Genomic DNA, 226913 nt, shown 5'->3' on the forward strand with positions numbered 1-226913 from the left:
GACCACGGTGCTCCCGACCGTCATCAGCAACAGCCCCGGAACGATGTAGGCCACGTACGCGGAGCGGCCGCCCCCGCCGAGGCCGGCGCTCATCGTGTCACCGAAGACGTAGACGAAGAGCAGCAGCAGCATGACCGGGGTGAGCAGCAGGTTGAGCGTCAGGGACGGGTAGCGGCGCACGTGCAGGAGGTTGCGCCGCAGCATGGTGGCGGAGTCGCGGGCGGCCAGGGCGAAGGTGCTCATCGGGCGTTCTCCGTGCTCGGGTGTGTGGGGTGGCCGGGGCGGGGTTCAGAGGCTGCGGGCGGTGATGTCGCCGTGGGCGGTGGTGGCGTGGATGGTGAGGGTGGTGGTGCCGTGGTTGGTGAGGGCGTTGTCGATGCGGCCGTGGGTGGTGCCGGCGTCGAGGGAGGCGGAGACGCCGCGGGCGGCGCCGATGGTGACGTCGCCGGATTCGGTGTGCAGGGTGACGGTGCCGTGGGTGGCCTCGGTGATGTGCAGGTCGCCCTTCAGGGTGCTGATCTCGGCGGGGCCGCCGAGGCGGCCGACGGTGATGTCGCCGGCCTGGAGGGTGAGGCGGGCGGCGGCGGTCTCGTCGAGCTTCACCGTGCCGTGGGCGCCTTCGTAGCCGACGTCGCCGAGGCGGCCGACGCCGCGCAGTTCGGCGCTGGCGGTCTTCGCCTCGACGCGGGAGCCGGCGGGCAGCCGGACGGTGACCTCGACGGCTCCGGAGGGCCCGAAGAGCTGGTTCTTCGCGGGTGCGGTCTCGATCCGCAGGACGCCGTCGCGGTAGTCGACGGTGGTCTGCTCGGCGGCCTTGAGGTCACGGCTCTTCGAGGCGTCCGCGGGCAGGACCTCGACGGTGGTGTCGGTGCGGTCGGCGGCGATGAGGCGGATCCGGCCGGCGGGGATGTCCAGGACGGTGGCGATCGGGGCGGTGGTGGCGAAGTTCCGCATGTGGTGTGTGCTCCTGCGAGTCGTTGCCGTCGGCGTTTCCGACAACGGAAAAGCTACGTTGCTTTCCGACTCACAGCAACACTCTCATTGCGTCAAAACCACATAACTGCAGCTCAAGGCAGCAATATCGTTGCGGAGGACTGAAATCAAATGCAACGACCGACCCCCGAATCGTTGCAATGAAATGACAGTGAACGCTATGCCCGCCGCCCGCCGACCGACGCCCGCACATGCGTCGGCGGGGTCGGCACGCCCTCGCCGACCCCGCCGCTCACGCTCGCCCCCGAGGGGCCGGGGTCAGGAGCCGTCGAGCTGCCCGATGGTGGCGAGGGACGGCGTCCGCCCCGCGGCGCGCAGCCGGGCCCCGGCCGCCTCGGCGTCGCGCAGGACGCGGACCGCGTTGTGCCAGGTCAGCTTCCCGAGGTCGGTCGCCGACCAGCCGCGGCGCAGGAGTTCGCCGATCAGGTTGGGGTAGCCGGCGACGTCGTCGAGGCCGGCCGGGAGGAACGCGGTGCCGTCGAAGTCGCCGCCGATGCCGATGTGGTCGATGCCCGCGACCTCGCGCATGTGGTCGAGGTGGTCGGCGACGGTGGACGCGGTGGCCGCCGGGCGCGGGTTGGCCTCCTCGAAGGCGCGCTGGCAAGCCATCCCGTCGGGCGTGATGTCGAGCGCGTCGAAGCCGTGCGCGGCCATGTTGTCGTCGGCGGAGCGGGTCCACTCGATGGCGGCGGGCAGGATGAACTTGGGGACGAAGGTGGCCATCGCCACGCCGCCGTTGGCGGGCAGCGCCGCGAGCACGTCGTCGGGGACGTTGCGCGGGTGGGGGCAGACGGCGCGCGCGGAGGAGTGCGAGAAGATCACCGGCGCCTCGGTGACCCGCAGCGCGTCGCGCATGGTGTCGGCGGAGACGTGCGAGAGGTCGACCAGCATGCCGAGCCGGTTCATCTCCCGGACGACCTCCTCGCCGAAGGCCGTGAGGCCGCCGGCGGCGGGCTCGTCGGTGGCGGAGTCGGCCCACGGGGTGTTGTCGTTGTGGGTGAGCGTCAGGTACCGGACGCCGAGGGCGTACAGGGCGCGCAGGGTGGCGAGCGAGCAGTCGATGGAGTGGCCGCCCTCGGCACCCATCAGGGAGGCGATCCGGCCCTCGGCGCGGGCGGCTTCGAGGTCGTCGGCGGTGAGCGCGAGCCGCAGCCGGTCGGGGAAGCGGTCGACCAGGGCGTGGACGAAGTCGATCTGCTCCAGGGTGGCGCTGACGGCGTGGTCCCCGGCGAGCCGGGAGGGGACGTAGACGGACCAGAACTGCGCGCCGACCCCGCCCGCGTCGAGGCGGGCGAGGTCGGTGTGCAGGCGGGCGCTCTGGTCGGCGGCCAGGTCGAGCGCGTCGAGGTCGTAGCCGGCCAGTTCGCGCATCGCCCACGGGAGGTCGTTGTGGCCGTCCACCACGGGGGTCTCGCGGAGGACCGCCCCGGCGCGCTCCAGCAGGGCCGGAGTGACGCCGGGGGCGGCGGAGGCAGAAGGATCCAGCAGCTCAGAGGTCATACGAGCTGTTGTATCCGATATGCCTACTTTCCAAAGCCGAACGAGGGGGAACCCGCCACCTTGGCCCGAAGCTTCCGGCCCTTCTCGGTGGCCTGGTTGTTCAGCTCGGCCTGGAAGTCCGCCATCTTCTCGGTCAGCTCCGGGTCGAACGCGGCCAGGATCCGCACCGCCAGCAGGCCCGCGTTGCGCGCGCCCCCCACCGAGACGGTCGCCACCGGCACGCCGGCCGGCATCTGCACGATCGACAGCAGGCTGTCCATGCCGTCCAGGTAGCGCAGCGGCACCGGCACGCCGATCACCGGCAGCGGAGTGACGGAGGCCAGCATGCCCGGCAGGTGGGCGGCGCCGCCGGCACCGGCGATGATCGCCTTCAGGCCGCGCCCGTGGGCCTTCTCGCCGTACGCCACCATCTCGCGGGGCATCCGGTGCGCCGAGACGACGTCGACCTCGTAGGGGATCTCGAACTCGTCGAGGGCCTGGGCGGCGGCCTCCATCACGGGCCAGTCGGAGTCGGAGCCCATGACGATGCCGACCAGGGGCGCGGTGGGGGAGGTCATTCGGTGATCGTTCCTCGCAGGTAGGCGGCCGCGTGACGGGCGCGCTCACGGACGTCGTCGAGGTCGTCCCCGAAGACGTTGACGTGGCCGACCTTGCGGCCGGGCTTCACGTCCTTGCCGTACATGTGGATCCGCAGACCGGGGTCGCGGGCCATGCAGTGCAGGAAGGCGTGGTACATGTCCGGGTAGTCGCCGCCGAGGACGTTGACCATGACCGTCCACCTGGCGCGCGGCCGGGGGTCGCCGAGCGGCAGGTCGAGGACGGCCCGCAGGTGGTTCTCGAACTGCGAGGTGACCGCGCCGTCCTGGCTCCAGTGCCCGGAGTTGTGCGGGCGCATGGCCAGCTCGTTGACCAGGATCCGGCCGTCCCGGGTCTGGAACAGCTCGACCGCCAGGTGGCCGGTGATCTCCAGCTCGCCGGCGATCCGCAGGGCCAGCTGCTGGGCCTCGTCGGACAGGGCCGGGTCGAGGTCGGGCGCGGGGGCGGTGACCTCGGCGCAGACGCCGTTCTCCTGGACGCTCTCCACCACCGGGTAGGCGACCGCCTGCCCACTGGGCGAGCGGACCACGTTGGCGGCCAGCTCGCGGACGAAGTCGACCTTCTCCTCCGCCAGCACCGGGACGCCGGCCCGGAACGGGGCCTCGGCCTCCGCCTCGTCGCCGACGACCCACACGCCCTTGCCGTCGTAGCCGCCGCGCACCGTCTTCAGGACCACCGGGTAGCCGGCGCCCTCCGCCGCGAACGCGGTCACGTCGGCCGGGTCGGCGACGAGCCGGTGCCGGGGGCAGGGCACGCCGATGGAGTCGAGCCTGGCCCGCATCACGCCCTTGTCCTGGGCGTTGACCAACGCCTCCGGGCCGGGGCGGACGGCGATGCCGTCGGCCTGGAGGGCCCGCAGGTGCTCGGTCGGCACGTGCTCGTGGTCGAAGGTGATCACGTCGCAGCCGGCCGCGAAGCGGCGCAGGGTGTCGAGGTCGCGGTAGTCGCCGAGGACCACGTCGGAGACGACCTGTGCGGCCGAGTCCTGGGGGGTGTCGGCGAGGAGCTTGAACCGGATCCCGAGCGGGATGCCCGCTTGGTGCGCCATGCGGGCGAGCTGCCCGCCTCCGATCATGCCCACCACTGGAAAATTCGCATTGCCCGGGGAAGTCACCCCGCCAGGATATCCGGGCCGGTGGGAGGGCGTGGAACCGCTCCGGCAGTCGGGGCGTCTACGGCCAGGGGCCTGTTCGGTGCCGTACGGAGGGGCTGAGCCGATCGGCGGAACCGGGTAGCCTGGACGGCCAGGTCCTGGTACGCGTGATCCGATCATGTACGTGCACGCAGGGCTCAAGGGGCCGTCGGCGTTCGCGCACCGGGCCCCTTTCGTCCGCAGGCACATGGAGGCAGCCCGGTATGGCGACGACTACGGCGTCGAACCCCTCGCTGGCGCAGAGGCTGCGCGACGTGCCGGGCAAGCTGCGCGGCATGTCGGGCGAGATGGTGAAGTTCGGCATCGTCGGCCTCAGCGGCGTGGTGGTCAACTTCGCCGTCTTCTGGGTCTGCCTCAACGGCCTGCACCTGGCCTCGCTGCGCTCCAACATCGCCGCCACGCTGGTCGCGATCGCCACCAACTACCTGGGCTACCGCTACTGGCTGTACCGGGACCGGGACGCCGCCTCGCGCAAGCGCGAGATCACCCTCTTCCTGGTGTTCAGCGGCGCCGGCATGCTGATCGAAACCGGCCTGCTGGGCTTCACGGTCTACGTGCTCGGCCTCTCCTCGCACTTCGAGCAGCTGGCCGCCAAGGTGGCCGGCCTCGGGCTCGGCACGGTGTTCCGCTTCATCTCGTACCGGACCTGGGTGTTCAAGGCCGTCCCGGAGGCCGCGGAGGCCGCCGCCACCACGCCCGCCGCCGCCACCGGCGCCGCTCCGGGAACCGCCACCGCTCCGGGGACCGCCCCGGCGGCCGCGGTGGTCGCCCAGGCCGAGCTGGTGCTCGCCGCCGAGCAGATCCGGTACGCCAAGGCCGAGTAGCGGCCCCTGGCCCCCGCCTGCCCGCCGTCCTCCACCCGCCCCGCCCCCGCCGGGCCGTGCCCGGACGCCCCCCGCCCCGCTTGCCCCGCCCGCTCCGGCAGGAGGACAGTGGTGACCGGGGGTCGTGGACCCGGCCTGCGAACGATCATGGCCGAGGGGGGACGAGGAGGAGCGTCATGGCGTTCGTCCAGATCATCGACTGCAGGACCGACAGGGTGGACGAGCTCAACGGTCTGCTGGACCGCTGGGCCGAGCAGACCGAAGGCCGTCGGACGGTCGACCACGCGATGCTGGCCACCGACCGGTCGGACCCCCGGCACGTGGTGGAGATCGTCGAGTTCGCGTCCTACGAGGACGCGATGCGCAACTCCCGCCTGCCGGAGACCGACCGGATCTTCCGCGAGATGGTGGCGCTCTGCGACGGACCGCCCGCGTTCACCGACCTCGACGTGGTCCGGGACGCCCGGTTCTGACCCCGCCGTCCCGCGTACCCCCCGGTCGGCCCCGCGGACCCGCGTACCGGCGGGCCGCCCGCCGGCGGGCCCCCCGGGCGCCGTGCCCGGCGCGACCGGCTACACGTCGCGCCGGCTGCGTCCGAGGAAGAGCGCGAACACCGCCGGCCGCAGCGAGAGCAGTTCCAGCCGGCCGCCGTCCGCCTCCGCGAGGTCACGGGCGACGGCCAGCCCGATCCCGGTCGAGTTCCGGCCGCTGACCGCGCGTTCGAAGACCCGGTTGCCCAGCTCCGCCGGCACCCCGGGGCCCTCGTCCTGCACCTCGACCACCACCGAGGTCCCGGAGGGCCGGACCCGCAGGGTGATCGTCCCGGCGCCGTGCATCAGCGAGTTCTCGATCAGGGTGGCCAGCACCTGGGCCACCGTGCCGGGGGTGCCGACGGCGGTGACCCCGCGCAGGCCCTCGACCTGGAGCACCCGGCCGGTGCCGCGCAGCGACGCCCCCCACTCCTCCACCTGCTGCTTGACGACGTCGTCGAGGTCGAAGGCGACGGCGGTGGGGCTGCGCGGGTCGCGCTGGGTGGTGAGCAGCCGCTGGACGACGTCGGTGAGCCGCTCGACCTGCTGGAGGGCGATGGTGGCCTCCTCCTTGACGGTCTCCGGGTCCTCGGCGAGCGCGGTGATCTCCTCCAGCCGCATGGAGAGCGCGGTGAGCGGGGTGCGCAGCTGGTGCGAGGCGTCGGCGGCGAGCCGGCGTTCGGCGGTGAGCATCCGGGCGATCCGCTCGGCGCTGACGTCGAGCACCTCCGCGACCCGGTCGAGCTCGGGCACGCCGTAGCGGCGGTCGCGCGGTCGCGGGTCGCCGGAGCCGAGCCGCTCGGCGGTCTCGGCGAGGTCGGTGAGCGGGCGGGCGAGCCGCTTGGCCTGCCAGACCGCGAGGGCGACGGCGGCCTGCACGGCGAGCAGGGCGACCACGCCGAGCAGCAGCAGCATGTTGGCGATCTCGTGGTCGACGGCGGCCCGGGACTGCTCGACGGTGACGGTCTCGCCGCTGACGCCCCGCTCCACCGCCTTCAGCGGGTGCTCGCCCTCGGGCCGGCGTCCGCTGGAGACGATCGCCTGGCCGGGGATGGCCACCTCGACGTACTGGCCCTCGGAGACCTGGTTGGCGAACTTGTCGCCGGTGACCGGCTCGTTGGCCGCCAGCCGGTTCTCGACCAGGGAGAGCACCCGGACGGCGGCGGCGTCCACCCGGTCCTGGGCGGAGCTGACGATGGTGCGCTTCTCCACCAGGGCGAGCGGGACACAGAACACGACGACGACCACGAGGACGACGCCGAGCAGCGAGTTGATCATCCGGCGCTTCACGCTGCCGCTCCCCGTGGTGGTGCGAAGTGGTGGTGCCCGACCCGGTGTGCCAGACCCGGTGTGCCCGACCCGGTGTGCCCGACCCGGTGTGCCCGCCGCGGCGGCGCCCGACGCGGTCGGACCGGGTCCGCCCGGGCGGGTGCTGCCCGGGCTAGTTCTTCTCGAAGCGGAAGCCGACCCCGCGCACGGTGGCGATGTAGCGGGGGTTGGCGGCGTCGTCGCCGAGCTTCTTGCGCAGCCAGGAGATGTGCATGTCGAGGGTCTTGGTGGAGGTCCACCAGGTGGTGTCCCAGACCTGCCGCATGATCTCCTCGCGGGTGACCACCCGGCCGGCGTCCCGGACCAGGACGCGCAGCAGCTCGAACTCCTTGGCGGAGAGGGTGAGCTCCTCCTCGCCGAGCCAGGCGCGGTGCGACTCGATGTCGATCTTGACGCCGTGCGCGCCGGTGGTCAGCTGGTCGACGTTGCCGCGCCGGAGCAGGGCGCGGACCCGGGCGAGCAGTTCGGCGAGGCGGAAGGGCTTGGTGACGTAGTCGTCGGCGCCGGCGTCCAGGCCGACCACCGTGTCGACCTCGTCGGCGCGGGCGGTGAGCACCAGGACGGGGCAGCTGCGACCGTCGGCGCGCAGCCGGCGGCAGACCTCCAGTCCGTCCATCTCGGGCAGGCCGAGGTCGAGGACGACGAGGTCGACCTCCTCCCCGAGGCCGGCGGCCAGCGCGGACGGGCCGTCCTCCCGGACGAGCACCTCGTAGCCCTCGCGACGCAGGGCCCGGGCGAGCGGTTCGGAGATCGCCGGATCGTCCTCGGCAAGCAGCACACAGGTCATGGGGTGATGGTAGTCCGCCGGGCTACAGCCGTTGCGGCCGTGAGGTAGTTCACAGTGCGTGATCGTTATACGGAGGGCGATCGGCGCTCAACGGACACGCCCGGGCCGCCCGTTCGGCGAAGATTCTGCTTTTGGATCTTGCAACCGAAGGAATTCAGGCGGGCTTACCATGGATCGATCAAGCGAATCTGTCGGCAGCTTTACCATCGGCATACCTAATTGCCGTGTTTTGTCAGCTGATGACGCCAAATATCGCCACGTAGAGTGGTTCCGTCCACGTCCGCCGCCACCCCCCTTGGCGGACGCTGTCAGGCAAGGAACCACTACACATGGCGTCTACGACCCTGGAGTCCGGCGTTCAGTCGGCCTCTCCCAGCGGCAAGACCTTCCTCGGGCACCCCCGGGGCCTCGCCACGCTCTTCATGAGCGAGATGTGGGAGCGCTTCAGCTACTACGGCATGCGTGCCCTGCTGGTGCTCTACATGACCGCCTCCGTCACCGACGGCGGCCTCGGCATGAAGCTCGCCGTCGCGAGCGCCGTCTACAGCGTGTACACGGCCATGGTCTACCTGCTGGCTCTCCCGGGCGGCTGGATCGCCGACCGCTTCCTCGGCGCCCGGAAGACCGTCGCCCTCGGCGGCTCGATCATCATGATCGGCCACTTCCTGCTGGCCGTCCCGGCCGGCGTGTCGTTCTTCGCCGGCCTCGGCTTCATCGCGATCGGCTCGGGCCTGCTCAAGGCCAACATCTCGACGATGGTCGGCCACCTCTACGACGGTCCCAACGACCCGCGTCGTGACGGCGGCTTCACCATCTTCTACATGGGCATCAACCTCGGTGCCTTCGCCGCCCCGCTGGTCATCGGCACCATCGGCCAGAAGGTCGACTGGCACCTCGGCTTCGCCCTCGCCGGCGTCGGCATGGCCCTGGGCCTGGTCCAGTTCCTGCTCGGCACCCGCCACCTGAGCGCCAAGAGCGACGTCGTGACCTCGCCGATCCCGGCCGCCGAGAAGAGCGCCATCCTCAAGAAGGCCGGCCTCTGGCTGGCGGTGGCCGTCGCCTTCTACGCGGTCGTCGGCCTGACCGGCCACTTCACCATCAACTGGGCGATCTGGCCGCTGTCGATCGCGGGCATCGCGCTGCCGGTCTTCGTCTTCGCCAAGGTGAAGCGGGACAAGGACCTCGACGAGGCCGAGCAGTCCCGGATGAGCGGCTACATCTGGTTCTTCGTCGCCGCCGCCGTCTTCTGGATGATCTACGACCAGTCCGGCTCGACGCTGAACATCTTCGCCCAGGACAGCACGGCGTCGACCCTGTTCGGCTTCGACTTCCCGTCCAGCTGGTTCCAGTCGCTCAACCCGCTCTACATCATGGCGCTGGCCCCGGTCTTCGCCTGGCTCTGGGTCCTGCTCTCCCGCAAGGCCAAGAACCCCAGCACCACCATGAAGTTCGCCTTCGGCCTCGTGATGGTCGGCGCCTCGTTCATGGTCATGATGCTGGCGATGGCCGCCGCCTCGGGCGGCGCCAAGGTCACCCCGCTCTGGCTGGCCATGGTCTACCTGATCCAGACCGTCGGCGAGCTCACCCTCTCCCCGGTGGGCCTGTCCGTCACCACCAAGCTGGCGCCGGCCAAGTACGCCAGCCAGATGATGGGCGTCTGGTTCCTCGCCGTCACCGCGGGCGACTGCGTCGCGGCCGTCTTCCAGCTCGTCCTCGGCGACGGGGTGGTCGGATCCACCGGGTACTTCGCCTTCCAGGGCGCCATGGCGATCGTCGCCGGCGTGGCCCTCGCGATGTACCGCAGGAAGGTCGTCCGGCTGATGGGCGACGTCCACTGACGACGCCCGGCCGCACCGCCTGAACGCCTGCCCCGGGGCCGGCGCGGAGTCCTGAGCTCCGCGCCGGCCCCGGTCGCCTTTCCCGGCCCGGCCGCCCGTCCCGGCCCCGGGCACACGCACCTGCCCGTTCGGCTGACCGGACCCGGCCCGGCATGCCAGTGTGCCAACCATGGCCAACGACTCCGCGCACGAACAGCCGCCCGCACCACTCACCCCTCCGCCCTCCCTCCCCCGCCAGCTCGCCCGCACCCGGCGCTTCTCGCTCGGCACCCCCGGCCCGTCGACCGTCTCCGCCGACGGCCGCACCGTCCTCTTCCTGCGCACCCGCTCCGGCGACGACCCGGCCTCCTGCCTCTGGACCCTCGACACCGCGACCGGTGCCGAACACCTGCTCGCCGACCCGGCCGCGCTCACCGCCGACGGCGGCGGCCCCGCTGGCGACGACGACCTGCCCGAAGCCGAACGGACCCGCCGCGAACGCGCCCGCGTCCTGACCACCGGCATCACCGCCTACGCCACCGACGCCACCGGCCTGCTCGCCGCCTTCGCCCTCCACGGCACCCTCTGGCTCGCCGACGCCACGACCCGCGAGGTCCGGCCCGTCCCCGCCGCCGCCGGGGCCTACGACCCGCGCCCCGACCCCACCGGCCGCCGGATCGCCTACGTCTGCGCCGGCGCCCTGCGCGTCACCGGGACCGACGGCGGCGACGACCGCGCGCTCGCCGAACCCGAGCACCCCGAGACCGCGTACGGCGTCACCGAACACGTCGCCGCCGAGTCCATGCACCGCACCCGCGCCCACTGGTGGTCCCCCGACGGCACCCGGCTGCTGGTCGCCCGGGTCGACGAACGGGCGCTGCGCCGCCTCCACCTCGCCGACCCGTCCGACCCCGCCCGGCCGCCGCGCACGATCCGCTACCCGCTCGCGGGCACCGACAACGCGGACGTCTCGCTCCGGCTGCTCGGCCTCGACGGCTCCCGCACCGAGGTCCGCTGGGACCGCACCGCGTTCGAGTACCTCACCGCCGCCGGCTGGGACGGCCACGGCCCGTACGCCGCCGTGCAGAGCCGCGACCAGCGGACCGTCCGCACCCTCGCGATCGACCCCTCGGACGGCGCCACCCGCGTCCTCGCCGAACGCCACGACGACCACTGGGTCGAACTCGTCCCCGGCCTGCCGGTCCGGACCGCCGACGGCGCCCTCGTCGACTCCGCCGACCTCGGCGACACCCGGCACCTCACCGTCGACGGCGAACCCGTCACCCCGCCCGGCCTCCAGCTGCACGCCGTCCTCGCCGCCGAGGGCGGAGAGGTGCTCTTCACCGCCTCCGAGGAACCGACGGAGAGCCACCTCTGGAGGTGGGCACCCGGCCAGGGCGCCGTCCGGCTGAGCCGCCCGCCCGGCACGCACACCGGTGTGCAGCGGGCCGGCACGCTGGTCCACACCGCCCGCACGCCCGGCACCACCGGCCCGCTCACCACCGTCCACCGCGCCGGGCACCCCGCACTCCCGATCGCCTCCCACGCACAGACCCCGGTCCTCACCGCCCGGCCCGAACCGCTCCGGCTCGGCCCGCGCGAACTGCGCGCCGCGCTCTTCCTGCCCACCGGCCACCGCCCCGCCGACGGCCCGCTGCCCGTCCTGCTCGACCCCTACGGCGGACCGGCCGCCACCAAGGTCTCGGCCGGCGGCGGCTGGCCCGACCTGGTCTCGCAGTGGTTCGCCGACCAGGGCTTCGCCGTGCTGGTCGCCGACGGCCGCGGCACCCCCCGGCGCGGCCCGCACTGGGAGAAGAGCGTCTTCGCGGACGTCGCCACCCCCGTCCTCGACGACCAGGTCGAGGCGCTGCACGAGGCCGCCCGCACCCGGCCCGGCCTGCTCGACCTGGACCGGGTCGGCATCCGCGGCTGGTCCTTCGGCGGCTTCCTGGCCGCACTCGCCGTACTGCGCCGCCCCGACGTCTTCCACGCCGCCGTCGCCGGAGCCGCCCCGACCGACCACCGGCTCTACGACACCCACTGGAAGGAACGATTCCTCGGCCACCCGGACCGACACCCCGAGCGGTACGACGCCTGCTCCCTGATCCCCGACGCCGCCGGGCTGCGCCGGCCCCTGCTGCTGATCCACGGACTCGTCGACGACAACGTGCTCCCCGCCCACACCCTGCGCCTGTCCGCCGCGCTGCTGGCCGCCGGACGCCCGCACGAGGTCCTCCCGCTGGGCGGCACCGCGCACTCGCCGAGCGACGAGACGGTGTTCGAGAACCTGCTCCACCACCAGCTCGACTTCCTGCGGAGGTCGCTGGGGCCGGCCTGAGCACGACGGCGGGGCCGGTGCTCCCCGCACCGGCCCCGCCGCCCAGCCGCCCGACTGCTCCGGCCCGAGCGGGCCCGGAACCGGGAAGCGGGCCCGTCAGACCTCGCGGACGCCCGCCCGCCAGACCGCCGCCGTCAGCGGCACCCCCGGCCGGTACGCCAGGTGCACGTGCGAGGGCGCCTCCAGCAGCTGCAGGTCGGCCCGGGAGCCCACCGTCACCGCGCCCACGTCCGAGCGCCGCAGCGCGTGCGCGCCGCCCGCCGTCGCCGCCCAGACCGCCTCGTCCGGCGTCATGCCCATCTCCCGCACCGCCACCGCGATGCAGAACGCCATCGAACTGGTGAAGCTGGAACCGGGGTTGCAGTCGGTGGAGAGCGCCACCACCGCCCCCGCGTCCAGCAGCCGGCGCGCGTCCGGGTAGACCGCCCGGGTGGAGAACTCGGCGCCCGGCAGCAGCGTGGCGACCGTCGCCGAACCGGCCAGGGCGGCCACGTCCTCGTCCGTCAGGTGGGTGCAGTGGTCGGCCGAGGCCGCCCCCAGCTCGACGGCCAGCTGGACGCCCGGGCCGTGGGTCAGCTGGTTGGCGTGCACCCGCGGGGTGAGCCCCCGCTCGATGCCGGCGGTCAGGATCGCCCGCGCCTGGTCGCCGTCGAAGGCGCCCTTCTCGCAGAACACGTCCACCCAGCGGGCGTACGGCACGCACGCGTCCAGCATCGGACCGGTGACCAGGTCGACGTACCCGGCCGGGTCGTCCGCGTACTCGGGGGCGACCACGTGCGCCCCCAGGTAGGTGGTCTCCGGCGTGTACGAGGAGGCGATCCGCAGCGCCCGCGCCTCGTCGGCGACGGTCAGCCCGTACCCGGACTTGCACTCGATCGTCGTGGTGCCCTGGCGGAGGGACTCCCGCACCAGCCGGGCCAGGTTGGCGTCGAGCTCGGCGTCGGCGGCGGCCCGGGTGGCGGCGACCGTGGTGCGGATCCCCCCGGCGCTGTAGGACTGGCCGGACATCCGCGCGTTGAACTCGGCGGTGCGGTCGCCGGCGAAGACCAGGTGGGCGTGCGAGTCGACGTAGCCGGGCAGCAGGGCGCGCCCCGCCGCGTCGAACCGCTCGTCGGCGGCGGGTGCCTCGGCGGCCGGGCCGACCCAGGCGACGGCGGAGCCGTCGATCACCACGGCCGCGTCGGTGAGCAGGCCGAGCGGCCCGGTCCCGTGCGCGGGGTCGTTGGTGACCAGGCTTCCGATGCCGGTGATCAGCGTGCTCGGGATGCTCGGGGTGCTCACGTCATGCCTTTCGGGAACGGGCCCGGGGGCGGACGGGACGGGCCCGCCCGCCCCCGGGTTCGACGGGGAGGGGACGGCCGGCGGGAACCGGCGGCTCGGTGCGGCTCGGCACCTCAGCGACTCAGTGGCTCAGCCGCTCAGTGGCTCAGCAACTCAGTGGCTCAGCGCGGTGATCGAGGCCTGCAGCGCGGCCGGCACGTCCGCCACCAGCTGGTGGACGCCGTCCCTGACCACGTGCCGCCCGCCGACCACCACGTGCCGCACGTCGGCCGCCGAGGCGGCGAAGACGGCGGTCTCGGCGCCGAGCCGGAACGCCGGCCCGGCCGTCCGCACCGAGTCCAGCGCGACCACGGTGAAGTCCGCCAGCGCACCCGCCTCGATCCGGCCGGCCTCCGGCCAGCCCAGCGAGGCGTGCCCGTCCTCCGTCCCCGCCCGGAGCAGCGAGTTCGCCGTCCAGTGGCCCCGGGTGCGGGTCCGCAGCCGCTCGTTCAGCTCCAGCGCGCGGGCCTCCTCGAACGGGTCGATGACGGCGTGGCTGTCGCTGCCGAGGGTGACCGGGCAGCCGCCGGAGGCGAGCTGCCGGGCCGGGCCGATGCCGTCCGCGAGGTCCCGCTCGGTGGTGGGGCACATGCAGATCGTGGTGGAGGAGCCGGTGAGCAGCTCGACGTCCTCCTCGGTGAGGTGCGTGGCGTGCACGGCCGAGGTGCGCGGGCCGAGCACGCCGTGGTCGGCGAGCAGCCTGGTCGGGGTGACGCCGTGCGCGGCCAGGCAGGCGTCGTTCTCGGCGGTCTGCTCGGAGAGGTGGACGTGCAGCGGGGCCTCCCGCGTCGACGCCCAGTGGGCGACGGTGCCGAGCTGCTCCGCGGGGACGGCCCGCACCGAGTGGATCGCGGCGCCGATCCGGGCGTGGTCGCGGGCCTTCAGCCGGTCGGCCCGCTCGGCCCAGGCGTCGGCGTCGCCGTCGCCGAACCGGAGCTGGGGCTTGGTCGGCTCGGCGCCGAACCCGGACGACAGGTAGCAGGTGTCGAGCAGGGTGATCCGGATGCCGGCCCGGGCGGCGGCCTCGATCAGCGCCTCGCCCATCGCGTTGGGGTCGTCGTAGCGGGCGCCGCCGGGCGCGTGGTGCAGGTAGTGGAACTCGCCGACGGCGGTGATCCCGGCGAGCGCCATCTCCGCGTAGACGGCGGTGGCGAGCTCCAGGTAGCTGTCCGGGTCGAGCGCGCCGGCGAACCGGTACATGGTGTCGCGCCAGGTCCAGAAGGTGCCCGAGCCGACCTGGACGTGGCCGCGCAGCGCCCGGTGGAAGGCGTGCGAGTGGGCGTTGGCCTGGCCGGGGAGGAGCAGCCCGTCGAGCCGGACGGCGCCGGGCGGGCAGGGCCCGCTGTCCGGCTGGACCCTGGCGATCTTGCCGCCGGCGCCGGTGGCGATCAGCACGTCCTGCTCGACCACCGGCCCGTTGGCGTGCGGCAGCCAGGCGTACCGCGCCCAGAAAGTCGTCGTTTGCGCGCCTCCGGCACGTCCTACTGACACGCCAGGTCCTCCAGTACGTCGGCGAGGGCGGACACGCCGGCCAGGCAGTCGGCCGTCTCGGCGTGTTCGGCCGGGGAGTGGGAGACCCCGCTCGGGTTCCGCACGAACAGCATGGCGGTCGGGATCGCCGATGCCAGGATCCCGGCGTCGTGTCCCGCCCCGGTGGGCAGCACGGGGACGCCGCCCGGGCCGCGCTTGCCGAGGACCTGCGCCAGGCGGTCGCGCAGCGGGCCGTCGAAGTCCACCACCGGGGTGTAGGACTCGCGGGTCAGCTCGACCCGGACGCCGTCGCGCCCGCCGCGTTCGGTAGCGGCCTGCCCGATCTCCTCGACCAGCGCGGTCAGCGTGGCCTCGTCGGCGGCCCGGGAGTCCAGCCAGCCGCGGACCAGGGAGGCGATCGCGTTGGTGCCGTTGGGCTCGACGGCGACCTTGCCGAAGGTGGCCAGCGCGCCCGCGAGCTTCGCCTTCTTCCGTGCCGCGAGCACGGTGTTGGCGTAGGTGAGCATCGGGTCGCGGCGGTCCTCGATCCGGGTGGTCCCGGCGTGGTTGGCCTCGCCGTGGAAGTCGAACCGCCAGCGGCCGTGCGGCCAGATCGCCGAGGCCACGCCGACCGGCCGGTCCTCGGCGAGGTAGCGGCCCTGCTCGACGTGGAGTTCGACGAAGGCGCCGATCCGGGCCAGCCGGTCGGAGTCCGCGCCGATCGCGGTCGGGTCGTAGCCGGCCCGTTCCATCGCGTCGGGCAGCCGGACGCCGTCGGCGTCGCGCAGCTCGTACGCGGCGTCCCGGCCCAGCACGCCGGCGGTGAGCCGGGAGCCGATGCAGGCCACGCCGAACCGGGCGCCCTCCTCGTCGCCGAAGTTGACGATCGCCAGCGGGCGGGTGAACCCGGCGCCGCGCGAGCGCAGCTCGTCGAGCGCGGCGAAGGAGGAGACCACGCCGAGCGGGCCGTCGAAGGCGCCGCCGTCGGGGACGGAGTCCAGGTGCGAGCCGGTGACGACCGCGCCCTCGCCGGACGGGTCGCCGAGCCAGGCCCACTGGTTGCCGTTGCGGTCCAGTTCGTAGGTCAGGCCGCGGTCGCGGGCCTGCTGCTCGAACCAGGCGCGGCACTCGGCGTCGGCGGAGTTCCAGGCGAACCGGCGGTAGCCGCCGGAGGAGGCGGAGCGGCCCACGGGGAGCAGCTCCGCCCACATCCGTTCGAAGCTGTCGGAGCCCTGGTCGGTCACAGCTCGCCCATCGGGATGCGGACCCCGCGCTCGGCGGCGACCTCGTCGGCCCGGTCGTAGCCGGCGTCCACGTGCCGGATGACGCCCATGCCCGGGTCGTTGGTGAGCACCCGGCGGATCTTCTCCCCGGCGAGCGGGGTGCCGTCGGCGACGGTGACCTGGCCGGCGTGGATCGAGCGGCCGATGCCGACGCCGCCGCCGTGGTGGATGGAGACCCAGGAGGCGCCGGAGGCGACGTTGACCATGGCGTTGAGCAGCGGCCAGTCGGCGATCGCGTCGGAGCCGTCCAGCATCGCCTCGGTCTCCCGGTACGGGGAGGCGACCGAGCCGCAGTCCAGGTGGTCGCGGCCGATCACGATCGGGGCGGACAGCTCGCCGGAGGCGACCATGTCGTTGAACCGCTCGCCGGCCTTGTCGCGCTCGCCGTAGCCGAGCCAGCAGATCCGCGCGGGCAGGCCCTGGAAGTGCACCTTCTCCTGGGCCATCTTGATCCAGCGGTGCAGCGACTCGTTCTCCGGGAAGAGGTCGAGCACGGCCTTGTCGGTCTTGGCGATGTCCTGCGGGTCGCCGGACAGGGCGGCCCAGCGGAACGGGCCCTTGCCCTCGCAGAACAGCGGCCGGATGTACGCGGGGACGAAGCCGGGGAAGGCGAAGGCGCGGTCGTAGCCGGCCAGCTGGGCCTCGCCGCGGATCGAGTTGCCGTAGTCGAACACCTCGGCGCCGCGGTCCTGGAAGCCGACCATCGCCTCGACGTGGCGGGCCATCGACTCGCGGGAGCGCTGGGTGAACTCGGCGGGCTTCTCGGCGGCGTAGGTCGCCATGTCGTCGAAGGAGACCCCGACGGGCAGGTAGCTCAGCGGGTCGTGGGCGCTGGTCTGGTCGGTGACGATGTCGATCGGCGCGTCCATCGCGAGCAGCTGCGGGAACAGCTCGGCGGCGTTGCCCAGCAGGCCGATGGAGAGCGGCTGCCTCTTGTCGCGGGCGGCGGTGGCCAGCTCCAGCGCGTGCGAGAGGTTCTTGGCCTCGACGTCGAGGTAGCGGTGCTCGATCCGGCGGGAGATCCGGGACGGGTCGCAGTCGATACAGATCGCCACGCCGCCGTTCATGGTGACGGCCAGCGGCTGGGCGCCGCCCATGCCGCCGAGGCCGGCGGTGAGGGTGATCGTCCCCGCCAGGGTGCCCTCGAAGCGCTTGTTGGCGACGGCGGCGAAGGTCTCGTAGGTGCCCTGGAGGATGCCCTGGGTGCCGATGTAGATCCACGAGCCGGCGGTCATCTGCCCGTACATGGTGAGCCCGAGGGACTCCAGCCGGCGGAACTCCTCCCAGTTGGCCCAGTCGCCGACCAGGTTGGAGTTGGCGATCAGCACGCGCGGCGCCCACTCGTGGGTCTGCATGACGCCGACCGGGCGGCCGGACTGGACCAGCATGGTCTCGTCCTGCTTCAGCCCCTCCAGCGTCCGCACCATGGCGTCGAAGGAGCGCCAGTCGCGCGCGGCCTTGCCGGTGCCGCCGTAGACGACCAGCTTCGAGGGGTGCTCGGCCACCTCGGGGTCGAGGTTGTTCATGAGCATCCGCAGGGCCGCCTCCTGCTGCCACCCCTGCGTCGTCAGCTTGGTCCCCCGCGCCGCCCGAACCTCACGGGGCCCGCTCGCCTGCTGCACCATGTCCCAGCCTCCCTACGGATGAATTCATTCAGTCTCGACTCAACTGAATATATCCAAACATTCAGTCGCCGACCAGACCTGCGCACATCCGATCAGCGCCCGCGCGGTCGACCGCCGAGCGCTACCCTGAACCCGGCGAGCACCAGCCACTCGGCCCAGCGCCAGGGAGCGGAGGACACGATGACGGCCATCACCGTGCGGCCCGGCAGACTCCGGGATGCGGCGGAGGAGATCGAGCGGAGCACCGGCCTCCGCGTCCAGATCATCGGAGGAACCCTGGTGATGTCCCCCACCCCCCGCGGCAAGCACGCGGGGACCGTACGCCTACTCCGTGACCAGCTCATTCCGCAGTTGCCCAGGAGCCTCGGGGCGTACGAGGTCTCGTCCATCTCTATGCCGGACAACGACGAGGACTACGTGACCCCGGACCTGGTGGTCCTCCCCGTCGACTGGGATCGCGACGACGACTGGCTGGCAGACCCGCGCGACGTCGCGTTCGCCATGGAGGTCATCTCCAATTCCGAAGGCGCCGGCTCCGTCGCCACCAAGACCGACTGGTACGCCAGTGCCGGCGTTGCCGTCCTGCTCGCGGTCGATCCGCGCAAGGGCGTCTGGACTCTCTACACGCACCCACGCGACGGCGCCTACCAAGGCATCCTGAACGGCGAGTTCGGCGAGCCCGTACCGCTCGCCGCACCGCTCCCGGGCGAGCTGAGCACCGCCGAACTCCCGGTCTACGCGCCCCGGCGCTGAGCGGCCGTCAGGCCGCCGCGTCGCCGTCCCAGTCGATGCCGATCTCGGCCAGCCAGCGGCGGTCGGCGGCGTCCGGGGTGGCCGGTCGGGGCGGGCGGGGGATCTCCTGGACGGGGCCGAGGCCGTAGCGTTCGGCCGCGGCGGCGGCACGGGCGTCGGGCTCGATGACGCCGACGTGCACCGCGGTGTCGTCGCCGGGATCGAGGACGGTCAGTTCGGGTTCGGGCAGACGGCGCAGGGTGACACGGCGTCCGCAGGTCGGGCAGGACCACTCGTCGGCGCCCGAGGCGAGCCGGGCGACGAACTTCATCTCGTGGATCACGCGCATGGCGGCACCCCCTGTACAGAGGGATGCCCCGGTTTGTGGCGACTACTCCAGCCGCGGCTACTCCAGGAAGAGCCCGCGCGCCGCCGCCGACTGCTCGATGGCCTCCAAACGGGCCTCCGCACCCGGGAGTTCGTCGCACATCGTCTGCAGCAGCACCCGGCCGAGCATCATCGGCGCGCAGGCGGTGTCGAAGACCAGGCCGGTGCCGACGGCGGCGGGGAGCATCAGGTCGGAGAGCTTGGCGACGGGGGCGAAGACGCTGTCGGCCACGGTGAGGACGGTCAGCCCGCAGTCCCGGGCGACCGTCAGGGCCTCCATCAGCTCGCGCGGGTAGCGCGGCAGGGCGAAGCAGAGCAGCGCGGTGGCGCCGGCCGCGGCGGCCTGTTCGAGGCGGTCGGCGAGCATGCTGCCGCCCTCGTCGAGGAGCCGGATGTCGGGGTGCACCTTGGCCGCGAAGTACGCGAAGCCGCGCGCCTGCGCGGAGGCGGCGCGCAGGCCGAGGACGGGCAGCGGGCGGGAGGCGGCGAGCAGCCGGGCGGCGCGGGTGATGGGTTCGGGGTCGGCGAGCAGGTCGGCGAGGAGGCGCAGGTGCTCGATCTCGGCGAGGACGGCCTGCTGGTGCTCGTTGCGGACGGCGTCGGCGGGGGTCTCGGGTGCGGCGGGTTCGCCGGCGCCGAGTTCGCGCAGCTGCTTGCGGAGCGCCGGGTAGCCGTCGTAGCCGAGGGCGACCGCGAAGCGGGTGACGGAGGGCTGGCTGACGCCGGCGAGTTCGGCGACCTCGACGCTGGAGAGGAACGGGGCCTCGTTGGCGTGCCGGACGAGGGAGTGCGCGATCCGGCGCTGGGTGGGGGTGAGCCGGTGGCCCTCGAAGAGCTGGAGCAGCCGGGCGGAGGGGCCGACCGTGCCGGTGTCGTCGGTGGCGGTCATTGCGGTACCTCCGGATGCGAGCTGTTCGGATGACTGTGCAGCAGCGGGCTGCCGCTGGCAAAGACGTCTCGTACGCCGGGACACCGGGCGAGACCTCCCGGGAGCGGCCCGGCGGCCGGCCGGACCGGCGGTCGGGTGCCCGGTCGGGCGCCCGTCCGGCCGGGTGACGGGCCTCCCGCCGGGCCTCCCACCGGGTGTCCGTCCAGGTGTCCTGCCAGGCGCCCCGCCGGGTGTCCGGCCGGGCCCGGTGACCGGGCCGGTCGCCCGGGTGACCCTGATTTCCCCCCTAGTCCTCCCGGATTACCGTGCGAACCGATGGACCGGCACGCCCTCGCGGGCGCAGTCTGGTTGCCATGGACACTCGCCAGGACGACATGCGGCGCGATCTCGATGCCTCGCTGCAGGCCCGCAAGGAGCTCGGCAAGGAGTACGAGTCGGAACTCGTCGACTCCTTCCTCTCCCGCATCGACGCCCGGCTCGACGCCAGGGTGGAGCGCCGGGTCGCGGAGCGCCTCGGCCCAGCCGGCGGGTACGACCCGGCGGAGGGGCCCCGGCCGCACGGGCCCGGACGCCGGCCGCCCCACTCGCGCGGTTCGGGCGCCCGGGTGGTGCCGATCGTCTCGATGGCGCTCGGCATCCCGCTGTCCGGCATCGCGGGCGGCACCAGCGGGGTGTGGGGGCTGGTGGTCTGCTGGGCCGGAATCGTCGGTGTCAACGTCTCCGCCGCGCTGTCCGAGCGGCGGCTGGACCGGGCGGAGCAGCGGCGTGCGGGGACCGCGCGGAGCGAGTGGGACTGATCCCGCCGCGGGGCGGGCCCGCCGGGGGTCCGGCCGCACGCGGCGGCCGGACCGGTCCGGGGCGGGCCCCGGTGCGCTCCGCGCGGCCGGGCATCAGGCCAGCGGCCCGGTGACCCGCTCGACCGCCTGCACGAGCTCGCCGGAGGCGACCAGCGCGGCGGCGGCCTCCAGGTCCGGCGAGAGGAAGCGGTCGCGGCCGGCGCCGCCGACCCCGGCCTCGCGGGCGGCGGCCATCGCCGCGGCGGTGGCGGGGGCCACCGTGCCGCCGGCGCCGTCCTGCTGCCTGATCTCCAGGGCGCGGGCGGAGGCGGTGAGTTCGACGGCGAGGATCCGGCCGAGGTTGTCGACGGCCTGGCGCAGCTTGCGCGCGGCGGACCAGCCCATCGAGACGTGGTCCTCCTGCATCGCCGAGGAGGGGATCGAGTCGACCGAGGCGGGCACGGCGAGCCGCTTGTTCTCGCTGACCAGTGCCGCCTGGGTGTACTGGGCGATCATCAGGCCGGAGTCCACGCCCGGGTCGTCGGCGAGGAAGGCCGGCAGGCCGTGCGAGCGGGCCTTGTCGAGCAGCCGGTCGGTGCGGCGCTCCGAGATCGAGCCGAGGTCGGCGGCCGCGATGGCGAGGAAGTCCAGCACGTACGCGACCGGGGCGCCGTGGAAGTTGCCGTTGGACTCCACCCGGCCGTCGGGCAGCACCACCGGGTTGTCGACCGAGGCGGCCAGCTCCCGGGAGGCGACCAGCGCGGCGTGGGCGAGGGTGTCGCGGCCGGCGCCGGCGACCTGCGGGGCGCAGCGGATCGAGTAGGCGTCCTGGACGCGCGGGGCGTCGTCCTGGTGGTGGCCGGTGAGACCGGAGCCCTTGAGCACGGCCAGCATGTTGGCGGCGGAGAGCGCCTGGCCGGGGTGCGGGCGGATCGGGGCGTGCAGCTCGGGGGCGAGCACCTTGTCGGTGCCGAGCAGCGCCTCCAGGGTCATCGCGGCGGTGATGTCGGCGGTGGTGAACAGCCGCTGGAGGTCGGCGATGGCCATGACCAGCATGCCGAGCATGCCGTCGGTGCCGTTGATGAGGGCGAGGCCCTCCTTCTCCAGCAGCTCGACCGGCTCGATGCCGGCGGCGGCGAGGAGTTCGGCGGAGGGCTTCTCGACGCCGTCGGGACCGGTCGCCACTCCTTCGCCCATCAGGACGAGCGCACAGTGCGAGAGCGGCGCGAGGTCACCGGAACAGCCGAGCGAGCCGAACTCGCGGACCACGGGGGTGATACCGGCGTTGAGGATCGCGGCCATGGTCTGGGCGACCAGCGGGCGGACCCCGGTGCGGCCGCTGGCGAGCGTCTTCATCCGCAGGAACACCAGCGCGCGAACGACCTCGCGCTCGACCGCCGGGCCCATGCCGGCGGCGTGCGAGCGCACCAGCGAGCGCTGCAGCTGGGCGCGGAGTTCGGGGCTGATGTGCCGGACGGCGAGGGCGCCGAAGCCGGTCGAGACGCCGTAGACGGGGCGGGGTTCGGCCGCCAGGGCGTCGATCCGGGCGCGCGCGGCCGCCATCTCGGCGAGCGCGTCGGGGCCGATCTCGACCCGGGCGTTCCCCCGGGCGACTGCCAGCACGTCCTCGGCGCTGACGTCGGCCTTGCCGACCTGGACGAGCGGGGCGTGGGGGGCCGCAGCACTGTGCATATCCATATACACCATCTCATCAGGTGAATGAAGATATGACAACCACCCGGGCCCTCCTGAAACTCCGGCACCGGATCGGTCGGTCACCTGGATTTTCGGATACCCCGCCCGGTGCCGCACGCTGTGGGGGTGGCGGACGCCCGTACGGCGTACGGCACCGCGGCGCGGGGCACCGCGGCGGACACCGACGGAGAGACCGGCGGGCACGGGGAAGGCGGCGGCACGATGACACGGGCGACGACGCGGCGGCGGGTGGTCCGGCTGCGGGGGGACGGGCGGACCACCCGGCCGGACGCGCTGGCGGCCGAGGAGCCGCTGGAGATCCGGCTCGGCGGCGAACCCCTCACCGTCACCATGCGCACCCCGGGGCAGGACTTCGACCTGGTGGCCGGATTCCTGGTCGGCGAGGGGCTGGTGCACGCCTCCGAGGACCTCGCGGCGCTGCGCTACTGCGCCGGCACCGACGAGGCGGGCGCCAACACCTACAACGTGGTGGACGCGACGCTGCGCGGCACCGGGGCCCTGCCGCTCTCCGCCCACCGCAACCTGCTCACCACCAGCGCGTGCGGCCTCTGCGGCCGGGACACCGTGGACGCCGTCCGCACCCATGTCCGCCACCCCGTCGCCGACGACCCGCTGACCGTCCCGCCCGCGTTCCTGTACGGGCTGCCGGACCGGCTGCGGGCCGCCCAGCGGACCTTCGAGTCCACCGGCGGCCTGCACGCGGCGGGCCTGTTCGACGGTGCGACCGGCGAGCTGCTCTGCGCCCGCGAGGACGTCGGCCGGCACAACGCGGTGGACAAGGTGGTCGGCTGGGCGCTGCGCGCGGGGCTGCTGCCGCTGACCGGGCACGTGCTGCTGGTCAGCGGCCGGGCCTCGTTCGAGCTGACCCAGAAGGCGGCGCTGGCCGGCGCCCCGCTGCTGGCCGCCGTGTCGGCGCCGTCCTCGCTGGCGGTGGACCTGGCGGAGGAGCTGGGCCTGACCCTGGTCGGCTTCCTGCGCGGCGAGGGCGCCAACGTGTACACCCGCCCGGACCGGATCGCCTGAGCGCGCCGGGCGGGCCGGCGCCCTCCGCCCCGGCCCGCCCGACCCCCGCCCGGGTGTCACCGCAGCTCGGCCTCGATCAGGTCCGCCGCGCGGGCGGTGCCGCCCTCGGCCCGGGCCTCGGCGCGCAGCACGTCGAGGCGGGCGGCGACCCCGGGGTCGCCGGTCAGCTCCAGCAGGGCGGCGCGCAGCGCCTCCGCGGTGGCCTGCTCGGTGTCGAGCCGACGGGCGACGCCCAGCTCCACCAGCTTGTCCGCGTTGCCGAACTGGTCGACGGCCTGCGGCACCGCGATCATCGGCACCCCGTGGTAGAGGCCCTCACTGCTGCCGCCCATCCCGGCGTGCGTGACGAAGGCGTCGGCCTTCGAGAGCACGTCGAACTGCGGCACCCACCGGTGCACCTCGACGTTGGCCGGCACCTCGCCCAGCTCGGCCAGGTCGGTGTGCCTGCCGACCTGGAGCACGACGTGCCAGCCGGGCAGGCCGCCGAAGGCCTCGACGCACGCCCGGTAGAAGGCTGGCTGGTGGGTGAAGGCGGAGCCGAGCGAGACCAGCAGCACCTTCCCGGCACCGGCCGGCCGCGGCCAGCTGCCCTGGTCCGAGCGGTCGCCGAAGCACTGGCCGACGAAGGTGTACCGGGCGGGGTCGACCCGGTCGGCGTTGGGCTGCAGGGCCCGCGGGATCAGGGCGAGGGCGCGCGCCGGGACGGCCTTGAACTCCTCCGGGTCCCGGACGAGGGTGTCGTTCTCGGCCAGCCAGTCGGCGAACCGCCGCAGGTACTCGGGCCCGCCGGGGCCGGTGCGGATCGCCTCGAACACGTCGGCCATGTCCTCCTCGAAGCCCTGCCAGGCGACGTAGGTCGGCGAGAGCTGGAGGGCGGGGACGCCGTGGCCCTCGGCCACCGCCCGCCCGGTGAACCCGGCGATGTCGTACAGCACGAGGTCGGGCCGGTCCTCCTCGAAGAGCCTGCGGACCACCGGGGTCATCGCGACGGCGTCGTCGAGGAAGAGGTTCTGGATCCCCACCGGGTCCTGCAGCCACACCTGGGAGTCGTCGGTGAGCGGCAGCGCCGTCGGGTAGGGCACGAGCGTCGCGCCGGTCGCCTCGACGGCGGCGGCGAAGGAGGCGTCGTTGACGTAGCTGACCCGGTGGCCCCGGGCGACGAGCTCGGCGACGACGGCGAGGTTCGGGTTGACGTGGCCGTGGGCCGGGATCGAGACCATGGCGATGTGCGCGGAGCGGGTCATGTCGGTCGTCCTTCGTCGAGATGATGAGACGAGACGGTTCGTCTCGCTGAACACCCCCACAGCATGACCTGACGACCCGCCATTCGTCAAGACGAGACGGTTCGTCTCGTTGAGGCGCTAGGATGACCCCATGTCCAGACAGACCGCACCCGACCCCAGCCGCCGCAGCCAGCAGAGCCGCGCGGCGATCCTCACCGCCGCCGCCGAACTGGTCTCCGAGCTGGGCTTCGCCGGACTCACCATCGAGAAGATCGCCGCCCGCGCCGGAGTCGGCAAGCAGACCATCTACCGCTGGTGGCCGTCGAAGGGCGCGGTCGTCTTCGACGCCTTCCTCGCCGCCAGCGAGGACGCCTCCGGCAGCCTGGCCCTCCCCGACACCGGCGACCTCGCCGCCGACCTGCGGGCCGTCCTGCGCCCCACCGCCGACGAGCTCACCGACCCCGCCTTCGAGACCACCGGCCGGGGCCTGATCTCCGAGTACCTGGTCGACCCGGCCCTGCTCCGCGAGTACCGCGAACGCCTGCTGGACCCGCTCCTGGAGGTCACCCGCGAGCGCCTGCGCAGCGCACGCACCGCCGGACAGCTCCCGGCCGACACCGACCTCGACCTCGCCGTCGAACTGCTCTACGGGCCGATGTACTACCGCTGGCTGCACGGCCTCGGCCCGGTCGACCACGCGTACGCGGACCGCCTGGTGACGGCGGTCCTGCGCGCGCTCGGGGCGACCGGCGGCGGCTGACCTCAGCCGCGGCCGCGGCGGCGGAGCACCAGCACGACCACGACGATCACCGCCAGCACCAGCACCACGCCGATCAGCAGGCCCATCATCTTGCCCAGGCCCTTCTTCTTCTTTTTCTTGGCCTTGTCCTTCGACGCCGCCAGCCGGGCCGCGTCGTGCCGGTCCGCCGCCGCCGAGACCTGGCCGGCGGCCGCCGGGGCCGCGGGAACCGCCTGCACCGCCCCGGCCCCCGGCGCCGCGAGGACGGCGGCGGAGGCGACCGCGGCCGGGGCCGCCGAAGCCGCGGGCGCCGCGGCGAGCACCCCACCGCCGAAGGCCAGCACCACGGAGAGGACGAAGCCGGTCAACCGAGCGCGCATAGGAGTCAACCCCCGAGAATCCGTCCGGCGCGACCCCGACGGCCCGCCGACCGCCGACACCATCCCACGCCCGCGACGCCCCGCCCAGACCCGCGACGCCCCCGCCACCGGACCGCGACCGGCTCGGAACAGACCGGTCACCGAACCACCACACCACGACGGCACGACTCCGATCCGCGGCACCGATTCGCGGCACCGATCCACGGCGCTCCTCCCCCGGCGCCCCTCCCCCGCGCGCTCAGCCCACCGGTGGGGAGGCCGGACCGGCGAGGGCCACCGCCACCAGGGCCCGCAGCGCCGCCGCGACCTGGCCCAGCGGCAGCGTCGCGTCGTCCGCGAACAGCTCCAGCAGCCACCCGCCCGCCGCGTTCTGCCCTCCCGCCGCGACCATGCCGCGGTAACCGGAGACCACCAGCATGGCCTCCTCCGCCGGATCGTTGCCCGCCGCACCCGCCCGCAGCGCGAACGCCCAGCCCCGCACGGCCCGCCGCGTCAACGGGTAGTGGCGCAGGTCGAAGACGGCGTCCGGTGCCTCGATCTGCGCCCGCTGGGTCTCCGCCCGGGTACTGCTCGGCCCACTGGTCATCCGGTACACGGCGTGCTGCGCGGTGCGCATCAGCTGCGAACCGGGCGGCACGTACGAGATCCACCAGCCCACCGCGTCCAGCAGCCGCGCCGAGGTCTCGGCGACGACGGCCAGCTTGCCGATCGTGTCGGCGGGGTGCACCGAGCGGGCACCGCCCTGCTGGTCCAGCGCGGTGAGCACCGCGGTGAGCAGCTGCCCCGGATCCGCGCTGTGCGCGGCCCCGCGGAACCGCCGCCGGTCGCCGGAACCGGCCCGGCCGCCCGGCCGGGTCCTCCCGTCGGCCCGGTGGTGCGGGTCGGCGGCATCGGCCAGCAGCACCGTCGGATCGGGCGCGAAGCCCGGGCCGTGGCTGCGCCCGGCGACCACCGGGTGCGCGGCACGGGCCGCCTTGGCCCGGTACTGGGCGGCGTCGGCGAGCCGGAACAGCCGGTCCGGCGTGGTGACCGGGCCGATCGAGTCGCCGGTGGAGGCGACCCCGCAGGCGACGCCCTCCCCTTCGGCCAGGGCCAGCGCCCGCGCGCACAGCTCCTCGGCGACGGCGACCACCTCGTCCGCCTTCTGGCCCTCCGCGAGCAGACAGAACTCGTCGCCGCCGAGCCGGGCCGCGAGGCTGCCGGGGAGCTTGGCGGCGGCCAGCGACAGCTGGTGGGCGAACCGCTCCAGCAGCCGGTCGCCCACCTCGTGGCCGAGCTGGTCGTTGACCCGCTTCAGACCGTTGACGTCGCAGACCACCAGCGAGACCACGGTGTTGTCCCGGTTGTGGGCCTCCAGCGCGCTCTCCAGCCGGGCGTCCACCGCGCGCCGGTTGGCCAGGCCGGTGAGCGGATCGGAGAACGCGAGCTTGCGCAGGTCGGCGAGGCGCTCGGTCTGGGCCAGGCCCGCCGAGATCTGGGCGGCGAGCAGCGTGGCGTAGTCGGCGTCCGCCTCGGTGAACTCGGCCATCCCGGTGGTCCGCGCCAGGTAGAGCTCGCCCCAGGCCTGCCCGTGCAGGACGATCGGCGCGACCACGCAGCAGGCCCGCCCGCGACGGCGCAGCGCCGCGGCGCGCTCCTGGCAGTACGCGCCGGCGGTCGGGTGCGCGTGCCCGGCGTGCGGCTGGCTGTTGTCCGCCGTCTGGACCCAGGCGCGCGGCAGCCGCCCGGTGGTCCAGCGCTCCTCCAGGTACGTGACGATCTCCGGGAAGTCCGCCACCGGGTAGGACTCGTCCTCGGGCAGCTCCTCCTCACCCGGCGAGAGCTCCCCGTGGTTGACCAGGACCCGCAGCCGGCCGGACTCGCGGTCCCAGACCGAGACGGCCGCCATGGTGGCGCCGAGCGCCCCGGTGGCGCGCGCGGCGGCGGCCCGGACGGCCTCCAGCGGGGTGAGCGCCCCCGCCATGTCCTGGGCGAGTTCGACCACCGAGGTCAGCCGCGTGTCGGGGGCCGCGGGCGGCGACTGCCGCGTCCGGTCGCAGTCGCTGCCGCGGTCCGTCATGGTCGCCTCACTGCTCACCGGCTCGCCTCGCTCCCTGTGCTCGGTCCTGCTCGGTCCCCCTCGGCGGGCCGCCGGAAACCGCGCCCCGGGAACCCCGCCCGGGAACCGCACCCATTCGGCCGCTTGCACCAAGACTATGGCGGTTTCGTTCGGTTATGCCCCGTTTGCCGAAGAGGATCCGCGGGGCAGTACGACGTTCAACCGTTCGGCTTGCGGCAGGACCGTGCCCGGCCTGGAGCGGTTCCACTCCGCCCGGCCCGCGCACGCCCGCCGCGCGCGCCCGGTCCCTACCCCCGCTCCGCGCGGCCACTCCCCGTGTCCGCGCCGCGCGCCCGCCGCGCCTACTGCGCGCGCAGCCGCCGGGAGAGCAGCCACGGCTCGACCAGCCCGAGCCCGCGCACCGGACGGCGCCACATCGGCTGCAGGTTGAACCGGAACCCGGCGTGCGGCCCGTACACCGGCAGGCCGCCGGCGGGCGGGAGCCCCGCGGCCGCCGAGAGCGCCTCGGCCAGGCCCGGCCCGTCCGCGTCGGCCGGTGCCACACTGCCGTGCTGCTCCAGCGCGGCGGCGAACTCGCCGTCGATCAGCACCGCGTCCTTGGGCGCGATCGAGGTGAGCCGGCTGGCCAGGTTCACCGTGGTGCCGAAGACGTCGCCCATCCGGGAGGTCACCGTGCCGAAGGCCATGCCGACCCGCAGCGCGGGGATGCTGTCGTCCTCGGCCAGCGCCTCGATCAGGCTGAGCGCGATCTCGGCGGCCGTCACCGGGTCCTCGGAGACGTAGAGGATCTCGTCGCCCAGCGTCTTGATCACCCGGCCGCCCTGGCCGGCGATCAGGTCGGAACAGGTGTTCTCGAAGGTCTCGACCAGCTCGCCGAGCTCCTCCTCCTCCAGCCGCCGGGAGAGCCGGGTGAAGCCGACCAGGTCGGCGAACCCCACCGCGAGCCGGCCGCTGGTGATCTCGTTGTCCTCGGCGGCCTGCACCACCCGGCCGGTGACGGCCGCGAGCTGGCGGCGCCAGACGTACACCAGGAACTGCTCCAGCTCCGGCAGCAGCAGCTCGACCAGCGGGTACGCGACGTCGGCGCGGGTCAGACCGGGCTCGACGGACTGGGTGAGGTTCTCCAGGAAGGTGTCCATCTGCCAGCCGGCCAGCCGGGCCGTGGTCTGGCCGGTGGACCGCGCCACCTGGATCGCCATCGACTCGCTCAGCAGGCCCGACTCGACCAGCCCGGCCAGCCGGCGCAGGGCGATCACGTCACCGTCGGTCAGCGCCCGGGACTGCCCGATGTCCGGGAAGCCCATCGCCCGCCAGAACCGGGTGGCCAGCTCCATCGGGACGTCGGCCGCCCGCGCGGCCTGGTACGGGGTGTAGCGGCGCGGCGCGTCCAGGATCAGGCGTTCCAGGTCGAGGGCGACCGTCTGGTCGTGGGAGCCCGCCGTGCCGCCGTTGCTGCCGTCGTCTGCCACCGGTCCGTCCCCGTGCGGTCGCCGCACTCGCCTCGTGTCCTGCCAGTCCGGGCGCGCCCGCCACCCCGGCGGGCAGTGGCGCGCCTCACACTGCTGCCAGGTGGAATATTCGCACGGAATCCCGCGATCCGGGGCATCCGCCCGGGTCAAGGGGAAGTGAAGACTCCCTTCGGCCCGGGCGGTTCCGCGCCCCGGCGCCGCTCCCCGCCGCCGACGGCCGCAGCCGCGGACGACCGGACCCGCCGACGGCCGGGACCGCGCCGACGCCACGGCCGGAGGCCGAAGGGGCGAGAGGACCGGCGGGGCGAGAGGACCGGCGGGGCGAGAGGACCGGCGGGGCGAGAGGACCGGCGGGGCACCGCAAGGGCCGACGGGTCACGGGAGGACCGTCGGGTCACCGCAGGGTCCGTCAGCGCGGCTCTGGCCGGACGTGGACCACGTCGCCCGCACCGACCGGCTGCCGGGAGCCGTCCGCCGTCCGCACCACCAGCCGGCCGTCCCCGTCGATCGCCACCGCCTCGCCGAGCAGCTCCCGGTCACCGGGCAGCAGCACCCTGACCTGCCGGCCCAGCGTCGTGCACCGGTCCGCGTACGCCCGCAGCAGCCCGCTCGCGTGCGGATCGCCCGCGGCCGCCGTCCACTCCCCGTACAGGTCCGCGAAGTCGCGCAGCAGCGCCCGCAGCAGGGTGGCCCGGTCGGTGACCTCCGCGCCGGCCAGGGCCAGCGAGGCGGCGGCCGGCACCGGCAGCTCGGACCCGCGCAGCGAGACGTTGAGACCCAGCCCCGCGACCACCGCGCCACCGCTCAGCTCGGTGAGGATGCCGCCCAGCTTGCGCTCCGCACCGTCGATCACGACCTGGAGGTCGTTGGGCCACTTCAGCCCGACCTCGACCTCGGCGACCCGGCTCAGCGTGCCGGCCGCCGAGACGCCGACCAGGATCGGCAGCCAGCCGTAGCGTTCGACGGGTACCCCGTCCGGGCGAAGCAGGACGGAGAGGAAGAGGCCCGAGCGGGCGGGCGCCGTCCACTGCCGCTCCAGCCGCCCGCGCCCGGTCCGCTGCGCCTCGGCGACCAGCACCGCGCCCTGCGGGGCGCCGTCCCGGGCCCGGGCTGCGAGGTCGGTGTTGGTGGAGCCGGTCTCGTCGACGACGTCCAGCGAGGTCCACAGCCCGCCCGGCGTGAGCAGGTCCCGGCGGAGCGCGGCGGCGCTCAGCGGCGGGCGGTCCAGGTCGGTCCACGGCGACGGCCCGGCGTGGCCGAAGCCGCGCAGTCCACTGCGGCGGGGGGTGTCGGAGGTCATGGCCCAAGAGCCTAGAGGCCGTAGGCCGCACCATCGTCCCCCAGAACGACCGCCGACCACACTGTGTCGCTGGCCATAACGGGAAACCCTCCGCGATGGCTACGCTACCCAACGGTAGTTCGTAGCGCCGCCCTGCCCTCATCCGCGCGGGTCCCCACCCGGCCCGCGCGCCCCCGAAACAGGTCGCGGCCATGGATCAGGGAGAGCCACCGGATGACCGAGGCGCCGCACGACCCGCACACCACCGCCGGCAAGCTCGCCGACCTCCGGCGCAGGCTCGACGAGGCGGTGCACTCCGGTTCCGCCAAGGCGGTCGAGAAGCAGCACGCCAAGGGCAAGCTGACGGCCCGGGAGCGGGTCGCCGAGCTGCTGGACGAGGACTCGTTCGTCGAGTTCGACGAGTTCGCCCGGCACCGCTCGACCAACTTCGGCCAGGAGAGGACCCGCCCGTACGGCGACGGCGTGGTCACCGGCTACGGCACCGTCGACGGCCGCCAGGTCGCCGTCTTCGCGCAGGACTTCACCGTCTTCGGCGGCTCGCTGGGCGAGGTCTTCGGCGAGAAGATCGTCAAGGTCATGGACTTCGCGCTGAAGACCGGCTGCCCGGTGATCGGCATCAACGACTCCGGCGGCGCCCGGATCCAGGAGGGCGTGGTCTCGCTCGGCCTGTACGGCGAGATCTTCCGCCGCAACGTGCACGCCTCCGGCGTGATCCCGCAGATCTCGCTGATCATGGGCCCCTGCGCGGGCGGCGCGGTGTACTCCCCCGCGATCACCGACTTCGTGGTGATGGCCGACCAGACCTCGCACATGTTCATCACCGGCCCCGACGTGATCAAGACCGTCACCGGCGAGGACGTCGGCATGGAGGAGCTGGGCGGCGCGCGCACCCACAACTCCAAGTCCGGCAACGCCCACTACCTGGCGTCGGACGAGAAGGAGGCGATCGAGTACGTCAAGAGCCTGCTCTCGTACCTGCCCTCCAACAACCTCTCCGACCCGCCGTCCTTCCCCGAGGAGGCGGACCTAGCGGTCACCGACGAGGACCTCGAACTCGACACCCTGGTGCCGGACTCGGCGAACCAGCCGTACGACATGCACAAGGTGATCGAGCACGTCCTCGACGACGGCGAGTTCCTGGAGACCCAGCCGCTGTACGCGCGCAACATCATCACCGGCTTCGGCCGGGTCGAGGGCCACCCGGTCGGCATCGTCGGCAGCCAGCCGATGGACCTCGCCGGCTGCCTGGACATCGCCGCCAGCGAGAAGGCCGCCCGGTTCATCCGCACCTGCGACTCGTTCAACGTCCCGGTGCTGACCTTCGTCGACGTGCCCGGCTTCCTGCCCGGCACCGAGCAGGAGTGGGACGGCATCATCCGGCGCGGCGCCAAGCTGATCTACGCCTACGCCGAGGCCACCGTCCCGCTGATCACCGTGATCACCCGCAAGGCCTTCGGCGGCGCGTACGACGTCATGGGCTCCAAGCACCTGGGCGCCGACCTCAACCTGGCCTGGCCGACCGCGCAGATCGCGGTGATGGGCGCCCAGGGCGCGGTCAACATCCTGCACCGGCGCGAGCTCGCCGAGGCGGACGACGTCGAGGCGCGGCGGGCCGAGCTGATCGCCTCCTACGAGGACACCCTGCTCAACCCGTACCTGGCCGCCGAGCGCGGCTACGTCGACGCCGTCATCGCGCCGAGCGAGACCCGTCGGCACATCGTCCGCGGTCTGCGCGCGCTGCGCGGCAAGCGCGAGACGCTGCCGCCGAAGAAGCACGGCAACATCCCGCTGTAGTCGCCCGCCGCCAGAGGATCGCGAGAGGATTGAGCATGGCCCCGATCCACGTGCTGCACGGGCAGCCGACCCCCGAGGAGCTGGCCACCGTCCTGGCGGTGGTCCAGGCCCGGGCCGCCGCCGCACAGGCCGCCGCCGAGGCTGCCCGCCGTGCCGGTGCCGGCCCGGACTCCCCCTGGAACGACCGCGCCCGCCGGCTCCGGGCCGCCCCGCGCCCGGGCGTCAACGCCTGGCGCACCTCCGGCTGGGCCGGCTAGCCGGTACCGCGAGTACCTCTTTGCAAAGAGGTGCCGAGCTTTGCAAAGGAGGGTGACCTGCCCGGTTCGGGCAGGTCACCCTCCTTTCCCTTTGCAAACACCACGCTTTGCAAAGAGCACGGCGGCGCACGCAGCGGCCCACGCGGCGGCGAGTACGTCAGCGCACGCGGCGGCGAGCACGGCAGCCCGCCCGGCGACCCGCCCGACGACCCACCCGACGCACGCGGTGCACACGGTGCGCGCGACGCACCCGACGCACGCGACGCACCCGACCCACGCGGTGCCGCGCCCGGCGACGCACGGGCGGTGCGGCCGACGGCCCGTTCGGCGGTACACGGAGCGGACGCGCCCGGATTGCCCCGAAAGCTGAGTACGGATACTCAGGCGTCCCGGCAGTCCCGCGGAGCACCCTGGAGGAGTGCTCTGGTCAGACCCCCGCGACGAGCCGTCCCCGGAAGCCCAGCGAATGCAGCGCAGGCTGCACCGGGCCGGCCATGTGCTCGCCGCCCTCACGCTGCTGATCGCCGTTCTGCTGCTGGTCTGAACGCGACGCGCCGGCGAACCGACCGGACCGCCCCTCTACCCTGGTGGGCATGACCGACCGCCGCACCCTCGTGCTCGCCTCCGCCTCCCCCGCCCGCCTCGGGCTGCTGCGCCAGGCGGGCCTCGACCCGCGCGTGGTGGTCAGCGGCGTCGACGAGGACGCGATCACCGCCGCCACCCCCGCCGAGCTGGCGCTCGTCCTGGCCGAGGCCAAGGCCGCCGCCGTCGCCGCCGGACTCACCGACGGCGAACTGGTGATCGGCTGCGACTCCGTGCTGGAGCTGGACGGCCTGGCCCTGGGCAAGCCCGCCGACGCGGCCGAGGCACTGGCCCGCTGGCGGTCGATGCGCGGCCGCGCGGGAGTGCTGCGCACCGGCCACTGCGTGATCGACACCGCCAACGGGCGGCAGACCTCCGCCACCGCCTCGACCACCGTGCGCTTCGGCACCCCGGACGACGCCGAGGTCGCCGCCTACATCGCCACCGGCGAACCGCTGCAGGTCGCCGGGGCGTTCACCCTGGACGGCCGGTCGGCGCCGTTCGTGGAGGGCATCGACGGCGACGCGGGCAACGTCATCGGCCTCTCGCTGCCGCTGCTGCGCGCCCTGCTCGCGGAGCTGGACGTCCGGATCACCGACCTCTGGGTCTGAGGTCAGCCGCCGGCCGGGGCGTTGGCGGCCAGGAAGGCCAGCACGTCCGGCAGCGCACCGTCCTTGAGGAGGTCGGCGCCGTGGCCGGAGCCCGGGTAGAGCTTCAGCTGCCGGACCGGGGCGGTCGCGGCGGCGTACAGCTCCCGGGCGTCGGCGGCGAACGGCGCGTCGTCCTCCTCCGCGGCGAAGAACTCCGGCACCCGGGAGGACTTCACCGCGGCCACGGCGTCGTCCGATCCGAAGCGGGCCGGGCCGCTGAGCGAGACCACGGCCGCGACCGGCAGCGGGCCCGGCGCCGCCGCGACGACCAGCGAGCCGGTGCCGCCCTTGGAGGCGCCCACCAGGACGACCCTGGCGATCCCCTTGGTCTCCAGCCACTTCACCGCGGTCGGGAGGTCCCCGACCGGGCTGTCCGGCACCTCGGAGGCCAGCACCGCGTACCCGGCCCCGGTGAACGCGTCCAGGTAGGGGACCCAGTCGCAGAGCGAGCCGCGGAGCTGGTGCGAGAGGACGACGGCCACCCGGGCCGGACCGGCGTCCGCCTGCCGGAAGTAGGCCGGCCGGACGCCGGAGGCGGCGGGCAGGTCGAGGCTGCCGGCCGCGGCCTGCGCCTCGGTGAGGCAGCCGTGGGTCCGGGCGGGCCCGGCCGCCGGTACCGTCCCAGCCGCCGTCGCCGGACCGGGGGGTGCCGTGGACGCCGCCGCCGCTCCGCCCGTGCCCGAACTGCTGCACCCGGCCGTCGTCAGTGCGCCAAAGACGAGTGCGATTAACGCCAACTTCCCCGTTGATTGCCTCATCTGATGCACGCTAGGAGGGCGTTCCGGCACCGTCAACGGTCCGGACCCAAGGCCGCCGGCCGGCCCACCGCTAGGCTGACCGGCACCGTTCGAACGGGGGAGGTGGTGGGCGGATGACCGACAGTCTGCTCAACGTGCTGCTGGGGCTGGTGGCCAGCGCACTCAGTGCCGCGATCGGCTGGCTCGGCCAGAGCCTGCGCCGAAGACGCCGGCTCGACCGGACCAGGGCCTTCCTCGGACTGCCGGCCGGCAGCGAGTGCCTGATCGTGGTCAACCGCAGCATCGGCACCGGCGCGCACCCCCGCACGGTCACCCGGCGCGACGCCTTCGCGCTGATGGAGCTGGCCGCGCTGGTGAAGGAGTGCGGCGCGCAGGCCGACCTGGTCGCGCACGACGCCGCCCCGCGCAGCCTCGGCGCCAAGACCGAACTGTGCTTCGGCGGCCCCGTCTCCAACGACCGGATGGCCGCCCACCTCGCCTGGGGCCTGCCCGGGGTGAGCATCTCCCACGGCCCCGAAGCGGCCGACAACGCGATCACCGTCGGCGGACGCGCGTACACGGCCGACTGGGACGTCGAGACGTACGTGCTGCTCGCCCGCCTCGCCACTCCCGGGGGCGGCCGCCCGGTCTTCCTGATCTCCGGCCAGACCGGCGTCGCCAACCAGGCGGGCGTCCGCCACCTGGTGGCGCACCACCGCTCGCTGGCCCGCCGCCACGGCGCCGACGGCACCTTCGCCCTCCTGCTGCGGGTGACCAATCCCCGGGCCTACGGGCCGGACGTGGTCGAGCAGGTCGCCGACGTCACCGCCCGGGCCCTGGAGCGCGGGCCCACCGCGACCGCCCCCGCCGCGGCCGGCACGACCCCGGCCGGCGCCGCCGCGGCCGCCCCCGCGCCGACCGCCTCCGCCGGGGCAGTCGCGGCCGCGCCCACCCCTGCCGGTCCCGCCGGCGCCCCCTCCGGTACCCCTGTTCCGGCGTCAACCCCCTGAGGGACGCCCGGAACCGGCTCGTGGACCGCTGGAGTGTGGCCAAGCCCACGGCCCCGCCGGGCCACCGGGTCACCCTCCGCAAGCACCGGACCCCCTCGACCCGACCAGCCGCCACCTGGGGAGACTCCCGTCGGGCCGCCCACCACCCGCCCGGGCGCATCACCCTCCGTGTGGGATAGTTCACAACCTGGGGCTACTCGCCGGTACCGCCCAGGAATCCATAAACTCAACGAGGTTCAAGAAGGGAGCCACAGTGCGCAAGGTGCTCATCGCCAACCGCGGGGAAATCGCCGTCCGCGTCGCCCGTGCCTGCTCGGACGCCGGTATCGCCAGCGTCGCCGTCTACGCCGAGCCGGACCGGGATGCGCTGCACGTCCGCGCGGCCGACGAGGCTTACGCGCTGGGCGGCGACACCCCCGGCACCAGCTACCTGGACATCGCCAAGGTCCTCCAGGCCGCGGCCGACTCCGGTGCGGACGCCGTCCACCCCGGGTACGGCTTCCTGTCGGAGAACGCCGACTTCGCCCAGGCCGTCATCGACGCGGGCCTCACCTGGATCGGCCCGCCGCCGCAGGCCATCCGCGACCTCGGGGACAAGGTCACCGCCCGGCACGTGGCGCAGCGCGCCGGTGCCCCGCTGGTGGCCGGTACGCCCGACCCGGTCTCGGGTGCCGACGAGGTCGTCGAGTTCGCCCGGGAGCACGGTCTGCCGGTCGCGATCAAGGCGGCCTTCGGCGGCGGCGGCCGCGGCCTCAAGGTCGCCCGTTCCCTGGAGGAGATCCCGGAGCTGTACGACTCCGCGGTCCGCGAGGCGGTCGCCGCCTTCGGTCGCGGCGAGTGCTTCGTCGAGCGGTACCTGGACAATCCGCGGCACGTCGAGACCCAGTGCCTGGCGGACCAGCACGGCAACGTGGTGGTCGTCTCCACCCGTGACTGCTCGCTGCAGCGCCGGCACCAGAAGCTGGTCGAGGAGGCGCCCGCGCCGTTCCTCACCGCCGAGCAGAACGCCGAGCTGTACCGGGCGTCGAAGGCGATCCTGAAGGAGGCCGGCTACCAGGGTGCCGGCACCTGTGAGTTCCTGGTCGCGCTGGACGGCACGATCTCCTTCCTGGAGGTCAACACCCGTCTGCAGGTCGAGCACCCGGTGACCGAGGAGGTCACCGGTATCGACCTGGTCCGGGAGATGTTCCGGATCGCCGACGGCGAGGAGCTCGGCTACGACGACCCGGAGGTCCGCGGGCACTCGTTCGAGTTCCGGATCAACGGCGAGGACCCGGGCCGCAACTTCCTGCCGGCGCCGGGCACCGTGACGCTGTTCGCCCCGCCGTCGGGTCCGGGTGTCCGGCTGGACTCGGGTGTCGAGACCGGTTCGGTCATCGGCCCGGCCTGGGACTCGCTGCTGGCGAAGCTGATCGTGTCGGGTCGCGACCGCAAGCAGGCGCTGGAGCGTGCGCGGCGCGCGCTGGCCGAGTTCAAGGTGGAGGGCATGGCCACCGCCATCCCGTTCCACCAGGCCGTGGTCACCGACCCGGCGTTCGCGCCCGAGGTGCACGGGGAGGAGGGGCCGTTCCGGATCTTCACCCGGTGGATCGAGACCGAGTTCGACAACACCATCCCCGCGTTCGCCGGTGCGGCCGGGGACGGCGAGGAGGCGGAGACCCGGGAGACCGTGGTCGTCGAGGTCGGCGGCAAGCGGATCGAGGTGTCGCTGCCGTCCTCGCTGGGCGTCTCGACGGCGCCGGCGGCCGGTGCGGGTGCCGCGAAGGCCAAGCGCCGGGTGGGTGCCAAGAAGGCCGGCGCGGCGGTCGGCGGTGACACCCTGGCCTCGCCGATGCAGGGCACCATCGTCAAGGTCGCCGTCGAGGAGGGCCAGGTCGTCGCGGAGGGCGAGCTGATCGTCGTCCTGGAGGCGATGAAGATGGAGCAGCCGCTGAACGCGCACAAGGCGGGCACGATCGTCGGCCTCAAGGCCGAGGTGGGTGCCAGCGTCTCCAGCGGCGCCGCGCTCTGCGAGATCAAGGACTGATCCCCGCGCACTGCGTCACCGGTCCGTACGCCCCCCAGGGTGTGCGGACCGGTTCCGTTTCCGGCGGCGGGCCGGTGGCCGTGCGGCGGCGGTGTGCCGGGTGCGCGGCGGGTTCACCGTCCGCGCGGCAGGCCCAGTTCGGCGAGTCTGACGGGGAGCGGGCCGCCCGGTCCGCCGGGGCCCCCGGGGCCGCCGTGCGTGCCCGGGCGGCGCTGGCCGGGCAGGGGGGCGCCGCCGGGGGGCGGGGGGGCCACCCGGCGGGCCAGCGGGCCGGGCTGGGTCTGGTGGACGGGCCCGCTGCCGGTGCCGTGCACCGGGGCGTCCCCGGTGGGCGGGGTGCCGAGCGGGGCGAGGTCGATCTGCACGCCGCAGTCGGCGAGCGCGTCGAGCTCCCGTGCGGTGGTGTCGTCGGCGGTGGCCTGCTCGTCGGTGACCAGCCGGGTGATGGTCTCGGTCGGGACGGTCTGGAACATGGTGTCCGCGCCGAGCTTGGTGTGGTCGGCGAGGACGATCACCTCGGCGGCCGACTGCACCAGCGCCCGGTCCACGCTCGCGGAGAGCATGTTCGTGGTCGAGAGGCCGCGTTCGGCGGTCAGTCCGCTGCCCGAGATGAACGCCTTGGACACCCGCAGCCCGTGCAGCGACTGTTCGGCACCGCTGCCGACCAGGGCGTAGTTGGAGCCGCGCAGGGTGCCGCCGGTCATCACCACCTCCACCCGGTTGGCGTGCGCCAGCGCCTGGGCGACCAGCAGCGAGTTGGTGACCACCGTCAGTCCGGGCACCCGGGCCAGCCGGCGGGCCAGTTCCTGGGTGGTGGTGCCGGCGCCGACGACCACGGCGTCGCCTTCCTCCACCAGGCCCGCGGCGAGATCGGCGATGGCGCTCTTCTCTGCGGCGGAGAGGTGGGTCTTCTGCGGGTAGCCGGGTTCGCGGCTGAAGCCGCCGGGGAGCACCGCGCCGCCGTGCCGGCGGTCGAGGAGCCCTTCTGCCTCCAGTGCCCGTACGTCGCGGCGCACGGTCACTTCGGAGGTCTGGACGACGCGGGCCAGTTCCCGGAGCGAGACGGCTCCGTTGGCGCGCACCATTTCGAGGATCAACTGGCGACGTTCTGCTGCAAACACAGAACCGACGGTAACGTGCGTGACCGTCTGCTTTCAGGCGTTTGCTGCTAGTAGCGGGAATTGCTCACGCAAGAGCGGCGCGTGACCGTACAATACGCGCCGTCGGCGATCCGGAACTGCGCCCGCCGTCCGGGTGACGACCCGGCCTGCGCAAAGGGCGGCCGCCGTACGGCGACCGCCCTCAACTGCGCTTCGGGTGCTCAGGATTCGCCCGATTCCCGCTTCCGGATGTGGAGCTGGCGGGCGGCCTCGGCAGTGGAGCCGGAGACCGACGGGTAGACGGTGAAGGCGCTGGCCACCTGTTCGACGGTCAGATTGGCGTCCACCGCGAGCGAGATCGGGTGGATCAGTTCGCTGGCGCGCGGGGCGACGACCACGCCGCCGACCACGATGCCGGTGCCCGGGCGGCAGAACAGCTTCACGAAGCCGTCCCGGATGCCCTGCATCTTGGCGCGCGGGTTGCCGCGCAGCGGCAGCTTGACCTCGACCGCGTCCATCTTGCCGCACTCCACGTCGGCGGCGGTGTAGCCGACGGTGGCGATCTCCGGGTCGGTGAAGACGTTGGAGGCCACGGTCTTCAGGTTGAGCGGCTGCACCGCGTCGCCGAGCGCGTGGTACATCGCGATCCGGCCCTGCATGGCCGCCACCGAGGCGAGCATGAAGACGCCGGTGCAGTCGCCGGCCGCGTAGACGCCGGGCGCGGTGGTGCGGGACACCCGGTCGACCTGGATCTGGCCCCAGTCGTTGAGCTTGACCCCGGCCTCCTCCAGGCCCATCTCCGCGGTGTTCGGGATCGAGCCGACCGCCATCAGGCAGTGCGTGCCCTCGATCACCGTGCCGTCGGAGAGGGTCACCTCGACCTTGTCGCCGATCCGCTTGGCGCTCTCGGCGCGCGAACGGCTCATCACGTTCATGCCGCGGCGGCGGAAGACCTCCTCCAGCACCTCGGCGGCGTCCGGGTCCTCGCCGGGCAGCACCCGGTCGCGGGAGGAGACCAGGGTGACCCTGGACCCGATCGCCTGGTAGGCGCCGGCGAACTCGGCGCCGGTGACGCCGGAGCCGACCACGATCAGCTCGCGCGGCAGCTCCTCCAGGTCGTACACCTGGGTCCAGGTCAGGATCCGCTCGCCGTCCGGCTGGGCGTCCGGCAGCTCGCGCGGGTGCGCGCCGGTCGCGATCAGGACGGCGTCGGCGCGCACCGCCTGGACGCTGCCGTCGGGCGCGTCCACCAGCACCTCGCGGGAGCCGTCCGCGGCCTGCCCGCCGGTGCCGAGCCGACCGCGGCCGCGCAGCACGGTGACGCCGGCGCGGGTGACCGACTGGGTGATGTCGTGGGACTGCGCGATGGCCAGGCGCTTCACACGGCGGTTGACCTTGCCCAGGTCCACACCGACCACCCGGGCGGGGCTGTCGATGTGCGGGGTGTCGTCCGCGACGATGATGCCCAGTTCCTCGTACGAGCTGTCGAAGGTGGTCATCACCTCCGCGGTCGCGATCAGCGTCTTCGACGGCACGCAGTCCGTGAGCACCGCCGATCCGCCCAGGCCGTCGCGGTCGACGACGGTCACCTCCGCGCCGAGCTGGGCCGCCACCAGGGCCGCCTCGTAGCCGCCGGGTCCGCCACCGATGATCACGATCCGAGTCACGTCCACCATTGTCCCGCACGCCGGGAGCGCTGCCACGCCGGGGTCAGCGCTGCCACGCCGGAGGTCGGGGCTTCTGCGCGATCGCCCGGGGAACGTAGTCTTCCCCCCATGCCCCTTTACGCCGCGTATGCCACCAACCTCGATGCCCGGCAGATGACCCGCCGCGCCCCGCACTCACCGCTGCGCACCACGGGGTGGCTGTCCGGCTGGCGGCTCACCTTCGGTGGCGAGCAGCTCGGCTGGGAGGGTTCGCTGGCCACCGTGGTGGAGGACGAGAAGGACCAGGTGTTCGTCTCGCTCTACGACGTGGCGCCGATGGACGAGGAGGGGCTCGACCGCTGGGAGGGCGTCCAGCTCGGCATCTACCGCAAGATCAAGCTGCGCGCGCAGACGCTGGACGGCGACGTGTCGGTCTGGACGTACGTGCTCAACGACTACGAGGGCGGTCTGCCGGCCGCCCGCTACCTGGGTCTGATCGCGGACGCGGCGGAGAGCGCCGGCGCCCCCGACGACTACGTCCTGGACCTGCGCCGCCGCCCCTGCTGACCGGTCCCGCGCCCACCGGGCGGGGGCGGGCACGCCGCGCCCCCGCCGACCGAACCCCGGCTCCGTCCCCGTACCCCGGCCGCCGGCCCCGCGCCCAGGCCGTCCGGCACTCCTGCCCGCGCTCCGGCCCGGGCCGGCACCTTCGACGCCGGTGACGCCGCGACGCCGGTGGTGCCGCCCGCCGACGCCGTCCGGGCCCGGGCCCGCCCCCGGTTCGTGGGTTGCTCCGGGTCGCACCCCCCGGCCCGCGCCCCGGAGCTGTACGTTCACGCCATCCGGGTAACGATCCGGCACGTCGTACCAGGATTTTCTACGCGCGTAGCCGTTTCCCGTCTATCCTCGGACGTGTGAACGCATCTCCTCAGTCGGTCGTCTCCGCCGACCCCTACGCCGCCGCCCGGGCCGCCGCCGAGCGCCTCCGCGAGCTGACCGGTGCCGAGCGCCACGACGTCGCCCTGGTGATGGGCTCCGGCTGGGTGCCGGCCGCCGACGCCCTCGGCGAGACGGTCGCGGAGTTCCCGGTCACCGACCTGCCGGGCTTCCCCGCCCCCGCCGTGGCCGGCCACGCCGGCACGATCCGCTCGGTGAAGATCGGCGAGAAGCGCGCGCTGATCTTCCTCGGCCGCAACCACTACTACGAGGGCCACGGCGTCGCCACCGTCGTCCACGGCGTGCGCACCGCCGCCGCGGCCGGCTGCGGGATCATCGTGCTGACCAACGGCTGCGGCGGCCTGCGCCACGGCTGGGTCCCCGGCCAGCCGGTCCTGATCAGCGACCACATCAACCTGACCGCGGACTCCCCGATCGTCGGCGCCAACTTCGTCGACCTCACCGACCTCTACGCCAAGCGGCTGCGCGACCTGTGCCGCGAGGTCGACCCGACGCTCGACGAGGCCGTCTACGTCCAGTTCCGCGGCCCGCACTACGAGACCCCGGCCGAGGTCAACATGGCCCGGGTGATCGGCGGCGAGCTGGTCGGCATGTCCACCACCCTGGAGGCCATCGCCGCCCGCGAGGCCGGCGCCGAGGTGCTCGGCATCTCGCTGGTCACCAACCTGGCGGCCGGCATGACCGGCGAGCCGCTCAACCACGCCGAGGTGCTGGAGGCCGGCAAGGCCTCCGCCGAGCGGATGGGCGCGCTGCTGGCGAAGGTCCTGGAGCGGATCTGACGCCGCTCCGGTGCGCACCGGGCACCCGGCCCACGGCCGGACGCCCGCCGCGCACCGCGTGAGCGACGGGGCCCGCGCGCGGCCGTGATCCGCTGATCGACCGATCCGCCGACCACACCCGCCCGCGGGCCCCGTCCGCATGCGCCCTCCCCGCCCGGGCACGACGGGCCCTGCACCACTCCGCCCGCCACCGCTCCGGCAGCCACCGTTCCGGTACCCACCGTCCCGGCACGTCCGGCCCCGCACCCCCGGTCCCCCGCCCGTCCGGCAGGGGCCCCGCCCACACCCCGTCACACCCCGTCACGTCACGCGGAACCCTCCGGCCCTCCGGCCTCGCTCGCCCCTCCGGCCGAACCACCGACGCACTTCCCGATGGAGCTGCAGCCATGACGCAGGCAACCACCACCGACCTCCTCTCCCGGGCCCGGACCTGGCTGGCCGAGGACCCGGACCCGCAGACCCGCGAGGAGCTGTCCGCGCTGCTCGCCGCCGCCGAGGATCCCGAGGCCGAGTCCCGGGCCAAGCTCGCCTGGGCCGAGCTGGCCGAGCGCTTCGCCGACCGCCTCCAGTTCGGCACCGCCGGCCTGCGCGGCGAACTCGGCGCCGGCCCGATGCGGATGAACCGCGCCGTGGTCATCCGGGCCGCCGCCGGCCTGGTCGCCTACGTCAAGCAGCAGGGCCTCGGCGACCTCGTCGTCATCGGCTACGACGCCCGGCACAAGTCGTACGACTTCGCCCGCGACACCGCCGCCGTGGTGGTCGGCGCCGGCCTGCGCGCCGCGCTCTTCCCGCGCCCGCTGCCCACCCCGGTGCTCGCCTACGCCATCCGCCACCTCGGCGCCGCCGCCGGCGTGACCGTGACCGCCAGCCACAACCCGCCGCAGGACAACGGCTACAAGGTCTACCTCGGCGACGGCTCGCAGATCGTCCCGCCCGCCGACGCCGGCATCGCCGCCGAGATCGACGCCATCGGCTCGCTCACCGACGTCCCGCTCGCCGGGAGCGGCTGGGAGACCGTCGACGAGTCCGTCGTCGAGGCCTACCTCGACCGGGCCGCCTCCATCGTCGACCCGCACGGCGCGCGCGACCTCGACGTCGTCTACACCCCCATGCACGGGGTCGGCCGGGACACCTTCGTCGCCGCCATGCGCCGGGCCGGCTTCCCCGCGCCCACCGTGGTCGCCGAACAGGCCGAGCCCGACCCGGACTTCCCGACCGTCGCGTTCCCCAACCCGGAGGAGCCGGGGGCGATGGACCTCGCCTTCCGCACCGCCTCCTCGGTCGGCCCCGACATCGTCATCGCCAACGACCCGGACGCCGACCGCTGCGCGGTGGCCGTCCCCGCCAACGGCGACGCGGCGGGCGGCGGCAGCGGCGCGGCCGGCTGGCGGATGCTCCGCGGCGACGAGGTCGGCGCGCTCCTCGGCGCCGCGCTGGTCGCCAAGCAGGCCGCCGGCACCTTCGCCACCACCATCGTCTCCTCCTCCCTGCTCGGCCGGATCGCCGAGGCCGCGGGGCTGGGCTACGCCGAGACCCTGACCGGCTTCAAGTGGATCTCCCGCGCCGAGGGCCTGCGCTACGGGTACGAGGAGGCGCTCGGCTACTGCGTCGACCCGGAGGGCGTGCGCGACAAGGACGGCGTCACCGCCGCCCTGCTGGTCGCCGAACTGGCCGCCACCCTGAAGCGCTCCGGCCGCACCCTCACCGACCTGCTGGACGACCTGGCGCTGGAGCACGGCCTGCACGCCACCGACCAGCTGTCGGTCCGGGTCCAGGACCTCTCGCTGATCGCCGACGCGATGCGCCGCCTGCGCGAGCAGCCGCCCGCCGTGCTGGCCGGTCTGACCGTCACCCGGGCCGACGACCTGGCGGAGGGCTCCGCGGACCTGCCGCCCACCGACGGCCTGCGGTACCACCTGGTGGGCGACGCGGTCCGCTCCGCCCGCATCGTGGTGCGTCCGTCGGGCACCGAGCCCAAGCTCAAGTGCTACCTGGAGGTCGTCCTCCCGGTGGCCACCGCGGCCGACCTCGCCCCGGCCCGGGAGCGCGCCGCCGAGCTCCTCGCCGCGGTCAAGCGCGACCTCGCGGCCGCCGCCGGCATCGACGCCTGACCTCACCCGCGTACGACGGAGCGCCCTCGGCCCGGCCGGGGGCGCTCCGTCGTACCCGCGCGCTCCCGCCGCCGGGCCCTCCCCTTCGGGTCCTGCCGGGCACCCGACGCCGGAGCGCGCGCTCCGACGCCGTACGCCGATCCGACGGCACCCGGGAGCGAGGACTTAGGTTGGGGCCGGACAGCCCCGCCGGGGAGCGGGGCCGGGGGACGATGCTGCGGGGGGTCGGAGTGGACGGGCGCACCGGGGGTTCGGACGGGCGGCCCGGCGGGGCCGCCCCGCCGTTGCGGAGCCGGCCGGCGGCCCGGTGGCCGGTGCGCGGGCTGCTGGTGCGCGGGCTGCTGGTGCTCTGCTCGGTGGCCACCGTGGTGGCGGTCGGCTGGACCGTGGTCGGGGTGGTGCGCTTCCTGCACCCGCCGGAGACGGACGCCGACCGGGCGCAGCGGATCGCCGGGCTCCACCACGAGCAGCACCCGGGCAAGGGCCGCTACTACGTTCCGGCCGAGGGTGTCGTCGCCGGGGCCTCGGACGGGACCCGGGTGGCGTACCTGCACTACCGGGTGGTGGGCGGTGACGACTCCAACCTCGACGATTTCCTCCGCACCTACGACCTGCCCCGGCCCGGCGCGGCCGCCCCGCTGCCGGAGGACCTGCGGGCGGCGCTGCCGGGTGAGGAGCCTGCGGAGGGCGGGTTGCTCCCCGGGGTGCCGGGCGGGCCGGAGCGGTGGCTCTTCGTGGTCGCGTCGCCGGGCGGCTTCGCGGGGGCCGTCGACGTCTACGTCCGCGCCGTCGGCTGACGGGCGGGCGGTTCTGGGCGGGGCGGTCCGGGACGGGGCGGGGCGGGGCGGACGGGCGAAGGGGGCCCGCCGGATCGGCGGGCCCCCTTCGTCGGGGCCGGTGTCGGCCGCCCGGTGCCGGGCGGCGGGCGGCGGGCGCTCCCGTGCCTCAGGCCGCGATGACGGTGATCAGGGCCACCAGCCCGGCCAGGGTCGGGGCGATGATCCACCAGCACCAGCGGACCTTCAGCGGACCGGCCGCGTCGGGGCGGGAGGCGTTGCGTTCGGCGGTGTCCTGGAGGACGCCGACCACCTGGTCGGACCAGGCCCGGTTCGGGTCCGTCGAGCCCTGCACCGTGACGGTGGACGTCCCCTGGCCGAAGACCATCCCGAGCCGGGAGGCGTGGTGCTCGCCGCCGCGGTCGCGCACCCGCGCGGCGCGCTTGCGCTGCCGCAGCGACACCGGCACCGCCCAGACCTGGAACTTCCGGCCGTCGGCGAGCAGCTCGACCGAGTACCCGGCCCGCAGCGCGTCCACCGAGGCCCAGGGCACGGTGATCGTCCGCAGCGGGTTGCGCACCACCAGCCGCTGCTCGTTGGCGAACACCGCCGGGCGCAGGGTGTAGGCGATCACCGGGAACGCGAACACCGGCACGGCGGACAGCGCCACCCACGGCGTCTTGCCGCTCCCGTTGAGCGCCGCGTCCCCGATCAGCCACGCCGCCACGGCCAACAACAGCACCCCGGAGATCACGCCGGGAACGGAGCGGTACACGCGGTCGGCGTACACGGGCTCCCCATCGGAGCCGGCCGAGCCCTTCTGGGGCTTGCCGTCGGATTCGGTCATGTCGACGATTCTGCCCCATGGCCCCCGCCGTCCACAGGGTCCGCGATCACGGTTCGGCCCCGGTCGGCCCTCCCACGACCGGGTGGCCGGGGCCCGGATCCGCCCGTACCGCGGTGCGGGCGGGCGGGAGATCTCGGTCCGGCATCGATGGGTCCCCGGTCTAGCGATCGACTACGCGCGTAGATATGCTGGTCTGGTGACTATGTCCACTCTTGCAGCCAATGCCCTCGGCGTTGCGGGCAGCGGTCTCCAGGACGTCGCGACGTCCGAGGCCTCGCTCCGTCGCTTCCTGCACGGCCTGCCCGGTGTCGACCAGGTCGGCCTGGAGGCGCGTGCCGCCACTCTCGGTACCCGCTCGATCAAGACCACGGCGAAGGCGTACGCCATCGACCTGGCCATCTCGATGATCGACCTGACCACGCTGGAGGGCGCGGACACGGTCGGCAAGGTGCGCGCCCTGTGCACCAAGGGCAGGAACCCCGATCCGACCGACCCGACCGCCCCCCGTGTCGCCGCCATCTGTGTCTATCCGGACATGGTCGCCACCGCGAAGGCCGCGCTGCAGGGCACCGACATCCAGGTCGCGTCCGTCGCCACCGCCTTCCCCGCCGGGCGCGCCGCGCTCCCGGTCAAGCTCGCCGACACCGCCGACGCGGTGGCGGCCGGTGCCGACGAGATCGACATGGTGATCGACCGGGGCGCCTTCCTCTCCGGCCGGTACCTGGACGTCTTCAACGAGATCGTCGCCGTCAAGGAGGCGTGCAAGCGCGCCGACGGCAGCTACGCCCACCTCAAGGTGATCTTCGAGACCGGCGAGCTGCAGACGTACGACAACGTGCGCCGCGTCTCGTGGCTGGCGATGCTGGCCGGCGCCGACTTCATCAAGACCTCGACCGGGAAGGTCGCCGTCAACGCGACCCCGCCGGTCACCCTGCTGATGCTGGAGGCGGTCCGCGACTTCCGCGCGCAGACCGGCGTCCAGGTGGGCGTGAAGCCCGCCGGCGGGATCAAGACCACCAAGGACGCGATGAAGTACCTGGTGATGGTCAACGAGACCCTCGGCGACGACTGGCTGAGCCCGCACTGGTTCCGCTTCGGCGCCTCCAGCCTGCTCAACGACCTCCTGATGCAGCGCCAGAAGCTGACCACCGGACGGTACTCCGGTCCCGACTACGTGACGGTGGACTGAGAATCATGGCCAAGAACACCAAGAAGACCGCGGCACCCGCGGCCGCGCAGGCCGCCGCGGCCGCCCCTGCCGCGCAGGCCGTCAAGCCGGCCGGCCTGTTCGGCTACGCGCCGGCCCCCGAGTCGCCCGCCGCGGCCGGCGACATCGCCACCTCCTACGGCCACTTCATCGGCGGCGAGTTCGTCGACTCCTCCGGCAGCGAGGCCTTGAAGACGGTCAACCCGGCCACCGAGCAGGTGCTCGCCGAGTTCGCCCAGGGCACCGACGAGGACGTGGACCGCGCGGTCGCCGCCGCCCGCCGCGCCTTCACCGACTGGTCGGCGCTGCCGGGCAGCGAGCGCGCCAAGTACCTGTTCCGGATCGCCCGGATCGTCCAGGAGCGCAGCCGCGAGCTGGCCGTGCTGGAGTCGATGGACAACGGCAAGCCGATCCGCGAGACCCGGGACTTCGACATCCCGACCGTCGCCGCCTGGTTCTTCTACTACGCGGGCTGGGCGGACAAGCTCGACTACGCCGGCTTCGGCCCGAACCCGAAGCCGCTGGGCGTGGCCGGCCAGGTCATCCCGTGGAACTTCCCGCTGATGATGCTGGCGTGGAAGATCGCCCCGGCGCTGGCCACCGGCAACACGGTGGTCCTCAAGCCGGCCGAGACCACGCCGCTGACCGCGCTGCGCTTCGCCGAGATCTGCCGCCAGGCCGGTCTGCCGAAGGGCGTCGTCAACATCGTCACCGGTGACGGCCGCACGGGCGCCGCGCTCACCGCGCACCCGGACGTCAACAAGGTCGCCTTCACCGGCTCCACCCCGGTCGGCCGGGCGATCGCCCGGCAGCTGGCCGGCAGCCGCAAGAAGCTGTCGCTGGAGCTGGGCGGCAAGGCCGCCAACATCGTCTTCGACGACGCGCCGATCGACCAGGCGGTCGAGGGCATCGTCAACGGCATCTTCTTCAACCAGGGCCACGTCTGCTGCGCGGGTTCGCGCCTGCTGGTCCAGGAGTCGATCCAGGACGAGCTGCTGGACGCGCTGAAGCACCGGATGGCCACCCTGCGGGTCGGCGACCCGCTGGACAAGAACACCGACATCGGCGCCATCAACTCGGCCGCCCAGCTGGCCCGGATCACCGAGCTGACGGACGCGGGCGAGGCCGAGGGCGCGGACCGCTGGTCGCCGGAGTGCGAGCTGCCGGGCACCGGTTTCTGGTTCAAGCCGACCATCTTCACCGGCGTCAGCCAGGCCCACCGGATCGCCCAGGAGGAGATCTTCGGCCCGGTGCTGTCGGTGCTGACCTTCCGCACCCCCGCCGAGGCGGTGGAGAAGGCCAACAACACGCCGTTCGGCCTCTCCGCCGGCGTCTGGACGGAGAAGGGCTCGCGGATCCTCTGGACCGCCAACCGGCTGAAGGCCGGCGTGGTCTGGGCCAACACCTTCAACAAGTTCGACCCGACCTCGCCGTTCGGCGGCTACAAGGAGTCGGGCTACGGCCGCGAGGGTGGCCGGCACGGTCTGGAGGCCTACCTCGATGTCTGAGACCACCATCGCGCGTCTTGACGTCCTCAAGACCTACAAGCTGTACGTCGGCGGGAAGTTCCCGCGCTCCGAGAGCGGGCGGGTGTACGAGGTGACCGACTCCAAGGGCGAGTGGCTCGCCAACGCCCCGCTCGGCACCCGCAAGGACGCCCGCGACGCGGTCCTGGCCGCCCGCGCGGCGGTCAAGGGCTGGGCGGGCACCACCGCGTACAACCGCGGCCAGGTGCTGTACCGGGTCGCCGAGATGCTGCAGGGCCGGCGCGAGCAGTTCGCGGCCGAGGTGGCGCTCTCCGAGGGTATCGGCCCGAAGAAGGCCGCCGCCCTGGTGGACACGGCGATCGACCGGTGGGTCTGGTACGCGGGCTGGACCGACAAGGTCGCGCAGATCGCGGGCGGCGCCAACCCGGTCGCCGGGCCGTACTTCAACCTCTCCACCCCGGAGCCGACCGGCGTGGTCGGGATCGTCGCCCCGCAGGCCGGTTACGGGCACTCGCTGCTCGGCCTGGTCTCGGTGGTCGCCCCGGCCATCGCGACCGGCAACACCGTGGTGGTGGCGGCCGCGGCCGACGCCCCGCTGCCGGCGCTGTCGCTGGGCGAGGTGCTGGCCACCTCGGACGTCCCCGGCGGCGTGGTCAACCTGATCTCCGGCCGGACCGCCGACATCGCGCCGACCCTGGCCTCGCACCAGGACGTCAACGCGGTGGACCTCACCGGTGCGATCGCCGACGAAGGTCCCGGCGCGGCGGCCGCGCTGGAGGCGCTCGCCGCGGATACCCTGAAGAGGGTGATCCGCCCGGAGCTGGACCCGTTCGCCCAGGACTGGACCAATGCTCCCGGAACGGACCGGCTACTCTCGTTCCTGGAGACCAAGACGGTCTGGCACCCGATGGGTATCTGACCTCCCGGTCGCCCCATCGACTACTCCGCGTAGTCACGAGTAACAACTCCACAGACTGGCCGTCCCCAGTGCCCTCACCCCCCCAGGGCCCGGACGGTCACAGGACGGACCCGCGCCTCTCCCCCCCTGGCGCGGGTCCGTCGGCTTTCCGGCCCCGTACACAGGCGCGTACGGGGCCGTACGCGCCCCTGGCGGCCCCGCACCGCCCCGCACGCCCCCGCGGCGCCCTACGCGCCCTGGTCCCCCCGCGGCCGGGCCCCCGCGGCCCGCGCCACGCCGGCGGCGGGTGCTCCCGTCCGCACGACTTTGGTCGCGGGACATCGAGCCGTTCGGCGCTGCCCGCCCCGGCCCGGCCCGGGCCAGAATCCGACCACCGGAAACGATCAAGGGGGACGACGCCGTGGGTGAGTTCGTGGCGGAGATGGTGGCGCTGTTCGCGGACGGGTTCCTCCGCAAGCTGCTCGTGGCCAGGGCCCGCCGCCGGCTCGCCGCCGGCCGCGCCGCACGGGTGCCCTGCTCGGCCCGCTCCGAGCGGCCCGGCTGGCAGCCCGCCTACGTCAACGGCAAGCTCCGCATCAGGCCCGGGGCCGCCGCCGTGACCTTCGGCTCGCGCGCGGCCGGCTTCACCGAGCTCGCCGCCGGCGGTACCTTCCACGACCCCGAGCCCGGCACCTGGCACGACCAGGACTGGGCCGCCACCGCCTACCGGCCCCCGGGCGACGGCCACCCCGTCTACCTGCAGGTCGACAGCCGCTACCTGCCGATGGTGCACGCCGCGCTCACCGCACCGGAGTCGCTGCGGACGGCCTGACCCCGCCGGGCCGGACAACCGGGCCGGGCCGCCGGGCCACCGGGCCGGACGACTGTGCCGAACCGGTGTGCCGCACCGGTTCGACGAGTCCCGTCCGACCGGTTTCGGCATCCGGCCCGGATGCGTCAGACTGGTGTCCCGTGAGTGACTCCCCGCTGAACCCTGTGCCGATAGCCCGCGCCCGGGTGGTCCTGCTCTCCGGGCCCTCCGGTTCGGGGAAGTCCTCGCTCGCGGAGCGCAGCGGTCTTCCGGTGCTCCAGCTCGACGACTTCTACAAGGACGGCGACGACCCCACCCTCCCGCGGCTGCCCGACGGCGCGGTCGACTGGGACTCCCCGCTGTCCTGGCACCGCGAGCAGGCGGTCGCGGCCATCCGCGGACTGTACGAGACCGGCCGGGCCGACGTGCCGGTGTACTCGATCCCGGACAACGGCCGGGTCGCCACCCGGGTCCTGGACCTCGACGGGGCGGGCGCGTTCGTCGCCGAGGGCATCTTCGCCGCCGAGATCGCCGCCGAGTGCGCCGCCGAGGGCCTGCTCGGAGACGCCCTCTGCCTGCGCAACAGCCCGCTCACCACCGCCTGGCGGCGGCTGCGCCGGGACGTCCGCGAGGGCCGCAAGTCCCTGCCGGTGCTGCTGCGACGCGGCTGGCGGCTGATGCGCGCCGAGCGCACGATCATCGGCCGGCAGGTCGAGCTGGGCGCGCACCCGTGCGCCGGGCCGGAGGCCGAGCGGCGGATCCGCGCGGCGGCCGTCCAGGAGCTCTCCGCCGTCTGAGCCGCCCGTGCGGCGGGACCGCCCGTCCCTCCGGAGGGGCGGCCCTGTGTCATCACCTGCCGTCCCCTGCCGTCCCCGTCCCGCCCTGCCCGCTCCCGGCGGCCCCGCGGCCCGGCGGCCCCGTGGGCCCGCGGGCGCACGGGCCGGAAACGCGGAACGGCGGGCCCGGTGCGTCTCCCCCGCACCGGGCCCGCCGCCTTCCCCGGACGTCCCGGCATCCCCCGTCGGCGCCGCTCCCCCGAGCCGTCGCCGTCCGTGCCGTGTCCGTCCTGCTACCCGTCCCCCGACGGGAGTCCTCCTGCCGGTCCGCCGTCGCCGGCGTCCCCGCGGTACTGCGGCCGCTACGCGACCAGCTCGCCGAAGGCCCGGACGGTGTCGCCCGAGGTGTTCAGCTGCTCGTCGTCGCGCAGCCGGCGCAGTGCGCGCCAGATGCTGCTCTTGACCGTGCCGACGCTGATGCCGAGCACGTCGGCGATCTCCGGGTCGGTCTTGCCCTCGTAGTAGCGGAGCACCAGCATGGTCCGCTGGTTCTCCGGCAGCTTGGCCAGCGCCTGCCAGAGCACGGCGCGCAGCTCGGTGCCGCCCATCGCGTCGGTGTCGCCGACCGTCTCCGGCAGCTCCTCGGTCGGGTACTCGTTGACCTTGCGGCGGCGCCAGGCGGAGATGTGCAGGTTGGTCATGGTGCGGCGGAGGTAGCCCCCGACCGCGGCCTTGTCGGTGATCCGGCCCCAGGCCCGGTAGGTGCTGAAGAGCGCGCTCTGCAGCAGGTCCTCGGCCTCGTAGCGGTCACCGGTGAGGTGGTACGCGGTGGCGTACAGAGAGGCGCGACGCTCGCGCACGTACGCGGTGAACTCCGTGGTGTGGTCCTCCGCGACGGCCGGGCGCTCCTCCCGCGCGCCGCCCTGTGCCACTTCGGTGGTGCGGGCCGCCGCGGGGTTCAGCCGCAGCAGCGTCGCACCGGCGGCCTCGCGGCCGGCCGACTCCCCCGAGTCGGCCTTCCGCAGGCCGGTCCCCCCGATGCCCCGGTTCCCCCCCGGGGCGTCCGTGCCCTCGACGCGCACGGGGAGGATCCCCCGCAGCGTGAGGGTGCCGGCGGAGTCGGCCGGGTTCCCCCGGCGGCCGATCCCGTACAGCTCCCCCGTCCTGCCGCCGCCGCTCACCCGGCGTGCGGCAGTACTTCCACCGGTGCTGTGTGCGCACCCCCGTACGATCACGGCACCGGAGGCCTCGTCGGTCCTGACCTCGAACCGGGTCCTGGGGGCGGTCGTCGACGAACGCGCGGTGCCGACAGCCGGGTTGGTCCGGGTCTGAAGCATGGCGTTCATCGTGCGCCCCCTTGTTCGGTACGAGCGGTTCCGTTGCCGCCTTCCGGCCGGCCTGTTGGCCCGCTGTCCTGCGGCGACATCGAAAATCCTGCCCGCCGGTTGTGATGGCGCTGTCCGTCGACTGTCACAGGGCTGTCACAGGGCCCGGGTCCTTCGTCCCGGGTCCGCCTCCCGTCCTTGCGGACGCCGGTGGCGCGGGTTCCGGTTCCCGGCCGGGGGCGGGCGGCCGCTGCGGGCGGGGCGGGGGCGAGTGGGGGGGTGATTCGCCGCTCCCGGTGAGCCAGAATGAGCCCGTGCCTTTCCTCCTTCTGATCGAGGACGACGACGCCATCCGCACCGGCCTCGAACTCGCCCTCACCCGCCAGGGTCACCGTGTGGCCACCGCCGCCTCCGGTGAGGACGGTCTGCGGCTCTTCAAGGAGCAGCGGCCGGACCTCATCGTGCTGGACGTGATGCTGCCCGGAATCGACGGCTTCGAGGTCTGCCGCCGGATCCGCCGGACCGATCAGCTGCCGATCATCCTGCTCACCGCCCGGTCCGACGACATCGACGTGGTGGTCGGGCTGGAGTCGGGTGCGGACGACTACGTGGTCAAGCCGGTGCAGCCGCGTGTCCTGGACGCCCGGATCCGGGCCGTGCTGCGGCGCGGTGAGCGGGAGAGTTCGGACTCCTCCGTCTACGGCACGGTGGTGATCGACCGTGCGGCGATGACGGTCACCAAGGACGGCGCCGACCTCCAGCTCACCCCGACCGAGCTGCGGCTGCTGCTGGAGCTGAGCCGGCGGCCCGGGCAGGCGCTCTCGCGGCAGCAACTGCTGCGCCTGGTGTGGGAGCACGACTACCTGGGCGACTCCCGGCTGGTGGACGCCTGTGTGCAGCGGCTGCGGGCCAAGGTGGAGGACGTGCCGTCGGCGCCGACGCTGATCCGCACGGTGCGCGGGGTCGGCTACCGACTGGACCCGCCGGCGTGAGCGGCGTCCCGGGCGGCGGCGGCGCTCGCGCCGCAGCCTCCGCACCCGTGGCCGCACCCGTGACCGCACCCGCGCCGTCCGGCCCGTCGGCCGGCTCATCGGCGGGCACGGCGATACCCCCGGTCCTCCTCATCGAACTTCCGTAACGACAGGCTCCCGTGACTGACCATCAGACGACGACCCGGCGGTTCTCCTCGGGCCCGTGGCGAAGGCTGCGCTCCCTCCGGGTGCGGCTGATCGCGGTGTTCGCCGCGGTCGCCCTGCTCACCGCCGTCTCGGCCTCCGGCATCGCGTACTGGCTGAACCGGGACGCGGTGCTCAAGCGCGCCCAGGACACCGCGCTCAACGACTTCCGGGTCTCGCTCAGCCGCAACGTCTCGAACCTTCCGCTGAAGGCGACCTGCGAGGACCTGATCGGCCTCGCCGGGGTCGTCGCCAGCTCCGGGCTCACGTACGACGTGGTCGTCACCGACCCCGCCCTGCCGGACTGCATCGCCTCCTCCGACCCGGTGCGGTACTCGCTCGCGGACGTCCCGACCGCGCTGCAGACCGCCGTCGCCAAGCCCCGCGAGATCACCGATTCCAACCGGTACGAGTACCACCTCTACTGGCAGCGGCAGAACCTGGACGGCCGGCCGTTCGTCATCGGTGGCACCAAGGTGGTGACGACCGGCCCGACGGCGTACATGTTCAAGTCGCTGGAGAACGAGCGGGCCGACCTCAACACCCTCGGCTGGTCGCTGGCGATCGCCACGCTGCTCGCGCTGATCGGCTCGGCGCTGCTCGCGCAGGCCGCGTCGGCCACGGTGCTGCGGCCGGTCAAGCGGCTCGGCGACGCGGCGCGGCGGCTCGGCGAGGGGCACCTGGACACCCGCCTGGAGGTCGAGGGCTCGGACGAGCTCGCCGACCTGGCGCGGACGTTCAACCGGACGGCGGAGTCGCTGCACGAGCAGGTCGAGGAGCTGAGCGCGCGCGAGGCGCAGAGCCGGCGGTTCGTCGCCGACATGTCGCACGAGCTGCGCACCCCGCTGACCGCGATGACCGCCGTGACGGACATCCTGGAGGACGAGGCGGAGTCGCTCGACCCGATGATCGAGCCGGCCGTCCGGCTGGTGGTCAGCGAGACCCGGCGGCTGTCCGACCTGGTGGAGAACCTGATGGAGGTGACCCGCTTCGACGCCGGCACGGCCAAGCTGGTCGCCGACGAGGTGGACATCGCCGACCTGATCATGTCCTGCATCGACGGCCGGGCCTGGTACGACGCGGTCGAGCTCGACGCCCCGCGCGGGGTGCGGGCGGTGGTCGACCCGCGCCGGCTGGACGTGGTGTTCGCCAACCTGATCGGCAACGCGCTCAAGCACGGCGGCTCGCCGGTGCGCGTGCGGGTGCGGGAGACCGCGGACTCGGTGGTCGTCGAGGTGTCCGACAGCGGCCCGGGCATCCCGGAGGACGTGCTGCCGCACGTCTTCGACCGGTTCTACAAGGCCGACAAGGGGCGGGCGCGCTCGGAGGGCAGCGGTCTCGGCCTCTCCATCGCGATGGCCAACGCGCAGATCCACGGGGGGACGATCACGGCCGCGAACGGGGAGGTGGGGGCGGTGTTCACGCTGACGCTGCCGCTGTCGCCGCCGCCCCCGCCACCGGCCGACGCCCCCGAGGAGAGTGCCCAGTGAGAACTTCCTCCGGCCGGCGGGCCTTCGGTGCCGCCGCCCTGCTCGGCCTGGCCGTGCTGGCCGCGGGCTGCGGCATCCGCCCGACCGCCGTGCCGGTGGACGCGGGCGCGCCGGCCAGCCGGACCGCCTGCCCCACGGTGCCGCCGATACCCACGGCGCCGAGCTCGCCGTCGCCCGCCGCGGTCCCCCCGGCCGCGGTGACGCCGACGCGGTCCACCGAGCCGGGGAAGGTGCCGGCGACGGCCCGGGCGGCGCCCTCGCCGTCGCCCGTGGTGGTGGCGCCGTCCACGCCGCCGGCCGACAACGTGTTCAGCGCGGTGCCGTCGGCGGCCGCGTCGGCCTCGGCCCCCTGCCGCTGAGGGGTGCCCGGGGGGCCGTCGGGACCTCCGGGCGCACCGGTGCCCGACCGGAGGGCGCCGGGTGCCCCCGGGCCCGCCAGGGGGCACCCGCCCCGGGGTGGTGCGGGCACGCGACCGGCGCACGGGGCGGGGCACGACGCCCCCCGTGCGCCGTACCTGCTCCGGCGGGTGGCGCAAACTTCACACCGGCCATGGAACCGTCACGCCGTCGGCCCACGTCCTTTCCCTCGTGCAGCGAGATGGCACCAGGACACGGGCAGAGCGTTCCGGCGTGCGGACCGAGACCGGGCGGGCGACGGCCGTCCCCACCGGGCGGGCCGCCGCCGTCCACCACTCCCTCCGGACGGTGGGCCTCCTCGGCCTCACCCTCCACCTGGCCCTGGTCGGCTGGCTGATGCTGCGGCCGCTGCCGGTGGCGTGGGTGTACGACGCCAATCTGACCCCGCTGGCCTCCCTGCACTCCTCCAGCACGGGCCAGCTCCTGGGCGAACTGCTCCTGCCCGCCCCGCTCGGCCTCCTGCTGCCGCTCGCCGGCGGCCGCCTCCGGGCGCCCTGGCTGCCGTCCTTCCTCCGCACCACCGGTGCCTCCGCGCTGCTGGCCACCGCGATGGAGTTCCTCTCCTCCTGGGCCCCGGGGCACGTCCTCAACGTCGACGACATCCTGCTCGGCGTCGTCGGCGTGGCCGCCACCCACCTCGCCCTGGTCCCCGCCGGCCGCGCCCTCCTGCTCCACCGGGCCACGGCGTCCGGGCGGGCGGGGGCACGGCAGGCGTCCCACCGGGACGGGAGCGGCGGGCCCCGGACCACCGGGCTCCACACCGACGGGCCCCGGCCCTCCGGGCGCACCGGTGCACACCCCGATGGCGCCGGGACCGGGGCCGCGGAGCCCCCGCCGGCCTGGCCCCCGGCACCCGCCCCCGTGGCGGTGGCCGCCTACTCGGAGTCCGGGTACCACCACAGCACCTGAGGTTCCGCGGTGCTCGCCGGGCACCAGTCCCAGCCCGCGGCGGCGCAGGGGCCGGGGTCGAGCGGCTCCCCCTCGTCCGGTGCGGCCCGGCCGCAGGGCCGGCACGTCAGCTCCACGCCCGCCCCGGCCCCCCGCAGCCGGGCGGCCGTCCTGCGGGCGTCCGACAGGAAGGACGGCTCGACGGCCACCGGGGCGGCGTCCATCAGGAGCTTGGCACTCCAGATGCTCAGCCGGAATCGCACGCGGAGCACCCGGTAGACGGCCATCCGGTCCTCGCCGACACGGGTGACGACGACATCGAACTGCGGTTCCTCCGACAACGCCCCTCCCCCTGTTCCCGGCCCCGGATCGCGGTGCTGCGGCTCCCGGCCTCCCGGTGCTGCGGCTCCCGGCAGCGGACCTCTCAGACCGCCCGCCGGACCCGGCCTCCGACCTCGATCAGGCCGCCGTCGCGGACGGCGGTGACGATCTGCGACCCGCGCCCCTGGGTGATCGTCAGATCGCGGCCCAGGCCGGCGGTGAGGAGGAGGGCGGCGGCTCCGGTGGCCTCGTCCTCGTCGATGCCGTCGTCCCGGCCGGGGAAGGCGCGGGCCCGGACGGTACCGGCCGCCTCGTCCGCCCAGGCCCAGGCGTAGATCCACTCGCCCGGCGGCGGCACCGGCAGCCCGTCCACCTCGGCCGCCGAGCCGTACTGCCGGAGCGTGCGCGGCGGGGCCCAGGCGGCGGGCGCCGAGATCCGGGTGAACGCGCCGTCGTGCCGGACCCCGACCACGCCGGCCGCGGTGACCAGCCGGTCCGCACCGAGCAGCCAGGCGACGCCGACGCACGGGTGTCCGGCGAACGGCAGGCGGACGGTGGGCGTGTGGATGTCGATGACACCGCGCTCCGCGTCGTCGACGAACACCGTCTCGCTGAAGCCGAGTTCACGGGCGAGCGCCTGCCGGTCGGCGACGGCGGGGACGGCGGCCCCGTCCCGGACGACGCCGAGCGCGTTGCCGTGCCCGCCGTCCGGACCGCAGAACACGTACAGCACCTCGTGGTCGACCATTCCGGCCACCCCTTTTCGATTGATTCCGATCGAGCCGGCCCGACCGGGGGGTCGGGATCCCGAATCGGAGGCCGAGTTTCTTGATCGAAAGGCGATGTGAATACCCTTTCGAAATATTTGTTTTTGTGATATACTGTCAAAATCTGTGGGTAATGTCCGCTTTCATGGTGAACAACGGACAGCAGCGGCACGGACAGCCCAGCCGGACGGCCCTCATGGCGGCCGCGGCCCGCGCGGCACATCTCCTCGTCGACGACGCCCCCACGATCCTCGCCGACACCGTGGCACTGGCCCTCCTCGCGGACCAGGCCGACGAACTCCTCGGCTACCACCGCTCCCACGGGGTCCACCCCGTCCTGGCCGGTGCCCGGACCACGGCCGTCACCCGCGGCCGCTACACCGAGGACCGGCTCGCCGCCCTGGCCGCCCGCGGCGTCGACCAGTACGTGATCCTCGGGGCCGGACTGGACTCCTTCGCGTACCGTTCCGAACTCGCCGACCGGGTCAGGGTGTTCGAGGTCGATCAGCCCTCGACGCAGGAGTGGAAGCGGGCCCTGCTGGCCTCGACGGCCACGCCGGTGCCGTCCTCCACCGCCCTCGTCCCGGTCGACTTCGAGCAGGCGTCCGCCCGCTCGCTGACCGAGCTGCTCGTCGGCGCCGGCTTCGACCCCGCCCGGCCCGCGCTGGTCGGCTGCCTCGGGGTCACCATGTACCTCGGTCCGGACGCGATCGGCCGGATCCTGGCCGCCGTCGCCGGATTCGCCCCCGGCACGGAGCTCGTCGTGGAGCACCTCCTCCCGGCCGGGCTGTGCGACGAGGCGGGCCGGGCGTACGCGGCGGCGGTCATGGCCGCGGCCGCCGAGCACGGCGAGCCCTGGCGGACCTTCCTCGACATCGAGCAGATGGACGCTCTCCTGTCCGCCCACGGACTCAGGCCGGTCGAGTACGTCCGACAGCGCGAGGCGGTCGACCCCGCACTGTGGGAGCGCACCGACGCACTCCGGCCGTTCGAGCTGTCCGTACTCGCCCGCGCGAGCGTCCCCCGGCGGTAGCGGTCCGGGCCACCCGGACCGCCTGGGTGGCGCGGATGGCGCGGCGGGTGCGGCCGACGACCCCGGCCGCCCGCCGCACCCGCCGCGCTCAGCGTCCCGTCGGTCCGGCGGGGCGGCCCTGACCGCCCTGACCGCCCGGGCCCCCGGGCCCCGCGGGTCCCGCCGCGGGACCCGTCGCCGGGCGCGGCGGCCGGGCGGCCGGGCGGAGCTGCTGACGGCGGTGGGCGATGATCAGCGTGCCGATGCCCATCGCGATCGCGGTGCCGCCGGTGATCGCCATCGGCGCGTTGAAGGAGTCGCCGCCGGTGGACGCGAGGTCGGCGGACGGCACCGGCGCGGCCGCCACCGTCACGGTCACGGCCGGGGCGGGCCCCTGGGCGGCCGGGGCGGTCGGCGTGACGTCCACCGCCTGGACGGCGGGTGCGCTGGTCGGCGCCGACGGCGGCGTGACCGCCGCGAGGCCGACCGCGGGAGCCGTCGGCGCGGGCGCGCCCGCCGGGGCGGTGGCGGCCGGCGCGGGCTGCTCGGCGACCGGGGCGGCACCGGCCGTGGACGGCTGCGCGGGCGGGGCCGACGGCGTGACCGGCGCGGCGGCGGCCACGGTGATGTCGACCGCCGAACTGGTGGCCGCCACCCCGGTCCCCGTCCCGCCGCCCGGCGGCAGGCTCGTCCCCGTGAACTGCAGCGACAGCCCGCCCGCCGGCGCGTCCTGCGCGAACGCCAGCCGCACGTCGACCGTCCGGGACTCGCCGTCGCGCAGCCGGACGAGGCCGCTCTCCTTGTCCCCCGCGCGCAGCGTGAGCGTGAGCCGCCCCGCCTCGGACTGCCCGTGGTCGGAGGCCGGCAGCCACTCGCCCTCGGGCGTCCGGAACTCCAGACGGGTCGACTCGCCGCCGGGCAGGTTCCGCGCCCGGAAGGTCAGTTCGGGCAGGAAGGCGATGTCCTTGCCGCTGCGGTTGGTGAGCGTCAGCCGGAACGGCTTCGTCTCGCCGCCCGCCGTGAAGGCGACGGGCACCGCGTCCAGGGCGAGGTACGGCACGCCCGGTGCGGGGGCGGGCGTCGGGGTGGCGGTGCCGCCGGCCGGTGCGGTGGTGAAGTCGGCGGACGGGCTGATCGCGCTGGAGATCCGGTTCTCCGGCGGCAGCGTCGGGTCGGAGACGACGGCGGTCAGCGCGGCGGTCGCCCGGCCGGCGGGCGCGTCGGCGGTGACCGCGAGGCGCAGCCGGTACGTCGCCGAGCCGCCGGCCGGCAGGCTGAGCCGGGAGTTGAAGGTGTCGAGCGCCCAGGTCGCTCCGGCACCGGCCCCCGCGTCGAGGACGGCGGGCTTCCACTGCGAGCCGCCGGGCGGCTGGAACTCCAGCCGGAGCTGGGCCCCGCGGATGCCGGAGTCGCCGTTGGCGACGGTGAACCCGGTGGTGACGTCGACGGCGTGGTCGGCGGAGTTGCGGAGGGTGGCGGTGAACTCGGCGGCCGGCCCGCCCGCGGTGAAGCCGTGGGGGAAGCCGTCGAGGGTGACGGTGACCGGGCTGCGCTGGTCCAGGACGCCCGGGCCCGGCACGCCCTGGCCCTGGGCACTGCGGACCGCGCCGGCGCCCGCGGGGCGCGGCAGGGCGGACGCGCCGGGGGCGGCGACCAGGGCCGCGCCCGAGACCAGGGTGGCCGCGGCGGCGAGGGCGAGGGATCTGCGGTGCTGAGTACGCAAGGGGGACCTCACGGGAGGAAGGCGGGCGAACCCGACGAAACCCAACAGCAGGCGGGTCGCCGAGGTGGGAGGCCGCACCGGGACTCTCACCCGGGTCGCTGCTTCGCCCCCCAACCACCAGCGACGGCCGCATCATATCCGAACGCACTGACGCTTCCTGAGCGGTTTTCAAGGGGGCAACGGGGGGTTCGCCGGACGGATTCGGCGATGACACCGTGACGAAATCGTGAGGACGGCTGTCGGTGGGCTCCAGTACTGTGCGCACTCGTCCCCATCAGCCGCTCTCATCTCACTCACCCCCGAGGAACGTCCCGTGAATCTCGACTTCGACGCCGAGCCCCTTTTCTCCTGGTACGTCGTACTACTGGCCGTCAGCGGCATCGCCATGGTGGTCCTCGGCGCCCTCAACCTCGGCGGTGTGAAGATCGGCTGGCGCATCCTCAACGTCGTCGCCGGCATAGCCTTCGCCGGGTACGCGTACTACCTCGGGTTCGTCTTCGAGGGCGGCGAGTACCGGATCTTCTTCCAGGCGTTCATCCTTCCCGTGGTGCTGATCGCCAACTCGGTGAAGGCGCTGACCGCGCGCGCCTCCGCCCCGGCCCCGCAGCCGTTGCCCGCCGTGGCGCCGTACGGCCCGGGCGCCCCGTACGACCCGAACGCCCCGCAGCAGCAGGCCGCCGCGTACGGCGCGCCGTACCAGCCGGCCCCGCAGGCCCACAACCCGCAGCAGGCGGCTCCGTACCAGCAGGGCGCGTACCCGCAGGCCCCCCAGCAGGCCGCGTACCCGCAGGCGCCGCAGCAGCCGGCTCCGCCGTACCAGCAGGCCGCCCCGTACGGCGCGCCGTACGCCGCCCCCGCGCAGCCCGGTGCCGCACCGGCCGCGCCCGTCCAGCCGCAGGCCCCGTACCAGGGCTGACCCGCCCTGCCCCGCCGCCGGTCGGCCTGCGCCCTGCCGCAGTCCGGCCGGCGGCGGGGCTCGCGAGGTCCGGCCGCCGCCCGGTATTCCGCTGGCCGCGGCGACCCGCCCGCTCCTACGCTCCGGTCATGACCAGACCGCGCACGCCCGGGGCCGCGGCCGCGGCCGTCACTCCCGCCGCCGCTCCCGCCCCTGCTCCCACCGCCGCCCCCGCCATCGCCCTCGCCCCGCTCGACGTCGACGACGCCGAGCTGCTGCACGCCTGGCGCTCCGACCCGGTCGCGGCGCACGAGCTCGGCTACTGGCCGCGACCGCTGTCGGCCCTCCGCGAGCGGATCGAGCGCGACGTCGACGACGCCGACCACGACGCCTTCCTCGTCCTGCTGCCCGACGGCACCCCGGTCGGCTCCGCCGCCCTGGCCGACCAGGACATGGCGGACGGCCTGGCCACCGTCCGCGTCCTCGTCGCCCCGGAGCACCGGGGCCACGGCTACGGCGGCGCGGCCCTCGACGCCCTGGTCGACCTGGCGTTCGGCGAACTCCCGCTGCACCGGCTCGAAGCGGTCCCCCACACCGCCAACGCCCCGGCGCTGGCCGCCCTCGCCCGCGCCGGCTTCACCCGGGAGGGCGTCCGCCGCGCCGCCTGCCTCCACCGGGGCCGGCGTCACGACCTCGCCATGCTCGCGCTCCTCCGCCCGGAGTGGGAGGCCCTGGACCGCCCCCGCTCCTGGGACCGCTGAGTCGTCCCGGCCCGGACCCGACCCCGCCCGACCCCGCGACAGCGGCCGCCGGATGTAGTCCAATTGCCTGACGGGTAGCGCTGTTTCGGGGGAGGGCGTGCGATGTCGGACACGAACCGGTCAGCTCGGCGGCCGCGGTCGGGATTCGAGTGGTGGCCGGCCGTCGCCGCCATCGCCTCCGTCGCGCTGTTCGCCGGGTTCCACCTGGAGGGAGTCCTGGAGCCGCTGACGGACCGGCGGGCGGCCGCGATCGGGGCGGCCTTCCTCGCCGTTGCCGCGGGCGTGTCCTACAGGTCGGACCGGAAGGCCGTCTCCGCCCTCGCGGCCGGGCTGGTCAACGGGTACCTGGCCGCGGGCCTCGCCCACCAGTTCCTGTAGGGGCCGCGGCGCACCCTGGTCGGCCCCGCGGCCGGGCCCGTCGGCGTCGCGTCGGGCCCGTCGGCGTCGCGCCGGGGCCGCGGATCCGCCGGGCCCGTCGTACGTTGGCCGCCGGGGCCGTTCCCGGCGGCCCGGCAATTCGACGCGGCAGGGGGCACCTTGGAGGGAAGACGGGCGGCGCTGGTCGTCATCGACCTGCAGAACGGGTTCGTCAACCGGCATTCGCGGCACGTGGTGCCGGCCGTCGAGGCGCTGGTCGACCGCTGGTCGGCGGGCGGGCGGCCGGTGGTGTTCACCCGGTACGTGAACCACGAGGGCAGCGCGTACGAGCGGCTGCTCGACTGGACCCGGCTGCGGGAGGCCCCGGAGACCGACCTCGTGGAGGCGGTCCGGGCCCGGGCGGGGCGGGCGCGCGCGGTGATCGAGAAGCGCACGTACACCTGGTTCACTCCGGAGGCGGAGGAGCTGGCGGCGGCCGAGGAGTGGACGGACCTGGTGTTCTGCGGAGTGGCGACGGACAGCTGTGTGCTGAAGTCGGCGGCGGACGCGTTCGAGCGCGGGTTCACGCCGTGGATCGTCACGGACGCGTGCGCGAGCGAGGCCGGGCCGGAGGTGCACGACGCGGGGCTGCGGATCGCCCGGCGGTTCATCGGGGCACGGCAGTTGGTGACGGCGGAGGAGTTGTTCGGACAGTGGTAGCGGGAGCGGCGGCCGCGTACGGCGCGGCGGTGCACGACCTGGTGATCGTCGGCGGCGGCCCGGCGGGGTGCGCGGCGGCGGTGATGGCGGCGAGCGTGGGACTGCGCTCGGTGCTGGTCGAGCGCCGGGAGGTGGGGCACACGCTGCGGCGGGTGCCGGCGGTGGAGAACGTGCTGGGCTTCGCGACGGGAGGGGCGTTCGCGGACGCCGTCACGGCGGACGTCCGGCGGGTGGGCGCACTGTGCGAGGTCCGCGCCGGGGACGCGGCGGCCGAACTGCACGCGGACGAGGAGGGGGTGACCGTCCGGCTGGCCTCGGGCGCCGCCGTCCGGGCCCGGTACGCGGTGGTCGCGACGGGCGTGCGGGCGGCGCTCCCGGCCGAGGCGGGGTGGATCACCTCCGACGCGGGCCCGGTCCCGCCGGTGTGGGAGGCGGACGCCTCCGCCCTCGCCGGCCGCCGCGCCCTCGTCCTCGGCGCCGACCGCCCCCTCGGCACCCTGCTGCGCGCCCACCCGCGGACGCCGCTGGACCTCGTGGTGCCGCACCCGCCGTCCGACGCCTACAAGGCCGACGAGGTGCGCGGGGAGGACCGGGTCACCCTGCTGGAGGTCGGGTCGCTGGAGCTGCGCCGCGAGGGCGACGGCCGCGTGGCGGCGGGCGGGCTGGGCACCTTCGACCCCGACGCGGTCTTCGTGAACCTCGGCTGCCGGCCGGCCGCCCTGCCCGGTTCCCTGGTGCGGGGCGAGGACGGCTACTGCCCGCCCGGGCGCCAGCACCCCCGCGTCCTCACCGCCGGCGACCTCCGCTCCGCCCGCGGCCAGCGCATCATGACCGCCACCGGATCCGGCGGAGAGGCCGCCCTCCAGGCCTACTACGCGATGCGCCTCGGCGGCTGACCGGCCGGGCGGCGGCCGGCCGCTCCGGGGCGACCCGCATCTCAAGATCTTTAGGCCGGAACCGGAATAGTTCTGCGTTCCGATGGTTCACGATCCCCGACGTCCGTAACGTCCTCCGTGTCCCGTTCAACCAGGTCTTCCCACGAGGGAGTTCGCCATGGCCGAGAACAAGCACGGGCTCGTCCGACTCACTGGCAGCGGTAGCGGTTCAGGAGAGTGCGGGGACGACGACTGCCCCAATGTCTACGCCACGGACCGCGGCTCGTTCGTCGTCCAGGGAAGCACGTTCACCGGCTTCCGCGCACCCGACGGCGAGTCGCTCGTCGAGATCCCCGAAGAGATCCTGCGGGAGGCCGTCCATGTTCTTGGATGGTGACGGCTGGCGGGCGTTCTTCGACGCCATGGAGCACGACGCGTGGCGCCTCGAAACGCTCCCCGCCTACGCGATGCCGCAGGAGGACAACGCCGTCCGACGCTTCCTCGCCGGGGAGCCCGTCGGCCCCGCCGACACCGCCGCATGGACCGCACGGCTGCGGGGCTACCGGGAGAGCGGCCGCCGCGTCGGCCGGGTCCACGTGCTCACCAGGCCGCTGACGGACTACCTGCGCTTCGAGTTCGCGTACTACAGGCACAGCGTCGGGGCCGGGGAGGACGTGCGGATCCTCGACCTCACCGACCGCCCGAACCCCGGGCTGCCGGACCAGGACTTCTGGCTGTTCGACGACAGCCGGGTGGTCCTGATGAACTACCGGGCCGACGGCACCCAGATCAACCGGCAGGTCCACGAAGGAGATCCCACCCCGTACGCGGAGTGGAAGCGGTTGGCAGTCGCCGAGTCGGTTCCGTTCCTGGAATACGTGAAGGACCATGGGTGAGTGACGTTCGCCCCTGAGCAGCTGGACCGCTCGAAGTCCGATCTGGCGAAGCTGCTGCGAGAGCTCCGGAAGCGGGCCGGTCTCAGCGGGGACCGGCTCGCTCGGCGTTGCGGCCTGTCCCAGAGCACGATCAGCAAGATCGAGACCGGGCGCAAGACGCCCCGCCTCACCGAGGTGGAGAGCATTCTGCGAGCGGTCGGCGCCACTGCCGAGCTGGCCGATGAGGTGCTCGCCCTCGCCAGGGTCGCCAACACGGAATGGCAGGGAGTCCGTGCGTCATGGCGCCGCGGGCTGGAGAAGCGTCAATTCGAACTGGCGGCCCTGGAGTCGTCGGCGAGCGAGCTCCGGTACTTCCTTCCCGCCATGATCACGGGTCTGTTGGCCCTTCCCGAGTACGTGCGGTCGAGCCTCGCTCACACACCCGGCGATCCCGGCCGGACGATCGCCCGGAAGCTGGAGCGCCAAGCCGTGCTCTGTGACACGTCGAAGACGTTCACGTTCGTGCTCACGGAGCAGGCGGTGCGGTGGAGCGCGATTCAGCCTGTGGCGATGTCGGTGCAGGTGGAGCACCTGGTGGCACTCTCCCGGCTGCCGAACGTGACGATCGGAGTCGTCCTGAACGGCGCAGTGACCGGACGCGGACCGATGAACACCTTCACCGTCTACGACGACCACCTCGCAACCGTGGAGACATTCACCGGGCGGATAGTGTTCCGCGATTCCCGCGACATTCACCAGTACCTTGAGATCTTCGCGATGTATGAAGCCATGGCGACCTTCGGCGACGAGGCGAGACTCTTTCTTTCCGAACTGGCCGCAGAATTTCGCGGAGATCTTTAGTCGGCTACGAGAATTTCATTGAACGGGCCCACAGGCCGCTCCTACCGTGGTCGGCACGCAGCCGTTCCACGAATGGAGTCGTCGAGATGACCACACCTCCTCCCGGCCCCGGCCCTGTACCGCCCGAGCCCGGAACCCGCCCTCGACCGGCTCCCGAGCCGGTCCGCTCCTGACCGAAGCCCGCCCACGGCCGCATCACCGGGATCCGGCCGACAGAAGGAGGACGCATGGGAAAGCACGGCGGAGGATCCGGCAACGACGGCCCCGGCAAGGCCGGCGGCGGAACAGGCGGAGGCCACTCGGGCACGCCGGACACCGCGCCGCACGACGGCCGGCGCGACGCGCCGCCGACCAACCTGCCGAAGCCGTCCAAGCCGTAGGGGCCAGACGTGACTTGGGATGAACTTACCGACGGGCTGAAGAACTCCGGTGCACTGTCGCCCGACTGGGAGCAAACCTTCCGCTCGACGCCGCGCGCCGAGTTCACACCGGACCGGATCTTCCACGACGGCGAGTGGATCGACCGGAACGAGGAACCGGGCCGCTGGTCGACACTGGTCGACTCGGACCTGGCACTCGTGACGCAGCTCTACGACGACACCGTGATCCCGTCATCGTCCAGTTCCATGCCCACGGTCGTGGCACAGATGCTCCGGCACCTGGACGTCGACAAGGGCATGCGCGTACTCGAACTCGGCACCGGGACGGGATGGACGGCAGCACTCCTGTCGCGTCGGCTCGGCTCCGAGAACGTGACCAGCGTCGAGCTCGACCCTGAGCTTGCCGGACGGGCGCGGGAACGCCTCGACGCCGTCGGGCTGCGACCGGCCGTCATCGCGAACGACGGGACACGCGGCCACCCGGAAAGCTCACCGTTCCACCGGGCGCACCTCACGGCAGCGGTACAGCGGGTACCGTCGGCGATCATCGAGCAGACGGCACCCGGCGGGGTGATCCTGGCACCGTACGGCACGGCGTTCTGCAACGGAGGACTGCTCCGCCTCACCGTGGCCGAAGACGGTCGCTCGGCGAGCGGACCGTTCGTCGAGGACGTGTCGTTCATGTGGGTCCGCGACCAGCGGCCCGCCAGCGGCGAGTTCGACATCGAGGACGTCCGGTACGGCGGGTCCGCCATCGACCCCGCAGAGGTCGCCGAGGAGACGCACGCCGCCTTCGCCATCGGCCTGCGCCTGCCCGGCCTGTTCAGACAGGATGTGTGGGCCGGCTACGACCGGTTCGGCACCGGCCGTTCGGAGATATGGGACGGCGTGTCGTACGCCCACTGCCGACTGGCCGACTGGAGCGGCAGGCACGCCGTGTCCCAGTCCGGTCCGCGCGATCTGTGGGACGAAGTGACGACGGCCCACACCTGGTGGGAACGCAACGGCCGACCGGGTCTGACCCGCTTCGGCATGACCGTGGCACTGACAGGCGAGCACCACCCGTGGCTGGACCGTCCCGGCAACATCATCAGCTGACCACTCGATCCGCTTGGCCGCCGCCCCGGCGTGGCGGCGGCCAAGCCTTCAGGGCCTCACGGCAGCTCGGCCCACGTCCCCATCGTGGCTTCCAGTGTCCAGATGCGGACCTCGGCCTGCACCCGGGACGCGTAAAGGTCCCGCTCGGCGACGATGCTCAGGTCACCGGTGCCGAGCTGTTGGCGGACGGCGTGCTCGGCCAGGTCCATGCCGGCAGCCGGAACCCGGACGTTCGCTGGTTGCTCACGGACTCACAGGCTCCTCAGGAAGTCCTCGACGCTGGTCATGCCGTCCCGGGGGTGGATCGCCTCCGGCAGGCGGCCCTTGGTGATCGCATCGCCCAGGTCACCGGCGGCCAGCAGGTCGACATAGCCGGGCAGGTCCGTGAGGCGGGTCAGGACGCTCTCCCCCGACTCCTGGTCCCGACTGCACACGACCACTCCTGAATGGTCCTGTGCGGCGAGGGAGTTCAGAAGCGCCGGACTGTGGGTGGTGAAGAGGACGTCGATGCTTCGCCGCTCCGACTCCTCCTTCATCAGGCGGAGCACACGGGCGGCCTGCGTGGGATAGAGGCCGTTCTCGATCTCTTCGATCACCAGGTGCCGCCGGGCCGGCAAGGCTCGTTCGTCTCCGCCGGAGACAGGAGCGCTGAGCAGGGCGGTGCCGAAGGCCAGGAAACGCAGCATGCCGTCACTGAGGAGGCGTGCCGGGACGTCGTGTTCCTTGCCGTGGTAGCCGGACTCGCGCAGCACCAGCTGCACGTCGCCGATCCGGGTGTCGACACTGCTGATGCCCCTCACGGGGTACTCGGGCATGCCCGCCACCAGGTCGGTGAGACGCCCGAACGCGGTGGGGTCGGTCTCGTGCAGGTTCCCCACCACCGCGCTCAGGTTGTCGGCGCTTCGTCTGAGCTCCGTGTCGCGCGTATGGACGTACTGCCGCATGAGGTGGGGGACGGGATCCAGCAGGAAGACGTCCCGCAGCACTGCGAGGACGTCCCGCGCGGCGCGGTGCACCAGCTTGGTCGCTTCCGTCGTCGCGGGCAGCCCTACCGGGACCTGGCTCGTCAGCAGGCGGTCGGCGGCGAAGGTGGCGCTCGGATCGACACCTCGCAACCCGTTGAAGAAACGAGCTTTGAAGCGGTTGCCGCCTGATGCCTCGGGGTCGCCGACCAGGAGCGAACGGCCCGCCGCGAGCCGGCGGCTGCCGTAGCGCACGCCTTCCACGGCCGTCAGCTGCTCGCTCAGGATCCGGACCTCGGGGGCTACCGCGATCTCCACGTCGAGGTCGTAGACCGCCTCGCCGGAGCGCACGCGGCAGCCGAGTGCGAAGCTCTCCGCCCCGAGCGGTGCACATCCCTCGGCGCCGCCGCGGATCGGCTCCTCCCCGCCGATGCGCGGACCGTCCAGCGCGTCGCGAACGGGCTCGCCCAGAGCGAGCCGGGAAAGTACGACCAGCCCGTCCAGGGCGTTGGACTTGCCACTGCCGTTGCGGCCGATCAGCACCGTGAGGTCGCGGAGGGGCAGACGCTGGCCGGTGAAGCTCTTGAAGGAGGTCAGGCGTACCTCCTCCAGGCGGGGAGTCTCCACCGGGTACCTCTCTGACTCGTTCCGACCTGGCACTGTCCGCGTCCAGCTCATGCAGCGGCCGTCACGGGCTGTCGAACGGTGGGTGGTGGCGCCACGGGATCAGTCGCTCGTACGCACCAGGGCGGTGAAGGTGTCGTTGGCTGCTGCGCGCCCTGGGCGGATTCGGGGAGCGGAGGGCGCGGACGGCGAAGTGGAAGGCGATGAGGGCGACGAGGGCGCCCCGGAGGGTCCCGCCGATGACGCCGACCTGGGTGGTGCGGACGATGAGTCGGCTACGCCAGGTGTCGGCGTTCATCGGTGGGATCCTCCGGGGCGGGGAGAAGCGCGGCTCAGATGAGGTGGTCGAACTCGCCGCCCTTGGCGGCGGCAATGAATGCGCGGAGCTTGGAGACGTCGCTGGTCATGACGACGTCGGGATCGTCGGATTCACGGATGAGGCGAAACTCATCGGCGCCAAGAGCAAGTTCAATGCATGCGTTTCCCGTGTCCCCTCCACTGAATGACGACTTCTGCCACAGGATCTTGGACATCGCAGGCCTTTCAGGCTTGGAGCAGGTAGAGGAGGTGCTGAAGGATCCCCCACGAGTCACGCGACGCCATACCGCGCCGAGGCTCGACCCCGTCGACGGCCGGCAGGGCCAACTCCTTCAGCTGCTCGAACTTCTTGCGGTAGGCCGCGATGATCTCGGGGTCACCATAGTGCTCCGCCCGCCCGGGAGCATCCACGATGATGGATGACAGGTCACTACAACCCGGATCGCAGAGAAGGAACGACCCAGGACTTGGCGGCTTCTTCGCCGCAGTGAACGGCATCACCTGAACCGTGACGTTCGGTCGCTCCGCCATATCCAGCAGGTGAAGCAGCTGGGCTCTCATCACCGCATCGCCCGGAAATCGCATGCGCAGGGCAGCTTCGTGAATGATGAAGTGGAAGTCTCTGTCCTCTTCAAGAATACGCCGCCGGGCCATCCGGAACTGAACCGCTTCATCGACACCCCATGGCCCATCGACGATGGAATCCTCGTAGATCGCCTCTACGTATGCGGGCAGTTGGAGGATGCCAGGGATGTAGAGCGTTTCGTAGTTCGCCGTCCTGATCGTTCGACCTTCAGTCTCGGCAAGGTCGAGCGAAAGAGCCGGGACCTTGCCCTTGAACTCCGTCCACCAGCCCTTGCCATCGCTGGAGCCGAGGTCCTTCAGGATCTCGATGTAGGTCTCATCCGTGCACCCGTATGCGTCCAGGAGTGCTGTGAGTCGGGCGGGATCGAGCCCGGTGCGCGCGGCCTCGATGTGGCTCAGCTGTGGCCCGCCCATACCGATGAAGGCGCCAGCGTCCTTGACCGCAAGTCCAGCAGCCTCACGCAGTCTCCTCAGCTCAGCGCCGAATCGCTTCTGCCGCTCGCTGATTTGAGTCCTGAGTGCCAAGGATCTTCCTTCCGTGTCGGAGCAGTTTCCCGCTTCGAGAGCGCCCGGCGCCACTCACACGGGTGAGGCTACTCAACCTCGGGCTCCATCTTCGGCGATCGTGTTGCACGCGTGGAACCCATAGGCCTACTCTCAGTGTTGCACCGATCACACGACGGAGCGTCAGTAACGCCTGTTTCCAAGGCAGTAGGCGCCTTCTGCCCTTCGCACCGCAGAGCAGCCACGCGTGACCTCAACCAGTCCCGTCCTGGCCTGGCTCACGGCGACGTCCCTCCGCCGTCCCGCTCTCCTCCCACCTCTCGGAGGTTCCCCATGCGTGCCTGCAACCCGCCCGACTGGTCCGCCGCCCGCAACGAACTGCGCGGAGCCCTCACCTCCTCCGGCTGGCACCCGGACACCATCCACGACGCCGAACTCGCCCTCCACGAGCTCTACTTCAACGCCTGGCGGCACGCCGACTGCCAGTCCCCCCTCGTCATCCTCGTCCTCCTCCCCCGCACCCTCCGGGTCTGCGTCTGCGACGACAGCCCCACCCTCCCCGAGCCCCGCATCTCCGCCGACCCCTACGAGGTGTCCGGCCGCGGCCTCCACCTCGTCCGCTCCCTCACCCACCGCTTCGGCGCCGACCCCACCAAGAACGGCAAGGTCGTCTGGTACGAGCTGGACGCCGCCGCGTGAGCCGGAAGCCGATCGCCCCCGACGACCCCGTCATCCGCACCTACACCGACCCCGAGGTCACCGCACTCCTCCGCGAACTCCACGAAGCGGGCCGCCCGTTCGGCATCCAGTGGGGATCCGCCGCCACCCTCCCCGGCACCGTCGACGGCCGCATCCTCATCGACTTCGGCAACGCCCCCGTCGCCACCCTCCTCAACCTCCTCAACCTCCTCCGCGACACCGAGAGGCACCGCCCGTGGGAGTCCTGATCCCCTTCGTCACCGCGACCGTCCACACCGAGCGCACCACCGTCGCCCACGTCACCGTGGAATCCGCCCCCGACGCCGCCGTCCAGCTCCGCCTCGCCCCGGACCTCGACATCCACGCCGGCCCCGGCGAGCACCTCGCCATCCCCCTCACCAACGACCAGGCGGAGGACCTCCTCCACGCCCTCGCCGCCCGCCTCGGCCACCGCATCCTGCGAATCCAGCAGTGACGCCCGGCACCGCGGACCTCCTCATCGGCGCGGCCTTCGCCGTCCTCCTCGCCCTGGCGATCACCACCGTCGTCCTGGGCGTCATCACCGCCCTGAAGGTCCACGACGCCCCGACCGCCGCCGCCACCGAGGACGACCGCCCCTCCGCCCGCGACCGCATACCGCACTGAACCCGGCCCACCCGCCCGGCGGCTGCCGCCTCAGCCGCCGCCCACCTCCCCGCACCTCCCCGCACGAAAAGTCGGCCCCGCCGACTTTTCGCGCAAGAGCCCCGGGCCGCCGCCCGTCAGCGGGGAGACCCCCGCCGCCCGTCAGCGGACGACGTCGAAGACGTTCTTCTGCAGCCCGTTGTCGTAGGCCTCGTACTCGACGAGCTTCAGCTTCTGCACGTCCTTGTCCGTCGTGCTGAACAGCCGCTTCCCCGCGCCGAGCAGCAGCGGGAAGACGAGCAGGTGGTAGCGGTCGATCAGGCCGGCGTCCGAGAGGGCCTGGTTCAGCGAGGCGCTGCCGTGGACGATGATCGGCCCGCCCTCGGTCTCCTTCAGCGCGGCGACCTCGTCCAGGGAGCGCAGGATCGTCTGCTCACCCCAGTTCGACACCAGGTCCTTCTCGTCCAGAGTGGTGGAGACGACGTACTTCGGCATCACCTTGTACTCGGCGAAGTCCGCCATGTCCGGCCACACCGGACTGAACGCCTCGTAGCTGGTCCGGCCCAACAGCATCGCGGCCGCCTCCTGCTGCTCCCGGCCCTTGATCTCGAACGCCTCGGGCAGGAACTCGGTGTGCTTGAAGGTCCACCCGGAGTTCCGGTAGCCGGGCTCACCGCCCGGCGCCTCCACGACGCCGTCGAGCGAGATGAACGCGGTGCTGATCAGGGTGCGCATCAGGACTTCCTTGGTATCTCGTGTCCGATTTCCCAGCAGACTAGGCCCGCGCGCGCTTCGACCACCCGTGCGGCCCCGGCGCGCCGACCCGTGATCTATGACTGCCGGTCACGGAGGAACTCATCGGCCCTCGCGAAATCCGACACGCATTGCATCCTTGCCACGCCTTCACCCCCTCGCGCCCTCACACGGACGCGACGGCCGCCCCGGGCGCGGCCGGGCCGCGGAACGACTGCGCCCGGCTCAGCACCAGACTGGTGGTCGTGCTCCCGAACTGGGCCAGCTCGTCGACGACTTCCTCCAGATGCGCCATCGACCTGGTCGCCACCTTCATGACGTAGCAGTCGTCCCCGGTGGTGCGCAGGCACTCCAGGATCTCCGGGCGCTCCCCGATCAGCCGGCGCAGCGGCTCGTGCCGCGTCCCCGGCCCCGGGTACTTCAGCCGGACCACCGCCAGCACCGGGTACCCGGCCCGATCCAGGTCCACCTCGGCCCGGTAGCCCGTGATCACCCCCGCCGTCTCCAGTCGCCGCACCCGCTCCGTCGTGGCCGACGCGCTCAGGTTGACCCGCCGCGCCAGCTCCGTGAACGCGACCCGGCCGTCCCGCTGAAGTTCCGTCAGGATCGCCCAGTCCGTTGCATCAAGACTCTCGGTCATCCCCTCAGATTACCGGCGTTTCCACGGCTGAACCGCCCCTGAACAGGCAGGAACCCCTTCAACGGGACCCGCCTGCCTCCCTAGGCTGAACGGCATGAAGACCGGATCCAAGACCCGCCGCCCCGACTCCGACAGCTCCTGTCGGAGGACGCCGCCCACTCCCGTACCGGCCGCCGCGACCGCCCGCCCGAAGGCCCGGCCGACTGCCGCGACCGATGACGACACCGCGTGGTCCTGCACACCCCGACGCCCGGCGGCGCCTCACAGGACGCCCCGACCGGGGCGCCGGAGCCGGAGCTGACGCCCGCGCACCGGGCGCCTGCGGGCGCCCGCCGAGGGCGGCCTCCCGTCACGCGGGGTAGCGAGGGGACACCTTCGGGGAGGTCGGCGGGGACGGAACCGTCCCCTGCCTCCCCGGGTCGGCGGCGGCCGGGGAAAGGCGATCCACTCGTCGCGCGATTCGGGGAGCACGGCGGTGGCCCGGGGGGGAGAGCCTCGCCGCCCCGGAGGATCCGGACGACGGCGTCGCCGCGCTCGACCTCGCGGCCGATCCGCTGCGAACCCGAACCCGCCCACGACGGTGCGCCGGTGGACGCCGTCGTCCGGCTCCCGTACGCCGTGTGCTCACCCGGCGGCGGCGCACTGATCGCGCTCAGGCCCTGTCGGGCGGGTGACGGACGCATTGCCCGTCCCGCCCACCCTGCTGTCCGGGCGACGACGCTCGCCTTCGAGCGCTCCCGGGCCTGGCATAAGCGCGGCCCCGGTCAGCCGCCGCACGTCCTCGGCATGCCTTGCCGGGACCGGACCTCTGCAGGCCCGGCCGATCCCCGACCCGGCTCCGAGCAGGAGGACTTCATCACCGCAGAACCGGTACGACGGATCGTTTCCGTCGCCTCGGGCCTCGCACTCGCCCCGGCCGCGAGCGCAACCGTGCGGAACTGCTTCCGCTACCTCCTGGAGAACAAGCCGGGCGCCGACACCCGGATCGTGGACGACGCCTGCCTGATCGGCACGGCCGGGGCCAGGCTGCCTCCCACCAGCGTCACCACCTCCTGCGGGAGGGCTACGTCCCCGCCGCCCTCGCCGGAAACGCCTGTCGCCGCGCCGCGCCGGAGTAGCGCCGACACCTGAGCCCCGGACCGGCCCTCTCCGCTGCGGCCGGGCGCAGGCAAGGGGCGAGAAGCGAGAGGCGCTGCACGAAAAGTCGACGGGCTCGACTTTTCGCGCGGACCACCCGGCTCCGGCGCCCCGGCCCGCCGGAACCGGGCGGCGGCGGCAGCAGCCGACCGCCCGCCCGCCGAGCGGCCCGCCGTCACCGGCTTGCCCCTCCCCCAGGGGCAGAGAGCAGAGTGGCCCCGTGCACGAGGACTTGATCTCCATCGGGGAGCTGGCCGCCCTGACCAGGCTCAGCCCCAAGGCCCTGCGCCTCTACGGGGAGCGCGGGCTGCTGACACCCGCCCTGGTCGACCCGCGGACGGGGTTCCGCCGCTACGCCCTCACCCAGGTCGAGCGGGCCCGGCGCATCGCGCTGCTGCGTGCCGTCGGCATGCCGCTCGCCCGGATCGCGGAGCTGCTGGACGCGGGCGGCGCGGACAGCCACCCGGACGACGAGGGCACCCCCGTACAGGTGCGCCTGCTCGACGCCTACTGGCGGGAGCAGGAGTCCGCGCACACGGCCCGCCGGGAGGCGGTGGGCTACGCCCGAGCGGTTCTGAGCGGAAGGCCCCTGACCATGTACCGGATTGACGAACGCGAAGTGCCCGCACAGAAGGTGCTGTACACCCGGCGCCACGTGACCGCCGCCGATCTGGCCGGATTCCTGGGCGAGGCGAGTGAGCTGCTCCTCGCCCATCTGCGGCAGACCGACGCCTGCCTCTCCGGGCCGATCTTCAGCATCTTCCACGGCCACGTCAGCGAGGAGTCCGACGGCCCGGTCGAGGTCTGCGCGCCGACGATGAACACGGTCGAACCGGCGGAGCGGATCGGGGTGCGCATCGAGCCCGCGTGCCGGGAGGCCTACACGCGCCTGACGAAGGAGCACAAGGACTTCGCGACCATGACGGCGATCCACGACGCCGTCGGCGCCTGGGTCGGCGAGCACGGGTACGTGCGCAGCGGCCCCAACCGGGAGGTCTACTACCCGAACTGGGCCACCGCCGCCCCGGACGAGCACGTCGCGGACGTCGCCGTGCCGTTCCACCCGCGCTCCGGCGGGTAGGCACTCCCGAACACCCGGCACCCGGCACCCGACACCCGGCACCGAACGCCGGGCATCAGGCCCCGGGCCGCGATCGGACGGGACGGCCGCATCCGCCCTACGGCGCCCCGTGGACCCGCGCCAGCAGGGTCATCAACTGCCGCTGCTCGTCCGGGTTCAGCGGCGCCAGCAGCTCCTCGTTCGCCGCCTCCGCCAGGGCCGCGCAGCGGGCGAGCACCGCGACGCCCTCCGGGGTCACCGTGACGGCGTTCTTCCGCTTGTCGGCCGGGTCCGGGGCGCGCAGGACGTAGCCCGCGCCCTGGAGGTGGTTGAGGATGCCGACCATGTCCTTGGGGTCGACGGCGAGCAGGCGGCCCAACTCGGCCTGGGCCACCGGGCCGTACTCGGCGGTGGCGGCCAGCACCGCGTGCGGCATCAGCTTCAGCCCCTCCGCGGCGATCGCATCGGCGACCAGGCCCCGGCCGCGCGCCGCGACGCGGCCCACGAGCCAGCTCGGCAGTGACTGGATGTGCTGGAGGGGCGTGGTCATGCTTCCAGCCTACTCGGATTTTCATTGGACTTCCCAATGACCTTCGGCATATCGTTGGGGTACCCAATGAATCCGAACCCGTATCCGGGAGGTCCTGTGCTGCGCATCCGCCATGAGGTCAACGGCGGCCCCGAGGTGCTGTTCGCCGAGGAGGCCGCCGTGCCCGCCCCCGGCGCCCGCGAGCTCCTGGTACGCGTCGAGGCGATCGGCGTCACCCTGCCCACCGTCCGCAAGGTCCGCGAGGGCGGCGGACCGGTCTCCTTCGGCGGCGAGATCGCCGGGAGGGTCACCGCCACCGGGCCCGGCGTCACCGCCTACGCCGTCGGCGACCGCGTCACCGGGCTCTGCTTCACCGACGCCTACGCCGAGTACGCCGTCCTGAACACGGCGACGGCCTCCCGGATCCCCGACGGCGCCACCGCCGTGGAGGCCGTCGCCCTGGTCCGCAGCGGACTGGTCGCGCGCGGCGCCCACGGGGCGGCGCGCGTGGAACCCGGCGAGTCCGTCCTGGTCACGGCAGCCGCCAGCGGCGTCGGCAGCCTCGCCCTCCAGTACGCGCGGGCCGGCGGGGCGGGGCGCGTCGTCGCCGCCGTCAGCAGCGACGCCAAGGCCGACTTCGTCCGCTCGCTCGGCGCCGACGAGGTGATCCGCTACGACGACGCCGACTGGGGCGGCCCCTACGACGTGATCCTCGACGGCGTCGGCGGCGACCTGCTCGGCCCCGCCGTCCGCGCGCTCGCCACCGGCGGCCGGCTGGTCGCCTACAGCTCCGGCGGCGGCACCGTCGAGGCGTACGAACTCCTGCTCCGCGGCGCCTCGATGATCGGGTTCCAGATGCGCGCCGTCGCCCTCGGCAAGCCCGACCTCTACGCCCGCTGGCTCCGCGAACTCTGGCAGCTCCGCGACGCCGGCACCCTGCGCCCGGCCGTCCACGCCGAGATCCCCCTCGCCGAAGCCGCCCGCGCCCACGCCCTCATCGAGCAGCGCCGCAACCTCGGCAAGGTCGTCCTGGTCCCGTAGCCGGAGCCCGGGTGACACCGTCACCACCGGATCCCCCGGAGGCGGCATGAGGCAGGGCGCCACCGGACCGCCCGCCCGGGCGCAGCACCCCCGCGGCCGACGTCCCGCGCCCCACGTCCCGCGCCCCACGTCCCGCGCCCCACGTCCCGCGCACCGACACGTCCGCCGTGAGTTCCAGGCGCCCTTGATGACCGCCGACACGGTCCCCCCCCCGGAGACGCCACACGGTGCACGACGGCGGATGCGGCGCCCTTCCCGAAGGAGGACGCCGCGCGTCCGCACGACTGCCCGGAAGCCGGAGGTGCTCGGCGGTGTCCGGGAGTTCGCACGCTGCGCGGGAAGTCGGACCGGTCGGCCCCGCACTCCCCCGGGGAGCTGCCGCAGCTACGAGACGAAGCCCACGACGCCGAACCCCGGGCGCGCCTCCACGTGGCGGAGCCACTTGACGACGTCCATGACGGCGTCGACCACCTCCGGCTCCAGCGGCGGCGCGTGGCCCTGCCGCTTGGTCTCCTCGAACTCCTCCAGGGCCCGCAGGCACTGCTCGTGCGTCCACTCGCCGCAGCCCGGCAGGTACGAGGACGGGACGGGGTCGGGCAGCCCGGAGCCGTAGCCGAACTCGGACACCGACACGGCGGTGATCCGCAGCGCCCGCAGCCCCTCGTCCACCACGGACAGCCAGTCGCCCTTGTAGGGGCTGAAGGAGGAGTTGTCGAGGAAGGACCCGGTCAGCGCGCAGAGGCGCTTGTAGGCGTAGCCGTACTGGAACGCGTGCTCCCGGTCCGCCCCGAACGGCCCGCCGTGCACCACGGCGCGCAGCGCCTCGTAGGCCGTCGGGGCGCCGGCCTCGATCTCGGACTCGAACCACTCGTCGTCCGACGTCAGGTCCGCGCCGAAGCTGTCCCGGATGACCTGGAGCAGCTGGTCGTCACCGGAACCGACCAGGGCGCGGGTGGCCTTCGGGTCCAACAGGTACACGCTCAGGGAGGAACTCATGGCACGACGCTATCGCCGCGGTCCGACAGCGGGCCGCGCGCCCGTCCTCCCCCGTCCGGGCGGCGCGCGCAGGACGTCGGACCGGTCGGTCTCCCGCTCCGCCGGGCGGCCGGTCTCCGGGCCGACCCTGAGGGAAACCCCGAGGTCGGATCCCCCTCCGAGGGGAAGGAGGTCAGGGGCAGGATCCGCTTGCGGGCTGAGGAATCGGGGCCGCCGGCGGCGGAGCATGGAAGTACGCCAGCCGGAGAGACCGGCCACGGCGACACAGCAACGGAGTACTCCATGAGCCGCCTCGCCCGCCCCCGCCACAACCGCGTCATCGCCGGCGTCTGCGCCGGGCTCGCCGAGCGGTTCGGGCTCACCCCGTGGACCGTCCGCGTGATCTTCCTGGTCTCCTGCCTGCTGCCCGGCCCGCAGTTCCTGATCTACCTGGCGCTCTGGCTGCTGCTCCCCCAGGAGCCGTGATCCGACCGGGGCCGCCACGCCGAGCGGGCCCCTGACGGAGCACCCCACCACCCACCGGCCGACGACGCACACCCGCACGACGCACAGCCCGACGGCGACCGGCGGCCACGACCGGTCACGACGACGAGGGACACCCCCGGCGGACGCCCCGCCGGTACGGCCGCGGCGAACCCGCCGCGGCCCCACCGCCACAGGACCGCACGACGGAACGGGCCGCTCACTCCGGGGGGAGTGAGCGGCCCGTTCCGTCGTGCGGGTGGAACCTCGTGCCGGTGGAGCCTCGTGCAGGTGGGGCGCCGTGCAGGTGGGGCGTCGTGCAGGTGGGCGGAGCGTCAGCCGCCGAGGCCCGGGAGGAGCCCGGTGAGCCCGCCGACCGGGGTCTTGTCGAGGCCCGGGATGTTCGGCACGCCGGCCCGGTTGGCGGTCGCGGCCGGGGCCGCGGCCTGGCCCGCGCTGGGGGTGAGGGTGCCGAGGGTGTTGGCGACCCGGTCGCCGCCGGGCAGCTTGGCCGCGGTGTCGGTGACGGCCCCGGTGACGGCCGGGTTGGTCAGCGCGCCGGTCGGGAGCCCCAGGCCACCGGTGGCGGCGGGGGCGGCGGACGCGCTGCCGGCGCCGACGGCGGCGATGGCGATGCCGAGCGCGGCGGTGCCGGCGGCCTTGAGAGTGGCCTGCTTCATGTGGTTCGTCCCCTTGGGTCCTCGTCGGTGGCCGGCCGGCACGGCGGCGCGACGGGGTCCGTCCGCCACCGCCGGTCAGCATTGACTGGCACACCGTATTGATTGGATCGCACCAGGACCAAAGGCTGTTCACCCACACGAGTGGGTAGTCGGATGAACGCCGAAATCCCTGCGGGAAAAGGGCGTTCAGGCAGGGCCCGAAGGGCGTTCATCCGACCGGAGGCGGTGTCCTCAGCCGGCGGCGCTGAACAGCCACTCCGCCTTGAGCTCGGCGTAGCCCGGCTTGATCACGTCGTTGATCATCGCGAGCCGCTCGTCGAACGGCAGGAACGCGGACTTCATCGCGTTCACCGTGAACCACTCCATGTCGCCCAGCGTGTAGCCGAAGGCCTCGACCAGGTGGCCGAACTCCTTGCTCATGCTGGTACCGCTCATCAGCCGGTTGTCGGTGTTCACGGTGACCCGGAACTTCAGCCGGCTGAGCAGCCCGATCGGGTGCTCGGCGTACGAAGTCGCCGCCGCCGTCTGCAGGTTGGAGGTCGGGCACATCTCCAGCGGGATGCGCTTGTCGCGCACGTACGCGGCCAGCCGGCCGAGCTGCACGCTGCCGTCCTCGTTGACGGTGATGTCGTCGACGATCCGCACGCCGTGACCGAGGCGGTCGGCGCCGCAGCACTGCAGGGCCTCCCAGATCGACGGCAGGCCGAAGGCCTCGCCCGCGTGGATGGTGAAGTGGTTGTTCTCGCCCTTGAGGTAGTCGAAGGCGGCCTGGTGGCGGGTGGGGGGGTAGCCCGCCTCGGCGCCGGCGATGTCGAAGCCGACGACGCCCTGTTCGCGGTGGCGGTTGGCCAGCTCGGCGATCTCCTGCGAACGCGCGGCGTGCCGCATCGCGGTGATCAGGGTGCCGATCCGGATGCGGTGGCCGGCGGCGCGGGCGTTGGCCTCGCCGAGGCGGAAGCCCTCCTGGACGGCCTCGACGACCTCGTCCAGGGTCAGGCCGCCCTCCAGGTGCTGCTCGGGGGCGTAGCGGACCTCGGCGTAGACGACGCCGTCGGCGGCGAGGTCCTCGGCGCAGTCGGCGGCGACCTTGATCAGGGCCTCGCGGGTCTGCATGACGGCGCAGGTGTGCGCGAAGGTCTCCAGGTAGCGGACGAGCGAGCCGGAGTCGGCGGCCTCGCGGAACCACTCACCGAGCTCCTTGGCGTCGGTGGTGGGAAGTCCCTGGTAGCCGACGGCCGCGGCCAGCTCGACCACGGTCTCGGGGCGCAGTCCGCCGTCGAGGTGGTCGTGCAGGAGCACCTTCGGGGCGCGGACGATCTGGTCGGGGGTGGGGATCCGGGGGCCGGCGCCCGCGGTGGTGACGGGGATCTGCTTCTCCATTGCGGGAGTGTAGCTCCTACGCGCGTAGACGGGCCAGCGTCGACAGGGCCGAATCGGCCAATGTCCACCGGGAATTCCACCAAAGGGACGATCCGGGCAACCTACTCGCCAGTCGCCCGGCGGCCCCGCCCGCCGCACCGGCCGCCGAAGCGGGTCCGCCCCCGCCCGAACGTCACCCCCGAACGGGCCCCGCCGCCTCAGTCGTGCTCCAGCAGCCGCCCCCGCCGCGACAGCACGAAGTCCCGGAACGCCGCCACCGGCGGGGTCGGCGGCCGCCCCGCCGCCCACGCCAGCCCGACCGCCCGCCGGGTGCGCGGCGCCGTCACCTCCAGCTCCACCGCCCCCGGCCGCGGCACCAGCGCCGGCGGCAGCAGCGCCACCCCCAGGCCCGCCGCCACCAGTCCGCGCAGCGTCTCCGCCTCCTCGCCCTCGAACGCGAGCCGCGGCACGAACCCCGCCTCCGCGCAGAAGCCGTCCGTGATCGCCCGCAGCCCGTACCCGCGCTCCAGTCCCACGAACGGCTCGTCCGCCACCTCCGCCAGCCGGATCCGGCGCCGCCCGGCCAGCCGGTGATCGGCCGGGACGACCAGGTACAGCCGCTGCTCGTCCAGCCGGCGGGCCACCAGCGCCGGATCGTCCTCCGGCACCGGAGCGACCAGGCACAGGTCCAGCTCCCCGGCCCGCAACCGGCCCAGCATCGCGCCCACGTAGTCCTGCACCAGCTGGAACCGCACCTGCGGGTACGCGGCCCGGAAGTCCCGCAGCAGCGCCGGCACCGCGTCCGTCCCCATCGTGTGCAGGAAGCCGAACGCCACCCGGCCGGTGGTCGGGTCCGCCTCCGCGCGGGCCGCCTCCGCGCCCCGCTCCACCTCGGCCAGCGCCCGCTCCACGGAGTCCAGCAGCAACCGGCCGGCCCTGGTCAGCCGGACCGTCCGGCCCTGACGGGCCAGCAGGTCCACGCCCAGCTCGGCCTCCAGCCGGGCCACCGAGCGGGACAGCGTCGGCTGCGGCATGCCCAGCAGCGCGGCCGCCTGCGTCACGTGCTCCAGCCGGGCCACCGCCGCGAACTGGGCCAGTCTCGGAGCCAGTTGCGCCGCCGGAAGGTCGGGCCCCAGTTCCGCGAGCCGGGCCGGCGGCCCGGCCCCCTCACCTCCCTCGCCGCCCTCCGCCGCCCCGGGCACCGCCCTCGCCGCCGCACGCTCCGCCACCCTTGCCGCCTCCTCGCCGCCGCACGCTCCGCTCATGCCTCCACGCATGGATTATCGACGTTTCATGCATTGGACGCATCAGTTGCACAGACCTACGGTCGAGGACATGCAGCCCTCCAGTACCGGGGCGTCCGTGGCCACTCCGGACGCCCTCGCCCAGCCGACCCCGAAGACCGCCGTGGCCCCGAACGTCACCGCGGCCCCGAGGCCCCTCGCCGCCCCGAGGCCCGCCGCCGCCGCGGCGACCGCGGCCGCCGTCTCGGCCGCCCTCGCCGACGACCGCCACCGCCCCGGCGGGCCCGCCTTCCGCCGCGCCAACCTCGCGCTGTTCGCCGCCGGGATCGCGACCTTCGTCCTCCTCTACTCCACCCAGGGCCTGCTGCCGGTCCTCTCCGCCGACCTCTCCCTCACCCCCGGCCAGGCCAGCTGGACGGCCTCCGCCGCCACCCTCGGACTCGCCCTCGCCCTGCTGCCCGCCAGCGCGCTCTCCGACCGGTACGGCCGCACCGCCGTGATGACGGCCTCCGTCCTCGCCGCCTCCGCCCTCGCCCTGGCGCTGCCGTTCGCCCCCGACCTGAGCACCCTGGTCGTGCTCCGCGTGCTCCAGGGCGCCGCCCTCGCCGGACTCCCCGCCACCGCCATGGCCTACCTCGCCGAGGAGGTCCACCCGTCCGCGCTGGCCTCCGCGATGGGCCTGTACGTGGCGGGCAACAGCATCGGCGGCATGGGCGGCCGGCTGCTCTCCGGCTGGGTCGCCGCCGGATTCGGCTGGCGCTGGGGCCTGGCCGCCTCCGCCGTGCTCGCCCTGCTCGCCACGCTCGCCTTCCGGCTGCTCATCCCCGCCGCCCGGCACTTCACCCCGGCTCCGGTGGACGCCCGCGCCCTCGCCCGCACGGTCGGCCGCCACCTGCGCAACCCGCTGCTGGTGCGGCTGTACCTGCTCGGGATGCTCTTCATGGCGGTGTTCGGCGCCGTCTACAACACCGTCGGCTACCGGCTGGTCTCCGCACCGTTCCACCTGCCGGAGTCGGTGGCCGCCTCGATCTTCGTGGTCTACCTGGTCGGCACCGGCACCTCGGCCGCCGCCGGCCGCCTCTCCGGCCGGCTCGGCCGCCGGGGCGCGCTGTACGTCGCGATCGGCACCACTGCCGCCGGGCTGCTGCTCTCGCTCGCCGACTCGCTGACCTTCGCGCTGCTCGGCCTGGTCCTGATCACGGCCGGCTTCTTCGCCGGCCACGCCACCGCCTCCTCCGCGGTCGGCCGCACCGCGACCGAGGGGCGCGCGCAGGCCTCCGCGCTCTACCTGATCGCCTACTACCTGGGGAACAGCCTGGGCGGGACGATCGGCGCCGACGCCTACCACTCCACCGGCTGGCCGGGCGCCGCCACCGTCGGCCTCGCCGCGATGGCGCTCGCCGCGGGCGTCACCCTCTACGCGACCCGCCGGGCCCACAGCGCCGCGCGGGCGGGAAGTCCGCGCGGCAGGCTCTCCGTTCAGTAGGTCTTCCGCATGGCAGACCCGAAGCGCCGTCGTCGCCCCCACCTGGTGTCCACACCCGTGCGGAGGAAGGGCGTGGTCACCATCCCCCAGGAGTCCCCGGCCCGCTTCCTGCGTGACCGGAAGGGACTCAGTGCCGCCCGGAAGGCGGCGTTCCTCGTCGCGGTCGCCCAGTCGGTCACCGACCTCCGCGCGGGCCAGGGCTTCCACGGGGGCTGCGGGTGAGGAAGATGCAAGGCCACGCTGACGTCCGGGAACTGACCTGGGCACCGGACGGCCGGGCGACCTTCGGCTACGGCACCCCGCTCCAGCCGGGCGACCCGCACATCGTGTGGCGCCGCATCGGCACTCACGAGATTTTCGGCCGCCCCTGAAACCTGCCGTTCCCGTCACCGGCCGGCGGATACCTGACGCCCGGTGTCAGGTATCCGCCGTAGCTTTCCTCCGTACCGTCCGAACGACCAGAGGAACGCACGATGGCCACCTTCGTCCTCATCCCCGGCATGCTGCACGGCGGCTGGTGGTACCGGCCGCTGACCGACGGGCTGCGCGCGGCCGGACACGAGGTGCACCCGCTGACGCTGACCGGGGTGGCCGAGCGCGGCCACCTGAACGACGGCACGGTCAACCTGGACACCCACGTCCGGGACGTGGTCTCCGTCCTGGAGGCCGAGCGCCTCACCGACGTGGTGCTGGTCGCGCACAGCTACGGCGGGATGGTCGCCTCCGGCGTGGCCGACCGGGTGCCGGAGCGGATCGGGAAGCTGCTGTACGCGGACTCCTTCGTCCCCCGGGACGGCGAGTCGGCGTACGGGATCGTCACCGGGATCTGGAAGCAGCGCTACCTGGCCGGTGCGGCCGCCGACGGCTTCACCACACGCGGCCGCAACCCCGCGCTCGACCCGCGCGCCACCGTCCACCCGCTGGCCACGCTGCTCCAGTCGGTCACCCTCACCGGCGCCCTCGACGCCGTCACCGACCGCACCTACGTCCACGCCGCGGGCTTCGAGGAGAGCCCGTTCCTGGACACCGTCGCCCGGCTGCGCGAGGACCCGTCGTGGCGGGTGCTCGACCTCCCGGTCGGCCACGACCTCGTCCGCGAGGCCCCCGAGGAGTTCCTCAAGATCGCCCTCGCCACCGCGGGCTGACGGACGCCCGGCCGTCGGCGACCGTCGATACACTCCGGACCATGAGCATCGATCCTGCTGTGTTCGCCCGGCTGCGCGAGATCGCCGATCAGCTGCCGCGGATTCCCGGGGTGGGGAAGGTCGAGATCGCCGACGGCGAGATCGTCATGATGATGTCACCGGTCAAGCGACACGAACTCGCGGTCATCCGAATCGCCCGACAGCTCAACGCCCAGCTTCCGGGCACTCACCCCGGCTACGTGGCCCACGGTGGAGCGGACCTGGAGGACGTCGGCCTCGGGCGGCTCAGGAACCCCGATCTGATGGTGTTCCCGGAAGCAGCCCTGGACGACGAGGAGCGCGCACTCCTCCCCCACGAGGTCCTCCTCGTCGTGGAGGTCGTCTCGAAGTCCAACCCCGAGAACGACTACCACGCCAAGGTCCGCGACTACGCGGCCATGGGCATCCCGCTCTACCTGCTCGTCGATCCGCGCAAGGGCACCGGCATCGTCCACGACGAGCCGGGCTACACCTCTCGGCGGGAGTTCGCCTTCGGCGACACCGTCACCGTCGGCCCGTGGACGCTCGACACCGGAGACCTGCGCACGTACGCCTGAGTACGGCGTCCGCGCGCAGGCCCCCGGTGGGCGGAGCGGGGATCAGGCGATGCGGTCCAGCACGATCGGGTTCGGGGTGAACGCCGTGCCGGCCGGGGAGACCTCGATGCCGCCGGCGAGGGCCTCGATGGCGTAGTCGAAGCGCTCCGGGGTGTCGGTGTGCAGGGTGAGCAGCGGCTGGCCGGCCACCACGGTGTCGCCGGGCTTGGCGTGCATCTCGACGCCGGCGCCCGCCTGGACCGGGTCCTCCTTGCGGGCGCGGCCGGCGCCGAGGCGCCAGGCGCTGACGCCGATCGCGTAGGCGTCCAGCTCGGTGAGCACGCCGGAGGCCGGGGCCGGGATGACGTGCTGCTCGCGGGCGACGGGCAGCGGGGCGTCGACGTCGCCGCCCTGAGCGGCGATCATGCGGCGCCAGTGGTCCATCGCGGAGCCGTCGCGCAGCGCGTCGGCCGGGTCCTTGCCCTGCACGCCGGCGGCGGCCAGCATCTCGCGGGCCAGGGCGAGGGTGAGCTCGACGACGTCGGCGGGGCCGCCGCCGGCCAGCACCTCGACGGACTCGCGGACCTCCAGCGCGTTGCCCGCGGTGAGGCCGAGCGGGGTGGACATGTCGGTGAGCAGGGCGACGGTGTTGACCCCGGCCGCCTTGCCGAGGCCGACCATGGTGCGGGCCAGCTCCTGGGCGTCGCCGAGGTTCTTCATGAAGGCGCCGGAGCCGACCTTGACGTCCAGGACGAGCGCGCCGGTGCCCTCGGCGATCTTCTTGGACATGATCGAGGAGGCGATCAGCGGGATGGCCTCGACGGTGCCGGTGACGTCGCGCAGGGCGTACAGCTTCTTGTCGGCGGGGGCGAGGCCGTCACCGGCGGCGCAGATGACGGCGCCGGAGGAGCGCAGCACGTCCATCATCTCGTCGTTGGAGAGCAGGGCGCGCCAGCCGGGGATGGACTCCAGCTTGTCGAGGGTGCCGCCGGTGTGGCCGAGGCCGCGGCCGGAGAGCTGCGGGACGGCGGCGCCGCAGGCGGCGACGAGCGGGGCGAGCGGCAGGGTGATCTTGTCGCCGACGCCGCCGGTGGAGTGCTTGTCGCTGGTGGGCTGGGCGAGGGAGGAGAAGTCCATCCGGACGCCGGAGCGGATCATCGCGTCGGTCCAGCGGCTGATCTCGCGGAGGTTCATGCCGTTCAGCAGGATGGCCATGGCCAGGGCGGACATCTGCTCGTCGGCGACCTCGCCGCGGGTGTAGGCGTCGATGACCCAGTCGATCTGGGCGTCGCTCAGCTCGCTGCGGTCGCGCTTGGTCCTGATGACGGAGATGGCGTCCATGGTTGCTCCATTGCTCCCGGGAGGGGGTCGGAAAGGCGGCGTTCGGGAACCGCGTGCGGGATGCCGCGGTCGGGAGGGCATCGCGCGGGCGGCACCCGGAAAGCGGAGAGTGCCGCGAGCCGGCCCGGTCAGGGCCCGCTCGCGACACTCTACGCGCGTAACAAATGGCAGTGCTAGAGCCGCTCCGGCCCGAACGCGTCGGGCAGGACCTCACTCATCGGCCGCACGCCGGACGGCAGCTCGATCAGCAGGTCCGGTCCGCCGTGCTCGTACAGCAGCTGGCGGCAGCGGCCGCACGGCATCAGCAGCTCGCCGGCCCCGTCCACGCAGGTGAACGCGGTCAGCCGGCCGCCGCCGCCCGCGTGCAGCGCGGAGACCAGGCCGCACTCGGCGCAGAGCGCGAGCCCGTACGAGGCGTTCTCCACGTTGCAGCCGGTGACCAGCCGTCCGTCGTCCACCAGCGCGGCGGCGCCGACCGGGAACCTGCTGTACGGCGCGTACGCGTGGCCCATCGCCTCGCGCGCGGCAGCCCGCAGCCGCTCCCAGTCGACCTCCGCCGGGGCCGCCGTCACTTGCCCTGGCCCTTGCGGTAGATCTGGCCGTCGGCCTTCGGCGGCCGCAGCCGCTGCGAGGCCAGCGACAGCACCACCAGGGTGATCACGTACGGCGTCGCCACGATCAGCGGACGCTGCACCTCCTCGGTGGTGAAGTACCAGGTGAAGAGGCCGCCGGAGACCACGAAGGTGACCAGCGCGGAGGTGAGCTTCCGGCGGTAGACGTTCCAGAGCGCCAGCAGCACCATCACGATGGCGACCACCAGGATCAGCACGTGCACCGACTCCGGGTCGCGCAGCTGGAGGCTGTCGGTGAAGCCGAACAGGCCGGCGCCCATGGCGAGACCGCCGGGCATCCAGTTGCCGAAGATCATCGCCGCGAGGCCGATGAAGCCGCGGCCGTTGGTCTGGCCGTCCTTGTAGAAGTGCGCCGCGACCAGCGAGAGGTACGCGCCGCCGAGGCCCGCGAAGGCGCCGGAGCTGACGACCGCGAGGTACTTGTACTTGTAGACGTTGACGCCGAGGGACTCCGCCGCGGTCGGGTTCTCACCGCAGGAGCGCAGCCGCAGGCCGAACACCGTACGCCAGAGGGCGAAGTAGCTGACCACGATCAGCGCGCCGGCCAGCAGCACGACCACCGAGATGTTGGTGACCAGGCCGCCGAGCACACCGGCCACGTCGGAGACCAGGAACCAGTGGTGGGCCTCGATCTCCTTCAGCCCCGAGGAGAGGCCGGGGACGGTGATGTACGGCAGCGGGTCGGCCGGCGGGGACTGGTTCGCGCCGGCACCGGCGGAGATGTAGTCCTTGTAGTAGATCCGGTTGACGTACGCGCAGATGCCGGGGATCAGCAGGTTGACGCCGACACCGGAGACGATGTGGTCGACGCCGAAGGTCACCGTGATGACGGCGTGCAGCAGGCCGCCGAGGGCGCCGCCGAGCATGCCGGCCACCAGGCCGAACCACGGGCTGACCAGGTACCCGCCCCAGGCTCCGGCGAAGGTGCCGGCGACCATCATGCCCTCGAGGCCGATGTTGACCACGCCGGCCCGCTCGGACCAGAGACCGCCGAGACCGGCCATGCCGATCGGCACGGCGGCGCTGAGCGCGGCGGTGACCTGCCCGGAGGAGGTCAGCGAGTGGTTGTCGGTGATCATGCCGACGGCGGAGAAGAGGACCAGGGCGCCCGCGATCAGCAGCAGCACCACGGGCCAGGACATCTTGCGCTTCTTGGCGGGAGCGCCCGGAGCCTTCGCCCGGGCTGCGGTGGCCGTGCTCATGCGGACACCTCCTTCTTCTCGTTGGCCGCGGCGGCCTGGGCGGCCAGCTCGGCGCCGACCTTCTGCTGCTGGCGCTTGAGGCCGTAGCGGCGCACCAGCTCGTAGGCCACGACGACGCAGATGACGATGGTGCCCTGCATGACCGGGACGATCTCGAACGGGAAGCCGCCCTGGAGCGGCAGCTGGGCGCCGGTGGCGTCCAGGAAGGCGAACAGCACGGCGGCGAAGGCCATGCCGATCGGGCTGTTGCGGCCGAGCAGCGCGACCGAGATGCCCAGGAAGCCGAGGTTCTGCTGGAAGTTCTGGCCGTAGTAGTACGAGTTCTGCAGCAGCTCGGGCAGGCCGATCAGACCGGCGATGGCACCGGAGACCACCATCGAGATGACGATCATGCGCTTGACGTTCACGCCGGACGCGGTGGCCGCGGTCTCCGAGCGGCCGGTGGCGCGCAGGTCGAAGCCGAAGCGGGTGCGGGTCAGGGTGAACTGGAAGGCCACGCCGACCAGGATCGCGATGAAGAGGAAGCCGTAGAGCGGGCCGCCGTCGGTGTTGATCGCGAAGAAGTGGCTGGACTCGGAGACCGGGGCGGTCTGGATCGAGTTGCTGGTGCCGCTCTTCTCCGGGGCGAAGATGCCGGGGACGAGCAGCAGGCCGACGATGGCGATCGCGATGGCGTTCAGCATGATGGTCGAGATGACCTCGCTGACGCCGCGCAGGACCTTCAGCAGACCGGCGATGCTCGCGTACAGGCCGCCGACCAGCATGGCGGTGATCAGCAGCAGCGGGATCTGGATGAACGACGGCAGGTCGAGCCGGCTGCCGACGAACGCCGCGAACAGCGCGGCCACCTTGTACTGGCCCTCGACACCGATGTTGAAGAGGTTCATCCGGAAGCCGAAGGCGGCGGCCGCGGCGGCCAGGTAGTACGTGGTGGACCGGTTGAGGATGGCCACCTGTCCGTCCGACTTGGTGGCGTACGTGAGCATCACGTTCCAGGCGTCGAACGGGTTCTTGCCCGAGGTCGCCAGGAGCACCGAACAGATCGCGACGGAGAGCAGCACGGCGAGCACCGGTGCCGCGAGGGCGAGGACGATCTTCTCGCCGTCGAACCGCTGCGCCAGCGAGCGCTTGGCGGCGGGGGTGGGACTGGTCATGTGGCTACTCCCCCGCCTGCTGGTCGCCGGCGGTGTCGGTGGGGGTGTCGTCCCCGGCGGTGTCGGACGGGGCGTCGCCGGCGGCCGGCTCGGCCTCGGTGCCCTCGGCCCGGGTCGCCTGGGACTCCTCGACGGCCTCGGGCTCGGACTCGATGTGGCCGCGGGCCGCACCGGTCATCGCGGTGCCGAGGTCCTCGGCGGTGACGGTGGCCGGGTCCGCGTCGGCGACCAGCCGGCCGCGGTAGATCACCCGGATGGTGTCGGAGAGCCCGATCAGCTCGTCCAGGTCGGCGGAGATCAGCAGGACCGCGAGGCCCGCCCGCTGGGCGACCCGGATGTGCTCCCAGATCTGCGCCTGCGCGCCGACGTCCACGCCGCGGGTGGGGTGGGCGGCGATCAGCAGCTTGGGCTGGTGGCTCATCTCGCGGCCGATGATCAGCTTCTGCTGGTTGCCGCCGGAGAGGGACGCCGCGGTGACCTCGATGCCGGGGGTGCGGACGTCGTACTGCTCGACGATCCGCTGGGTGTCCTTGCGGGCACCGGCCGGGTCGAGCAGGACGCCCTTGGAGTTGGGGGTCTCGGTGACGTGGCCGAGGATCCGGTTCTCCCAGAGCGGGGCCTCCAGCAGCAGGCCGTGCCGGTGGCGGTCCTCGGGGATGTAGCCGATGCCGGCCTCGCGGCGGGCCCGGGTGAGGGTGCCGGAGAGGTCCTTGCCGTCGAGGGCGACGGCGCCGCCGTCCAGCGGCAGCATGCCCATGATGGCCTCGACCAGTTCGGCCTGGCCGTTGCCCTCGACACCGGCGATGCCGAGGATCTCGCCCTTGTGGATGCGCAGCGAGATGTCGTCCAGGACCACGCGCTCGATGCCCTCGGCGTCGGTCTTGGCGATCCGCAGGCCGTCGACGCGCAGCATCTCGTCGGTGGTGACGGTGGACTCGCGGCTCTCCGGGGAGGGGAGCTCGGAGCCGACCATCAGCTCGGCCAGCTGGCGGGCGCTGACGCTCTTCGGGTCCGCGTCGCCGACGGTGGTGCCGCGGCGGATGACGCTGATCGCGTCGGCCACGGAGAGCACCTCGTGCAGCTTGTGCGAGATGAAGATGACGGTGACGCCCTCGGACTTGAGCTCGCGCAGGTTGTCGAAGAGTGCGTCGACCTCCTGCGGGACCAGCACCGCGGTGGGCTCGTCGAGGATGAGGATCTTGGCGCCCCGGTAGAGCACCTTGAGGATCTCGACGCGCTGGCGGTCGGCGACGCCGAGGTCCTCGACCAGGACGTCGGGGCGCACGCCCAGGCCGTACTGGTCGGAGATCTCCTTGATCTTCGCCTTGGCCTTGCCGCCGATGCCGTACAGGTGCTCGCCGCCGAGGACGACGTTCTCCCAGACGGTGAGGTTGTCGGCGAGCATGAAGTGCTGGTGCACCATGCCGATGCCGCGCGCGATGGCCTCGCCCGGGGTGTTGAACTCGCACAGCTCACCGTTGATCGCGATGGTGCCCTCGTCCGGCTTCTGCATGCCGTAGAGGATCTTCATCAGCGTCGACTTGCCGGCGCCGTTCTCGCCCATGAGGGCGTGCACGGTGCCGGTGCGGACGGTGAGGTTGATGTCGTGGTTGGCCACGACACCGGGGAAGCGCTTGGTGATGCCGCGCAGTTCGACGGCCGGTGTCGCCGTCCCCGCGCTGGGGGTACCGCCCGTGTTCGGGGCGGGGTCGGATGCGGTGATGGCGATCTCCTGGTGGTCTGGAGGCGCGTCGTTGCGCTGGAGGGCCAAAAGCGAAAAACGGTGGAGGGACGGGACGGGGCCCGGGGGTACGCACTGAGCGCACCCTTCCGGGCCCCTCCCTGATGTTGCGTCCATCATGGCGCTGCCGGGCAGGCGGCAGCGGCAGCGACGTCCGTCCGGACCCCTACTTGGTGGGGGCGGTCGGGACGGTGGTGGCGCCGGTCTTGATGGCGTTGGCGGCCTCGTCGAGCTTGGCCTTGATGTCGTCGATCTTGCCGCCGGTGGTGGCGAGCGAGACACCGTCGGCCTTGAGGTCGAAGTTCTTCACGCCGGTGAAGGGGGTGCCCTTCTTGGCGGACTCGATGTAGGCGAAGACGGCCTTGTCGACGTTCTTCACCATCGAGGTCATGATGCTGTTCTTGTACTTCGCCAGGGCCGGCTGGGCGGCCTGGTCGGAGTCGACGCCGATGGCCAGGGCGTTGGCGTTGGCGGCGGCCTCGATCGCACCGTTGCCGGAGGAGCCGGCGGCGGTGTAGATGACGTCGGCCTTCTTGTCGATCTGGCCCTGCGCGGCTTCCTTGCCCTTGTCGGGCGAGGCGAAGCCGGAGAAGTCCGGCGGGGTGCTCAGGTAGGTGACCTCGACCGGCATGTTCGGGTCGACGGAGCGGACACCCGCGATGTAGCCGGCCTCGAACTTCTTGATCAGCTCGGACTGGACGCCGCCGATGAAGCCGACGTGCTTGTTCTTGGACTTGAGGGCGGCGGCCACACCGGCCAGGTACGAGCCCTCCTGCTCCGAGAACGTCAGCGAGGTGACGTTGCTGGGCTGGGTCTCGGAGGCCGAGTCGATGATCGCGAACTTGGTGTTCGGGTTCTCCTTGGCGACCTTCTCGACCGCGGCCTGGTAGACGAAGCCGACGGCGATGATCGGGTTGTAGCCCGCGGTCACCAGGTTCTTGAGGCGGGTCTCCTTGTCGGCCTCGGCCTCACCGGTCTTGGCGTCGGCCTCGGTGACGGCGACGCCGAGGTCGCTCTTGGCCTTGTCCAGGCCGCGCGCGGCGGAGTCGTTGAAGGACTGGTCGCCACGGCCTCCGATGTCGTAGGCCATGCCGACCTTCAGGCCGCCGTCGGCGGAGCCCGAGGAGGCGGTGGTGTCGTTGCTCTTTGCGCCGCAAGCGGCGAGCGAGGCGATGCCCAGGGAACCCGAGAGCACAACCGCGGCGAGCTTAGTAGAACGGCGCAAGGGAGTATCTCCTTCTCACACGCACCCGATTAGCGTGGTCGGACGCCACCGTAACGCGCGTAGAACACGGTTGGGTTACGGGCCGCCGGAGCATTCGGGTTGTTATCAAACCGTGGTCTCACGGCCCTCCCACCGCCCCTTTTCCGTGTCAGGACGGCGGTCGGAAGGTGCGCAGCCCAGTGTACGTAACCGTAAATAAAGGCCGTATTGCGACAAACCGGACACTCATCGTGAGTGTCCGGTTTACGCCGGTGGAAAGGCCGCGAAACGGGCGCGGAGGGGGGCTCAGCGCCCGGCGGCGGCGGCCTCCGACTCCGGGCCCGACTCCAGGGCCAGCGCCGCGAACAGCTCCACGCCGACCGCGATCGCCCGCTCGTCCACGTCGAACCTGCCCTGGTGGAGGTCGCGGACGGCGGTGTCCCCGGGGGTGCGGACGCCGAGCCGGGCCAGTGCGCCCGGGGCGTGCTCCAGGTACCAGGAGAAGTCCTCGCCGCCGAGCGACTGCTCGGTGTCCTCCACCACCTGGCGGCCGGGGCGGCCGAATCGCGCTGTCATGGCCTCCTCCAGCAGGCCGACCGAGACCGCCTCGTTGACCACCGGCGGAACGCCCCGGTGGTAGTCCAGCGTCCACTTCGCGCGGTAGGTCTCGGCGAGCTTGGCGATCAGCTCGTGCAGCAGGTCCGGAGCCTCCCGCCAGCCGGCCAGCTCCAGGCAGCGGACGGTGCCCTCCAGCTCCGCGTGCTGCGGGATCACGTTGGGCGCCGAACCGGCGGCGATCCGACCCCAGACCAGCGAGACGCCCCAGCGCGGGTCCATCCGGCGGGCCAGCGCGGGCGGCAGGTCGGACGCCATCCGGGCGATCGCGGTGACCAGGTCGGTGGTGAGGTGCGGGCGGGCGGTGTGGCCGCCGGGACCGTCCAGGTTCAGCACCAGGCGGTCGCAGGCCGAGGTGATCGCCCCGACCCGCAGCCCGACCCGGCCCACCTCCACCTTCGGGTCGCAGTGCACCGCGAAGATCCGCTCCACGCCGTCCATCCCGCCGGCCGCGATCACGTCCAGCGCACCGCCGGGCATGACCTCCTCGGCAGGCTGGAAGAACAGCCGGACCGGGCGGCGCAGCTCGCCGGTGCGGGCCGCCGCGGCCAGCAGCAGCGCGGTGCCCAGCACCACCGAGGTGTGCACGTCGTGGCCGCAGGCGTGGGCCCGGCCGGGAACGGTCGAACGGTAGGGGACGTCGGTCTTGGCGTCGTCGATCGGCAGGGCGTCGATGTCGGCGCGGAAGGCCAGGAAGCCGGCCCCGCGCGGGGCGGACTCGGGAACGATGTCGACGAGCATTCCGGTGCCGCCCGGGAGGACCCGGGGGGCGAGGCCGGCGGCGACCAGGCGGTCGCGCAGCAGGCCGGTGGTACGGAACTCCTGGCGGCCCAGCTCCGGGTGCCGGTGCAGGTCCCGCCGGAAGGCGATCAGCTCGGGCTCCAGCGCGCCTACCCGGTCGCGGAGACCGGCGGCGGGGCGGGCAGCGGTGAGGGTGACGGCCGACTGGGCGGACTCACGACGGTTCATCTCAACAAGGGTAGGCCTGTCGGGGGGATTTGGCCCGACTTCCCGGAAAGAAGTCCCCGGATGGGCGCATACCGGCCGAGCAGGTGGGTATGACATCTTGTTTCAGCCGCCTTCCCCAAGGTTCCTGTGCAGTGCAACGATCGTCGGCGATCACGGTCACGCCGCTCCTGCCAGGGGAATTGACGATGGCTCGGAATCACGCCCGGCCCGGAACCGTTCGGCCCGGAACCGGCGGGTGGGCGTCCACCCGCGTGCGGCGGGGTCCGGGCGGCGGTCCGGGGGTTGCTCCGGCGGCGGTCCGGGGCCACGGCGTCCTCCGCGGCGGCCCCGGCGGGACGGTCCGCTCCTCCCTCCGTGCGGCGCCGCCGGCCTTGAGATGATCGGCTGAACCGACCGGATATCTCAGGAGTGGCAATGACCGAGCAGAAGGTGGCCGTCGTCACCGGCGCGAGCGGCGGGATCGGTGCGGCCACCGCCCGCCGGCTCGCGGCCGAGGGCTTCGACGTGGTGCTGACCGCCCGCCGGACCGAGCGGATCGAGCGGCTGGCCGAGGAGATCGGCGGGCGCGCCCACCCCCTGGACGTGACCGACCGGGCCGCCGTGGACGCCTTCGGCCGGGTGGACGTGCTGGTGAACAACGCCGGCGGGGCGATCGGCGCCGAGCCGGTGGAGTCCGGCGACCCGGCCGACTGGCGGGCCATGTACGAGGTGAACGTGCTCGGCGTGCTGCACGTGACGCAGGCGCTGCTGCCGGCCCTGCGGGCGAGCGGCGACGGCACGATCCTCGTCCTCTCCTCCACCGCGGCACTGGCCGCGTACGAGGGCGGCGGCGGCTACGTGGCGGCCAAGCACGCCGCGCACACCATCGCCGCGACGCTCCGGCTGGAGCTGTGCGGGGAGCCGATCCGGGTGATCGAGATCGCACCGGGCATGGTGAAGTCCGAGGGCTTCGCCGTCACCCGGTTCCGCGGCGACGAGGAGAAGGCCGCCTCGGTGTACGCGGGCGTCGCCGAGCCGCTGACCTCGGAGGACATCGCCGACACCGTCGCCTGGGCGGTCACCCGGCCGTCCCACGTCAACATCGACCTGCTGGTGGTCCGCCCGCGGGCCCAGGCCGCCAACCACAAGGTGCACCGGGAGCTCTGAGCACCCGGGCTGGCCCGGACCGACACCCGCCGGTCCGGGCCGGCCCGTTCCGTACCGGTTCGAACCGTTCCGCACCGCCCCCGCGGGCCGTCCCGCGGGGGCGCGCACCGAAGCTGTCACCGGGCAGTGGTACATACGTGCGATGACGAATCATCGGGCCCCCGGCCCGCGCTTTCTGCTGACCGCGCTCGCGGCCGGCACCCTGCTCCTCACCACGGCGTGCGGCGGGAACGACCGGCCCGCCCAGGACCAGGCCGCTTCCACCCCGTCGGCGGCCGCCACCACGGCCGCCGAGACGCCGACCCCGACCCCGACGCCGACGCCCACCCCGACCGTGAAGCCGACCGGCGCGGACGACCCGGCGCTCAAGCCCTTCTACGGCCAGCAGATCACCTGGGCCGCCTGCCCGCCGGACGCCAAGGCGGCCGAGGCGAAGATCGACACCTCCCTGATGAAGTGCGGCAGGCTGCACGTCCCGCTCGACTACACCAACCCGTCGGGCGAGGCCCTCGACCTCGCACTGCTCAAGCTGCCCGCCGCCAAGCAGGACCAGAGGCTCGGCTCGCTGATGGTCAACCCTGGCGGCCCGGGCGGCTCCGGCGTGGAGATGGTCAAGTTCGGCGCCGAGCAGTTCGACGGCACCCTGCACAACCGCTTCGACGTGATCGGCTTCGACCCGCGCGGCACCGGCGAGAGCTCCCCGGTGCTCTGCCTGGACGACAAGCAGCGCGACGCGGTCAACGAGCAGGACGACCCGGCCGACCCGCAGGAGGCGAAGGCCCTGTCGGACAAGCAGGAGGCCGAGTACATAGCCGCCTGCCAGGCCAGGTCCGGCAAGCTGCTGCCCTTCGTCGGCACCCGCAGCACCGCCCGCGACCTGGACGTGCTGCGCGCCGCCGTCGGCGACCAGAAGCTCAACTACCTGGGCATCTCCTACGGCACCTACCTGGGCGCGCTCTACGCCGAGGAGTTCCCGAAGAACACCGGCCGCCTGATCCTCGACGCCGCCGTCGACCCCGCCCAGGGGAGCCTCGACAAGAGCATCGCGCAGATCATCGGCTTCGAGAAGTCCTTCCAGCGCTTCGCCGTCGACTGCGTCGAGAACCACGCCGACGAGTGCGCGCTGGGCAAGTCCTCCGCCAAGGCGGCCAGGAAGGCCGCCGACTTCCTCGACGGGCTGCGCGACAAGCCGCTCCCCACCAAGGACGGCCGCAAGGTCGGCAGCGGCCTCGCCTGGACCGGCGTCACGCACATGCTCTACGGCGACGAGAAGACCTACTGGCCGTACCTGCGCCTGGCCTTCACCGAGGCGATGCAGGCCCGCCAGGGCAACGTCCTGCTCGCCTCCGCCGACGAGTCCAACGGCCGGGACGACAAGGGCCACTACGACGCCAGCGAGGCGGCCCTGGTCGCGGTCCGCTGCGCCGACGGCGCCTCCGCGGCCCCGACCGCCGAGCAGGCCCAGGCCGCCGTGCAGAAGCTCCAGCAGGAGGCGCCGCTGTTCACCAAGGACGTCACCGTGGAGGACTTCACCGAGGGCTCCTGCGCCAACTGGCCGTTCAAGTCGCCGGAGAAGCCGCACACCGTCCGGGCCGAGGGCGCCGCGCCGATCCTGGTCGTCGGCTCCACCGGCGACCCGGCCACCCCGTACGCCGCCGCCGAGTCGCTGGCCAAGGGCTTCGCCAGCGCCACCCTGCTGACCCGGGTCGGCGAGGGCCACGGCGCCTTCGGCAAGGGCAACGGCTGCATCGACGCGGCGTACGCCGCGTACCTCACCGAGGGCACCCTGCCGGCCGCCGGGACCAAGTGCTCCTGACGCCCGCGGACGACCCGCCGGACAACCCGCGCCGGGCATCCGCGCGGAACGCGGCGCTGACGGAAGGGGCGCCGGGGACGGTGCGTCGTAGCAGATGAAGATGGGGAGGGCGCTGACACGAAGGTGTCAACGTCACAACTTGATAGCTCGTTCGGATGAAATCCGCGTGCGCCCTCCCCAACTGATGACCGCTCAACTACCGTTGAGTCGCTGTCGGACGGGCGCTGGACGCCGCCCCGCAGCCCCATACTTCACCTGACGTCACCACCACTTCACCGGCACCTTCCCGCCCTCACGAGGAGGACCCGCTGGCCAGCGAGATTCCGTCACAGCGGCTCGACCCCCGGACCGAGCCGACCCTCCTCGGACTGCACCGATTCAACGAGGCCGACGCCGGCGCCGTCGAGGAGGCCCTGCTGGCCTGCTGCGGCAGCCACCGGTGGGCCCTCCGACTCACCGCGCACCGGCCCTACCCCGACATAGAGTCCCTGCTGGCCGCCGCCAGCGAGGCTTCCTACGACCTGCGCCCGGCCGACCTGGCCGAGGCACTGGCGGACGAGAGCTGGATGCCGCAGCCGCTCCTCGGCATGCGCGCACCCGGCAGCCAGGCGGCGCACACCGCGCTCCGGGCGGCCCACGCCGCCTACGAGGCGAGGTTCGGCCACGTCTTCGTGGTCTGCCTGGAGAGCGTCGCCCCCGAGGAGATGCTCGACACCGTCCTCAGCTCGATCCGCACCCGACTCGCCAACGACCGGGACGAGGAACGCCTGGTGGCCTCCGACGAACTGCGCCGGATCGCCCTCACCCGCCTGGAGCACCTGGTCGCCACCCACACGGGGGCCGGGGCCCGCTGAGCCGCTCCGCCCGTTCGTCCCGCCCCACCCGGGCGGGACGGACGGGCCGGGCGGCTCCGGCTTTTCCGGCTCCTCCGGCCCGGCCTCTCCGCCCCGTCCTCCCCGGCCCGTCGGCTCCGACCCGTTCCGCTCCGGACCGGTCAGCCCCGCTGGGCCGCGCGGAGCCTGGCCACCTGCCGCCCGACGATCCGCTCGTCCGGCTCCGGCGCCGGCTCCGCCCCGACGCCCACCGTGCTGAACACCACCAGCGCCGGACCGACCCGCGCCAGCACCGCACGCTGCGCGAGCACCGCCGTCGCCGATTCATTCGTGAGGGTGAATCCGGTCACCGCGTCGGCTCCCCCGGGGGTGGGCGTGTCGTTCCGGCTCAGCCGGTGCCGGGTCCGCACCTCCTTGCGCCCCTTCTCCGAGGGCGGCGGCGGCGCCGTCGAGACGAAGGACGCGCAGGCGCCGAACAGCCCCTCCAGCTCCGCCTGCAGCCGGGCCGCCCGGTCGCCCCGGTAGCCGAGCAGCCCCCCGTAGACGCCCCCCTCCGGGTCCGCGGCCCGCGCCACGCTCAGGTCCGTCTCCGCGTACGGCACCGCCGGCCCGGGAGCGGCCGAGGCCCCGCCCGCCGCCACCGGCGACACCGCGTCCAGCAGCGGCTGGCAGACCGGCGGGTCGGCGGACTCCCGGCCGCCCCCCGAACCGGTCTCACCGTGACCGGGCGTCATCACCGTCACCGTGTAGCCGGGGCCCAGGTCGGCGTCGGTCACCGCGGCCGCGCGCAGTTCGGCGGCGGTGAGCTCGCGGGCCGGGCCGCCGCCCCGGGCCCGGTCGGCCGAGCCGTCCGCCGCGGCGCAGCCGGCGGTGAGGAGCAGCGCTCCGAGCAGCAGCCCTGCTCGGGACGGCCGGCCGGCAGCGGGACGGGCCGGCGGGCGGGCCGCGGGCACCGGACGGGGTGAGGGGCGGGGTGAGGGGCGGGGCGGGGACGGCAGCACGGGGGGCCTCGGCAGGGTGTCGGCGGCGGGCTTCGGGGCTGGGCACCGTAGCGCGCCGGGGCGGTCACTCTGCGTCGCGACCGTTGTGCCGGTTCCCGCCCGACTAGGCCAGTCGTGCCTGATTGATCACACCTCGGGCCCCCGGAGGCGGTTCCCGACAGCGCGTCGATAGGATGCTCGCGGCCGGTGGACCGTACCCGGCCGGGCTGACCGACACCGAAGCCGGCCGAGCCCCCAATCGCTTCCGGAGGGTTTTTCCGTGCCGGCTGGAACGCTGTACCGCGGCCGGGAAGGCATGTGGAGCTGGGTGGCTCATCGAGTCACCGGCGTCCTCATCTTCTTCTTCCTGTTTGCACATGTCCTGGACACCGCACTGGTGCGGGTGTCTCCCGAGGCGTACGACACCGTCATTCAGACGTACAAGACGCCACTCGTGAACCTGATGGAGTACGGCCTGGTGGCCGCCATCCTGTTCCACGCCCTGAACGGCCTGCGGGTCGTAGCCGTCGACTTCTGGTCGAAGGGCCCGAAGTACCAGAAGCAGATGCTCTGGACCGTGGTCGGGGTCTGGGTCGTCCTGATGGCCGGCGCCTTCTACCCGATCCTGCAGCACACGCTGACCTCCTGGTTCGGGAAGTGATCTGAGACATGTCCACGGAAATCTCCGACGCCCTGGTGGTCCCCTCCGTCCAGGCGCACACCGGCAAGGGTCTCGGCACCGGCAACCCGGCCGACGACTTCGTGATCGAGCCGGCGCGCCAGCGGACGAAGAAGACCCCGCGCCGCACCCGGACCAACTTCGAGATGCTGGCCTGGCTCTTCATGCGCCTGTCCGGCATCGTCCTCGTGGTGCTGATCCTCGGCCACCTGCTGATCATGCTGGTGCTCGACGGCGGCGTCTCCAAGATCGGCTTCGCCTTCGTGGCCGGCCGCTGGGCCTCGCCGTTCTGGCAGGTCTGGGACCTCCTGATGCTCTGGCTGGCCATGCTCCACGGCTCCAACGGCATGCGGACGGTCATCAACGACTACGCCGAGAAGGACTCCACCCGGCTCTGGCTGAAGGGCCTCATGGGTGCCGCCACGGTCTTCACCGTGCTGCTCGGCACCCTGGTGATCTTCACCTTCGACCCGAACATCTAATCGGCAATCGGCAGAGGCCAGAGGCGAGTCAGAACCCCCATGCAGATTCACCAGTACGACACCGTCATCGTCGGCGCCGGCGGCGCCGGCATGCGCGCGGCCATCGAGTCGACGCAGCGCAGCCGCACCGCGGTGCTCACCAAGCTCTACCCCACCCGGTCCCACACCGGCGCGGCCCAGGGCGGCATGTGCGCCGCCCTCGCCAACGTCGAGGAGGACAACTGGGAGTGGCACACCTTCGACACGGTCAAGGGCGGTGACTACCTGGTCGACCAGGACGCCGCCGAGATCATGTGCAAGGAGGCCATCGACGCCGTCCTCGACCTGGAGAAGATGGGCCTCCCCTTCTCCCGGACCGAGCAGGGCCGGATCGACCAGCGCCGCTTCGGCGGCCACTCGCGCAACCACGGCGAGGCCCCGGTCCGCCGCTCGTGCTACGCGGCCGACCGCACCGGTCACATGATCCTCCAGACGCTGTTCCAGAACTGCGTCAAGCACGGCGTCGAGTTCTTCAACGAGTTCTACGTCCTCGACCTGCTGATCAACGACGGCAAGACGGCCGGCGTCGTCGCCTACGAGCTGGCCACCGGCGAGATCCACGTCTTCCAGGCCAAGTCGGTCGTCTTCGCCTCCGGCGGCACCGGCAAGTTCTTCAAGGTCTCCTCCAACGCCCACACCCTCACCGGTGACGGCCAGGCCCTGGTGTACCGCCGCGGCCTGCCGCTGGAGGACATGGAGTTCTTCCAGTTCCACCCGACGGGCATCTGGCGGATGGGCATCCTCCTCACCGAGGGCGCCCGCGGCGAGGGCGGCATCCTCCGCAACAAGGACGGCGAGCGCTTCATGGAGCGCTACGCCCCCGTCATGAAGGACCTCGCGTCCCGTGACGTCTGCTCCCGCGCGATCTACACCGAGATCCGCGAAGGCCGCGGCTGCGGTCCGGACGGCGACCACGTCTACCTGGACCTCACCCACCTGCCGCCGGAGCAGCTGGACGCCAAGCTCCCGGACATCACGGAGTTCGCGCGCACCTACCTCGGCATCGAGCCCTACACGGACCCGATCCCGATCCAGCCGACCGCGCACTACGCCATGGGCGGCATCCCGACCAACGTCGAGGGCGAGGTGCTGCGCAACAACACCGACGTGGTCCCCGGCCTGTACGCGGCCGGCGAGGTCGCCTGCGTGTCGGTGCACGGCGCCAACCGCCTGGGCACCAACTCGCTGCTGGACATCAACGTCTTCGGCAAGCGCGCCGGCATCGCCGCCGCCGACTACGCGCAGACGGTGGGCTTCACCGAGCTGCCCGAGAACCCGGCCGAGAAGGTCCAGGCCCTGGTCGACGGCCTGCGCGAGTCCACCGGCACCGAGTCCGTGGCGCAGATCCGCAAGGAGCTGCAGGAGACCATGGACACCAACGCCATGGTGTACCGCACCGGCGCCACCCTCAAGCAGGCGGTCGAGGACATCGCCGCGCTGCGCGAGCGGTACAAGCACGTCGCGATCCAGGACAAGGGCTTCCGGTACAACACGGACCTGCTGGAGGCCGTCGAGCTGGGCAACCTGCTCGACCTGGCCGAGGTCCTGGCGGTCTCCGCGCTCGCCCGCGAGGAGTCCCGCGGCGGTCACTACCGCGAGGACTTCCCGACCCGTGACGACGTGAAGTTCATGCAGCACACCATGGCGTACCAGGAGGTTGCCGCGGACGGCACCACCTCCATCCGCCTCGACTACAAGCCGGTCGTCACGACCCGCTACCAGCCGATGGAGCGTAAGTACTGATGAGCACTCCGACCGTGGAGAAGCACTCGGCCGCTCTGGACGCGGCCGAGAGCGGGGCCGTCAAGCTGATCACCGTCACCTTCCGGATCCGCCGGTTCAACCCGGAGGAGCACCCGGACCCGGTGTGGGTCGACTACCAGCTGGACATGGACCCGAAGGAGCGCGTCCTGGACGCGCTCAACAAGATCAAGTGGGAGCAGGACGGCACCCTCACCTACCGCCGTTCCTGTGCCCACGGCATCTGCGGCTCCGACGCCATGCGGATCAACGGCCGCAACCGGCTGGCGTGCAAGACCCTGGTCAAGGACGTCAACCCGGAGAAGCCGATCACGATCGAGGCCATCAAGGGCCTGACGGTCCTCAAGGACCTGATCGTGGACATGGACCCGTTCTTCCAGGCGTACAAGGACGTCATGCCGTTCCTCATCACCAAGGGGAACGACCCGACCCGCGAGCGCCTGCAGTCCGCCGAGGACCGCGAGCGGTTCGACGACACCACCAAGTGCATCCTGTGCGCCGCGTGCACGTCGTCCTGCCCGGTCTTCTGGAACGACGGCCAGTACTTCGGCCCGGCCGCGATCGTCAACGCGCACCGCTTCATCTTCGACTCGCGCGACGAGGGTGCGGAGCAGCGGCTGGAGATCCTGAACGACCGTGAGGGCGTCTGGCGCTGCCGGACCACCTTCAACTGCTCGGAGGCCTGCCCGCGTGGCATCGAGGTCACCAAGGCGATCCAGGAAGTGAAGCGGGCGCTGGTCACCCGCCGCTTCTGATCCCGGCTCCATGACGAAGGCCCCGTCCGATCATCAGATCGGACGGGGCCTTCGTGGTACCGGGGCTCAGCGCAGGACGCCGAGGTCCTTCGGAGCCGTCCAGCCGCTGTACCGCAGGAGGTGGCGGTCGGCGCCGACGGCCCACAGGTCGGCGGTGCCGTCGCCGTCGAGGTCGCCCTCGCTGCCGAGGGTCGGGTAGGCGTCCGGGGTGAAGCCGGTGGCGACCACGCCGGCGGACGGGTCGGCCAGGGCGGAGAAGTCGAAGGTGCCGTCGCCCTTCTTCGGGACCGCGTAGGCGTGCAGCGCGCCGTTGGCCCGCTCACGCGCCCAGAGCGCCAGGTTGCCGGCCTTGTCGGCGCCGGGCGCGACCAGGTCGTAGCCGGTCCAGAGACCGCCGGCGGTGAGCTTGCGGGCGGTGCTCAGCCGGTACTGCAGGCCGGGGTTGGCGAACAGCCAGAGGTCGCCGTTCTCCACGGTCAGCAGGGACGGGCTCAGCTGGGTGTTCAGCGAGCCGAGCGCCACCGTCTGGTCGGCCTTGCTCCAGTCGGGTGCGTAGTCGGCGGGGCAGGCGGCGTCCGCACCGGCCGCGTCCTGGCAACCCGTCGGCCGGGTGACCACGCTCGGGTACTGCCGGAAGGCGCCGTTGTCGGTGTTGTAGTAGAAGTACAGGGCCGGTGACCCGGGCTGGTGCACCAGTACGTCGTCCATCGGCGCGTGGCCCCGCCATCCGCGATGGGCCGTCTGGAAGCCGGACCACGAGACCCGGTTCGGCGCCGCGGCCTTGGTGAGGACCGAGGTCGGCGTGGTGTCGGCACTCCCGGTGCCGATGATCTGGAGGTTGCCTGCGGCGTCCGGCAGCAGGATGTCCCGCACCCCGTCGCCGTCGACGTCCCCGAGCACACTGGGCTTCGGCCGCGGGTCCGACGGGGCGTAGAAGCTGTAGGAGGTGGTGAAGCTGACGTTGCCCGCGTTGTCCACCGCCTGAACGTACAGGATGTTGGTGCCCCACTCCTTCACCTTGGTGGTGAGCGTGGCGATGCCGTCCGGGCCGGGCTTGACGCTGTCCCCCGCGCAGCCGCCGTTCAGGCCGCTGTTGTCGTTGAAGGCGTACCGGTAGCAGGCCAGGCCCGAGGCCTCGCCGCCGCCGGCCGGGACCGGGTCGGTGCCGGTGAGGACGAAGGCGGCGGTCTCGCCGGCGTACTTGCCGGGCTTCTGACCGGAGCCGAGCGGCGGGAAGTCCGTGGAGGAGACGGCGGGCTGGGCGCTGGTCAGGTCCACCTTGAAGTGGCAGTCCGGGGACGCCGGGGAGATCTTGTGGCCCTGGAGGGCGCGGGCGTTCCAGGCGTAGCTGTGGCCGTCGACCAGGCCGGGGACGAGGGTGCTCGCCTCCTTGTTCCAGGCGGAGGCCTCGCGGACGGCGCTGAACGCGGCGGTGTCGCCGGCGGTCTGGTCCCGGACGGAGAAGCGCGCGGACAGGGTGCCGGTGGTGTCCGAGGCGACGGTCGCCTTGAGGGTCGGGCCGTCGATGGTGCGGCCGATCCAGCCGGGCGCGGTGGCGGCGTCGCAGGCGTCGGTGAGGACGCCCGCGGAGACGATCCCGGGCTGCGGGGACGCGGTGGTCCCGGTGACCCGGAGGCCGGTCTCGGCCGCGGCGGCGGCCGGCGCGGCGAGCAGACCCGCCGCCAGGGCCGCCGCGGCGGCTCCGCCGAGTCGGCGACGGTGCGCAGGCTTCATGAGGTACCCCACCCCTTGGAGTGAATCGATGCACAGGAGGACCGTGAACGGGAGTTCGATCATGGTCGAGCGCTGGGATCCTCCCAGCGCCCGGGGCACCCCTGCAACCAGGTTGAACGGGTCAGCCGGCGGCCGGCTCCCGGCGGGTCGCGCGCAGGCCGCGGACGCCGACGGCGCCGACGGCGAGGCCGAGCGCGAAGGAGGTGACGGCGAGCAGCAGGTGGACCCAGAAGAAGGCGGTCGGCTGCGAGTGGTCGCCGTCGACGAAGGCCTGGCCGCCGGAGTCCTTCCAGAGGTTCTTGACGAAGGTGGTCCAGATGATCACGGACCAGACGCCGAAGGCGGTCAGGAACCAGGAGGTGCGGCGGCTGAGCTTCACGGGGCGGTCCTCGGTGGGGCGGTGCGGTGGGGGCCGCGGCGCGGCGGAGGCGGCGGCGCGGTGAAGGCGGTGTGCTCCTCCAGTATGCGCGGGGGGCCGTTCGGCGTACGGCGGCCCCCTCCTGCGGCGGACCGCGACGGAGTGGCGGACGACGGGGCCCCGCACTGGGTACCGTCTGCTGGTGCCCACTTGCTCGAAGCTCGCACGCATGATCGCCGCGCCGGCCGCGGCCCTCCCGCTCCTCCTCGCCGCCCCGGCGGCCGGCGCGGCCCCGAACGAGCCACCGCCGCCGGCCGCGGTCGGCGGGGAACGACTGGGCCTCCCCGGGGTCCAGGTGTCCCCGCTGGCCGGGGCCCCGGCCCTGCCGGGCGATCTCACCGGGCAGTCCTGGATAGTCGCCGACGCGGCGTCGGGCGAGGTGCTCGCCACCAGCAATCCGCACCTGCGGCTGGCCCCGGCCTCCACCCTGAAGATCCTCTTCGCCGACACCGTGCTGCCCAAGTTCGACCGCAACACCGTGCACAAGGTCGCGGACGCGGAGATCCAGGGGATCGGCCCCGGCAGCTCGCTGGTCGGCATCAAGGAGGACCTGGAGTACCGGGTCGAGGACCTCTGGCGCGGGGTCTTCCTGAGCTCGGGGAACGACGCGGTGCACGTCCTCGCGCACATGAACGGCGGCGTCCAGCAGACCGTCGCCGAGATGCAGGCCCGGGCGGAGGCGCTCCAGGCCCGGGACACCAAGGTGGTCTCGCCGGACGGCTACGACTCGGACGGCCAGGTCTCCTCGGCCTACGACCTGACCCTGTTCGCCCGCGCGGGCCTGCGCAACCCGGACTTCCGGACGTACTGCGCCACCCGCGACGCGGTGTTCCCCGGCGCGGTGGACAAGAACACCGGCCAGCGCGGCAGCTTCGGGATCGCCAACACCGACCGGCTGCTGGGCAAGTACCCGGGCCTGATCGGCGTGAAGAACGGTTTCACCACCAACGCCGGCTCCACCTTCGTCGGCGCCGCCGAACGGGACGGCCGCACCCTGCTGGTGACGGTCATGCACCCGTCGACGTACCAGAAGGTGTACGACGAGACGGCGGCGCTGCTGGACTGGGGCTTCGCCGCGTCCGGCAAGGTCACGCCGGTCGGGAGGCTGGTCGAGGAGGGCGAGACCGCCGCCCCGGTGCCGACCGGCCAGGCCGGCGGTGCCGCGGGGGCGCCCGCCCCGCCGCCGCACCCCTCGCCGACCGCCACCGCCACCGCCGCACCCGTCGCGCACGCGGCCACGGACGGGGGCGGGGACGGGCTCGGACCGGTCGGCTGGATCGTCGTCGCGGTCGCCCTGACCGCGGGCGGCGCCGGCGGTCTGCTGCTGCTCAACCGGCGGCGCGCGGCCGCCGGCTGACCCCGTGACGGGGCCCGGTCTCAGGTCCGGGGCCGGGTCTCCGTCGGGCCGCCGTCCGCTCCGCCCTCCGCCTTGCCTCCGGCCGCCCCGGCCGCCGCCTCGTCGGCCGCCTCGTCGGCTTTCTCGACGATCGCACGGGCGTGCTCGCGGGCCCGCTCCCGGGCGGCCTCCGGGTCGGCCGTCGCCGTCCAGGCGACGCAGTACATCAGCAGCCGGCAGACGAAGTTGATCCAGAGCAGCAGCGCCACCGGGACCCCGAAGGCACCGTAGAGGCTCTTCCCCGCGACCGAGCCGAGGTACGAGGAGAGCAGGACCTTCAGCAGCTCGAAGCCGGCCGCGCCGATCAGCGCACCCTGGAGCACGGCCCGCCGGCTCTGCCCGCCGATCCGCGCGAACGGCGCCAGCAGGTAGGCGAAGAGCACCATCGCCGAGGCGATCGCGACCAGCAGGCCGACGCCGGTCAGCAGGTAGCCGCCGGGCCCGCCGCGACCCAGACCGATCCAGTCGGCGATCCGGCCGGCCAGCGTCGTCCCGGCCGCCGAGGCGCCCAGCGAGAACAGCGAGACCAGGCCGAGTCCGCCCAGCACCAGGCAGTCCAGGGCCTTGCGCAGCACCGGGTTGCCCTCCTCGTCGGGCAGCTGCCAGACGTCCCGGATCGAGGTGCGCATGGTGTCCACCCAGCCGAGCCCGGACAGCAGCAGCAGGACGCCGCTGACCAGCCCGACCGCGCCCGCGTTGGCCACCAGGGAGGGCAGGTTGAGCGCGTCCGAGATGCCGGGCAGCTGCTCGGAGATGTGCTCCTGGATGTCGTCGACGCGGGCGTCGCTGAGGGTGGCGACGGCGATCGCCAGTGCCACCGTGAGCAGCGGGAACAGCGCGAGGAAGCCGAAGAAGGTGACCGCGCCGGCCAGCCGGTTGCCGCGGACGGCCGTGAGGTGCTCGTAGGCGCGGTACGGGCGGCTGCGCAGCACCCGCGCCACGAGCGGGCCGATCACCGGGAGACGGGTCAGGAAGTCCACCGTCCGGTTATACCGGCAGTTCGCCCGAACGGCCGTCAGACTCCCCGTCCCGTCACCAGGTCCACCGACGGCGCCTGCGCGGCGTTCACCGGCGGTCCTCCCGGCTCCGGAGGGAGGGGCGGCTCCGGAGGGTCAGCGCCGGACCAGTCGGCGGGCCCGGCCCAGCGCGCGGACGGCCTGGTAGGCGGTGTACCGGCCCTGGCCGAGCAGCTCGGTGCGGACCCCGGCCACGCCGGAGGGCGGCCGGTAGCCGGCCGGGCGCAGCCGGGCGCAGTGCGCGGCCGCCTGCCGGAAGAACTCGCGGCGGTCACCGGGCGGGACCCGGCCGGGGCGGGAGACCACGGTGTTGAGGTGGTGCAGCATCCGGCCGTAGACGACCGGGCGCCAGTGGTCCAGCTCGGGGCGGCCGTCCAGGAACGCGAAGACCAGGTCGTACTGGGCGAAGACGTCGAAGTGCTTGCGGCCGGCGGTGGCCAGGATGTTGCCGCCCTCCCGGCGCTGGCGGTAGTGCACGCCGACCCGGTCGAGCAGCGTGATGCTCCGCGCGGCGAGCAGCGCCGGGTACGTCCAGGGGGTGTCCTCGTAGTAGCCGGCCGGGAAGGTGAGGCCCTGCGCGGTGACGAAGTCGCGCCGGTAGGCCTTGTTCCAGACCACCTGGAGCAGGTCGAGCAGGTCGGGGCGGGCGGCGAGGTCGAAGACGGCCGGGGAGTCGGCGCCGAAGACGTGCGCGGAGGCGGCCCGGGTGATCCGGCCGTCGGCGTAGGTGCGGGCGTAGTCGTAGACCAGGACGTCCGGGTCGCCCCCGGTCGTGAGGCGGTCGTCGACGGCCGCGAGCAGGCCGGGCGTCAGGGTGTCGTCGCTGTCCAGGAAGACCACGTAGTCGCCGGTGGCGACGGCGAGGCCGGCGTTGCGGGCCCGGCCGAGGCCGACGTTCTCCGGCAGGTGCAGCACCCGGACCCGCGGGTCGCGGGCGGCGGCCGCGTCGAGCAGTGCGCCGCAGCCGTCCGGGGAGCGGTCGTCCACCGCGATCAGTTCGAGTCCCGGACCCCCCTGGCCGAGCACCGAATCGAGGCACTCGGTGAGGTATTCCTCGACCTTGTAAACCGGGACGATCACACTGAAGCGGGGCATGGGTTCAGCGTAGTGGCCGGCGGATCGCGGTCGCCCGGGGGCCCATCGGGCCGGACGGTAGGATCGGCAGGCACGTACGCACCGATCAAAGTGCGGTCAGACCCCGAACGGGCTGCCACGCTCCTTCCCGAGAAAGGCCTGCGTAGCCGATGGCTCCCCGCCTCTCCATCGTCGTCCCGATCTACAACGTCGAGCGCTACCTCGTGGAGTGTCTCGACTCGATCGCCGCCCAGACGTTCACGGACTTCGAGTGCGTCATGGTCGACGACGGTTCGAAGGACACCAGCGCCGCACTCGCCGAGGCCTACGCCGCTGAGGACTCGCGGTTCCGCCTGGTCCGTCAGGTCAACAAGGGCCTCGGCGCGGCCCGCAACACGGGCATCCGGCACATCGACCCGGACTCCGAGTTCCTCTGCTTCGTCGACAGCGACGACTCGATGCCGCCGAGCGCGTACGAGCTGATGATCAACACGCTCGACGAGACCGGCTCGGACTTCGCCACCGGCAACGTGCTGCGGTTCCGCGCGATCGGCTACTACCAGTCCGGCGGCCACAGCCGTCCGTTCGCCAAGACCGTGCTCAAGACGCACATCACCGAGATCCCCTCGCTGGTCACCGACCGCACCGCGTGGAACAAGGTGTACCGCCGCTCCTTCTTCGACGCGGCCGGCATCCTCTACCCCGAGGGCATCCTGTACGAGGACGCCCCGGTCAGCGTGCCGCACCACTACCTCGCCAAGAGCGTGGACGTGCTCTCCGAGCCGATCTACCACTGGCGCGAGCGCGAGGTCGGCGAGATGTCGATCACGCAGATGCGCACCAACCCGAAGGGCCTGATCGACCGCGTCACCTCGGTCGAGCTGGTCCGCGGCTGGCTGAGGAAGCAGACCGAGCCGCGCTTCGCCGAGTACCTGCGCACCTACGACGAGAACACCCTCGTCGAGGAGCTCCCGATGTTCTTCTGGTCCGTCGTGGACGGCGACAAGGAGTACCGGGACGCGTACGTGAAGTGCGTCAGCCGGCTGCTGCGGGCGATCGGCCCGGAGCCGGTCAAGAAGCTGCGCGCGCCGCTGCGCCTGAAGTACCACCTGACGCTGCAGGGCCGGATCGACGAGTTCGTCGAGCAGATCAAGTACGAGGGCGAGAGCAACGGCGGCGTCGTCGCCAGGGGCCTGCTGCGCCCGTACGCCGACTACCCGTTCCTGCGCGGCGGCCGCAAGAGCGTGCCGTCCAGCCTGCTGAGCCTGCGCAACTCCACCGTCATCCGCAGCCGGCTCTACGAGACGGCGTGGGAGGGCGGCCGGCTGAGGATGACCGGGCACGCGTACCCGGAGCAGCTCGGCGCCGCCAACAAGCTCGACATGGTCCGCACGCTGGTGCTGCGCGAGACCAAGGGCCGCCGGGTCGTCGCCGTGCCGATGAAGACCCAGTACAGCCCCGAGGCCACCGCCACCAACCACCACGACCTGTACAACTGCGACTGGGCGGGCTTCACCGTCGCCCTCGACCCGGCGAAGCTCAAGCACCGCGGCCAGTGGAAGGACGGCAACTGGCGCGTCCTGGTGGCCGGCGCGGGCAAGGGCGGCGTCTACAAGGGCCGGATCTGGGCCGGCTGGGCGGACACCGCCCTGTACCTGCCCTCGCACTGGGTCGAGCCGGACGTCCGGATCGTGCCGTTCATCCGTGACGGCAGCGTCTACCTCCGGGTCGAGAACGTCCGGGTCCGGGTGACCGGGCTGGCCGCCGCCGGCGGCGACGCGGTCGAGGTCTCCGGCGCGGCCCGCTCCGGCGTCCGGCTGGCCGGGGGGCGGCTGCGGCTGACCCACGTCGAGTCCGAGCGCGAGCTGTTCTTCCCGCTGTCGCAGGGCTCCGCGGTGGGCTCCCTCCAGCCGTTCCGGGCCGCCGTCCCGACGGCCGAGCTGACCGCCGTCCGCGAGGCCTGGGCCAAGCTGGACCCGATCGCCGAGGAGCGCGCCCGCGACCGCTGGGACGCCGCGCTGGTGCTGGCCGACGGCAGCGTCGTGCCGATCGCCCTGGACGACCGCAACGCGCCGGAGCAGCTCAACCTGGTGCTGAACGCCGACGCCCCGGTCGCGGAGCGGCGCACGCTCTACTCCAAGCCCTCCCCCAGCGGCTACCTGCAGCTCTCCGACCAGCTGCTGCAGCCGGTGATCCACGAGGTCACCTCGCGCGGCGCGGACGGCTTCCTGCTCAGCGGCACCTTCCCGCAGCCCGGCAACCACCACTGGGAGCTGGTCGTCCGCCACCACTGGGGCGAGGAGCAGCACGTCTACCCGGTGGAGATCTCGGACGGCCGGTTCCGGACCGCGCTCCCCGCGGTGCCGACGGCCTCGTTCGCGGGCAACGTGCCGCTCGCCCAGGGCGGCTGGAACGTCTCGTTCCGCCCGGCCGGCGTCGTCTACAACCCGGACATGAGCACGTACGCGCTGATCACGCCCGAGTGCTTCGGCTCGCTTCCGCTGGAGGTGGAGGCCCGCAACAAGCGGATCGTGCTGGAGCGCCGTCACCACGACGGCCTGCAGCTGGAGTCGGAGAACATACTGCTTCCGGAGGAGCGCAGCGGCTGGCGCCAGCGCCAGCTGCGGAAGGTCGACTACCCGGCCGCCCGCCGGCTGCCGCTGCGCGACACGGTGCTCTACAACGTCGCGCTCGGCGGCCTCTACGCGGACTCGCCGCGGGCGGTCCACGAGGAGCTGGTCCGCCGCGGCCTGCCGCTGGAGCACCTGTGGGGCAGTGACGACCTGCAGGCCGACCTGCCGCAGACGGCCGGTGCGGTCCGGCTCTGGAGCCCGGAGTGGTTCGAGACGCTGGCCACCGCGAAGTACATCGTGACCAGCGCGCACCTGCCGGACTTCTTCGTCCGCCGGCCGGGCCAGATCGTGCTGCAGACGTGGCACGGGACCCCGCTGAAGAACATCGGCCACGACTTCGAGAAGGTCTGGTTCACCGACTCGAACTACCTGAAGGGCCTCTCCCAGGAGGTTCCGAACTGGAGCCTGCTGGTCGCCGGGAGCAGCTGGGCGGCTCCGGTGCTGCGCCGCGCCTTCGACTTCAAGGGCGAGATCCTGGAGAGCGGCCTGCCGCGCAACGACCTGTTCTTCTCCCCCGACCGGGAGAAGACGGCGGAGCAGGTGCGCGAGCGGCTCGGCCTGCCGGAGGGCAAGAAGGTCGTGCTGTACGCGCCCACCTGGCGCGAGGACCGGCGCCGCCACTACGGCGGGTACCAGCTGAACCTGCAGCTGGACCTGGAGGCGGCGCAGGCCGCGCTGGCGGACGACCAGGTGCTGCTGGTGCGCCGGCACTCCCAGGTGCGCGAGCCGATCCCGGGCGCCGGCAACGGCTACGTCTGGGACGTCAGCAGCCACCCGGACATGGCGGAGCTGCTGCTGGTCGCCGACGTGCTGGTGACGGACTACTCGGCGTCGGTCTTCGACTTCGCCGCGACCGGCAAGCCGATCCTGTTCTTCACCTACGACCTGGCGCACTACCGCGACAACCTGCGCGGCTTCTCGCTGCCGCTGGAGAAGGACGCGCCCGGTCCGCTGCTGGCCACCTCGGAGGAGCTGGTCGCCGCGCTGGGCCGGGTGGACGAGGTGGCCGCGGAGCACGCCGGGGCGTACGCGGCGTTCCGCGAGAAGTACTGCGACCTGGACGACGGCCGAGCCTCCGCCCGGGTGGTGGACGCGATGCTGAGCCGCGAGGCGTAGTCCCCGCGAACCGCTGAAAAAAGGGCGCCCGGTGCGAGTGATCGCACCGGGCGCCCTTTTCGATGACCGGTTATCGAATATTCATTCTCTGGGCGAACTCTCAGGTAATTATCAGGTAAACAGTTTATTGACTTCAAGAAACCTTCCCGGTAACTTCGCGATTCCTGCCGAGAAAGGTTCGTGGAAGATGACTGTCCTCACCAGGTTCGTCCTCCCGCACGCCGCCGCCCGGCCCGGCGGACCGCTGCCCGGGGACGACGAGGACGCCGCCTTCGGCCTGCTGCGCGCCCGCTGGACCGCCCGGGGCCTCGAACTCACCGGCTACGCCCGCCCCGACGACCGCGACACCGCCCGCCCGGGCTCCGCCTGGACCTGGCTCACCCTGCACCGCGGCGACCACGAGGCCCCCGTCCACCTGCCCACCCGGCCCCGCCGGATCCCCGAGATCACCGACGACGCCGCCCGGCCCGACCACAACAACGACTGGGCCGGCTTCACCGCCCTGGTCGAACCGCGCCGGCTCCGCCCCGGCGACGACTGGCAGCTCGGCGACTGGACCGTCGAGGCCACCCTCTTCACCCGCCCCCGCCCCACCCGGCTGCGCCGCCAGTACGGCACCCTCGGCGCCCACTGGTGCGGCTCCGGCGAGTACCCGCCCGCCCGCTGGGTCGACCACGACGTCCGCCTCCAGCCGCACTTCGCCGACGGCCGGCTCACCCTCCGGCTGGAACGCCCCGGCGCCCTCCTCACCTGCGCCGAACCGGCGGCCGACGGACTGCGGCTGCACGGCACCACCACCACTCCCTGCCCGCCCGGCACCGTCCTGCGACTGCGCCACCGCGAGAGCGCCGCCGTCCTGGCCCACCCGGTCGCCGCCACCGGGCGGTCCGTCACCGTCCACCTGCCGTACCCGCCGTTCACCGCCGACGGACGCGGCACCGGCGAGCCGGAGCACTGGGACCCCGACCTGCTCCGCCCGGACGGCTCCGCCGAACCGCTCGTCCTCGACGAACGGCACGGTCCGGTGGCCGGCCAGCACCGGCTGCCCGCCGCCGACGACCGGGTGCTCCACCTCAAGCACCTCGCCGACGGACGCCTCCAGCTCCGCGTCCAGCCCGCCGCCGGCTACGTCGAACGGATCGCCGTCCGGCCCGGCGGCTTCGAACTCACCGGCCACTGCCCCGCCCCCGGACCGCTGGAGCTGGTCCTGCGGCACGGCGGCACCGGCGGCGAGGTCCGCCGGCCGGTCGACCTCGGCCCCGGCCACCGGTTCCGGGTCCTGCTGCCCGCCACCCGCACCGGATCCGACGGCACCGAACTGCCGCTGCGCAAGGGACTCTGGGAGGCGGCCCTCCACCCGGCCGGCCGCCCCGGCCCGGCACGCCCGCTGATCGCCGCCCCCGCCGTCCTGCCCGCCCTGCCGGCCGCCACCCGGGCCGGCGGCAAGCGGATCCTGCTCCAGCGGCGCTGGCACGACACCCTGCTGCTCGACTCCACCCCCGTCCTCACCGCCACCGAGCGCAGCGCCTGGACGCAGGCCCGCCAGCGCACCGCCGGCTACCCCGCCGCCCGCCGCGAACCGCTGCGCGAGGCCGTGCTCTACGACGTCTTCGGCGGCCGCGGCTACGCCGACTCACCGCGCGCCGTGCACGCCGAACTGGCGCGCCGGGGCGCCCCCCTGGAACACCTCTGGGCGGTCGACGACGCCCAGGCCGAACTGCCGCCCGGGGTCCGCGCGGTACGGGTCTGGAGCCCCGAGTGGTACCGGGCCCTGGCCACCAGCCGGTACCTGGTCGGCAACACGCACTTCCCCGACTTCCTGCACCGCCGCCCCGGCCAGGTCGTCGTCCAGACCTGGCACGGCGCCCCGCTCAAACGGATCGCCCACGACGTCGACAACCCCTGGCTCGCCGACCACGGCTACCTGGAGGCGCTCGACCGGGAGACCCCGCAGTGGAGCCTGCTGCTCTCGCCCAGCGGCTTCGCCACCCCGTTCCTGCGCCGGGCCTTCCGCTACGGCGGCGAGATCCTGGAGTCCGGCTACCCCCGGAACGACCTGCTGGCCCGGCCCGACGCCGGACGGGCCGCCGCCGTCCGCCGCCGGCTCGGCGTCCCGGACGGCAAGCGGGTCGTGCTGTACGCGCCGACCTGGCGGGAGGACCAGCAGCGCGCGGACGGCAACGGGTTCCGGCTCGACCTGCGGCTCGACCTCGACCGGGCCCGGCAGGCCCTCGGCCGCGACCACGTGCTGCTGGTCCGCCAGCACGCGCACGTCCGCGAACAGCTGGCGGAGGCCGGGAACGGCTTCGTCCACGACTGCGGCGACTACCCGGACGTCCAGGAGCTGCTGCTGATCGCCGACGTGCTGGTGACCGACTACTCGTCCGTCATGTTCGACTTCGCGGTCACCGGCCGCCCGATGCTCTTCTTCACCTACGACCTGGCCCACTACCGGGACACCCTGCGCGGCTTCACCTTCGACTTCGAGGCGCAGGCGCCCGGACCGCTGCTCGACGACTCCGCCCGGGTGGTCGCGGCACTGCGCGCGCTCGCCGACGACGGCGGCGGCGGGCCGCCCGCCGGGTACGCCGAGCGCCACCGGCGGTTCCGGGAGCTCCACTGCGCGCTGGACGACGGCGGCGCCGCCGGGCGGGTCGTCGACCGGATGCTCGGACTCGGACGGGCCCGGGAACGGCGGACACCGGCGCAGGGCACCGGCCCGCGGCGCCGGGGCGACCGGCCCGGGGCGGAGCGGGTTCAGGAGAAGTCGTAGGCCCGCCAGGGCCGCCAGACCTCGTCGTCGTCGAACCGGGAGAGGCTGAACCCGGGCACCGGGAACGCCGCCCGGAACGACCGCGCCTGCTCGTGGGCCTGGTCCAGCACGTCGTCCGCGAGCCCGTGCGCCACCGTCACGTGCGGGTGGTACGGGAACGCCAGCTCCCGGGCCAGCGGGCCGGAGCGGACGTCCGCCTCCAGCAGCCGGCACTCCCGCTCGCCCTCCTCGACCCGGACGAAGACCACCGGGGAGACCGGGCGGAAGGTGCCCGAACCGCGCAGCACCATCCGGAACGGCCGGTGCGCACCGGCCACCGCGGCCAGGTGCTCCTCGATCTTCGCCAGCGCCTCGGCCGGCACCTCGGTCGGCGGCAGCAGGGTGACGTGCGTGGGTATCGACCGGGCCAGCGGATCGCCGTGCCCGGCCCGCGCGTCCTGGATCGCCGAGCCGTACGGATCCGGGACGCTCACGGACACGCCGATGGTGACGGTCCCGGGCAGACCGCCACCACCGGGCAGGCTCGTCAGCGGAGTCACCGCTTGGCGGCCGGGAGGAAGCCGATCCGGTCGTACACCGTCTCCAGCGTCCGCGACGCCACGTCACGGGCCTTCTCCGCGCCCAGCGCGAGGACGCGGTCCAGCTCGGCCGGGTCGTCCAGGAAGGTCCGGGTCCGCTGCTGGAACGGCGTCACCCACTCGGTGAACAGCTCGGCCAGCTCGGTCTTCAGGGCGCCGTACATCCTGCCCTCGAAGTGCGCGACCAGCTCGTCGACCGACCGGCCGCTGAGCGCCGAGTGGATCCGCAGCAGGTTGGAGACGCCGGCCTTCTCCTCCTCGTCGTAGGAGACGACCGTGCCGGTGTCGGTGACGGCGCTCTTGAACTTCTTCGCGCTCGTCTTCGGCTCGTCGAGCAGGTTGACCAGGCCCTTGGCGGACGAGGCGGACTTGCTCATCTTGGCGCCCGGGTCCTGGAGGTCCAGGATCTTGGCCGTCTCCTTGAGGATGTACGGCTTCGGCACGGTGAAGGTCGGGCTGTAGCGGGTGTTGAACCGCTCGGCGAGGTCCCGGGTGAGCTCCAGGTGCTGGCGCTGGTCCTCGCCGACCGGGACGGCGTCCGCCTGGTAGAGCAGGATGTCGGCGATCTGCAGGATCGGGTAGGTGAAGAGGCCGACCGAGGTGCCGGAGGCGCCCTGCTTCGCCGACTTGTCCTTGAACTGGGTCATCCGGGAGGCCTCGCCGAACCCGGTGAGGCAGTTCATCACCCAGCCCAGCTGCGCGTGCTCGGGCACGTGCGACTGGACGAACAGGGTGCAGCGCTCCGGGTCCAGACCGGCCCCGAGCAGCTGGGCGGCGGAGATCCGGGTGTTCTGGCGCAGCGTCGCCGGGTCCTGCTCGACCGTGATCGCGTGCAGGTCGACCACCATGTAGAAGGCGTCGTTGTCCTCCTGCAGATCGACCCACTGGCGCACCGCACCGAGGTAGTTGCCGAGGTGGAACGAACCGGAGGTGGGCTGGATCCCGGAGAGAACCCGGGGACGGTCCTTGACCGGACCAGTGACCGCTGCGTTGACCATGCGGGCCATTGTTCCAGTTCCACCGACCGGTCAGGAAACCTCTGCCCCCGGCGGTTCCGTCAGTGTGACCGCACTCACCCCGACCCGGGCGATCCGCCGGCCCTCCACCTTGGCCACCGTCAGCAGCACCTCCTCCCCCGGCCCGGCCGGGATCCGGACCCGGTCGCCGTCGACGGGCAGCCGGCCCAGCGCGGCCACCAGGCAGCCGGCCACCGTCTCGTACGGGCCCTCGGGGAGGGTGACGCCGGTCTCCTCGGCGAAGTCGCCCAGGTTGAGCAGGCCGTCCAGCTCCATGCCGCCGCCGGCCAGCCGGCGGGTGGTGCTCGGCTCCTGGCTGTCGTACTCGTCACGGATCTCGCCGATCACCTCCTCCACCAGGTCCTCCAGGGTGACGATGCCGGCGGTGCCGCCGTACTCGTCGACCACGATCGCCAGGTGGTGGCCCTCGCGGCGCATCTCGCCCATCGCCGCCAGCACCCGCTTGGTGCCGGGCAGCAGCTTCACCGGGCGGGCCAGGTCGCGGACCTTGGCGGCCCGTTCGCCGCGGGCGCCGTACAGGTCGCGGACGTGCACGAAGCCGGTCACCGCGTCGTAGCTGCCCTCGACCACCGGGTAGCGGGAGTGCGGCGAGGTGCCCGCCTGCTCGCGGACCTCGGCCAGCGGGCGCTCGGCGTCCAGGAACGTCACCTCGGTGCGCGGGACCATCACCTCGCGCAGCTGGCGCTCCCCGGCGGCGAACACGTCGGCGATCAACGTCCGCTCGTCGCTGCCGAGTTCGGTGTTGGCGGCGACCAGGCCGCGGAGCTCCTCGGAGCTCATCGAGCCGCGGCCGGCGGTCGGGTCCCCGCCGAACAGCCGGACCATCAGGTCGGTGGAGTGGCCGAGCAGCCAGATCACCGGGCGCAGCACCACCGACATGACGTCCACCACCGGTGCCGCCAGCACGGCGATGGAGTCGGCCCGCTGGAGGCCGATCCGCTTCGGGGTGAGCTCGCCGAGCACCAGCGAGACGTAGCTGATCACCAGGGTGAGGCCGACCAGGGCGGTGGCGTCGGCCATCCCCTCGGAGAGCCCGGCCCGGACGAACAGCGGGGCCACCTTGCCGGCCAGCGTGTCGGCCCCGAAGGCGGCGGACAGGAAGCCCATGCAGGTGACGCCGACCTGGACGGCGGCGAGGAAGCGGTTCGGGTCCGCCGCGAGGTGCGCGGCCCGGGTGGCCCGCCGGGTGCCGCGGGCCTCCAGCGACCGGATCTGGCCCTCGCGCAGCGAGATCAGCGAGATCTCGGCGACGTTGAACAGCCCGCCCAGGGCGATGAAGACGAGGACGAGCGCGGCGTCCTCGATGGTTTCGTTCACAGCGGGTCAGTGTAGGACCGGCCGGTGCCGGGACGGCCGCGTCGCGCCACCGCCCCGGGCGTCGGCCGGTCGTGCGACGGCCCGCCGCCTCCGGTGCGGAGGCGGCGGGCCGTCGGCGGGCACTGCGGGCGGGCTCAGATGAGGCCGAGCTCCTGGACCGCGTCGCGCTCCTCGACCAGCTCCTGGACCGAGGCGTCGATGCGGCCGCGGGAGAAGTCGGAGATCTCCAGGCCCTGGACGATCTCGAAGGCACCGTCCTTGGTGGTGACCGGGAAGGAGGAGATCAGGCCGGCCGGCACGCCGTAGGAGCCGTCGGAGACGACGCCCATGGAGGTCCAGTCGCCCTCGGCGGTGCCGTTGACCCAGGTGTACACGTGGTCGATGGCGGCGTTGGCGGCCGAGGCGGCCGAGGACGCGCCGCGGGCCTCGATGATGGCCGCGCCGCGCTTGGCGACGGTCGGGATGAAGTCGTTCTCCAGCCAGGCCTGGTCGGCGCCGACGGCCTCGAAGGCCGGCTTGCCGGCGATCTCGGCCTGGAAGACGTCCGGGTACTGGGTGGCGGAGTGGTTGCCCCAGATGGTGACGCGCTTGATGTCGGAGACCAGGGCGCCGGTCTTGGCGGAGAGCTGGCCGACCGCGCGGTTGTGGTCCAGGCGGGTCATCGCGGTGAAGCGCTCGGCCGGCACGTCCGGGGCGTTGCGCTGGGCGATCAGGGCGTTGGTGTTGGCCGGGTTGCCGACGACCAGGACCTTGATGTCGTCCGCGGCGTTGTCGTTGATGGCCTTGCCCTGCGGACCGAAGATGCCGCCGTTGGCCTGCAGCAGGTCGCCGCGCTCCATGCCCGCGGTGCGCGGACGGGCGCCGACCAGCAGCGCGACGTTGGTGCCGTCGAAGGCCTCGTTCGGGTTGTCCGTGATCTTGATGTCGCGCAGCAGCGGGAACGCGCAGTCGACGAGCTCCATCGCGGTGCCCTCGGCGGCCTTGAGGCCCTGCGGGATCTCCAGGAGGCGGAGGTTCACCGGGACGTCGGCACCGAGCAGGTGGCCCGAGGCGATGCGGAAGAGCAGCGCGTAGCCGATCTGGCCGGCGGCTCCGGTGATGGTGACGTTGACGGGGGTGCGGGTCATTTCTACCTTCTCCAGCAAATCGCCAGGTGCCCCAGGCACGTTCGGCGCGCTGGAGCCGAGGACGGTCTCTCGACATCGAGAGAACCGGCGTCAGGGTATCGCAAAGGGAAGCGTACGCCGCGGCCGCGGTCGTGACTGCTCCGTCACAGACGATGACGGCCCCCACCCGGTGGGTCGGGCGGGGGCCGGAACGGCGCGTCGGCGCGTCGGCGCGTCGGCACGGCGGCTCAGCAGCTCAGCGGCTCGGCCGCGGAGCGGCTCGACGGCACGGCGCCTCAGCGGCGCGGGCGCCCGATCAGCTGGCCGATGTTGTCCAGCAGCGGGAGCTCCAGCCACGGGTTGGGCTGGGCCACCAGGGTCAGCAGCACGATCGACAGCCCCAGGAAGGTCAGCACGATCACGTCGGTGAACCGGCTGCGCACCGCCAGCATGCCGACCTCGGGCAGCACCAGCCGGAGCAGCGCCCCGAGCAGCACCCCGCCGCCGATGATCAGCAGCCCGTACTTGAACCCGTCCTCGAAGTCGGCGAACCAGGTGACCGCGAGACCGGCACCGACGACCAGCAGGACCAGCGTTATCGGCCATTGCCGGACCGGCAGCGCGTGCTCACGGCCCAGCGCCGCCGCCGAGCCCTCGGGGGGCAGGGTTCCGGTCGTCTTGACCGGCCTGCGCCTGGTCCGCCGCGGTTCGCTCATCGTTCTCCGCCCTCGGGGTCAGCTGCCGGCGCGGCGCTCGGCCGCCACGACGATGTTGTTCAGCAGCATGGCGCGGGTCATCGGGCCCACACCGCCGGGGTTCGGGGAGATCCAGCCGGCCACCTCGGCCACGCCCGGGTGCACGTCGCCGACGATCTTGCCCTCGCTGCGGCTGACACCGACGTCCAGCACGGCCGCACCGGGCTTGACGTCCTCCGGCTTGACCAGGTGCGGCACGCCGGCGGCGGCCACCACGATGTCGGCCTTCCGCAGGTGGTAGGCCAGGTCGCGGGTGCCGGTGTGGCAGAGCGTGACGGTGGCGTTCTCACTGCGGCGGGTCAGCAGCAGGCCGATCGAGCGGCCGACGGTGATGCCGCGGCCGATCACGACCACCTCGGCGCCGTCGATCTCGACGTCGTGGCGGCGGAGCAGCTCGACCATGCCGAGCGGGGTGCAGGGCAGCGGGCCCTCGATGCCGAGCGCGAGCCGGCCGAGCGAGGTCGGGTGCAGGCCGTCCGCGTCCTTGTCCGGGTCCATGAGCTCCAGGACGGGGTTCGGGTCGAGACCCTTGGGCAGCGGGAGCTGGACGATGTAACCGGTGCAGGACGGGTCGGCGTTCAGCTCGCGGACGACGTTCTCGACGTCCTCCTGGGTGGCGGTGGCGGGCAGTTCGCGCTGGATGGAGGCGATGCCGACCTCGGCGCAGTCGCGGTGCTTGCCGTTGACGTACCAGCGGCTGCCCGGGTCGTCGCCGACCAGGACGGTGCCGAGGCCGGGCGTGACGCCCTTCGCCTTGAGGGCCGCCACGCGGGCGGCGAGTTCGGACTTGATCGCGGCCGCGGTGGCCTTGCCATCGAGAATCTGGGCAGTCATGACACCATTCTCCCGGATCGCGGCAACCGCCCGCGCCACGGCCTCCGCCCCCCGGCGCCGGGCCGCGCACGGGGGCCGGGCGGGCACGGAACGTACGGGTCACATTGCGGTTCCGCCACAGTCCGGTCCGACGCGCGGGCGCGGCTGGACAGCGCACTGCCGTCCGGTTGACGATAAGCGGGCATTCCCCGCCGCATCCGGCCCGGTGACGGGCCGACGGACAGACCCGGCGGGGGCGTACCCGGGGGAAGAACAGAGTGAGCCGACCAGACCGCACCGCGCCGACGACGACCTACCGCCGACGCGGGCCGCAGCCCGCCGCAGAGCCGTCACGCCTTCTGTTCGCACCGTCCCCGCGGTCATGAGCCGGGGCGCGCGCCGGGCCGTCCAAGCCCCCGGTGTCAGCGCGCTCCGCTAACGTCCCGTCCGGCCGGCCACCCGATCCGCCGGCTCGTTCCGGGTCCTCCGCTGTCCCGTCCCCACCGTCCCCATCTGCCCGGAGGCATCGATGAGCTACCCGCCCGATCCGAACAACCCGTACAACCAGCCGCAGCAGCCCCAGCAGCCGCCGCAGCCCGGTTACGGCTACCCCCAGCAGGCCCCGCCGGCCGCCGGCTACGGCTACCCGCAGCAGCCGCCGCAGCAGCAGCCCGCGTACGGCGTGCCGCAGCAGCAGGCGTACGGGTACGCGCCGGCGCCGGGCACCCTCCAGGCGAACAACGGCTACATCAGCATCGCCCAGCTGGGCACCGTGAAGCTCGCCACCATGGGCCAGCGGTTCCTGGCCCGCCTGATCGACGGCCTCGCGGTCAGCGCGGTCATCGCGCTGGTCATGGCGCTCGGTCTGGCCAGCGCGCTGGGCATCGTCAAGGAGACCGACGACTGCTCCTCCTACCGCTACGGCAGCGCCTCGTACAACGACTGCCTCCAGCAGCAGCAGGACGCCGCCGCCGGCTTCCTCGCCACCATGATGATCATGATCGCCGTGCTGGCGGTGTTCAACCTGCTCTACGAGTGGCTGATGGTCTCCTTCGCCGGCGCCACCCTGGGCAAGCTGGCCCTGGGCCTGCGCGTGGTCAAGGAGAACACCGGTCAGGTCCCCGGCCTGGGCGGCGGCTTCATCCGCTTCATCATCCCGATCGTCGGCGCCTTCCTCTGCTACATCGGGGCGCTGCTGGTCTACCTGTCGCCGTTCTTCGACAACTCCGGGAAGCTGCAGGGCTGGCACGACCGTGCCGCCGGCACCCTGGTGATCAAGAAGTAACGCCGGTCGGGCGGTAACGCACCCGCACCACGCGACGACGGAGCGGCCCGGCCCCCACGGTGGGGGCCGGGCCGCTCCGTCGTCGCGTCAGGCCGTCCGGGCGACCGGGTGCCGCCGCCGGTGCCACGGTCACGGCACGGTCCCCGCGCCGGACGGCGCCGGGACCGTGCCGGAGCGTCAGTGGAAGAAGTGCCGGGTACCGGTGAAGTACATCGTCACGCCCGCCTCGGCGGCCGCCGCGACGACCTCCTCGTCCCGGATCGAACCGCCCGGCTGGACGATCGCCCGGACACCGGCGGCGATCAGGATCGCCGGCCCGTCCGCGAACGGGAAGAAGGCGTCCGAGGCCGCGTACGAGCCCGCGGCCCGCTCGCCGGCCCGCTCGACCGCGAGCTTGCAGGAGTCCACCCGGTTGACCTGGCCCATGCCGACGCCGACCGAGGCGCCGTCCTTGGCCAGCAGGATCGCGTTGGACTTGACGGCCCGGCAGGCCCGCCAGGCGAAGGCCAGCTCGGCCAGCTCGGCCTCGGAGAGCGCCTCGCCGGTGGCCAGCGTCCAGGTCGCCGGGTCGTCGCCCGCGGCGTGCAGCCGGTCGGCTTCCTGGAGCAGCACACCGCCGGAGATCTGACGGACCTCCTGGCGGTTGGCCGGGGCCTCGGGGGCCAGCAGCACCCGCAGGTTCTTCTTGCGGGCCAGCACCTCGACGGCGCCGTCCTCGTAACCCGGCGCCACCACGACCTCGGTGAAGATCGGGGCGATCTGCTCGGCCAGCGCCACGGTGACCGGGCGGTTCACGGCGATCACGCCGCCGTACGCGGAGGCCGGGTCGCACTCGTGCGCCTTGCGGTGCGCCTCGGCGACGTCGGCACCGGTCGCGATCCCGCACGGGTTGGCGTGCTTGATGATCGCGACGGCCGGCTCGGTGTGGTCGTACGCGGCGCGGCGGGCGGCGTCGGTGTCGACGTAGTTGTTGTACGACATCTCCTTGCCGTGCAGCTGCTGCGCGCCGGCCAGGCCGCCGCTGCCGTCGCTGTAGAGCGCGGCGCCCTGGTGCGGGTTCTCGCCGTAGCGGAGCACGCTCTGGCGCTCGTAGGCGGAGCCGAGGAAGGCCGGGAAGGCGTCCTCGCTCCCGGTGTAGCCGGAGGCCTCGAACCAGTCGGCCACCGCGACGTCGTAGGCGGCGGTGTGCGCGAAGGCCTGCCCGGCCAGGCGCTTGCGGGTCAGCAGGTCGAAGCCGCCGGACTGGGCGGCCGCGAGCACGTCGGCGTAGCGGGCCGGGTCGACCACGACGGCCACCGAGGGGTGGTTCTTGGCCGCGGCGCGGACCATGCTCGGGCCGCCGATGTCGATCTGCTCGACGCACTCGTCCGGGGTGGCGCCGGAGGCGACGGTCGCCTTGAACGGGTAGAGGTTCACCACGACCAGGTCGAAGGGCTCGACGCCCAGCTCGGCCAGCTGCGCGCGGTGCGACTCAAGCCGCAGGTCGGCCAGCACACCGGCGTGCACGCGCGGGTGCAGCGTCTTCACGCGCCCGTCCAGGCACTCCGGGAAGCCGGTCAGCTCGGAGACCTCGGTCACCGGGACACCGGCGGCGGCGATCCGGCCGGCGGTGGAACCGGTCGACACGATGGCGACCCCGGCGGCGTGCAGGCCCTGGGCCAGCTCCTCCAGACCGGTCTTGTCGTACACGCTGATCAGCGCGCGGCGGATCGGACGGACGTTCTCGGAGACAACGGGCGTGGTGGGGGCGGCGCTCATGCCGGAATCCATACCTTTCGGTCCTCGATGCGGTGACCCTCGCGGGCCAGCCGGCCCACGACGTCGACGAGCAGCTTGCGCTCGACAGTCTTGATGCGCTCGTGCAGCGCGTCGCCGCCATCGGCGTGGTCGGCGTCGAGGACCTCCACGACGCCCTGCGCGATGATCGGCCCGGTGTCGACGCCTGCGTCGACCAGGTGGACGGTGCAGCCGGTGACCCGCACGCCGTACGCCAGCGCGTCGGTCACGCCGTGGGCGCCCGGGAAGGCCGGCAGCAGGGCGGGGTGGGTGTTGACGATCCGGCCGGCGAAGGCCTCGATGAACCCGGGGCCGAGGATCTTCATGAACCCGGCCGTCACGACCAGGTCCGGCTCGTACGCCCGGACGGAGGCGGTCAGCGCGCGGTCCCAGTCGGCCCGGTCGGAGAAGTCCTTCACACGGTGCACGAAGACCGGCAGGCCGGCGCGCCCGGCCCGCTCCAGGCCGGCGATGCCGTCGCGGTCGGCACCGACGGCGACGATCTCCGCGCCGAACTGCGGGTCGGCGGCGGCGTCGATCAGCGCCTGCAGATTGGTGCCGGAGCCGGAGACCAGGACCACCAGGCGGGCCGGTCCGGGCGTGCGGGGCGGGAAGAGCTGGGCGGGGGCGGCGGCCACTGCGCGATTCTCCGTAGGTCGGGCGCCGTCCGCTGGTACGTCCACCGGTGGTGGGGCCACTACGAACGGCAGGTCGAGCGAGGGGGAATTCCGAGGAAACCCGCCGCGACGCGGGAGCCCGGGGAACCCATGCGAGCTGCTGACCGTCACCACGATAACGGCTGGTCGGACGGCCTCCGAAACACCCGGTCGGGCTACGCGCGTAGCTGAGACCGGGATCTCGCCGGGCCGCAGGCCCGGCCCGGTCCGCCCCCGACAGCAGGCCGCCGAAGCCCCCCGCGCACGACTGCGGGATCATAGGGTGGCGCGGGCATCCGCCCCACCGACCGAGAAGGAATGGCCCAACCATGAGCAGCGGTGACGACACCGGCGAGCGCAACCCCTTCGCGCCGCCGCCGGCGGATGCCCCGGACCAGCCGTGGCGGCCGCGCACCCCCCGCCCGAACGGCGACGCCGACCGGCCCGACGGCCAGGACGGCGAACCGGACGAGCGCCCGCTCGTCCCGCCGCCGCACCCGTGGAGCCCCGGCTACCAGGGCGGCGGCTGGAACCCCCGGCCGGCCGCGCCGCAGCCCCCCAAGCTCGACCCGAACGACCCGGCCCAGCGCCGGGCCCGCAACGCCGCCCTGGCCGGGATGATCTCGCTGGTCTGCGCCTTCGCCTCGCTGCACTACGTGGCCCTGTTCGTCGGCGCGCTCGCCGTGTCCTGGGGCGTCTCCGCCATGCGGTCCCCCAAGCCGGCCGCAGCCACGGCCAACGCCGCGGCCGTCGCACCGGCCGCGGCACCGGCCTCCCGCCCGGCCGAGACCGCCGCGCCCAACCCGCTGACCCCGGCCGCACTGGCGGGCATCCTCACCGGGGCGATGACCGTGGTCTTCGTCTCCTCGGTGCTCGGCCTCGCCGTCTACTACGACGACTACGTCACCTGTGTCCAGGACTCGCTCACCTCCAGCGGCGCCGACGGCTGCGACAAGCTCGCACCGCAGTGGTACGTGGACATCACCAAGAAGAGCGAGTAGGCGGCCGGAACACCGCGGGCGGCCTCGCGCCGCCGGACGGCGGGCGGGTGGCCGCCCGCGGCGGGACCGGGGTGGGGCCGTGGTGGGACCGCGGTGGGACCAGGGTGGGACCGGGAGCGCAGGGCGGCCAGGGCGCGGGTTCGCCGGTGCGGGTCCACCGCGGCCGGTGGCCGCGGCGGGTCACTCCGCGTCCCCCGGCCGGCCCGCCAGCCTGACCACAACGGCGTACGCCCGGGCGCGCAGCAGCAGCACGCCCCGGCGCGCGGTGAGGGTGAGCGCGCCGCCCCCGGCGCCTCCGGCGGCCGCCCGCAGCACCCGGAACCGGGTCAGCAGTGCGACCGGGACCGCCACGGCCACCACCCAGCCCGCCGCGGCCGGCCCCGCCGTCCACGGCTCCGGCCCGAGCCAGGCCATCCGCCCGCCCGCCAGCGCCCCGCCCGAGAGCCCGCCGAGCAGCGCAGCACCGCCACCGGTCAGCAGCGCGGCCGCGAGCACCGCCGCCACGGTGGCCGGCGGGTGCCACGGGAGCGGCCGCGCCGCTGGTCCGGCCTCCGCCCCGGGCGCCTCCGCCGCGGTCACCGGCCGCCCGCCCGCCGCAGCCCGGCCCACCAGCAGCCCCGGGACCACCCCCGCCACCGCGGGCAGCAGGCAGACCAGCAGCCGCCAGCCGCCCGCCCCCGGCTCCGGCAGCAGCGCGAACAGCGGAAAGTCCGGCACCGGCCCCGGCACCGTCCGGGTCGGCGCCGCCACCGCCCCCGCACCCATCGCGAACCCCGGCCCGAGCGCGTACGCCGTACCCCAGAGCACCGCGTTCGGCAGCACCACCACACTCAGCAGCAGCACGCCCGCCACCGCCGCCGGACCGCCCGCCAGCGCCGCCGACCGCCCGCCGCCGCCCGCCGCGGCCAGCACCGCCGACGCGGCCAGCACCACCGCCCCCGACCCGACCAGCCCCGCCCCGGCCGCCAGCGCCGCCGACCGCACCGCCTGCGCACCGCCCACCGGACGGACCGTCACCGGCAGCCGCGCCACCAGCCGCTCCCACGCACCCGCCGGCAGCCGGAGCGGCACGCCCCGGCGGGCGCCCGCCGCCGTCGCCGCCCCGGCCAGCGCCGCCACGACCAGGAGGTCCGGCAACACCCGGGCCCGGAACTCCCCCGGCCCGGCACACTGCGCCACCACCCCGACCGCCACCGCGCAGTACCCGGCCCAGACCGCCACCGCACCGCCCCGCCGGGCCCGCCCCGCGGCCCCCTCGGCCCCCGACCGGGCCCCCGACCGCGCCCCCGCGCGGTACAGCTGGGCCGTCGCCAGCAGGCCGAGCAGCAACGGCGTGACCGTCAGCGGCGCCTCCGCCGCCCCCCGCAGCACCGGCGCCCCGTGCCCGAGCAGCCAGAGCGCCCCGGCCAGTCGCACCGCCCCGGTCGCGCCGTCGTCCGCGTACGGAGTCACCACCCAGAGCCCGAGCACCGGGACGGCGACGGCGGCGAGGCCGAGCAGGGCGGTCCGGACCCCGGCCAGCAGGGCCGACAGCACCGGTCTGGCGCCCAGTTCGCCCTGCACTTCAAGGATCGGACGGCCCATCAGCTGCGTCATGCGGCTCATCGTGCCAAGGCGACTCGCCATGCTCCGTGAAGAGGCAAACTGCCGGGGTGTCCCAGATTATTGGCTTATGCGCATTTTCAGACCCTGCCCTCACGCCGCCGCCACCGATCCGGCCCGGAGCGTCTGATGACCAAGCCGCCGACCGCCGACCGCCCCACCAGCCAGCCGGCCCCCACACCCGCACCGCAGGGCCACACCGGGAAGGGCCGCCCCGGCAAGGCCAAGGCCCGACGCGGCCGGTCCGGGACCGCCGAGGCCCGACCGGAGGAGACGAGCGCCGAGAACCGACCGCGGGCGCAGGAGGAGGCCGCCCGGCTGTTCGGCCGGCTGACGGCCCGTGAGGCCGAGGCCTTCGCCCACGTCGCGGCCGGACGGGACCTCGCCGAGACCGCGACCGCACTCGGCGTCACACCCACCACCGCCCGCAGCTACCGGCACCGGGCCCTGCGCAAGCTCGGCACCCACACGCCGGCCGAGATCGCCGCCTTCGCCGCCCTGCTGGGCCCGGCCCGGCCCGACGACCCGGCAGCACCGACGTCGCCGTCGTCGGCATCGCCGTCACCCGCTGCGGCTGCGGCTGCGGCACCGGCTCCGGCTCCGGCACCGGGGGAAGCGGCCGGCGGGCCGGAGCCCCGCCCCGGCAGCGGCTCCCCCGCGCCGAAGGCACCGGTGGGCTCCCGCACCACCGAGGGGAGGCCCGGCGGCGGCGCGGCCACCACCGAGGACGGCCGCACCACGCCGGGCACGCCGAGCGCACCGCACCGGGCCGACCGGCCGACCGGCACCTCGCCCGCCCGCCACCCGAAGGGCACGGACGACGGCCGACCCGCCGACGGCCCGTCCCCCGCCGACGGGGCGCGGACGGCGGCGCCGTCGAAGCAGCGGCCCGGCGCAGCGGCCGCGAACCGTCCGGCAGCCGGGACGGCCCGCACCGGCGGTGGCGCCGAGCATCCGGCCGCCGGTAGCGCCGCCTCCACGGGCCGACCTGCCGCCGACCGGCACCCGGTACCTCCGGCGGAGGAGGCCCCCGCCCCGGCCGGCGAGGGCGCCCGGGGCGCCGGGAGCGGAGCCCCGGGAGCCGGCCGCCCGGACCACACGCCCGCGGGCGGGCCGGCCGACCGACCGGCGCCCGCCGGACCCGGCCCCGCGGGCAGGCCGGCCGACCGCCGCCCGACCGAGCCCCCGACGGCGGCCGTCGGCCGGACCGCTCCGCTTCCGCAGACCGGTGAACCCGTGCAGTCGGCCCGCACCACCGCCCCCCGCAGGTCCACCGACCGCCGCCCCGCAGCCGAACCGGTCGCCGCTGCCGCGGCCGCGGCCGGGTCGGCGGCCGGGGGCACCGGCCCGGACCGCGCCACCGCCACCGGCTCCGACCCCGGCCCCGGCACGGGCTCCGGCCCCGGCACGGGCTCCTTCGAGGAGGTGTACGAGGAGGCGCACACCCGGCTGGTGCAGCAGACCTTCCTGCTCACCGCCTGCAAGCACCGGGCCGTGCACTGCGTCGGGCGGGCCTTCGGGGAGGCCCGGCGCCAATGGGCGGAGGTGGCGCCGGGCGGCGCGCCGGAGCGGTGGGTGCGGACCAGGGCGTTCGAACTGGCCCTGTCACCGTGGCACCGCGGCGGGCCGCGCCGGGCGCACGTGTGGCACCTGCCGCACCGGCGGATCAAGGTGCGTCCGGCGGACGAGTCCCAGGCGGTGCTGCCGGACCACGACCGCCTCACCGACCGCGACCGCGCGCTGCTGAAGGCGCTCAAGCGCCTCTCCCGCCCGCAGCGCCGGGCACTGGTGCTGCACGACGGCCTGGGGCTGCCGGCCGACGCGGTGGCGGTCGAGGTGGAGTCGACGGTGGCGGCGGCCGAGGGCCGGGTCTGGGCCGCGCGGACGGCGCTGGCGCACTGGGTGCCGGAGCTGGTCGGACCGGATCCGGCGGCGGACGGGTTCGCCGACCGGCTGTGCGGGCTGCTGCACCGGGCGGCGGTGCGCGGGGTCCCGGAGCCGCACCGCCCGCCGGTGCCGCTGCTGCGGGCCCGGCACGGGCTGGTCGCCGCGGGCCGGACGGGGGCGGCGGCGCTGCTCACGGTGGCGGTGGGCGGCGCGGTGGCCGCGACGCTGGCGGGGGGCGGCCCCGGGGCGCTGTTCCGGCCCGCCGATCCGCCGCCGCCGGTGCTCTGCGCGCCGGTCCCGACGCTCGCGACGGAGCCCGAGGCCCTGCTGCCGCTGCTCGCGGACGGGACGCCGTCGGGGATCCACAGCCTCTGGTGCTCACCCACGCCGGGCCTGGAGCCGGTGGTGCTGGACCCGCCGCCGCCCCGGCCGGACGATCCGTACCGGCCGCCGACAAGGGGGCGGGCGACCGAGGCGCTGCCTCCGCCGGGCACGGTGGCCATCGGGCCGCACCGGCATCCGTGCCCGGACTGGGCGCTGCACCGGTGCGCGACCGACCGCTGACCTCGCACGGAGGGGCGCCGACGGGACGCCGGAGGGCGCGGGCACGGCACCGCGCGCCCGGCCCGGAACGGCGAGCGCCCCCGCCCGGATCACCGGACGGGGGCGCTCGACACGTGCGGGGAGCGTCAGCCCTTGAAGAGCTCGCGCGCCAGGCGGGCGGTCTCGGACGGCGTCTTGCCGACCTTGACACCGGCGGCCTCAAGGGCCTCCTTCTTCGCCTGGGCGGTGCCCGAGGAGCCGGAGACGATGGCGCCGGCGTGGCCCATGGTCTTGCCCTCGGGGGCGGTGAAGCCCGCGACGTAGCCGACGACCGGCTTGGTGACGTGCTCGGCGATGTAGGCCGCGGCACGCTCCTCGGCGTCGCCACCGATCTCACCGATCATGACGATGAGCTCGGTCTCCGGGTCCTCCTGGAACGCCTTGAGGGCGTCGATGTGGGTGGTGCCGATGACCGGGTCACCGCCGATGCCCACGGCCGAGGAGAAGCCGATGTCGCGCAGCTCGTACATGAGCTGGTAGGTCAGGGTGCCCGACTTCGAGACCAGACCGATCTTGCCGGCCTTGGTGATGTCGGCCGGGATGATGCCGGCGTTCGACTGGCCGGGGCTGATCAGGCCGGGGCAGTTCGGGCCGATGATCCGGGTCTTGTTGCCCTTCGAGCCGGCGTAGGCCCAGAAGGCGGCGGTGTCGTGCACCGGGACGCCCTCGGTGATGACGACGGCCAGGCCGATCTCGGCGTCGACGGCCTCGACGACGGCGTCCTTGGTGAACTTCGGCGGCACGAAGATGACGGTGACGTCGGCACCGGTCTTCTCGATGGCCTCGGCGACGGAGCCGAAGACGGGCACCTCGGTGCCGTCGACGTCGACCGTGGTGCCGGCCTTGCGCGGGTTGACACCGCCGACGATCTGGGTGCCGGAGGCGAGCATGCGGCGGGTGTGCTTCATGCCCTCGGAGCCGGTCATGCCCTGAACGATGACCTTGCTGTCCTTGGTAAGGAAGATAGCCATGGTGTGAAAGTCCCCTTCCTTACTTGTTGGCCAGCTCGGCGGCGCGGTCGGCCGCACCGTCCATGGTGTCCACGCGCTGGACCAGCGGGTGGTTCGCGTCGTCGAGGATCTTGCGACCCAGCTCCGCGTTGTTGCCGTCCAGGCGGACGACGAGCGGCTTGCTGACGGCCTCGCCCTTGGACGAGAGCAGCTCCAGGGCCTGCACGATGCCGTTGGCGACGGCGTCGCACGCGGTGATGCCGCCGAAGACGTTGACGAAGACCGACTTGACGTCGGGGTCGCCCAGGATGATCTCCAGGCCGTTCGCCATGACCTCGGCGGAGGCGCCACCGCCGATGTCGAGGAAGTTGGCGGGCTTGACGCCGCCGTGGCTCTCGCCCGCGTAGGCGACGACGTCGAGGGTGCTCATGACGAGACCCGCGCCGTTGCCGATGATGCCGACCTCGCCGTCGAGCTTGACGTAGTTGAGGCCCTTGGCCTTGGCCGCGGCCTCCAGCGGGTTCGCGGCGGCCTTGTCCTCAAGCGCCTCGTGCTCCGGCTGGCGGAACTCGGCGTTCTCGTCCAGGGAGACCTTGCCGTCGAGCGCGATGATCTTGCCGTCGCCGGACTTGATCAGCGGGTTGACCTCGACGAGGAGGGCGTCCTCCTTGATGAAGACGACCCAGAGCTTCTGCAGGACGTCGGCGACCTGGTCGGCGATCTCGGCCGGGAACTTCGCGGCGGCGACGATCTCGGCGGCCTTCTCCGGGGTCACACCCTCGTTGGGGTCGACCGGGATCTTGGCGAGCGCGTCCGGGTTCTCCTCCGCGACGACCTCGATCTCCACACCGCCCTCGACGCTGGCCATGGCCAGGAAGGTGCGGTTGGTGCGGTCGAGCAGGAAGGAGACGTAGTACTCCTCCTTGATGTCCGCGGTCTGGGCAAGCATCACCTTGTGAACGGTGTGGCCCTTGATGTCCATGCCGAGGATCGCCCCGGCCTTGGCGACGGCGTCCGCCGGGTCGGCGGCGAGCTTGACGCCACCGGCCTTGCCTCGGCCACCCACCTTCACCTGAGCCTTGACGACGGCGCGGCCGCCGAAGCGCTCCGCGATGGCGGCAGCGTCTGCGGCGGTCTCGATGACATCACCGTCAAGCACGGGCACACCGTGCTTGGCGAAGAGGTCCCTCGCCTGGTACTCGAACAGGTCCACGTGTTTGTCCTTGTTCGTGGTCGCGGATTGTGTCTCTACGAGCGTGCCACGGCAGGATCTTCGCTGCGGGTCGTCGAAGCGGTGCGGGTACGCAGAGGTACGGCCTTGCGGCCCACACGGCTACGGGCGCACACGTCAATCAACACGCGCGTCACGTCCGTCTGGCAGGTTATCGCCGTACGACGGGCGTGTTTCGCCCGGGACCGGCCCGTCTTTGGTGAGAACCATCACAGACAGCCTACGGGCGTACGCCGGGCGCTCTGACCGGCGGGGCAGTCGGTCCGCACCACGACTTCCCCCGTCCGGGTGAAGTCCGCGCCACGGCGTCGACACCCCCGTGCAGGGATCCGGTTCGCGCCACCGCCCGCACCTCCGCCGCGCCTCCGTCCGGGTGTCCGCTCACACCCCCCGGTCCGGCACCGGGATCGGACGCTTCTCGATCGCGGCGGCCATGATCTCCGGGAAGGCGTCGGGCGTGCAGGCGAAGGCCGGGGCGCCCAGCGCGGCCAGGGCGGCGGCGTGCGCGTGGTCGTAGGCGGGAGCACCCTCGTCGGAGAGCGCCAGCAGCGCGATGAACTGGACGCCGGCCGCCTTCATCGCGGCCACCCGCTTGAGCATCTCGTCCCGGATCCCTCCCTCGTAGAGGTCGCTGATCAGCACCACGATCGTCTCCGCCGGCCGGGTGATCCTCGACTGGCAGTAGGCGAGCGCCCGGTTGATGTCGGTGCCGCCGCCGAGCCGGGTGGCGAACAGCACGTCGACCGGGTCGGTCAGCTGCTCGGTGAGGTCGACCACCGAGGTGTCGAAGACGACCAGCCGGGTGTCCAGGCTCCGCATCGAGGCGAGCACCGCGCCGAACACCGCCGAGTGCACCACCGAGGGGGCCATCGAGCCGGACTGGTCGATGCAGAGGATGACGTCCTTCTTCACCGCGCGCTGCGCCCGGGCGTAGCCGACCAGCCGCTCCGGGACGACGGTGCCGTGCTCGGGCAGGTGGTTCTTCAGGTTGGCCCGGATGGTGCGGTCCCAGTCGATGTCGCGGTGGCGCGGGCGGTTGACCCTGGCGCTGCGGTCCAGCGCGCCGCCGAGGGTGGCGCGGGTGCGGTCGGCGAGCCGGCGCTCCAGCTCGGCGACCACCTTGCCGACCACCGCCCGGGCGCTCTCCCGGGTGGTCTCGGGCAGCGCGTGCTTGAGCGAGAGCAGCGTGCCGACCAGGTGGACGTCGGGCTCGACGGCCTCCAGCATCTCCGGCTCCAGCAGCAGCTGGTCCAGCCCGAGCCGGGTGATCGCGTCCTGCTGCATCAGCTGGACGACGGTGACCGGGAAGTACTCCCGGATGTCGCCCAGCCAGCGGGCCACCTGCGGGGCCGAGCCGCCCAGGCCGGCGGTGCGGCGGCCGGGGCGGCCGGCGCCGCGGCCCTCCTCCGGGGCGCCCCGGTAGAGCGCGGCGAGCGCGCCGTCGATCGCGGCGTCCCGGCCGCGCAGGGTGTGGCCGGTGCCGTCCGCCTCGCCGCCGAGCACCAGTCGCCAGCGGCGGAGCCGCTCGTCGGCGGCGAGGGGGGCGGAGCCGGGGGTGGTGGTTGCCATCGGGGTGCTCCTCTGCGTTCGTCCGTCGGTCAGGTGTCGCGGCCTTCGGCCTGCCGGGGGATCCGCGGCCGGTCGCCGGGGCCGGCCGGCAGGGCGGGACCGCCGGGGGTGACGGGCAGTCCGAGCAGGAGGGCGACCGTGGGGAGCGCGGCATCCGCCCGCACCGGGTCCAGACCGGGCGCGCCGCCGTCCGGTCCGTCCGGCCCCGCCGGCTCGCCGCCGAGCGGCCCGGCCGCGACCCTGCCGCCGACGGTGCTGCGGACTCCGGCCTCCAGGGTGGCGAAGGTCCGGCGGAGCAGCGGCAGCACATCGGTGAAGGCCTCCGCCGACACGCCGGCCAGCCAGTCGTCGAGCAGACCCAGCAGTCGCGGGTCGTGCAGCAGCAGCGCGCCGCCGCCGGTGAGGAAGCCCTCGATCCAGCCGGCCGCGTCCGCCGGGCTGCCGGCCGCGGACAGGACGAGGCCGAGCCGGCGGCCCGCCTCCTCCGGGTCGAGCCGGCCGTCGTCCAGCAGCAGCCGGACGGCCCGCCCGCGGAGCAGGCCCGGGACACCGGTGGCCGGTCCGCCGGCCGGCTCGCGCCGGGCGAGCGCCCGCAGGGTGCCGGCCCACCGGTCGGCGAGGCCGTCGGCCGGGTCCAGCAGGCCGATCGCACCGTGCACCTCGTCGAGGTGACCGCGCATCAGTGCGGCCCCGGCCGCGTCCAGCCCGGTGCAGGCCGGCGGCAGGCCGACGCAGATCCGGTCGGCGAGCCCGGTGGCGACCTCGTCGAGCGCGCCGTGGTCGGTGCCCCGGACGTCGCCGTAGCGCAGCGCGCGGACCAGGGCGGGCAGCGCGTGGGCGAGGTGGGCGACGTCGGTGTCGAGGGCGGCGCAGTCGGCGAGCACCCGCATCACCGTGGGCAGCGCGTCGGCCAGTCCGGCCACCAGGCAGGTCTCCACCAGGCCGGTGATCTCGGCGAGTTCGGCGGCGGCGCGGGCGGTGCCGACCGCCTTGCCGACGGCGGCCCGCTCGACGGTGGTGCCCCACTGGGCGGCCTCGGCGATCCGGACGGCGAACTCGGGCTGCCAGCAGAGCCGCCAGCTCTCCCGGAACGTCCCGGTGGAGGCCACCGCGGAGCGGGCCGGCACGCCCCAGTCGACGCCGAGCAGGCGGAGCCGGTGCAGCAGCCGGGAACGGGCCGCGTCGGTCTCCTTGCGCAGGTCGAGGTCGAGGTCGCGCGGTTCGACCTCGGGCTTGAGCCGCAGCGAGCGCTGCAGCCGGGAGAGGTCGCGCTGGAGCGGGACGGCCGGCGCGCCGTCGGGCACCTCGCCGAGCGCGTCGCCGATCACCAGGCGGTCCCGGACCAGCGCCAGGGCGACGTCCGAGCCGTCGCACATCACCGCCCGGACGGCGTCCAGCGTCTCGGTGAGCCCGGCGAGCGGGCGCCCGCGCACGGCGGCGAGGGTGCGGGCCAGCCGGACGGCCTCGATGACGTGCGCGGAGGAGACCGGGTGGTCCTCGGCGCGGAGCAGCCCGGCGGCCCGGGTGAGCCACGCGGGCAGCGGGTCGCCCCCGGTCCGGAACAGGTGGTGGTACCAGCCCGGGGAGACGATCCCGGCGCCGTAGGTGGGCTGGGAGAGCCGGCGGTGCGTCCAGGGGACCCAGGTGATCTCGGTCCGGACCTTCCTGGGCAGTCCGGCGAGCAGCGCCCGGTCGTGCGCGACGGTGGGCATGACGGCCAGCGCCGGGACGTGGAAGGCCCCGCAGACCACGGCGATCCGCCGGTGGCCGGCCCGGCGGGCGGCGCGGATCCGCTGGCGCATGTGGGCCTCGCGCCGCTCGTCGCGCGGACCGGCCCCGCCGCCGCCCTCGCGCAGCGCCGTCATCGCCTCGGCGACGGCCGCGAACGGCGCGAGCGCGTCCTCGCCGGGGCGCCGGTGCTCGACCACGTCCTCCCACCAGCGCTCCGGGTCGTCGTGGCCGGCGGCCTCGGCCAGTCGGGCGATCGGGTCGCGCAGCAGGGCAGCGTCCCCGTCCCCGGCGTCCGCTCCGGTGCCCCCGTCCCCGTCGCCGTCCCCGGTGCCCCCGCCGGCCTCCGGCGGCCCGGCGTCGGCGAAGCCGTACGCGGCCGGCAGGTCGATGAAGCGCACCGGGACGCCGAGTTCGACGGCGTACCGGATCGCCACCCACTCCGGCGAGAACTCGGCGTAGGGCCAGAACGCCGCCCGGGCCGGGTCGTCCGCCGCGTGGGCGAGCAGGGCGACCGGCGGCACCATCGCCTTGTCGGCGGCCAGCCCGAGGAGCGTGTCGGCCTCCGGCGGCCCCTCGACCAGCACCGCGTCCGGCCGCAGCAGTTCCAGTGCGGCGGCCACCGCGCGGGCCGAGCCCGGACCGTGGTGCCGTACGCCCAGCAGCGTCACCTCTGCGCTCATCGCGCCCTCCCTCCCGATGTCGGTTCCGGTCGTGCTGTTCAGCGGGCGTTCTCACGGGCGGCGCGGTAGAAGTCCTTCCAGCCGTCCCGCTCGCGGACCACGCCCTCGACGTACTCGCGCCAGACCACCTGGTCGGCGACGGGGTCGCGGACGACGGCGCCGATCACGCCGGCCGCGACGTCGCCTGCCCTGAGCACGCCGTCGCCGAAGTGGGCGGCGAGCGCCATGCCGTTGGTGACCACCGAGATCGCCTCAGCCGTGGAGAGGGTGCCGCTGGGCGTCTTCACCTTGGTCCGGCCGTCGGCGGTGATCCCGGCCCGCAGCTCCCGGAAGACCGTCACCACGCGCCTGATCTCCTCGGCCCCGCCGGGCAGTTCGGGCAGTTGCAGGGAGCGGCCGAGCTGCTCGACCCGGCGGGTGACGATGTCGACCTCCTCCTCAAGCGAACCGGGCAGCGGCAGCACCACGGTGTTGAACCGGCGGCGCAGGGCGCTCGACAGCTCGTTCACGCCCCGGTCGCGGTCGTTGGCGGTGGCGATGAGGTTGAAGCCGCGGACGGCCTGCGTCTCCGACCCCAGCTCGGGGATCGGCAGCGTCTTCTCCGACAGGATGGTGATCAGACTGTCCTGGACGTCCGCCGGGATGCGGGTCAGCTCCTCGACCCGGGCGATCTTCCCGTCCGCCATCGCCCGCATCAGCGGCGAGGGCACCAGCGCCTCCCGGCTGGGCCCGTTGGTGAGCAGCTGCGCGTAGTTCCAGCCGTACCGGACGGCCTCCTCCGGGGTGCCGGCGGTGCCCTGGACCAGCAGCGTGGAGTCGCCGCTGATCGCCGCGGCCAGGTGCTCGGACACCCAGGTCTTGGCGGTGCCGGGCACGCCGAGCAGCAGCAGCGCCCGGTCGGTGGCCAGCGTCGTCACGGCGACCTCGACCACCCGGCGCGGGCCGATGTACTTGGGCGTGACCACGGTGCCGTCCGGCAGCCCGCCGCCCAGCAGGTAGGTGGCGACCGCCCACGGGGACAGCCTCCAGCGCTCCGGGCGCGGACGGTCGTCCTGCGCGGCCAGCGCGGCCAGCTCGGCGGCGAACGAGTCCTCGGCGTGCTGCCGCAGGACGTCGGTCGTGACGTCGGTCATCAGGGCTCCTTCGGGTCGGCCGCCGGGCACACGGGTGGCGTGGCGGCAAGGTGATCGGGGGGAGCCAGGTCGGCGTCCCGGCCTGCGGGAACCACCCTGCACCGGACCACTGACAATCCTGACCGGACCTCAGTTCGGGCCGCCCGACTGTCAGTCCCCCCGCCTAACGTCGTCGGCATGGAGGAACGCTGGAGCACCGAACACGTCCTGTCCCTGGCGCCCGACGCCGCCTCGAAGAAGGCCGCGGGCAAGCTCTCGGCGCCCGCACCCTGGTCGGCCGCCGGCACCGACGGCGACGCGGTCTGGGGCGAGTGCCGGGGCAGCGGCAGCACGCCCTACCGCACCGTCGTCGAGCTGGCGACGCCCGCCTACCAGTGCAGTTGCCCGAGCCGGAAGTTCCCGTGCAAGCACGCGCTCGGACTCCTCCTGCTCTGGAGCTCCGCCCCCGACGCCGTGCCCGCCGCCGCCGAGCCCGCCGACTGGGCGGCCGACTGGCTGGCGGCCCGCCGGGACCGCGCCGAACAGCGCGTCACCAGGGCCGAGGCCCCCGCCGACCCGGCCGCCGCCCGCCGCCGCGCCGAGAAGCGCTCCGCCCGGGTCGCCGCCGGCGCCGCCGAACTGCGGCTCCGGCTCGCCGACCGGGTCCGGCACGGCCTCGCCGACCAGTCCACCGCCGGCCCCTGGGAGGAGGTCGCCGCCCGCATGGTGGACGCCCAGGCCCCCGGCCTGGCCACCCGGGTCCGCGAGCTCGACTCCGCTCCGCAGCACGGACTCCTGGAGGAGTACGCCATGGTCCACCTGCTCGCCACCGCCGCCACCCGGGTCGACGAGCTGCCCGCGCCGCTCGCCGCCACCGTCCGCGCCCGGATCGGCTACACCACCGACACCGCGGAGCTGCTGGCCGGCCCCACCGTCCGCGACCGCTGGCTGGTCCTCGGCAGCCGGACGTCGTCGATGGAGGGCGGCGCCGACGACCGGCTCACCACCCGCCGCGTCTGGCTGCGCGGCGCCAAGACCGGCCGGCCCGCGCTGCTGCTCGCCTTCGGCCGCCCCGGCCAGGCGCCCGACCTCGCCCTGCCCACCGGCCGGCCGGTCGAGGCCGAACTCGCCTTCCACCCCGGCGCCCGCCCGCTGCGGGCCGTGCTCGGCACCCGGTACGGCGCCCCCGAGGCGGCGCCCGACGGCCCGCCGTCCGGGCTCACCGTCGCCGAGGCCGTCGCCGGCTACGGCACCGCCGTCGCCGACGACCCCTGGCTGGACGCCTGGCCGACCGTCCTCACCGACGTCGTCCCCGTCCTCTCCCCCGAGGGCTGGCACCTCACCGACGGCCGGCACACCCTCCCGGTCCACCGCGCCGCCACCCCCGAGGCCGCGCTCTGGCGGCTGGCCGCCGTCTCCACCGGCCGCCCGCTCACCGTCTTCGGCGAGTACGGCCACCGCGGCTTCGCCCCCGTCACCGCCTGGGGTCCGGACGGCCGCCCGATCGGCCTCACCACCGCCTGATGTCGACCGACCGCTTCACCGGAGGAGCCCCCGTGCCCGACCCCTGGGAGTCCCTGCACACCGCCGCCCTGCTCGGCACCGACCGCCGCCCGCTCCCCGCGCCCGACCCGGCCGCCCCGTACGCCCGGGACGTCGACCGCACCGACCAGGCCACCGCGCTGCTCGAACTCGCCGCCCTGGAGACGGTCCGCCGCCGCGCCGGCGCGCTGCCCGTCCCCGCCGCCGGACCGCCCGCCGACCCCGCCCCGGAGGACGGGCGCCCCGAACTGCCGGCCCCGGCCGCCCGCCGCCTCTCCCTGCTGCTCTCCAGCCGCGGCACCGGCGCCGGCGTCCTCGCCAACCTCGGCGAGCTGCTCCCGCAGTGGCTGGCCACCGCCCGCGCCCGCGGCCTCCGCCCGCCCGCAGCCACCGTCCCGGCCCTGCTGGACGCCGCCCGGGCCCGCAGCGAGCTGCGCCCCGACGCGGTCGCGCTGGCCGGCCCGCTCGGCCGCTGGCTCGCCGACCGCAACCCGGACTGGCGGTTCGTCCTGCGCACCACCGCCGGATCACCGCCGGGCCCGGAGGCGGCCGCCGGGGGCGACCACCTCTGGCACGAGGGCCTGTTCGCCGAGCGCGTCACCCACCTCACCCTGCTCCGCCGCCGCGACCCGGCCGCCGGCCTGGCCCTGCTGAGGAGCACCTGGCCCACCGAGCGCGCCGAGGACCGGCTGCTCTTCCTGGACGCCCTCCAGGAGGGCCTCTCGCCCGCCGACGAGCCCTTCCTGGAGGCCGCGCTCGGCGACCGCAGCAAGAACGTCCGGGCCACCGCCGCCGAGCTGCTGTCCACCCTGCCCGGCTCCGCGCTCGCCGCCCGGATGGCCGAGCGCGCCCGCGCCGCCGTCCACCTCTCCGAGCACGGCACCCACCTGCTGGTCACCCCGCCCACCGCCTGCGACGCGGCCATGCAGCGCGACGGCATACCCCCCAAGTCGCCCACCGGGCGCGGCGAACGGGCCTGGTGGTTCGGCGAGGTGATCGCCGCCGCGCCGCTCGCCGTCTGGCCCGCGCACACCGGTCTGGCACCCGACCGGCTGCTCACCCTGCGGGTCGGCGACTCCATCGACGAGACCAGCAGCACCTGGGCCGACGACCTGCGCGAGGCCTGGGCCCGGGCCGCCGTCCGCCAGCAGGACGCCGACTGGGCCCGCGCGCTGCTCGGCCCGCCGCCCTCGCCCGCCCCCGGCCGGACGGCCCGGAGCGCCCGCACCACCGGCGCCCCGGCCAAACTGCTCGCGGTGCTCCCGCCCGCCGAACGGGCCGCCTGGACGGCCGCGTTCATCGAGGCGCACGGCCTGGGCGAGGCCTTCCAGCTGCTCGGCGCCTGCGCGACACCGTGGACCCCGCCGCTCTCCACCGCCGTGGTGGGGGCGCTGGACCGGGCCGCCGCCTCCGGCGCCTACCCGTGGAGCCACAGCGGAGTGCTCGGGATGACCGAGCGCGCGCTCTCCCCCGGGGCCGCCGAAGCCGTCGAGGCGCTGGCCGCCGGCGCCGCGCCCGCCACCGCCTGGGGCGAGACCTTCGCCCGGCTGGCCGGCACCCTGCGCTTCCGCGAGGCGATGCTCGCCGAACTGGCCGGTCCCGCGGACGCCGCCTGACCGGTCCGGGAGTCCCCCGGCCGGTGCGGCCGGCCGCACCCCGCACGAACACGCCCGGCGGGAACGCACCGGGCCGGTACGGGGAACCCCCGCCCCGTACCGGCCCACGCCGTTCGAAAACCGGTCAGCCGGTCAACCGGTCAGCCGGCGGCCCGGAGGTTGGCCGTGACCCAGGCGACCACGTCGCTGGTCGGCGTGCCCGGGGTGAAGATGTCGGCGACGCCCATCGCCTTGAGCTCGACGATGTCCTCGTCCGGGATGATCCCGCCGCAGAAGACCTTGATGTCCTCCGCGTCGCGCTCCTTCAGCAGCTCCAGCACCCGCGCGCAGAGCGTCATGTGCGCACCGGAGAGGATCGAGAGCCCGATGCCGTCCGCGTCCTCCTGGATCGCGGTGTCGACCACCTGCTCCGGCGTCTGGTGCAGGCCGGTGTAGATGACCTCCATGCCGGCGTCGCGCAGGGCGCGCGCGATGACCTTGGCGCCGCGGTCGTGGCCGTCCAGCCCCGGCTTGGCGACCACCACGCGGATCGGTCCTGACACACCCATCACTGCCTCCTGGACCTCGTCGTCCACCACCCCGCCGCACCTTGTGGGCGCGGGCGGGGTTAACGAGCAATAACCAATCTGAGGGGAGGTTAGCGTCACCCGCCCCGGTTGGCCGTGCCGCCCCTCAAGAGGAGGGGAAAATCACAGGCCACCCCGCATCCGCGCGCCCCGGTCCCCTCCTCCGGTCCACCCCGCAAGCACACACCCGCAGCCTCTTGACATCCGGACTTTTGTCCGGATGTCAGCCTTCCGGCTACAGTCTCGGCTGTTTTCCCCTCGCCCGACGACGCACCCGTGGCCCACCGAGGAGGCAGCCCGCGATGGCTTACGAAGCAGTCGCCCGCCCCACCCGTGCGGAGCTGCGCGTCGCCGCCCGCGAACAGTCGCGCGCCCAGCGCCGCGACGCCGCCAAGGCCGCGACCCGGACGGCGCTGCTGCGGGTCGCGCTGCCCTCGGTGGCCGCGCTCGGCGTGGCCGCGGCGGCCGCGATCACCGTGCAGGGCGAAGCCGACCAGCAGCGCGCCCAGGCGACCGGCCGGACGCCCGAACAGACCGCCGGGACCACGGACGACGCGGCGGGCAGGGCGGCCGCCGAGCAGGCCGCGCAGAGCGCCCAGCAGGCGCTCGCCGCCGGGGACGCCGCCCAGGCCTCCCGCGGCGACGCCAGGCAGCAGCTCTCCGGCGCCCAGGGCGCCCCCGAGACGGCCACCCAGGCGGCGGCCGCCGCCGAGGCGCCGAAGCGCCCCGCGGTCTCCCTGCCGGTGGCCCAGGCCGGCCTCGGCGAGGTGTTCGGCGCGGCGGGCACCCACTGGGCCAAGCGCCACACCGGCATCGACTTCCCGGTGGACGGCGGCACGCAGGTCCTGGCCGTCACCGACGGCACCATCCGCACGCAGTGGAACGCGTCGTACGGCTACATGTCGATACTCAAGATGTCCGACGGCACCGAGGCCTGGTACTGCCACCTGCGCTCGTACAAGATCCGCAAGGGCACGGTGAAGGCCGGCGACGTCATCGCCTTCGTCGGCAGCAGCGGCAACAGCACCGGCCCGCACCTGCACTTCGAGATCCGCCCGGGCGACGGCGGTGCGCCGGTCGACCCGCTGCCCTGGTTCCTCGCCCAGGGCGTCGACCCGCGCTGACCCGGCCCCCGGGCGCCCCCGGGCCGCGGAGCCGCCCCGGCCGGCACCCGCAGGCCCGCGCCGACCACCGGTCGACGCGGGCCGCAGGAGGGGACCTGAGGCGTGTCCTAGAGCTTCTCCACCGGCGCGTACCGCAGCAGCAGCTGCTTGCGCCCCTCCGTGCCGAAGTCCACGGTCGCCTGCGCCTTGTCGCCGACCCCGGTGGTGGCCACCACCGTGCCCAGCCCGAAGGTGTCGTGGGTGACCCGGTCGCCGACCGCGAGCGCCACCACCTCGCGCTCGACCGCCGCACCGGTGCGCCGCGCCGACTGCCCCCAGCCCGCCTTCGGCGAGGCCGCCGCCGAACCCCGCGACGAACCCCCGCGCGACGACGGACCGCCGGACGAACCCCCGGACGAGCCGCCCGACCTGCCGCCCCAGGACGACCCCGAGGAGTACCCGCGCGAGGCCGGCGCCGACGACGCCCCCCTGCGCTTCCACTCCACCAGCGACTCCGGGATCTCCTCCAGGAACCGCGAGGCCGGGTTGTACGCGGGCTGCCCCCAGGCGCTGCGCAGCACCGACCTGGTCAGGTAGAGCCGCTGCCGCGCCCTGGTCAGGCCGACGTACGCGAGACGCCGCTCCTCCTCCAGCTCCTTGACCTGGTTGAGCGCCCGCATGTGCGGGAAGATCCCGTCCTCCATGCCGGTCAGGAAGACCACCGGGAACTCCAGGCCCTTCGCGGTGTGCAGGGTCATCATCGTGATGACGCCCCGCCCCTCGTCGTCCTCGTCGGGGATCTGGTCGGAGTCCGCGACCAGCGCGACCCGCTCCAGGAAGTCGGGCAGCGAGCCGACCGGCGGGGCGCCGTCCTCTCCGGCGTCCGGCCGCTCGCCCGGGTCCTGCTCGTACTCCAGGGCGACGGACGCCAGCTCCTGGAGGTTCTCGACCCGGGTCTCGTCCTGCGGGTCGGTCGAGGACTGCAGCTCGGCCAGGTAGCCGGTCTCCTCCAGCACCGCCTCCAGCACGGCGGCCGGGCCGGCACCGGACTCGACCACCTGCCGGAGGCCGGCCAGCAGCGCGTTGAACTTCTTCACCGCGTTCGCCGAGCGGGCCGCCAGTCCGTACGCCTCGTCGACCCGGAGCAGCGCCTGGGCGAAGGAGATCCGCTCGCGCGCGGCCAGCGCGTCGATCATCGCCTCGGCGCGCTCGCCGATGCCGCGCTTGGGCACGTTGAGGATCCGGCGCAGCGGCACGGTGTCCTCGGGGTTGGACAGCACCCGCAGGTAGGCCAGGACGTCCTTGACCTCCTTGCGCTCGTAGAAGCGCACCCCGCCGACCACCTTGTAGGGCAGGCCGACCCGGATGAACACCTCCTCGAAGACGCGGGACTGCGCGTTGGTCCGGTAGAAGATCGCGACGTCGCCGGGCTTGGCGTCACCGGCGTCGGTGAGCCGGTCGATCTCGTCGGCGATGAACTGGGCCTCGCCGTGCTCGTCGTCGGCGACGTAGCCGACGACCTTCTCGCCGTGCTCGCCGGCCGTCCAGAGCTTCTTCTCGCGCCTGCTGCTGTTCCGCTCGATGACGGCGTTGGCGGCGCTCAGGATGGTCTGGGTGGAGCGGTAGTTCTGCTCCAGCAGGATCGTGGTGGCGTTCGGGTAGTCCTCCTCGAACTGGAGGATGTTGCGGATCGTCGCGCCGCGGAAGGCGTAGATCGATTGGTCCGCGTCACCGACGACGCAGAGCTCGGCGGGCTCCACCTCGGCGAGCCGCCCGGCGGCCGGGTTCACGTAGTCCCCGTCGGCGGTGCGCTTGGGCGCGACGGCGGCGCCCCCGCTCAGCTCGCGGACCAGCGTGTACTGGGCGTGGTTGGTGTCCTGGTACTCGTCGACCAGGATGTGCCGGAACCGCCGCCGGTAGTGCTCCGCGACGTCGGGGAAGGCCTGGAGGAGGTTGACCGTCGTCATGATGATGTCGTCGAAGTCGAGGGCGTTGGCCTCGCGCAGCCGCCGCTGGTAGAGGAAGTACGCCTCGGCGAGCTTCTTCTCCATCGGGTTGGCGGCCTGGTCGGCGTAGGTCTCCTCGTCGATCAGCTCGTTCTTCAGGTTGCTGATCTTCGCGGTGAAGGACTTCGGCGGGAACTGCTTCGGGTCGAGGTCGAGGTCCCGGCAGACGAGGGCCATCAGCCGCTGCGAGTCCGCCGAGTCGTAGATCGAGAACGACGAGGTGAAGCCGAGCAGCTTGGACTCGCGGCGCAGGATCCGCACGCAGGCGCTGTGGAAGGTGGAGACCCACATCGCCCGGGCCCGCGGGCCGACCAGCTGCTCGACGCGCTCGCGCATCTCGCCGGCGGCCTTGTTGGTGAAGGTGATCGCCAGGATCTCGCCCGGCTGCACCCCGCGCGCGCCCAGCAGGTGGGCGATCCGGTGGGTGAGCACCCGGGTCTTGCCGGAGCCCGCGCCGGCCACGATCAGCAGCGGCGAGCCGGCGTGCAGGACGGCCTCGCGCTGCGGGTCGTTCATCCCCTCCAGCAGCTTCGCCGGGTCGATCACGGGCCGGGCGGCGCCGTTGCGGTACCAGGCGTCCCGTTCGGCCTCGGCGCCGCCGCCGGGCTCGCTGAACGGGCTGCTCTGGAACAGCCCGTCCGGGATCGCCTCCTCGTAGGCGTCGTACGGGGCGTCGTCCCCGTACGGCGGCGGCTCCTCGTCGATGGGCGGCGCGGGCTGCTTCGACCCGGCGGCCGGGGCCTCGAAACCGGGGAGCGGGAGGTCGTCAAAGAGGCTATTCATGGCACTCCGAGTCTATGGCCACCCACCGACAGACCCGCCCGGCCCGGAGCCCTACCGCAGCGGCTGCGCGGCGCCCCGGCCGTCGGCCGAGGGCTGGGGACCGTCGGCCGAGGGCCGGACGCCGGTCCCCCCGGAGGCCGCCCTCATCGCCTCGACGGACTTGGTGAGGCGGCGCTTCAGCAGGCCGCCGAGCGGCCGCTCGACCAGCCGGTGCAGCAGCCAGGCCACGGACAGCGCCGCGACGAAGGAGACCGCCAGCGCCGCGCCGTTGCCGGCCCCCAGCGAGCGCAGCCAGTGGATCATGGTCCAGCCGGCTTCCTGATGGATCAGGTAGAGCGGGTAGGTCAGCGCGCCCGCCACGGTGAGCCACCGCCACCGCGCCCAGTCGAAGTACCCGAGGGCCACCGCGATGATCACCAGGTAGGCCGCGGTGATCACCGCGGCGACGACGTTCCACGACAGCGTGTGGCCGGCCGCCCCCTCGAACCCCCGCTTCAGCTCGTCGATCCGCCCCATCGAGGTGAGCCAGGTGAAGCCGACGATCCCCCAGAGCATGAGGTTGGGGCCGAAGCGGTACATCAGGTAGATCGCCACGCCCGCGATGAAGTACGGGGCCTCCAGCGGCATCACGAACAAGGTCAGCAGCGGGTTCCCCGCCTGGGGCACCAGCAGGGACGCCACCGCCCAGATGCCGCAGAAGGCCGTCACCCGGCGGTAGCTGAGGCCCATCCTGACGACGATGGCGAAGAGCAGGTAGAACTGCAGCTCCATCCAGAGCGTCCAGTAGACGCCGTCGATGTACGTGCTGTTCAGCGGCTTCTGGAACAGGGTGAGGTTGACCAGGACGGTGTTGGCGTCGATGCCGCCCCTGGCCGCCGCCCGGCCGAAGGTGGGCACGGCCAGCAGCACGACGGTGGTGAACAGGACCGCCGCCCAGTAGGCGGGCATCAGCCGCACCACGCGCGAGACGAAGAAGTCCCCGGGCCGGCGGCCCCAGCAGCTCATGCAGATGACGAACCCGCTGATGATGAAGAACAGCTGCACGCCGAGCCAGCCGTAGGAGGTGAAGCGCGACAGCTCCGGCATGAACTCGTGCGGGGTGCGGCCTCCCCAGATCTCCTTGGCGTCGCCGTCCGCGGTCCAGTGGAAGGACAGCACGGCGAGTGCCGCGATCAGCCGCAGGCCGTCGAGGGCGAAGAGCCGGGGCCTGCGCTGCGGGCGACCGTCCGCCGGCGGCAGCGGAACCGGCCCGCTCACGGGCAGTGGGTGGGTGGGTTCCGTCACGGGTGCGGACATCATGCTCACTCGGTGATTTCTGGGATCCACCGTCCCCACAGTGCGGACACGACGGAGAGGACCCGCAGAGAATATCGGGTTTGCCTGATATTTCTAAAGTGCCTTCATCGCACTGATACCTGCCGCCACTGGTACGCCGGACCATTCCGCCGCACTCCGCTCCCACCGCGCTCCGCCCCGGCCGCGGAGGCCGGGACGGGGCGCGCGCCGGGCCCGGCGGTCAGACCAGCCGGCGCGCCGTGGCCCACCTGGTCAGCTCGTGCCGGTTGCTCAGCTGGAGCTTGCGCAGCACCGCCGAGACGTGGCTCTCCACCGTCTTCACCGAGATGAACAGCTGCTTGGCGATCTCCTTGTACGCGTACCCGCGCGCGATCAGCCGCAGCACCTCCCGCTCGCGCTGGGTGAGCCGGTCCAGGTCCTCGTCCACCGGCGGGGTGTCGGTCGCGGCGAAGGCGTCCAGCACGAACCCGGCCAGCCGCGGCGAGAAGACCGCGTCGCCGTCGGCGATCCGGAAGATCGCGTTGACCAGATCGGTCCCGGTGATCGTCTTGGTCACGTAGCCGCGCGCGCCGCCGCGGATCACGCCGATCACGTCCTCGGCCGCGTCCGACACGGAGAGCGCCAGGAACTTCACCCCCCCCTGCTCCCCCATCAGCCCGGCCGAACGCCGCAGCACCTCGACCCCGCCGCCACCGGGCAGGTGGACGTCGAGCAGCACCACGTCGGGCCGCGTCTCGGCGACCACCCGGACCGCCGACTCCACGTCGTCGGCCTCGCCGACCACGTCGATCCCGGTCGCCTCGGTGCGCCCGATCTCGGCCCGGACCCCCGTCCGGAACATCCGGTGGTCGTCGACCAGCACGACCCTCGCGGTCCTCCCCGGTTCTCCGGCCGGAGAGACCCCCGTCGGCGCTGCCTCAGTCATCTGACCTCTCCATCTCCAGCTCGACCTCGGTGCCGCCGTCCGGCGCGGGCCGCACCCGTGCGGTGCCGCCGTTGCGCTTCATCCGGCCGAGGATCGACTCGCGTACGCCCATCCGGTCCTCGGGCACCGTATCGGGATCGAAGCCGGGACCGTGGTCGCGGACGAACACCATCACCGTCCTCCCCTCGACCTCGGCGTAGACCTGGACCGGTCCCCCGCCACCGTACTTGGCCGCGTTGACGGTCGCCTCCCTCGCGGCCTGCATCTGTGCCGTGATCCGCTCGTCCATCGGGCAGTCGCCGACGATCACCAGCTCGACCGGGACACCGTGCCGGTCCTCGACCTCGGCGACCACCGCGCGCAGCGACTCCGCCATGGTGTCCGGCGCGGCCTCGGCCACCGCCTCCGGCCGGTAGAGCCAGAGCCGCAGCTCGCGCTCCTGGGCCCGGGCCAGCCGCAGCACCTCCTTGGGGTCCTCGGCGCGGCGCTGGATCAGGGTCAGGGTGTGCAGCACCGAGTCGTGCACGTGCGCGGCGATCTCGGCCCGCTCCTGGGCCCGGATCCGGGCGGTCCGCTCGGCGCCGAGGTCCTGCCACATCCGCAGCGCGTACGGGCCGACCAGCACCAGCACACCGGCCAGCACCGCGAGCGAGGCCTCGACCACCGAACCGATCGTCGAACCGCTGCCCTGGGTGGCCAGGAACGCGATGGTGCCCGCCACCACCAGCAGCACACCGGCGCCGACACGGGTGTACGCGCCCCGCCGCCGGTTGCCCTCCTCCAGGCCGAACCAGCGCTGCCAGCGGGAGTCGTCGGCCTGCCGCCAGACCAGCGCCACGCCGACGCCGATCGCCAGCAGCGGCCAGGTGTACGGCTTGGCGGTCTGCACGTTCAGCGCGTTGAGCAGGGCGATCACACCGATCACCAGCATCACCAGCGCGGCGAGCTGGCCCAGCCCGCCCTGCCGCTGGGAGCGGGACGCGGCCCCGGTCCCGGTCCCGGTCCCGGCGGCGTCCGCCGGACCGCCGACCGCGTCGCCCGCCGCCACGGCGGGCTCGCCCTGCAGGGCGTGCTGCAGCACCTCGCGCAGCCGGCCGATCCAGCCGCCGCGGCGTCCGCCCTTGCTCAGCTCGGCACCGGCCGGCCCGCCGCCCTGCCAGGGCGAGGCCGGGACGAACGCCCCGTTCACGTACACCCAGTGCGTCCCCCCGCGCTGCGCGGGCTCGCCGATGCCGATCGGCACCACGAACCAGAACGCCGCGTACAGCAGGCCGCCGATCCCCTGCGCGAAGAAGAGCAGCACGAACGCGACCCGCACCCAGCTGACGGGCAGTCCGAGGTGGACCGCCAGCCCGTGCGCGACCCCGCCGAGCATCCGCCCCTGCGGACTGCGGTACAGCCGTCGGTACGGCGGCCGCCCGTCGCCGGGCGCGGCCGGGTCGACACCCCCGGTCGGCGGAGTGTCGGGGGCGAGGGGGCGGGGATCGGAACCGGGTGCTGCCACGGCACCGATCGTTCCACGCTGGCGTGCCGGGACGCATCAGGGTGGACCCCTGACCCTTCTCAGGGACAAGTCAGGGTCCGGACAGGGCTCGCACCGGTTGGGCGGGGCTCCGACACCCACCAGGATGGTGGTCATGACCGAAGACCCCCGCACCGAGGAGATCGAGGAGGCCGGGCCGAGCGCCCCGCCCGCCCCGGACCGTCCGCCGCTGAACCGGACCGAGCACCACCGCGTGGTGGCCGGCGTCTGCGGCGGCCTGGGTCGGCACCTGGACATCGACCCGGTGGTCTTCCGCGTCGTCACGGTCGTGCTCTGCCTCTCCGGCGGCCTCGGCCTCTTCCTCTACGGACTCGCCTGGCTGATCATCCCGACCGAGCCGGTCGCGGACGGCAAGGGCGACGGCCGCCCTGGCCGCACCGAACTCCAGCGGGTGCTCACCGGCCGGGTCGACGGCCAGTCGATCGGCGCGGTGCTGCTGACCGTGATCGGCACCGGCGTCTTCTTCTCCTCGATGGGCGACGGCGACCAGCTCTTCCCGCTGCTGCTGCTCGCCGGGCTGGTCTTCCTGGCCGTCCGCTACGACCCGGAGCGCCGGCGCGGCCGGACCCGCGGCCGCCGACGGCAGCGCCGCGGCCACGGCGGGCACGGCGACCCCGGAGGCCACGGCGGGCACGGCGACCCCGGAGGCCACGGGCCGCACGGCGGCCCGTACGACCGGTACTTCCCCGAGGCCGACCCGGCCGCCGGGCCGGCCTACCGCTGGCCGCGCGAGACCGAGGACGAGGAGGCACGCGAGCGGCACGCCCGGGAACGGGCCGCCGGAACCGTCCCCGCCGACACCCCGCACACCGGTCCGACCGGCTACCTGTGGGACCCGCGCCACCCCGAGCGCAACCCGTACGGCGGAGCCGCCCCGGCCCAGCCCTACGCCGGTCCGACCCCGCCGCCCGGGGCACCCGCCCAGCCGTGGTGGCAGCGCGCCGACCTGCCGCAGGGCGACCCGCTGCGCAAGGAGGGCGGTCCGGCCGCACCTCCCCCGCCGCCCGTGACGGTGCACCGGCGGGAGCGCTCCCCGCTCGGCCTGATCGGCCTGCTGCTGGCGGTGGGCGCGGCCAGCGCCGTCTGGTCGGCCTCCGCCGGCGGCCGGGCGGCCGTGCTGAACGGCACCGTGCTCGCCACCGCGCTGCTGGTGATCGGGCTGACCCTGCTGGTCGGCGCCAAGTTCGGCCGGGCCCGCCGGCTGGTGGTGCCGGGCCTGCTGCTCACCGTCGCGCTCACCGCCGTCGGCCACTCGTCGGTCTCGGCGCAGAACCTGCTCGGCGACCGCAGCTGGGTCGTCACCACGGCGGACCGGCTGGAGCAGAAGTACACCCTCGGGCTCGGCTCGCTGGAGCTGGACCTGAGCGCACTCGACCCGGCCGGCGGCGTCCTGAGCACCACCGCGGAGCTCGGTGCCGGCGACATGACGGTGACGGTGCCGGCGGACGTGACGGTGAACGTGCGGACCGAGACCGGGCTGGCCTCGGTCAATCTGCCGGGGCCGATCAGTGACAACGGCCCCGCCACCCGCAGCTACCAGCTGCTGCCGGTGAACGGCCAGGCATCCAAGGGAACGCTCGACCTCACGCTGAAGGTCGGGCTCGGCGACATCAGGGTGGTCCAGAAGTGAGGAAGCACCAGCTCGACCTCTTCTCGTTGATCGCAGGGGGGCTGTTCACCGTGATCGCGGTGCTCTACCTGGTGGCAGCGGTCAACGACGTCTCCGTGAACGGCCGGATCGTCATACCGGTGACGTTCATCGTGCTGGGCCTCGGCGGCCTGGCCGGGGCGGTGGCGGCGGCGGTCCGCCGCTCCAGGCCGGACGCCGAGCGGAGGTAGCGGGGCCGCCGCCGGGCCCGTCCCCGGGCGTCCCGGGAGGCGGCTCGCTCCGGGCGTGCCCGACACGCCCTAGCCCTCCAGCGGCCCGAGGTGGAGCTTCTCGCCCTCCTTGGTCACCCGGTACTTCGGCAGCGGCTTGGTGGCCGGGCCGTTGAGCACCGCGCCGGTCGCCGCGTCGAACCGGGAGCCGTGGCACGGGCAGTACAGCTGCCCGTTCTTCGGGGCGTCGACCGCGCAGCCCGAGTGCGTGCAGACCGAGGAGAAGGCGCAGTACTGGCCCGCCTTGGGCTGGACCACGTAGAGCGCGTCACCGCTGGCCGGGTCCTTGACCTGGGCCGATCCGCCGACCGGGACGCTCGCGGCGTCCACCGTGACGGGCGGCGCGGCGGAGGCGGGCGCCGCGGACTGCTTCGGCTTCCCGGCCGCCCCGTCCCGCCCGAAGGTGGCGGTCAGCGAGCCGGTGAGCAGCCCGGCGCCGCCCATCGCGACCGCCGCGATCCCGCCGTCCATCAGGGCACGCCGCCGGACGTGGTCCTCGTGCAGGCCGCGGGCCCGGTCGCCGGCGGCCCGCCGGGCGAGGTAGCCGTCCACCGAGAGGTACGGGGTGCCGGCGAGCACCAGCGGGGTCCAGGCCATCAGGTACACGAGGTCGTTGCCGAGGTAGTACGGGGAGACGTTCCAGCTGACGGTGAGCCAGAGGGTCAGGCTGAGCACCGCGCCGCCGGCCGCCGCGAGCCGCCCCCAGAGGCCGAGCAGGGTGCCCAGGCCGACGGCCAGCTCGCCGAAGGCGACCAGCAGGCCGAACAGGGTGGGGTGGTCCAGGGCGGGGCCGAGCAGGAAGGAGATCGGGCTGGACCCCTTGGCGAGCCTGGTCTGCGAGACGAAGGAGGCCGGGTCGCCCGCGCCGGCCAGGTAGTGGGTGTCGGCGAGCTTGTCGAGCGCCGCGTAGACGAAGGTGACGCCGAGGAAGAGCCGCAGCGGCAGCAGCGCCAGCCGCGAGCCGGCCGCCTTCCACCCGGCCACCCTGGCGGTTCTGCCGCCCGGGCGGCTGCCGCCCGTTCCGGCTCCGCCCGCGCCGGCCCCGTCCGCGCCGGTTCCGGTGCCGCTGCCGGTGCCGTCCGGGGTCACCGGCCCCGGGTCGGCCGGGCCCGAACCGGCCATGGCCGCGCCGGCCGTCGCCCGACCGGCCGCCACGGAGCTGCTGGCCTCCGCCATTCCCCACACCTTCCCTCACCGGCCCGCCACCGCCTGACAGGTCCGGACGCATTCTGCCCGGTAGTGAGCGCTTTCGGTGGGAGGGCCCACCCGGTGGGCGCCCGGTCCACCGCGAACGGCCGCGCCGTCGTCCCCTTGGTACGGGGGCGACGGCGCGGCCGTTCAACACCGGTCCGTACGGGACCGGTCGGGAGTGGCTACTCCCACTCGATGGTGCCCGGCGGCTTGCTGGTGCAGTCCAGCACCACGCGGTTGACGTCGCGGACCTCGTTGGTGATCCGGGTCGAGATCTTCGCCAGGACGTCGTACGGCAGGCGCGACCAGTCGGCGGTCATCGCGTCCTCGGAGGAGACCGGACGCAGCACGATCGGGTGGCCGTAGGTGCGGCCGTCACCCTGGACGCCGACGCTGCGGACGTCCGCGAGCAGGACGACCGGGCACTGCCAGATCTGGCGGTCCAGGCCGGCGGCGGTCAGCTCCTCGCGGGCGATCGCGTCGGCCTCGCGGAGCAGGTCCAGACGCTCCCGGGTGACCTCGCCGACGATCCGGATGCCCAGGCCGGGGCCGGGGAACGGCTGGCGCTGGACGATCTCCTCCGGCAGGCCGAGCTCCTGGCCGACCATCCGGACCTCGTCCTTGAACAGCTTGCGCAGCGGCTCGACCAGCTGGAACTGCAGGTCCTCGGGCAGGCCGCCGACGTTGTGGTGGGACTTGATGTTGGCGGTGCCGGTGCCGCCGCCGGACTCCACCACGTCCGGGTACAGGGTGCCCTGGACCAGGAAGTCGACCGACTCGCCGTGCTCGCCGGCCTCGGCGACGATCTCGGCCTGCGCCTGCTCGAAGACCCGGATGAACTCCCGGCCGATGATCTTGCGCTTCTCCTCCGGGTCGCTGACGCCCTTCAGCGCGTTCAGGAAGCGCTCCTGCGCGTCGACGACCTTCAGCTGCACACCGGTGGCGGCGACGAAGTCCTTCTCGACCTGCTCGGTCTCGCCCTTGCGCATCAGCCCGTGGTCGACGTAGACGCAGGTGAGCTTCCCGCCGATGGCCTTGTTGACCAGGGCCGCCGCGACCGCCGAGTCCACGCCGCCGGAGAGGCCGCAGATGGCGCGCTTGTCGCCGACCTGGGCGCGGATCAGCGCGACCTGCTCCTCGACCACGTTGCCGGTGGTCCAGGTCGGTGCGAGGCCGGCGCCGCGGTACAGGAAGTGTTCGAGGATCTGCTGGCCGTGGTCGGAGTGCAGCACCTCGGGGTGGTACTGGACGCCGTAGAGGCGGGCCTCGTCGTTCTCGAAGGCCGCGACCGGCACCACGTCGGTGGAGGCGGTGACGGTGAAGCCCTCGGGGGCCGCGGAGCAGGCGTCGCCGTGCGACATCCACACCGAGTGCTCCGCCGGGACGCCCTCGAACAGGGTCGAGCCGGAGCGGGAGACGGTCAGCGGCGTGCGGCCGTACTCACGGGCGCCGCTGTTGTCGACGGTGCCGCCGAGCGTCTTGGCCATCAGCTGGAAGCCGTAGCACATGCCGAAGACGGGGACGCCGGCCTCGAAGATCGCACGGTCGAGCTGCGGCGCGCCCTCCTCGTAGACCGACGAGGGACCACCGGAGAGGATGATCGCCTTCGGGTTCTTGGCGAGCATCTCGGCGACCGGCATGCTGCTCGGCACGATCTCGCTGTAGACCCGGGCCTCACGCACTCGACGGGCGATGAGCTGGGCGTACTGGGCACCGAAGTCGACCACCAGGACGGTGTCGGTCTCAGGCACGGACTGGACGGGAGTAGCAGAGGACACGGACGGCCTTCCGGCAGCGGAACGAAAGGTGTCGCACGCAGCGCGCCCTACGGAAGGGTGGCGGCGGGCGACGGGCGGGGGTCTGCCGTCGAGTCTACCGGCCGCCCGCGTTTCACTCGTCTGCCCGCCCTCGCGGCCGTGACCGCCCGGGCGGCCGGTTCGTTTCTCCTGGCGACCGTACGACCGCGCCGCGTCCGCCAGACGCGTCGCCTCCGCCCCGGCCAGGGGCGCCGCCGTACGGGCACAGCAGGACCACGCGTGGAGCTCGACCCAGTCCACCGGCGCGCGTGGCGCCGTCGCGGAACCGGCCTCCGGCCGGGCGTGACGCGCCGTGGGACCGTGCGCGGGTGCTGCGGCCGGCCAGCAGGGGACAGCGACCCCGGCCGCGACTGGACCAAGGAAGTGGGGCGGTCGGCCGCCGGGGACGCCCGGAGTCCGACCGCCGCACTCCGGCGCGCCCCGGCGCACTTCTCCCACCGTCCCGCGCCGCTACGCGCGTCCCCGTGCGCTCCGGCCGAACTTCACTACGCACCGTGATCATCGACGCCGCCGGCCCGAACACGCCCCGCAGGCCTGCGGCATCCCGCCGAGCCGGGGCCGGGCACCGGCGCGGCCGGAAGCGCCCTGTACCGAATCATGCCGAATCGGTTGCAGAGCAAGCCCTCCGTCCAGCACGATGCTGCGTGGAAGAGGTTCCCCCGGTGGTCGCAGGGCCACCTGAGGGGTGCCGTCCCGGTGCCTCCGCGACCGCGATGGCAACGATTATCACCTTACGCTCCGTGAGCGAGGGCCCGGCTCGGGCCTGCCGCCGCGGACCGTGCGCGCCCCCTGCGCCGGCCCACCCCCCGCCGGCCCCGCGGCGCCGTCCGCCCCGATGACCGACCGACCCGACGGCGCTCCTCCCCCGGCGCCGTCACCCCAGCACCGGCGCGACCCTGACGCCGAGTGCTGAACGACAAAGGGCCCCGTTCCCCCGCGGGGCCCTTTGCCCTGCCCGGGGCCGGTGGGCGGCCCCTCGGGGGCGCGCAGCAGTGCGGCGCACGCCCCCGAATCGCTACGGCTGGTCCCGCCAGACACTCGGGTCGACCGGGGCGTCCCCGCCCGGCCGCGCCCCGGGACCCGACCTCGGCCCCGAGCCGGCGGAACCGCGCGAAAGCGACTCCGACGAACCGATCACCTCGCTCACCCCCGGCCCCGGGCCTGCCCCGAACGACCCGAAGCCGTCCCCGGCCCCGTCCCCGAAGCCGTCCTCGGCCCCGTCCCCGTCCCCGTCCCCGAAGCCGGATCCGCCCGGACCGGCCTGCGCCGGCACCGCCCCGTACGGCCCGCCCTGCGCGGAGCGGCCGCGCACCGCGGCGAGCAGCGGCGGCACCGCCAGCGCCCCGACCCCCGCCCAGACCGCGTTCGCCACCAGCAGGGTGCCCGGCACCAGCGCGACGCCGTACTCGTACCCGACCTCCCGGACGCTGCCGACGTAGGGAACGGAGGAGAACGACGTGAGCAGGGCCCCGGACACCAGCATCAGCAGGCTGAGCGCCACCGCGTACACGGCCGCCAGCCGGAGCCGGTCGGCCGCGTCGAGCCGCCGCCGGTACGCCGTCCAGCCGAGCACGGCCGCGGCGGCCAGCGCGAGCAGACCGGCCCAGCGCCAGTCGGCGCTCTCGCCCTGCAGGTCGAAGAGCGAGAACTCCTCCACCTCGCGCGGGCTCCGGCGCCAGTCGGAGTCACCGGCCGAGGTGTCGTCGGTCGACCGGAAGGTCGCACCCGAGCCCACCCCGAGCAGCACCAGGCCGAGGTTGGGCAGGAAGGCCACCGCCGCCCCGGTCATGCCGCCCTCCCCCTGGACGGCCACCAGCACGAAGCCGACCGCCGACGCCAGGCCGACCGTGAGCATCAGTGCCCGGCCGGCCGCCAGGCCGGCGACCGCCCAGCCGCGCACCGCACGGTTGCGCCAGGCCGCCCAGCGCAGCGCGTCCGTCCCGTGCACCGCGAAGGCGAGCACTCCCGCCGCCAGCAGCGTCCAGCCGACCGCCTCCGGCCAGCCCGCGGACGCCGTGCTCGTCGCCCGGCCGCCGAACACGTCCCCCAGGACCCCGTCGTCCAGGTCGACGCCGCGGGACCGCCCGCGGAACCACTCGGCACCGGCGACCAGGCCGATCAGCAGGGTGACGGCGGCCGCCACGACGGCCGTGCGCAACGCCTCGCCGGCCGCCTGCCGACGGGTCCACTGCTCCCCGGTGAGGCGCTGGCGCCGGTTGGCCCCGGCGCGCAGGCCGAGCCAGAGCGTGAACAGCCAGAGCGCGGTGACCGCCATCGGCAGCGCCCGCACCGTCATCCCGGTGTCGGCGGTGCCGCTGCCGCCGAACGCCAGCCGGAACGGCGCGCCGAGCGCGGCCAGCGACATCGCCAGCGCCGCCCCGAACCGCTCGCCGAAGTCCGGTGCGCCGGTCAGGTAGGAGAACCGGTAGCCCTCGGGGATCGCCGCGACCAGCGCGGCGATCAGCAGGACGACGGTCGGCGCGATCACCGCGCGGAGGGCCGGGCGCCAGTCCGCGCCCGTGATCCGGCCGAGCGCCGCGGGCCGGTCGGCGGCCGGGTCGTACGGGCGCCCGGCTCCCCAGCTGCCCTCCTGGAAGGCCACGGCGGGTGGCCCCGGCGGCAGGGCCGGCGGGGGCAGGTCCGGCGCCGGAGGGAGGTCCGGCGCGGCGGGAAGCTCCGGCGCCGGGGGAAGCCTCGGTACGGGAGGAAGCTCCGGCCCCGACGACAGGACCGGCGCCGGCAGGTCAGGCGCCGACGGCAGGTCCGGCGCGGGAGGAAGGTCCGGCCCCGGCGGCAGGACCGGCACGGGCAGATCAGGCGCCGACGGCAGGTCCGGCGCCGGGGGAAGATCCGGCGCAGCGGGAAGCCGCGGCCCCGGCGGCAGGACCGGCGGAGGCAGGTCCGGCGGCGACGGGAGGTCCGGCGCGGGAGGAAGCCCGGGCCCGGCGGGAAGCCGCGGCCCCGGCGGCAGGAGCGGCTCGGGGAGCTCCGGCTCCGACGGCGGCTCCGACGGCGGGGGCGGTCCCGCCGCCTTCGGCTGCCCCGGCGGCGGGGGCGGCAGGAGCGGAGCGGGCGGCAGGAGCGGCGGCGCAGGCGGTCGCCCGCAGGCGTCGCAGGCGAGCGCCCCCTCCGCCGAAGCCGCACCGCAGGATGCACAGATGGCCATGGACCGTGTCCCCCGTCCGAATGAACTCCTGGTCCCCCCAGGGAGCCCTTTTCTCCCACCGGCCCCGGACGGCTGTCAACCGGCCCCGGCGCGGCGCGGGTTGACCGCACCGCAGCCGAACGACCCCCGCTAGCCGTGCTTCTTCGGCACCTCCGGGACCGCCAGCAGCGGCAGCCGCAGCGCGCCGAAGGCACCGGCCGGCACCGCCGGCGCGACCGGGGTGACCGCGGCGGTCCGCCGGTAGGCCTCGCCGGGCACCGGGCGGGTGTCCTCCTCGCCCTTGTTGGGCCACATCGACATGGCCCGCTCGGCCTGCGCGGTGATGGTCAGCGAAGGGTTGACGCCGAGGTTGGCGGAGACCGCCGAACCGTCCACCACGCTGATCCCGGGGTGGCCGTAGAGGCGGTGGTAGGGGTCGACGACGCCGGTCTCCGGGGAGTCGCCGATCGGGCAGCCGCCGAGGAAGTGGGCGGTCATCGGGATGTCGAAGATCTCGCCGACGCTGCTGCCGGCGAAGCCGTTGATCTCCTCCGCGAGTGCCCGCGCGCCCTGCTCCGCGGCCGGGATCCAGGTCGGGTTGGGCGCGCCGTGCCCCTGGTGGGAGGTCAGCTTGCCCTTGCCGAGGCCCTTCTCCTTCAGCGACACGGTGATCGAGTTGTCCAGCGACTGCATCACCAGACCGATGATCGTCTTCTCCGACCAGCGGTGCTGGTTCATCGACCGGGCGAAGGTCACCGGGTGGGTGACCGAGGTGCCCAGGTAGCGCAGCCAGCGCGGGATCCGACCGCCGCCCCTGACCTGGGCGATCGACAGCGCGCCCATCGCGTTGGAGCCCTTGCCGTACCGCACCGGCTCGATGTGGGTGTTCTCGTCCGGGTGGATCGAGGAGGTGATCGCGACGCCCTTGGTGAAGTCCGTGCGGGCGCCGTACCGCCGGTCGGTGGTCTGCGCACCCACCAGCGCCTCGGAGTTGGTCCGGGTCAGCTCGCCGAGCCGGGCGGAGATCCGCGGCAGGTGCCCGCCGGCCCGCATCCGGTGCAGCAGGTTCTGGGTGCCGTAGGTGCCGGCCGCGACCACCACCCGGGCGGCGGTGACGGTCCGCGCCCCGGCCTTGACCGGGTCGGTGGTGGAACGGGCGTCGGTGCGCCGCACGTCCACCGCGTAGCCCTCGCCCCACTCGCGGATTCGGGCCACCGTGGTGAGCGGGTGGATCTCGGCGCCGCCGCGCTCGGCCAGGTACAGGTAGTTCTCGGTGAGCATGTTCTTGGCGCCGTGCCGGCAGCCGGTCATGCACTCGCCGCACTCGGTGCAGGCCCGGCGGGCCGGTCCCGCACCGCCGAAGTACGGGTCGGGGACCTCCTCGCCGGGCGCCGTCCTGGCCCCGCCGTCCGAGTCCCCGCCGTCGCCGAAGAAGACCCCGACCGGTGCCAGGTGGAAGGTGTCGCCGACCCCCATCCGCTCGGCGGCGGCCCGCAGGTGCACGTCGGACGGGGTGACGGTCGGGTTGAGCCGTACGCCCAGCATCCGCTTCGCCTGGTCGTAGAACGGCGCCAGCTCCTCCTGCCAGTCGGTGATGTGGCGCCACTGGCGGTCCTCGAAGAAGGCCTTCGGCGGCACGTACAGGGTGTTGGCGTAGTTCAGCGAACCGCCGCCGACCCCGGCTCCGGCCAGGATCAGCACGTTGGCCAGCAAGTGGATGCGCTGGATGCCGTACAGGCCGAGCTTCGGCGCCCACAGGTAGTCGGCCAGGTCCCAGGAGGTCCTGGGCAGTTCGTCGCGCTCGAAGCGGCGCCCGGCCTCCAGGACGGCGACCCGGTAGCCCTTCTCGGTCAGCCGCAGTGCGGAGACCGAGCCCCCGAAGCCGGACCCGACCACGACCACGTCGTAGTCGAACTCCCGGCCACCACCGGATCCCACCATCTGCCACTGCTCCTTCGAAAAAACGGGACGAACGGGGACGAACTGCGGAACGACGAACGGCGAACACCCGACCGCGCACGGCTCACGGCTCACGGCTCACGGCACACGGCACACGGCGAACGGGGCCCTGCGAAGGGCTACTTGAAGCGCAGCGCCTTGAGCACCCGCAGCCCGCCGGTCATCACCGCCGCGAACTGCCGGTCCTCCAGCCCGAACGCGGGCGCGATCGGCATCAGCCGCTGGCTGGCGATGGTCTGCGCCTCGGTGAACCGCAGGATGCCCTCGGCGCCGTGCCGCCGGCCGAGCCCGGAGTCACCCATGCCGCCCATCGGCGAGGCGACCGAGCCGTACGCCGCCGCGTACGCCTCGTTGACGTTGACCGTGCCGGTGCGCAGCCGGGCCGCGACCGCGCGGCCGCGCCGCCCGTCCCTGGTCCAGACGCTGGAGTTGAGCCCGTAGGGGGTCGCGTTGGCGGCGGCCACCGCCTCGTCCTCGGTGTCGAAGCGGTAGACCGAGACGACCGGGCCGAAGGTCTCCTCGCCGCAGACCGCCATGTCGGGGGTGACGCCGTCCAGGATGGTCGGCTCGTGGAAGAACGGGCCGAGGTCCGGCCGGGCCCGCCCGCCGGCGACCACCGCGGCGCCGGCCTCGACCGCGTCCTCGACGTGCCGGACGGTCGCCTCAAGCTGCCGGCCGGAGACCAGCGAGCCCATGTCCGCGCCGTACGCGAGACCGCCGCCGAGCCGCAGCGCCCTGGTCGCGGCGGCGAACTTCGCCAGGAACTCGTCGGCCACCGAGCGGTGCACCAGCAGCCGCTCGATCGAGATGCAGAGCTGGCCGGCGGAGGAGAAGCAGGCCCGGACGGCGCCTTCGGCGGCCCGGTCGAGGTCGGCGTCGGCCAGTACCAGCATGGCGTTCTTGCCGCCGAGTTCGAGCGAGGCGCCGACCAGCCGGGCGGCGGCGCGCTGGGCGACGTCGCGGCCGGTGCGGGTCGAGCCGGTGAACGAGACGTAGTCGGCGTGCTCGACCACGGCCGGGCCGATCACCGGCCCGTCGCCGATCACCACCTGCCACAGGTCGGCCGGCAGCCCGGCCTCGATCAGCAGTTCGCGGGCCCAGAGCGCGGTCAGCGCGGTCTGCGTGTCCGGCTTGTTGACCACCGCGTTGCCGGCCACGAAGGCGGGCAGCGCGTCGCCGATGGACAGCTCCAGCGGGTAGTTCCACGGCGAGATGTGCCCGATCACGCCCTTGGGCCGGCGGGCCTCGATGGTCCGGGTGAGCACCGGCAGGGCGCCGCCGCGGCGCTTGTCGCGCAGGTAGCCCTGGGCGGCGCGCGCGTAGTGGCGGGCGCCCATGGCGACGGCGAGGACCTCCTCGAAGGCGTGCAGCCGGGCCTTGCCGGTCTCCGCCTGGATCAGGTCGAGCACCTCGTCCTGGCGCTTGAGCAGCAGGTCGTGGAAGCGCAGCAGGACGGCGGCGCGGCGGCGGACGGGCAGCGCGGCCCAGGCCGGCTGGGCGCGGCGGGCGAGCTCGAAGGCCACCTCGACGTCGGCCGGGGTGGACTGCGGCAGGCCGGCCAGCCGCTCGCCGGTGAGCGGGGCGACGGTCTCCACCAGGCTGGGCTCGCCGGTGGCGGTCACCCCGGCGACGAGGCGGTCGACCAGGGACGGCGGGACGGCCGAGGAGACCGTGCGCCCGCCGCCGGGCGCGGCGGGGTTGCGGCCCGGCGAGCCGGTGCCGGCGGGTTCGGTGGCCGTGGCAGCTGCTGTGAGGTCCGTCATAGGGCGCAGCCTAGGCGCTCGGCGCCCGGTTCGGTACCCGTCGGTAACAACAAACCGCCGCCGCTCGCCCGCACCGGCCCGACCGGCGGGCCGACCGCGCCGAGAGCGCCGACCGGACCGCGGGCAGCGGGACCCGCGCGATCAGCGGGTCGGCAGGAAGTGGTTCAGCACCAGGGTGAACCGCCGCTCACCCTCCTGCCAGTCCTTGTCGTTGTCCGGGCAGGACAGGTAGACGGCGTACGCGGTGCCGTCGTCGTCGATGAACTCGGCCTCGACGGCCCGCCGCCGGCCGCCCTCCTTCGCCGCGTAGCTGAACTCCCAGACCGCCGCGTCGTGCCCGTTCACCGCGACGCTGGTGAGCTTGTGCTGGCGGTACTCCTTGCGCTTGGAGACGGTGGTCTCCATCTGCCGCAGGTGGTCCAGCGGTTTGACCGACTGGCCGACCGTGACGGCGAACTGGAGGTAGTGCACCATCTTGTCCGGGCTGTAGTAGATCTGGGTCCCGTCGACGGAGCGCTCCCAGGCCGGGGTGGCCACCGGCAGCGGGAAGCGGAAGCCCGCCGGGTCGTCCACCCAGCGGTACCCGGCCGGCGCGGCTCCGGCACCGCTGTCGGCCGGCTCGGTGGGCTGCGGCTCCACGAGGGTCGGGCTGGGCTTGGCCACCGCCGTGCCGCTCGGCCGGGTCGCCAGGAAGGTCGCCCCGGCGGCCAGCACGGCCACGGCCAGCGCGACCGCGACGACGAGCAGCGCGCCACGGCGCTTGGCCGGTCCACGCGCGGGCGCGTCGGTGTACGCCACCGGCGCGACCGGCCCGGTGGGCGCCCCTTCGGGCACCCCGTGTCCCTGGAACGCCTCCACCCGCCGGGCCCCGGGCGACAGCTCGGACGACGGGCCGGACGGATCCGGGTCGGCGTCGCCCTCCGCGGGTGCCGCCGAACGGGGTACGGTCACCGCCTCCGGGCCCGCCCCGGACTGCGCTCCGGCCCCCGCCTCCGCCCCGGCCGACTCACCCGAACGGTCCACCACCGGCACCGACTGCGTCGGCATCCGCACCGGGGCGACCGGCTTGAGCCCCAGGGTGTGCCCGGCCTGCACCTCGGCCAGCATCCGGGCCGCCTCGTCCGCGGTCGGCCGCTCGTCCGGGTCCTTGGCCATCAGCGCCGCCAGCACCGGCCCCAGCGGCCCGGCCCGGCGCGGCTCCGGCAGCGGGTCGCCGACCACCGCGGCCAGCGTGGTCAGCGGCGAGGTGCGGCGGAACGGCGAGTCGCCTTCCACCGCCGCGTACAGCGTCGCCCCGAGACCCCACAGGTCCGAGGCCGGTCCGGGCCGGTCGCCCTGCGCCCGCTCGGGCGCCAGGTAGTCCGGCGAGCCGACCAGGTCCCCCGGACGGGTCAGCTCCGCCGACCCCTCGTAGGTGGCGATCCCGAAGTCCAGCAGCACCGCCCGCCCGGTGCCGTGCTCCAGCAGCACGTTGGCCGGCTTCACGTCCCGGTGCAGCACGCCCAGCTGGTGGCCCCGGTGCAGCGCGGCCAGCACCTGGCTGCCCACCTCGGCGGCGGCGCGCGGCGGCAGCGTGCCGTCCTGGCTGATCACGTCGGCCAGCGAGCGGCCGTCGACCAGCTCCATCACGATCCACGGCCGGCCGTCCTGCTCCAGCACGTCGTGCACGGTGATCACGCCGGGGTGCTTGATCCGGGCGGCCGCGCTGGCCTCCCGCTTCATCCGGGCGTGCAGGATCTGCAGCTCGTCCTCGGGCAGGTGGTTGACGGTGAGCTCCTTGACCGCGACCTCGCGGTCGAGCATCCGGTCCCAGGCCCGCCAGACCGTGCCCATCCCGCCCCGGCCCAGCCGGTCACCCAGCTCGTAGCGTCCGGCCAGCAGCCGCTCCTCGGCCGCCTCCGGCCGGTCCTCCGCGCCCATCCGCGACCGCTCCCCCTCATTCGCCTGCCGTCACCGCGACAGAGGGCCCGGTACAGACCACTCGGTGCAGACCACTCGGTGCAGACCACCAATCGAACACATCTCACGGACACATTAGGCGCCCGTTCCCCGCCCCGGTAATCTCCCCCACCCGCCGACCCGCCGGTGACGGCCCGGCAGGTTCCGTCAGCCTGCGAACAGCACCACGGCCACCACACCGAGCACCAGCAGCAGGAAGACGCCGCCGACCAGCACCGGGCCGAGCAGCGCCGGCGGTATCAGCGGCCGCCGCTCCGGACCGGGACCGTCCGCGGCGGGCCGCTCCGCGGGGAGCCGCTCCGACTTCGCGGCGGCCCGGCCGCCCGGACGCCGCCTGCGCGGCGCCGGCACCACCGGTCCCGCCGCCCGCGGCTCCAGCACCCGCGCCGCCCGCTCCTCGCCGACCGGCTCCGGCGCGGCCGCCAGCAGCGCCGCCAGCTCCCCCCGGATCTCCACCGCCGTCGGCCGCAGCCCCGGGTCGGGCTGCAACAGCCTTTCCACCAGCGGGCCCAGCGGCCCGCACGCGGCCGACGGCTCCCGCCGGCCGTCGCGAACCGCCGTGACCAGCTCCGGCACCCCGTTCTCCGGGTACGGCGAGCGGCCGGTCACCAGCCGGTGCAGCAGCACCCCGAGCGCCCAGCAGTCGCCGGCCGGACCGCCGTCCAGCGGCCAGCGCTCGGCCACCGGCCCGGCCAGGGTGGCCCGGACCTCGTACCGGCGGCGCCCGCCCGGTCCGCCCAGCTCCTCCGCCAGCGCCTCCTGCGCGGTCCCGGACAGCAGGCCGCCCAGCAGCGCCGCGCCGTCCTCGCAGACCAGCACCGACTCGGTGGTCAGGTTGCCGTGCGCCAGACCCGCCTCGTGCAGCGCCCGCAGCGCGCCCACCAGGTCCGCCGCCAACTCGGCCGCCCGGTAGGGCGGGACCGGTCCGGCCGCGACCAGCTCGGCCAGCGGCACCCCGGCCGGGCGCTCCTCGACGGTCCAGAGCAGATCGCCCTCGACGAAGGCCCCGGCCCCCTGGAGCAGCCGCGGATGCCGCGGCGCCGTGGAGCCGACCGCCGCCACCCGGCGGACCAGCCGCTCGCTCTGCTCCGGCACCGGGTCGTCCGGTTCGCGGCCCCCGGTCAGCAGCGCCGGCAGCTCCAGCGCCCGCAGCCGGACGACGTCACCGGTCCGTTCGTCCACAGCGAGAGCACTCACCGCCGCCGGACGGTCCGTCAGCCGGTAACGCCCCGCCAGCATCTGCCCCGGACCCGCTCGCATGCGTGTTCCTCTCGCTCACCACCCAGCCTAAGGCGTGTCCGACCGTTCCCGCCGGGCGCGCGGCCCCCGGCCCCCGGTCACGGGGCGTCCGCTCCGCCACCCGGCGGAGCGGGCACCGCACCGACACCGCCCGCCGACCCGGCGGCAAGGGCCGGGCCCGGCCCGGCGGGCCGTCGGATTAGGCTCGGTCCCATGGACTGGACCGATCTCATCGACACGGCCTTCGACGTGGCCGGCAACAGCAACAGCGACAACCGGGCCGCGGCCCTGCGCACCGTCGAGGCGAACGTCGCGCCCGACGAGAAGCCGGTCGCCTCCACGGCCGGGCGCCACCCCGATCACTTCCGCAAGGGAGTGCTGGTCCTGACCACCCACCGGCTGCTGTTCCTGAAGGACGGCAAGCCGCCCGTGCCGGTTCCGCTCGCCGCGGTGACCGACGCGACCGTCACCAAGACCCGGATCAACGGGGAGGTGCTGCTGGTGGTCGCCCTCACCGGATCGCACCGCTTCGAGGACGTGGTCAAGGCCGAGGTCTTCGCCGAGCAGGTCCGGGCGGCCGCCCGGCTGGCGCGCAACGCCCAGCGGCAGGAGCTCGCCGCCCCGGCCGCAGCGCCCGCCGCGGCCGTCTCCTCCGGCACCGAGCTGCTCGACCAGCTGGAGCGGCTGGCCGGCCTGCACGCCGCGGGCGCCCTCACCGACGAGGAGTTCAGCCGCGCCAAGCAGCGCCTGATCGGCTGACCCCCGCACCCGCCCGGCCGGCGCCGCTCACGGCGCCGGCTGGAAGGTGTCGAAGGAGGTCTGCCGCGCCTGCGCGTTCTGCGGCGCGCTCCACTCCGCGTCCGGGGACGTCCAGTAGATCGCGTAGCCGTACTTGGCCGGGGAGCCGGTCACGAAGCCCCGGTTGAGCGAGTGCATCCGCGGCGTGCCGTTGGTCCACTCCCAGTCGGCGGCGTTGCTCCACTCGCGGTAGCCGACGGCCTGCAGCTGCACCCGCTGGTAGTTGCTGACCTGCGCGCGCAGGCCCGGCTCGGACTCCTGCCAGTCGGCGAGGGCGTTCGGTCCCGGCGTGGTGGTCCACTCGATCCGCAGGGTGCTGCCGTTGCCCTTGAAGACCCGGCGGATCGACTCCGAGCCGGTGAGCTGCAGCCAGTCCGGCAGCACGACCGAGAAGCCGGACGGGTCCTTGTACTCGTGGAACCCGGCCGGCACGACGGCCCCCGTGGGGGTCGGCGTCGGGGCCGGGGTCTGGGGCGGCGTCGAGGCCGGGCTCACCGGCGGCACCGGGGCGGTCTCGGGCGGTGCGGCCGGATCCGTCGTCCCCGCCGGGGCCGGGTCCGCCGGTGCGGGGGCCGCCGAGGTCGCGGACGCGGCCGCCGGCGGGGCGTCGGGGGAGTTCGCGGTGGACGCCGTCACCGACGCGGTGCCGTGCGCGCCCTCGGCCGACCCGTCGCCGGAGCCGCCGAGCGCCTGGACCAGGACCACCACGCCCGCGATCAGCAGCAGCACCACGACCACCGTCGCCACGGCGAGCCGCCGCCGGCCCTTCCGCGGGTCCGCGCCGGCCGCCTGCGTCGCGCCCAGCGTCCACTCGCTGGTCACCGGCCGGGCCGCCTCGGGCTCCGGCTCCGCGGGGCCGGGCTGCGCGGACGCCACCGGTGCCGCGGGCTCGGTCGCGGGCTCGGCCGCGGGCTCCGCGACGGGCGGTGCGGCCCGCTCGCCGCTCGCGGCGTCCGCGGCCCGGCTGCCCACCCGGACGGTCCCGAGCAGTCCGCCGACGGTCCGCCCGCCCTTCTCCGGCTTCCCGGCCGCGGGCTTCTCCGCCGCCGGGCCGGCCGGCTCCTCCGCAGCCCCGTCGCCCGGCTTCCCCGACGGCGTGCCACCGCCCGCCAGCGGCACCGCCTGCTCGGTGGTCGACTCGGCCCGCGCCGTCGCCTCCGCCGCCACCCGCTTGAGCATCGACCGGGTCTGCGAGGCGGTCAGCCGCTCCTCCGGGTCCTTGGCCAGCAGCCCCTCGATCACCTGCCGCAGCGGCCCGGCGTTCACCGGGACGGTCAGCTCCTCCGTCATCACGGCCGTGAGCGTGGCCAGCGCCGAGCCGCGGTCGTACGGCGGCCGGCCCTCGACCATCGCGTACAGCGTGCCGCCCAGCGACCAGAGGTCGGCCGGCGGCCCGGGCTTCTGCCCGCGGGCCCGCTCCGGGGATATGTACGAGGGCGCGCCCACCAGCATCCCGGTGGAGGTCACCGACGGGTCGCCCTCCACGCTGGCGATGCCGAAGTCCGTGAGCACCACCCGGCCCTGCTCGCCGATCAGCACGTTGGACGGCTTGACGTCCCGGTGGAGGATGCCGTGCGCGTGCGCGGCGCTGAGCACGCCCAGCACGTCCAGCGCGATCTCGGCCGCCCGGGCCGGCTCCAGCGGGCCGTCCTCCCGGATCACGTCCGCCAGCGAGCGGGACTCCACCAGCTCCATGACGATCCACGGCCGGTCGTCCTCCTCGACCACGTCGAAGACGGTGACCGCCGAGTTGTGCCGGATCCGGGCCGTCGCCTTGGCCTCGCGCAGCGTCCGGACGATCAGCCGGTGCTTCTCGTCCTCCTCGACGCTGGCGTTCATCCGCAGCTCCTTGACCGCGACCGTGCGGCCCAGCATCTCGTCCTCGGCGCGCCAGACGGTGCCCATGCCGCCGCGACCGAGCACCGCGTCCAGCCGGTAGCGTCCGGCCAGGAGGCGGCCGGTGGAACCCTGCGCCTGGGTCATTCGGAACGTTCCCCCATGTGGTGCTGGCGGTCGTGGTGACGGCGTGTCGGACCGGCGTCGGGGCCGAACGCCCAAGCCTCCATCATCCCCTGTCCGGGATGCCCTCGACCACCCGGCCCCCGGCCACCCTGGCACCGGAGGCGTCCCGGCACGGCGCTCCGTGCCCGATCTGTGATCGAAAACTCTGTCCGTCCTGCTCCGGGCACTGCTACCGTGCGGCAGTTCACCGTCCTTCCGGGGGGAATTCGACGTCCATGACCGCACCCGAAGCCGGCGCTGACGGCCAGTCGGGCCGACCGCCGACGGCCCAGCACTTCTCGGTCGCACCGGAACCGGAGTCACCGGAGGGGTACGTGGCCCCCGGAATGCCCGGCGGCCCGATGGCCGGTTACCACCCCGGCACTCCCACCGTCTCCGACGCCCCGGGCGGAGCCGGCGGTTCCGCTCGCCGCTACCGCACCGGCCGGGCCCTCGCGCTGGCCGTCGCCGCGATGCTGGTCTGCGCCCTCGCCTACGGCCTGGCTCCGCCCCGTGCCGCGAGCACCGTCGGCTGGCTGGCGATCGCCCCGGCCGCCGCCGTCGCCTGGCCGCTCGGCCGGCTGGGCGGCCCGGGCCGGCTGCTGCCGCCGCTGGGCGCACTGCTGTCGGCCGGCGCGCTCCTCCTCGGCCAGGTGCTCGGCCGGACCCGCCGGCTGCACGCACTGGACGGCACCCCGTACGACGAGCTGCTGCGCGACGCCCTGACGCTCTGGCGGGACGACCGCCGCCTGCTGGACGTGGTCTTCTACGGGATCGCCGTGATCGGCGGCTTCCTGCTGACCCGCAGGGCCGCCACCCGGCAGTAGGGCGCGCCCGGCGGGGCCTCCGGGCGGCCCGCCGCATCCCGTCCGCCGCCGGCCGCCGCGAGGCCCGCGAACGCCGCGGGGCCCCCGCCGCGAACCTTGGGTTCTAACGGTCCTCGCAACACCCGTGATCGATGGGAGTTGCGGGGACCGTGGGCGTTGGACGCGATGATCTTTCGGGGTTGAGGGAGCGTTTCCTTGCGCGGCTGGATGCCGTGGGGAACGTGACCGTGGTGGCGCGTGAGCTGGGGATGAACCGGAACACCGCCTTCGGCTGGGCCCGGAAGGCCGGACAGAGCTCGGTGCGCCTGCCACGGCGGCACCCCGGGCGCGACGAGTACGAGCGGCTCCGGGCCGGGGGTGTCGCGCGTCAGGAGGCGGCCCGGCGGGTCGGTGTGAGCGAGCGCACGGCCAGGGACTGGGACCAGGGCGTCAAGAAGAGTGCCATGACGCGGACCTATCCCGACGGCCGCCGTGTCGACTACGCCACCGGGACCGTCACGATGTGCGGTGTGACCACGGCACCAGTGGGCCTGACGGCCCTGGAACAGCAACTGCACCCGAGGTTCCTGACACTGGCCGAGCGCGAACGGATACGGGATCTCCAGGCACTCGGTCAGTCGTTGCGGGCGATCGGACGTGCCCTGGGGCGGCCGGCGAGCACGGTCAAGCGGGAGATCGACGCGAACTCGGGCAGCAAGGGATACCAGCCCTACGCGGCCCACCGGGCGGCCGCCGCACGCAGGCCCCGGCCCAAGGAGCGCAAGCTGCTGCGCGAGGGACGACTGCGCGGCTTCGTGCAGGACAGACTGCGCGTCCGGTGGTCACCGGAACAGATCTGCCACGCTCTACCGACGGAGCATCCCGACGACGAGAGCATGCGGGTGAGCGTGGAAACGATCTACCAGGCGCTGTACTTCCAGGCCCGTGGCGGCCTGAAACGGGAAGTACAGGCAGCCGTCCGCTCCGGCCGGACCCGCCGCAAACCCCGCCGCGACCCCGAGCGGCGCACCCCGCGGTTCATCGACCCGATGGTGATGATCAGCGACCGACCCGCCGACGTCGAGGACCGGGCCGTGCCCGGTCACTGGGAAGGGGACCTGATCATCGGCGCGGGCGGCCGCTCCGCGATCGCCACCCTGGTCGAGCGCAGCACCCGTTACACCATGCTGGTCCACCTGCCGGGCGGTGCCCACGACGCCGAGACCGTCCGCGACGGCCTCGTCCGCACCATCCAGACCCTGCCCGCCCACCTGCGCGGCTCCCTCACCTGGGACCAGGGCAGCGAGATGGCACGCCACAGGCAGTTCACCATGGCCACCGGCATGCCCGTCTACTTCTGCGACCCCGCCTCACCCTGGCAACGCGGTTCGAACGAGAACACGAACGGGCTCCTGCGGCAGTACTTCCCGAAGGGAACCGACCTCAGCCCGCACAGCCCCGAAGACCTCGAACACGTCGCCCAAGAACTCAACGGCCGCCCACGCAAGACGCTCGGCTGGGATACCCCAGCCGAGCGTCTACGTGATCTACTCACCACCTAAAACCAAGTGGTGTTGCGACGACCCCTTGAACCCAAGAACGGACGGGGGCCCCGGCGCGCGGGACGGGCTCAGCGGTGGTGCGCCGGGTTGACCGTCACCTCGACCCGCTGGAACTCCTTGAGCTCGGTGTAGCCGGTGGTCGCCATCGCCCGGCGCAGCGCGCCGAACAGGTTCATGGTGCCGTCCGGGGTGTGCGACGGGCCGGTGAGGATCTCCTCGGTGGTGCCGACGGTGCCGAGGTCGACGCGCTTGCCGCGCGGCAGCTCCTCGTGGACGGCCTCCATGCCCCAGTGGTAGCCCTTGCCGGGCGCGTCGGTGGCCCGGGCCAGCGCCGCGCCGATCATCACCGCGTCGGCGCCGCAGGCGACCGCCTTCGGGATGTCGCCGCTGTAGCCGACGCCGCCGTCCGCGATGACGTGCACGTAGCGGCCGCCGGACTCGTCCATGTAGTCGCGGCGGGCCGCGGCCACGTCGGCGACGGCGGTGGCCATCGGGACCTGGATGCCGAGCACGTTGCGGGTGGTGTGGGCGGCGCCGCCGCCGAAGCCGACCAGCACGCCGGCCGCGCCGGTCCGCATCAGGTGCAGCGCGGCGGTGTAGGTGGCGCAGCCGCCGACGATGACCGGGACGTCCAGCTCGTAGATGAACTGCTTCAGGTTGAGCGGCTCGGCGGCGCTGGAGACGTGCTCGGCCGAGACGGTGGTGCCGCGGATCACGAAGACGTCGACGCCCGCGTCGACCACGGCCTTGGAGAACTCGGCGGTGCGCTGCGGGGAGAGCGCGGCGGCGGTGACCACGCCGGAGTCGCGGACCTCCTGGATCCGCTGCTTGATCAGGTCGGCCTGGATCGGCGCCGAGTAGATCTCCTGCAGACGGCGGGTGGCGCCCGCCTCGTCGGTGATCGAGACGATCTCGTCGAGCAGCGGCTGCGGGTCCTCGTAGCGGGTCCAGAGGCCTTCGAGGTTGAGCACGCCGAGGCCGCCGAGGCGGCCGATGGCGATGGCCTGCTGCGGGGAGACCACGCTGTCCATGGGGGCGGCCAGGAACGGCAGGTCGAACCGGTAGGCGTCGATCTGCCAGGCGATCGAGACCTCCTTCGGGTCACGCGTGCGCCGGCTGGGGACGACGGCGATGTCGTCGAAGGAGTACGCCCGCCGGCCGCGCTTGCCTCGCCCGATCTCGATCTCAGTCACTTCGAGCCCTTCTGGTGGTGTTGCTCATGCCCGCCGGGTCACCCCGGCCGCCCCCAGTATCCCGCACCCGCCGGGGGCCGCACCGCCGCGCCCGCCCCCCGGACGCGCGGAAGGGGCCCGCGGCTGCGGGCCCCTTCCGGTCGCGTCGGGTCAGCGGCTGGTGTAGTTCGGCGCCTCGACGGTCATCTGGATGTCGTGCGGGTGGCTCTCCTTGAGGCCCGCCGAGGTGATCCGGACGAACCGGCCCTTGCTCTCCATCTCGGCGATGGTGGCGGCACCGACGTAGCCCATGGTCTGGCGCAGACCGCCGACCAGCTGGTGCAGCACGGCCGAGAGCGGGCCCCGGTAGGGCACCTGGCCCTCGATGCCCTCGGGGACGAGCTTGTCGTCCGAGGCGACCTCGGCCTGGAAGTAGCGGTCCTTGGAGTACGAGCGGCCCTGGCCGCGCGACTGCATCGCGCCCAGCGAGCCCATGCCGCGGTAGGACTTGAACTGCTTGCCGTTGATGAACTGCAGCTCGCCCGGGGACTCCTCGCAGCCGGCCAGCAGCGAGCCCAGCATCACGGTGTCGGCACCGGCGGCGAGCGCCTTGCCGATGTCGCCGGAGTACTGCAGGCCGCCGTCGCCGATGACCGGCACGCCGGCCGCCTGGCAGGCGAGGGCGGCCTCGTAGATCGCGGTGACCTGCGGGACGCCGATGCCGGCGACCACCCGGGTGGTGCAGATCGAGCCGGGGCCGACGCCGACCTTGACGCCGTCCACGCCGGCGTCGATCAGCGCCTGGGCGCCGTCCCGGGTGGCGACGTTGCCGCCGACCACGTCGACCTTGACGGCCGCCTTGATCTTCGCGATCCAGGCCAGCGCGTTGTGGCTGTGGCCGTGCGAGGTGTCGACGACCAGGAAGTCCACGCCCGCCTCGACCAGGGCCTGGGCCCGGTCGAAGGCCTCGGCGCTGGCGCCGACGGCGGCACCGACCAGCAGCCGGCCCTCGCTGTCCTTGGCGGCGTTCGGGTACTTCTCGGCCTTGACGAAGTCCTTGACGGTGATCAGGCCCTTGATCCGGCCCTCGTCGTCGACCAGCGGCAGCTTCTCGATCTTGTGGCGGCGGAGCAGCGCCACGGCGTCCTCGCCGGAGATGCCGACCTTGCCGGTGATCAGCGGCATCGGGGTCATGATCTCGCGGACCTGGCGGCGGCGGTCCGACTCGAACGCCATGTCGCGGTTGGTGACGATGCCGAGCAGCTTGCCGCCCTCGTCGGCGATCGGCACGCCGGAGATCCGGAACTTGGCACAGAGCGCGTCGGCCTCGGCGAGCGTGGTCTCCGGGCCGACCGTGATCGGGTCGGTGACCATGCCGGACTCGGAGCGCTTCACCAGGTCGACCTGGTTGGCCTGGTCCTCGACGGAGAGGTTGCGGTGCAGGACGCCGACGCCGCCCTGACGGGCCATCGCGATCGCCATCCGCGCCTCGGTGACCTTGTCCATCGCCGCGGAGAGCAGCGGGATGTTGACCCGCACGTTCCGGGAGACCCGGGAGGAGGTGTCGACCTCGTTCGGCAGCACCTCGGAGGCCCCGGGCAGCAGCAGGACGTCGTCGTACGTCAGTCCGAGCATCGCGAACTTCTCGGGTACGCCTGCGGCGTTGTAAGACATTTCGGGGGTACCTTCCGTGGCCGGCCTAATCCGCTCACGCCCGAGGGTGGGGGCGCTGTCATCGCTCACTCGCTCGGACCGCCGAAAGCCGGGTGGCAACTGGAGGATCCTCCAGGGGAACCCCGTTCACACCGTCGAAACTTTGGCGACCCGCCCAGGCGCCGATACCCCATGGTACTGGCACCCGCGAATGGGTCCTCGTGTGCCCTTGACAACACCCGCCGCCCGTTGCTCATTCCGGCACCAGGTGACCGGAAAAGGGCGCCCGCCCACACCACGGCCACACCGGGCGGGGGCCGGGGCAGCCCCTAGGTCGCCCCCTCGGCGAGCGCCCGCAGCCGGCTGAGCGCGCGGTGCTGGGCGACCCGGACGGCCCCCGGCGACATCCCGAGCACCTCGCCGGTCTCCTCCGCGGAGAGCCCGGCGGCCACCCGCAGCAGCACCAGCTCGCGCTGCCGGGCCGGCAGGTTGGAGAGCAGTTCCTTGGCCCAGGCCGCGTCGCTGCTGAGCAGCGCCCGCTCCTCCGGGCCGAGCGCGTCGTCCGGCACCTCCGGCAGGTCGTCCTGCGGGACCACGGTCGAACCGGGCCCGCGCATCGCGGCCCGCTGCAGGTCGGCGATCTTGTGCGCGGCGATGCCGTAGACGAAGGCCTCGAACGGCCGCCCCTGGTCCTTGTACCGGGGCAGTGCGCAGAGCACCGCCACGCAGACCTCCTGGGCGATGTCGTCCACGTGGTGCCGGGCGCCGCCGGGCAGCCGGACCAGCCGGCCCCGGCAGTACCGCAGGGCCAGCGGGTGGACGTAGGCGAGCAGCGCGTCGATCGCCGGGCCCTCGCCCCGGACGGCGGCCGCGACCAGCTCGCCGACCAGCGGGGAACCGCCGCCGCCGAGCACCGGCGGCCGCCCCGCGACCGCGCCGGGCCGGCCGGCGTCCTGCCGCTCCCGGTCCTGCCGCTCCGCGTCGTCGCCGTGCGCACCACCCCGGGGGGCGTCGTCCCGGGGCCGGTCGTCCCGCTCGGGTCCGGGCTCCGCGGAGCCGCCGGAGTCCGCGTACGCCGCGCCGGTCCCGGGTGCGGAAGGCTCGGCCTCCACCGGGTCCGCCTCGCCGGGAGCCCCGGTCACGTCGTCGCGCATCGGTCCATGGTGCCTGGTCGCGCGGGAAAACGCGGCACCGCGTCCGGAGTTGTGCACCGGAACGTTATGCGGTGCCGCACCGGTACGCACCACCGGCCCCTCCTGCACCGTGCCGCCTCCCGCCCCGCCACCGTCGGTGGCCCCGTCCGCCGCGCCGTCCACCGAGTCTCCTGCGGCCGTGTGGTTCGCCGCAGTTCCTGTCCGCTGGTCCCCGAGGTGCTCCACTCCTCCATGGTGCAACCTCGGGGCCGTAACGTCACACGCCCCTGCACGGGGAATCGTGAGCAGCGTGCCGGGACCGGCGGAGCCGCCGGCGGTCAGCGGACCAGGCCCCAGCGGAAGCCCAGGGCCACCGCGTGCGCGCGGTCCGAGGCGCCGAGCTTCTTGAACAGGCGTCGGGCGTGGGTCTTGACGGTGTCCTCGGAGAGGAACAGCTCACGGCCGATCTCGGCGTTGCTGCGTCCGTGGCTCATTCCTTCGAGCACCTGGATCTCACGCGCCGTCAGGGTCGGTGCGGCGCCCATGTCGGGGCTGCGCAGCCGGCGCGGGGCGAGCCGCCAGGTCGGGTCGGCGAGGGCCTGGGTGACGGTGGCCCGCAGTTCGGCGCGCGAGGCGTCCTTGTGCAGGTACCCCCGGGCGCCCGCCGCCACCGCGAGGGCGACGCCGTCGAGGTCCTCGGCGACGGTGAGCATGATGATCCGGGCGCCCGGGTCGGCCGACAGCAGCCGCCGGACCGTCTCCACCCCGCCGAGGCCGGGCATCCGGACGTCCATCAGGACGAGATCGGAGCGGTCGGCCACCCAGCGGCGGAGGACCTCCTCCCCGTTCGTCGCGGTGGTGACCCGGTCCACACCGGGTACGGTCGCGACGGCGCGGCGAAGCGCCTCGCGGGCGAGCGGGGAATCGTCGCAAACGAGAACGGAAGTCATGACCGTCGTCCTCCGCAGCTGATCCGCGTCACGTTGAGCCTCCTGGCTGGTACGAACCTCTCCGACACGGCCGATCGGCGACGGACTCCGTGCTGATCGCCTGAGATTCCCCGCGATCGTTCCCGACGTCCGGCGCCCGCTAACCGCCTCCACACTTCCAACGACCGTCACTCGAATGAGTTACGGCCTTCAGGGCCATCTCCACCACTGTACGTGGCCGACTCGTTACCGATCAGCCGCATCGCGGTGCACACGCCGCTCTTTTGCGCAGCTCGCACGCGGTGGGCGTGCGACCCGCACGCCGATCCGGGCCCCAGTGCGCCCGTCGGCCACCCGATTGCCACGTCCGCGCCGGGCGGCCGCCACATCGCCGGACATGCCCACTTTGCCCGTTTTTATAGCTTTTGTATGGTCATTGACTGTTGTGCCACTCTGTGGGTGACTTGTCCATGGAGTTGCCGTAAGTCATATTTCCAGGTGTCCACACTGGCGCCGGACGCGCCCCGCCGTACCGCCCGTGCAATCCGCCGGCGGGCGGCGCGCGGTCGACGAGCCTCTGAAGGGAATGAGCCATGGCAGATTTCTCCCGCCTCCCCGGCCCCAACGCGGACCTCTGGGACTGGCAGCTCTCCGCGGCCTGCCGCGGCGTGGACAGCTCGCTCTTCTTCCACCCGGAAGGCGAACGCGGAGCCGCGCGGAGCTCACGCGAGGCGAGCGCCAAGGAGGTCTGCATGCGCTGCCCCGTCCGCACCGAGTGCGCCGCCCACGCGCTGGCGGTCCGCGAGCCCTACGGCGTCTGGGGCGGCCTGACCGAGGACGAGCGCGAGGAGATGATGGGCCGCTCGCGCAACCGCCTGGTGGAGGTGCCGCTCGTCGCACCGAGCGTGGCCCAGCAGTACCAGCAGTGACCGTCCGTGTCCGCCGCGCCGAGAAGAATCGTTTCTTCTCGCGGTGGCGCGTGTCCGGGGCCCACACGTGCCCGGGTGTTCGCCCGGCCGGCCCCGCACGGCCGCCGGTGGGCCCCGGTCAGCGGCCGGCGGCCGCCCCGGCCAGCCGCTCCAGCATCAGCGCCACCGCCGGCACGTCGGCGAGGTCCGGCAGGGTCAGCGCCACCACCTGCCGCACCGCCGGCGCCCCCGACGCGGCGTGCACCGCCACCGTCTCCACCCCGTCCGGACGCACCGACCGCAGCGCGAGACCCGGCAGCACGGCCACCCCGAGCCCGGCGGCGACCAGGCCGACCACCGCGGGGTAGTCGTCGGTCGCGAAGTCGATCCGGGGCTCGAACCCGGAGCCCGCGCAGAGCTCCACCAGGTGCCCCCGGCACTGCGGGCACCCGGCGATCCACTGCTCCCCGGCCAGCTCGGCCAGCTCCACCGGCGCACCGCGCCCGGCCAGCCGGTGCCCGGCGGGCAGCAGGCCGACCAGCGGGTCGTCCAGCAGCGGGGTGACCACCAGATCGGACCAGTCGGTGCCGGCACTGAGCTGCTGGGCCTCCAGATTGGCCTCCGCGCGGGCCTCGCGGGGCGTGCCGTGCGCGGGCGCGGACGCCGGCGCGGCGGAGGCACCGGGCGCCTGCGGGTAGCGGAAGGCCAGCGCGACCTCGCACTCGCCGCCGCGCAGCATCGCCAGCGACTCCGGGGGCTCCGCCTCGACCAGCGACACGCGGACCCCCGGATGGCTGTCCCGCAGCCGGGCGACGGCGGGCGGCACCAGGGTGGAACTCGCGGTCGGGAAGGAGACCAGACGCACCCGTCCGGCCCGCAGTCCGGCGATCGCCGCCACCTCCTCCTCGGCGGCGGAGAGCCCGGCGAGGATGCCGGTGGCGTGCTTGAGCAGCACCCGTCCGGCCTCGCTCAGCTGCATCCCGCGCCCCGAACGGACCACCAGCGGGGTGTCGACGGACTTCTCCAGGGCCTTCATCTGCTGGCTGATGGCGGGCTGCGTGCACCCCAGCTCGCGGGCGGCGGCGGAGAAGGATCCGGTGCGGGCGACGGCACGCAGGACGCGCAGGTGGCGGGCCTCGATCATTCCTCAAAGATATAAGGAAATCTTTGCTGTCTGCAAAATTCACATGATAGTTGAAGAGTAAAACTCAGCCCGGGAGGACGGACCCCCGGCCGACACGCCGGAGGCCCGGCCGCACCCCCGAGGGGCGCGGACCGGGCCTCCGGTCACTGAACGGGTGTCAGTGGGAGTGGCCGTGGCCGCCGTGCGAGTGACCGGCGTCGGCCTCCTCCTCCTTCTTCTCCACCACGAGGGTCTCGGTGGTGAGCAGCAGGGAGGCGATCGAGGCGGCGTTCTCCAGGGCGGAACGGGTGACCTTGACCGGGTCGATGACGCCGGCCTTGATCAGGTCGCCGTACTCGCCCGTGGCGGCGTTGTAGCCCTGGCCCGGCTCCAGCTCGGAGACCTTGGAGGTGATGACGTAGCCCTCCAGGCCGGCGTTCTGGGCGATCCAGCGCAGCGGCTCGTGCAGCGCCTTGCGGACGACCGCGACACCGGTCGCCTCGTCGCCGGTCAGGCCCAGGCCGTCGTTCAGCACCTTGGCGGCGTGGACGAGCGAGGCGCCGCCACCGGCGACGATGCCCTCCTCGACCGCGGCACGGGTCGCCGAGATGGCGTCCTCCAGGCGGTGCTTGCGCTCCTTCAGCTCCACCTCGGTGGCGGCACCGACGCGGATGACGCAGACGCCGCCGGCCAGCTTGGCCAGGCGCTCCTGCAGCTTCTCGCGGTCCCAGTCCGAGTCCGTGTTGGCGATCTCGCCCTTGATCTGGGCGACGCGGCCGGCCACGGCCTCGCTGTCACCGGCACCGTCGACGATGGTGGTCTCGTCCTTGGTGATGGTCACGCGGCGGGCGGTGCCCAGCACGTCCAGACCGGCCTGGTCGAGCTTGAGGCCGACCTCCTCGGAGATCACGGTGCCGCCGGTCAGGGTGGCCAGGTCGCCCAGGATCGCCTTGCGGCGGTCGCCGAAGCCCGGGGCCTTGACGGCCACGGCGTTGAAGATGCCGCGGATCTTGTTCACCAGGAGGGTGGACAGCGCCTCGCCGTCGACGTCCTCGGCGATGATCAGCAGCGGGCGGGAGGTGCCGCCCTGCACGACCTTCTCCAGCAGCGGCAGGAGCTCCTGGATGGAGGAGATCTTGCCCTGGTTGATCAGGATGTACGGGTCTTCGAGGACCGCCTCCTGGCGCTCCGCGTCCGTGACGAAGTACGGCGACAGGTAGCCCTTGTCGAACTGCATGCCCTCGGTGAAGTCCAGCTCCACGCCGAAGGTGTTCGACTCCTCGACGGTGATGACACCGTCCTTGCCGACCTTGTCGATCGCCTCGGCGATGAGCTCGCCGACCTGGGTGTCCTGCGCGGAGAGGGTCGCGACGGCGGCGACGTCGTCCTTGCCCTCGATCTCGCGGGCGATGGACAGCAGGTGCTCGGAGACGGCGGCGACGGCCTTGTCGATGCCCTTCTTCAGGGCGGCCGGGCCGGCACCGGCGGCGACGTTGCGCAGACCCTCGTTCACCAGGGCCTGGGCCAGCACGGTGGCGGTGGTGGTGCCGTCACCCGCGACGTCGTTGGTCTTGGTGGCGACCTCCTTGACGAGCTGCGCGCCAAGGTTCTCGTACGGGTCGTCGAGCTCGACCTCACGGGCGATGGTGACACCGTCGTTGGTGATGGTCGGAGCACCGAACTTCTTGTCGATGACGACGTTGCGGCCCTTGGGGCCGATGGTCACCTTGACGGTGTCGGCCAGCTTGTTGACACCGCGCTCCAGCGAGCGGCGCGCGTCCTCGTTGAACTGCAGGATCTTCGCCATGTTCCCTATTCCCTCGGGGCTGCGGCCGTCGCGGCCGCTCGACTTACGTGAACCAACAACCACGCCCCGGGCCCCTGTCACTGGGACACGGATCCGGGGCGGGCCTGACGTCTTACTTCTCGATGATGGCGAGAACGTCGCGAGCCGACAGAACCAGGTACTCCTCGCCCTGGTACTTCACCTCGGTGCCGCCGTACTTCGAGTACAGGACGATGTCACCGACGGCGACGTCGAGCGGCAGACGCTGGCCGTCCTCGAAGCGGCCCGGGCCGACGGCCAGGACGACGCCCTCCTGGGGCTTCTCCTTGGCGGTGTCCGGGATAACCAGGCCGGAGGCCGTGGTGGTCTCGGCGTCGAGCGGCTGGACCACGATGCGGTCCTCGAGCGGCTTGATGGCAACCTTGCTGCTGGTGGTCACGTCCGAGCTCCCCTTCGGAGATTACGGGGTTTTCTAACGGGTAGGGGCGAACCTGCGCATCTGCCGTCGCGGGGGTCAGACACGCCTCTTCGCGTTAGCACTCCCCCGGTGGGGAGTGCTAGGCACGACCATAGGCCGCGGTTAGCACTCAGTCAACCAGAGTGCCAACGACGCGCCTCCCGAACCCCCTCCTGCGGCTGAGTAGCCGGTGAGTAGCCGTACTCATGTGCGACCCGCGGGCCCGACCGCACACTCGTCCCATGACCGAGACCTCCCTGCGCACCGGCCCGTCCACCCGCCGCGACCTGCTGCTGGCGCTCGCCGCCCTCCCGCTACTGGGAGGCGCCTGCGCCGTGGTCGCCTTCACCGCCTACGCCCTGGCGATGGGCGCGGCGATGAGCGACGCCGGCGGGCTGGTCCTGCTCCTCGTCCTCGCCGGGGGCGCCCTCGCGCTCGCGCCGGCCGTCGTGGTCGCGTGGCGCACCGGGCGGGCCGGCTGGCGGATGGTGCCGGTCGCCGCGCTGCTCTCCCCGCTCACCGCGCACTGGTGGTTCCAGCTGGTCTGACCGGCCCCACCGGGCGCCCGCACCGCGCCGTCCGGTGATCGCCGCTCCCCGGCCCGGGCCCCGGGCGCACCGGCCGCCGCTCCCCACGGCTCCGACCGGCGTACCGGCCGTCGCTCCGGCCGCCGCTCCGACCGGCGCTCCGACCGGCGCTCCGACCGGCGAGAATGGCCCTGTGGAGACCGACGACCTGCAGCCCCTGCTGACCGACCGGGGCCAGGCCCTGCTCGCCGAACTGCGCGAGTTCGCGCCGGAGGAGGAGCTGGCCCTGGCCACCCGGCTGCGCCGGGAGCACCCGGCCGAGCTGGTGTCCGCCGCCTTCGGGCAGGCCCGGCTCCGGCAGCGGGCCCGGGCCAAGTTCGGCGAGGACGCCGACCTCATGTACTTCACGCCCAACGGCGTCGAGCAGTCCACCCGGCGCAGCGTCGCCGAGTGGCGGGCCGCCCGCTTCGCCGGCCTCGGCGTGCGGCGGCTGGCCGACCTCTGCTGCGGGATCGGCGGCGACGTGCTGGCCCTGGCCCGGGCCGGGATCGAGGTGCTCGCCGTCGACAGGGACCCGGCCGCCTGCGCCGCCACCGCCGCCAACGCGGCCGCGCTGGGCCTGTCCGACCTGGTCGAGGTGCGCTGCGCGGACGTCGCCGACGTCGACGTCACCGGCTACGACGCGGTCTTCACCGACCCGGCCCGGCGCACCGCGCGCGGCCGGGTCTTCGACCCCGAGGCGTACGCCCCGCCGCTCTCCTGGGCGGTCGAGGCCGGCCGGCGCACCCCGGTCGGCGCGCTCAAGGTGGCACCGGGAATCCCGCACGAGGCGGTGCCAGCCGACGCCGAGGCCGAGTGGGTCTCCGACCACGGGGACGTCAAGGAGGCGGTGCTCTGGTTCGGCACCCGGGCCGACCGCCCGCACCGCGCCACGCTGCTCCCCCAGCGCGCCAGCCTGACCGGCGGCGACCTGCCCGACCCGCCGGCCGGCCCGGTCGGCCGGTACCTGTACGAGCCGGACGGCGCCGTGATCCGCGCCCACCTGGTCGCCGAGGTGGCCGGACAGGTGAACGGCCGGCTGATCGACCCGAAGATCGCCTACGTCACGTCGGACGACCTGGTCGCCACGCCGTACGCGCACGCCTTCGAGCTGACCGACGTGCTGCCGTTCCACATCAAGAAGCTCAAGGCGCTGCTGCGCGAGCGGGGCGTCGGCACGGTGGTGATCAAGAAGCGGGGGATGGCCGTCACGCCGGAGGAGCTGCGCCGCCAGCTGAAGCCGTCCGGCCCGAACTCCGTCACGGTCATCCTCAGCCGGACCGACAACGGGCCGCTGATGATGCTCGGGCAGCCGGTCCGGGCCGGGGATCAGGGCGCGGGCGCCTCGATGTAGTCCTCCAGCCGGGCCACCGCGAAGCCCTGCTCCTGGATCCGGGCCAGCATCTCGCCGAACATCTGCGTCATCGTCTCGCCCTTGAGGTCCTTCGGCCCCCGGAAGTGGGCGAGGACGATGTCACCGGGCCGCAGCCTCCCGTCCGCCGCCTGGTACTGCATGTCGTGAATCTGCATCGACTCCCGCCAGAGCACGACCGCCCGCGGCCCGCACTGCTGCACCGCGCCGTTGAGCGCCGCGGAGCCGGCGCCGTCGCCGTACGGCGGACGGAAGAGCAGCGGCGCGGTGCCGTACTGCCGGGTGAGGGCGGTCTGGGCGTCGCAGATCTCCGAGCGCAGCTTGTCCGGCGCCACCTTGCTCAGCTGGGCGTGGTCCACGGTGTGGTTGTGGACGTGGTTGCCGAGCGCCTGGAGCCGCTTGAAGTAGCCGTAGTCGTCCTTGACGATGTCGCGGGTCAGGAACATCGAGACCGGCACCCCGAGGTCGGTCAGCATCTCGACGAACTTCGGGTCCTTCTCCGCGCCGTCGTCGATGGTGACGAAGACGACCTTGTCGGTGGTCCGCACCTCGCTGAACACCGGGACCGGGCCGGTCCGCTGGAGCTTCACCGGCTTGTCGGCGGGCGCGGGCGGCGCGGGCGGCAGCGGCTTGAGGTTCCACTTCGCCCAGGCGGCCGCGTTCCCGGCGGCCGGCACCGGCACGGGGGCCGGCGTCGTCGCGGCGGGCTGCTGCGGCGCGGCGGCGGCCGGGGCGGGGGTGCCGGGTCCGGCCGGAGTGGTGGCGGACGCGACGGGCGGGCCGCCGGTCCCCCCGCTGCCGCACCCGGCGGCCGCCGCCAGCAGGGCCAGCGCCCCCACCGCGTACGCCGTCGTCCTGACCCGCCCGTACCTCTTCACCGCGCCGCGCTCCCCGGTCCCGTCCAGCGATCTCGTCGCCATGCACGGTAACGGTCACGTGTTCGGTTCCCGGTCGGGCCTTCGAGCAGCCGATCGGCGGGGGTCGCCGCAGCCGGTCTACTCCTGCGGTGCTACTCCACGTGCTCGCTGGTGAAGGACCAGCGGTGCACCGGACGGCCCAGCAGCCCGGCCGGCGGCTCGGCCACCGGTACGGGCTCCCCGGTCCACCAGGTGATCAGCAGCACGCGCTCGCCGGGGGCGGCGAACAGCTCGGTCCGGACCAGCCCGGCCGAGCCGCGCAGCGCGGGCAGCGCGGCCTCGCGGACCCAGGCGGAGAGCTCGGCGGCGCGCCCGTCGGCCGCCCGGGCCTCCCACATCGCGGCGGTGGTGGTCACCCCTGCTGCCCGGTCAGCGCCTCGTACGCCTGGCCGTGGACGTCGCCGTGCACGGGCGCGGCACCCGGCACGTGGGTCTCGGTCACCGGCAGCGAGGAGTCCGCCGACAGGTCGAGGGAGGACGGCTCGCGGTTCCGCCAGACCATCTCGGCACCGAGCGCGGCGACCATCGCGCCGTTGTCGGTGCACAGGCCCGGACGCGGCACCCGGAGCCGGATGCCGGCCTTGTCGCAGCGCTGCTGGGCCATCTCGCGCAGCCGCGAGTTGGCCGCCACCCCGCCGCCGATCATCAGGTGCCCGACGCCGCTGTCCTTGCAGGCCTTGACCGCCTTGCGGGTCAGCACGTCGGTGACCGCCTCCTGGAAGGACGCCGCGACGTCCGCGACCAGCACCTCCTCGCCGGCCCGGCGCTTCGCCTCCACCCAGCGGGCGACGGCGGTCTTCAGGCCGGAGAAGGAGAAGTCGTACTCCGGGTCCTTGGGACCGCTCAGGCCGCGCGGGAAGGCGATCGCCTTCCGGTCGCCCTCACGGGCGGTGCGGTCCACCACCGGACCGCCGGGGAAGCCCAGCCCGAGCACCCGGGCGACCTTGTCGAAGGCCTCGCCCGCCGCGTCGTCGATGGTCGCCCCGAGCGGGCGGACGTCACTGGTGATGTCCTCGCTGAGCAGCAGCGAGGAGTGCCCGCCGGAGACCAGCAGGGCCATCGTCGGCGACGGCAGCCGGCCGTGCTCCAGCTGGTCCACGCAGATGTGCGAGGCGAGGTGGTTGACCCCGTACAGCGGCTTGTCGAGCGCCCACGCGTACGCCTTGGCGGCGCTCACCCCGACCAGCAGCGCGCCCGCCAGGCCCGGGCCGGCCGTGACGGCGATGCCGTCCAGGTCGCTCGCCTTGACGCCGGCGGTGTCCAGGGCGCGCTGGATGGTCGGGACCATCGCCTCCAGGTGCGCGCGGCTGGCGATCTCGGGGACGACGCCGCCGAACCGGGCGTGGTCGTTGACGCTGGAGGCGACCGCGTCGGCGAGCAGCGTGGTGCCGCGCACGATGCCGACGCCGGTCTCGTCGCAGGAGGTCTCGATACCGAGGACCAGCGGTTCGTCAGCCATGGCGGGTGTCCTTCTTCACATCCGGTCGCGGGAGGTCCGCGGGTTCGTCGGGGTCGTCGCAGCCGTCGTGGCCGTCGAACCCGTCGAGGTCGTCGTCGTGGCCGTGGTCGTGGCCGTGGTCGGCCGGGTCTGCCGGGTCGGAGAGGTCCTCGCCGCTGCCGGGGTCGTCGCCGTCGTCCGGGGCGGCGGGGTCCTCCGGGCCGGCGAGGTCGAGGCGCATCACCAGCGCGTCGATGTTGGCGGGCTGGTAGTAGCCGCGCCGGATGCCGACCGGTTCGAAGCCGAAGCGCTCGTACAGCCGCTGGGCGCGCGGGTTGTCCACCCGGACCTCCAGCAGCAGCTCCGCGCAGCCGCGCCGGACCGCCTCCCGGACCAGGTCGGTGAGCAGCGCCGTGCCGAGGCCGGTCCCCTGGTGGCGCCCGTCGACGGCGATCGTCTGCACGTCGCCCTCGCCGGCCACCGCCATCAGCCCGGCGTAGCCGACGACGGCCCCGTCCGGGGTGGCGGCGACCGTGTAGTGGCGGGTGCCGCCGGGGTGGGTCTCGGCCAGCTCGGACCAGTACATCCCGGTGGACCAGGCGTCCTCGGGGAACAGCCGCAGCTCCAGCTCCATCACCGGGGCGATGTCCCACCAGCGCATCGGGCGCAGGGTGGCGGCCGGGGGGGCCTCCCCGCCCGGGGCGCCCGGCGCGGGCACCGTGGCGCCCGGGTCCGCGGTGGCCGGGCCGGCGGTACTCGGACCGGTCACGCCGGCAGCACCGCCTTGTAGCCGGCCGGCACCTGGGCGTCCGGGCGGCGCAGGTAGAGCGGGGCGTTGGGCAGCAGCTCGCGTCCGGCGGCCAGCTCGGCGGCGGCGAAGCCGGCGAGCGCGCCGGCCGAGACGTGCTCGGGGCCGTGCGCGCCGGGGAAGGCGTCCGGGTAGAGCAGCGCACCGGCGCCGACCGCCCGCGGCAGCGGCGTCAGCTCGGCCGGGCGGTCCACCGCCGGGCCCTCGGTCCGGCGGCCCCCGGCGTCGTACGAGGCCCAGTAGACCTCCTTGCGGCGCGCGTCGGTGGCCACCGTGAACGCCTCGCCGGACAACCCCTCGGCGCGGGCCTGGTGGGCGATCGCGTCCAGGGTGCAGACGCCGTGCACCGGGATCCCGAGCGCGTGGCCCAGGGCGGCGGCGGTCACCAGACCGACCCGCAGGCCGGTGTAGGGGCCCGGGCCGACGCCCACGGCGATGCCGGTCAGCCGGTGCTTGTCGACACCGGCCGCCCGCAGCACCTGGTCGATGGCGGGCAACAGCAGTTCGCCGTGACGCCTGGCGTCGACCTGGTCGGTCTGGGCGAGGACCGCGGTGCCGTCGTGGACGGCGGCGGTGACGGCGGGGGTAGCGGTGTCGAACGCGAGCAGCAGCACGGGTCAAGGTTAGACCGGTCGGCGGGTGACCGGGCCGCCCGTCCCCGCCCGCCGCTGCCGTCCCCGCCGGGCGGGGCCCGGGTCCCGGCGTCGGTCCCGGCGACGCGCATCACACCGAGCGCGACCACGACCACGCGGCCGCGACCCGGGCATCTGCTCCGATCATCTGCTCCGCCCGATCGAAAACCAGCGCCGGTCCGGAACACACGTCCGGCACGATGCGGACCGGACGGACGGACCTGGCACGATGGGGCCGACGGTTTTGGGACGGCGGTGGGAGCAGCACGTGGCGAAGATGGGTCCTGGAGTGGTGGTCACGGGGCTGACCCTGGGGGCCCTGGCAGTGGTGAGCCTGCTGGCCTTCCAGGCCAACGGCGCGCAGGACCGCGCGGTCGCCGCGAGTCCCAGCACGAGCGCCGCGGCCTCGTCCAGCGGGCCGGCCGCCACGGCCACCCCGACCGCCTCCCCCACGCCGACCGTACCGGCGCTGCCCACCACCGGCGCGGGCACCGGGCTGCGGGTCGTGTACTCGGTCGGCGGCCACTACGTCTGGCTGGTCGACCCCAAGAAGACCCCGCAGGTGGTGGCCGCGTTCCCGGTCACCCCCGGCACGGTCGAGCCGGCTCCCGGCAGCTACCCCGTGTACAGCCGGACGCCCACCACCACCGGCACGGACGGCCGGCAGATCGAGCACGTCGTCCGCTTCGCGCAGCAGAACGGCGTGGTGTTCGGCTTCAGCGCGGCCGTCGACGGCGCCACCGGCACGCCGACCACCGACCCGAAGGCCAAGACCGGTGGCATCCGCAGCGGGCGGCAGGAGGGCCAGCTCCTCTGGGACTTCGCGCCGAACGGCACCAAGGTGGTCGTGATCGCCTGACCGCGCCGGGCCCCGCGGTCCGTGCTGCGCTCCGTGCCGCGCGCCCGTGCCGCGCGTCCGCCCGGCGCGTCCACGCCTCGGGTTCCGTCCGCGGTCCTACGCGGCCCGGCGGGTCCGGTGCTCGTGCGTGTCCACCGGTTCCCGGGCGGCCGCGGCATCCGCCGCACCCGCCTTCCCGGCGTCGCCCTCGGCCGGGCAGCGGCCCGGCGGGGTGGAGACCGCCTCCGCCGCGGCACAGGCGGCCAGCAGGGCCCGCATCGGGCCTCCCCGGTCACGGCGGGCGGGCTCTCCGGCTCCGGCACCGCGCGGCGCGCGCTCCGGGGCGGGGGTGGTGCTCGACATGGCGCCTCCCTAGTTAGGCAGACCTAACCGCAGCACCCATCCCACCACGCCCGGGACCCGGCCCGCAACATCTTCCCGACAGGCTGTCGGGAAGGCCCGACGGTCCCGTCCCCGTCAGGCCAGCACGGACAGCTCCACACCGTCCCAGCGGCCGCCGATGCCGGTCAGCCCCACCTGGCGCGGGTCCAGGTCGCCCCCCTCCGCGCCGGCGCCGATCGCCCGCTCGATCCGGACCTCCAGCCGGTCCTCCGAGAGCCGCTCGACCTTGCCCTCGCCCCACTCGACCACGACCACCGACTCGGGCAGCGAGACGTCCAGGTCGAGGTCCTCCATCTCGTCCAGGTCCCCGCCCAGCCGGTACGCGTCCACGTGGACCAGCGCGGGTCCGCCGACCAGCGACGGATGCACCCGGGCGATCACGAAGGTCGGCGAAGTGACCGCCCCGCGCACCCCGAGCCCCTCCCCCAGCCCCCGGGTCAGGGTGGTCTTCCCGGCACCCAGCTCGCCGGAGAGCAGCACCAGGTCCCCCGGCCGCAGCAGCGCGGCCAGCTCCCGGCCGAGCCGGCCCATCCGCTCGGGGGTGGCGACGGTGAGAGTGGCGTGCGAGCCCATGTGCGAATCAAGCCCTTCGGTCCGTACAGCGGCGCACCGACCGTCGGGCGCCCCCGCTACCGTGCCACATCCCCGGCCGTGCCCGCGCCGTACCCGCGGCGGGGTCGCGGCGGGCTCGCGCCGTACCCGCAGCGGGCTCGTGGCGGGCTCGTGGCGGAGGCCGCTCGGGGCCGCGGTGACCGTTCTGACCAGATCTGCCCTTCTTTGTCGGCGTCAGCCCGCCGACCTGCGGGGACCCGCTCCCAGGAAGTTCCCAGCAAGGCGCTACGGTCCTGATTCCGAACCTTTTTCCGGATCACCGGGGCAGCCTCCCGCACACCGTCCGGATCCCCCGTTCCGGGCACCCCGACTGCCCGGCCTCCCGATGAGGTCACACCGATGAAGCTCCGTCGCGGTCTCGCGATACCCGCCGCCGCCCTGGCCACGGCCTCCGTCATCGCGGCGGCCCCCGCCGCCCTGGCCGCGCCCGCGACCGGCACCGCCCTCGCCGCCGCGCAGGCCGCCTCCGAGCCGCAGGCGCCGCCGGTGCTGGCGTTCAAGAACTTCCCGGTCCGCGTCGTCGCGGGCGCCCCGGCCGTCGCCTTCAGCGCCGAGATCAGCAACACCTCCGGGCGCGACATGATCATCGAGCCGATGATCATGTTCGGTTCCGAGCGCAGCACGCTGACCGCCGCCCAGGTCAAGCTCCAGTTCCAGGACATCGACACCCACGCCTGGCGGGACGCCACCCCGTCGGTCGTCGGCACCGGCCTGCGCGCCGTGACGCTCGACCTCGGCGAGCTGCTCTACCTGCCGAACGGCGAGTCGCTCACCTTCCAGCTCAAGCTGTCGCTGACCGCCGACGCCGTCGCGGACGACGCCGTCGCCCGGCTGTCGTTGTTCTTCGACGACCCGGACGAGGACCCGGCGGAGGGGCCGAGCTCGGCCCTCGGCCCCAAGGGCAACTTCGTGGTCATCGGCGCCGGCCAGGGGACGGCCGGCCCGTCGGCCAGCCCGTCCGCGACCACCGGCCCGTCCGCGACCGCGACCGCCTCGCCGACCGCCACGGGCAGCCCGACCGGTACGCCGTCGACCACGGCCACCGCCACCCCGTCGGCCACCGCCACGGCCACGCCGACCACCACGGCCACGGCCTCGCCGACCGCCACCGGTACCCCGACCGGTACGCCGTCGGCCACGGCCACCGCCACGGCCACCGCCACGGGCACCGCCTCGCCGACCGCCACCCCGACCGGTACGCCGTCCGCCACCACGACGGCGTCCGCGTCCTCCTCGCCTTCGGCCACCGCCTCCGCCACCGTCGCGCCCGGCGCCACCGGCACCCCGACGACCGGCGGCACCGGCACCGGCACCGGCACCGGCAGCACGGGTGGCGCCGCGCAGATCACCCTCCCCGACGCCGCCGCCCTCCAGAAGGTGGCGTCGAACAAGCCGCGGCCCTCCGCCGAGGCGATCGCCAAGGCCAAGGCGAAGGCCGCCGCCCGCCCGTCCGGCGGCAGCAACCTGGCCACCACCGGTGGCGGCGACGACACCACCGGCATCGCGCTGATCGGCGGTGCCGTGCTGGCCGCCGGTGTCGGTACGCTCGTCGTGCTGCGCCGCCGCAAGGGCAACGCGAGCGCCTGACGCCCCGCGCACCACGAACCGGTGGCCCGGCCCCTGCTGGTGAGGGGCCGGGCCACCACCTTTCCGGCAGGACCCCGTCCGCACCCGAACCCGCCGCAGCCCAACCCGCCGCGTCCGGCCCGCGCCCGGCGACCGGGTGTCCTCCCCCGAGCCTCCGGCCGGGGGGGAGCCCCCGCGCTGATGCGACGCGAATCGTCAGACAAGCCCAGGAACCGTCTCCAAGGATTCAGATCCAGCGCGGGAACGAGGCAATGGCGACGGGGGCCTGGCACGGAATCGCGGGTCTTGTCGCAGCGGTCGGCCGGACCCCGGCACCGCTTCGGTCGGTCGGTCGGTCGGAACAGGGTTCGTCGACGTCGCCTGCCGCGTCCGCGCAGGCCGGTGGGGATCCTGCGGAAGCCGTGGCCCTTGTCGGCGATCACGTGGCCGGGCCGAGTGCGTGAGCGGCCCGCACCGGTTCTCGGACCCCGGACCGCCGCCGCGACGGCTTCGAGGCGGGTGCAGTCGTCGGCGTCGCCGCCGGTCAGGACGAAGCCGAGCAGGCGGCCCCGGCCGTCGCAGGCCGTGCGGAGCTCGGCGCTCGGTCCTCCACCGGATCGGCCGGGGGCGTTTCACCCGCGTCGCCCCGGTCGCGCGCCCCGTTATCCCGACGGCGTGCCGACGGACCCGCACGACCCTCGCGTCGACCGACGCCAGCCGGCCGATGTCCGCGGCCGGGCCCTTCTCCGCCCGGACCGCACGGCGCAGCCGGGAGCACGTGCCGTCCGGTGCCCACCTGCGGAAACGTCTGCGCAGGCTCCGCCATGAGCCCTACGGCTTCGGCCCGTCCCGCCAGGACGTGCCGGAGCACCACTTCCACACGATCCCGTTCAGCACCACCCGGTCGTCCGACCGTGGACGCCCCGCACCACCGGTGCGGGCGGGAACCGCGACGACGCGGCCCACTCGGCGTCCGACCTCGGCATCCGACAGTTCATGACGACGCACCACGGCCGACATGGTCTCTCGTCACTCGACCGGCTTGGCGGACGGCTCCTGGACCGACTCGCGCAACGAGGCCGGGAGCGGGGCGGCCCCCCGGTAGGCGGCGGCCTGCTCCAGCAGGTTCACCAGCCGGCGGTCGACGACGTCGGGGCGCTCCAGCATTACCAGGTGCCCGGCGTCCTCGACCAGGACCAGCTCGGCGCCCGGCAGCTGCCCGGCCATCACCTCGCCGTGGCCCGGCGGGGTCAACAGGTCCTTCGTGCCGGTCAGCACCAGGGTCGGGACACCGCGCAGGGCGCCCAGTGCCTCGGTCTTCTCGTGCGCGGCGAAGACCGGGTAGAACTCCGCCACCACGTCGATCGGGGTCGCGTCGAGCAGCTGCTCGGCGAACCGGACCACGCCCGGGTCGACGTCCTTCCCCCCGAAGGAGAACCGCCGGTAGAACACGGCGCTGACGTCCGCCCCCAGCCGGCGGGTCGCCTCGACCAGGTCGACCTGACGGCCGAGCAGCCGCACCATGCCCGGCGCGACCTTCTTGAACAGCTTGGCGCCCGCCGCGGGCAGGCCGAGGGTGACGGCGTCCCAGTTCCCCGCCAGGGTGCCGATCAGGCCGACCCCGGCGACCCGCTCGCGGAACAGCTCCGGGTGCTGGTCGGCCAGCGCCATCACCGTCATGCCGCCCATCGAGTGGCCGACCAGGACCAGCGGGCCGGTGGGTGCGACGGCGTCGATGACGGCCTTCAGATCGCCGCCCAGCTGGTCGATGCCGGCCGGCTCACCCGCCAGGTAGGAGCGGGAGCGCTCCGAACGGCCGTGGCTGCGCTGGTCCCAGAAGACCAGCCGCAGGCCGGCGCGGAGCGCGGCGCGCTGGAAGTGCCAGCTGTCCTGGCTGAGGCAGTAACCGTGGCAGAAGACCACGGTCAGCGGCTCCGCGCCGCCGACCGGCGGGCCGCCCGGCCGTTCATCCTGCTGTTCATCCGGCCAGCCGGTGCCGTCCAGCTCCACGTACAGCTCGGTGCCGTCGGCGGCGGCCACCGTGCGGGGGCGACCGCGCAGCGAGCCGTACGGGGCCTTCGCGTCCAGTTCGGCGCGGGCCCGGCGGCGCATCGCCCGGCCGACCGTCAGCCGCTCGATCGCCACGCCGGCCGCGGCGCCGGCGGCGAGCACGCCGACCGAGATGCCGATCAGGCCCGCCCGGCTCACTCCGGGGTTCGCGCCGGACGCCGCGTCCGCCACCGCTTCGACGGCCTTCCCGGCCGCCTTGGCCACCGTCGTGACCGGGTCGGAGCCGGGCTGCCCACTCATCCGAGCAGCTCCCCGTCCGAACCGCCGACGTAGCGGCGCGGCACCCGGGAGCCGATCCGGGTCACGATCTCGTAGGAGATGGTGCCGCAGGCGCGGCCCCAGTCCTCGGCGGTCGGCTCGCCGCGGTCACCGTTGCCGAACAGGAGCACCTCGTCGCCGACCGCCGGGGTGTCACCGCCGAGGTCGACGACGAACTGGTCCATCGCCACCCGGCCTGCCACCGTCCGCCACTTGCCGTCGATCTGCACCGGACCGATGCCGCTCGCGTGCCGGGGGACCCCGTCGCCGTAACCGACCGGGACGAGGCCCAGCGTGGTCGGGCCGGGGGTGGTGTAGTGGTGGCCGTAACTGACGCCGTGCCCACCGGGCACGTGCTTGACCAGGGCCAGCCGGGCGGTCAGCGACATCACCGGGCGCAGGCCGAAGTCGGCCGGCGAACCGACCTCCGGAACGGGCGACAACCCGTACATCGCCAGGCCGGTACGGACCATGTCGAAGTGCGACTGCGGCAGGAGCAGGGTGGCCGGCGAATTGGCCAGGTGGCGGACCTCCGGGCGCAGGCCGGCCGCCTCGGCGGTGACCAGCGCGGCGCGGTAGGCGTCCAGCTGGGCCTGGATCGACGGGTGCCCCGGTTCGTCGGCGGCCGCGAAGTGCGACCAGACGCCGACCACGGTGAGCAGGCCGTCCAGCTCGGCACGGCGGGCGGCGGCGACCAACTCGGGCCAGTCGTGCGGCTGGCAGCCGTTGCGGCCCAGACCGGTGTCGGCCTTCAGGTGCACGCGGGCCGGGAGGCCGGTGGTGCGGACGGCGGCGAGCAGCTCGTCCAGCGCCCACCGACCGCTGACCGAGATGTCGATGTCGGCGAGCAGCGCCTCCCGCCAGGGGCCGCCGGGGGTCCAGAGCCAGCAGAGGACGCGGGCCTGGTCCGGGCGGATGCCCGCGGCACGCAGGGCGAGCGCCTCCTCCGGCGTCGCGGTGCCCAGCCAGCCGACACCTGCGGCAACCGCCTCCCGGGCACACCGCAGGGCGCCGTGGCCGTAGGCGTCCGCCTTGACCGCGGCCATCACCGTGGCGCCGCCGATGCGCTCGCGCAGCGCGTCGAGGTTGCCCCGCAGGGCGGCCAGATCGATGATCGCCTCGGCCCGCGCTCCGTCGGTGAGGGTGGCCGTAGCGATCGTGTTCGCAGTTGTCATCAGGGTCAGTCTCCCAGACGTCCCAGGGTCCTCGCCGAACGGCCCGTCGGCACGCCGCCCCGGGGCATCCCCACCGACCGGCTCGCACGACCCGCCACCCCTCACCGGACGCCCACGAATCACCCCCCGGTTCCCGCGGGCCACCACCCGCCCGCCCCACCTGCCCCTGCGCCCACCATCCGGCTCGCCCCTACCCCGGGGGAAATATGCAGACCGGTCTACTTATTGGCGCCGCCCTCGGGAGCCTGCGCACCGCATGCCGCACGCCGCACGCCGCACGCCGCACAGGAAGTCGGCCGGTCCGACTTCCTGCTCCACCGGCACCCGCCCAACGCCTCGCCCGTCCCAGAAAATATGTAGACCGGTCCACCTATTTATGTGGGCGCCCGATCGTGCGCACACCCCCGCCACCACGCCGCTGCACAGAAAGTCGGCGGGCCCGACTTTTCACTCCCGCCACGCCACAACCGCCCACCCGGACGTACTCCCAGCCCCACCCCGCCACACCCGCCGGCCACCCGCACATCCACGCGATCACCGTCGACACCCGAGCACCCGCACACCCACGCGCCCGCTCCCCATCGCGCCATCCGCATCCGCCCACCCGCAGCCTCACCCGCGCGCTCACCCCGGCTTCCCCGCCGCGCCGCGCCGCACCCGCCCGCCCCTTGCTTCCCAAAAATATGCAGACCGGTCTACCTACTCTGCCCCTCCACCCCTGCGCCCCGAAGTACTGCGCAGGAAGTCGGCCGGTCCGACTTCCTGCGCAGCGAACAAGCGAGGCAAAGCGCACCGGACAGCACACTATGTAGACCGGTCGGCATATTCCTTCCGGCGTCAGCTCGCCTGGCTCGACGCCGTCCGGACGTCGCGCCAGGCGTCGGGGAGGGCGGCGGCCACCTGGAGGGCGGTGATGGGGGCGCCGGGGGCGCCGGCCGCGCGGCGGGCGGCGAGTCCGTGCAGGTACGCGGCCACCGCGGCGGCGTCCAACGGGGAGAGCCCGGTGGACAGCAGTGAGCCGGCCAGGCCGGCGAGCACGTCGCCGCTTCCCGCGGTGGCAAGCCAGGAGCTGCCGGTCGGGTTGACGCGCACCCCGCCGCCCGGGTCGGCGACCACCGTGGTGGATCCCTTCAGCAGCACCGTCGCCCGATACGCGGCCGCGAGCCGGCGGGCCGTGACCAGCCGGGCGGCGGCCAGCTCGTCGGCGGCCGGCGGCCTGACCTCGCCGCCCCCGCTCGCCCTCTCCCCCGCACCGGCACCGGCACCGGCTCCGGCTCCGGCGCCCGCACCCCCACCGGCCTCAACCCCACCCGCCTCAACCCCACGCCCCGCGCCCGCCAGCAGGCGGGCCGCCTCGCCCGTGTGCGGGGTGAGCAGCGTGGGCGCCGTCCGCCCGGCCAGCGCCTGCGGCCCGAGGCGGGCCAGCTCGGTCAGCCCGTCCGCGTCCACCAGCACCGGGACGTCGCTCGCCAGCGCTTCGGCGAGCGCCCGCTCCGCCCCCTCTCCCCCGCCAGGCCCGACCACCCAGGCCTGCACCCGTCCGGCGCCGGCCGGTCCGCCCTCGGTGACCAGCGCCTCGGGGTACCGCCGCACCACGTCCTCCGCCGCCGTCCCCACGTACCGCACCGCTCCCGCGCCTCCGTGCAGCGCCCCGGCCACCGCGAGCAGCGCCGCCCCGGGGTACCGCGCCGAGCCGGCCGCCACACCCACCACCCCGCGCCGGTACTTGTCGCTCTCCGCCCCCGGCACCGGCAGCAGCGCGGCCACGTCGGCGTGCTGGAGCGCCGCCACGTCGGCCGGCGGCAGGGCCAGGCCGATCCCCACCAGCTGCACCGCCCCCGCGTACGAGGCTCCCGGGTCGATCAGCAGCCCCGGCTTGTACGTGCCGAAGCAGACCGTCACGTCCGCCCGCAGGGCCACGCCCGCCACTTCACCGGTGTCGGCGTCCACCCCGCTCGGCACGTCCACGGCCACCACCGGCCCGTTCCGGCCGGCCCGCGCGTACGGCTGTGCCTCCGGCCGCAGACCGCCGCGACCGCCGATGCCGACGATGCCGTCCAGCACGAGGTCCGCGCGCGAGAAGTCGGCCAGGCCGACTTCCTGGTCCGGCTCCACCCGACCGCCCGCCGACCGCAGCGCCGCGAGGCCCCCGGCGTGGGCCCGCCCGGGTGCCGTCAGCACCGCCGTCACCCGGGCGCCGCGCCGGGCCAGCGCCGCGCCCGCGTACAGGGCGTCGCCCCCGTTGTCGCCGCTGCCCGCCAGCACCACCACCCGGCTGCCGTAGACGCGGCCGCGCCTGCGGGTCAGCAGCCGGGCACAGGTCGCGGCGAGGCCGACGGCGGCGCGCTGCATCAGGGTGCCCTCCGGCAGCCCGGCCATCAGTTCGGCCTCGGCGGCCCGGACCTGCTCGACACGGTGAGCACTGCGCATGACGGGATCCCCCGGTCTTCGACGACGGATGGCAGGGACGGACGACGGCTACCGCCGACGCTACGCGACCGACCTCCCCGCGGGCCCCGAGGCTTTACGGCACACTTTCGAGTGACACCCACTTCGATCCCCCACCGGCTGCGCTCCGCACACCTACCGTGTCGCTCGGCACGGACCAGCAGGAGGGAGAAGGGCCATGGTCGCCATGCCGGCAATCGAGCGTCCGACGGACCAGGACGGCATCATCCAGGCATTCCTGGAGCTGGACACGCCGCCCGGATTCAAGGCCGAACTCATCGAAGGGGAGATCGTCGTGACCCCGCCACCGGACGGATCTCATGAAACCGCGTTCTCGCTCATCAACCGGCAGTTCATGCGCAAGGCCGAGATCGAGTTCGATCTGTCGGGCAACAAGGGCCTGATCACGCCCAAGGGCCGCTTCATCCCGGACGGGACGGTCAGCAGGGTCGGCCACTTCGAGAACAGTGGCAGCTGGGCCCCCGCAGCGGGAGTCCTGCTGGTCTTCGAGATCACCTCCACCAACCCCGGCAAGGACCGCGGCCCCAAGCGGAACGGCTACGCCGCGGCCGGTGTCCCCTGCTACCTGCTGGTCGACCGGGGCGAGGGCAAGGTCACCCTCTTCACCGACCCGGAGGGCGAGGACTACACCGCCCACGTCCAAGTCGACTTCGGCAAGCCGATCGACCTGCCCGCGCCGTTCTCGTTCACCCTGGACACGGCCCCCCTGAAGTAGCCCTGAACCTGGAGCAGCGCCCCCGGCCGGGCACCGGGCCCGACGCCCGCCCCCGATACCCCCGCCCCGCCCCCGGACAGCAAGGTGCCCCCGCGGTAGGACGCAGCCACCACGGGGGCACCGAACGGACGGACGGGACGGACGGGACGGACGGGACGGACTACTCGACGGTGACCGACTTCGCCAGGTTGCGCGGCTGGTCGACCTCGTGGCCCTTGGCCGTGGCCAGCTCGCAGGCGAAGACCTGCAGCGGCACGGTGGAGACCAGCGGCTGCAGCAGCGTCGGCGTGACCGGGATCCGGATCAGGTGGTCCGCGTACGGGACGACCGCCTCGTCGCCCTCCTCCGCGATGACGATCGTGCGGGCACCGCGGGCCCGGATCTCCTGGATGTTGGAGACGATCTTGTCGTGCAGGATCGACCGCCCGCGCGGCGACGGGACGACCACCACGACCGGCAGCCCCTCCTCGATCAGCGCGATCGGCCCGTGCTTCAGCTCGCCCGCCGCGAAGCCCTCGGCGTGCATGTAGGCGAGCTCCTTGAGCTTGAGCGCGCCCTCCAGGGCCACCGGGAAGCCCACGTGCCGGCCGAGGAAGAGCACCGAGCGCGCGTCGGCCAGCGAGCGGGCCAGCTCGCGCACCGGCTCCATGGTCTCCAGCACCTGCTCGACCTGGCGCGGGGCGTCGCCGAGCTCCTTGATGACGGCGAGGATCTCGTCGCCCCACTTGGTGCCGCGCACCTGGCCGAGGTACAGCGCGACCAGGTAGCAGGCGACCAGCTGGGTCAGGAACGCCTTGGTGGAGGCGACCGCGACCTCGGGCCCGGCGTGCGTGTACAGCACCGCGTCCGACTCGCGCGGGATGGTGGAGCCGTTGGTGTTGCAGATCGCCAGCACCTTGGCGCCCTGTTCGCGCGCGTGCCGCAGCGCCATCAGGGTGTCCATGGTCTCGCCGGACTGCGAGATCGCGATGACCAGCGTGCCCGGGCCCATGATCGGGTCGCGGTACCGGAACTCGGACGCGACCTCCACCTCGCAGGGGATCCGGGTCCAGTGCTCGATCGCGTACTTGGCGATCATGCCCGCGTGGAACGCGGTGCCGCAGGCGACGATGACGACCTTGTCGACCGACCGCAGGTCGGCGTCGGAGATCCGCAGCTCGTCGAGGGTGAGCCGGCCGTCGGAGCCGATCCGGCCGAGCAGGGTGTCCGCGACGGCCTTCGGCTGCTCGGCGATCTCCTTGAGCATGAAGTAGTCGTAGCCGCCCTTCTCGGCGGCGGAGGCGTCCCAGTCGACGTGGTACTCGCGCACCTCGGCCGGGGTGCCGTCGAAGTTGGTGACCGTGACCGCGTCGCGGCGCAGCTCGACGACCTGGTCCTGGCCCAGCTCGATCGCCTCGCGGGTGTGCGCGATGAAGGCGGCGACGTCGGAGGCGAGGAAGTTCTCGCCCTCGCCGCGCCCGACCACCAGCGGCGAGTTGCGGCGGGCGCCGACGACGACGTCGGGCGCGTCCGCGTGCACGGCGACGAGGGTGAAGGCGCCGTCGAGGCGGCGGCAGACCGCCCGCATGGCCTCGGCCAGGTCGCCGTCGTAGAGCTCGCCGAGCAGGTGGGCGACGACCTCGGTGTCGGTCTCCGAGCGCAGGGTGTGGCCGCGCTCGGCCAGCTCGGCCCGGAGCTGGGCGAAGTTCTCGATGATGCCGTTGTGGACCACGGCCACCCGGAGGGCGTCGTCCAGGTGGGGGTGGGCGTTGGCGTCGGTCGGGCCGCCGTGGGTGGCCCATCGGGTGTGCCCGATGCCGGTGGTGCCGCCGGGAAGAGGGGTCTCGGCGAGCGACTTCTCCAGGTTGGCGAGCTTTCCGGCCCGCTTGTCGGTGGCGAGGCTCCACTGCCCGTCGGAGCCCTGCACCTGCACCGCGACACCGGCGGAGTCGTAACCCCGGTACTCCAGTCGCTGCAGGCCTGCGATTACTACGTCAAGCGCGGGCTGGGAGCCCACGTATCCAACAATTCCGCACATGCGTGCCAGCATAAGGGCGCTCCGAACGCCCCATTCGCGCGGTTCGCCCACAGCGCGTGACCGACACCACAACCACCACGAACGGCGCTACGGCTCACAATGGAGCATGTGCTGACCGAACTGTGTACGCGGGGCGCCACCACGCCCGGCCCGTCGCCGTCCCCCTACGTGGACCTCAGTCGGGCCGAGTGGAGCGCGCTGCGCGAGCGTACGCCGCTGCCGCTGACCGCGCAGGAGGTGGAACGGCTGCGCGGCCTGGGCACCGCCCTCGACCTGGACGAGGTCCGTGACGTCTACCTGCCGCTGTCCCGGCTGCTGAACCTCTACATCCACGCCACGCACGACCTGCGGGGCGCGCTGGGCACGTTCCTGGACACCGGGGACACCGAGCGCACCCGCACCCCGTTCATCATCGGGGTGGCCGGCTCGGTCGCGGTCGGCAAGTCCACCACGGCCCGCCTGCTGCAGGCGCTGCTGGCCCGCTGGCCGGAACACCCCCGGGTCGAGCTGGTCACCACGGACGGGTTCCTGCTGCCCAACGCCGAGCTGCGCAGACGCGGGCTGATGGCCCGCAAGGGCTTCCCCGAGTCGTACGACCGCCGGGCGCTGATGCGGTTCGTCGCGGACGTGAAGGCCGGCAAGGAGAGGGTCTCCGCCCCGGTCTACTCGCACCTGGTGTACGACATCGTGCCCGGGGAGCGGCTCACCGTGGAGCGCCCGGACATCCTGATCGTCGAGGGGCTGAACGTGCTCCAGCCGGCGCTGCCCGGCAACGACGGCCGGACCAGGCTCGCGGTGACCGACTACTTCGACTTCTCGATCTACGTCGACGCCCGCACCGACGACATCGAGAGCTGGTACCTGGACCGGTTCCGCAAGCTGCGCCGGACGGCCTTCCAGGACCCGAACTCCTACTTCCGCCGGTTCACCGAGGTGCCGGAGGAGGAGGCGATGGAGTACGGCCGCCAGGTGTGGCGCACCATCAACAAGCCGAACCTGCTGGAGAACGTGCTGCCCACCCGCGGCAGGGCGACGCTGATCCTGCAGAAGGGCTCGGACCACAAGGTCCGCCGGGCGCTGCTGCGCAAGCTCTGAGGCGGCGTGCCCGGGACGGCCCCGGGCGCGCCGAAGGGTCCGGACGCACCGGACGGCCCGGACGCACCGGACGCACCCCGGACGGCCCGGGTGCGCCGAGGACCCCGGACACGCCGGAGGGCCCCCGCCGAGGCGGGGGCCCTCCGGCACGCGGCGGGGCGGTCAGCCCAGGTACGTCCGGACCGCCTCGGCGAGCCGCTCCGCGACGGCCTTGGACTGCGACTCGTCGGCGGCCTCGACCATCACCCGGACCAGCGGCTCGGTGCCGGAGGACCGCAGCAGCACCCGGCCGGTGGAGCCCAGCTCGGCTTCGGCCGCGGCGACGGCGGCGGCCAGCTCCTCGCTGGTGTTCACCCGGCTCTTGTCGACGCCCTTGACGTTGATCAGCACCTGCGGCAGCCGGGTCATCACGGCGGCCAGGTCGGCCAGCGGCTGCTTGGTGGCGGCCAGCCGGGCACCGAGCATCAGGCCGGTCAGCGTGCCGTCGCCGGTGGTCGCGTGGTCGAGCAGGATGACGTGGCCGGACTGCTCGCCGCCCAGCGCGAAGCCGTGCTGCTTCATCGCCTCCAGCACGTACCGGTCGCCGACGGCGGTCTCGACCAGCTCGATGCCCTCGCGCTCCATCGCCAGCTTGAAGCCCAGGTTGGACATCACGGTGGCGACGACCGTGTTGCGGCGCAGCGAGCCGGCCTCCTTCATGGCGACCGCGAGGATCGCGATGATCTGGTCGCCGTCGACCTCGTCGCCGTCCGCGTCGGCGGCCAGGCAGCGGTCGGCGTCGCCGTCGAGGGCGATGCCGAGGTCCGCCTGGTACTCGCGCATGGCGGTGCGCAGCCGGTCCAGGTGGGTGGAGCCGACGCCGTCGTTGATGTTGAGGCCGGTGGGCTCGGCACCCAGGGTGTGGACGACCTCGGCGCCGGCCCGGGCGAAGGCCTCGGGGGCGACGTACGCGGCCGCGCCGTGCGCGCCGTCGATGACGACCCGGATGCCGTCCAGGCGGTTGGGCAGCACGCCGATCAGGTGGGCGACGTACTTGTCGAAGCCCTCGGTGTACTCGCGGACCCGGCCGACGGCCGCGCCGGTCGGGCGCTTCCACTCGTCACTGCCGACGGAGTACGTCCGGTAGTGGGCCTCGATGGCGTCCTCGATGCGGTCGTCCAGCTTGTGGCCGCCGCGGGCGAGGAACTTGATGCCGTTGTCCGGCATGGCGTTGTGGCTGGCGGAGAGCATCACGCCGAAGTCCGCGCCGAGGGCGCCGGTGAGGTACGCCACCGCGGGGGTGGGCAGGACCCCGACCCGCAGCACGTCGACGCCCGCGCTGGCCAGGCCGGCGATGACCGCGGCCTCCAGGAACTCGCCCGAGGCGCGCGGGTCACGGCCGACCACCGCGACCGGCCGGTGGCCGTCGAAGGCCCCCGCCTCGCCGAGCACGTGTGCCGCCGCGACCGACAGCCCGAGCGCCAGCTCGGCCGTCAGTCCTTCGTTGGCCACACCGCGTACGCCGTCCGTACCGAAGAGTCGTCCCACTGTCCCGTCCTCCATCGCCGCAATGCCTTGCAGTGAATCCGATCGAATCCCCGGCTTCCGCACAATGGCCGGGGAGCACGACGCCCCGGAGTACGCGAAGTACTCCGGGGCGTGAGAGCGCGTCCGGGGGCGTGCACCACCAGGGCGGTACGCACCCCCGGGGCGCGACTAGCGCTTGCTGTACTGCGGCGCCTTGCGGGCCTTCTTGAGACCGGCCTTCTTGCGCTCAACGGCACGCGCGTCACGCATCAGGAAGCCGGCCTTCTTGAGGGCGGCGCGGTTGTTGTCCACGTCGGCCTCGTTCAGGGCGCGGGCCACGCCGAGGCGCAGCGCGTAGGCCTGACCGGACACGCCGCCGCCGGTGATGCGGGCGACCACGTCGTAACGGCCGTCGAGCTCCAGGAGCTTGAAGGGCTCGTTCACGGTCTGCTGGTGCACCTTGTTGGGGAAGTAGTTCTCCAGGGTGCGGCCGTTGATCTTCCACTGGCCGGTGCCGGGGACGATGCGCACGCGGGCGATCGCCTCCTTGCGACGGCCGAGGCCGGCGCCGGGGACGGCCTCGCCGAAGCGGCCGGCCAGGGACTCGGAGGTGTAGCTCTCCTCGGAGGTGTACTCGCCCTCGACGACAGTCTCGTCGAAGTCGACCTCAAGGGTTTCGGTGGTCTCGGCCACGGTGTTCCTCAGCTCTTTTCAGTGTTGGGGGGCTCGGTGGCCGAATTACTGCGCGACCTGGGTGATCTCGAACGGGACCGGCTGCTGGGCAGCGTGCGGGTGCTGGTCGCCCGAGTAGACCTTCAGCTTGGAGAGCATCTGACGGCCCAGGCTGTTCTTGGGGATCATGCCCTTGATGGCCTTCTCGACGGCCTTCTCCGGGTTGTTCGCCAGGAGGTCGTCGTAGCGGACCGAGCGGAGACCGCCCGGGAAGCCGCTGTGGCGGTACGCCAGCTTCTGGGTCTTCTTGTTGCCCGACAGGTGCACCTTGTCCGCGTTGATGATGATGACGAAGTCACCGGTGTCAACGTGCGGCGCGTAGATCGCCTTGTGCTTACCCCGGAGGAGGTTGGCGGCCTGGGAGGCCAGGCGGCCGAGCACGACGTCGGTCGCGTCGATGACGTGCCACTGACGCTGGACGTCGCCGGGCTTGGGGCTGTACGTACGCACGGTCGTAGCCTCTGCTTTTCAGTGAGTGAGTCCTGACAGGAGCACCGGGTCGAGGGCATCAGCCTGGCCGCCTTGGACGCAATTCAAGGGGGGCCGCTGGGTGGTCGACCTGATATCTCCGGCGTACCGACCTCTCACGTGAGATAGAGCGAGCCAATACGCACATCAAGCGCCCAGGCTACCGGGCCCACCGGGGAGGGTCAAAATCCGCCCGCCGGAACCTCCGCCCGGACGGCCCGGACCGCCCCGGTCCGGGCCCCGGTCGGACCGGGGTCCGAACCGGTCGTTCCGGGTCGGAAACGGTGGGAAACGGTCGGCCGCGGGCCGCCGTCCACCACCGCCGGCCGGCACCGGCCGCAGCCGGTCACGACCGGCCGCGACCGGATCCGCCCAGGTCAGCGGTCCCGCTCGACCCGGGTGACGTCCCAGACCGGCTCCGCCGACTCGTACACCCGGCCGTCCGCGCCGAACACCAGGAAGCGGTCGAGGGACCTGGCGAACCAGCGGTCGTGCGTGACGCAGAGCACGGTGCCGTCGAAGGCCTCCAGCCCCGCCTGCAGCGCCTCCGCGCTCTCCAGGTCCAGGTTGTCGGTGGGCTCGTCGAGCAGCAGCGCCGTCACCCCGGAGAGCTCCAGCTTGAGGATCATCAGCCGGGCCTGCTGGCCGCCGGAGAGCGACTCGAACTTCTGCTCCTCCTGCCGGTCCAGCTCGTAGCGGCGCAGGACGCCCATCGCGGCGCCGCGGCTGAGCGCGTGCTCCTCCTCGACGATCGAGCGGACGGTGCGGCCGACCAGCTCCGGGTGCGCGTGGGTCTGTCGGAAGTGGCCGGGCACCACCCGGGCACCGAGCTTCCAGCTGCCGCTGTGCGCGACCGTCGGGTCCCCGGCGAGCAGCCGCAGGAAGTGCGACTTGCCGGAGCCGTTGGAGCCGAGCACCCCGATCCGCTCGCCGTAGAAGACCTCCAGGTCGAAGGGCTTCATCAGGCCGGTGAGCTCCAGTTGCTCCATGCTGAAGGCCCGGACACCCGTACGGCCGCCCTTGAGCCGCATGGTGATGTTCTGCTCGCGCGGCGGCTCCTCCGGGCGGCCGGCCTCCTCGAACTTCTTCAGCCGGGTCTGTGCGGCCGCGTAGCGGGTGGCCAGCGCGTGGCTGACGGAGGCGGCCTGGCGCAGGGTGACGACCAGCTTCTTGAGCTTGGCGTGCTCCTCGTCCCAGCGGCGGCCCAGCTCCTCGAAGCGGGCGAAGCGGTCCTTGCGGGCCTCGTGGAAGGAGTCGAAGCCGCCGCCGTGGACCCAGACGCTGCTGCCGGCCGCGCCGGACTCGACGCTGATGATCTTCTCGGCGGTCCGCGAGAGCAGCTCGCGGTCGTGCGAGATGTAGAGCACGGTCTTCGAGGTGGCCTTGATGGCCTCCTCCAGCCAGCGCTTGCCGGGGACGTCCAGGTAGTTGTCCGGCTCGTCCAGCAGCAGCACCTCTTCGGGGCCGCGCAGCAGCGCCTCCAGGACGAGGCGCTTCTGCTCGCCGCCGGAGAGCGTGTTGAGGCCGCGCCACTGGGCCTTGTCGAACGGCACGCCGAGGGCGGCCATGGTGCAGACGTCCCAGTCGGTCTCGTAGTCGTAGCCGCCGACGTCGGCCCAGTCGGAGAGCGCCTGGGCGTACGCCATCTGCGTCTTCTCGTCGTCCTGGGCGATCATCGCCAGTTCGGCGGCGTCGACCGCGCGGGCCGCGACGGCGATCCGCTCGGGGGCCACCGAGACCAGCAGGTCGCGGACGGAGGCGTCGGCGGGCAGCGGGGCCGGGCCCTGCCGGTCCTCGTCGTCCTGCGCGCCCTCGCGGCCGGTGGTGCCGACGAACTGGCGCATCACGCCGAGCCCGCCGCTGATCGTCACCGAGCCGCCGTGCGGCTGGAGGTCGCCCGCGATCATGCGCAGCAGGGTGGTCTTGCCGGCGCCGTTGGCGCCGACCAGGGCGACCGCGGTGCCCTCGCCGACCCGGAAGGACGCGTCGTCGAAAAGCACCCGCCCGTCCGGCAGGTAGTACTCAAGGTGCGAAATCTCGACGTGTCCCATGGGGACGATTCTCCCAAGCCCTCGCCCAGGACCAAAACGGATTAACCGACCGCCGGCTGACCGGGCAGCGTCCGCATCCGGCGGGCCGCGCGGTTGCGCTCGGCGAGCAGCTCGTCCGGCGGGTAGCCGACCTCCTCCAGGGTCAGCCCGTACGGCCGGATCACGTTGACCGCCGAGTTGCGGACGCCGCCGGCCAGCACCTCGCCGGGGAACTCCACCGGCCGGTGCCCGTCTCCGACCAGCAGCATCGCGCCGACCAGTGCCCGCACCATGTTGTGGCAGAAGGCGTCGGCCCGGACGGTGGCGACCGCGAGCGAGCCCTCCTGCGCGGCGTAGCCGTCCACCGGGACGCGGTCCCAGTGCAGCTCCAGCAGGGTGCGGATGGTGGTGGCGCCCTCGCGCTTCTTGCAGTACGCGGCGAAGTCGTGCTCGCCGAGCAGCAGTTCGGCGGCGGCGTTCATCCGGTCGACGTCGAGCGGCCGGTCGTGCCAGAGCACGTGCCCGCGCAGCAGCGGGTCGACCCCGCCGGGGTGGTCGGCGACCCGGTAGGCGTAGCGGCGCCAGATCGCCGAGAAGCGGGCGTCGAAGCCCGCCGGGGCCTCGCTCACCCGGTAGATCCGGACGTCGCCGGGGAGCCGCCCGGCCAGCCGGCGGAGCAGCTTCCCGCCGTGCTCGGCCCAGAGCCCGTCCGGCAGGTCGACGTGGGCGACCTGGCCCCGGGCGTGCACTCCGGCGTCGGTGCGGCCGGCCACGGTCAGCGGGTAGTGCTCCGGGCTGCGGGTGACGATCTGCAGCGCGGTCTCGATCTCCTCCTGGACGGTGCGGCGGCCGCCGCGCTGGCGGGCCCAGCCGGAGAACTCGGCGCCCTGGTAGGCGAGGTCGAGCCGGATCCGGACGTACCCGTCGGCCGGGCCGTCCTTGACCGGCGGCCGCTCGGCGCAATCGTTGACCACTGCTTCTCTCCCGGAGGGCCCGGACACGCCGGACGGAGGTCGGCCCGGACGGGCCGGACGGGGGTGGGACCGGACAGAAAGGAACGGGCCCGCTCCCCCACGGATGGGAGAACGGGCCCGCACTACACCGGAAGGTGTCAGGCCTGCTCGGCGGCCTCGGCCTCGTCGGCCTTGGTCTCCTCGGCCTTGGCCTCGGCCTCCTTGACGGCACGCTTGGTGGCGCCCTCGGCCTCGCCGACGGCGGTCTGCGCGACGGTCAGCGCCTCGACCAGCTCGATCACGGCCATCGGCGCGTTGTCGCCGCGGCGACCGCCGATCTTGGTGATGCGGGTGTAGCCACCCGGGCGGTTCTCGTAGCGCGGCGCGATCTCGGTGAAGAGGGTGTGCAGCACCGAGATGTCGGTGATGGTCTTGCGCACCAGGCGACGGTTGTGGATGTCGCCCTTCTTCGCCTTGGTGATCAGCTTCTCGGCCAGCGGGCGCATCCGACGGGCCTTGGCCTCGGTCGTGGTGATGCGGCCGTACTGGAACAGCTCCCGGCACAGACCGGCGAGCAGCAGCGGCTCGTGGTGCGGGCCGCCGCCGAGGCGGGCACCCTTGGTGGGACGCGGCATGGAATTACTCCTCGAATCTCCGACTGCGGCCGTACCAGGTACCGCAGCGGGCGTACGGGCACGGTGCCCGCACGGCTTTCACTGACCCGCCGGAACGGCCGCCGGAGCGGCCGTTCCCACGGTCAAACTCTTAGTACTGCTCGGTCTCCGCGTAACCCGCGTCGTCCAGGTCGTCGGCGCCGAAGGCGTCGGCGGCGGCGGTCGGGTCGAACCCGGGCGGGCTGTCCTTGAGGGCCAGGCCCATGCCGGCCAGCTTCGCCTTGACCTCGTCGATCGACTTCGCACCGAAGTTGCGGATGTCGAGCAGGTCGGCCTCGGAGCGGGCGACGAGCTCACCCACGGTGTGGATGCCCTCGCGCTTGAGGCAGTTGTAGGAGCGGACGGTGAGCTCCAGCTCCTCGATCGGCAGCGCCAGGTCGGCGGCCAGGGCGGCGTCCGTGGGGGACGGGCCCATGTCGATGCCCTCGGCGTCGATGTTCAGCTCGCGGGCGAGACCGAACAGCTCGACCAGGGTCTTGCCGGCCGAGGCCATGGCGTCGCGCGGACGCATGGCGGGCTTGGTCTCGACGTCGACGATCAGCTTGTCGAAGTCGGTCCGCTGCTCGACACGGGTGGCCTCGACCTTGTAGGTGACCTTCAGCACGGGGCTGTAGATCGAGTCGACCGGGATGCGGCCGATCTCCTGGCCGGAGGCCTTGTTCTGCACGGCGGAGACGTAGCCGCGACCGCGCTCGACGGTCAGCTCCATCTCCAGCTTGCCCTTGCCGTTCAGCGTGGCGAGGACCAGCTCGGGGTTGTGCACCTCGACACCGGCCGGCGGGGCGATGTCGGCGGCGGTGACCACACCCGGGCCCTGCTTGCGCAGGTACATCACGACCGGCTCGTCGTGCTCCGAGGAGACGACCAGCTGCTTGATGTTGAGGATGAGGTCGGTGACGTCCTCCTTGACGCCCGGCACGGTGGTGAACTCGTGCAGGACGCCGTCGACGCGGATGCTGGTGACAGCGGCACCCGGGATCGACGACAGGAGGGTGCGGCGGAGCGAGTTGCCGAGGGTGTAGCCGAAGCCCGGCTCAAGCGGCTCGATCACGAACCGCGAGCGGAACTCGTCGACGACCTCTTCGGTCAGCGAGGGACGCTGAGCGATCAGCATGTTTTCAGATCCTCCAGTGGTCTTCGGCACCCACTATTTGATGCCGAACAGAACCAGCGTACGGGGTCCCCGGCGCAGTGACGCGCTCCCGGGACCCCGTACGTGGTTTACAGCATTACCCGCGTGCCCGAAGGCGCTGCGTCAGACGCGGCGGCGCTTCGGCGGACGGCAGCCGTTGTGCGGGGTGGGGGTGACGTCCTGGATCGAACCGACCTCCAGGCCGGTGGCCTGGAGCGAGCGGATCGCGGTCTCACGGCCGGAGCCCGGACCCTTGACGAAGACGTCGACCTTGCGCATGCCGTGCTCCTGCGCGCGACGGGCAGCGGCCTCGGCGGCCATCTGCGCGGCGAACGGGGTGGACTTGCGCGAGCCCTTGAAGCCGACGTGGCCGGCGGAGGCCCAGGAGATCACGTTGCCCGCGGGGTCGGTGATCGAAACGATGGTGTTGTTGAACGTGCTCTTGATGTGCGCGTGGCCGTGAGCGACGTTCTTCTTTTCCTTGCGGCGGATCTTCTTCGCGCCGGCAGCCTGACGACCCTTGGGGGGCATAAGTCTGTTCTCCTACTGAGGTGGTCGGTCCGCTGACCCGCGGGCCGGAGGGATGTCCGGTTACGGGACGGACTACTTCTTGCCCGGCTTCTTCTTACCGGCGATCGCGCGACGCGGGCCCTTGCGGGTACGCGCGTTGGTGTGGGTGCGCTGACCGCGGACCGGCAGGCCGCGACGGTGACGCAGACCCTCGTAGCAGCCGATCTCGACCTTGCGGCGGATGTCGGCCTGGACCTCACGGCGGAGGTCACCCTCGACCGTGTAGTTGGCGTCGATGTACTGGCTCAGCTTGACGAGGTCTTCCTCGGTGATGTCGCGAACGCGGACATCCGGGTTGACACCGGTCTCGGCCAGGGTCTGCTGGGCGCGGGTACGACCGATGCCGTACACGTAGGTAAGGGCGATCTCGATCCGCTTCTCACGGGGGAGATCAACGCCGGCGAGGCGTGCCATTCAAGGCTCCTGTGCTTCTTCAGAGGTCTTGCGTGCTACCTACTCCTTCGCCTCTCGACGATGGAGCCCCGGCCTCTGACCGGGGGTGGCAGTCCGTCCTCGAACGGACGGATCGGGTAGCCCGCTTATGACGTTTTCGCGTCGCGCGAAGTACTACGAGAAATGCTGGGGGGAACTGATCAGCCCTGGCGCTGCTTGTGGCGCAGGTTGTCGCAGATCACCATGACCCGGCCGTGGCGGCGGATCACCTTGCACTTGTCGCAGATCTTCTTGACGCTCGGCTTGACCTTCATGTTCAGGTTCTCCGGGTCTAGATCTGACGTTATTACTTGTAGCGGTAGACGATCCGGCCGCGCGTGAGGTCGTAGGGGCTGAGCTCCACCACGACCCGGTCGTCCGGCAGGATGCGGATGTAGTGCATGCGCATCTTGCCACTGATGTGCGCGAGGACCTTGTGACCGTTCTGCAGCTCGACCTTGAACATCGCGTTCGGAAGAGACTCGATCACGGTGCCCTCGATCTCAATGGCGCCTTGCTTCTTAGCCATGAACTGCGAGATCCACCTTCCGGGACCGGCTACCGTATGCGGCACGCTCGTGCGAACCTGGGTCCACCCCGACCCCCGGAGGGGAAGAGGGCGTGCTGAAGCACGCTACGAGTGAGCCGACGGTCCATCCTACGCCAGCGCGCGGGATGGACCAAAACCGGGGCCCGGTCAGTGCTGCGCGACGACCCGCAGCGGCTCCACGTGGGCGGTGCAGGCCGAGCAGCGGCTGGCGGCCTCGGGGATCTCGGTCAGGCACTCCGGGCACGGGCGCTTCGGGGTCTTCGGCTTCTTCGGCATGTACCGGGCGGTGGCCTTGGTCACCGGCAGGACGACGCAGAAGTAGAGCACCGCGGCGGTCATCAGGAACGCGATCAGCACGTTCAGGAACTGGCCGTACGGGAAGGTCACCCCCGCGATCGTCTGCTTGTACGAGCCGAAGTCGCCGGCGGCGCCGACCACCACACCCACCAGCGGGGTGAGGAACGCGGACACGAAGCCGGTCACCACCCCCGTGAACGCGGCTCCGATGACCACACCGACCGCCATGTCGACGACGTTGCCGCGCATCATGAACTCGCGGAATCCCTTGAGCACTGCTCTCTCCTGCTCGATCGAAGCCGTTTGACCGTCCGGGGGCCGTCCGCGGACGACCCCGGGCCCCTGAAGCCACTGCCAGCCGATAAAAATAGGACAAAAGCCCTGGAGGTCCAAACCCCCAGGGCCCTGATCCTTCGTCAGCACCGGCAGCCGGCCGCCCGGGCCGGGCTCCGACGACTAGCCGAGCGGGTCCGGAGCTGCGGTGATGCCCAGCTTGGCCAGCTCGGCCCGCCCGCCGTCGAAGGCGGTCAGCACCAGCGGGCCCTCCTCGGTGACGGCCACCGAGTGCTCCCAGTGCGAGGCCCAGGTGCCGTCGTTGGTCACGACGGTCCAGTCGTCCTCCAGCACCGTCGTGTGCGGGGTGCCGAGCGACACCATGGGCTCGATGGCCAGCACCGTGCCGGGGATCAGCTTGGGGCCCTTCCCGCGGCCGCGCTCGACGTAGTTCAGGACGTGCGGCTCCATGTGCATGGCCGTGCCGATGCCGTGACCGCCGTAGCCCTCGGTGATGCCCCACTTGCCCTTGGGCGGCAGCGGCTGACGCCGGATGAAGCCCTCGATCGCCTTGGAGACGTCGACGAGCCGGTTGCCCTTCTTCATCTGGGCGATGCCGGCCCACATCGAGCCCTCGGTGACCCGGCTCAGCATCTCCACCTCGGGCCGGACCTCGCCGACCGCCACGGAGATCGCCGAGTCGCCGTGCCAGCCGTCCAGGATGGCGCCGCAGTCGATCGAGATCAGGTCGCCCTCCTGCAGCACCCGGTCACCGGGGATGCCGTGCACGACCTCGTTGTTCACCGAGGCGCAGATCACTCCGGGGAACCAGAGCCCGCCGTGGTGGGCGCGGAAGTTCGACGTCGCGCCGTGGTCGGTGATGACCTTGTCCGCGATGTCGTTGAGCTCCTGGGTGGTAATCCCCGGGGCGACCGCCTCGCGGCACGCCTTGAGCGCCTCGGCGACGACCAGTCCGGCCGCTCGCATCTTCGCGATCTGCTCGGAGGTCTTGATCTCCACCATCTGGTCACGCCTTCCTTCGTTTCCCGCGCGGTCCTTGCCGGGCGGCCGTGCACTCGTTCCACCGTACGACGCCGCACGGCCGCGCTGCCCCGGGAAGGGCAACGCGGCCGTGGGTACGCCGCTGAAAAACTCAGCTGTCCTGCTTCAGCGCCTCGATCGCGCGGGCGGTGACCTCGTCCACCTTGCCGAGGGCCGGGATCGTCGCGATCAGGCCCTGCTGGCGGTAGTAGTCGATGATCGGCTCGGTCTCCGTGTGGTAGACCTCCAGCCGGGTCCGCACCTTGTCCTCGGTGTCGTCCGAGCGCTGGTACAGCTCGCCGCCGCACTCGTCGCAGACGCCCTCGGCCTTCGGCGGGTTGTAGTCCACGTGGAAGACGTGGCCCCCGTCGTTGCGGCACAGGCGGCGGCCGGCGATCCGCCGGACCACCTCGTCCTCGGGGACCTCCAGGTCCAGCACACCGTCGAGCTTGATGCCCTGCTCGGTGAGGAACTCGTCCAGCGCCTTGGCCTGGCCCAGGTTGCGCGGGAAGCCGTCCAGCAGGAAGCCGGCGGCGGCGTCCTCCTGGAGCATCCGGTCCTTGGCCATCCCGATCGTGACCTCGTCCGGCACCAGCCGGCCCGCGTCCATGTAGCTCTTGGCCTCGACGCCGAGCGGCGTGCCCTGGCCGATGTTGGCGCGGAAGAGGTCGCCGGTGGAGATGTGGGGAATGGACAGGGTCTTGGCCAGGACGTGCGCCTGAGTACCCTTCCCTGCCCCGGGAGGCCCGACGAGGACGATACGCATCAGCGGAGGAACCCTTCGTAATTGCGCTGCTGGAGCTGGCTCTCGATCTGCTTCACAGTTTCGAGTCCGACGCCGACGACGATGAGGACGCTGGTGCCGCCGAACGGGAAGTTGGTCTGCTGTCCGAAGGCGACCAGGGCGATCATCGGGATCAACGCGATCAGGCCCAGGTAGAGCGAACCCGGCCACGTGATGCGGGTGAGCACGTAGTTCAGGTACTCGGCCGTCGGACGGCCGGCCCGGATACCCGGGATGAACCCACCATACTTCTTCATGTTGTCGGCAACTTCTTCGGGGTTGAAGGAGATGGCGACGTAGAAGAAGGCGAAGAAGACGATCAGCAGGAAGTACGTGGCCATGTAGACCGGGTGGTCACCGCGGACGAAGTGCTGGTTGATCCAGACCGCCCAGCCCGACTGGCTGTTGGTCAGCTGGACCACCAGGGCCGGGATGTACAGCAGCGACGAGGCGAAGATGACCGGGATGACACCGGCCTGGTTCACCTTGAGGGGAATGTAGGTCGATGTGCCGCCGAACGCCCGGCGGCCGATCATCCGCTTCGCGTACTGGACCGGGATCCGGCGCTGTGCCTGCTCGACGAAGATGACGAGCATCACAACGATGACGCCGATCGCGATGACGGAGAGGAACTCCACCCAGCCGCCGCCGATGGTGCCGGAACCCTTGATGGCCCACATCGAGGTCGGGAACTGCGCCGCGATCGAGGTGAAGATCAGCAGCGACATGCCGTTGCCGATGCCGCGGTCGGTGATCAGCTCGCCCAGCCACATGATCACCGTGGTGCCGGCGGTCATGGTCAGGACCATCACGGCGATCCGGAAGACCCCGGTGTCCGGCACGATCTGGTTGGCGTAGACGCAGCCGGAGAACAGCGCGCCGCTGGAGGCCGTCGCCACGATGCCGGTGCCCTGGAGCACCGCGAGCGCGATGGTCAGGTACCGGGTGTACTGCGTGATCTTCGCGGTACCGGCCTGGCCCTCCTTCTTCAGCGCCTCAAGCCGCGGGATCACGACGGTGAGGAGCTGGAGGATGATGCTCGCCGTGATGTACGGCATGATGCCGAGGGCGAAGATCGTCAGCTGGAGGAGTGCGCCACCGCTGAACAGGTTGACCAGTCCGAAGAGGCCGTTGTTCTTGGTCTCCTTGATACAGGCGTGAACCGCCTGGAAGTCCACCCCTGGGACAGGGATGTGCGAGCCCAGCCGGAACAGCACCATGATGCCCAGCGTGAACAGCAGCTTCTTGCGCAGGTCGGGCGTCTGGAACGCCCGCGCGAACGCACTGAGCACGGTGCCTCCTGCGCCTCCCGCGCGTCGTCGGCGGGAGGGTCGGTCCTGAATGGGAGTTTGGCGGTACGGGCCCCCGTACAGACGGCACAGGCGAGCCTACGCGCAGCCTACAAGGGAACTCCACGGACTCTAACAGTGCGCGGCCACTCGAAAGAAGCGCGTACCGCCCCTCCCCCACTCACGGGGTACGGGATGCCCGGTTTTGCCACACAAAAGAACGAGGGCGGATCACCGGGATCCGGACCCTCCGGAAAGGGCCCGGCCGGAAACGGCGCGAGCCCCGCACCTCCCGGTGGGGAGGTGCGGGGCTCGCGGAGTCAGCGGGCTCAGACGAGCTCGGTGACGGTGCCGCCGGCGGCGGTGATCTTCTCGGTGGCCGAGCCGGAGACGGCGTCGACCGTCACCTGCAGGGCGACCGAGATCTCGCCGGTGCCGAGCACCTTGACGAGGGAGTTCTTGCGAACCGCGCCCTTGGCGACCAGGTCCTCGACGGTGACCTCTCCACCCTGCGGGTAGAGCTCGGCCAGCTTGTCGAGGTTGACGACCTGGAACGTGATCTTGAACGGGTTCTTGAAGCCCTTCAGCTTCGGCAGGCGCATGTGGAGGGGCATCTGGCCACCCTCGAAGCGCTGCGGAACCTGGTAGCGGGCCTTGGTGCCCTTGGTACCACGACCGGCGGTCTTACCCTTGGAGCCTTCACCACGGCCGACACGGATCTTGTCGGTCTTGGCACCCGGGGCGGGACGCAGGTTGTGCACCTTGATCGGCGAGTCAGCCATCTCAGTCCACCTCCTCGACCGTGACGAGGTGACGCACGGTCTGGGCCATCCCGCGGATCTCGGGACGGTCCTCCTTGACGACCACATCGTGCATGCGCTTCAGACCCAGCGAGCGCAGCGTCTCGCGGTGGTTCTGCTTGCTGCCGATGTAGGACTTGGTCTGCGTGATCTTCAGGCGAGCCATCAGGCACTCACCCCGGCAGCAGCCCGAGCACGCAGCAGACCGGCCGGAGCCACGTCCTCAAGCGGCAGGCCACGGCGGGCCGCGACCTCCTCGGGACGCTGGATCTGCTTCAGCGCGGCAACCGTGGCGTGCACGATGTTGATCGCGTTGTCCGAGCCGAGCGACTTCGACAGGATGTCGTGGACGCCGGCGCACTCCAGGACGGCACGCACCGGGCCACCGGCGATAACACCGGTACCGGGGGCGGCGGGCTTCAGCAGCACGACGCCGGCGGCCTTCTCGCCCTGAACGGGGTGCGCGATGGTGCCCTGGATACGGGGGACCTTGAAGAAGTTCTTCTTGGCCTCCTCAACACCCTTGGCGATGGCGGCCGGAACCTCCTTCGCCTTCCCGTAACCGACACCTACGGTGCCGTCACCGTCGCCCACCACGACCAGCGCGGTGAAGCTGAAACGACGACCACCCTTGACAACCTTCGCGACACGGTTGATCGCGACGACACGCTCGACGTAAGCGGTCTTCTCGACGGCGGGGGCGTTGCCCCGGTCGTCACGCTTACGGTCACGCCGCTCGCCACCGCCGGTGCCGCCGCCGGCGCCGCTACCGCGGCGCTGGGGTCCAGCCATTGGAATTACCTCTCTCGATTACGTCCGTCGACTGAGCCGACGAGCGGCTTAGAAGTCGAGCCCGGCCTCGCGGGCCGCGTCCGCCAGGGCGGCGATGCGGCCGGCGTACCGGTTGCCCGCGCGGTCGAAGACGACCGACTCGATGCCGGCGGCCTTGGCGCGCTCGGCGACCAGGCTCCCGACCTTCTTGGCCAGCTCGGTCTTGTCGCCCTCGGCGCCCTTGATGGACACGTCGAGGGTGGACGCCGACGCCAGGGTGTGACCCTTGGCGTCGTCGATGACCTGGGCGACCATGTGACGGTTCGAGCGCGTCACGACGAGGCGCGGACGCACCTCGCTGCCGACGACGCGCTTGCGAACGCGGATCGCGCGGCGCTTGCGAGCGGCGCTCTTGTAGGCGTTGCCCTTGCCGATCTTGACAGAGACACTCATCGCTTACTTACCACTCTTTCCGACCTTGCGGCGGATAACCTCGCCCGCGTACTTGACACCCTTGGCCTTGTACGGGTCGGGCTTGCGCAGCTTGCGGATCTTCGCGGCGACCTCGCCGACCTTCTGCTTGTCGATGCCGTCCACGTGGAACTTGGTGGCCGACTCGACGACGAAGGAGATGCCCTCGGGCGCCTCGACGAGGATCGGGTGGCTGTAGCCCAGCTGGAACTCCATGTCGGAGCCCTTCGCCAGAACTCGGTAGCCGACACCGCTGATCTCCAGCGACTTGCGGTAGCCCGCGGTCACACCGGTGATCATGTTCGCCACCAGCGTGCGGGTCAGGCCGTGCAGGGCCTTCGACTGACGCTCGTCGTTGGGGCGGGTGACAGCCAGAATGCCGTCCTCGCCCTTGCCGATCTCGATCGGCGCGGCGACGACGTGGGTGAGAGAGCCCTTCGGACCCTTCACCGAGACCGTCTGGCCATCGATGGTGACGTCCACGCCAGCGGGGACCTGGATGGGCAGCCGTCCAATGCGCGACATTGCTGTACCTCCGTTTCCCGAATTACCAGACGTAGGCGAGAACTTCTCCGCCTACGCCCTTCTTGGCGGCCTGCTTGTCGGTCAGGAGGCCGGAGGACGTGGAGATGATCGCCACGCCCAGGCCGCCGAGAACCTTCGGCAGGTTGGTGGACTTTGCGTAAACACGCAGACCCGGCTTGCTGATGCGCTTGATGCCGGCGATGGAGCGCTCACGGTTGGGGCCGAACTTGAGCTCGATGGTCAGCTTCTTGCCGACCTCGCCCTCGACGGGCTCCTCAACCTTGTAGGAGGAGATGTACCCCTCCTGCTGCAGGATCTCGGCGACGTGCGCCTTGATCTTGCTGGCCGGCATCGCCACGGAGTCGTGGTACGCCGAGTTCGCGTTACGCAGACGCGTGAGCATGTCTGCGATGGGGTCGGTCATGGTCATGATGGCCTCAGGCCTCTCTCGCCGTGGTTTCTCCGCGCCAGGTCCCCCCGCCGCACTCCGAGGAGTGCGGCAGGGGCACAGACGCAGGGGACCTGCGGCGTCGTAAGACTGGGTGCGAGCCCTCCGAAGAGGGTCGACGGCAGCTATGGAGCTCCCGCGACAGGGGGCCCGACCTCACTACCTTACGGGATTCCGTACGCAGCCCCAAAAACGGGGCCCTGTGGGATCGGGCACACCTGCTTCGCTATGGCATTACCGCGAGGTCCTGGACTACCAGGAGCTCTTGGTCACGCCCGGCAGCTCGCCGCGGTGCGCCATCTCACGGAGGCAGACACGGCAGAGGCCGAACTTGCGGTACACCGAGTGCGGACGGCCGCAGCGCTGGCACCGGGTGTAGGCCCGGACGCCGAACTTCGGCTTCCGCTCGGCCTTCGCGATGAGGGACTTCTTCGCCATTGGCTCACGCCTCCTTGAACGGGAAGCCCAGAGCACGCAGGAGCGCCCGGCCCTCGTCGTCGGTCTGAGCGGTGGTCACGACGGTGATGTCCATACCGCGCTGACGGTCGACCTTGTCCTGGTCGATCTCGTGGAACATAACCTGCTCGGTCAGACCGAAGGTGTAGTTGCCACGGCCGTCGAACTGCTTGGGGGAGAGACCACGGAAGTCACGGATACGCGGCAGGGCCAGCGACACCAGACGGTCCAGGAACTCCCACATGCGGTCACCACGGAGGGTGACGTGGGTGCCGATCGGCTGGCCCTCGCGCAGCTTGAACTGCGCGATGGACTTACGAGCCTTGGTCACGGCCGGCTTCTGACCGGTGATCGCGGTCAGGTCGCGGATCGCGCCCTCGATCAGCTTGCTGTCACGGGCGGCCTCGCCGACACCCATGTTGACGACGACCTTGACCAGGCCGGGCGTCAGCATGACGTTCTCGTACGAGAACTGCTCCTGCAGCTGACCCTTGATCTCGGAGTTGTAACGCTCCTTGAGACGGGGGGTCACCTTCTCAACAGACGTCTCAGACATCAGATGTCCTCACCGGTTCGCTTGGCAACGCGGATCTTGTTGCCCTCGTCATCGAAGCGGTAGCCAACGCGGGTGACGACCTTCTTGCCGTCCTTCTCCACGACCAGCTGGACGTTGGAGACGTGCACCGGGGCCTCGACGGTGACGATGCCACCCTGAGTACCCGGGCCCGGCTTGGTGTGCTTCTTGACCCGGTTCACACCCTCGACCAGGACCTTGTTCTCGGCGGGCATGGCCTGGATGACCTTGCCCTGCTTGCCGCGGTCCTTGCCGGTGATGACCTGGACCAGGTCACCCTTCTTGATCTTCATGCTGTTCGCCATGGGTTAGAGCACCTCCGGCGCAAGCGAGATGATCTTCATGAACTTCTTGTCGCGCAGCTCGCGGCCCACCGGGCCGAAGATGCGGGTACCGCGGGGGTCACCGTCGGTGTTCTTGAGAACGACAGCGGCGTTCTCGTCGAACCGGATGTACGAACCGTCGGGACGACGGCGCGACTTCACGGTACGGACGACGACGCACTTGACGACGTCACCCTTCTTCACCGAACCGCCGGGGATCGCGTCCTTGACGGTGGCGACGATGACGTCCCCGATACCGGCGTAGCGGCGACCGGAACCACCGAGAACGCGGATGCAAAGGATTTCCTTCGCGCCCGTGTTGTCGGCGACACGCAGTCGCGACTCCTGCTGGATCACAGCTTTCTCCTGATCGTCAACGAGAGCTGACGGGCCGGCCGCTGCTCACACCAGCGCCCGCGAGGGACCTGGTGCACATACGGCCGTACCGCATCAACTTCGTTACTTGGCCTTCTCGAGGATCTCGACGACGCGCCAGCGCTTCGTCGCGGACAGCGGGCGGGTCTCCGCGAGGAGGACCCGGTCGCCGATGCCGCAGGCGTTCGCCTCGTCGTGCGCCTTCAGCTTGTTCGTACGGCGGATGACCTTGCCGTACAGCGCGTGCTTGACGCGGTCCTCGACGGCGACGACGACGGTCTTGTCCATCTTGTCGCTGACGACGAGGCCCTCACGGGTCTTGCGGAAACCGCGCGTCTCGTTGGTGTTCTCAGTCATCAGGCGTTCTCCACCGTCTCGATGCCCAGCTCGCGCTCGCGCATCAGGGTGTAGATCCGCGCGATGTCCTTACGGACGAGCTTGAGCCGTCCGTGGTTGTCGAGCTGCCCGGTCGCCGCCTGGAAGCGGAGGTTGAACAGCTCCTCCTTGGCCTCACGGAGCTTGGCAACGAGACCCTCGTTGTCCAGCTCGCGGAGGTCAGCAGCCTTGGTGCCGGCCGACATCAGCTCTCACCTGCCTCGCGCCGGATGATCCGGCACTTCATCGGGAGCTTGTGAGCTGCGCGGGTCAGCGCCTCACGAGCCACCTTCTCGTTGGGGTACGACAGCTCGAACATGACCCGACCCGGGTGCACGTTCGCGATCCACCACTCGGGCGAACCCTTACCGGAACCCATGCGGGTCTCGGCCGGCTTCTTGGTGAGCGGACGGTCCGGGTAGATGTTGATCCAGACCTTGCCGCCACGCTTGATGTGACGGGTCACGGCGATACGAGCGGACTCGATCTGCCGGTTCGTCACGTAGGCCGGGGTGACGGCCTGGATGCCGTACTCGCCGAAGGCGAGCTCGGTGCCACCCTTCGCAGCGCCGCGGCGCTTCGGGTGGTGCTGCTTGCGGTGCTTGACCCGACGGGGGATCAGCATTGCGGTCAGGCCTCCGTTCCGGTGTTCTCGGCAGCCGGGGTCTCGGCGGCGACCGGGGCCTGGGCCTCGGTGCCGGCGGGACGACGGCCACGGCCACCGCGCTCGCCACCACGGCGCTCGCCACCGCGGGCGGGACGACCACCCTCGGGACGGGCCGGACGGTTGCCCGAGCGGGCAGCGGCGTTCTCAGCGCGGACCTCGGCGATGTTCTTGACGTCGCCCTTGTAGATCCAGACCTTCACGCCGATACGGCCGAAGGTCGTCTTGGCCTCGAAGAAGCCGTAGTCGACGTTCGCGCGCAGGGTGTGCAGCGGCACACGGCCCTCGCGGTAGAACTCCGAACGGCTCATCTCGGCGCCGCCGAGACGACCGGAGCACTGGACCTTGATGCCCTTGGCGCCGGACTTCATGGTGCCCTGCATCGACTTGCGCATGGCACGGCGGAAGGAGACGCGGGAGGACAGCTGCTCCGCGACGCCCTGAGCCACGAGCTGGGCGTCCAGCTCGGGGTTCTTGACCTCAAGGATGTTCAGCTGGACCTGCTTGCCGGTCAGCTTCTCAAGGTCGCCGCGGATGCGGTCGGCCTCGGTGCCGCGGCGACCGATCACGATGCCGGGGCGCGCGGTGTGGATGTCGACGCGGACGCGGTCGCGGGTGCGCTCGATCTCGACCTTGGAGATGCCGGCGCGCTCCATGCCCTTCGTCATCATGCGACGAATGGCGACGTCTTCCTTGACGTAGTCCTTGTACAGCTTGTCGGCGTACCAGCGGGACTTGAAGTCCGTGCTGATGCCGAGACGGAACCCGTGCGGGTTAACCTTCTGGCCCATTACCGGGTCCCTTCCTTGCTGCTGACGACCACGGTGATGTGGCTGGTCCGCTTGCGGATCCGGTAGGCACGGCCCTGGGCACGCGGACGGAACCGCTTCAGGGTCGGGCCCTCGTCAACGTACGCCTCGCTGATGACGAGGTCGTCCACGTTGGAGTGGTTGTAGTTGTGCGCGGCGTTGGCAATGGCGCTGTCGAGCACCTTGCCGACCGGCACGGTCGCGGCCTGCGGAGCGAAACGCAGGACCGCCTGGGCCTCCGTGGCGTTCAGGCCACGGATGAGGTCCACCACGCGGCGGGCCTTCATGGGCGTGACGCGGATGTACCGCGCCTGGGCCCTGGCTTCCATGGTTGTCCCCTTGCTGGTGTAAGTCATTGAGTCGGTAATCTCGCTGGCGACTAGCGACGCTTCGACTTGCGGTCGTCCTTGACGTGACCGCGGAAGGTACGCGTCGGCGCGAACTCGCCGAGCTTGTGGCCGACCATCGACTCGGTGACGAACACCGGGACGTGCTTACGGCCATCGTGCACCGCGATCGTGTGGCCGAGCATGGCCGGGAAGATCACGGAGCGACGGGACCAGGTCTTGATGACGTTCTGGGTACCCGCCTCGTTCTGCGCGTCCACCTTCTTGAGAAGGTGGCCGTCGATGAAGGGGCCCTTCTTGAGACTGCGCGGCATCTGACCTGCTCCTAGCGCTTCTTGTTGGTCTTGCGGCGGCGCACGATGAGAGCGTCCGACGCCTTCTTCGGGCGACGGGTACGACCCTCCTTCTGGCCCCACGGCGAGACCGGGTGGCGACCACCGGAGGTCTTACCCTCACCACCACCGTGCGGGTGGTCGATCGGGTTCATGGCCACACCACGCACGGTCGGGCGAACGCCCTTCCAGCGCATACGGCCGGCCTTGCCCCAGTTGATGTTCGACTGCTCGGCGTTGCCGACCTCGCCGACGGTCGCGCGGCAGCGCGCGTCGACCAGGCGGATCTCACCGGAGGGCATGCGCAGGTGCGCCATCTTGCCCTCACGCGCCAGCAGCTGAATGCCGGCACCGGCGGAGCGGGCCATCTTGGCACCGCCACCGGGACGCAGCTCCACCGCGTGGATGGTCGTACCGACCGGGATGTTGCGAAGCGGCAGGTTGTTGCCGGGCTTGATGTCGGCGCCGGGGCCGTTCTCGACCCGGTCACCCTGCGCGATGCCGCGCGGCGCGATGATGTAGCGCTTCTCGCCGTCCGCGTAGTGCAGCAGCGCGATGCGCGCGGTGCGGTTGGGGTCGTACTCGATGTGCGCGACCTTGGCCGGCACGCCGTCCTTGTCGTGACGACGGAAGTCGATCACGCGGTAGGCGCGCTTGTGCCCGCCACCCTGGTGGCGAACGGTGATCCGACCGGCGTTGTTACGGCCGCCCTTGCTGTGCAGGGGGCGAACCAGCGACTTCTCCGGCGTGGACCGCGTGATTTCGACGAAGTCGGCCACGCTGGAGCCACGACGGCCCGGCGTAGTCGGCTTGTACTTGCGGATACCCATTTTCGTCCTCGTCTTGATCGACGATCACGGCCTCCGTCAGGAGGTCGGACCACCGAAGATGTCGATGCGGTTGCCCTCAGCCAGCGTCACGATGGCGCGCTTGGTGTCCTTGCGCTTGCCAAAACCCGTCTTGGAGCGCTTGCGCTTGCCCTGACGGTTGAGCGTGTTGACGGACTCGACCTTGACCGAGAAGACCGCCTCGACGGCCTGCTTGATCTGGGTCTTGTTGGCACCGGGCGACACGACGAACGTGTACTTGTTCTCGTCGAGGAGCGAGTAGCTCTTCTCGGAGATAACCGGCTTCACCAGGACATCACGGGGGTCCGTGAACGTCTTGCTCGTGATCTCTGCAGCCATCAGGCGGCGCTCCCTTCGAGCTCGCCCTCAGCAGCCACGGCCTTGGCGGACGCGGCGGGACCCGCCACGAAACGCTCGAAGGCGGCCTGGGTGAAGACCACGTCGTCGGAGACGAGCACGTCGTAGGTGTTCAGCTGACCGGCGTCCAGGATGTGCACGTTCGGCAGGTTGCGAGCGGACTTGAGGCCCAGCTCGTCCGCACGCTCGACGACCAGGAGGACGTTCTTGCGGTCGGTGATCTTGCCGAACAGACCCTTGGCGGCCTTGGTCGACGGCGCCTCGGTCGCGGTCACGTCGGTGATGACGTGGATGCGGTTGTGGCGGGCCCGGTCGGTGAGCGCACCGCGGAGGGCGGCGGCGATCATCTTCTTCGGGGTCCGCTGCGAGTAGTCGCGCGGCACGGGACCGTGCACGACGCCACCGCCGGCGAACTGCGGCGCACGGGTCGAGCCCTGACGGGCGCGGCCGGTGCCCTTCTGGCGGTACGGCTTCTTGCCGCCGCCACGGACCTCGCCACGAGTCTTGGTCTTGTGGGTGCCCTGACGGGCCGCAGCGAGCTGCGCCACGACGACCTGGTGCATCAGCGGAACGCTGACCCTCGCGTCGAAGATCTCGGCCGGAAGCTCAAGGCTGCCGGTCTTGTCGCCCGAGGGCGACAGGATGTCAATGGTGCTCATATCCTCACAGCCCCTTCGCCGCGGTGCGGACGAGGACGAGGCCGCCGTTCGGGCCCGGGATTGCGCCCTTGATCAGGAGCAGCCCCTTCTCCGCGTCAACGGCATGGATGGTCAGGTTCTGGGTGGTCACGCGCTCGTGGCCCATCCGGCCGGCCATCCGTACGCCCTTGAACACACGACCCGGGGTGGCGCAGCCACCGATCGAGCCGGGCGAGCGGTGCTTGCGCTGCACACCGTGACCGGCGCCGAGGCCCCGGAAGTTGTGGCGCTTCATGACACCGGCGAAGCCCTTGCCCTTGGAGGTGCCGGTCACATCGACCTTGACACCCGCCTCGAACAGCTCCGCGGTGATCTCCTGGCCGAGGGTGTACTCGGACGCGTCCGTCGTACGGAGCTCGACCAGGTGACGACGCGGGGTGACGCCGGCCTTGGCGAAGTGACCCGCGAGGGGCTTGTTCACCTTGCGCGGGTCGATCTCGCCGAAGCCGATCTGCACGGCGTCGTAGCCGGCCGGGCTGTCGGCGGTGTGGACCTGGGTCACGACATTGGGCCCAGCCTTGACGACGGTCACCGGAACGATCCGGTTGTTCTCGTCCCAGACCTGGGTCATGCCGAGCTTCTCGCCCAGGATGCCCTTAATCTGCTTAGCCATCTTCGGTGCGCCTCTCAGAGCTTGATCTCGATGTCGACGCCAGCCGGCAGGTCGAGACGCATGAGCGAGTCAACCGTCTTCGGCGTGGGGTCGAGGATGTCGATCAGACGCTTGTGAGTACGCATCTCGAAGTGCTCGCGCGAGTCCTTGTACTTGTGCGGCGAGCGGATGACGCAGTACACGTTCTTCTCAGTGGGCAGCGGCACCGGGCCCGCGACCTGCGCACCAGTACGAATCACCGTCTCGACGATCTTCTTCGCCGAGGAGTCGATGACCTCGTGGTCGTAGGCCTTGAGCCGGATGCGGATCTTCTGTCCCGCCATGGCTACCTTGTAGTCCTTTTGTCATAAGTCACTGCTCGGTCACCCTCCGACCCCCGCGCTCGGGCGTGTCGCACTCGCGCTTGCAAAAAACCGGCGAATCACTCCGTCGGTATCAGCGGTGGTCGGTGGAACCCGTCGGTTCCGTGGGCGCCGGGTTGAGGCCCCGCACACGCTTCCCGGAAGATTCCCGTACTTTCGCCCCGCAGCTGCCGCGGTGTCGATTTCACACCACTGCGTTCACACACTGTCCGTGAACACATGAACGGCCATCACGGGAACGACGAGTACATGGGACTCGCTTCCAGTCCTCCCGGCGGGAGGCGCGCAGCATCGGCAACTCAACCGAGCAACTTGGACATACTGCCACACGGAGCAGCGCAAATGCCAATCGGGGCCGGTGGGGTGAACCCCACCGACCCCGACCGGGGTCGAGCACTCACTCAGCGCTTGCGCCAGACCACCCAGCCGTGTTCCTTGATCACCTTCTTGACGTACCAGTTGTCCGGGTGGTTGGACCACTTGCTCTCGGGGCTGCCGCCGTCCTTCGGGAGCGGCGTGACCACCATGGTCGCCTCGTCCGGCACCGGCTGCCAGCTCGGGTCGCGCCACCACGTCCGCCCCTGGTAGACCTCGAAGGACTGGGCCATCCGCAGCCCCCAGTCGAGGTCCCAGGCGAGCACCACGTTGTCCCCGCGCTTGACGCCCGCGAGCTTGGTGAAGCCGGTCCCGGCGTACTCGCGCTCCTCCGAGTGCGGGATGGTGATCTGCTGGTTGATCGTCGTGGTCGCCACGACCGCGAACAGGGCGAGGGAGACGCCCACGGCCCAGAGCACCCGGCGCCCGCCGGCCAGCAGCAGCAGCACCGCCGCCGCCACGACCGCGAACGCCGCCATGGTGGACCGCATCATGTTCAGCTGTTCCCAGTCCGTGGCCAGGAACAGCGCGTCCGGCATGCCCCACGGGACGAACTTCTTCGCGTTCGAGTGGAGGTCCCCTCCCGCGACCGAGATCACGTACTGCGCCAGCGCCACGTCGAGCAGGACGGCGGCGCCCAGCAGGTACACCACGACGCGCCGCCGGAGCCGCGCGATGACCGCGACACCGATCACGAAGGCCGCCGGGACCAGGAAGGAGACGTAGCGGGCGTACACCCAGTTGTCGATCCGGTTGTCGTCCGGCAGGGCCGCCGCGGAGGCCAGCGCGGTGCCGACCAGCAGGGCCACCGTGACGCCGCCGACGATCCGGTCCGGCCGCCGGAAGCCCCGGTGGAAGATCGCGACCAGGCAGACGACCACCGCGAGGCCGCCGATGCCCCAGGTGGAGACGATGAAGTACCAGACCTGGCCGGCCGTCCTGCCCAGCGTGCGGTCCAGGATCTCGGTGTTGAGCAGCCCCTCCCAGAGGAGGTCGCCGACCTTGCTCGGCTCGACCGTGAACTGCCGCTCCAGCCAGCCCTGGAACACCGAGTTGGCGCCGTAGCCGACGGCGAGCGCGCCGAGGCCAGCCAGGGACGTCCGCCACGGGGCCCAGCGCAGGACCAGGGCGGCCAGGAGCACCACACCGGTCACCGCGACCACGACACCGCCGCGGTCGTGCGTCGCCATCGTGTAGACGGCCGTCGCGCCGGTCCCCACCGCGTACCAGTAGCCGCGCCGGGTGCGGCCCTCGGAGAGCCAGCCGTGCATGCACAGCAGCCACGCGAGGACCAGCGTCGGCAGGACGGCGTCGGACAGCACGAACTGCGAGTAGAAGACCACCGGCGGCAGCAGCGCGGTGACCGCACCGAACACGTACGCCAGCAGCCGGCGCAGCCCCAGCCTGCGCAGCGCCACGTAGGCGAGCAGGAAGACCAGCGCGTTCAGCAGCGCGTTGATGCCCATCACCAGGTGGTACGCCAGCACCGGGCGGTCGGCGATCCACAGGGCCGGCGAGATCAGCAGCGGGTAGCCGCCCGGGATCACCACGCCGACCGGCATCTCGGTGGTCGGCCGTCCGGCGATCACCCGGGCCAGCACCAGGTACGAGTCCTCGTCGGCGTGGACCGAGGGGTAGTCCAGGTTCCAGACCATGGAGAGCCGGAAGAGCACCTGGGCCCCGTAGCCGACCAGCAGTGCGACGGGCCAGAACCACCGGTGGGCGAGCAGCAGGCGGCCGCGGTCGACCAGCCGGTCGACCGTTCCGCCGGTCACCGGAGTCACCTCCGCCCGCTCACGGCCGGCCGGCTCCACCTCGGCTTCGGCGGCTGTCGTCAGATCCACGGATAGTCTCCCCTGAGACGTTCACCGACGGCCTCGACCGGCGTGGGCGCCGATGCCTCACGGTCGTGCCTCGACTGGAAGGTGGACGGACGACGGCTTTGACGCTCGTGCCGTCCGTCACCGAATGAGTTGCCCGGGCACCCCCGAACAGCCCCGGGATTGTTTCACGCTGCGCATCCTTCACGCCACTTCCACAATCCCCGGGCCGCCGAGGGTACTACCGGGGTGGATTGCACTTGCCCTGGGGTGCGAACTTCGGGCACTTCCCGTCGGGCTGCTGGGTGGTCTGCGCCGTCCAGCCGAACGATCCCCAGGTGTTGTTGGGGCCCGGCATGAAGCGGTCGACGGTCGACGAGCCGGCCATCGCGGAGAAGAAGGCGAGTGCGCAGAGCACCGCGCCGCTGACCCGCAGCGCCGGCACCGCGGTGCGGGCCGGGACCGCGGCCGGGGCCGCGGCCTGGACCGGAACCGGGGGCGGCACCGCGGCCGGGGCCGGGAACGGCTCCCGGGCCGGGGCCGGGACCAGGACCGGGACGGGAATCGGGGACGCCACGGGAACCGGGGCCGGAACCGGGGCCGGCTCCGGCGCCCCGGCACGGCCGGCGTACTTGCCGACCAGCAGGTGGCCCGCCATGGCGCAGAGGATGATCCCGCAGTACAGCAGCTCGGCGGAGGTCCGCGGGTAGAGCTGGACGAGGTGGTCGCGCTCCATGTGCGAGGCGAACCAGTACCGCAGGCCGAACGCGCCGAGCATGCAGAAGGCCGCCACCTGCACCACCGGCTGCCGCGGACCGAGCCAGAGCGCGACGCCCAGGCCGACGATCAGCAGCAGCATGAAGACGCCGACGCCGCCCAGCTCGCCGGGGATCGGCCACGGGCCCTGGCCGATCGCGCCGGGCTGGTCGCCCTGCCACATGGCGAAGTAGGCCGGGTCGACGTAGGTGTCGAAGTACATGTAGGTGTCCGGCGTGCCGGACCCCTCCAGCAGCCGGACCAGGTAGCTGCCGCTGAGCGCGAGGAACACCGCCGCGGTCGCCGCCGCCATCGTCCCCGCCCGCAGCAGGGCGGTGCGCCCCTCCTTCGCGAGCCGGACCGTCGTCAGCACCAGCACCGCGAACACGCCGGGTGCGGACCAGACGAACCAGCCCGAGTACCAGAGGAAGATGACCGAGATGCCGGCGCCGTACACCACGCCGGTCAACAGGGCTGCCTTGGTGGTGAGTTCGGACGAGCGCAGCAGGCTGGTGATGAACTTCGCCAGGACCGGCAGCAGCACCAGGAGCGCGACGTCGACGTACGGCTTGGCCGCGTGGACGATCGGGAAGACCGACGCCACCGCGATGCCGAGCGACCACAGCGGCGGGAGGAGCAGCCGCCAGGCCAGGTAGACGGCCGGGCCGGTCAAGGCGACCAGCAGGATGCCGAGGATCTTGAGCGCCGCGCCCGGGTGGCCGGGGTTGAAGAGGTCGGTCCAGTAGGACAGCAGGTGCGGGAAGAGCGGCGGGTAGACGCCCGAGATGGGGCGGCCGTGCTGGATGTCGTCCACCCAGTGCTGGAGCTGGCCGGAGTCCCCGCGCATGGCGTTGAGCGGCCACTGGCTCCCCCGGAGGATCACCGCGACGCCGCCGGCGTACAGGCCGGTGGCCAGGCCGGCCAGCGATGCGCAGGCCAGTCGCAGGGCCGCCGGAGGGGAGACCCACCGGCTCATCGCCCACCAGAACAGGGCCACCGCCACGAAGCCGACGATGAACCGCAGCTGCAGTGCGGCCAGCCCGCTGACCTGCCCGATCCGGTCCATCGGGTTGACGTCGATCGCCATGCTGACACGGACGAAGCCGATCGCCACCAGGGCGCCGACGACGGCCTCCAGGACCGCCAGGGCCCCTGCTCGCGGCATACGTATTCGAGGCCCGGCGGCCCGCGCAGACATGCTTCTCGACTCTCCGAAGACTACGGTTGAGCGGCCCGCCGGATCCGGCGGGCCGTTTCTCAACGCTGGGCGATCGTCTCGCGCTCGACCGGCTCGTCGCCGAAGCGGTCGTCGTTCACCCGCTGGCCGTCGTTGACGGCGACCGTGCGGGCCAGGTCGGTCAGCTTCTTCTCCAGCGAGCGGAAGCGCATGAAGGTGTTCAGGGTCATGAAGGCCATGGCCACCACGAGCAGGTAGAGCACCAGGTCGGTGCCGCGGCCGACGCCCAGCTTGTTGGCGATCCAGGTGACGTCCTCGGGGCGCAGGACCGCGTACACGTTGGCGATGACGAAGGCGAAGAACGCCATCCGCTTCCACGCCCGGGTGTGCGCGGCGTCCCAGCGGCGGACGAAGGCGAGCACGAGCACACCCGTGCCGACCATGAGCAGCAACTGGATCCAGATGTACTTCACTTGCGGCCACGCTCCCTGAGCGAGATGTCGAAGAGGATGTTGACGCCGTTGATCAGCGACTGGCCCTTGGACCGGGAGTACTCGGTGTAGAGGATGTCCACCGGTACCTCCATGACGCGCAGCTCGGAGGCGGCCAGGAAGGCCACGATCTCGGAGGCGTGGGCCATGCCGTTCATGGTGATGCGGAGCTGGGACGCCGCGGCGCGGTTGATCACCCGCAGGCCGTTGTGGGAGTCCGTGAGGTTGAGCTTGCGTGCGGTGGGGCTGATCGTCGCGGCGGTCCGCAGGACCACCCGCTTGATCCACGGCACCTCGCCGGTCTGCTCGATGAACCGGGAGCCGAGTACGACGTCGGCCTCGTTGTCCCGGAGCAGGGCGACCATCTTCTCGACGTCGTGCGTCTGGTGCTGGCCGTCGGCGTCGAAGGTGGCGAAGAACTTGGCGCCCGGCTGCTTGAGGGCGTACTTGAGGCCGGTCTGCAGGGCCGCGCCCTGGCCGAGGTTGACCGGGTGCTGAACGAGGTGCGCGCCGGTGGTCATGATGTGCTCGGCCGAGTTGTCCGTGCTGCCGTCGTCGACCACCACGATGTTCGGGAAGGTCTTGCGAGCTCCCTCGATCACGTCGGCGATGACGGTTCCCTCGTTGTAGGCCGGGATGACCAGCCACACGTCGTCGTAGTCGGACATCATGACTCCATGCCGCGGCCGCCGGCCGCGAGTTTCAGGGTGCGAAGGGAGAACGGGTACGGGCGTCGGCACACCGTCATACCGAGTCCACGAGTGAGGGGCGGGCGGACTCGGCGGCCCCTGCCGAAGCGGTCGGCGGCTTCCGCAGGAAGGTCACCCAGACCGCGGCGAACATGCATGCGACAGCGGTCAGCGAACCAACAGTGTAGGCGAGGCAGACCCGGGTCGCGATCGGTCCGGGTACCAGAGTGGTCACGATCAGTGCAACAACACCCGACGCCCAGCCGAGCAGTTGGAGTCGGTGCCGGTGCAGGACCAGCAGTGCCTGTCCGAGCACCATGGCCAGCATGTAACAGAGCGTGCCCGCGGACATCCAGAGGAAGTCGAGCGAACCGAGCACGTCGTCGGCCTTGAAGAGGACCTGGATCAGCCACGGGCCGAGGATGGTCGCGGGGATGCCGCCGGCCACGCCCAGCACCGTCACGACCGCGCAGGTGCGGACCAGCAGCTTGGAGAACCCGGCCCGGTCGCCCGCCGCCGCGGTGCTCGACAGGCCGGCCAGCAGCGAGGCCTGGAGCGAACCGAAGACGAACAGCGGGACGCGGGCGAGGACCACGGCGTTCAGCAGGCCGGCCACCAGCGCGGCGTCGTCCGGGGCGAGCAGCTGGGTGGAGACCACCGCGGCGTTGACCACCACCTGGGAGAGCAGGGTGGAGGCGACCAGCGGGGCCAGGCCCGAGGCGAGGCTCCCCCAGCCGGCCGCGGGCCCGGTCCGCACCCCGGCGCGCAGCGGGCGGACCGTCGCCACCACGCCCACCAGCGGAGCGACGGTGAGGATCAGGGCGAACGCCAGCGGCGACCGGACACCGGCCAGCGCGCAGCCGCCCGCCAGCACGATGCGCAGGGCGCCGTCCACCGCCAGCTGGGCGCCGTACGCGCCGAAGCGGTTGAGGCCGGCCAGTACGCCGCGGCTCACGTTGCTGGCCGCCATCGCGGCGAACGCTATGCCCAGGGCCACCACCATGTCGGTGCGGCCGTCGAAGAAGGTGCGGGCCAGCGGCCGGGCCGCGATCCCCATCCCGACCGCCATCACGGCGAGCATGCCGACGGTGATCAGCAGGATCCGGCGGACGACCGGCGCGGCGCCCTGGCCGCCGACCGCGCGGGCGGCGACGATCCGGGTGAGTTCCTGCTCGACCGGGAAGAACAGCCCCAGGCCGACGGACATGAGGATCGTCCAGAGCAGCGAGACCGACGCCATCTCCGGCTTGCCGAGGCTGTAGCCGGCCGCCATCAGGTGGACGTAGGAGGCGGCACCGAGCAGCACCGTCCCCCCGATCACCAGCTGGGTGCCCGGGGGGAGAGCGCTGACGACCTTGGCCAGCGGGGAGCGGCGCGCCGGCGCCGTACTGCCCTCGTCGTTCACGACTGCTGCGCGGCCCTCACCTTGAGCGGCTCCCACCAGGCACGGTTCTCGCGGTACCAGGCGATGGTCGAGGCGAGGCCCTCCTCGAAGGTGACCTGCGGCTCGTAGCCCAGCTCCTCGCGGATCTTGCTGATGTCGAGCGAGTAGCGCAGGTCGTGGCCCTTGCGGTCCTGGACCCGGTCGACCATGTCCCAGCCCTGGCCGGCGGCCTCCAGCAGCAGGCCGGTGAGCTCCTTGTTGGTGAGCTCGACGCCGCCGCCGATGTTGTAGACCTCGCCGGCCCGGCCCTTGCGCAGCGCCAGGTCGATGCCGCGGCAGTGGTCCGAGACGTGGAGCCAGTCGCGGATGTTGCCGCCGTCGCCGTACAGCGGGACGCGCTTGCCGTCGATCAGGTTGGTGGTGAAGAGCGGGATGACCTTCTCGGGGAACTGGTACGGCCCGTAGTTGTTGGAGCAGCGGGTGACCACCACGTCCATGCCGTGGGTGCGGTGGTAGGCGAGCGCCAGGAGGTCCGAGCCGGCCTTCGAGGAGGAGTACGGGGAGTTCGGCGCGAGCGGCCACTCCTCGGTCCAGGAGCCCTCGGTGATCGAGCCGTAGACCTCGTCGGTGGAGACGTGCACGAAGCGGCCGACGCCGTGCTTGCGGGCGGCGTCCAGCAGCACCTGGGTGCCGACGACGTTGGTCATCACGAACGGGCCGGCGCCGGCGATCGAGCGGTCGACGTGCGACTCGGCGGCGAAGTGGACCACCGCGTCGTGGCCGGGCATGGCCTGGTCGACGGCGTCCACGTCGCAGATGTCGCCGCGGACGAAGGAGTAGCCGGGGTGGTCGGCGACCGGCGCGAGGTTCTCCTCGACGCCCGAGTAGGTCAGCTTGTCGAAGACGGTGACGCGGGCCGCGGGATCCGCCGACAGCAGCGCGCGGACGTACTGGGAACCGATGAATCCGGCGCCGCCGGTGACGAGGATACGCATAGTGCGGCTGAGTATAGTGCGCGCGGGCGAACCCCTCCGCCGGGGTCCGCGCGGTGCTGCGTGGGCGTCCCAAGCCTGGTTGCCCCCGGGGTCGGAGGGCCACGTAAGGTGTGCGCCATGCGCGGCATTCTTCTTGCGGGCGGCACCGGTTCCCGCCTCTGGCCCCTCACCCGGGCAGTCTCGAAGCAGCTCCTCCCGGTCTTCGACAAGCCGATGATCTACTACCCGCTCTCCACGCTGATCATGGCGGGGATCCGCGAGATCATGATCATCACCACCCCCCAGGACCGCGAGCAGTTCGAGCGGCTGCTCGGCGACGGCTCCCAGCTCGGCCTCGACCTGCAGTACGCCGTCCAGGAGCGCCCGGAGGGCATCGCCCAGGCCTTCGTGCTCGGCGCCGACTTCATCGGCGACCAGCCGGTCGCGCTGATCCTCGGCGACAACATCTTCCACGGCAGCGGCCTCGGCACCCGGCTCGCGCAGCGCACCGACCCCAAGGGCGGCATGGTCTTCGCCTACCCGGTGGCCGACCCGACCGCCTACGGCGTGGTCGAGTTCGACGCGTCCGGCCAGGTCATCTCCATCGAGGAGAAGCCGGAGAAGCCGAAGTCCCGCTACGCGGTGCCCGGCCTGTACTTCTACGACAACCGCGTGGTGGAGATCGCCCGCTCGATCACCCCGAGCGCCCGCGGCGAGCTGGAGATCACCGCCGTCAACGACGCCTACCTGCAGCGCGGCGAGCTCCAGGTGACCGTGCTGGACCGCGGCACCGCCTGGCTGGACACCGGCACCTTCGTGTCGATGGTCCAGGCCTCGGAGTTCGTCCGGGTCATCGAGGAGCGCCAGGGCTTCAAGATCGGCTGCGTCGAGGAGGCGGCCTGGCGGGCCGGCTTCCTCTCCTCCGAGCAGCTGCGCGAGCTGGCGGAGCCGCTGCTCAAGAGCGGCTACGGCCAGTACCTGCTGGACCTGCTGGACGAGGAGAACGCCCGATGAAGTTCCGCGAGCTCTCGATCGAGGGCGCCTGGGAGATCACCCCCCAGCAGCACGGCGACCCGCGCGGCCTGTTCATGGAGTGGTACCGCTTCGACCGGCTGGAGGAGGTCGTCGGCCACCCGCTGCGGATGGCGCAGGGCAACCTGTCGGTCTCCGCGAAGGACGTCGTCCGCGGCATCCACTTCGCCGACGTCGCCCCCGGCCAGGCCAAGTACGTCAGCTGCGTGCGCGGCGCGGTGCTGGACGTGATCGTGGACCTCCGGGTCGGTTCGCCGACCTTCGGCCGCTGGGAGTTCGTCCGGCTCGACGACGTGGACCGGCGCTCGGTCTACATCTCCGAGGGCCTGGGCCACGGATTCTGCGCGCTGAGCGACGACGCCACGCTGTCCTACGTCTGCTCCGAGGTCTACAACCCGACCGGCGAGCACGCCGTGCACCCGCTCGACCCGGACCTCGCGATCGAGTGGCCGGCCG

The 226913-nt window shown here is 73.1% G+C and carries 216 protein-coding genes and 3 pseudogenes (2 of these 219 cut by a window edge); 81 read left to right on the forward strand and 138 right to left on the reverse strand.

Going from position 1 to position 226913, the window contains the following annotated elements:
• The 5 genes from OG550_RS14340 to OG550_RS14360 all read right to left on the reverse strand — a co-directional run.
• Window positions 1-243 carry the start of an ABC transporter permease gene (locus OG550_RS14340; protein ID WP_327677545.1) on the reverse strand. The gene continues 543 nt to the left of window position 1, outside the view, so 243 of the gene's 786 nt are visible here — the first part of the coding sequence; the start codon lies at window positions 241-243; the stop codon falls past the left edge of the window.
• A 45-nt stretch (window positions 244-288) separates the two neighbouring features.
• The gene (locus OG550_RS14345) at window positions 289-954 is read right to left on the reverse strand and encodes a DUF4097 family beta strand repeat-containing protein (RefSeq protein WP_327677547.1); all 666 of its coding nucleotides are present in this window, start codon (window positions 952-954) and stop codon (window positions 289-291) included.
• A gap of 297 nt (window positions 955-1251) precedes the next feature.
• Window positions 1252-2493, reverse strand: coding sequence for a dipeptidase (locus OG550_RS14350; RefSeq protein ID WP_327677549.1), 1242 nt, complete (start codon window positions 2491-2493; stop codon window positions 1252-1254).
• Window positions 2494-2516: 23 nt separating this feature from the next.
• Complete coding sequence (purE, locus tag OG550_RS14355) at window positions 2517-3050, reverse strand: 5-(carboxyamino)imidazole ribonucleotide mutase (protein WP_327677551.1); 534 nt, start codon at window positions 3048-3050, stop codon at window positions 2517-2519.
• On the reverse strand, window positions 3047-4204 hold the full coding sequence (locus tag OG550_RS14360) for a 5-(carboxyamino)imidazole ribonucleotide synthase (RefSeq protein WP_327677553.1): 1158 nt from the start codon (window positions 4202-4204) through the stop codon (window positions 3047-3049). Before OG550_RS14360 ends, purE begins: the two co-directional genes overlap by 4 nt.
• Before the next feature lie 242 nt (window positions 4205-4446).
• On the opposite strand from OG550_RS14360, the gene OG550_RS14365 reads away from it, so the two are divergent.
• Both OG550_RS14365 and OG550_RS14370 read left to right on the forward strand, forming a co-directional pair.
• Window positions 4447-5067 (forward strand): GtrA family protein, encoded by a 621-nt coding sequence (locus OG550_RS14365; RefSeq protein WP_327677555.1) that lies wholly within the window; start codon window positions 4447-4449, stop codon window positions 5065-5067.
• 176 nt (window positions 5068-5243) lie between these two features.
• Window positions 5244-5528 (forward strand): annotated as a pseudogene (locus OG550_RS14370) (ester cyclase); the annotation flags it as partial.
• A 111-nt stretch (window positions 5529-5639) separates the two neighbouring features.
• Here OG550_RS14370 and OG550_RS14375 read toward each other — a convergent pair.
• Together OG550_RS14375 and OG550_RS14380 are read right to left on the reverse strand one after the other, a co-directional pair.
• The gene (locus tag OG550_RS14375) at window positions 5640-6887 is read right to left on the reverse strand and encodes an ATP-binding protein (protein WP_327677557.1); all 1248 of its coding nucleotides are present in this window, start codon (window positions 6885-6887) and stop codon (window positions 5640-5642) included.
• Between the two features lie 151 nt (window positions 6888-7038).
• Window positions 7039-7713 carry a response regulator transcription factor gene (locus tag OG550_RS14380; protein WP_030300686.1) on the reverse strand — a complete coding sequence of 225 codons (675 nt, stop codon included), beginning with the start codon at window positions 7711-7713 and terminating at the stop codon, window positions 7039-7041.
• Between the two features lie 329 nt (window positions 7714-8042).
• On the opposite strand from OG550_RS14380, the gene OG550_RS14385 reads away from it, so the two are divergent.
• Both OG550_RS14385 and OG550_RS14390 read left to right on the forward strand, forming a co-directional pair.
• The gene (locus tag OG550_RS14385; RefSeq protein WP_327677559.1) at window positions 8043-9551 is read left to right on the forward strand and encodes a peptide MFS transporter; all 1509 of its coding nucleotides are present in this window, start codon (window positions 8043-8045) and stop codon (window positions 9549-9551) included.
• A 169-nt stretch (window positions 9552-9720) separates the two neighbouring features.
• Window positions 9721-11868: a S9 family peptidase gene (locus OG550_RS14390; RefSeq protein WP_327677561.1), complete on the forward strand. Its 2148-nt coding sequence runs from the start codon at window positions 9721-9723 to the stop codon at window positions 11866-11868.
• A gap of 96 nt (window positions 11869-11964) precedes the next feature.
• On the opposite strand, the gene hutI is transcribed toward OG550_RS14390, so the two are convergent.
• The 4 genes from hutI to hutU form a co-directional block, all read right to left on the reverse strand.
• Window positions 11965-13149 (reverse strand): imidazolonepropionase, encoded by a 1185-nt coding sequence (gene hutI / locus OG550_RS14395; protein WP_442905996.1) that lies wholly within the window; start codon window positions 13147-13149, stop codon window positions 11965-11967.
• 153 nt (window positions 13150-13302) lie between these two features.
• Window positions 13303-14679 (reverse strand): formimidoylglutamate deiminase, encoded by a 1377-nt coding sequence (locus OG550_RS14400; RefSeq protein WP_327677563.1) that lies wholly within the window; start codon window positions 14677-14679, stop codon window positions 13303-13305.
• Window positions 14670-15869 (reverse strand): allantoate amidohydrolase, encoded by a 1200-nt coding sequence (locus OG550_RS14405; RefSeq protein ID WP_327683886.1) that lies wholly within the window; start codon window positions 15867-15869, stop codon window positions 14670-14672. The genes OG550_RS14400 and OG550_RS14405 overlap by 10 nt, the downstream gene beginning before the upstream one ends.
• Before the next feature lie 29 nt (window positions 15870-15898).
• On the reverse strand, window positions 15899-17566 hold the full coding sequence (hutU, locus tag OG550_RS14410; RefSeq protein WP_327677565.1) for a urocanate hydratase: 1668 nt from the start codon (window positions 17564-17566) through the stop codon (window positions 15899-15901).
• A gap of 180 nt (window positions 17567-17746) precedes the next feature.
• Between hutU and OG550_RS14415 the strand changes: the two genes are divergently transcribed.
• The gene (locus OG550_RS14415; RefSeq protein WP_327677566.1) at window positions 17747-18319 is read left to right on the forward strand and encodes a Uma2 family endonuclease; all 573 of its coding nucleotides are present in this window, start codon (window positions 17747-17749) and stop codon (window positions 18317-18319) included.
• Window positions 18320-18326: 7 nt separating this feature from the next.
• On the opposite strand, the gene OG550_RS14420 is transcribed toward OG550_RS14415, so the two are convergent.
• Both OG550_RS14420 and OG550_RS14425 read right to left on the reverse strand, forming a co-directional pair.
• Window positions 18327-18647 (reverse strand): hypothetical protein, encoded by a 321-nt coding sequence (locus tag OG550_RS14420; protein WP_327677568.1) that lies wholly within the window; start codon window positions 18645-18647, stop codon window positions 18327-18329.
• Window positions 18648-18704: 57 nt separating this feature from the next.
• Window positions 18705-19574: a MurR/RpiR family transcriptional regulator gene (locus tag OG550_RS14425; RefSeq protein ID WP_327677570.1), complete on the reverse strand. Its 870-nt coding sequence runs from the start codon at window positions 19572-19574 to the stop codon at window positions 18705-18707.
• Between the two features lie 353 nt (window positions 19575-19927).
• On the opposite strand from OG550_RS14425, the gene OG550_RS14430 reads away from it, so the two are divergent.
• On the forward strand, window positions 19928-20371 hold the full coding sequence (locus tag OG550_RS14430) for a hypothetical protein (protein WP_327677571.1): 444 nt from the start codon (window positions 19928-19930) through the stop codon (window positions 20369-20371).
• Between the two features lie 93 nt (window positions 20372-20464).
• Here OG550_RS14430 and hutH read toward each other — a convergent pair whose 3' ends face one another.
• Window positions 20465-22042 (reverse strand): histidine ammonia-lyase, encoded by a 1578-nt coding sequence (gene hutH / locus OG550_RS14435; protein WP_327683888.1) that lies wholly within the window; start codon window positions 22040-22042, stop codon window positions 20465-20467.
• 225 nt (window positions 22043-22267) lie between these two features.
• On the opposite strand from hutH, the gene fdhD reads away from it, so the two are divergent.
• Window positions 22268-23089: a formate dehydrogenase accessory sulfurtransferase FdhD gene (gene fdhD, locus OG550_RS14440; protein ID WP_327677573.1), complete on the forward strand. Its 822-nt coding sequence runs from the start codon at window positions 22268-22270 to the stop codon at window positions 23087-23089.
• Between the two features lie 56 nt (window positions 23090-23145).
• Here fdhD and OG550_RS14445 read toward each other — a convergent pair whose 3' ends face one another.
• Entirely contained in the window at window positions 23146-24333 is a 1188-nt protein-coding gene (locus OG550_RS14445; RefSeq protein WP_327677575.1) for a macrolide family glycosyltransferase, read from the reverse strand.
• A 130-nt stretch (window positions 24334-24463) separates the two neighbouring features.
• On the opposite strand from OG550_RS14445, the gene OG550_RS14450 reads away from it, so the two are divergent.
• A complete protein-coding gene (locus tag OG550_RS14450) occupies window positions 24464-25072 on the forward strand; it encodes a TetR/AcrR family transcriptional regulator (RefSeq protein ID WP_327677577.1) in 609 nt (202 codons plus the stop codon).
• A gap of 2 nt (window positions 25073-25074) precedes the next feature.
• On the opposite strand, the gene OG550_RS14455 is transcribed toward OG550_RS14450, so the two are convergent.
• The 4 genes and pseudogenes from OG550_RS14455 to OG550_RS14470 form a co-directional block, all read right to left on the reverse strand.
• The gene (locus OG550_RS14455) at window positions 25075-25431 is read right to left on the reverse strand and encodes a hypothetical protein (protein WP_327677579.1); all 357 of its coding nucleotides are present in this window, start codon (window positions 25429-25431) and stop codon (window positions 25075-25077) included.
• Window positions 25432-26257: 826 nt separating this feature from the next.
• A pseudogene (locus OG550_RS14460) lies at window positions 26258-27394 on the reverse strand (diguanylate cyclase domain-containing protein); the annotation flags it as partial.
• Window positions 27395-27831: 437 nt separating this feature from the next.
• Entirely contained in the window at window positions 27832-28959 is a 1128-nt protein-coding gene (locus OG550_RS14465) for an adenylate/guanylate cyclase domain-containing protein (RefSeq protein WP_327677581.1), read from the reverse strand.
• 409 nt (window positions 28960-29368) lie between these two features.
• Entirely contained in the window at window positions 29369-30259 is an 891-nt protein-coding gene (locus tag OG550_RS14470) for a biotin--[acetyl-CoA-carboxylase] ligase (RefSeq protein ID WP_327677583.1), read from the reverse strand.
• Window positions 30260-30472: 213 nt separating this feature from the next.
• On the opposite strand from OG550_RS14470, the gene OG550_RS14475 reads away from it, so the two are divergent.
• The 4 genes from OG550_RS14475 to OG550_RS14490 all read left to right on the forward strand — a co-directional run bounded on the left by OG550_RS14475 (window position 30473) and on the right by OG550_RS14490 (window position 33503).
• Window positions 30473-32053 (forward strand): acyl-CoA carboxylase subunit beta, encoded by a 1581-nt coding sequence (locus tag OG550_RS14475; protein ID WP_327677586.1) that lies wholly within the window; start codon window positions 30473-30475, stop codon window positions 32051-32053.
• A gap of 35 nt (window positions 32054-32088) precedes the next feature.
• Window positions 32089-32310, forward strand: coding sequence for an acyl-CoA carboxylase epsilon subunit (locus tag OG550_RS14480; protein ID WP_327677587.1), 222 nt, complete (start codon window positions 32089-32091; stop codon window positions 32308-32310).
• A 418-nt stretch (window positions 32311-32728) separates the two neighbouring features.
• Window positions 32729-32854, forward strand: a complete 126-nt coding sequence (mmpB, locus tag OG550_RS14485) for a morphogenic membrane protein MmpB (RefSeq protein WP_327677589.1) — start codon at window positions 32729-32731, stop codon at window positions 32852-32854.
• Between the two features lie 49 nt (window positions 32855-32903).
• Window positions 32904-33503: a nucleoside triphosphate pyrophosphatase gene (locus OG550_RS14490; RefSeq protein WP_327677590.1), complete on the forward strand. Its 600-nt coding sequence runs from the start codon at window positions 32904-32906 to the stop codon at window positions 33501-33503.
• A gap of 2 nt (window positions 33504-33505) precedes the next feature.
• On the opposite strand, the gene OG550_RS14495 is transcribed toward OG550_RS14490, so the two are convergent.
• Window positions 33506-34279 carry an alpha/beta hydrolase gene (locus tag OG550_RS14495; protein ID WP_327677592.1) on the reverse strand — a complete coding sequence of 258 codons (774 nt, stop codon included), beginning with the start codon at window positions 34277-34279 and terminating at the stop codon, window positions 33506-33508.
• A 134-nt stretch (window positions 34280-34413) separates the two neighbouring features.
• Between OG550_RS14495 and OG550_RS14500 the strand changes: the two genes are divergently transcribed.
• A complete protein-coding gene (locus tag OG550_RS14500) occupies window positions 34414-35289 on the forward strand; it encodes a hypothetical protein (protein WP_327677594.1) in 876 nt (291 codons plus the stop codon).
• A 253-nt stretch (window positions 35290-35542) separates the two neighbouring features.
• Window positions 35543-37315: an acetyl/propionyl/methylcrotonyl-CoA carboxylase subunit alpha gene (locus tag OG550_RS14505; protein ID WP_327677596.1), complete on the forward strand. Its 1773-nt coding sequence runs from the start codon at window positions 35543-35545 to the stop codon at window positions 37313-37315.
• Window positions 37316-37428: 113 nt separating this feature from the next.
• Here OG550_RS14505 and OG550_RS14510 read toward each other — a convergent pair whose 3' ends face one another.
• Window positions 37429-38400, reverse strand: coding sequence for a DeoR/GlpR family DNA-binding transcription regulator (locus tag OG550_RS14510; protein WP_327683890.1), 972 nt, complete (start codon window positions 38398-38400; stop codon window positions 37429-37431).
• 236 nt (window positions 38401-38636) lie between these two features.
• Window positions 38637-40091, reverse strand: coding sequence for an NAD(P)H-quinone dehydrogenase (locus OG550_RS14515; protein WP_327677598.1), 1455 nt, complete (start codon window positions 40089-40091; stop codon window positions 38637-38639).
• A 99-nt stretch (window positions 40092-40190) separates the two neighbouring features.
• Here OG550_RS14515 and OG550_RS14520 point away from each other — a divergent pair, with 99 nt between their 5' ends.
• The 4 genes from OG550_RS14520 to OG550_RS14535 all read left to right on the forward strand — a co-directional run bounded on the left by OG550_RS14520 (window position 40191) and on the right by OG550_RS14535 (window position 44705).
• Window positions 40191-40628, forward strand: a complete 438-nt coding sequence (locus OG550_RS14520; RefSeq protein ID WP_327677600.1) for a gamma-glutamylcyclotransferase — start codon at window positions 40191-40193, stop codon at window positions 40626-40628.
• Between the two features lie 347 nt (window positions 40629-40975).
• Window positions 40976-41797: a purine-nucleoside phosphorylase gene (locus tag OG550_RS14525; RefSeq protein ID WP_327677602.1), complete on the forward strand. Its 822-nt coding sequence runs from the start codon at window positions 40976-40978 to the stop codon at window positions 41795-41797.
• Window positions 41798-42183: 386 nt separating this feature from the next.
• On the forward strand, window positions 42184-43908 hold the full coding sequence (locus OG550_RS14530; protein ID WP_327677604.1) for a phospho-sugar mutase: 1725 nt from the start codon (window positions 42184-42186) through the stop codon (window positions 43906-43908).
• 230 nt (window positions 43909-44138) lie between these two features.
• Window positions 44139-44705: a hypothetical protein gene (locus OG550_RS14535; protein ID WP_327677606.1), complete on the forward strand. Its 567-nt coding sequence runs from the start codon at window positions 44139-44141 to the stop codon at window positions 44703-44705.
• 148 nt (window positions 44706-44853) lie between these two features.
• On the opposite strand, the gene OG550_RS14540 is transcribed toward OG550_RS14535, so the two are convergent.
• A complete protein-coding gene (locus OG550_RS14540) occupies window positions 44854-45531 on the reverse strand; it encodes a PH domain-containing protein (RefSeq protein WP_327677608.1) in 678 nt (225 codons plus the stop codon).
• A gap of 202 nt (window positions 45532-45733) precedes the next feature.
• Here OG550_RS14540 and deoC point away from each other — a divergent pair, with 202 nt between their 5' ends.
• The 5 genes from deoC to OG550_RS14565 all read left to right on the forward strand — a co-directional run bounded on the left by deoC (window position 45734) and on the right by OG550_RS14565 (window position 50731).
• Window positions 45734-46720: a deoxyribose-phosphate aldolase gene (deoC, locus tag OG550_RS14545; RefSeq protein WP_327677610.1), complete on the forward strand. Its 987-nt coding sequence runs from the start codon at window positions 45734-45736 to the stop codon at window positions 46718-46720.
• Window positions 46721-46725: 5 nt separating this feature from the next.
• Entirely contained in the window at window positions 46726-48246 is a 1521-nt protein-coding gene (locus tag OG550_RS14550) for an aldehyde dehydrogenase family protein (protein ID WP_327677612.1), read from the forward strand.
• Window positions 48239-49144: an aldehyde dehydrogenase family protein gene (locus tag OG550_RS14555; RefSeq protein ID WP_327677614.1), complete on the forward strand. Its 906-nt coding sequence runs from the start codon at window positions 48239-48241 to the stop codon at window positions 49142-49144. The genes OG550_RS14550 and OG550_RS14555 overlap by 8 nt, the downstream gene beginning before the upstream one ends.
• Window positions 49145-49544: 400 nt before the next feature.
• The gene (locus OG550_RS14560; protein ID WP_327677616.1) at window positions 49545-49955 is read left to right on the forward strand and encodes a hypothetical protein; all 411 of its coding nucleotides are present in this window, start codon (window positions 49545-49547) and stop codon (window positions 49953-49955) included.
• A gap of 140 nt (window positions 49956-50095) precedes the next feature.
• Complete coding sequence (locus OG550_RS14565) at window positions 50096-50731, forward strand: ATP-binding protein (protein WP_327677618.1); 636 nt, start codon at window positions 50096-50098, stop codon at window positions 50729-50731.
• A 341-nt stretch (window positions 50732-51072) separates the two neighbouring features.
• Here the strand turns inward: OG550_RS14565 and OG550_RS14570 are convergent, their stop codons facing one another.
• Window positions 51073-52056, reverse strand: coding sequence for a SigE family RNA polymerase sigma factor (locus tag OG550_RS14570; RefSeq protein WP_442905997.1), 984 nt, complete (start codon window positions 52054-52056; stop codon window positions 51073-51075).
• A gap of 293 nt (window positions 52057-52349) precedes the next feature.
• Here OG550_RS14570 and OG550_RS14575 point away from each other — a divergent pair, with 293 nt between their 5' ends.
• From OG550_RS14575 to OG550_RS14590, 4 genes are all read left to right on the forward strand, one after another.
• Window positions 52350-53027 carry a response regulator transcription factor gene (locus OG550_RS14575; RefSeq protein WP_327677620.1) on the forward strand — a complete coding sequence of 226 codons (678 nt, stop codon included), beginning with the start codon at window positions 52350-52352 and terminating at the stop codon, window positions 53025-53027.
• 158 nt (window positions 53028-53185) lie between these two features.
• A complete protein-coding gene (locus OG550_RS14580) occupies window positions 53186-54700 on the forward strand; it encodes a HAMP domain-containing sensor histidine kinase (protein WP_327677622.1) in 1515 nt (504 codons plus the stop codon).
• Entirely contained in the window at window positions 54697-55059 is a 363-nt protein-coding gene (locus tag OG550_RS14585; RefSeq protein ID WP_327677624.1) for a hypothetical protein, read from the forward strand. The genes OG550_RS14580 and OG550_RS14585 overlap by 4 nt, the downstream gene beginning before the upstream one ends.
• A gap of 271 nt (window positions 55060-55330) precedes the next feature.
• Window positions 55331-56026, forward strand: coding sequence for a VanZ family protein (locus OG550_RS14590; RefSeq protein ID WP_327677626.1), 696 nt, complete (start codon window positions 55331-55333; stop codon window positions 56024-56026).
• On the opposite strand, the gene OG550_RS14595 is transcribed toward OG550_RS14590, so the two are convergent.
• Together OG550_RS14595 and OG550_RS14600 are read right to left on the reverse strand one after the other, a co-directional pair.
• The gene (locus OG550_RS14595; RefSeq protein WP_327677627.1) at window positions 55993-56346 is read right to left on the reverse strand and encodes a ribosomal protein L7/L12; all 354 of its coding nucleotides are present in this window, start codon (window positions 56344-56346) and stop codon (window positions 55993-55995) included. The genes OG550_RS14590 and OG550_RS14595 overlap by 34 nt on opposite strands.
• A gap of 83 nt (window positions 56347-56429) precedes the next feature.
• Window positions 56430-57074 (reverse strand): PhzF family phenazine biosynthesis protein, encoded by a 645-nt coding sequence (locus OG550_RS14600; RefSeq protein WP_327677630.1) that lies wholly within the window; start codon window positions 57072-57074, stop codon window positions 56430-56432.
• A gap of 164 nt (window positions 57075-57238) precedes the next feature.
• On the opposite strand from OG550_RS14600, the gene OG550_RS14605 reads away from it, so the two are divergent.
• Complete coding sequence (locus OG550_RS14605) at window positions 57239-58126, forward strand: class I SAM-dependent methyltransferase (RefSeq protein ID WP_327677632.1); 888 nt, start codon at window positions 57239-57241, stop codon at window positions 58124-58126.
• An 88-nt stretch (window positions 58127-58214) separates the two neighbouring features.
• Here OG550_RS14605 and OG550_RS14610 read toward each other — a convergent pair whose 3' ends face one another.
• Window positions 58215-59828 (reverse strand): hypothetical protein, encoded by a 1614-nt coding sequence (locus tag OG550_RS14610; RefSeq protein WP_327677634.1) that lies wholly within the window; start codon window positions 59826-59828, stop codon window positions 58215-58217.
• 313 nt (window positions 59829-60141) lie between these two features.
• Between OG550_RS14610 and OG550_RS14615 the strand changes: the two genes are divergently transcribed.
• From OG550_RS14615 to OG550_RS14660, 10 genes are all read left to right on the forward strand, one after another.
• The gene (locus tag OG550_RS14615; protein ID WP_327677636.1) at window positions 60142-60744 is read left to right on the forward strand and encodes a hypothetical protein; all 603 of its coding nucleotides are present in this window, start codon (window positions 60142-60144) and stop codon (window positions 60742-60744) included.
• A 128-nt stretch (window positions 60745-60872) separates the two neighbouring features.
• On the forward strand, window positions 60873-61484 hold the full coding sequence (locus OG550_RS14620; protein ID WP_327677637.1) for a GNAT family N-acetyltransferase: 612 nt from the start codon (window positions 60873-60875) through the stop codon (window positions 61482-61484).
• 102 nt (window positions 61485-61586) lie between these two features.
• A complete protein-coding gene (locus OG550_RS14625; RefSeq protein ID WP_327677639.1) occupies window positions 61587-61862 on the forward strand; it encodes a hypothetical protein in 276 nt (91 codons plus the stop codon).
• A gap of 159 nt (window positions 61863-62021) precedes the next feature.
• The gene (locus tag OG550_RS14630) at window positions 62022-62561 is read left to right on the forward strand and encodes an isochorismatase family cysteine hydrolase (RefSeq protein WP_327677641.1); all 540 of its coding nucleotides are present in this window, start codon (window positions 62022-62024) and stop codon (window positions 62559-62561) included.
• Entirely contained in the window at window positions 62555-63457 is a 903-nt protein-coding gene (locus tag OG550_RS14635) for an FAD-dependent oxidoreductase (RefSeq protein ID WP_327677643.1), read from the forward strand. Before OG550_RS14630 ends, OG550_RS14635 begins: the two co-directional genes overlap by 7 nt.
• A gap of 157 nt (window positions 63458-63614) precedes the next feature.
• Entirely contained in the window at window positions 63615-63833 is a 219-nt protein-coding gene (locus tag OG550_RS14640; protein ID WP_327677645.1) for a hypothetical protein, read from the forward strand.
• A complete protein-coding gene (locus tag OG550_RS14645) occupies window positions 63817-64332 on the forward strand; it encodes a DUF6879 family protein (RefSeq protein ID WP_327677647.1) in 516 nt (171 codons plus the stop codon). The genes OG550_RS14640 and OG550_RS14645 overlap by 17 nt, the downstream gene beginning before the upstream one ends.
• Window positions 64333-65172 (forward strand): helix-turn-helix domain-containing protein, encoded by an 840-nt coding sequence (locus OG550_RS14650; protein WP_327677649.1) that lies wholly within the window; start codon window positions 64333-64335, stop codon window positions 65170-65172.
• A 227-nt stretch (window positions 65173-65399) separates the two neighbouring features.
• A complete protein-coding gene (locus OG550_RS14655; RefSeq protein WP_327677651.1) occupies window positions 65400-65552 on the forward strand; it encodes a hypothetical protein in 153 nt (50 codons plus the stop codon).
• Between the two features lie 9 nt (window positions 65553-65561).
• Window positions 65562-66650 carry a protein-L-isoaspartate O-methyltransferase family protein gene (locus OG550_RS14660; RefSeq protein WP_327677652.1) on the forward strand — a complete coding sequence of 363 codons (1089 nt, stop codon included), beginning with the start codon at window positions 65562-65564 and terminating at the stop codon, window positions 66648-66650.
• A 56-nt stretch (window positions 66651-66706) separates the two neighbouring features.
• Here OG550_RS14660 and OG550_RS14665 read toward each other — a convergent pair whose 3' ends face one another.
• The 5 genes from OG550_RS14665 to OG550_RS14685 form a co-directional block, all read right to left on the reverse strand.
• Window positions 66707-66859, reverse strand: a complete 153-nt coding sequence (locus OG550_RS14665) for a hypothetical protein (protein WP_327677654.1) — start codon at window positions 66857-66859, stop codon at window positions 66707-66709.
• A 42-nt stretch (window positions 66860-66901) separates the two neighbouring features.
• A complete protein-coding gene (locus OG550_RS14670) occupies window positions 66902-68239 on the reverse strand; it encodes an AAA family ATPase (protein WP_327677656.1) in 1338 nt (445 codons plus the stop codon).
• 61 nt (window positions 68240-68300) lie between these two features.
• On the reverse strand, window positions 68301-68534 hold the full coding sequence (locus tag OG550_RS14675) for a hypothetical protein (RefSeq protein ID WP_327677658.1): 234 nt from the start codon (window positions 68532-68534) through the stop codon (window positions 68301-68303).
• A gap of 34 nt (window positions 68535-68568) precedes the next feature.
• Window positions 68569-68769: a DUF397 domain-containing protein gene (locus OG550_RS14680; protein WP_327677660.1), complete on the reverse strand. Its 201-nt coding sequence runs from the start codon at window positions 68767-68769 to the stop codon at window positions 68569-68571.
• A 10-nt stretch (window positions 68770-68779) separates the two neighbouring features.
• Complete coding sequence (locus OG550_RS14685; RefSeq protein ID WP_327677662.1) at window positions 68780-69664, reverse strand: helix-turn-helix domain-containing protein; 885 nt, start codon at window positions 69662-69664, stop codon at window positions 68780-68782.
• A gap of 312 nt (window positions 69665-69976) precedes the next feature.
• Between OG550_RS14685 and OG550_RS14690 the strand changes: the two genes are divergently transcribed.
• The 4 genes from OG550_RS14690 to OG550_RS14705 are packed head-to-tail and all read left to right on the forward strand — an operon-like array spanning window position 69977 to window position 70987.
• Window positions 69977-70342 (forward strand): ATP-binding protein, encoded by a 366-nt coding sequence (locus OG550_RS14690; RefSeq protein ID WP_327677664.1) that lies wholly within the window; start codon window positions 69977-69979, stop codon window positions 70340-70342.
• A complete protein-coding gene (locus tag OG550_RS14695) occupies window positions 70339-70590 on the forward strand; it encodes a hypothetical protein (protein ID WP_327677666.1) in 252 nt (83 codons plus the stop codon). Before OG550_RS14690 ends, OG550_RS14695 begins: the two co-directional genes overlap by 4 nt.
• A complete protein-coding gene (locus tag OG550_RS14700) occupies window positions 70578-70817 on the forward strand; it encodes a hypothetical protein (RefSeq protein WP_327677668.1) in 240 nt (79 codons plus the stop codon). The genes OG550_RS14695 and OG550_RS14700 overlap by 13 nt, the downstream gene beginning before the upstream one ends.
• Window positions 70814-70987, forward strand: coding sequence for a hypothetical protein (locus tag OG550_RS14705; RefSeq protein WP_327677670.1), 174 nt, complete (start codon window positions 70814-70816; stop codon window positions 70985-70987). Before OG550_RS14700 ends, OG550_RS14705 begins: the two co-directional genes overlap by 4 nt.
• Before the next feature lie 141 nt (window positions 70988-71128).
• Here OG550_RS14705 and OG550_RS14710 read toward each other — a convergent pair whose 3' ends face one another.
• The gene (locus tag OG550_RS14710) at window positions 71129-71701 is read right to left on the reverse strand and encodes a dihydrofolate reductase family protein (protein ID WP_327677672.1); all 573 of its coding nucleotides are present in this window, start codon (window positions 71699-71701) and stop codon (window positions 71129-71131) included.
• A gap of 184 nt (window positions 71702-71885) precedes the next feature.
• Complete coding sequence (locus tag OG550_RS14715; protein ID WP_327677674.1) at window positions 71886-72359, reverse strand: Lrp/AsnC family transcriptional regulator; 474 nt, start codon at window positions 72357-72359, stop codon at window positions 71886-71888.
• A gap of 588 nt (window positions 72360-72947) precedes the next feature.
• Here OG550_RS14715 and OG550_RS14720 point away from each other — a divergent pair.
• Together OG550_RS14720 and OG550_RS14725 are read left to right on the forward strand one after the other, a co-directional pair.
• On the forward strand, window positions 72948-73490 hold the full coding sequence (locus OG550_RS14720) for a hypothetical protein (protein ID WP_327677676.1): 543 nt from the start codon (window positions 72948-72950) through the stop codon (window positions 73488-73490).
• Window positions 73491-73716: 226 nt separating this feature from the next.
• Window positions 73717-74577, forward strand: a complete 861-nt coding sequence (locus tag OG550_RS14725) for a MerR family transcriptional regulator (RefSeq protein WP_327677677.1) — start codon at window positions 73717-73719, stop codon at window positions 74575-74577.
• Window positions 74578-74674: 97 nt separating this feature from the next.
• On the opposite strand, the gene OG550_RS14730 is transcribed toward OG550_RS14725, so the two are convergent.
• Window positions 74675-75106, reverse strand: a complete 432-nt coding sequence (locus OG550_RS14730) for a MarR family winged helix-turn-helix transcriptional regulator (RefSeq protein WP_327677679.1) — start codon at window positions 75104-75106, stop codon at window positions 74675-74677.
• A gap of 96 nt (window positions 75107-75202) precedes the next feature.
• Between OG550_RS14730 and OG550_RS14735 the strand changes: the two genes are divergently transcribed.
• Window positions 75203-76126, forward strand: coding sequence for a quinone oxidoreductase family protein (locus OG550_RS14735; protein ID WP_327677681.1), 924 nt, complete (start codon window positions 75203-75205; stop codon window positions 76124-76126).
• 384 nt (window positions 76127-76510) lie between these two features.
• On the opposite strand, the gene OG550_RS14740 is transcribed toward OG550_RS14735, so the two are convergent.
• Window positions 76511-77122 (reverse strand): DUF7691 family protein, encoded by a 612-nt coding sequence (locus tag OG550_RS14740; RefSeq protein ID WP_327677683.1) that lies wholly within the window; start codon window positions 77120-77122, stop codon window positions 76511-76513.
• A 282-nt stretch (window positions 77123-77404) separates the two neighbouring features.
• On the opposite strand from OG550_RS14740, the gene OG550_RS14745 reads away from it, so the two are divergent.
• The gene (locus OG550_RS14745) at window positions 77405-77587 is read left to right on the forward strand and encodes a PspC domain-containing protein (RefSeq protein ID WP_327677684.1); all 183 of its coding nucleotides are present in this window, start codon (window positions 77405-77407) and stop codon (window positions 77585-77587) included.
• Window positions 77588-77919: 332 nt separating this feature from the next.
• On the opposite strand, the gene OG550_RS14750 is transcribed toward OG550_RS14745, so the two are convergent.
• The 3 genes from OG550_RS14750 to OG550_RS14760 form a co-directional block, all read right to left on the reverse strand.
• A complete protein-coding gene (locus OG550_RS14750; RefSeq protein ID WP_327677686.1) occupies window positions 77920-78264 on the reverse strand; it encodes an ATP-binding protein in 345 nt (114 codons plus the stop codon).
• Between the two features lie 231 nt (window positions 78265-78495).
• A complete protein-coding gene (locus tag OG550_RS14755; protein ID WP_327677688.1) occupies window positions 78496-79644 on the reverse strand; it encodes an adenosine deaminase in 1149 nt (382 codons plus the stop codon).
• Between the two features lie 197 nt (window positions 79645-79841).
• On the reverse strand, window positions 79842-80888 hold the full coding sequence (locus OG550_RS14760; RefSeq protein WP_327677689.1) for a LysR family transcriptional regulator: 1047 nt from the start codon (window positions 80886-80888) through the stop codon (window positions 79842-79844).
• Window positions 80889-80958: 70 nt separating this feature from the next.
• Here OG550_RS14760 and OG550_RS14765 point away from each other — a divergent pair, with 70 nt between their 5' ends.
• From OG550_RS14765 to OG550_RS14785, 5 genes are all read left to right on the forward strand, one after another.
• Window positions 80959-82353 (forward strand): MFS transporter, encoded by a 1395-nt coding sequence (locus OG550_RS14765; RefSeq protein ID WP_327677690.1) that lies wholly within the window; start codon window positions 80959-80961, stop codon window positions 82351-82353.
• Window positions 82354-82362: 9 nt separating this feature from the next.
• Window positions 82363-82575 (forward strand): hypothetical protein, encoded by a 213-nt coding sequence (locus OG550_RS14770; protein ID WP_327677692.1) that lies wholly within the window; start codon window positions 82363-82365, stop codon window positions 82573-82575.
• Window positions 82576-82580: 5 nt separating this feature from the next.
• A complete protein-coding gene (locus OG550_RS14775) occupies window positions 82581-82724 on the forward strand; it encodes a hypothetical protein (protein ID WP_327677694.1) in 144 nt (47 codons plus the stop codon).
• Between the two features lie 102 nt (window positions 82725-82826).
• On the forward strand, window positions 82827-83498 hold the full coding sequence (locus OG550_RS14780) for an alpha/beta fold hydrolase (RefSeq protein WP_327677696.1): 672 nt from the start codon (window positions 82827-82829) through the stop codon (window positions 83496-83498).
• Between the two features lie 41 nt (window positions 83499-83539).
• Window positions 83540-84094, forward strand: coding sequence for a Uma2 family endonuclease (locus OG550_RS14785; protein ID WP_327677698.1), 555 nt, complete (start codon window positions 83540-83542; stop codon window positions 84092-84094).
• A gap of 42 nt (window positions 84095-84136) precedes the next feature.
• Here OG550_RS14785 and OG550_RS14790 read toward each other — a convergent pair whose 3' ends face one another.
• From OG550_RS14790 to OG550_RS14820, 7 genes are all read right to left on the reverse strand, one after another.
• Window positions 84137-85414: a thymidine phosphorylase gene (locus OG550_RS14790; RefSeq protein ID WP_327677700.1), complete on the reverse strand. Its 1278-nt coding sequence runs from the start codon at window positions 85412-85414 to the stop codon at window positions 84137-84139.
• Window positions 85415-85587: 173 nt separating this feature from the next.
• Complete coding sequence (locus OG550_RS14795) at window positions 85588-85986, reverse strand: cytidine deaminase (RefSeq protein WP_327677702.1); 399 nt, start codon at window positions 85984-85986, stop codon at window positions 85588-85590.
• Window positions 85983-87248, reverse strand: a complete 1266-nt coding sequence (locus tag OG550_RS14800; RefSeq protein ID WP_327677703.1) for an ABC transporter permease — start codon at window positions 87246-87248, stop codon at window positions 85983-85985. The genes OG550_RS14795 and OG550_RS14800 overlap by 4 nt, the downstream gene beginning before the upstream one ends.
• On the reverse strand, window positions 87245-88402 hold the full coding sequence (locus OG550_RS14805; RefSeq protein WP_327677706.1) for an ABC transporter permease: 1158 nt from the start codon (window positions 88400-88402) through the stop codon (window positions 87245-87247). The genes OG550_RS14800 and OG550_RS14805 overlap by 4 nt, the downstream gene beginning before the upstream one ends.
• A 4-nt stretch (window positions 88403-88406) precedes the next feature.
• Window positions 88407-90260, reverse strand: a complete 1854-nt coding sequence (locus OG550_RS14810) for an ABC transporter ATP-binding protein (protein ID WP_442905998.1) — start codon at window positions 90258-90260, stop codon at window positions 88407-88409.
• Window positions 90261-90309: 49 nt separating this feature from the next.
• Window positions 90310-91368, reverse strand: coding sequence for a BMP family lipoprotein (locus OG550_RS14815; RefSeq protein ID WP_327677708.1), 1059 nt, complete (start codon window positions 91366-91368; stop codon window positions 90310-90312).
• A gap of 285 nt (window positions 91369-91653) precedes the next feature.
• Window positions 91654-92931, reverse strand: a complete 1278-nt coding sequence (locus OG550_RS14820) for an amidohydrolase (RefSeq protein ID WP_327677710.1) — start codon at window positions 92929-92931, stop codon at window positions 91654-91656.
• Window positions 92932-93345: 414 nt separating this feature from the next.
• Between OG550_RS14820 and OG550_RS14825 the strand changes: the two genes are divergently transcribed.
• The 3 genes from OG550_RS14825 to OG550_RS14835 all read left to right on the forward strand — a co-directional run bounded on the left by OG550_RS14825 (window position 93346) and on the right by OG550_RS14835 (window position 96747).
• On the forward strand, window positions 93346-94077 hold the full coding sequence (locus OG550_RS14825; protein ID WP_327677712.1) for an SDR family oxidoreductase: 732 nt from the start codon (window positions 93346-93348) through the stop codon (window positions 94075-94077).
• A 142-nt stretch (window positions 94078-94219) separates the two neighbouring features.
• Complete coding sequence (locus OG550_RS14830) at window positions 94220-95893, forward strand: alpha/beta hydrolase (RefSeq protein ID WP_327677714.1); 1674 nt, start codon at window positions 94220-94222, stop codon at window positions 95891-95893.
• Window positions 95894-96309: 416 nt separating this feature from the next.
• Window positions 96310-96747, forward strand: a complete 438-nt coding sequence (locus tag OG550_RS14835; protein WP_442906151.1) for a 2-oxo-4-hydroxy-4-carboxy-5-ureidoimidazoline decarboxylase — start codon at window positions 96310-96312, stop codon at window positions 96745-96747.
• A 140-nt stretch (window positions 96748-96887) separates the two neighbouring features.
• Here the strand turns inward: OG550_RS14835 and OG550_RS14840 are convergent, their stop codons facing one another.
• A complete protein-coding gene (locus OG550_RS14840) occupies window positions 96888-97679 on the reverse strand; it encodes a hypothetical protein (protein ID WP_327677716.1) in 792 nt (263 codons plus the stop codon).
• A gap of 307 nt (window positions 97680-97986) precedes the next feature.
• Between OG550_RS14840 and sdhC the strand changes: the two genes are divergently transcribed.
• The 4 genes from sdhC to OG550_RS14860 are packed head-to-tail and all read left to right on the forward strand — an operon-like array spanning window position 97987 to window position 101422.
• Window positions 97987-98367, forward strand: coding sequence for a succinate dehydrogenase, cytochrome b556 subunit (sdhC, locus tag OG550_RS14845; RefSeq protein WP_037779669.1), 381 nt, complete (start codon window positions 97987-97989; stop codon window positions 98365-98367).
• An 8-nt stretch (window positions 98368-98375) separates the two neighbouring features.
• The gene (gene sdhD, locus OG550_RS14850) at window positions 98376-98867 is read left to right on the forward strand and encodes a succinate dehydrogenase, hydrophobic membrane anchor protein (RefSeq protein ID WP_327677719.1); all 492 of its coding nucleotides are present in this window, start codon (window positions 98376-98378) and stop codon (window positions 98865-98867) included.
• Window positions 98868-98906: 39 nt separating this feature from the next.
• Window positions 98907-100649: a succinate dehydrogenase flavoprotein subunit gene (gene sdhA, locus OG550_RS14855; RefSeq protein ID WP_327677721.1), complete on the forward strand. Its 1743-nt coding sequence runs from the start codon at window positions 98907-98909 to the stop codon at window positions 100647-100649.
• A complete protein-coding gene (locus OG550_RS14860; RefSeq protein WP_327677723.1) occupies window positions 100649-101422 on the forward strand; it encodes a succinate dehydrogenase iron-sulfur subunit in 774 nt (257 codons plus the stop codon). The genes sdhA and OG550_RS14860 overlap by 1 nt, the downstream gene beginning before the upstream one ends.
• Window positions 101423-101488: 66 nt before the next feature.
• On the opposite strand, the gene OG550_RS14865 is transcribed toward OG550_RS14860, so the two are convergent.
• Together OG550_RS14865 and OG550_RS14870 are read right to left on the reverse strand one after the other, a co-directional pair.
• Entirely contained in the window at window positions 101489-103156 is a 1668-nt protein-coding gene (locus OG550_RS14865) for a hypothetical protein (RefSeq protein ID WP_327677725.1), read from the reverse strand.
• Between the two features lie 121 nt (window positions 103157-103277).
• Window positions 103278-103535, reverse strand: coding sequence for an SCO4848 family membrane protein (locus OG550_RS14870; RefSeq protein WP_327677726.1), 258 nt, complete (start codon window positions 103533-103535; stop codon window positions 103278-103280).
• A 208-nt stretch (window positions 103536-103743) separates the two neighbouring features.
• Between OG550_RS14870 and OG550_RS14875 the strand changes: the two genes are divergently transcribed.
• A complete protein-coding gene (locus OG550_RS14875; protein ID WP_327677728.1) occupies window positions 103744-104931 on the forward strand; it encodes a D-alanyl-D-alanine carboxypeptidase family protein in 1188 nt (395 codons plus the stop codon).
• A gap of 20 nt (window positions 104932-104951) precedes the next feature.
• Here OG550_RS14875 and OG550_RS14880 read toward each other — a convergent pair whose 3' ends face one another.
• Window positions 104952-105950, reverse strand: coding sequence for a YihY/virulence factor BrkB family protein (locus tag OG550_RS14880; RefSeq protein WP_327677730.1), 999 nt, complete (start codon window positions 105948-105950; stop codon window positions 104952-104954).
• Window positions 105951-106082: 132 nt separating this feature from the next.
• On the reverse strand, window positions 106083-107081 hold the full coding sequence (locus OG550_RS14885) for a glycosyltransferase family 2 protein (RefSeq protein ID WP_442905999.1): 999 nt from the start codon (window positions 107079-107081) through the stop codon (window positions 106083-106085).
• A 149-nt stretch (window positions 107082-107230) separates the two neighbouring features.
• Between OG550_RS14885 and OG550_RS14890 the strand changes: the two genes are divergently transcribed.
• Window positions 107231-110809 (forward strand): bifunctional glycosyltransferase/CDP-glycerol:glycerophosphate glycerophosphotransferase, encoded by a 3579-nt coding sequence (locus OG550_RS14890; RefSeq protein ID WP_327677731.1) that lies wholly within the window; start codon window positions 107231-107233, stop codon window positions 110807-110809.
• A gap of 187 nt (window positions 110810-110996) precedes the next feature.
• On the forward strand, window positions 110997-113582 hold the full coding sequence (locus OG550_RS14895; RefSeq protein WP_327677733.1) for a CDP-glycerol glycerophosphotransferase family protein: 2586 nt from the start codon (window positions 110997-110999) through the stop codon (window positions 113580-113582).
• Here the strand turns inward: OG550_RS14895 and OG550_RS14900 are convergent.
• The 6 genes from OG550_RS14900 to OG550_RS14925 form a co-directional block, all read right to left on the reverse strand.
• Window positions 113567-114055 (reverse strand): 2'-5' RNA ligase family protein, encoded by a 489-nt coding sequence (locus OG550_RS14900; RefSeq protein WP_327677735.1) that lies wholly within the window; start codon window positions 114053-114055, stop codon window positions 113567-113569. The genes OG550_RS14895 and OG550_RS14900 overlap by 16 nt on opposite strands.
• A gap of 62 nt (window positions 114056-114117) precedes the next feature.
• Window positions 114118-115158 carry a tryptophan--tRNA ligase gene (trpS, locus tag OG550_RS14905; protein WP_327677736.1) on the reverse strand — a complete coding sequence of 347 codons (1041 nt, stop codon included), beginning with the start codon at window positions 115156-115158 and terminating at the stop codon, window positions 114118-114120.
• A 30-nt stretch (window positions 115159-115188) separates the two neighbouring features.
• Complete coding sequence (locus tag OG550_RS14910; RefSeq protein ID WP_327677738.1) at window positions 115189-116514, reverse strand: hemolysin family protein; 1326 nt, start codon at window positions 116512-116514, stop codon at window positions 115189-115191.
• Between the two features lie 134 nt (window positions 116515-116648).
• On the reverse strand, window positions 116649-117641 hold the full coding sequence (locus tag OG550_RS14915) for a malate dehydrogenase (RefSeq protein WP_327677740.1): 993 nt from the start codon (window positions 117639-117641) through the stop codon (window positions 116649-116651).
• A 275-nt stretch (window positions 117642-117916) separates the two neighbouring features.
• Window positions 117917-118336: a DUF3017 domain-containing protein gene (locus OG550_RS14920; protein ID WP_327677741.1), complete on the reverse strand. Its 420-nt coding sequence runs from the start codon at window positions 118334-118336 to the stop codon at window positions 117917-117919.
• Window positions 118337-118354: 18 nt separating this feature from the next.
• Entirely contained in the window at window positions 118355-119209 is an 855-nt protein-coding gene (locus tag OG550_RS14925; protein ID WP_327677742.1) for a bifunctional methylenetetrahydrofolate dehydrogenase/methenyltetrahydrofolate cyclohydrolase, read from the reverse strand.
• 508 nt (window positions 119210-119717) lie between these two features.
• On the opposite strand from OG550_RS14925, the gene OG550_RS14930 reads away from it, so the two are divergent.
• Complete coding sequence (locus OG550_RS14930) at window positions 119718-120473, forward strand: RDD family protein (RefSeq protein WP_327677744.1); 756 nt, start codon at window positions 119718-119720, stop codon at window positions 120471-120473.
• Between the two features lie 177 nt (window positions 120474-120650).
• Here the strand turns inward: OG550_RS14930 and purH are convergent, their stop codons facing one another.
• Window positions 120651-122231, reverse strand: a complete 1581-nt coding sequence (purH, locus tag OG550_RS14935; RefSeq protein ID WP_327677746.1) for a bifunctional phosphoribosylaminoimidazolecarboxamide formyltransferase/IMP cyclohydrolase — start codon at window positions 122229-122231, stop codon at window positions 120651-120653.
• Window positions 122228-122887, reverse strand: coding sequence for a phosphoribosylglycinamide formyltransferase (gene purN / locus OG550_RS14940; protein ID WP_327677748.1), 660 nt, complete (start codon window positions 122885-122887; stop codon window positions 122228-122230). The genes purH and purN overlap by 4 nt, the downstream gene beginning before the upstream one ends.
• A 347-nt stretch (window positions 122888-123234) precedes the next feature.
• Here purN and OG550_RS14945 point away from each other — a divergent pair, with 347 nt between their 5' ends.
• Window positions 123235-123906 (forward strand): hypothetical protein, encoded by a 672-nt coding sequence (locus OG550_RS14945; RefSeq protein ID WP_327677750.1) that lies wholly within the window; start codon window positions 123235-123237, stop codon window positions 123904-123906.
• Window positions 123907-124086: 180 nt separating this feature from the next.
• On the opposite strand, the gene OG550_RS14950 is transcribed toward OG550_RS14945, so the two are convergent.
• Entirely contained in the window at window positions 124087-125502 is a 1416-nt protein-coding gene (locus tag OG550_RS14950) for a cell division protein PerM (RefSeq protein WP_327677752.1), read from the reverse strand.
• 135 nt (window positions 125503-125637) lie between these two features.
• On the opposite strand from OG550_RS14950, the gene OG550_RS14955 reads away from it, so the two are divergent.
• Window positions 125638-127959, forward strand: coding sequence for a sigma factor-like helix-turn-helix DNA-binding protein (locus tag OG550_RS14955; protein ID WP_327677755.1), 2322 nt, complete (start codon window positions 125638-125640; stop codon window positions 127957-127959).
• Window positions 127960-128084: 125 nt separating this feature from the next.
• Here the strand turns inward: OG550_RS14955 and sucD are convergent, their stop codons facing one another.
• From sucD to OG550_RS14980, 5 genes are all read right to left on the reverse strand, one after another.
• The gene (sucD, locus tag OG550_RS14960) at window positions 128085-128969 is read right to left on the reverse strand and encodes a succinate--CoA ligase subunit alpha (protein WP_327677756.1); all 885 of its coding nucleotides are present in this window, start codon (window positions 128967-128969) and stop codon (window positions 128085-128087) included.
• 19 nt (window positions 128970-128988) lie between these two features.
• The gene (gene sucC / locus OG550_RS14965) at window positions 128989-130161 is read right to left on the reverse strand and encodes an ADP-forming succinate--CoA ligase subunit beta (RefSeq protein ID WP_327677758.1); all 1173 of its coding nucleotides are present in this window, start codon (window positions 130159-130161) and stop codon (window positions 128989-128991) included.
• A 399-nt stretch (window positions 130162-130560) separates the two neighbouring features.
• The gene (locus OG550_RS14970) at window positions 130561-131748 is read right to left on the reverse strand and encodes a VWA domain-containing protein (RefSeq protein WP_327677759.1); all 1188 of its coding nucleotides are present in this window, start codon (window positions 131746-131748) and stop codon (window positions 130561-130563) included.
• 29 nt (window positions 131749-131777) lie between these two features.
• Window positions 131778-134159 carry a DUF5682 family protein gene (locus tag OG550_RS14975; protein ID WP_327677761.1) on the reverse strand — a complete coding sequence of 794 codons (2382 nt, stop codon included), beginning with the start codon at window positions 134157-134159 and terminating at the stop codon, window positions 131778-131780.
• 38 nt (window positions 134160-134197) lie between these two features.
• Window positions 134198-135292 carry an ATP-binding protein gene (locus tag OG550_RS14980; protein WP_327677763.1) on the reverse strand — a complete coding sequence of 365 codons (1095 nt, stop codon included), beginning with the start codon at window positions 135290-135292 and terminating at the stop codon, window positions 134198-134200.
• A gap of 177 nt (window positions 135293-135469) precedes the next feature.
• On the opposite strand from OG550_RS14980, the gene OG550_RS14985 reads away from it, so the two are divergent.
• Window positions 135470-136795: an SWIM zinc finger family protein gene (locus tag OG550_RS14985; RefSeq protein WP_327677765.1), complete on the forward strand. Its 1326-nt coding sequence runs from the start codon at window positions 135470-135472 to the stop codon at window positions 136793-136795.
• Window positions 136795-138429 carry a DUF5691 domain-containing protein gene (locus tag OG550_RS14990; RefSeq protein WP_442906000.1) on the forward strand — a complete coding sequence of 545 codons (1635 nt, stop codon included), beginning with the start codon at window positions 136795-136797 and terminating at the stop codon, window positions 138427-138429. The genes OG550_RS14985 and OG550_RS14990 overlap by 1 nt, the downstream gene beginning before the upstream one ends.
• Before the next feature lie 140 nt (window positions 138430-138569).
• On the opposite strand, the gene OG550_RS14995 is transcribed toward OG550_RS14990, so the two are convergent.
• A complete protein-coding gene (locus OG550_RS14995) occupies window positions 138570-138977 on the reverse strand; it encodes a cobalamin B12-binding domain-containing protein (protein ID WP_327677770.1) in 408 nt (135 codons plus the stop codon).
• 320 nt (window positions 138978-139297) lie between these two features.
• On the opposite strand from OG550_RS14995, the gene OG550_RS15000 reads away from it, so the two are divergent.
• Window positions 139298-140119 carry a M23 family metallopeptidase gene (locus tag OG550_RS15000; protein WP_327677772.1) on the forward strand — a complete coding sequence of 274 codons (822 nt, stop codon included), beginning with the start codon at window positions 139298-139300 and terminating at the stop codon, window positions 140117-140119.
• Window positions 140120-140226: 107 nt separating this feature from the next.
• Here the strand turns inward: OG550_RS15000 and pcrA are convergent, their stop codons facing one another.
• The 4 genes from pcrA to OG550_RS15020 all read right to left on the reverse strand — a co-directional run bounded on the left by pcrA (window position 140227) and on the right by OG550_RS15020 (window position 146507).
• The gene (gene pcrA / locus OG550_RS15005; RefSeq protein WP_327677773.1) at window positions 140227-142887 is read right to left on the reverse strand and encodes a DNA helicase PcrA; all 2661 of its coding nucleotides are present in this window, start codon (window positions 142885-142887) and stop codon (window positions 140227-140229) included.
• Window positions 142888-142938: 51 nt separating this feature from the next.
• Complete coding sequence (locus tag OG550_RS15010; RefSeq protein ID WP_327677774.1) at window positions 142939-144144, reverse strand: acyltransferase family protein; 1206 nt, start codon at window positions 144142-144144, stop codon at window positions 142939-142941.
• Window positions 144145-144403: 259 nt separating this feature from the next.
• On the reverse strand, window positions 144404-145108 hold the full coding sequence (locus OG550_RS15015; RefSeq protein WP_327677775.1) for a response regulator transcription factor: 705 nt from the start codon (window positions 145106-145108) through the stop codon (window positions 144404-144406).
• Window positions 145101-146507 (reverse strand): ATP-binding protein, encoded by a 1407-nt coding sequence (locus OG550_RS15020; protein ID WP_327683898.1) that lies wholly within the window; start codon window positions 146505-146507, stop codon window positions 145101-145103. The genes OG550_RS15015 and OG550_RS15020 overlap by 8 nt, the downstream gene beginning before the upstream one ends.
• Window positions 146508-146745: 238 nt before the next feature.
• On the opposite strand from OG550_RS15020, the gene OG550_RS15025 reads away from it, so the two are divergent.
• Both OG550_RS15025 and OG550_RS15030 read left to right on the forward strand, forming a co-directional pair.
• Window positions 146746-148281, forward strand: a complete 1536-nt coding sequence (locus tag OG550_RS15025) for a PspC domain-containing protein (protein WP_327677777.1) — start codon at window positions 146746-146748, stop codon at window positions 148279-148281.
• Window positions 148278-148490, forward strand: coding sequence for a hypothetical protein (locus OG550_RS15030; protein ID WP_327677779.1), 213 nt, complete (start codon window positions 148278-148280; stop codon window positions 148488-148490). The genes OG550_RS15025 and OG550_RS15030 overlap by 4 nt, the downstream gene beginning before the upstream one ends.
• A 69-nt stretch (window positions 148491-148559) precedes the next feature.
• Here the strand turns inward: OG550_RS15030 and OG550_RS15035 are convergent, their stop codons facing one another.
• The 7 genes from OG550_RS15035 to OG550_RS15065 form a co-directional block, all read right to left on the reverse strand.
• On the reverse strand, window positions 148560-149705 hold the full coding sequence (locus OG550_RS15035; protein WP_327677782.1) for a QcrA and Rieske domain-containing protein: 1146 nt from the start codon (window positions 149703-149705) through the stop codon (window positions 148560-148562).
• A gap of 197 nt (window positions 149706-149902) precedes the next feature.
• Window positions 149903-151498 (reverse strand): glutamine-hydrolyzing GMP synthase, encoded by a 1596-nt coding sequence (guaA, locus tag OG550_RS15040; RefSeq protein WP_327677784.1) that lies wholly within the window; start codon window positions 151496-151498, stop codon window positions 149903-149905.
• 1054 nt (window positions 151499-152552) lie between these two features.
• Window positions 152553-154139, reverse strand: coding sequence for a hypothetical protein (locus OG550_RS15045; protein ID WP_327677786.1), 1587 nt, complete (start codon window positions 154137-154139; stop codon window positions 152553-152555).
• A 693-nt stretch (window positions 154140-154832) separates the two neighbouring features.
• Complete coding sequence (locus OG550_RS15050) at window positions 154833-156623, reverse strand: GMC family oxidoreductase (RefSeq protein ID WP_327677788.1); 1791 nt, start codon at window positions 156621-156623, stop codon at window positions 154833-154835.
• Between the two features lie 137 nt (window positions 156624-156760).
• Window positions 156761-158404, reverse strand: a complete 1644-nt coding sequence (locus OG550_RS15055) for a succinic semialdehyde dehydrogenase (protein ID WP_327677790.1) — start codon at window positions 158402-158404, stop codon at window positions 156761-156763.
• Between the two features lie 141 nt (window positions 158405-158545).
• Complete coding sequence (locus OG550_RS15060) at window positions 158546-160324, reverse strand: protein kinase domain-containing protein (protein WP_327677792.1); 1779 nt, start codon at window positions 160322-160324, stop codon at window positions 158546-158548.
• A gap of 186 nt (window positions 160325-160510) precedes the next feature.
• Complete coding sequence (locus OG550_RS15065; protein WP_327677795.1) at window positions 160511-161560, reverse strand: protein kinase domain-containing protein; 1050 nt, start codon at window positions 161558-161560, stop codon at window positions 160511-160513.
• Window positions 161561-161815: 255 nt separating this feature from the next.
• Here OG550_RS15065 and OG550_RS15070 point away from each other — a divergent pair, with 255 nt between their 5' ends.
• A complete protein-coding gene (locus OG550_RS15070) occupies window positions 161816-162361 on the forward strand; it encodes an SHOCT domain-containing protein (protein WP_327677797.1) in 546 nt (181 codons plus the stop codon).
• Between the two features lie 27 nt (window positions 162362-162388).
• On the opposite strand, the gene OG550_RS15075 is transcribed toward OG550_RS15070, so the two are convergent.
• Window positions 162389-164383 carry a serine/threonine-protein kinase gene (locus tag OG550_RS15075; protein WP_327677799.1) on the reverse strand — a complete coding sequence of 665 codons (1995 nt, stop codon included), beginning with the start codon at window positions 164381-164383 and terminating at the stop codon, window positions 162389-162391.
• Window positions 164384-164637: 254 nt separating this feature from the next.
• Between OG550_RS15075 and OG550_RS15080 the strand changes: the two genes are divergently transcribed.
• Together OG550_RS15080 and OG550_RS15085 are read left to right on the forward strand one after the other, a co-directional pair.
• A complete protein-coding gene (locus OG550_RS15080; RefSeq protein ID WP_327677801.1) occupies window positions 164638-165228 on the forward strand; it encodes a hypothetical protein in 591 nt (196 codons plus the stop codon).
• A gap of 305 nt (window positions 165229-165533) precedes the next feature.
• Window positions 165534-166769: an IS30 family transposase gene (locus tag OG550_RS15085; RefSeq protein WP_442906122.1), complete on the forward strand. Its 1236-nt coding sequence runs from the start codon at window positions 165534-165536 to the stop codon at window positions 166767-166769.
• 68 nt (window positions 166770-166837) lie between these two features.
• Here the strand turns inward: OG550_RS15085 and OG550_RS15090 are convergent, their stop codons facing one another.
• The 4 genes from OG550_RS15090 to OG550_RS15105 all read right to left on the reverse strand — a co-directional run bounded on the left by OG550_RS15090 (window position 166838) and on the right by OG550_RS15105 (window position 171677).
• Window positions 166838-167962, reverse strand: a complete 1125-nt coding sequence (locus OG550_RS15090) for a GuaB3 family IMP dehydrogenase-related protein (protein ID WP_327677803.1) — start codon at window positions 167960-167962, stop codon at window positions 166838-166840.
• Window positions 167963-168112: 150 nt separating this feature from the next.
• Window positions 168113-169615 carry an IMP dehydrogenase gene (gene guaB / locus OG550_RS15095; protein WP_327677804.1) on the reverse strand — a complete coding sequence of 501 codons (1503 nt, stop codon included), beginning with the start codon at window positions 169613-169615 and terminating at the stop codon, window positions 168113-168115.
• A gap of 308 nt (window positions 169616-169923) precedes the next feature.
• Window positions 169924-170508 carry an RNA polymerase sigma factor ShbA gene (gene shbA / locus OG550_RS15100; protein WP_442906152.1) on the reverse strand — a complete coding sequence of 195 codons (585 nt, stop codon included), beginning with the start codon at window positions 170506-170508 and terminating at the stop codon, window positions 169924-169926.
• A gap of 557 nt (window positions 170509-171065) precedes the next feature.
• Window positions 171066-171677 carry a response regulator transcription factor gene (locus OG550_RS15105; RefSeq protein ID WP_014136228.1) on the reverse strand — a complete coding sequence of 204 codons (612 nt, stop codon included), beginning with the start codon at window positions 171675-171677 and terminating at the stop codon, window positions 171066-171068.
• 572 nt (window positions 171678-172249) lie between these two features.
• On the opposite strand from OG550_RS15105, the gene OG550_RS15110 reads away from it, so the two are divergent.
• On the forward strand, window positions 172250-172585 hold the full coding sequence (locus OG550_RS15110; RefSeq protein WP_327677807.1) for a WhiB family transcriptional regulator: 336 nt from the start codon (window positions 172250-172252) through the stop codon (window positions 172583-172585).
• 118 nt (window positions 172586-172703) lie between these two features.
• Here the strand turns inward: OG550_RS15110 and OG550_RS15115 are convergent, their stop codons facing one another.
• From OG550_RS15115 to groES, 3 genes are all read right to left on the reverse strand, one after another.
• Complete coding sequence (locus OG550_RS15115) at window positions 172704-173708, reverse strand: LysR family transcriptional regulator (protein ID WP_327677809.1); 1005 nt, start codon at window positions 173706-173708, stop codon at window positions 172704-172706.
• Window positions 173709-173865: 157 nt separating this feature from the next.
• Window positions 173866-175494, reverse strand: coding sequence for a chaperonin GroEL (gene groL / locus OG550_RS15120; protein WP_327677811.1), 1629 nt, complete (start codon window positions 175492-175494; stop codon window positions 173866-173868).
• A gap of 112 nt (window positions 175495-175606) precedes the next feature.
• Window positions 175607-175912 (reverse strand): co-chaperone GroES, encoded by a 306-nt coding sequence (gene groES / locus OG550_RS15125; protein WP_014136232.1) that lies wholly within the window; start codon window positions 175910-175912, stop codon window positions 175607-175609.
• Between the two features lie 260 nt (window positions 175913-176172).
• Between groES and OG550_RS15130 the strand changes: the two genes are divergently transcribed.
• Together OG550_RS15130 and OG550_RS15135 are read left to right on the forward strand one after the other, a co-directional pair.
• Window positions 176173-176478: a hypothetical protein gene (locus OG550_RS15130; RefSeq protein WP_327677813.1), complete on the forward strand. Its 306-nt coding sequence runs from the start codon at window positions 176173-176175 to the stop codon at window positions 176476-176478.
• 172 nt (window positions 176479-176650) lie between these two features.
• Window positions 176651-177850, forward strand: a complete 1200-nt coding sequence (locus OG550_RS15135; RefSeq protein WP_327677815.1) for a class I SAM-dependent methyltransferase — start codon at window positions 176651-176653, stop codon at window positions 177848-177850.
• On the opposite strand, the gene OG550_RS15140 is transcribed toward OG550_RS15135, so the two are convergent.
• The 5 genes and pseudogenes from OG550_RS15140 to tsaB all read right to left on the reverse strand — a co-directional run bounded on the left by OG550_RS15140 (window position 177826) and on the right by tsaB (window position 181645).
• The gene (locus OG550_RS15140; RefSeq protein WP_327677817.1) at window positions 177826-178788 is read right to left on the reverse strand and encodes a polysaccharide deacetylase family protein; all 963 of its coding nucleotides are present in this window, start codon (window positions 178786-178788) and stop codon (window positions 177826-177828) included. The two genes, OG550_RS15135 and OG550_RS15140, sit on opposite strands and share 25 nt — an antisense overlap.
• 89 nt (window positions 178789-178877) lie before the next feature.
• Window positions 178878-179141 (reverse strand): hypothetical protein, encoded by a 264-nt coding sequence (locus OG550_RS15145; RefSeq protein WP_442906001.1) that lies wholly within the window; start codon window positions 179139-179141, stop codon window positions 178878-178880.
• The gene (tsaD, locus tag OG550_RS15150; RefSeq protein ID WP_327677819.1) at window positions 179138-180244 is read right to left on the reverse strand and encodes a tRNA (adenosine(37)-N6)-threonylcarbamoyltransferase complex transferase subunit TsaD; all 1107 of its coding nucleotides are present in this window, start codon (window positions 180242-180244) and stop codon (window positions 179138-179140) included. Before tsaD ends, OG550_RS15145 begins: the two co-directional genes overlap by 4 nt.
• A gap of 181 nt (window positions 180245-180425) precedes the next feature.
• A pseudogene (gene rimI / locus OG550_RS15155) lies at window positions 180426-180884 on the reverse strand (ribosomal protein S18-alanine N-acetyltransferase); the annotation flags it as partial.
• A 104-nt stretch (window positions 180885-180988) separates the two neighbouring features.
• On the reverse strand, window positions 180989-181645 hold the full coding sequence (gene tsaB / locus OG550_RS15160; RefSeq protein ID WP_327677821.1) for a tRNA (adenosine(37)-N6)-threonylcarbamoyltransferase complex dimerization subunit type 1 TsaB: 657 nt from the start codon (window positions 181643-181645) through the stop codon (window positions 180989-180991).
• A gap of 295 nt (window positions 181646-181940) precedes the next feature.
• On the opposite strand from tsaB, the gene OG550_RS15165 reads away from it, so the two are divergent.
• Complete coding sequence (locus OG550_RS15165; protein ID WP_327683903.1) at window positions 181941-182522, forward strand: hypothetical protein; 582 nt, start codon at window positions 181941-181943, stop codon at window positions 182520-182522.
• 96 nt (window positions 182523-182618) lie between these two features.
• Here the strand turns inward: OG550_RS15165 and OG550_RS15170 are convergent, their stop codons facing one another.
• Window positions 182619-182864, reverse strand: coding sequence for a hypothetical protein (locus OG550_RS15170; RefSeq protein WP_327677823.1), 246 nt, complete (start codon window positions 182862-182864; stop codon window positions 182619-182621).
• A gap of 114 nt (window positions 182865-182978) precedes the next feature.
• Complete coding sequence (gene tsaE, locus OG550_RS15175; protein WP_327677825.1) at window positions 182979-183476, reverse strand: tRNA (adenosine(37)-N6)-threonylcarbamoyltransferase complex ATPase subunit type 1 TsaE; 498 nt, start codon at window positions 183474-183476, stop codon at window positions 182979-182981.
• A gap of 378 nt (window positions 183477-183854) precedes the next feature.
• Between tsaE and OG550_RS15180 the strand changes: the two genes are divergently transcribed.
• Complete coding sequence (locus OG550_RS15180; RefSeq protein ID WP_327677827.1) at window positions 183855-185102, forward strand: LPXTG cell wall anchor domain-containing protein; 1248 nt, start codon at window positions 183855-183857, stop codon at window positions 185100-185102.
• Window positions 185103-186110: 1008 nt separating this feature from the next.
• On the opposite strand, the gene OG550_RS15185 is transcribed toward OG550_RS15180, so the two are convergent.
• The 3 genes from OG550_RS15185 to OG550_RS15195 all read right to left on the reverse strand — a co-directional run bounded on the left by OG550_RS15185 (window position 186111) and on the right by OG550_RS15195 (window position 191014).
• Window positions 186111-187391: an alpha/beta fold hydrolase gene (locus OG550_RS15185; protein WP_327677829.1), complete on the reverse strand. Its 1281-nt coding sequence runs from the start codon at window positions 187389-187391 to the stop codon at window positions 186111-186113.
• Entirely contained in the window at window positions 187388-188584 is a 1197-nt protein-coding gene (gene alr, locus OG550_RS15190; RefSeq protein ID WP_327677831.1) for an alanine racemase, read from the reverse strand. The genes OG550_RS15185 and alr overlap by 4 nt, the downstream gene beginning before the upstream one ends.
• 837 nt (window positions 188585-189421) lie before the next feature.
• Window positions 189422-191014, reverse strand: coding sequence for an NAD(P)H-hydrate epimerase (locus OG550_RS15195; RefSeq protein ID WP_327677833.1), 1593 nt, complete (start codon window positions 191012-191014; stop codon window positions 189422-189424).
• Between the two features lie 196 nt (window positions 191015-191210).
• On the opposite strand from OG550_RS15195, the gene OG550_RS15200 reads away from it, so the two are divergent.
• A complete protein-coding gene (locus tag OG550_RS15200) occupies window positions 191211-191768 on the forward strand; it encodes a Uma2 family endonuclease (protein WP_327677835.1) in 558 nt (185 codons plus the stop codon).
• A 160-nt stretch (window positions 191769-191928) separates the two neighbouring features.
• On the opposite strand, the gene glmS is transcribed toward OG550_RS15200, so the two are convergent.
• Complete coding sequence (gene glmS / locus OG550_RS15205) at window positions 191929-193785, reverse strand: glutamine--fructose-6-phosphate transaminase (isomerizing) (protein WP_327677837.1); 1857 nt, start codon at window positions 193783-193785, stop codon at window positions 191929-191931.
• 99 nt (window positions 193786-193884) lie between these two features.
• Here glmS and coaA point away from each other — a divergent pair, with 99 nt between their 5' ends.
• Window positions 193885-194880 (forward strand): type I pantothenate kinase, encoded by a 996-nt coding sequence (coaA, locus tag OG550_RS15210; RefSeq protein ID WP_327677839.1) that lies wholly within the window; start codon window positions 193885-193887, stop codon window positions 194878-194880.
• Window positions 194881-195042: 162 nt separating this feature from the next.
• Here coaA and glmM read toward each other — a convergent pair whose 3' ends face one another.
• The 42 genes from glmM to rfbB form a co-directional block, all read right to left on the reverse strand.
• The gene (gene glmM / locus OG550_RS15215) at window positions 195043-196407 is read right to left on the reverse strand and encodes a phosphoglucosamine mutase (protein WP_327677841.1); all 1365 of its coding nucleotides are present in this window, start codon (window positions 196405-196407) and stop codon (window positions 195043-195045) included.
• A gap of 168 nt (window positions 196408-196575) precedes the next feature.
• Complete coding sequence (gene rpsI, locus OG550_RS15220; protein WP_327677843.1) at window positions 196576-197079, reverse strand: 30S ribosomal protein S9; 504 nt, start codon at window positions 197077-197079, stop codon at window positions 196576-196578.
• Between the two features lie 45 nt (window positions 197080-197124).
• Complete coding sequence (gene rplM, locus OG550_RS15225) at window positions 197125-197568, reverse strand: 50S ribosomal protein L13 (protein ID WP_030055846.1); 444 nt, start codon at window positions 197566-197568, stop codon at window positions 197125-197127.
• Between the two features lie 395 nt (window positions 197569-197963).
• The gene (locus OG550_RS15230; protein ID WP_327677844.1) at window positions 197964-199637 is read right to left on the reverse strand and encodes an ABC-F family ATP-binding cassette domain-containing protein; all 1674 of its coding nucleotides are present in this window, start codon (window positions 199635-199637) and stop codon (window positions 197964-197966) included.
• Between the two features lie 41 nt (window positions 199638-199678).
• Window positions 199679-200590 (reverse strand): tRNA pseudouridine(38-40) synthase TruA, encoded by a 912-nt coding sequence (truA, locus tag OG550_RS15235; RefSeq protein WP_327677845.1) that lies wholly within the window; start codon window positions 200588-200590, stop codon window positions 199679-199681.
• A 137-nt stretch (window positions 200591-200727) separates the two neighbouring features.
• Window positions 200728-201204, reverse strand: coding sequence for a 50S ribosomal protein L17 (rplQ, locus tag OG550_RS15240; protein ID WP_327677846.1), 477 nt, complete (start codon window positions 201202-201204; stop codon window positions 200728-200730).
• Between the two features lie 130 nt (window positions 201205-201334).
• Complete coding sequence (locus OG550_RS15245; RefSeq protein ID WP_030232516.1) at window positions 201335-202357, reverse strand: DNA-directed RNA polymerase subunit alpha; 1023 nt, start codon at window positions 202355-202357, stop codon at window positions 201335-201337.
• Between the two features lie 141 nt (window positions 202358-202498).
• Entirely contained in the window at window positions 202499-202906 is a 408-nt protein-coding gene (rpsK, locus tag OG550_RS15250) for a 30S ribosomal protein S11 (RefSeq protein ID WP_030232513.1), read from the reverse strand.
• A 72-nt stretch (window positions 202907-202978) separates the two neighbouring features.
• Entirely contained in the window at window positions 202979-203359 is a 381-nt protein-coding gene (rpsM, locus tag OG550_RS15255) for a 30S ribosomal protein S13 (RefSeq protein WP_327677849.1), read from the reverse strand.
• A 179-nt stretch (window positions 203360-203538) separates the two neighbouring features.
• Window positions 203539-203652, reverse strand: a complete 114-nt coding sequence (rpmJ, locus tag OG550_RS15260; protein ID WP_003956441.1) for a 50S ribosomal protein L36 — start codon at window positions 203650-203652, stop codon at window positions 203539-203541.
• Between the two features lie 32 nt (window positions 203653-203684).
• Window positions 203685-203906 carry a translation initiation factor IF-1 gene (gene infA, locus OG550_RS15265; RefSeq protein WP_003956442.1) on the reverse strand — a complete coding sequence of 74 codons (222 nt, stop codon included), beginning with the start codon at window positions 203904-203906 and terminating at the stop codon, window positions 203685-203687.
• Window positions 203907-204074: 168 nt separating this feature from the next.
• Window positions 204075-204500 (reverse strand): large conductance mechanosensitive channel protein MscL, encoded by a 426-nt coding sequence (gene mscL, locus OG550_RS15270; RefSeq protein ID WP_327677851.1) that lies wholly within the window; start codon window positions 204498-204500, stop codon window positions 204075-204077.
• Window positions 204501-204680: 180 nt separating this feature from the next.
• The gene (gene map, locus OG550_RS15275; protein ID WP_327677852.1) at window positions 204681-205520 is read right to left on the reverse strand and encodes a type I methionyl aminopeptidase; all 840 of its coding nucleotides are present in this window, start codon (window positions 205518-205520) and stop codon (window positions 204681-204683) included.
• 130 nt (window positions 205521-205650) lie between these two features.
• Window positions 205651-206304 carry an adenylate kinase gene (locus OG550_RS15280; RefSeq protein ID WP_327677854.1) on the reverse strand — a complete coding sequence of 218 codons (654 nt, stop codon included), beginning with the start codon at window positions 206302-206304 and terminating at the stop codon, window positions 205651-205653.
• Window positions 206304-207614, reverse strand: a complete 1311-nt coding sequence (gene secY, locus OG550_RS15285) for a preprotein translocase subunit SecY (protein ID WP_327677856.1) — start codon at window positions 207612-207614, stop codon at window positions 206304-206306. Before secY ends, OG550_RS15280 begins: the two co-directional genes overlap by 1 nt.
• A gap of 326 nt (window positions 207615-207940) precedes the next feature.
• Window positions 207941-208393, reverse strand: coding sequence for a 50S ribosomal protein L15 (gene rplO, locus OG550_RS15290; RefSeq protein WP_327677858.1), 453 nt, complete (start codon window positions 208391-208393; stop codon window positions 207941-207943).
• A 1-nt stretch (window position 208394) separates the two neighbouring features.
• Window positions 208395-208577 (reverse strand): 50S ribosomal protein L30, encoded by a 183-nt coding sequence (rpmD, locus tag OG550_RS15295; protein ID WP_030300409.1) that lies wholly within the window; start codon window positions 208575-208577, stop codon window positions 208395-208397.
• A complete protein-coding gene (gene rpsE / locus OG550_RS15300; RefSeq protein WP_327677860.1) occupies window positions 208577-209203 on the reverse strand; it encodes a 30S ribosomal protein S5 in 627 nt (208 codons plus the stop codon). The genes rpmD and rpsE overlap by 1 nt, the downstream gene beginning before the upstream one ends.
• Before the next feature lie 48 nt (window positions 209204-209251).
• Window positions 209252-209635 carry a 50S ribosomal protein L18 gene (gene rplR, locus OG550_RS15305; protein ID WP_327677862.1) on the reverse strand — a complete coding sequence of 128 codons (384 nt, stop codon included), beginning with the start codon at window positions 209633-209635 and terminating at the stop codon, window positions 209252-209254.
• Between the two features lie 3 nt (window positions 209636-209638).
• Entirely contained in the window at window positions 209639-210178 is a 540-nt protein-coding gene (rplF, locus tag OG550_RS15310) for a 50S ribosomal protein L6 (RefSeq protein WP_030393304.1), read from the reverse strand.
• A 22-nt stretch (window positions 210179-210200) separates the two neighbouring features.
• On the reverse strand, window positions 210201-210608 hold the full coding sequence (gene rpsH / locus OG550_RS15315) for a 30S ribosomal protein S8 (protein ID WP_030055831.1): 408 nt from the start codon (window positions 210606-210608) through the stop codon (window positions 210201-210203).
• 270 nt (window positions 210609-210878) lie between these two features.
• On the reverse strand, window positions 210879-211064 hold the full coding sequence (locus OG550_RS15320) for a type Z 30S ribosomal protein S14 (protein WP_030393303.1): 186 nt from the start codon (window positions 211062-211064) through the stop codon (window positions 210879-210881).
• 4 nt (window positions 211065-211068) lie between these two features.
• The gene (rplE, locus tag OG550_RS15325; RefSeq protein WP_030300393.1) at window positions 211069-211638 is read right to left on the reverse strand and encodes a 50S ribosomal protein L5; all 570 of its coding nucleotides are present in this window, start codon (window positions 211636-211638) and stop codon (window positions 211069-211071) included.
• The gene (gene rplX, locus OG550_RS15330) at window positions 211638-211949 is read right to left on the reverse strand and encodes a 50S ribosomal protein L24 (RefSeq protein ID WP_030055828.1); all 312 of its coding nucleotides are present in this window, start codon (window positions 211947-211949) and stop codon (window positions 211638-211640) included. Before rplX ends, rplE begins: the two co-directional genes overlap by 1 nt.
• 15 nt (window positions 211950-211964) lie before the next feature.
• Window positions 211965-212336: a 50S ribosomal protein L14 gene (gene rplN / locus OG550_RS15335; RefSeq protein WP_030393301.1), complete on the reverse strand. Its 372-nt coding sequence runs from the start codon at window positions 212334-212336 to the stop codon at window positions 211965-211967.
• Window positions 212337-212438: 102 nt separating this feature from the next.
• Entirely contained in the window at window positions 212439-212711 is a 273-nt protein-coding gene (rpsQ, locus tag OG550_RS15340) for a 30S ribosomal protein S17 (RefSeq protein ID WP_030055826.1), read from the reverse strand.
• Complete coding sequence (gene rpmC, locus OG550_RS15345; protein WP_063348970.1) at window positions 212711-212935, reverse strand: 50S ribosomal protein L29; 225 nt, start codon at window positions 212933-212935, stop codon at window positions 212711-212713. Before rpmC ends, rpsQ begins: the two co-directional genes overlap by 1 nt.
• Complete coding sequence (gene rplP / locus OG550_RS15350; protein WP_030055824.1) at window positions 212935-213354, reverse strand: 50S ribosomal protein L16; 420 nt, start codon at window positions 213352-213354, stop codon at window positions 212935-212937. The genes rpmC and rplP overlap by 1 nt, the downstream gene beginning before the upstream one ends.
• Window positions 213355-213359: 5 nt before the next feature.
• Window positions 213360-214184: a 30S ribosomal protein S3 gene (gene rpsC / locus OG550_RS15355; protein ID WP_327677868.1), complete on the reverse strand. Its 825-nt coding sequence runs from the start codon at window positions 214182-214184 to the stop codon at window positions 213360-213362.
• On the reverse strand, window positions 214184-214531 hold the full coding sequence (gene rplV / locus OG550_RS15360) for a 50S ribosomal protein L22 (RefSeq protein ID WP_045304593.1): 348 nt from the start codon (window positions 214529-214531) through the stop codon (window positions 214184-214186). The genes rpsC and rplV overlap by 1 nt, the downstream gene beginning before the upstream one ends.
• Window positions 214532-214581: 50 nt before the next feature.
• A complete protein-coding gene (gene rpsS, locus OG550_RS15365; RefSeq protein ID WP_030055821.1) occupies window positions 214582-214863 on the reverse strand; it encodes a 30S ribosomal protein S19 in 282 nt (93 codons plus the stop codon).
• An 11-nt stretch (window positions 214864-214874) separates the two neighbouring features.
• Complete coding sequence (rplB, locus tag OG550_RS15370; RefSeq protein ID WP_327677872.1) at window positions 214875-215711, reverse strand: 50S ribosomal protein L2; 837 nt, start codon at window positions 215709-215711, stop codon at window positions 214875-214877.
• Between the two features lie 36 nt (window positions 215712-215747).
• Window positions 215748-216068 (reverse strand): 50S ribosomal protein L23, encoded by a 321-nt coding sequence (gene rplW, locus OG550_RS15375; protein WP_030393296.1) that lies wholly within the window; start codon window positions 216066-216068, stop codon window positions 215748-215750.
• Window positions 216068-216745: a 50S ribosomal protein L4 gene (rplD, locus tag OG550_RS15380; RefSeq protein WP_327677874.1), complete on the reverse strand. Its 678-nt coding sequence runs from the start codon at window positions 216743-216745 to the stop codon at window positions 216068-216070. Before rplD ends, rplW begins: the two co-directional genes overlap by 1 nt.
• A 4-nt stretch (window positions 216746-216749) precedes the next feature.
• On the reverse strand, window positions 216750-217397 hold the full coding sequence (gene rplC / locus OG550_RS15385; RefSeq protein WP_327677876.1) for a 50S ribosomal protein L3: 648 nt from the start codon (window positions 217395-217397) through the stop codon (window positions 216750-216752).
• Between the two features lie 14 nt (window positions 217398-217411).
• The gene (gene rpsJ, locus OG550_RS15390) at window positions 217412-217720 is read right to left on the reverse strand and encodes a 30S ribosomal protein S10 (RefSeq protein WP_012785157.1); all 309 of its coding nucleotides are present in this window, start codon (window positions 217718-217720) and stop codon (window positions 217412-217414) included.
• 440 nt (window positions 217721-218160) lie between these two features.
• Window positions 218161-219978 (reverse strand): hypothetical protein, encoded by a 1818-nt coding sequence (locus OG550_RS15395; RefSeq protein WP_327677878.1) that lies wholly within the window; start codon window positions 219976-219978, stop codon window positions 218161-218163.
• A 217-nt stretch (window positions 219979-220195) separates the two neighbouring features.
• Window positions 220196-221875, reverse strand: coding sequence for a hypothetical protein (locus OG550_RS15400; RefSeq protein ID WP_327677880.1), 1680 nt, complete (start codon window positions 221873-221875; stop codon window positions 220196-220198).
• Between the two features lie 92 nt (window positions 221876-221967).
• Window positions 221968-222360 (reverse strand): DUF2304 domain-containing protein, encoded by a 393-nt coding sequence (locus OG550_RS15405; RefSeq protein WP_327677882.1) that lies wholly within the window; start codon window positions 222358-222360, stop codon window positions 221968-221970.
• Entirely contained in the window at window positions 222357-223046 is a 690-nt protein-coding gene (locus tag OG550_RS15410) for a glycosyltransferase family 2 protein (protein WP_327677885.1), read from the reverse strand. Before OG550_RS15410 ends, OG550_RS15405 begins: the two co-directional genes overlap by 4 nt.
• Before the next feature lie 76 nt (window positions 223047-223122).
• Entirely contained in the window at window positions 223123-224472 is a 1350-nt protein-coding gene (locus OG550_RS15415; protein WP_327677887.1) for a lipopolysaccharide biosynthesis protein, read from the reverse strand.
• On the reverse strand, window positions 224469-225446 hold the full coding sequence (gene rfbB / locus OG550_RS15420) for a dTDP-glucose 4,6-dehydratase (RefSeq protein ID WP_327677889.1): 978 nt from the start codon (window positions 225444-225446) through the stop codon (window positions 224469-224471). The genes OG550_RS15415 and rfbB overlap by 4 nt, the downstream gene beginning before the upstream one ends.
• Window positions 225447-225563: 117 nt before the next feature.
• Here rfbB and rfbA point away from each other — a divergent pair, with 117 nt between their 5' ends.
• Together rfbA and rfbC are read left to right on the forward strand one after the other, a co-directional pair.
• On the forward strand, window positions 225564-226439 hold the full coding sequence (rfbA, locus tag OG550_RS15425) for a glucose-1-phosphate thymidylyltransferase RfbA (RefSeq protein WP_442906002.1): 876 nt from the start codon (window positions 225564-225566) through the stop codon (window positions 226437-226439).
• Window positions 226436-226913, forward strand: the 5' portion of a protein-coding gene (gene rfbC / locus OG550_RS15430) for a dTDP-4-dehydrorhamnose 3,5-epimerase (protein WP_327677892.1). Its footprint extends 122 nt past the window's final position; only the first 478 of its 600 coding nucleotides appear in the window; its start codon is at window positions 226436-226438; its stop codon lies off the right edge, out of view. The genes rfbA and rfbC overlap by 4 nt, the downstream gene beginning before the upstream one ends.

Source organism: Kitasatospora sp. NBC_00458, assembly GCF_036013975.1.
Taxonomy (GTDB): Bacteria; Actinomycetota; Actinomycetes; order Streptomycetales; family Streptomycetaceae; genus Kitasatospora.

Bases quoted from the DNA above. Each gene is read 5' to 3' on its own strand.
- OG550_RS14875 (WP_327677728.1), top strand. From the start codon at position 103,744: ATGATCGCCGCGCCGGCCGCGGCCCTCCCGCTCCTCCTCGCCGCCCCG.
- OG550_RS14825 (WP_327677712.1), top strand. From the start codon at position 93,346: ATGACCGAGCAGAAGGTGGCCGTCGTCACCGGCGCGAGCGGCGGGATC.
- OG550_RS14760 (WP_327677689.1), bottom strand. From the start codon at position 80,888: ATGAGCGGAGCGTGCGGCGGCGAGGAGGCGGCAAGGGTGGCGGAGCGT.
- OG550_RS15410 (WP_327677885.1), bottom strand. From the start codon at position 223,046: ATGTCCGACTACGACGACGTGTGGCTGGTCATCCCGGCCTACAACGAG.
- OG550_RS14680 (WP_327677660.1), bottom strand. From the start codon at position 68,769: ATGTCCAAGATCCTGTGGCAGAAGTCGTCATTCAGTGGAGGGGACACG.
- pcrA (WP_327677773.1), bottom strand. From the start codon at position 142,887: ATGAATAGCCTCTTTGACGACCTCCCGCTCCCCGGTTTCGAGGCCCCG.
- OG550_RS14385 (WP_327677559.1), top strand. From the start codon at position 8,043: ATGGCGTCTACGACCCTGGAGTCCGGCGTTCAGTCGGCCTCTCCCAGC.
- OG550_RS15195 (WP_327677833.1), bottom strand. From the start codon at position 191,014: ATGCGCAGTGCTCACCGTGTCGAGCAGGTCCGGGCCGCCGAGGCCGAA.
- rplB (WP_327677872.1), bottom strand. From the start codon at position 215,711: ATGGGTATCCGCAAGTACAAGCCGACTACGCCGGGCCGTCGTGGCTCC.
- OG550_RS14510 (WP_327683890.1), bottom strand. From the start codon at position 38,400: ATGGTGCGCGCCAACGGAGCCGTCTCGCTCCGGGAACTGGCCCGCGTC.
- coaA (WP_327677839.1), top strand. From the start codon at position 193,885: ATGGAGCATGTGCTGACCGAACTGTGTACGCGGGGCGCCACCACGCCC.
- OG550_RS14895 (WP_327677733.1), top strand. From the start codon at position 110,997: ATGACTGTCCTCACCAGGTTCGTCCTCCCGCACGCCGCCGCCCGGCCC.
- OG550_RS15060 (WP_327677792.1), bottom strand. From the start codon at position 160,324: ATGGGCGCGGAGGACCGGCCGGAGGCGGCCGAGGAGCGGCTGCTGGCC.
- OG550_RS14810 (WP_442905998.1), bottom strand. From the start codon at position 90,260: ATGGACGCAACATCAGGGAGGGGCCCGGAAGGGTGCGCTCAGTGCGTA.
- glmS (WP_327677837.1), bottom strand. From the start codon at position 193,785: ATGTGCGGAATTGTTGGATACGTGGGCTCCCAGCCCGCGCTTGACGTA.
- rplF (WP_030393304.1), bottom strand. From the start codon at position 210,178: ATGTCGCGCATTGGACGGCTGCCCATCCAGGTCCCCGCTGGCGTGGAC.
- OG550_RS14450 (WP_327677577.1), top strand. From the start codon at position 24,464: ATGTCCAGACAGACCGCACCCGACCCCAGCCGCCGCAGCCAGCAGAGC.
- OG550_RS14985 (WP_327677765.1), top strand. From the start codon at position 135,470: ATGGAGGAACGCTGGAGCACCGAACACGTCCTGTCCCTGGCGCCCGAC.
- rplD (WP_327677874.1), bottom strand. From the start codon at position 216,745: ATGAGCACCATTGACATCCTGTCGCCCTCGGGCGACAAGACCGGCAGC.
- OG550_RS15105 (WP_014136228.1), bottom strand. From the start codon at position 171,677: ATGACTTCCGTTCTCGTTTGCGACGATTCCCCGCTCGCCCGCGAGGCG.
- OG550_RS14740 (WP_327677683.1), bottom strand. From the start codon at position 77,122: ATGAGTTCCTCCCTGAGCGTGTACCTGTTGGACCCGAAGGCCACCCGC.
- OG550_RS15245 (WP_030232516.1), bottom strand. From the start codon at position 202,357: ATGCTGATCGCTCAGCGTCCCTCGCTGACCGAAGAGGTCGTCGACGAG.
- OG550_RS15025 (WP_327677777.1), top strand. From the start codon at position 146,746: ATGACCGAAGACCCCCGCACCGAGGAGATCGAGGAGGCCGGGCCGAGC.
- OG550_RS15170 (WP_327677823.1), bottom strand. From the start codon at position 182,864: ATGTCGAGCACCACCCCCGCCCCGGAGCGCGCGCCGCGCGGTGCCGGA.
- OG550_RS14415 (WP_327677566.1), top strand. From the start codon at position 17,747: ATGACGGCCATCACCGTGCGGCCCGGCAGACTCCGGGATGCGGCGGAG.
- OG550_RS14675 (WP_327677658.1), bottom strand. From the start codon at position 68,534: ATGAACGCCGACACCTGGCGTAGCCGACTCATCGTCCGCACCACCCAG.
- sucD (WP_327677756.1), bottom strand. From the start codon at position 128,969: ATGGCTATCTTCCTTACCAAGGACAGCAAGGTCATCGTTCAGGGCATG.
- OG550_RS15320 (WP_030393303.1), bottom strand. From the start codon at position 211,064: ATGGCGAAGAAGTCCCTCATCGCGAAGGCCGAGCGGAAGCCGAAGTTC.
- OG550_RS14420 (WP_327677568.1), bottom strand. From the start codon at position 18,647: ATGCGCGTGATCCACGAGATGAAGTTCGTCGCCCGGCTCGCCTCGGGC.
- OG550_RS14655 (WP_327677651.1), top strand. From the start codon at position 65,400: ATGGGAAAGCACGGCGGAGGATCCGGCAACGACGGCCCCGGCAAGGCC.
- OG550_RS14345 (WP_327677547.1), bottom strand. From the start codon at position 954: ATGCGGAACTTCGCCACCACCGCCCCGATCGCCACCGTCCTGGACATC.
- OG550_RS14800 (WP_327677703.1), bottom strand. From the start codon at position 87,248: ATGAGCACGGCCACCGCAGCCCGGGCGAAGGCTCCGGGCGCTCCCGCC.
- OG550_RS14865 (WP_327677725.1), bottom strand. From the start codon at position 103,156: ATGAAGCCTGCGCACCGTCGCCGACTCGGCGGAGCCGCCGCGGCGGCC.
- OG550_RS15185 (WP_327677829.1), bottom strand. From the start codon at position 187,391: ATGAGTGGGCAGCCCGGCTCCGACCCGGTCACGACGGTGGCCAAGGCG.
- OG550_RS14890 (WP_327677731.1), top strand. From the start codon at position 107,231: ATGGCTCCCCGCCTCTCCATCGTCGTCCCGATCTACAACGTCGAGCGC.
- OG550_RS14710 (WP_327677672.1), bottom strand. From the start codon at position 71,701: ATGCGCACCCTGATCAGCACCGCGTTCATCTCGCTCGACGGCGTCGTG.
- rpsH (WP_030055831.1), bottom strand. From the start codon at position 210,608: ATGACCATGACCGACCCCATCGCAGACATGCTCACGCGTCTGCGTAAC.
- OG550_RS14490 (WP_327677590.1), top strand. From the start codon at position 32,904: ATGACCGACCGCCGCACCCTCGTGCTCGCCTCCGCCTCCCCCGCCCGC.
- OG550_RS14600 (WP_327677630.1), bottom strand. From the start codon at position 57,074: ATGGTCGACCACGAGGTGCTGTACGTGTTCTGCGGTCCGGACGGCGGG.
- OG550_RS14555 (WP_327677614.1), top strand. From the start codon at position 48,239: ATGTCTGAGACCACCATCGCGCGTCTTGACGTCCTCAAGACCTACAAG.
- OG550_RS14570 (WP_442905997.1), bottom strand. From the start codon at position 52,056: ATGAACGCCATGCTTCAGACCCGGACCAACCCGGCTGTCGGCACCGCG.
- OG550_RS14380 (WP_030300686.1), bottom strand. From the start codon at position 7,713: ATGACCTGTGTGCTGCTTGCCGAGGACGATCCGGCGATCTCCGAACCG.
- rpmC (WP_063348970.1), bottom strand. From the start codon at position 212,935: ATGTCGGCCGGCACCAAGGCTGCTGACCTCCGCGAGCTGGACAACGAG.
- deoC (WP_327677610.1), top strand. From the start codon at position 45,734: ATGTCCACTCTTGCAGCCAATGCCCTCGGCGTTGCGGGCAGCGGTCTC.
- rfbB (WP_327677889.1), bottom strand. From the start codon at position 225,446: ATGCGTATCCTCGTCACCGGCGGCGCCGGATTCATCGGTTCCCAGTAC.
- OG550_RS14475 (WP_327677586.1), top strand. From the start codon at position 30,473: ATGACCGAGGCGCCGCACGACCCGCACACCACCGCCGGCAAGCTCGCC.
- OG550_RS14820 (WP_327677710.1), bottom strand. From the start codon at position 92,931: ATGAACCGTCGTGAGTCCGCCCAGTCGGCCGTCACCCTCACCGCTGCC.
- OG550_RS14925 (WP_327677742.1), bottom strand. From the start codon at position 119,209: ATGACTGCCCAGATTCTCGATGGCAAGGCCACCGCGGCCGCGATCAAG.
- OG550_RS14500 (WP_327677594.1), top strand. From the start codon at position 34,414: ATGACCGACAGTCTGCTCAACGTGCTGCTGGGGCTGGTGGCCAGCGCA.
- OG550_RS14455 (WP_327677579.1), bottom strand. From the start codon at position 25,431: ATGCGCGCTCGGTTGACCGGCTTCGTCCTCTCCGTGGTGCTGGCCTTC.
- map (WP_327677852.1), bottom strand. From the start codon at position 205,520: ATGGTGGAGATCAAGACCTCCGAGCAGATCGCGAAGATGCGAGCGGCC.
- sdhA (WP_327677721.1), top strand. From the start codon at position 98,907: ATGCAGATTCACCAGTACGACACCGTCATCGTCGGCGCCGGCGGCGCC.
- OG550_RS14750 (WP_327677686.1), bottom strand. From the start codon at position 78,264: ATGAAGCAGGCCACTCTCAAGGCCGCCGGCACCGCCGCGCTCGGCATC.
- rplR (WP_327677862.1), bottom strand. From the start codon at position 209,635: ATGAGTGTCTCTGTCAAGATCGGCAAGGGCAACGCCTACAAGAGCGCC.
- OG550_RS15140 (WP_327677817.1), bottom strand. From the start codon at position 178,788: ATGGCGACGAGATCGCTGGACGGGACCGGGGAGCGCGGCGCGGTGAAG.
- OG550_RS14605 (WP_327677632.1), top strand. From the start codon at position 57,239: ATGGTGAACAACGGACAGCAGCGGCACGGACAGCCCAGCCGGACGGCC.
- OG550_RS15075 (WP_327677799.1), bottom strand. From the start codon at position 164,383: ATGACCCAGGCGCAGGGTTCCACCGGCCGCCTCCTGGCCGGACGCTAC.
- rpmD (WP_030300409.1), bottom strand. From the start codon at position 208,577: ATGGCTCGCCTGAAGATCACGCAGACCAAGTCCTACATCGGCAGCAAG.
- OG550_RS14480 (WP_327677587.1), top strand. From the start codon at position 32,089: ATGGCCCCGATCCACGTGCTGCACGGGCAGCCGACCCCCGAGGAGCTG.
- OG550_RS14530 (WP_327677604.1), top strand. From the start codon at position 42,184: ATGACGCAGGCAACCACCACCGACCTCCTCTCCCGGGCCCGGACCTGG.
- OG550_RS14745 (WP_327677684.1), top strand. From the start codon at position 77,405: ATGAGCCGCCTCGCCCGCCCCCGCCACAACCGCGTCATCGCCGGCGTC.
- rplP (WP_030055824.1), bottom strand. From the start codon at position 213,354: ATGCTGATCCCCCGTCGGGTCAAGCACCGCAAGCAGCACCACCCGAAG.
- OG550_RS15050 (WP_327677788.1), bottom strand. From the start codon at position 156,623: ATGGTGGGATCCGGTGGTGGCCGGGAGTTCGACTACGACGTGGTCGTG.
- OG550_RS14805 (WP_327677706.1), bottom strand. From the start codon at position 88,402: ATGACCAGTCCCACCCCCGCCGCCAAGCGCTCGCTGGCGCAGCGGTTC.
- OG550_RS14350 (WP_327677549.1), bottom strand. From the start codon at position 2,493: ATGACCTCTGAGCTGCTGGATCCTTCTGCCTCCGCCGCCCCCGGCGTC.
- OG550_RS14980 (WP_327677763.1), bottom strand. From the start codon at position 135,292: ATGACCGACGTCACGACCGACGTCCTGCGGCAGCACGCCGAGGACTCG.
- rfbA (WP_442906002.1), top strand. From the start codon at position 225,564: ATGCGCGGCATTCTTCTTGCGGGCGGCACCGGTTCCCGCCTCTGGCCC.
- OG550_RS14885 (WP_442905999.1), bottom strand. From the start codon at position 107,081: ATGCCCCGCTTCAGTGTGATCGTCCCGGTTTACAAGGTCGAGGAATAC.
- OG550_RS14665 (WP_327677654.1), bottom strand. From the start codon at position 66,859: ATGGACCTGGCCGAGCACGCCGTCCGCCAACAGCTCGGCACCGGTGAC.
- rplE (WP_030300393.1), bottom strand. From the start codon at position 211,638: ATGTCTGAGACGTCTGTTGAGAAGGTGACCCCCCGTCTCAAGGAGCGT.
- rpsM (WP_327677849.1), bottom strand. From the start codon at position 203,359: ATGGCACGCCTCGCCGGCGTTGATCTCCCCCGTGAGAAGCGGATCGAG.
- tsaE (WP_327677825.1), bottom strand. From the start codon at position 183,476: ATGGGCTCGCACGCCACTCTCACCGTCGCCACCCCCGAGCGGATGGGC.
- tsaD (WP_327677819.1), bottom strand. From the start codon at position 180,244: ATGGCTGACGAACCGCTGGTCCTCGGTATCGAGACCTCCTGCGACGAG.
- OG550_RS14515 (WP_327677598.1), bottom strand. From the start codon at position 40,091: ATGGTGGACGTGACTCGGATCGTGATCATCGGTGGCGGACCCGGCGGC.
- OG550_RS14945 (WP_327677750.1), top strand. From the start codon at position 123,235: ATGAGCAGCGGTGACGACACCGGCGAGCGCAACCCCTTCGCGCCGCCG.
- OG550_RS14430 (WP_327677571.1), top strand. From the start codon at position 19,928: ATGGACACTCGCCAGGACGACATGCGGCGCGATCTCGATGCCTCGCTG.
- rpsS (WP_030055821.1), bottom strand. From the start codon at position 214,863: ATGCCGCGCAGTCTCAAGAAGGGCCCCTTCATCGACGGCCACCTTCTC.
- rplW (WP_030393296.1), bottom strand. From the start codon at position 216,068: ATGGCTGCAGAGATCACGAGCAAGACGTTCACGGACCCCCGTGATGTC.
- OG550_RS14950 (WP_327677752.1), bottom strand. From the start codon at position 125,502: ATGACGCAGCTGATGGGCCGTCCGATCCTTGAAGTGCAGGGCGAACTG.
- OG550_RS15080 (WP_327677801.1), top strand. From the start codon at position 164,638: ATGACCGCACCCGAAGCCGGCGCTGACGGCCAGTCGGGCCGACCGCCG.
- OG550_RS14790 (WP_327677700.1), bottom strand. From the start codon at position 85,414: ATGGACGCCATCTCCGTCATCAGGACCAAGCGCGACCGCAGCGAGCTG.
- OG550_RS14785 (WP_327677698.1), top strand. From the start codon at position 83,540: ATGAGCATCGATCCTGCTGTGTTCGCCCGGCTGCGCGAGATCGCCGAT.
- OG550_RS14830 (WP_327677714.1), top strand. From the start codon at position 94,220: ATGACGAATCATCGGGCCCCCGGCCCGCGCTTTCTGCTGACCGCGCTC.
- hutU (WP_327677565.1), bottom strand. From the start codon at position 17,566: ATGGTGCAGCAGGCGAGCGGGCCCCGTGAGGTTCGGGCGGCGCGGGGG.
- infA (WP_003956442.1), bottom strand. From the start codon at position 203,906: ATGGCTAAGAAGCAAGGCGCCATTGAGATCGAGGGCACCGTGATCGAG.
- rpmJ (WP_003956441.1), bottom strand. From the start codon at position 203,652: ATGAAGGTCAAGCCGAGCGTCAAGAAGATCTGCGACAAGTGCAAGGTG.
- OG550_RS14365 (WP_327677555.1), top strand. From the start codon at position 4,447: ATGGCGACGACTACGGCGTCGAACCCCTCGCTGGCGCAGAGGCTGCGC.
- OG550_RS15015 (WP_327677775.1), bottom strand. From the start codon at position 145,108: ATGACTGAGGCAGCGCCGACGGGGGTCTCTCCGGCCGGAGAACCGGGG.
- OG550_RS14715 (WP_327677674.1), bottom strand. From the start codon at position 72,359: ATGACCGAGAGTCTTGATGCAACGGACTGGGCGATCCTGACGGAACTT.
- groL (WP_327677811.1), bottom strand. From the start codon at position 175,494: ATGGCGAAGATCCTGCAGTTCAACGAGGACGCGCGCCGCTCGCTGGAG.
- trpS (WP_327677736.1), bottom strand. From the start codon at position 115,158: ATGGTCAACGCAGCGGTCACTGGTCCGGTCAAGGACCGTCCCCGGGTT.
- rpsK (WP_030232513.1), bottom strand. From the start codon at position 202,906: ATGCCCCCCAAGGGTCGTCAGGCTGCCGGCGCGAAGAAGATCCGCCGC.
- OG550_RS14765 (WP_327677690.1), top strand. From the start codon at position 80,959: ATGCAGCCCTCCAGTACCGGGGCGTCCGTGGCCACTCCGGACGCCCTC.
- OG550_RS15200 (WP_327677835.1), top strand. From the start codon at position 191,211: ATGGTCGCCATGCCGGCAATCGAGCGTCCGACGGACCAGGACGGCATC.
- OG550_RS15070 (WP_327677797.1), top strand. From the start codon at position 161,816: ATGGACTGGACCGATCTCATCGACACGGCCTTCGACGTGGCCGGCAAC.
- rpsJ (WP_012785157.1), bottom strand. From the start codon at position 217,720: ATGGCGGGACAGAAGATCCGCATCCGGCTCAAGGCCTACGACCACGAG.
- OG550_RS15115 (WP_327677809.1), bottom strand. From the start codon at position 173,708: ATGATCGAGGCCCGCCACCTGCGCGTCCTGCGTGCCGTCGCCCGCACC.
- OG550_RS14920 (WP_327677741.1), bottom strand. From the start codon at position 118,336: ATGAGCGAACCGCGGCGGACCAGGCGCAGGCCGGTCAAGACGACCGGA.
- rplO (WP_327677858.1), bottom strand. From the start codon at position 208,393: ATGGCTGACTCGCCGATCAAGGTGCACAACCTGCGTCCCGCCCCGGGT.
- OG550_RS14645 (WP_327677647.1), top strand. From the start codon at position 63,817: ATGTTCTTGGATGGTGACGGCTGGCGGGCGTTCTTCGACGCCATGGAG.
- OG550_RS14780 (WP_327677696.1), top strand. From the start codon at position 82,827: ATGGCCACCTTCGTCCTCATCCCCGGCATGCTGCACGGCGGCTGGTGG.
- OG550_RS14640 (WP_327677645.1), top strand. From the start codon at position 63,615: ATGGCCGAGAACAAGCACGGGCTCGTCCGACTCACTGGCAGCGGTAGC.
- OG550_RS14730 (WP_327677679.1), bottom strand. From the start codon at position 75,106: ATGACCACGCCCCTCCAGCACATCCAGTCACTGCCGAGCTGGCTCGTG.
- OG550_RS14975 (WP_327677761.1), bottom strand. From the start codon at position 134,159: ATGAGCGCAGAGGTGACGCTGCTGGGCGTACGGCACCACGGTCCGGGC.
- OG550_RS15130 (WP_327677813.1), top strand. From the start codon at position 176,173: ATGACCGAGACCTCCCTGCGCACCGGCCCGTCCACCCGCCGCGACCTG.
- fdhD (WP_327677573.1), top strand. From the start codon at position 22,268: ATGACACGGGCGACGACGCGGCGGCGGGTGGTCCGGCTGCGGGGGGAC.
- OG550_RS14445 (WP_327677575.1), bottom strand. From the start codon at position 24,333: ATGACCCGCTCCGCGCACATCGCCATGGTCTCGATCCCGGCCCACGGC.
- alr (WP_327677831.1), bottom strand. From the start codon at position 188,584: ATGACAACTGCGAACACGATCGCTACGGCCACCCTCACCGACGGAGCG.
- OG550_RS14755 (WP_327677688.1), bottom strand. From the start codon at position 79,644: ATGGAGAAGCAGATCCCCGTCACCACCGCGGGCGCCGGCCCCCGGATC.
- OG550_RS14550 (WP_327677612.1), top strand. From the start codon at position 46,726: ATGGCCAAGAACACCAAGAAGACCGCGGCACCCGCGGCCGCGCAGGCC.
- OG550_RS14625 (WP_327677639.1), top strand. From the start codon at position 61,587: ATGTCGGACACGAACCGGTCAGCTCGGCGGCCGCGGTCGGGATTCGAG.
- OG550_RS14990 (WP_442906000.1), top strand. From the start codon at position 136,795: ATGTCGACCGACCGCTTCACCGGAGGAGCCCCCGTGCCCGACCCCTGG.
- OG550_RS15230 (WP_327677844.1), bottom strand. From the start codon at position 199,637: ATGGGACACGTCGAGATTTCGCACCTTGAGTACTACCTGCCGGACGGG.
- guaB (WP_327677804.1), bottom strand. From the start codon at position 169,615: ATGTCTTACAACGCCGCAGGCGTACCCGAGAAGTTCGCGATGCTCGGA.
- OG550_RS14520 (WP_327677600.1), top strand. From the start codon at position 40,191: ATGCCCCTTTACGCCGCGTATGCCACCAACCTCGATGCCCGGCAGATG.
- OG550_RS14405 (WP_327683886.1), bottom strand. From the start codon at position 15,869: ATGTGGGCGGAGCTGCTCCCCGTGGGCCGCTCCGCCTCCTCCGGCGGC.
- rpsC (WP_327677868.1), bottom strand. From the start codon at position 214,184: ATGGGCCAGAAGGTTAACCCGCACGGGTTCCGTCTCGGCATCAGCACG.
- OG550_RS14690 (WP_327677664.1), top strand. From the start codon at position 69,977: ATGCGTGCCTGCAACCCGCCCGACTGGTCCGCCGCCCGCAACGAACTG.
- OG550_RS15400 (WP_327677880.1), bottom strand. From the start codon at position 221,875: ATGCCGCGAGCAGGGGCCCTGGCGGTCCTGGAGGCCGTCGTCGGCGCC.
- OG550_RS14995 (WP_327677770.1), bottom strand. From the start codon at position 138,977: ATGGGTGTGTCAGGACCGATCCGCGTGGTGGTCGCCAAGCCGGGGCTG.
- OG550_RS14620 (WP_327677637.1), top strand. From the start codon at position 60,873: ATGACCAGACCGCGCACGCCCGGGGCCGCGGCCGCGGCCGTCACTCCC.
- rpsQ (WP_030055826.1), bottom strand. From the start codon at position 212,711: ATGACTGAGAACACCAACGAGACGCGCGGTTTCCGCAAGACCCGTGAG.
- OG550_RS14390 (WP_327677561.1), top strand. From the start codon at position 9,721: ATGGCCAACGACTCCGCGCACGAACAGCCGCCCGCACCACTCACCCCT.
- rplC (WP_327677876.1), bottom strand. From the start codon at position 217,397: ATGGCTAAGCAGATTAAGGGCATCCTGGGCGAGAAGCTCGGCATGACC.
- OG550_RS14930 (WP_327677744.1), top strand. From the start codon at position 119,718: ATGAGCTACCCGCCCGATCCGAACAACCCGTACAACCAGCCGCAGCAG.
- OG550_RS15035 (WP_327677782.1), bottom strand. From the start codon at position 149,705: ATGGCGGAGGCCAGCAGCTCCGTGGCGGCCGGTCGGGCGACGGCCGGC.
- OG550_RS14470 (WP_327677583.1), bottom strand. From the start codon at position 30,259: ATGACCTCCGACACCCCCCGCCGCAGTGGACTGCGCGGCTTCGGCCAC.
- OG550_RS14970 (WP_327677759.1), bottom strand. From the start codon at position 131,748: ATGGCAACCACCACCCCCGGCTCCGCCCCCCTCGCCGCCGACGAGCGG.
- sdhD (WP_327677719.1), top strand. From the start codon at position 98,376: ATGTCCACGGAAATCTCCGACGCCCTGGTGGTCCCCTCCGTCCAGGCG.
- OG550_RS15280 (WP_327677854.1), bottom strand. From the start codon at position 206,304: ATGCGTATCGTCCTCGTCGGGCCTCCCGGGGCAGGGAAGGGTACTCAG.
- OG550_RS15110 (WP_327677807.1), top strand. From the start codon at position 172,250: ATGGCAGATTTCTCCCGCCTCCCCGGCCCCAACGCGGACCTCTGGGAC.
- OG550_RS14540 (WP_327677608.1), bottom strand. From the start codon at position 45,531: ATGACCGAATCCGACGGCAAGCCCCAGAAGGGCTCGGCCGGCTCCGAT.
- OG550_RS15180 (WP_327677827.1), top strand. From the start codon at position 183,855: ATGAAGCTCCGTCGCGGTCTCGCGATACCCGCCGCCGCCCTGGCCACG.
- OG550_RS14770 (WP_327677692.1), top strand. From the start codon at position 82,363: ATGGCAGACCCGAAGCGCCGTCGTCGCCCCCACCTGGTGTCCACACCC.
- OG550_RS14425 (WP_327677570.1), bottom strand. From the start codon at position 19,574: ATGACCGCCACCGACGACACCGGCACGGTCGGCCCCTCCGCCCGGCTG.
- purE (WP_327677551.1), bottom strand. From the start codon at position 3,050: ATGACCTCCCCCACCGCGCCCCTGGTCGGCATCGTCATGGGCTCCGAC.
- rpsE (WP_327677860.1), bottom strand. From the start codon at position 209,203: ATGGCTGGACCCCAGCGCCGCGGTAGCGGCGCCGGCGGCGGCACCGGC.
- OG550_RS15165 (WP_327683903.1), top strand. From the start codon at position 181,941: ATGGGTCCTGGAGTGGTGGTCACGGGGCTGACCCTGGGGGCCCTGGCA.
- OG550_RS15055 (WP_327677790.1), bottom strand. From the start codon at position 158,404: ATGACGGACCTCACAGCAGCTGCCACGGCCACCGAACCCGCCGGCACC.
- OG550_RS15000 (WP_327677772.1), top strand. From the start codon at position 139,298: ATGGCTTACGAAGCAGTCGCCCGCCCCACCCGTGCGGAGCTGCGCGTC.
- OG550_RS14860 (WP_327677723.1), top strand. From the start codon at position 100,649: ATGAGCACTCCGACCGTGGAGAAGCACTCGGCCGCTCTGGACGCGGCC.
- OG550_RS14955 (WP_327677755.1), top strand. From the start codon at position 125,638: ATGACCAAGCCGCCGACCGCCGACCGCCCCACCAGCCAGCCGGCCCCC.
- hutH (WP_327683888.1), bottom strand. From the start codon at position 22,042: ATGCACAGTGCTGCGGCCCCCCACGCCCCGCTCGTCCAGGTCGGCAAG.
- OG550_RS14775 (WP_327677694.1), top strand. From the start codon at position 82,581: ATGCAAGGCCACGCTGACGTCCGGGAACTGACCTGGGCACCGGACGGC.
- rplX (WP_030055828.1), bottom strand. From the start codon at position 211,949: ATGAAGATCAAGAAGGGTGACCTGGTCCAGGTCATCACCGGCAAGGAC.
- OG550_RS14915 (WP_327677740.1), bottom strand. From the start codon at position 117,641: ATGACCCGCACCCCCGTCAACGTCACCATCACCGGAGCCGCCGGCCAG.
- rplQ (WP_327677846.1), bottom strand. From the start codon at position 201,204: ATGCCGCGTCCCACCAAGGGTGCCCGCCTCGGCGGCGGCCCGCACCAC.
- rplV (WP_045304593.1), bottom strand. From the start codon at position 214,531: ATGGAAGCCAGGGCCCAGGCGCGGTACATCCGCGTCACGCCCATGAAG.
- purH (WP_327677746.1), bottom strand. From the start codon at position 122,231: ATGAGCGCCGCCCCCACCACGCCCGTTGTCTCCGAGAACGTCCGTCCG.